This is a genomic window from Streptococcus sp. CF8-6 (assembly GCF_024295845.1).
GTDB classification, from domain to species: Bacteria; Bacillota; Bacilli; order Lactobacillales; family Streptococcaceae; genus Streptococcus; species Streptococcus oralis_BO.
In genome coordinates this window covers 460,967-691,652 of record NZ_JANCOF010000001.1, presented here as the reverse complement: position 1 = coordinate 691,652, position 230,686 = coordinate 460,967, and the positions used below count along the sequence as shown (strand labels likewise).

Sequence of the window (230,686 nt, the reverse complement as noted above, 5' to 3'; positions counted from 1 at the left end):
TGTGTTCTTTCATTCATTTAATCTAATTATAATCTGATAACATTCTCTATCAAACAAAAGCATTCAGATATCCATTTTTTAATCTTATAATCATAGATAGTGTATCACATAAAATGAACTTTTTCAAACATTGTATTTATATACTCCTTATGAAAGGATACGAAACTCATAAGTATCCTATATAAAATTAACCAATGATCCATTTTTATGAATACATCATAATCTGTCATTTCCACTTTGGTTATATTTTAGATATTCTAATACAAAATATTGGGACATCTTGTGTAGAAAATTTCTTTTTTTCGTAAATATTACAGTTTCTATTTTATTAAAGTATTGTCTCAGCTAGACTTATTCCTGTTCTTACGATTTTTGCTATTTTCTTCGTTTTCCTTTCTGATAACTTGCTGAAAATCTTCTATTTATCTTACCAATATACAGTATATAGTTTTTTTGTTTTGATAAACTTTGATAGTTCAATGAAAACCCAATTTTACACTCTGACAAAACACTATATCTTGTGCTTTGTTTTTGAAACTGTAACTTTTTAGCACAAGATTTAGTTTAAAAAGTTTGACAAAGTTTTTTTTTCTGATATACTAAGAAAGTAATCTATTTTGAAAGAGGAGTTACGAAAATGGTAACCGTTTATTCTAAAAACAACTGTGTCCAATGTAAGATGACCAAGCGTTTCTTGGACAGCAACAATGTCGCTTATCGTGAGATCAATCTCGACGAGCAACCAGAGTACATCGATCAAGTTAAAGAGCTCGGTTTCAGCGCTGCTCCTGTTATCCAAACACCAACTGAAGTCTTTTCAGGCTTCCAACCAGGAAAACTGAAACAATTAGCATAATCTTAGTACATCATCCAGAAGAGATTGCTTCTAGGGCTAACTTAGAGGCCTTTCTTTTGTAATTAGATAAAGGAAATTTTATGGGATTAAAACATCTTGAGGACGTAACTTACTTCCGTCTCAATAACGAAATCAACCGTCCTGTCAATGGACAAATCATGCTTCATAAAGATAAGGAAGCCTTGGATGCCTTCTTTAAAGAAAATGTGGTTCCAAATACCATGGTTTTTGATTCAATTACTGATAAAATCAACTACCTCATTGAACACAACTACATCGAAACTGCATTTCTAAAGAAGTACCGTCCAGAGTTTTTGGAAGAATTGCATCAATTTATCAAGGACCAGAACTTCCAATTCAAATCATTCATGGCTGCCTATAAGTTTTACAATCAATATGCCTTGAAGACTAATGACGGTGAATACTACCTTGAAAGCATGGAAGACCGTGTCTTCTTTAACGCGCTTTATTTTGCTGACGGGGATGAAGCGATTGCGACTGATATTGCCAATGAAATCATCCACCAACGCTATCAACCAGCTACTCCTTCCTTTTTGAATGCAGGTCGTGCTCGTCGTGGGGAGTTGGTATCTTGTTTCTTGATTCAAGTAACTGATGACATGAACTCTATCGGACGTTCTATCAACTCAGCTCTTCAACTTTCACGTATCGGTGGTGGTGTAGGTATTACTCTAAGCAACCTTCGTGAAGCTGGCGCACCTATCAAAGATTATGAAGGAGCAGCTTCTGGTGTCGTTCCAGTTATGAAACTCTTCGAAGACAGTTTCTCCTACTCCAACCAATTGGGTCAACGTCAAGGTGCTGGTGTTGTCTACCTCAACGTCTTTCACCCAGATATCATCGCCTTCCTTTCCACTAAGAAAGAAAATGCTGATGAAAAAGTTCGTGTAAAGACCCTTTCACTTGGTGTTGTAGTACCCGATAAATTCTACGAATTGGCTCGTAAAAATGAAGAAATGTACCTCTTCAGCCCTTACTCTGTAGAGCTTGAGTACGGTGTGCCATTCAACTACATCGACATAACTGAAAAATATGATGAATTGGTCGCAAATCCAAACATCCGCAAGACAAAAATCAAGGCGCGTGATTTGGAAACTGAAATCTCTAAATTGCAACAAGAATCTGGTTACCCTTATGTAGTCAACATTGATACGGCTAACCGTGCAAATCCTGTTGATGGAAAGATTATCATGAGTAACTTGTGTTCTGAGATTCTTCAAGTTCAAGAACCAAGCTTGATTAACGATGCTCAAGAATTCCTTCAAATGGGAACGGACGTTTCATGTAACCTTGGATCAACAAACGTGGTCAACATGATGACTTCACCTGACTTTGGTCGTTCTATCCGCGCTATGGTTCGTGCCCTTACTTTCGTTACAGATAGTTCACACATCGTAGCTGTCCCTACTATCGACCACGGAAACAGTTTAGCTCACACCTTTGGTCTTGGTGCCATGGGGCTTCATAGCTACCTTGCGCAACAACTGATTGAGTACGGATCACCTGAGTCAATTGAATTTACAAGTATCTACTTTATGCTTATGAACTACTGGACCTTGGTGGAATCAAACAATATCGCGCGCGAACGTGGCATCACCTTCCACAACTTTGAAAAATCAGACTATGCTAACGGAAGCTACTTTGACAAGTATGTAACTGGCGAATTTGTTCCAAAATCAGACCGTGTTAAAGAACTCTTCAAAGATGTCTTTATTCCAAGTGCTGCTGACTGGGCTGAACTTCGCGAAAAGGTTCAAGCAGATGGTCTTTATCACCAAAACCGCCTTGCTGTAGCTCCAAATGGTTCTATCAGCTACATCAACGACGTTTCTGCTTCTATCCACCCAATTACACAACGTATCGAAGAACGTCAGGAAAAGAAAATAGGTAAGATTTACTACCCTGCCGCAGGATTGTCTACAGATACCATTCCTTACTACACTTCTGCTTATGACATGGATATGCGTAAGGTGATTGATGTTTACGCGGCTGCGACTGAGCACGTGGATCAAGGACTTTCACTCACTCTCTTCATGCGTAGCGACATTCCAAAAGGTCTTTATGAATGGAAGAAAGAGAACAAACAAACGACACGTGACTTGTCTATCCTTCGTAACTATGCCTTTAACAAGGGCATCAAGTCTATCTACTACGTCCGTACCTTTACAGATGATGGTGGAGAAGTCGGTGCTAACCAATGTGAAAGCTGTGTGATTTAATTTTTATCTGAGGCAGCCACGTTTTCTCAGACTACTGATTAAGTTAACCACCAGACAAAACTTGATAAGTATCTTAAATACTATGAAAAACTAAAAAGTCGGGCTTCCGACTTTTTGTGCGATACTCTTCTCAGACTATGATAAAATAGAGAGGATTCGACAATCGCATTATTACATACAGAAAGAGATTTCAAATGGAAACTTACTACAAAGCCATTAACTGGAATGCCATCGAAGATGTCATCGACAAATCAACTTGGGAAAAGCTGACAGAGCAATTCTGGCTCGATACGCGTATCCCCTTGTCAAATGACCTAGACGACTGGAGAAAACTATCAAACAAGGAAAAAGACTTGGTTGGAAAAGTCTTTGGTGGTTTGACCCTTTTGGATACCATGCAATCTGAAACAGGAGTTCAAGCACTTCGCTCAGACATCCGTACACCACATGAGGAAGCTGTTTTCAACAACATCCAGTTTATGGAATCTGTCCACGCAAAATCCTATTCTTCTATCTTCTCTACCTTAAACACCAAGGCTGAAATCGAAGAAATCTTTGAATGGACCAACACTAACCCCTACCTACAAAGAAAAGCGGAAATTATCAATGAAATCTATCTCAATGGTAGCCCACTAGAAAAGAAAGTTGCCAGTGTTTTCCTTGAAACCTTCCTCTTCTACTCTGGTTTCTTTACGCCCCTCTACTATCTCGGTAACAACAAACTGGCCAACGTTGCGGAAATCATCAAACTGATCATTCGTGATGAGTCTGTTCACGGAACCTACATTGGTTACAAATTCCAACTTGGTTTCAACGAATTGCCTGAAGAAGAGCAAGAAAAGCTCAAAGAATGGATGTACGACCTGCTCTACACTCTCTACGAGAACGAAGAGGGGTATACAGAAAGCCTCTATGACGGTGTTGGCTGGACTGAGGAAGTTAAAACCTTCCTTCGTTACAATGCCAATAAGGCTCTTATGAACCTAGGACAAGATCCACTCTTCCCAGATTCAGCTGATGATGTCAACCCAATCGTTATGAACGGTATTTCAACAGGAACTTCTAACCACGACTTCTTCTCTCAAGTCGGAAATGGTTACCTCCTTGGTGAAGTTGAAGCCATGCAAGACGAGGATTACAACTACGGTTTAGACTAATTTGACCAATCATTCAAAATATCATAGTTTGTTTAAAACAACTATGATATTTTTGTTTTTGTTTTGTTTTGTTTTTTTCTATTTGATTGATTGAGCGTTTTATGGTAAGATAATAATAGTAGAAATCGAGGTGATAAGGATGCTAAAGCAAGAAAAACTAGATAGTATTCTAGAAGCAGTAAACACAAAAGGCACTATTACTGTAAAAGAGATTATGGAGAGTCTTGATGTGTCAGATATGACAGCTCGCCGCTATTTACAAGAATTGGCAGATAAGGATTTGCTGGTTCGTGTGCACGGTGGCGCTGAAAAACTTCGTACAGGTTCTCTCTTAAACAACGAACGCTCAAATGTTGAAAAACAAGGCTTGCAGATTGCTGAAAAACAAGAAATTAGCCGTTTTGCCGGCCATTTGATTGACGAAGGTGAAACTATTTTTATCGGGCCAGGAACAACCTTAGAATGTTTTGCTCGTGAACTCCCAATTGATAATATTCGTGTTGTAACAAACAGTCTTCCAGTTTTTCTAATCCTAAACGAACGAAAACTAACAGATTTGATCTTGATTGGCGGAAATTATCGCTCTATCACTGGTGCTTTTGTAGGAACACTTACCTTACAGGATTTGACCAATCTTCAGTTTTCTAAAGCTTTTGTAAGTTGTAATGGTATTAAAGATAAGGCAATTGCTACTTTCAGTGAAGAAGAGGGCGAGGTACAACGAATCGCCTTGAATAATGCCAATAAAAAATACTTACTGGCAGACCACAGTAAGTTTAATAAGTTTGATTTTTACAATTTCTACAATATCTCAGAAATTGATACCATCGTTTCAGATTCCAAACTGAGTCAGGAGACATTTGAAGACCTGTCGAAACAAACAACCATTCTTTTATCAAAACCATAAAAATTCCCCTGCCTTTTGGTGGGGAATTTTTGTTGAATTTTAATCAATAAGCTGTGTCTCAGCTAGTTTCTTGTACCAGTGAGCCGATTTCTTTGGATAGCGCTCCTGGGTCTCAAAATCAACATAGAAGAGGCCGTAACGCTTTTCATAGCCATTTGACCAAGAAAAGACATCCATCAGCGACCAGATAAAGTAGCCTTTGACATTGGCTCCATCAGAGATTGCATCTGCAATCACTTTCATATGTTTCTTAACATAATCAATCCGCCCATCATCGTAAACAGTGTTATCGACGAACTCATCTTTATAACCAAGTCCATTTTCAGTGATGTAAATCTTCTTGTAGTTAGGATAATCTTTCTTCACGCGCATAATTTGATCATACAAACCTTGAGGATAGATAATCCAGTCCCAATCCGTACGTGGCACATAATCTGGAGCTACACGGCGTCCGACTCCCTTAATCTGATATTTAGAGCTTCCTTTTTCACCCTTACCATTGTGGATGATTTCCGTCTCTCCGTCAAAAGCTTGCATCCAATCACTCATATAGTAGTTAATACCGAGGAAGTCGTTCAAATCTTTTGCAGCTTCTAGGACTGCGAAGTCTTCTTCACGTAAATCTAAGCTTCCGCCATTGACTGCTAAGATATGGTTGACACCTTCCATTGTTTCTTCGGAATATCGTCCTAGATAAGTCGCATCCAGAATAAATTTATTGTGAATGATATCTTCTAACTCAGCTGCACGAACATCTGCTGGATTATCTGGATCCAGAGGATACTTAGTAGGCAGGGCATGAACCACACCAATTTCACCCTTATATCCCTTATCCTTGAAAAGTTTTACTGCACGCGCATGCGACACCATCATATTGTGATGAGATTGGAAGACTTTGGCAAGGTCGTACTGAATACCTGGAGGGAATTTCCCAACCAAATACTGGCCATCCCCTATCGGCCCAATTTCATTAAAGGTTGTCCAAAAGTTAACTTCAGGAAATTCTTCAAAACAGAAGGCTGCATAATCCACAAAGTGATTAATGTTTTCTCTATTCAGGAAATCTCCGTTTGAATGAAGTGCTTCTGGCGTGTCAAAGTGATGAAGAGTCACGAAGGGCTCAACATGACGTTTGTGGCACTCTGCAAATAGATTATGATAGAACTCAACACCCTTGTCATTAACCTTCCCATAACCCGTTGGAAAGATACGTGACCAAGCGATTGAAATACGGATACCATTTACACCATACTCTTCTGCAAGTTTGAGGTCAACTGGGTATTTGTGATAGAAATCACTGGCTGGTTCAGCAGTGTACCAGTAGTTATCTTTGAGGTATTTGTCCCAGGCGACTGGCCCTTTACCATCAGTATGTGTAGCACCTTCTGCTTGGTAGGCTGCTGTTGCCCCGCCAAAAATAAAGTCTTTTGGAAGTGTTTTTGTCATTTGATTCACCTTTCAAGAAATAGAAATGAGATGGGGGTATAGTTGGGAGGAATTCTTCCATCTCACTTCTTTGCTCTTTACCTTTTATTCTTCGAACTGCGCTTGAACAAAGGCAAGAGCGCCTTTTCCATCGCGAGTCAGTTTAATGTATTGACCACCTTCTGTCTTGGCAAGTTTGATACCAAGTTTGTCGGTTTCGGCCTTCATGTCTTCAAAGTTTGAAGCAACTTGAGGAGCAAGGATAACCAGATCAAACTCAGGCAACATTTCACGGTGAGCACCATAGCCACCAGCTGCTGCTTTAACAGGAACTTTGTACTCTGCAGCTGCCTTGTTTAGAGCATTTGCAAGGAGACCACTTGTACCTCCTCCTGCACAGAGAACGAGAACATTTGTTTCTTCTGTGATTGTGTTTTGAGCTGCTTCTACACCTGCTTTTTCAAGAATAGCATCTGCTTTGGCAGTATTGAAGTTTGCTGCTACTTTTTCTTTCAATTCATCATTGGCTTTACCAGAACGTTCTTCTTCAAGAATTTGTTCATCATAAACCTTGAGGAATGGATAGTAAATGGCTACGTCTACAAGAATTAACAAAGCAGCAAGTACAAATGACAAGAATTGGAAGTTTGTACCGAGAACAATACCGAGAGGACCTGGTGTTGTCCAAGGAAGGTTGGCAGTAAATGAGTTCATGCCAAGCGTTTCAATAAAGAATTTAAAGATCCATACGTTAGCAATTGGCGCAAAGATAAATGGAATAAAGAAAATCGGGTTCAATACAAGCGGTGCACCAAACAAGATTGGTTCATTTACACCAAAGAAAGTTGGAACTACTGAAGCACGTCCGATTGCACGGTTACGTTTTGATTTTGTTAACCACATGAACATGAATGGAACAACCAGTGTCGCACCAGTACCACCCATGGTAACGATAAACATTTGTGTACCAGAAGTAAGAATCTTGTCTGCATGCATCCCTTGTTGGAGAAGGTTCAAGTTGACTTCGGCATTTGCATAGGTAATAGCTGCGATTGCTGGTTCAACGATAGATGGACCATGGATACCAACAAACCAGAAGAAGGCAAAGGCCCCAAAGATAATGGTAATACCTAGATAACCATCAGCAGCAGAGAATAATGGTGCAAAGAATTTACCGATTGATTCTGCAACGCTTGCACCAACAAAATGGCGAGCTAATAAATCAAGGACATAAAGAGAAACAACAGATAGAGTGAATGGAATCACATCTTTAAAGACTTGTGAGATATTTGGTGGAACTTCGTCAGGCATACGAATAGTGACGTTGTTCTTAACACAAACCTTATAAATGGCTACTGTAACAAAGGCAGCAAGGAAGGCTGAAAGCAAACCTTTTGTTCCAAGGAATCCTGTTGCAAAGCCACCCTCAATCGGATCAGCTGCTAACATCAACAAACCAACAATCGCAGCCAAAAGTGTCGACATATAGTTGATTTGGTTGGTTTTCTCCATGCTACGGTTTACTGAGTCGGTCAATGACTTAGCTGTTGTACCAGCTACCAAGAGAGCTAGAATCCCCATTGAATAGCTATAAGGTTTCATGAGGAGATTGACAACATCGTCAGACCATTTAAAGCCCCATGAGTTAGGAACAAAGGCAATCAAGATAAAGATACTTGAGAAGAGAATGACTGGCATCCCTGCAATGAAGCCATCACGAATAGCGCGAAGGTAGATATTACGAGACAGTTTTTCAAAGAAAGGCTTCCCTTTCTCGATAAATGAAATTAGTTTGTTCATTACTTAACTCCTCTCTTGTAGAGTTCGATTAAATGGTGCATCAAATCTTTTAACAAGATTGTTGTCATCAAGTGGTCTTGGCCATGCATCATGGTTACACTATAAGCTAAGTCCTCACCTGAAGCTTCCTTAGTTAATAGACTTGTTTGCGCGTGGTGAGCCTCTGCGATACAGCCACCAGCTTCCTCAACTAAACTATCCGCTTTCGCAAAATCACCAGCTTCAGCAGCCTTCAAGGCTTCCAATAGTTTCGAACGAGCATCGCCAGCATAGGCTACGATTTCAAAACCTAACAATGTTACTTCTTCTCTATTCATGATAGAATTCTCCTTATGTATTTTTAATTAAATTTTTATGACAATAAACGTTGGATATGTAGAACTAGATAAACTCGCTCACTCTTATACAAATCAAGACCAGTATGTTGCGTAATCACATCATAGATCTTGGAACCCACCTCAAATGCTTTTGGATAGGATTGTTTAATATGATCTTCCATATCCAGAAGTGATTGGTTATCATCTCTAGATCTGTCTAAATAATCCAAGAAATAATTCAAATGAATCATAAAACGATCATAGAAATGATTATTCTCTTTGGTTCGTTGAATTGCATAACCCTTTAGCACTTCTTCAACATTCCTGAGAATTTCTTTCCTCTTATCAATCGACTCCACAAGTTCCACTTCATTTTCACCTTCGGCATTAATGAAATGATAAGCGATCCGAATAATTTCATCCTCAGGGAAATGATCTGTCAACTTCTGACGATAGATTTCAAAGGCTTCCTTTGCGATTTGAAAAGCGACAGGATACTTAATGGAAATATCTGGCAGATTACTATCCTTGTACCTTCCTTGTGCTAGAGCTTGGTAAGAGCAGTAAATATGATCTGTCAAGGTTACGTAGAGATACTCTTGAATCGGATAATGATATTTCTTTGATAGCTTATCAATGATTTCATAAGTCACTGTGATAAAATCAAGCGGAACATCTTTGAGGAGAGCCATAAAGTTTTCTCTTGACTCTTCGGTCTTCATCCGAAAGATTTTCTCAACCTGATTTTCAGCAATTAAATCCCCCTTCTTCTTTCCAAATGTAATCCCCTTACCAATCACAATCACTTCTTCTCCTTTGTCATTTCTGACAAGCGAGACATTGTGATTCATTGGATTTAGAATTCGATACATGGCAACCTCCTTTTGTATCTTAAAGGTATATGAGTACAAAAAATGACCACAAATGAACTAGAAAATCAGCCGATTTCTAATTCACCTGTGATCATGCCTAATATTACTTAGTAACACTCATCTTGTATTAACTTGTGATTTAAGTATAGCACAAGTAAGTTTTTTTGTAAACCTTTACATTCAACTTTTTTAAAATTTTTATTTAGATCAATGTTCCTAAGATTAGGGGGAAAACTTATACACGTTCAGTCCATGAAGTCGCTGTGGTTTGAAGAACTTTGTTGAGTTCATCAATGTTCTCAAATCCAGTTGTACGAAGCCATTCACGAGCTGCTGTCTCACCGTCTTTGATGTAGGCTTCAACTGATCCAGCCCATGTTGCACGTCCACAAAGAACTCCATTGAAGTTTGCGCCTGATTCGTGGGCAAAGACAAGCGTTTCTTGGAAGAGTTTAGCTGATACACCTGCGCTCAAGTAGATGTAAGGAAGATTTGTTGCTTCATCTTGTGCTTTGAAGAAGGCTGCTGCTTCTTCACGTGTATGAACGATTTCTCCATCACCAAAGCCTTCAACGTATTTGACGTTGACTGGAACTTCCACTTTCAAGACATCGATGTTGAAGCGTGGGTCTGAGAAGACTTTCATGGCACCGATAACCTTGTGTGGTTTCACTTTAGCGTATTCTGCAGAACCTGCGTCAGCGATTTTTTCATCGTAAGCAAGGATTTCAAGGAAGAATGGAATGTCTTCCGCCACACATTCAGAGCCAATGCGTTCGATGTAGGCTTGTTTTTGTTGGTTGAGTTCGTCAGAGCTGTCTACATCATAGTAAAGCAAGAACTTAACAGCATCTGCACCTTGTTCTTTGATGCGTTTGGCAGACCAAACATCCAAGCAGTCAGGCAAGCGTTTGGTGCTAGTTGTATCGTAGCCAGTTTTCTCATAAGCAAGGAGAAGACCAGCATTGGCATCAAGCGCTTTTGTAGCTGGAAGTCCATACTCAGGGTCGAGAAGCATAGAGGATGCGTATTTAGTCAATTCATCCGCTACCAAGACTTTAAGTTCTTCCATTTGAGCCACTGTTGGCTCTTCTGTTTGGTATTGAGCCATGAGGCGTTTCAAAGCACCACGTTGGTCAAAGGCAAGAGCTGAGATAATGCCATTTTCATCTGAAAGTTTTTCTAAGCAAGCGCGTTTATTTTCTGTTAAAGCCATTTTATACCTCTTTTACTATTAATTGATCATATAGAGCCTGATAGTTGGCCATATTGACATGACCTGTCATTTTTTCTTGAGCATTGAGCATACCAAGGACATTGGCCTTGATGAGGAGTTCTGCATCCGATTCCTTATGAAGAAGACCTGATGAAATACCTGCAACAGTAGAATCTCCAGATCCGACAGGATTGACTACCTGAATTCTTGGAATATCTACCTTGTAGAAAGTGTTCCCATGTTTTGCAAAAGCACCATTTGCACCAAGTGAAACAATTATCCACTCAATCCCTGCAAATAAAGGCTCCTGAAGAACTTCTTTTAATTCATCCAGATCCTCAGAAACTTCTTTCCCAAGAAGCTGAGACAATTCTTCGTTATTTGGTTTGATTACTGTTGGTTTATGTGGTGATTCAAGAACCGCCTGAAGGGCAGCACCTGAGCAATCCAGAACAACTGGTTTTCCTGCGCGATTAGCAAGTTCTACTAAGCTTGCATAGTAGTCAACTGGAAGACCTGCTGGCAGACTACCAGAGATGGCTACTACTTCCACAGTGTCAAGAAGATTTTCGAAATGAGCCAAGAAATCTTGCCCTTCTTGTTCTAGAACTTCAGGCCCTTTCTCAAGAATTTCTGTTTGGTTTTCACCGTGTAGAATAGCGATACAGTTACGAGTCTCTCCTTGAATGGAGAAGAAACGCTTCGTTACTTTATCATCGATATGCTCTACTAAAAACTCACCAAGTTTACCACCGACCAAACCAGTAGCAACAACAGAATCACCAAATTCTGAAAGAACTCGTGTAACATTGAGCCCTTTACCACCAGCTGTCTTGGTCACGTCCACCACACGGTTGACAGTGTCAATTTTCAATTCATCCAAAGGATAGGAAATATCGATGGATGGATTCATTGTGACTGTTAAAATCATGCGTCACCTCTTAGTCGTGGTATTCACCGCGATCCCATTTTTCAAGGAATTCTGTAAAGAAGTTTGCATCTGCTTGATGAGCATTGTGAGTTTCAACGTGCTCAATTTTCGCAATCAATTTTTTGTTTTCTTCTGATGGTTTGTATTCAGCATTGATGAAAGCTTCAATGATGTCGCACATGAGCAATTCACCAGTGATTTTACCACCAAAACCAATAACGTTGGCATTCAATTGTTCTTTTGCATAAAGAGCTGTTGTCATATCACGAACCAAGGCAGAACGAACTCCTGGAACTTTGTTGACAGCGTTGTTGATACCAACACCAGTACCACAGATACATACCCCAAGATCAGCTTGACCGCTTGTAACGGCTTCACCAACTTTTTTACCAAAGATTGGGTAGTGAGTACGTGTGTGGTCATATGTACCAAAGTCGATGACTTCATATCCTTTTGATTTCAAAAATTCTGAAACCGCCATTTTTTCATCTGTTACGATGTGGTCACATCCAATTGCAATTCTCATTAGTTATTCCCTCCGATTAATTATATAAATCTAATATCATTTATCCTTACTCAAGAAAAATCAAGATTAGCTTAGGAAGCGAGCTGCAAGCATAACTGAGGTTAGCTAAAGTGAGCTGACGACAGATTATCTTGATTTTTGAAGAGTATTAGCACATTTTGTTCAACATGTCGACCCTGATTTGGTGACGACCACCGTCGTACTTACCGTTAACAAAACCTTTAGCAATATTTTTAGCCAATTCATCACCAACAAGTTGTGCACCCATAGTGATCATACGTGAGTTGTTGTGTCCACGAGTCATATAAGCTGAACGTTCGTCAGATACTTCTGCGGCAACCATTCCTTTGATTTTAGTTGCGACCATGAATGGACCAGCCCCATAAGCATCAATCACGATACCAAGGTTTTGTTCTTCTTTGTTTACTTCTGCAGCAACAGCAAGAGTCACATCAACAAAGTCTTGACCTTCAGCTGTAACATCCACAACGTGGAAGTTTTCTTTTTCTAAGAAGTCTTTCACAACTTCTTTCAATCTCAAACCTGCAGCATCTGCACCGATAACAATAGACATATTGTTTACTCCTTTTTATTTTTCTAGGCTAGTAAAGACTTTTATAGCTGGTAGCTCACCGACAAAAGCCTTTCTAGCAGTTTATTGACAAATTGGATTGAATGAGATGGATTACACCTTATTCAAGTTTAGGAAATCAAATTCCTAGAAACAAACTTTCTCCGCGGAAGAGAATATAACAAGTGATTATTTGTTTGTTACAAACATCATTTGTTGCTTACAAACATAATATACTCCTATTTATAGAAAAAGTCAACAGTAAATGTTTGTTTTTGTGGCTTTTTATCTAAAATATTTCAATATCAAAGCCAATCTGATCTACTTGACCAGGTTCTAGGAGACGAACATTCTTCTTATCTTCTAGATGATCTCCTTCTTCAAGAGATGTTGACAAGCCAGACCAAGGTTCAAAGGCAATGAAAGGTCCCTTATTCAAAGTTGACCAAATGATGAGATTTGAAAACTCTTGGAAGTGTACTTTTAATCCCTTCTCATGTTTACGAGAACGAAGGGCAATTGTTCTGGATTGCAACTCATCCAAAGTCACTGCATCAACACGAAACAGATCGTAGTTAAGGTCTACTTCCTTTTGAGAATCCAACCATGGACTTCTATCTTGGAAGTCTAACATTCCTGTTTCAGGGAATGAACGCGGAACAGAGCAAGTCTCTTCTTTCTCAAACTCTAAATAGTAGTCTTCATAAGTTTCGCCATCTAGCAGAGGGCAATTAAACCCTGGATGTCCTCCTATAAAGAATGGCATGACTTTATTTGTTTCTCTATTGAAAACTTTGTATTGAGTACGAACAGTCTTGCCAGTCACTAGATAAGTGATTTCAAGGCGGAAATGATAAGGATAGTTTTGATAAGTATTCTCATCATCTTCGATAGCAAAAGTTACACTGTTCTCCGTTTGTTCAGCTAATTCAAATTCTTTCTTGCGAACCAAACCATGTCGAGGAATGTTTCCTTTCGTCTCCGTTTCATCTTCGTGACTGTAGAAGGCTGTATCTTCTCTTAAAGAGCCACAGATTGGAAAAAGTACTGGCGCTTGTCCACTCCAGTAAGTGGCATCTCCTTGCCACAGATACTCAATGCCTTCTCGATCCTTGATCGACGACAAGGCTCCGCCTAAGGTTTTAAATTGAACCGTTAACTGGTCTGATTTAATTTCAATTACCATAATGTTCTCCAACTATTTTTAGATTTTTATATAAAAAACTAGGTTGCCACTCCCAATGTAGGAAATTAACAACCTAGTTTTCACAATTTACATTTTATAGGAGCGAATTATTTAGCATTTGCTGCGTATTCTTCGTTACGTTTGATCATTTGTTTTCTATACCAAGCAAAGATACCTACATAGAAGACAAGGAAGACTACTGCACCAAGGATTGCTTTGATATCACCTGTTGTAGCATTACCGATTGCCCAACCAAATAGTTTTTCAATTGGTCCTTCAAGAGTTGAGTGAGTAATCAATTGAGATTGGTTCACACCTTCTGGGAAGGCACCTACACCTTTAGCAAGTTCTGTTGCAAATGGTGCGATAAGAGTACCAGAAAGAAGGAAGAGAGGCAACAAGAGTGTTCCGAAGATAATCATACGGAGCAATTTACCACGTGTAACAACCAAGAGAGCTGGAGTCACACCCATAGCGATGATACCTGCAAGTGGCAAGATACCATTTCCGACGTTTGAAAGAAGCACAGCTTCTACTAGCATGATTGGAGCAAGTACGTTAGCACAAGCCCAGATTTCAGCACGACCAGCGATGAAAGGCCAGTCAAGACCGATGTTAAATTTACGTCCTTGAAGACGTTTAGTAGCAACGTTTGTAATACCTTGTGAAAGTGGTTCTACGGCTGCGATGAACCAAGATCCGATAAGTGAGAAGAGCTCCAAGCAGACACCGGCAGTCAAACCAAGGCTCAACCAACCTTTAATAACAAGTTCCCATGAAGATGCATCTTCTACTCCAGCAACTGGGTGTGGAGTTCCCATCAAACCAATAACAATACCAAGGATGAAACCGATAAAGAATTTAGATCCCCAGAAACCGATTTTTTTGTTCAATTTTGCAGCGTCAAAGTCATATTTATCAAGACCAGGCAATACTTTATCAAAGATCTTATCCAAGACCATGATAACTGGGTTCATCATGTAGTTCATGTGAGTTGAAGTCATTGGTGATGAACTTGGTGCGTTAAGAAGATCGTCGAATGTTGGTTTCATCAGGTCAGAGTTGATGATTTTCAAAATACCAACAAGGACAACTGCTGCAGTTGCGATAAAGAGTGAAACCCCTTGGCTTACACCGTTGTTGTCTGCATACCATTTGATCAAAAGACCAGTGATTGACAAGTGCCAGATATCGAAGATATCGACGTCAAGTGTATCTGTTTTCTTCATTGCAAGCATCACAACGTTGACAATCAACATTACAAGCAAGAAGTAAAGTGTCCAAGCAGATCCCCAAGTGATCGTAGCAAGCGGTGCCCAACCAACGTCAGTGATGTTCAATTGGATACCAGTGTTTTCAACGAACTTCGCAAGGGATGCTGAGAAAGCTCCGTTAAGCATACCGATGATAGCACCGATACCTGTAAGGGCGATGGCAAGTTTGATACCACCTTCAAGCGCTTTGGAGAATTTCACTCCAAAAAGTAGAGCCAATACTGTCAAAATGATCAGCATGATGATAGGGCCACCCATAGCCAAGATAGGTTTGAAGATATCGTTGGCCAGATTGATAATGACATCCATAATAGTTCCTCCCGTTTTTCTAAGTTATATGAATGTTAACAAGATAAAGAATGAATTAGCTTAGTCCATGTTCTTTGATAGCTGCTTCAATATTGTCAAATACTGGAGCGCTCATCGCTGGAATACGGAACAAGATTGGTCCAGCTTCAATTACTGGAATACCTGGTTCAAAACCAAGATCAGTTGCAGCGATTGGAGTAAAGATATCGTAGCCCTTGATAAGGTCTTCGTTTACATCTTTTACCATGACTGCATCACAGTGAACGTCATAACCACGATTTGAGAGTTCTTCTTCTAGAGCACTTTTAATTTGGTGACTTGAGTTAACACCTGCACCGCAGGCAGCAAGAATTTTAATCATTTGGATTTCCTCCGATTTTATATTTAAATTGACAAGATTAAGCTGTTGCTTCAGCAATGTAAGCATAAAGTTTTTCTGGTTCGGAAATTTTTGATAAATCTTCCAGATGTCCATTTCCTGTGAAAAAGTCCATCAACTGAGCCAGAATATTTGTTTGACTTGAACTTGAGTTGTTAATGATAAAGAAGAGTAGGGATACTTCTACTTCCTTATCAGGAGCTATCATATTGTGAAAAGTTACTGGTTTTTCTAATCGAACAACCACCACTTTCTCAGCTAGATTATGAACAATATCTGTATGAGGAATCGCTACATTTGGCAAGTCCTTTCCTAGAAATTCCATATCTAAACCAGTTGGAAATGACTTTTCACGCGTGATCAAGGCTTCACGATAGGTTGGAGTGACAATTTCTCGTTCTTCCAACAAGCTTGCTACCTGATCAAAGAGTTGTTCTTGATTATCCGCTTCTAAGCAAAACACCAGGTTTTTGTCAAAGAAATGATCTAATCCCATAACATTTTCCCTTCTTTCAATTATCTTTTATGCTATAAGTATAACACTATATGAAATCGTTGTCAATAATTTTTGTTTTATTTTGTTCATTTTTTTGTAATTTTTGTTTTATTTAAAGAATACAATCAATATCAAACATTCTTGTTGTAAAATCCACAAAAAAGAAGGCCCAAGCCTTCTTCTCTTCCTTACTTAATAGTAGATAAAATCTCTTCTAACTTATGGTAGTCTTTTACACTATCAATTTCATAAATGCTATTTCCTTCTAATTCTTCGACATAGACATCCAATTCTTTGATATTATCCTTAACCATGTTGTCCCAGTAGAGATCAACAAATTCACCACTTTCGTAAGCTTTGTCAATAAAGCCAACAATCTTCTCAGCAGTTGGTGCATCCCAGAATGAAACTCCGCTCAGAATGCGACCAGCCTTGCTGTCAACAATAATGTCTTGAACCTTGTAATCATCACCGTAAACCAAGAACCACTCGTTGGTACAGTCTTCACGATATACACTAAAATAGGTAGAACGTTTAAGATCGTTTCGAAACATATTTTTGAAAAGGTAATTATCTGCATCGATGACGTAGCTGTTAGCCAAATCTTCTTTTACTAGATAAAGTGAGTAAAAGTTATTGTAATCAGCATACTTGTCGTTAAAGACTAAACGGACACCATATTTTTCTTTTAGGTAGTCAAATTGTTCTTTGAGGTAACCGACAACGATGATAATCTCATCAATTCCTCTCTCTTTCAAAAACTCAATTTGGTATTCTACCAAAGGTTTTTGATTAACCTTAACCAAAGCTTTTGGGGTATTTTCAGTCATAGGGCGCAGACGAGTTCCTAAGCCCGCTGCTAAAATAATCGCTTTCACACGAATCTCCTTTATTCTTTAATAATAATATAAACACCAGCCATAACAATAAGTGAAGTGATGATTGTCAGCATATCTAGCGGTGCACCCAAGAAAATAACTGCAAATAAGACAGTCCAAACTACATAGCTCACATTCAAACCTGTTGCTTTCGCAGGTTGCAAACGATTAATAGCGATATAATAAGCTAAGTAGGAAATCATATCAAAGGCCGCAAAGACAAGCAAGAGGCCGAGTAATTGCCCATCTGCTACTTCTGCAAATGAATGGTGAGAAAAGAGCACAATCACAAGATAGGACAAGAATGAGGTTACTTGTCGGATTAACAAGGCTTCAATTTCACTTAAATCACTTTCCATAGCATAGGAGCTGAGAACACTTTCACTCCCCCAGGCAATGGCACAAATAAGGGCACAAAGAATCCCAATGTAAAACGAGTTAACTTGTTCAACCTTGTAGGTTTGAGCAATAATCGCTGCAATAATCAAGAAAACACCAAATACTGTATTCTTTGAAACCTTGTGTTTCAAAATGAAGAAGGCAAGCAAAACTGAAATTGCTGGGTAAATAGCCGATACAGATGAAGCTAGAGAACTACCAATATATTTAACTGCATAAAGATTGGCCTGCATACCTATAGGTCCTGCTAGCAAAGCACCGATTATAACACTCACATTTCGAATATTTAAGAAAATCGAGAGGCGAACTTTTCCTTCTTTTACCAAAAGAAAAGCTAACAAGATAAAGATACTCAAGAAATCATGAGCGGCAGCCACCACAAAAGGCGAAAGATTTGTAAAAATTGAAAAGATATAAGCACTAATCGTTAGACCTAATCCCCAGAAGATACCTGAGAGCAGGCCAAAAGAAACGCCATTTTTATTCTTCATCCTAACCTCCATAATAAGTCAAACCTTCGACAGCTCTTTGGTAACGATTGACACCGTAATCTCCAAAATCAGCCCCTTGAGCTTCTTTGTACACTGTCCACAAACTCCAAATGGTATCTTGCAAGATTTTATAGATACGAATCTTCTCACGTGATACAGGCGTTTTGTCACTTTCATAGTAGGAAAGGAAATCATCTTCCTCTTGCTTTGTAAATTCAGACTCTAAGAAAAGAGCTGCCAAATCCCACATCGGGTCATTCATAGAAGAGTATTCCCAGTCAATCAAATACAAACGACCTTGTGGTGACTCGATAAAGTTTTCTGGTACCAAATCGATATGACAGGACTTTCTATCAACACCCAAATCAGCCAATCTCTTTTCTAGTGAAAATACATCTTTTCTAACAGCTTCATAATTTTCATAAGGAATAGCTCCCTCAATCAAGGATTCATATTTTCTGATTTCCTCAAATGGAGCAAACTCTCCTCTTAATTCTTTCCCTGAAGCATGGATGGTTTGTAAAATTGGTGCAATCTTTTCAAACTTGGACTTAATAGATGTCGAATCTAGAGTTACTGCTGATTCGATGTACTCATTTACTTTGATCCCTGACTCAATATCAAAAAGGTAATTTTTGACATCTAAATCTAAATCCTCTAAAAGTTCAAGATTGTACTTTTCATTTTGACGATTGATGAGTTTTTCAGTCCCTTTACCAAAAAATTTCACAATATACTGTTTGTTGGTTGTTTTGACCAAATAGTTTTGGTTGGTCATGCCTCCCAGCTGTTCAACACTGAGTACTTCCTCTTCATTAGATAGTAAAGAAGAAATTTTTTCTTTGATGAGTTTCTCCACAATTAACCTCCATCTTCTACACTTCCCACTTAAATACTGTTTTGAAAGCAGTATTAAGGTCTGTAGCAAAGACACGGTGAATGTCCTTGATTTCTCTCACAGGCTCTTCAACATAAAGGATATTCTTCAGACGATTCGCAAACTTTTTGACTTCCATCATTTGAATAGCCTTCTCAAAATCGACGCGTCCTGAGCGAGACGAGCCTACTAATAACAATCCTTTTTCCAAAGCATCTCGTGTATTGATATTAACCTTGTATTCACTCACTCCCATCATGAGAATCGTTCCCTGTGGACGAATATAGCGAATCAGGTCATTGATAGCTGGTCCTGTACCATCACCACCGCAACACTCAAATCCATGATCAAAGGTCAAATCCTCTGGGATATTATCCGTGATATAGCACTCTTTTGCAAAAGAGAAGAGCTCCAGTTTTTCCCAATGGCGACCAATCACGATAATCTCTGCTTCTGGTAGAGTGTAATTGATAATATTTGCAACCACAAAGGCCAAACTACCATCTCCGATAACAGCGATGCGCGCTCTCTTGCTATGAGCAAGATGCAGGAAGCGATCCATAGCATGCATGCCAACACTGACAAACTCAGTTATGGCTGCAACTGTGTCCTCAATGTCATTATAAGACACAACACGATCTTTTGGAAGAGAGACAAATTCTCGCATAAAGCCGTCATAGCCACTAGATAGGAAGTAGGTCCCTGTCATGTAGTTCTCGTAGAACTCCTTGTCACTCTGCATAGGCGGTTGATTGGGAATCATAACTACCTTTTGACCAACTTCATAAGTACCAGTTGGATCTGAGATAACAGTTCCACAAGACTCGTGAATCATGGCCATAGGAAGCTTTTTAGCCAATATCTTTGGATCGCGTTTCCCTTGATAGTAACGTTGATCCGCATGACAAACCGCCATATAATTTGGACGAATAAGGATATGATTCTCCTGATCAATGTCTTCTTCTTGATATTTTACATTGATAAACTTTGGTTTGGTCAGTTGATAAATTTGATTAATCATAGCCTTAGTCTTTCTCAATCATGCTTTTCGCGATTTTCAAGTCTGTCACAGTTGTGATTTTAAGATTTGAATATTCCCCTTTAGCTAGGGCAACGTCTTTTCCTTTGATAACAAAAATCTTACATGCATCCGTCAGGATTTCCTTTTCTTGGTCAGATAGGGAACCATACAAATCCATGAAATCCTTGCAGCGGAATGTCTGAGGTGTTTGACCTTGATAGAGGTGAGCACGATTTGGAATATCCGTGATAAACTGACCATTAGTACTTTCAACAATGGTATCAACTGCTTCTACTACTGTGTCAACCGCATCATGATTTTGCGCCAGTTTGATATTGTCCTGAATCATGCGAAGTGTGATAAAAGGACGAACAGAGTCGTGGGTAATCACAATATCTTCTGGAGTGATTGGACGATAGGCATCAATAGCTTCTATAATCTTCTCGATACTGGTATTGCGATCAGCACCACCCTTTGTAATGATGATACGATCCTTGTGGAGAGAAAGATACTTGTCAACTAGGTCCTCAGCGTGTGACACCCAGTCTCCATGAACTCCAACTACAATTTTTTCAATACTTGGTTCCAAAACAAATTTTTCAATTGTGTGGATCAAAATAGGTCGATCACCCAGCTCCAAGAATTGTTTTGGTAAATTACTGATTCCCATGCGTGTGCCAGTTCCTCCGGCTAGGATTCCTGCATAGATCATTTATATTCTCCTTTAGTTTATTCTAAAAAACTCATTACCATCTATTATATCACAATCTGCCTCCATCATGAAGAAAAGACAGAGCGTCATTTAGTCTAATCAACACACCATTTAAGCTAAAAAGTGAACAATGTCTTACTAAATCTGGAAAGAACATAACAAATTAAGAAATATAATTAGGTTATCCTCTATATTCTCTGTTTAACGTTCGGTTAACATAGAGTTCTTTAGAATATAACACAAACCTTAAAAAAAGCTTAAACAAAATTATTTGTTTAGCAAAGAATACTAGGTGTGCATAGTAAATTTCTTAAAAGTTGTTTGAGGGATTCATTATTAAAGCTCATATATCTCATGAATTAAACAAATAATAGACTTTTCCACCTAAAATTGTTAAAATAAAAAGGAAAATAATAGAAAAAGGAAACTATAAACCGCCATGATGAACATGCAAAACATGATGCGCCAAGCACAAAAACTTCAAAAACAAATGGAACAAAGTCAAGCAGAACTCGCTGCCATGGAATTTGTTGGAAAATCTGCTCAAGACCTTGTCCAAGCAACTCTGACTGGAGACAAAAAAGTTGTCAGCATTGACTTCAACCCAGCAGTTGTAGATCCAGAAGATCTCGAAACACTTTCAGATATGACTGCGCAAGCAATTAATGCTGCTCTTGAACAAATTGATGAAACGACTAAGAAGAAACTCGGTGCTTTCGCTGGAAAATTGCCTTTCTAATCCACAAAAAAAGAGAAACAGATGTTTCTCTTTTTTTCTTAGAAATCAAAGAATTCCATTGCTTTCTTTAAGAGTAATTCCGTATATTCCGGATCGTCTTGAGCCATTGTGACTTGTGACTGGACCATTTCAAGATCATCAGTAATCATGCCATCTGCACCGAGACGAACTGCTTTATCAAATGCCTCCGAACCATTTACGGTCCAAACATAGAGTCTCTGATCAGTTGTCCAGAGTTTATTGACAAAGTATTCATCCAAAGTTGAGTACTCCATAGTATAACCCGTTGCCTTGGTTCTTGGGAAGATACTGTTATAGGGAAGAATAAAGTAAACTGGAATTTCAGAATCATAAGTCAACACTTTATCAATCACATGGTAGTCTAGCGATTGCATCTGGTGTCCATATTTCTTGATAGTCGCTCCGTACTTTTCGAGGAAATGGTCCATCATTTGCGGACTATCTTTTTTACTGGTCTTAATCTCAATCAGCAATTTTTGGTTTAAAGCATTTGCACGCTCTAAATAGGCATCAAAGCTTGAAATCTTTGTTTGATAACCATTCTCGTAAATATCTGTATTTGTTAATTCATCCAGAGTCAAATCTTGCGGTGTAGCATTAATACCTGTTAAATTTTTGAGGTTAGCATCGTGCATCATCACGAACTGACCGTCTTTCGTTTCCTGCACATCCATTTCTATAAGATCTGGTTTTAGTTGAGCTGTTTTTTCTAAAGACTGCACAGTATTTTGAACACCGTTTTTATTACTTACTCCTCTGTGCGAAATCACTAAAGGTGTATTGGTATCCGGAGATTCCAGATAAACGTAGCCTTCTATGGCAAAGATGATGCTTGCACACCCCATGACACCCCATCTCATCAGATGATCTTTCTTTCGCCTTGGCATGATCTCCAACTCCTCTCCTGTAAGGAAGGAAACAAACTTCACTAGGAAATAAGTCAGGGTCATGTAATGGAAATTTTTAATCAAGACAAAATTAATCACACCGAGAATCAAGGACTCTTTTTGAGTTAGATTATCCATCACTGCTTGCGCAAAAAGCAAAGGAATTAACAAACCAAAGAAGAAGAGATACGTTTTAATGATAATGAGTAAGAGATGCCAAGAGAAGAAAAGGACATTTTTCTTTGTCTTTTGGAGACTATATTTCACACTTTCTCTTACGGTCTTTCTTTCAAAGAGAATCTTAGGAAGGGCAAACATAAATCGGACAGAGATGTAGAGAAAGATCCAAGCGGATGCTATGATCATCAGACCTACCAGCCAATGCTTACCTTCCCAATAATTCACAATAAAATCAGGGATAATAATTTTGTTGAGGTAGTAGATTTTTAAAATCTTACGGATGAACGGGAAAAGCAAAGCAATGTAAAAAAAGACAAAGGCCATCTTACAAAAGCTCAATCGCTTAACGAATAGAAAGCTCTGTTGAAATACTTTTCTACTATACTCAATTAAAGTTCTCTTTTCATGATAGAGAAGGTGACGAGCCCCGATAAACAAAAGACAAATCTGGAAATAGGCAACCAAGAGATTGATTGCAATTAAGATGAGAAAGGCTAAACTGATAAAAGGCGAGCCTTGTATAATCGCCCAAAAGTTATTGTAGGAGATAAACAAATAACCAGTTTGTCTCAGAAGGATGCCAGCAATCCATGAATTTAATGGTAGCCAGACAAACTCAACCATCATAAATATCAAGAAAAATAGAAATAAAATCTTATCTAGGTTATAGTATATCTTCCTAAAACCTAGCTTTTTAGGTTTTTCAGGTTTCATAGGCACTCCTAGTCTAAAAATTGGGATAAATCTAAGCCACCAAAAGGATTATTCATCGAAAAACTACTCTGGTCTTCTATTAATAGCTTTCCTTCATCCGATTCCAAAAAAGCTTCGTAAACACGCGCCGTCATGCGGGCGTCTTCTAAACTGTTATGAGACTTCCCGTGAAAGCCTAAAAAATTCGCTACAGTTTGTAATTTAAGATTGGCTATGCCGTGTAGGTCAGAACTACGGCGTTCAAAAGCCTCCTCATATAGATCAACCTTATACTGGTCACGATAATCAATACCATGCTCCAAAAGAATAGGCAAATCACTCTTAGCCGCATTGTAACCAACAATAGGTAAGTCGCCAACAAATGCTTGAAAGTTCTTTAAAACTTGCTCTACTTTTGGCGCATCTTTTAAGGTTTCAGCTGTGATTCCAGTCAAACCATTGATAAAACTCTTTAAAGGGGCTGTAGTATAAACATAAGAATCAAAAGCAGCACATTCTTGTCCATCTTGAAAACGGACTGCTGATACTTGAATTAAATGGGTAACGCCCTCGTGTTGATTGAATTCCAAATCAAAGGCGATATAATCTCTTAATTTTTCCATTATTTACCTCAATTACTACCCAAACTAAACTATAAACAATAAAAGAAGCCATTAGGTTAGTGAGTAACCCAAACAGCTTCTTTATTTTCCTCCAAAAAGACGAGCAAAAAAGCCTTTTTTGGTTGCTTGGACTTCTTCTTTTGCTTGGTCCAACTCGAGTTTCAAGGTTTCTTGATCCTTCATGGCTTGAAGAGTTAACTGTTGCTGTTGGTCCAACTGTTTGTCCTTTTCAGCAATCTGTCGGTCTTTGATACGCATCTGTTCATCTTTTTCTGATAACTGGCGGTCTTTTGCCTTGAGCTGCTCGTACAAACGAAGAATTTCAGCATTTTTCTCATCAACCAAGATTTCCATCAGTTCACGTTGTTTGACATCATCACTGACAGGCTCATCTTCAAAAATTGTTTTTTTATAGATTTCTTCTAGCTTGATCAAGCCACTTCGAGTAACTACAGTTACACCTTTGTCATTCTTTTTCGTGTCCTCTTCTGGAAGTTCTTTGACACGATTGTTGATTGCTTGACGAGATAGTCCTAAGACCTCTGCAATCTCACTGACGGTCATTTCAATACTCATAATATCCTCTGAAACGTTTTCTAGCTTTTCTTTATTTAAATCTTATCATAAGCTAGATAAACTGTCAAATTTCCGCTTAATCCAAGGCCTTTAAAAAGGCTAGTAAGACTTGGGCAGAACGACGTCCAGCTTCGATAATAAACTCATCAAAAGAGACAGAGGCTTCGTGATTGGCATTGTCACTCATAGCACGAATGACTAGGAACGGTAAATTAAGAGACTGAGCCGCTTGTGCAATAGCAGCCCCTTCCATTTCAACTGCTAAAACATCAGGGAAGTGGGATTTGATACTAGCAATCTTATCATCTCCAGCTATAAAACTGTCCCCTGTGGCAATCAAGCCTAGGTGCCATGTCTGCTCTAACTGAAATAAGTTTTCTTTAATCCTAGCGATAAATTTCTTATCTGATTCAAAGTACAGAGGTTGACCAGCCATTTGGCCATAAGCATAACCAAAAGCAGTCACATCCACATCATGATAAGCCAACTTATCCGCAATCACTACATCTCCAACAGCAATCCCTTCAGCAAGAGCACCTGCTGATCCTGTATTGATGATAGCTTCTACCTGAAAATGGTCAGCTAGAATAGCTACACTCATAGCTGACATGACCTTTCCAATCCCACTCTGAACTAGAACGACTTCAGTATTGCCAACAGAGCCTGTGTAGTAGGTATTTCCTAAGACTTGGACTTCTTGAGGTTTATCCAAATTCTGAGTCAAATATACAAGTTCTTCTGGCATGGCAGCAATGATTCCAATTTTCATTTCAAGTCCTTTCAATTACAAGAGTTTCATCGCTAAAATTAACAAAATCAAAAGTAGGATGACTGCAAACAAGATACGATTGAGTTTCGAATTAAAAACATTTCTCTTGGTATTCTCAATGCGGCGACTCTTATGAATCGTTGGTTCTACTTCGATTGTAAGTGTATCTTGACTAAAACCGTGGTCTCTAGAACGTGAATAACCAAGATGTTGTGAAGACGTTGGTAGGATTTTTGTTTCCTCATCATCTTGAAGAGGTGGTCCTGAGATTTTCTCACCACGATTGGCACGTTCAATCATTTCGTCTGTTAATAAAGGTTTTCCCATGGGTTTCTCCTCTATTTCTTTTGTAGTTCCCAGTACTGAATCGCCATAATGGTCTTGGCATCACAGATATGACCTGATTGGATCAGGTTCTTGGCTTCCTCTAGACTTACTTCTAGGACTTCCAAGGTTTCATCATCATCTTGTGGGCGAGGATTTTCCACCTTGATCAAATTACTAGCAAGGTAGAGTTTTAGTTTTTCATTACAAAATCCAATCGCAGAATAAAAATCGTACAACAGCTCTAACTTAGCCGTGTAGGCAACTTCTTCTTCCAATTCACGAAGTGCCGCTGCCATTGGATCAGCATTTTCACCAAGTTCTAGTTTACCAGCAGGAATCTCATAAGAAACCGCCTCGATAGCCTTTCGGTATTGCTTAACGAGAACGATTTTATCCTCGGCTGTCACAGCTAGTACACAAACAGCTCCATTGTGAAAAATCAAGTCACGTTGGGCAGTCCCCTTTCCTTCTGGTAGTTCCACCTGGTCTTGTACTAGTTTGAAAATAGGACCTTGATAGATTTCCTTCCGACTAATCGTTTTTTCTTCAAATTCCATGACAAACTCCTACTGGTTCTTTGGATGATGAGGTAAGCGTGTTGCGTACTCGTCTTTGTTAACTTGTCGTCCACGGCCGATAGCAATGGCATCAGCAGGAACATTCTTGGTAATGGTTGAACCCGCTCCAACCAGAGAATTATCCCCAAGTTCTACAGGAGCAATAATAGTTGAGTTTGATCCAACAAAGACATTATTGCCAATGACAGTTTTGTATTTATTTTTGCCATCGTAGTTGACTGTAATAGTTCCTGCACCAAAATTAACGTTGCTACCCACTTCACAGTTTCCAATATAAGTCAAATGACCTGCCTTGGTATTTTCACCGATTGAAGAGCCTTTTACTTCAACAAAATTTCCAATGTGAACTTGAGCAGCCAGACTTGAACCTGGACGGATATGGGCATAAGGACCAACTGTCACACCGTCCGCAACACTACTTTCCTCAATCATAGAGTTGGTAATCACAGCTCCAGATCCAATGGTGCTATCTACAATACAAGTTCCATTTGTTAAAATAGTCTCCGCACCAATCTTCGTTTGACCTTTTAAGGTAACGTTGGCTTCGATTTGGACTTCGGGAGCAATCTCAACATCAATATCAATGTAAGTTGCTTCCGGATTAACAAAGCTAACACCATTAACCATGTGCTTTTGATTGATACGGCGACGCATCACTGATTCCGCAGTCGCAAGAGCTACACGGTCATTTACGCCAAGACTTTCATCAAAATCCTTGAGAGTATAGGCACCAACCTTCTCACCCGCATTACGGAAAATACCAATCACGTCAGTAATATAATACTCACCTTGTGCATTGTTAGTGTTGATGTTTTTAAGGGCTTCAAAAAGACGTTCATTGTCAAATACATAAGTTCCTGTATTGATTTCCTTAATTTGCTTTTCAAAGTCTGTAGCATCTTTCTGCTCAACAATACGAAGAACTTCAGCATTATCGTTACGGACAATACGACCATATCCAAAAGGATCAGCTGCTTCAGCTGTTAAAATCGTCGCCACATTTTTGTGATTGATATGGAAATCCAGGAGGTTTTTCAAGCTTTCACCTGTAATCAGAGGAGTATCCCCAGCAATAACCAAGGTGTGGCCGGTACGATTTTGGAGAATAGGCTCTGCCATCATGACAGCATGCCCAGTTCCTAGTTGTTCTGATTGGGTAACAAAGTCTGTCTGGCCAGCCAAGACTTGCTCAACTAGCTCTGCCTTGTGACCAACTACAGTAACTGTTTTTTCAGGTTGAATAGCACCAACACTACGAAAAACATGTTCCAACATCGAAATTCCAGCTACTTTATGAAGTACCTTTGGAAGATCTGATTTCATGCGAGTACCTTTACCCGCTGCTAGAATAATGGCATAATTTGACATAATCTTCTCTTTTCTCTAGAAATTCCCTTATATTATACCATAATTTAGTTTCTTAGGAGTAAACAAACAGAAAAATAGGGAGAAGACGCCCATTTATTCACTTTTTTCGATGTTTTCTTTGATTTTTTTATCTATTTACGTTAAACTATTTAAATATGAGAAAAAAGATTCATCCAGCTATTATTTTTACTTTATTTACTATATTTATAGCTATTTTGATCCTCAATAGACCAACTTATGAAGACCATCCTGTCAAGTCAAAACCCAATGCAGTCCAGGTTGAAAATCAGGCCTTGCATAACCTTGACAAACCTATTATTGACGTCTCTGGCTGGCAAAGACCTGAGGAAATCAACTACGATACCTTATCTCAAAATATTTCTGGTGTTATTGTTCGTGTCCACAATGGGGCTCAACATACTGAAACAAATAATGCCGCCTATGCCAATGGTGTCGATAAAGCCTATATAAGTCATATTTCAGAATTTCAAAAACGCAATGTTCCAGTTGCTGTTTATGCCTATCTAGCAGGTACTAGTAAGGAAGAAATGGAAAAAGCTGCTGAGGTTTTCTACAATGCTGCTTCTCCATACAACCCTAGTTACTATTGGTTAGACGTCGAAGAAAAGACAATGTCTGATATGAACGAAGGTGTTGAAGCTTTTCGAGCTAAACTAGAAGCGCTTGGCGCCAAAAATATCGGAATTTACATCGGTGTTTATTTCATGCAAGAGCATAGTATCAATACAGACAAGTTCACTGCTGTCTGGATTCCATCTTATGGAACGGATTCAGGTTACTTTGAAACCACGCCTAATACAGATTTAGACTATGACCTCCATCAGTATACTTCAAAAGGAAGAATTGCTGGATTTGAACACCATTTAGATATTAATCTTATTTCTACCTTGAAGGAAAAAGAAGAAACCTTCAGAAAACTATTTTTAAGACCATAAAACAAGTGAAAATTGCTCTCTTTTTCACTTGTTTTTTCATTTTCTTCTCGTCTGTGTTATAATTGATAGAATAGAGAAAGAATTTTATGAAATTGAGGATTTTATGATGTTTTCATGGATTGCAAGAGTTATTAAAGGAATAGTCATCGCCTTAGGGTTTATCCTACCTGGAATTTCTGGTGGTGTTCTGGCAGCTATTTTGGGAATTTACGAGCGAATGATTTCTTTTCTGGCTCATCCCTTTAAGGATTTTAAAGCGAATGTCCTATACTTTATCCCAGTAGCAATTGGGATGTTGCTAGGCATTGGTTTGTTTTCTTATCCAATCGAGTATCTGCTACAAAATTACCAAGTCTATGTTTTATGGAGTTTTGCTGGAGCTATCATCGGTACAGTGCCTAGCCTCCTTAAAGAATCTACTCGAGAATCTGATCGGGATAAGATTGACCTAGTCTGGTTCTGGACCACCTTTATCCTTTCAGGACTAGGGCTCTACGCGCTAAATTTTGTTGTCGGCTCTCTCAGCGCTAGTTTTGCTAGTTTCATCTTAGCGGGTGCTCTTTTAGCGCTTGGTGTCTTGGTGCCTGGTTTAAGTCCGTCAAATCTACTCTTGATTTTAGGACTGTACGCTCCAATGCTCACTGGTTTTAAAACCTTTGATTTATTTGGAACCTTCCTTCCAATCGGTATTGGTGCAGGTGCAACCCTCATCATTTTTTCAAAATTAATGGACCACGCCTTGAACAACTACCACTCCCGTGTTTATCACTTTATCATTGGGATTGTGCTATCAAGCACTCTCTTGATCTTGATTCCAAATGCTGGAAATGCTGAAAGTATCCAATACAGTGGACTTTCTATTGTGAGCTATGTTCTCATCGCCTTCTTCTTTGCGCTTGGAATTTGGCTTGGTATCTGGATGAGTCAATTGGAGGATAAGTATAAATAATGGCAAAGAAAGTTAAGATTAAAAAAACCTTGGTCGAACAAATCTTGACCAAGGCAGGTGTTGACCATACTGGTATTCAAATCAACGCGCTTGAGGGTGAACTTCCTCCGGAATATGATCGAACTCATATCTTTAAAACCTTGGCTCTATTAGGGGACAAAACAGGGCCAATCATCGGAATCGTTCCCATAACAGAACACCTCGCTGAGAAAAAACTAGCAAAGGTTTCTGGTAATAAAAAAGTGAGCATGATTCCTCAAAAAGACCTAGAAAAAACGACAGGCTATATTCATGGGGCTAATAACCCCGTCGGCATTCGCCAAAAACATAATTATCCTATTTTTATTGATCAGACTGCTTTGGATTTAGACCAAATGATTGTCTCTGCTGGAGAAGTCGGGCACAGTATCATCATCCGACCTCAAGACTTAGCCAGCTTTGTAAAAGCGGATTTTGCTGATATCTTGGAGGAAATCAACTGATGAAACTCTATTTTGTCCGTCATGGTCGGACTGTCTGGAATCTTGAAGGACGTTTTCAAGGTGCTAGCGGTGATTCTCCCCTTCTTCCAGAGTCCATTGACGTTTTAAAACAACTGGGTCAGTATCTCAAGGAAATTCCTTTTGATACGATTTATTCTAGTGATTTACCCAGAGCAGTTAAATCTGCTGAAATTATCCAAAGTCAACTCCAGGCCCCTTGTCCTTTAAAGAGCATTCCTGACCTACGTGAATGGCAACTTGGCAAACTAGAGGGATTAAAAATCGCTACACTCAATGCCATCTACCCACAACAAATCAAGGCTTTTCGCTCTAATCTGGCTCAGTTTGATACGAGGATGTTTGAAGCCGAATCTCTCTACTCTACGACTCAGCGTACTATCCGATTTATCAAATCTCTGAAAGAAAGTCCAGCTGAAAGAGTTCTGATAATCGGGCATGGGGCAAATCTCACTGCTAGCCTTCGTACACTTTTAGGCTATAAAGAAGCTCACCTTCGCAAAGATGGAGGCTTGGCCAATGCTAGTCTGACAATTTTGGAGACCGAGGATTTTGAAACCTTCACTCTGGAAAGATGGAATGACACTTCCTATCAAAGAAAATAATGGAACTTGATCTTAATAGTCAAGTTCTTTTTAGTTTTCAAAGAATATCCGTGAATTTCTCTGCTATTTATGATAAAATGGGAGTATCGCAAAAAATGACTCATCGTATTAATTTTTGAGTAAAATTAGGAGGAACCCATGTCTACAGAACATATGGAAGAACTAAATGACCAGCAGATCGTTCGCCGTGAAAAAATGGCTGCGCTCCGTGAACAAGGAATCGATCCCTTCGGAAAACGTTTTGAACGTACTGCTAACTCACAAGAGCTTAAAGACAAATTTGCAGAACTTGATAAAGAACAATTACATGAATTAAATGAAACTGCTACTATCGCTGGACGCTTAGTAACTAAACGTGGAAAGGGGAAAGTCGGCTTTGCCCATCTCCAAGACCGTGAAGGTCAAATCCAAATCTACGTTCGTAAAGACGAAGTCGGTGAAGAAAACTACGAAATCTTCAAAAAGGCTGACCTTGGTGACTTCCTTGGTGTCGAAGGTGAAGTCATGCGTACTGATATGGGAGAGCTCTCTATCAAGGCAACTCACATCACGCACTTGTCTAAAGCACTTCGTCCGCTTCCTGAGAAATTCCACGGTTTGACAGACGTTGAAACGATTTACCGTAAACGTTACCTTGACTTGATTTCTAACCGTGAAAGCTTTGAACGCTTTGTCACTCGTTCAAAAATCATCTCTGAAATCCGTCGTTATCTAGATCAAAAAGGCTTCCTTGAAGTGGAAACACCTGTCCTTCACAACGAAGCTGGTGGTGCTGCTGCTCGTCCATTTATCACTCATCACAATGCACAGAACATTGACATGGTGCTTCGTATCGCGACCGAGCTTCACTTGAAACGTCTTATCGTTGGTGGTATGGAACGTGTCTATGAAATTGGCCGTATCTTCCGTAACGAAGGAATGGACGCCACTCATAACCCTGAATTCACTTCTATCGAAGTTTACCAAGCTTATGCGGACTTCCAAGATATCATGGACTTGACGGAAGGTATTATCCAACACGCTGCTAAATCAGTTAAGGGTGATGGTCCAGTTAACTACCAAGGAACTGAAATCAAGATTAACGAACCATTTAAACGTGTTCACATGGTGGATGCTATCAAAGAAATTACTGGTGTAGATTTCTGGCAAGACATGACTTTCGAGGAAGCTAAAGCTATCGCTGCTGAGAAGAAAGTTCCAGTTGAAAAACATTACACTGAAGTTGGTCACATCATCAATGCCTTCTTTGAAGAATTTGTCGAAGAAACCTTAATCCAACCAACTTTTGTCTACGGACATCCAGTAGCTGTGTCTCCACTCGCTAAGAAAAATCCTGAAGACGACCGCTTTACTGACCGTTTTGAGCTCTTCATCATGACCAAAGAATACGGTAATGCCTTTACTGAGTTAAACGACCCAATCGACCAACTTAGCCGTTTCCAAGCCCAAGCCAAAGCTAAAGAACTTGGTGACGATGAAGCAACAGGTATCGATTACGACTACATTGAAGCTCTTGAATACGGTATGCCACCAACAGGTGGTTTGGGTATCGGTATCGACCGTCTCTGCATGCTCCTCACTGATACAACTACTATCCGTGATGTATTGCTCTTCCCAACAATGAAATAAACCCTTATCCTCTGGTACTTGCCAGAGGTTTTTTGATAAAAAAAGAGACTGAGAAAAACTCAGTCTCTACTTTTCACTTCTTTGGTGGCTGCATCTTCCCCAAACCATTTTTGGCTGATTTCCTGGAATTTTCCTTCTTGGTATAGTGATACAAAGGCTTGATTCAACGCAGCTAGCAAAGTTTTATCAGCAGGTCTAACACCCACAGCAAAAGCTTCACTTTCAAATCCAGCTGAAAAGACATTGTAGTCATTTAATATTCCTTCAGACTGGAGATAATAATTGGCATATACCCGGTCAATCAACAAGGCATCAATCCGATCATTTTTCAAATCAATTAAGGCTTCATTGAAACTTTGGTATTGATTAGCCTTCTGGTCTTTCACTCGATTCTTGAGTAGTTCTGGTTGTCCTTCAAAATTTAAATAACCAGAAGATCCAGCCTGGGACCCTAAAACTTTGTCAGTCATATCCTGAACTGAGTGGATGTTTTGAGACTTTTTAGAGACCAAAACTTGTTGATTTTCCATGTAAGGAATGGTAAAAGCAACCTTCTCTTTCCGTTCATTTGTTGCTGTATAGCCATTCCAGATGGCATCAATAGTACCATTTTGTAGTTCGGTTTCTTTCATATCCCAGTCGATGGGTTGAAATTTAATCTGAATTCCTAGTTTTTCAGAGACAGCTTGGGCTAGGTCAATATCAAAACCTGCATACTGGCCATTCTTCTCCTCAAATCCCATGGGAACAAAGGTATTGTCAAAGCCAATGGTAATGCTACCCTGTTTTTGATATTTGGCCCAATTATCCTGACTTGGATCACTTGCCTTCTGAGTACAAGCCGTCAGGAAGAAGCTAAAGAACAGAGCAAGTACAAAGGCAATTTTCTTTCTCTTCATAGGCACCTCCTAGTCCTACTTTGGATCAACCTTAAGGATCTGATCAGCAATGTTTTCCGCAAACTGAAGATCGTGGGTCACAACAATCTGAGTCATCCCACGCTCTTTATTTTGAAGGATAAGTTTTTCTACTTCTAATCGCAATTCTGGGTCTAAGGCTGATGTAGGCTCATCATATCCAATAATTTCTGGGTTTATCATCATAGCACGCGCTAAGGCCACCCGTTGTTTTTGCCCACCTGAAAGTGAGAATGGAAAGGCATCTGCATGCCCTGCTAACCCAAGTTGTTCTAACAAACCACGCGCCTTCTTCTCAGCAACTTCCTTCTCCATGCTCATGGTTTTTATAGGCGACAGAGTTAAATTATCTAGAACTGACAAATGCGGAAAGAGTTGAAAATCTTGGAAAACAAATCCCAGAAGATTGCGCTTTTCTAGTTCGTCTATAGCTAGCGATTCGCCGTTATAGTAGATTTCCCCCGAATCGATGGTTTCCAGTCCAGCTAGCATACGTAATAGGGTTGTCTTGCCTCCTCCTGATGGACCTACGATTGCAAGGATTTGCTTTTCAGGAATTGATAGTCTGAAGTTGGTTAAGATTTGTTTGCCACCAAAGGCCTTGTTAATGTTTCGTAATTCTAACATAGCAATCCTCCTATCTGTAATAACTGTACTTCTTCTCAAGTTTTTTCGCAACAATAGTTACAAGACCAATCATAATCAAATAAATCGCTCCGGCTAAAAACATAGGAACAAGACTGGCATCCCGATTGGCTGCTGTCCGACTAGCCAAAATCAAATCTGAAATACCTAAGGCATAGACCAAAGAAGTATCCTTGACCAAACTCATAATTTCATTAAAAACGCTCGGTAAGACAATCTTTGTCACCTGAGGCAAAATAATATAGCGCACTGTATCAAAAGGACTAAACTTCAAGACCTTAGCAGCCTCATATTGACCTTTAGGAATGGTTTCAATCCCACCACGAAAGATTTCAGCAAAGTAGGCTGCATAGTTCAATACAAAGGCAATCACAGCAGCAGGCAAACGATCTAAACGAATCCCAATGCTAGGGAGAACATAGTAAATAAAAATTAATTGCAAGAGCAAGGGAGTCCCTCGCATCACCCAAATATAAAGGTCAATCAGATAATGGAGGGGTTTCCAGCGGACTTGTAAAGCAAAGGCAACGACAATACCTAATGGAATTGAAAAGATCAAGACCAGAGCAAAGACTTGAAGTGTCATACTTGCACCGTTCAATAAACTTGGTAATATCTCAAACATATAAGACATACTGCACCTCCTAAAAATTATTGTTCCTATTATAGCATAAATAAACAATTTAGCAAGGGTTTTTGTAAAAAAATTCTATAATTCTTGAATTATACACCTTTTTCTAAGAAATCAGAGCGAAATGTCATCTTAAAGAATTCGAAGAATTATAAGGATTCTAGACGAGAATTTAGGTTTAACTTCTAATTCTGATAGAAGAATGATCAAATTTTTTTATCAAATATCTGTAAAGATTTCAGTGATATAGAACTCTGTTTACTCACATCCACTTCATATCTCTAGAGATATAAAAAGAACCACTTTATAAGAATAGTATCATTTCTACTATCCATACAAGTGGCTCTTTGATGATAATGCCATTGCAAAGGCATCAAGATTTTTCAACTAGATTATTTAACTTTTTTGAAACGGAATAAGAGAATGGAACCAAATGCAAGTACTACTCCTACAAAAGTAAGCAACATAGTCATTTCAGATGTACCAGTATTTGGTAGTTCTTTATTTTCTTCTGGTTGTTTAGGTTTGTTATCAGAAGATCCCGGAGTCTCAGCAGCATAAGTATTTATGAAGGTTGGATTATTACCTGTAACCGTTGCTACAAGTTGACCTTGACCATTGTCTGCAACTTTTACTGTTACTGTATAAGCATTTTTATCATAAGTTACACCAGTTTCACCACCATCTTTTTCAGTGATCGTGTATGTGTAAGTTCCTGCAGCAGTGTATTCAATCGCTGGGAAAGCAACTGTTCCGTCCGCAGCATTTTTAGCTGTAGCTACAAGTTTGTCTCCTTCTTTCAATTCAAATTCATATTTATCTGCCTCAAGAGTTTTACCATTTAGGACTTTTATAGCAGTAATTGAAGTTGTTGCAGATTTAACAGAATACGAATTTACAAAAACTTTATTGTCATATTTAACACTTGCAAATTTCTCACCATAAACATCTGTTACAGTAACTTCAGCGTTAATAGTCTTATCATCGTAAACAAAACCTGGTTTTTGATCATTAACTTCTTTGATCTGATACTTATAAGTACCCACTGTAGAGAATTTAACGGCTTTAAATTTCACTTTGCCATCTTTATCGTTCTTAACAGTTTCAATAACTGATCCGTTTGGATCAAGCAGTTGGAAGCTAAATTCTTCAGCAGTTAAGTCTTTTCCTTTTAACTGCTTAGAAACTTCAAATGAAACTTCTGTAGAACGTGAACCAGAACTAATACCTTCAGTTGTGGTTAATGGTGCAAAACCTTCTACATCAAAGTTTTCAGTCGAAGTCGTAATTTTAACGTTATTGAAAGCTTTCTTTGTTGTATTATCAACTGGAGCGGTGATACGAGTCTTATAAACTACATACAAACCTTGGTTAGTTAGATCACCATTACCATTTGGAGTAATAGTGAAGTGATTAGAATCTTGAACAACAATGTGACTTGGATTCAAAAGAGGATGATGCTCATCCTTACCCCATTCAGTAAAGTAGTAACCTGTAATCTCGCTAGCTAATACTTGCCCTTCAGGGATTGTATCTTGAATCAAAACACCTTCATAAGGATTAGCATATTTGTTTACGCGAATATACCAATTAATATAATTTGGATCGTTCTTATCTTGAACTCCCCATTTAGTAAATCCTGTTGGATCCTCATCTGGAACAATACGAGTCAAATTGTATACTCCTGCTCCAGGAATGTCGATTGGATATGATTTATTGAGTTCAACATTATCAGCCCATACAACAGTAAATAATGCCGAAATTTGTTTCTCTTCAGGTAAGTTAGCAAAGTAGTCTTCGTTACTTACCGTTACAGTCGCTGTATTTGCAGACTTATTTGTCGTTAACTCAGCAACCTTAGTGACTCCATCATTACCAAAGATTTCTGTAGTTGAATCTGATTCAATTTTGAATTCATTTGGTACTTTATAAACCATAAAGTCACCATTCTTCAACGTTGTTGAGTTGTCGAACTTGTAAGTGGTTTGAAGGTAAAATTTCCCTTCACCATACTCTGCACCGTCAACTAACTTATTATTGTTAATTGTCGGTACTGTCGTTAGCGTATAGCTACTAGATGGTAGTTCAGCAGCTTTAACCACATTGCTAGTTCTTAGTACTGGGATAAATACTGAAGCTACTAACAATAGCGCCATGAATGCATGAGAAAGTTTTTTATTAATCTTTTTCACAACATTGCCTCCTTTATTTTTGGGGATAGACTCCCCTATTTATTATTATATATTCTTATATAAATTTGTCAAGTATTTCATAGTAGTTCGATGTTCAAATCATGTCTTTAAGCTCTTATTTAATAGGGTATAACAGACTTTCATCGTTCAACACCTCATCTAAATTATCTATAAGGAATTATAACATTTATATTATATTAGTAAAAAAGAAAAGACCTCTGAGGTCTTTCAAATCATTCATTTAAAGTCATTCGTTTCTGTTAACAAGATGTTACAAAAATTAGAAATCCTTAAAGTGTCTCTAAGAGTTCTTGCATTTGAACATCATCTGGAACGAGTTTTAAATATGTTTCAGCTTGTACTTTGGCTTCTTCAAAATACCCCAATTCACGTAGGAGATAAGTATACTGCTCCAGAAATTCAGGATTATCCTTGAGGTCAGACGATAGTTGTTGATAGAGTTCATAGGCCTTATCTAAATCCTCAATTTCCTGATAAGAACGGGCAATCATCCACTTGGTCAAGAGATTTTCAGGTTCTTGACTTTGGAGAGCGATAATGTCCTCAAACCGTTCTTGTTCCATATAAATGGTTGCAAGGCGAAGGAAAATTTCTTCTGTATCCTCTGCATCTTCTTTAGCAGTAAGGAGAAACTGCTCTGCACTACTAGGATCATGCAATTCATACGAAAACTGTGAAGCAGCTAGTAAGAGCCGAGTTTCAAATGGATTTTTCTCCAAACCTTGTTTAGCGATACGAAGGGCCTCTTCCACCTGATGTTCCTTATGCAAGGCTTGACTATAACCATATTCATATCCTTCAAAATCAGGTGAAATGGTATCAATCTGCTTAAAGTAAAGAACAGATTTTTGATACTCTTCTTGGTCAAAGTAAAGACTAGCCAGTTCAAAGGCAGTTTGGTCATCGTATTCTAATTCTAAAGCTTTCTCTAAGAATTCAGTTGCAGCTTCAAACTTACCTAACTGGGCATAAGCGTAGCCAATTCGCTGATAGGTTGAGACACCCGTTTGCTCATAGATAGAGCGATTGTCTAACTGAGCATAGCCCTGAATAGCTTCCTGATAATTTCCCAACTCGCTATCCAACTCAGCCAAACCAAAAACTAATAAGGGATCGTCTGAGTAATTTAAAGCTTCCAGTAACTTTTCACGCGCTACATCTGTCAATCCTTCCAACTGATAGAGGTCAGCCTTCAAGGCCAAGGCCGACACGTACCAGTCACTTTCGGGTGTGATTTCCTCAAGGTAAGCAAAGGCTTGCTCAACATTGCCATCCTCGCTAGCAATGCTTGCTAAGTTTAGATTCACTTCTGGAAATTCTGTAACGATTTTTTGGTAAATTTCTTTAGCTTGAGGATAAAAGCCAATTCCCTCAAGATAGCTTGCTAGTTCGTAAAGAACTTCACTTGAATCTGTTTCGAGGGCTTTGTGAAAATAATGATCTGCTTTGCTTAAATCCTGTTCATCCAAAGCCTGGAGCATACGTTGACTATTGTTCACTCTTGATTTCCTCCCCTTCTTCTTCATACAAACCGCTGACTTTTTTATACCAGTTAAAGATAGCTGAGATAACGACCTTGGCTGAGGCATAGACAGGAATTCCCAGCAAGACTCCCCAAATACCAAACATGGATCCTGAAGTTAGGAGAACAAAGAGAACATTAATCGGATGGATGTTTAGCTGACTACCTAAAATAAGCGGGGAAACAAAGCGACCTTCAATCGTTTGTTCAACAATAAAGACAATAATCACTTTCAAAAGCATGACAGGCCCCGCTATCAAGCCCAAAACCAGAGCAGGCAACATCGCTAGAAAACTACCTAGGTAAGGTACTAGATTGAGAATACCAGCGGTAATACCAAGAGTCACAGCGTAGCGTAAACCGATAATCTTAAAGAAGATAATAAACATGATAGCTACAATAATAGCTACTGTAACTTGTCCTCTAACATAGTTTGACAACTGTTTATTAACATCTGACAAAACTTGTCCGACAGGTTCTTTTAACTTGTTTGGGATGAATTTAGTCAGGTAATCTCGCAAGCCTTTCCCATCTCTCAAAAGATAAAAGAGCATGAAGGGTACGATAATAACCGCAACAATGACCTGGGAAACGCTACTGATAAAGGCGCTAACCCAGTTAACAGCTTGAGAAGAGATTTTGCTGGCCCACATGGTCGCCTCACTAGAAACATTGGAAAGAACCTGCTCCAACTGTGGTCTAAAATCATCTGGCAAGCGTTTGGTTACAAGGTCATTGATCACCTTATCAGCATCTTCCAGGTATGTCGGCACATTCTTCGCAAAATTTAAGACTTGACGTTGCAGATTAGGAATTGCGACTGCCAGCCCCCAAATGATAAAGAGTCCGATAATGACAAAAACAATACTAATGGCAAGGACACGATTGATCTTGTGCTTCTCCATCCAGTCCACAATCGGATTGAGGAGGTAATAAAGTAAACCAGATAAAATAACTGGCAACATGACAACTCCTAGAAAATCCAAAACTGGTAAAAAGATAAAACTAATCTTACTTAGAATAAAAATGTTTAGCCCCAGTAACAAGGTTACTAAAAATACAGTGATGGCTTTATTATCTAAAAACCACTTAAAAAACCAAGATAGGCTAAAATGTTTCTCTTTATGTTCCATAAATACATCCTTTCTGTCATTCTCTCATTATACCATTTTTAGACTAAAATAACTCTTTTTTAAAGTGCTTACATGGATGAATCTAGTGCTTCATGACTGCCATTTTGTGGTATAATGAACTTATCATTATTAAGAGGTATGGACATGAAAGAAACTGTTTATTTTGGAACTTACACTCGTCGCTTATCTAAAGGGATTTACAAGGCAGATTTTGATACAGAAACAGGCCAGCTTGAAAATCTTGAACTCTTTGCTGCTGAACCAAGTCCAACCTACCTTGCCTTTGACCAACAGCAACACTTATACACTGTAGGGAGCCAGGATGGCTTAGGTGGAATCGCTGCATATAAGACAGATGGCGCTTTGCTAAATCATGTGGTTGAAGAAGGCGCTCCCCATTGTTATGTGGCAGTGGATGAAAAGCGTGGTCTCGTTTATGGGGCCAACTATCATAAAGGTCAAGTTCTGGTTTATAAACGTCAAACGGATGGTAGCCTCATCCAAACAGATCTAGATCAGCATAGTGGACAAGGTCCTCATGAAAACCAAACTTCCCCACATGTACACTTTACAGATCTAACACCTGACCAGTACCTCGTCACCTGTGATCTAGGAACGGATGAAGTAACGACCTATGATGTCAGCTCAGAGGGAAAACTAAATAAACTCTACACTTATCACAGCCAAGCTGGAGCAGGTGCACGCCACATCGTTTTCCACCACCACTATAAGATTGCCTATCTCATCTGCGAACTTAATAGCACTATAGAGGTCTTGATTTATGATGGGGTTGGTGAATTTGAATGCATGCAAGTTATTTCAACCTTACCAGATGGATACAAAGGCTTTAATGCTACTGCTGCCATTCGTCTTTCAAAAGATGGCAAATACCTCTATGCATCCAACCGAGGTCATGATTCCATTGCAGTCTATACAATCCTCGCTGATGGTAGCTTGGAATTATTAGAGATTGTACCAAGCCATGGTAAAAATCCACGTGATTTCGACCTAACTCCTGATCAAGAGTTTCTCATTGCTGTTCATCAAGATTCTGATAACGCAACCGTCTTTAAGCGCAATCCTAAAAGTGGTCGTCTTGCAGAGCTTTCTAACGACTTCCATGTCCCTGAAGGAGTCTGTATCAACTTTCCACATTAAAAAAAATGAACTTGAGTTTCAAGTTCATTTTTTTATAGTCTATTTCCGACATTGATACGGTTGATAGCACGTTGCAATGCGATTTTCGCACGACGCTCTTGGTCAATCAAATGCTTGTCATGAGCTTCTTCGATTTCTCGTTCAGCGCGAAGTTTCGCGCGTTCTGCACGACTGATGTCAATATCACGAGCACGCTCTGCTGAGTCTGCTACAATGGTAATGATATCATTAGCAATCTCGATAATTCCTCCGTTCACTGCTATCCAGTTCACATGAGTATCATCATCGATACGTTTTACCTTTACTTCATCAACCGCTAGAACCGCAATCATATTTTCATGTCGTGGCAAGATCCCCATCTCACCATCCAGAGTTCGTACCGATACAAAGCTGGCATGGTGATCATAGACGAGGCCATCTGGTGTCACGATCTGGACAGTTAAATGAGCCATAGATCACCTCTTAAAATCCCATTTTCTCAGCCTTAGCAATGACATCTTCGATTGAACCGACACCACGGAAGGCATCTTCTGGTAACTGGTCATGTTTTCCTTCAAGGATTTCCTTAAAGCCGCGAACTGTTTCCGCTACTGGCACATAAGAACCAGGTTGACCAGTAAATTGTTCGGCAACGTTGAAGTTCTGAGACAAGAAGAACTGAATACGACGGGCACGGGCAACCAAGGTCTTTTCTTCATCAGAAAGTTCATCCATACCAAGGATAGCAATGATATCTTGCAATTCATGGTAACGTTGAAGGACACGTTTAACCTCAGCAGCAACTGCGTAGTGCTCCTCACCAACAATCTCAGGTGCCAAGGCACGAGAGCTTGAAGCAAGTGGGTCAACGGCCGGGTAGATACCCAACTGTACCAACTTACGTTCCAAGTTTGTAGTTGAATCCAAGTGAGCGAAAGCTGTTGCTGGCGCAGGGTCAGTGTAGTCATCCGCTGGCACATAGATAGCCTGGATAGAGGTTACAGAACCCTTCTTAGTTGATGTGATACGTTCTTGTAATTGACCCATTTCCGTAGCAAGTGTTGGTTGGTAACCAACGGCTGAAGGCATCCGACCCAAAAGGGCAGATACTTCTGAACCAGCTTGAGTGAAACGGAAGATATTGTCGATAAAGAGAAGCACATCTTGGCCTTCTACATCACGGAAGTATTCGGCGATTGTCAAACCAGTAAGGGCAACACGCATACGTGCTCCTGGTGGTTCATTCATCTGACCAAATACCATGGCTGTTTTCTCGATAACGCCTGATTCTTTCATTTCCCAGTAAAGGTCGTTCCCCTCACGAGTACGTTCCCCAACACCGGTAAATACTGAAATACCACCGTGTTCTTGGGCAATGTTGTGAATCAATTCTTGGATCAAGACAGTTTTACCAACTCCGGCACCACCGAAAAGTCCAACTTTACCACCTTTTAGGTAAGGGGCAAGAAGGTCGATAACCTTAATCCCTGTTTCCAAGATTTCAGATGAGGTAGACAATTCATCAAAAGTTGGAGCTTTCTTATGAATTGGCTGACGCTCAGCGTCTTCAGCGAAAGGAGCATCCAAGTCAATGGTATCTCCCAAAACGTTGAAGACACGTCCCAAAGTTTCTTTACCTACTGGTACAGAGATTGGACGACCTGTGTCCAAAACTTCCATACCACGAGTTAAACCATCTGTTGATTCCATGGCGATCGTACGGACCATACCATCACCCAACTCCAAGGCTACTTCAAGGACGATTTTTGTTTTTCTTTCGTCATTTTTGTAGACGACAAGTGCATTATTAATCTCAGGAAGTGTTTCCCCAGCTGCAAACAAGACGTCTACAACGGGTCCGATAACCTGAGCAATTTTACCTGAACTCATCTCCTTCTCCTATTCTATATAAGATACTGTCGGTTCCTAGCTCAACTAGGGCCTAAGTTCATTTTGATACGAGGGAGGCAAAGCCTTATTCTAAGGCACTAGCCCCCGCTACGATTTCTGTAATTTCTTGTGTAATCGCCGCCTGTCTAGCACGGTTATACTGGATTGTCAAATCATTGATGACCTTCTTAGCATTATCAGTCGCCGTTTGCATGGCTGTCATACCTGCAGCATTCTCAGCTGTCTTGGCATCGATAATAGCACCGTAAATCATACTTTCTGCAAACTGAGGTAACAACTGCTCTAGAATCTCATCACGACTCGTTTCCAACTCAAATGTCAAGCTATACTCTTCATCCGCTTCATTCGGATCTAAGTCAACGATTGGAAGCATTTGTTCCACACGCATTTGACTAGTGAGAGTATTGACATGATGGTTGTAGCAGACGTACAATTCATCAAAAAGTTCGTTTTGGTACATCTCAATCGTTTTTGAAATAATTTTACGAACTTCATCAAAACTAGGTTGATCTGCCAAGCCACGTAGTTCATAGATTGGCTGAATACCACGAGCCTTAAAGAAATCAGCCCCCATACCACCGATACAGATGATTTCAAAACCTGTACCATCTGGATGGTATTCTTCTTTCAACTCCATAACGGCTTTAAGGATGGAAGCATTATAACCTCCAACCAATCCACGGTCTGAAGTGATAACGATATAACCTGTTTTCTTAACAGGGCGACTAATGAGCATCGGATTGGTTGAACCACCAGATCCGTTACCATGCAGAATATCCGTTAAAAGCTTACGAACTTTCTGAGCGTAAACTTGGAAGTTGCGAGCTGCTTCTTCAGAGCGACCTAGTTTAGCAGCCGACACCATTTGCATGGCATTGGTGATTTGACTCGTATTTTTGGTTGAGGCGATTTTTGTTTTAATATCATTTAGAGATACTGCCATCTGACACCTCTATTCTTATTGGAAGCTGGATTGATTGAGAAACTCTGTAATCGCAGCATCCAAGACTGCTTCTTCTGGCAAGTCTTTTGTTTCACGAATGGTTTCCAAAATCTCTGGATAATGAGCATCAAAGAAAGTATGGAACTCTTCCTCAAAACGAACAATGTCATCTACAGGAATCGTATCTAAGAAACCATGTGTCAAAGCATAGAGAATGGTTACTTGTTTCTCAACAGGTAGTGGTTTATGAACAGGTTGTTTCAATACTTCCACAGTACGACGTCCACGATTTAACTTAGCCTGTGTTGCTGCATCCAAGTCAGATCCAAACTTGGTGAAGGCTTCCAACTCACGGTATGAAGCAAGGTCGATACGAAGTGTACCAGCAACTTTCTTCATGGCTTTAATCTGTGCCGAACCACCTACACGGGATACAGATGAACCCGCATCAATGGCTGGACGAATACCCGCATTGAAGAGACCATCACCAAGGAAGATTTGTCCGTCAGTGATAGAGATCACGTTGGTTGCGATATAGGCAGAGATATCTCCCGCTTGTGTCTCGATAAATGGTAGGGCTGTAATAGATCCACCACCAAGTTCATCAGAAACTTTAGCTGAGCGCTCAAGCAAACGACTGTGAAGGTAGAAAACATCCCCTGGGAAGGCTTCACGACCTGGTGGACGACGAAGCAAGAGGGAAAGTTCACGATAAGCGACCGCTTGTTTTGAAAGATCATCGTAAACGATCAAAACATGCTTGCCTTGGTACATAAATTCTTCCGCCATAGCAACTCCGGCATAAGGAGCTAGGAAGAGCAATGGAGATGGTTGTGAAGCAGAGGCTGTCACAACGATTGTGTAGTCCAAGGCACCGTACTGACGAAGTGTTTCTACTTGCGTACGAACTGTTGATTCTTTTTGTCCAATCGCTACATAGATACAGATCATATCTTGACCTTTTTGGTTCAAGATTGTATCAATCGCAATAGTTGTTTTCCCTGTCTGACGGTCACCGATAATCAACTCACGTTGACCACGACCAATCGGTACTAGGGCGTCAATAGCTTTCAAACCTGTTTGTAATGGTTCTGATACAGACTTACGTTGCATAACACCAGGAGCTGGCGCTTCTACTGGACGAGTCTTGTCAGTATGGATATCACCAAGACCGTCAACTGGACGACCAAGTGGGTCGACAACACGTCCGATTAGGCTATACCCCACAGGTACTTCCATGATTTTACCTGTACGGCGAATGGTATCACCCTCACGAATATCTGTAAAGTCTCCAAGGATGATAATCCCAACGTCTGTAGACTCCAAGTTTTGCGCCATCCCATAAGAGCCGTTTTCAAAGATCAACAACTCTCCACTCATGGCATTTTCAAGACCGTGAGCACGCGCAATTCCATCCCCGATATAGGTTACAACACCTGTTTCAGACACATCAAAATTGGGTTTGAAATTTTCAATTTGTTGCTTAATTAAAGCGCTGATTTCTTGTGCGTTAATTGCCAAAAGAACACCACTTTCTATTTCAAATTTTCTTTAACAACTCGAAGTTGTTGTTTTATACTCACATCAATTGTCTTGTGATTGGCAAAAATGACAAAACCGCCAATGAGTCCTTCATCAATTTGTTCTTTGATACTCCGTACTTTCAGAGACATTTTTTTCTCTATCAAGGGAAGTAAACGTTCCTTCTGTTCGTCCGTTAAAGGATGAGCTGAAGAAATCGTGACTACAAATTGATTGGTTTCTCTTTCAAGACGATTCAAACAATCAACAATGATATCATAAAAAAGATTTGCTCTGTGATTGTAAATCAGAACCTGAATAAAGTTTTGCATTAAAGGTGAGACAGAGTCTTGAAAGAAACCAACTGTTTTTTCCTTATCAGACTCATCAACTGCCACCTGAGCTAAAAAAGAAGGTAAGCCCGTTTTCTCTGCGACTTGCTTGATTTGATCCAAATCTGAAAAAATCCGGTCCTCTTCTCCTTTTTCAATCACTAATTGGACAAAAGGCATGATGTACTTTTCAATTACCTTTGCTGTTTTCTTGTCCATTAGGCTTCTCCTAGCTGATCGATATACTGATCAATGAGTTCCTTATGAGCATGACTGTCAAGGTTTTTTGAGATGATTTTACCAGCGAGACTAATCGTCAAATCTGCCACCTCGCCCTTAACACTTTGCAAAGCTTCAGCTTTATTCTGAGCAATTTCTTGATTCGCCTTCTCTTTTAAGCGACCTGCTTCTACTTTAGCATCTGCCAGAATATTTGCTTTACTCTTCTCTGCAGTCTCTTTAGCATTTTCAATGATTGTTTTGGCCTCGTTGCGACTTCCAGCCAATTCATCTTCACGTTTTTGAGCAAGAGTTTCTGCTTTTTGACGAGCTTGTTCAGCTCCATCAATATCAGCAGCAATTTTATTTGCCCTTTCTTCGAAGACACTTGTCAAGTTTGACCACGCATATTTCTTAACTAAGACAATCAAAAGGATAAAAGAGCCAGCGATTAAAATAAAGTTACCAATTAATTCACCTACTGTTACGTGCATCTGTTACTCCTTTCTACTCTTCTCCATCATTTATCTTATTTCCTAAGTACATAGAAGACAACATGGTAAACACATAAGCTTGGATGCAGGAAATAAAGACAGAAAAGGCTGTCCAAGCCAAGTTAGCACCAAAAGCAACTGGATACCAATATAGAGCTTGATGAGATAGAGTGATTAGCAAACTAGCCATCACTTCTCCAGCAAAGATATTTCCGAACACCCGCAAGGCAAGTGATAAAAAGTTGGTAAACTCTTCTAAGATATTCATGGGAGTCATAAAGCCAGGTGTGATATAGGCTTTTAGATATTTTTTAATCCCACGGCGACGAATCCCTTCAATATGGGTCATCAGGATAATTCCAAATGACAAGGCCAAGTCAAACTGGAGATTTGCAGTTGGCGATGTCCAAAGGTTTGTCCCATCTGTAGTTTGAAGTTTCGCCATCAAACCGAGGTTATTTGCCAGTACCATAAATAGAAATAGACAAAGGAAAAAGAGCGAGTAGTCTTTCATGTAGCTTTTACCAATGTTAGGTTCTGTAAATCCAATAACGAAGTCATAGAAATACTCAAGTACATTTTGCTTTCCTTTGGGTTTCAAAGTCATATTGCGACTTGCCCAATAGATAAAGCCAAAAACAACTCCCACAATCAACAAGGTCATGGCTAACATGGTTAAATCAAAGGTAACAGGACCAATATTGATGGTTGGATTGATACTTTCTTCCATCTAGAATCCTCCCTTTTCTTCTCGTTCCATTTGTCTATTTGATGACGAATGAAAAGACGAGGGTAACCAAGAACGTTCCTTCAATAAAGGCAATCCCCATGATCATTAAGCTACGTAATTGTGGGATGATGTCTGGTTGGCGAGCTGCTGATTTGAACAAACCGTTCATCAACATACCTTCTGCAAGAGATACACCCATACAGGCAAGACAAAGACCGAAAAATGTTAAATTCATGATGAATTCTCCTTTTATTTAAAATTTACTTACTTAGTTTAGTCCTAAAATTTTGATTTGTCAACTTTTTACTTACGTTGAAAGCGTTTCATATGATTTATTTCTATTTTTGCTGTTTTTACCCCATTCTATAGAAAGTTTTTCCATTTTAGATTGCGAGTTTTTCTTGATTTTACTCTATTTTCTGAAACAAACTGAAAAATCCAAGTTAAGAACTTGGATCGATTCATTTTATTTAAAATAGTAGGAATAGTGTTGTTTACAACCTGGATTAAATGGTGCACTGCAGTAAGGACAAGCCATCTGCTTTTGGTAATCTTGGAAAGTCATTGTCCTCTTACAACCCCCACATAAGATCGGTCGATCCTCAGAAAGCACCAAGGGATAGGGCGAAAAAACATGTGTCTCCATAGTATTGTGACACTGATAGCATGCGTAGTATTTTTTACATTCATAACACTGGAGGGAAACGATGTCCTTTTCACCATGGTAATGAATACATCTACCTTCATTATCAACTAACAAACCTTGTGCTTGATTCATTCACATTTCCTTCTCTAGGCACGAACTGTAACGCTGGTTCCATCTTCCTTATAGAGATTGATAAGACCTTCCTTGAGAGCGCGGACCATGTCCCCTGCTTGAACAGGTTGTGGGACCTTGATTGTCAAGAGTTCCATTGGATTTGGAGCACGGTCGATTTTATTGCCCTTGGCATCATGAAGATCTTCTATATAAGTCTCAAAATGACGGAAACCTGGTCCATAAAACTCAACTTGATCGCCTTCGTTGATGACATTTCGTTGACGAATGGTTGCCGTTTGAGTCGCATCATCATAAGCAACCACTTCAGCGACAAACTTGTATTCAGGAATTTTACGACGTGCGCCAAATAACTGTTCATTTTCAGACGGCGTACCATAGTAGAAACCTGTTGCCAATTCACGTTGAGCAACTTTCCACATCTCGTCCACCAAGTCTTGTTTGATGGCTTCAAATTTCTCAGGACTTTCGAGATAAGCATCTACAGCCGCCTTGTAACAGTTGGTCACAGTTGAAACATAGTGGATAGACTTCATACGACCTTCAATCTTGAGACTGTCTACACCGTTTTCGATCATATCTGGGATATGGTCAATCATGGACATGTCGACGGCTGACATTGAAAATTCTTCTGGGATTTCACCTTTAAGACTCTTACGTTCTTGACCAAAGGGCATGTCGTAAAGATCGTATTTCCAACGGCAAGACTGAGAACAGCCCCCACGGTTGGCATCACGCATACTCATGTGGTTTGATAGTGTACAGCGACCTGAGTAGGAAATACACATGGCTCCATGCACAAAGGCCTCAATCTCAACATCAGTACGTTTGCGAATCTCTGCCAATTCTTCCATTGAAACTTCACGGGCCAAAACCACGCGAGTTAGACCAAGTTCTTTCCAGAACTCTAAAGTTTCATAGTTCGTCGCACTGGCTTGGGTTGAAAGGTGGATTTCAAGACCTGGTGCTTCAGTTGCTGCAATCATAATCAAGGCTGGATCTGACACGATAACTGCGGCAATCCCGATGTCACGCAACTTACGGAACCATTCTCCAGCACCAGCTTCGTTTCCTTCGTGCATAACCATGTTAGCAGCCACATAGACCTTGGCACCGTACTTAGCAGCAAACTGGACTCCTTCTTCCATCTGTTCAAAGGTAAAGTTTCCAGCACGGCTACGAAGACCATAGGCCTGTCCACCAATGAAGACTGCATCCGCACCATATTGAACAGCTACTTTCAGCTTCTCTAAAGTTCCTGCAGGTGATAAAACCTCAGGGCGTTTTAATGTTTTTGTCATTTTTTCTCCTATTTGCAATATAAAAGTTTGACGTTTTTCCTTCTCATTTTATAGTAAATAAGCGATAAAATCAAGCCTAGACAGATTGTTTTGACAATTCTAATCTTTTCTAAAACAAAAAACTAGCCTTTCTAGACTAGTTATTTTCAAGATAAAATTCAAAGCGTTCGCCCACGTATTGACTCTTTACGTACTCGAAAGCCGTCCCATCTTCAAGATAAGAGACCTGAGTCAAGGCTAAAATGGCATGCCCCTTTTCGACTTCTAGATAGTGAGCAATTTTTTCCTTAGCCAATCTCGCATAAATGGTCTGTTGGGATTTGCCAATCCGGTAGCCATGTTGTTGCAAGGTTTGGAAGAAATGACTAGTGATTTCTTCTTTTCTAAAATCCTTAATAAATTTCTCAGGAATGGATGCGACTTCATAGACTAGCGGTACTTGGTCAGCATAACGCACCCGTTCCATGCGGATAATATTCTCTGTCGGAGTAATCCCTAGCTTTGCGACCTCTTGCTCATTTGGAATGGTTCTTCTGTAAGAAATGAGTTGACTAGAAGGTACTTTCCCTTGAGATTTGACAATCTCCGTAAAACTAGTCGTTCCCCGCATTTTTTCTTGGACACGAGTGCTAGAGACAAAGGTCCCACTTCCTACACGACGCTCCAAAACTCCTTCCTCAACCAAGAGGGAGATAGCCTGGCGTAATGTCATCCGGCTAACTTGAAACTGTTCCGCTAAATCTCGCTCACTTGGAAGTCTCTCTCCGATTTTCCAATGATGCTCATCTATATCCTTCTTGATCTGATCGTGGATTTTCATATAAGCTGGTAACATGATTCTCACTTCTTTTCTTTATTTTCTCCATTGTACCGTATTTGCTAAGAAAAAGTCAAACTTTGCCTTGTTTAGTTGGTAATTCACCCCTATTTGTGATAGAATATTGAAAAAGATATTTCTTTTGAGAAAGGAAAATGATGAGCAACATTTCAACTGATTTGCAAGATGTCGAAAAAATCATCGTGCTGGACTATGGTAGCCAATACAACCAACTGATTTCCCGCCGTATTCGTGAAATTGGTGTTTTTTCAGAGCTAAAAAGTCACAAAATCTCAGCTGCAGAGGTTCGTGCGATTAACCCTGTAGGGATCATCCTCTCTGGTGGACCAAACTCTGTATACGAAGATGGTTCATTTGATATTGACCCAGAAATTTTTGAACTTGGCATTCCAATTTTAGGAATCTGCTATGGTATGCAACTTTTAACTCATAAACTTGGAGGAAAAGTTGTTCCTGCAGGTGATGCTGGTAACCGCGAGTATGGCCAATCCCCACTTACCCATACCACTTCTGCCCTCTTTGAAGGGACTCCTGAAGAACAGATTGTTTTGATGAGTCATGGCGATGCTGTTACAGAGATTCCAGCTGATTTTGTTCGTACTGGTACTTCTGCTGACTGTCCTTATGCAGCTATTGAAAACCCAGAAAAGCACATCTATGGTATCCAATTCCACCCAGAAGTGCGCCATTCTGTATACGGGAATGATATCCTTCGCAACTTTGCCCTCAACATCTGTAAGGCTAAAGGCGATTGGTCAATGGACAACTTTATCGATATGCAGATCAATAAAATCCGTGAAACTGTAGGTGACAAGCGTGTTCTTCTCGGGCTATCAGGTGGTGTTGACTCTTCTGTTGTTGGAGTTCTTCTTCAAAAAGCAATCGGTGATCAATTAATCTGTATCTTTGTAGACCACGGTCTTCTCCGTAAGGGAGAGGCTGACCAAGTTATGGACATGCTTGGTGGTAAGTTTGGTTTGAATATCGTCAAAGCAGACGCTGCAAAACGCTTCCTTGACAAACTTGCAGGTGTTTCTGATCCTGAGCAAAAACGTAAAATCATCGGTAACGAATTTGTTTATGTCTTTGATGACGAAGCAAGCAAGCTAAAAGATGTAAAATTCCTTGCTCAGGGAACGCTTTACACTGACGTGATTGAGTCTGGTACAGATACTGCTCAAACCATCAAATCACACCACAACGTTGGTGGTCTTCCAGAAGACATGCAGTTTGAACTGATTGAACCATTGAACACTCTTTATAAAGACGAAGTCCGTGCCCTCGGTACAGAGCTTGGTATGCCAGACCACATCGTATGGCGCCAACCATTCCCAGGACCAGGACTTGCTATCCGTGTCATGGGTGAAATCACTGAAGAAAAACTAGAAACTGTTCGTGAGTCTGATGCTATTCTACGTGAAGAAATCGCTAAAGCTGGTCTTGACCGCGATATCTGGCAATACTTCACTGTCAACACAGGTGTTCGTTCAGTCGGTGTTATGGGTGATGGTCGTACTTATGACTACACAATCGCCATTCGTGCAATCACTTCTATCGATGGTATGACAGCTGACTTTGCCAAAATTCCTTGGGATGTCCTTCAAAAGATTTCTGTACGTATCGTAAATGAAGTGGATCACGTTAACCGTATCGTCTACGACATTACAAGTAAACCACCTGCAACTGTTGAGTGGGAATGATTTATAAACATGATTTGAAGTGAAATGGTTGATTTAACAGCATTTTCAGTTATTATAAAAGGTTAAAAATAAATCAAAATTGATTGATTCCCCACCAAAAATCCCACCAGAAATAATCTGATGGGATTTTTTTATATTAAATTTTATTCTTCTATTATTTGATGCTTTACTAGCTTTCTTAAGACCTGGTTTGGAAAGTATGAGTTTCAGTTGGACTAAAAATAGCGTAATATCAAGGTTTTTATGAACGATATTTACTGATTGATTTCATAAAATTTGAATCAATATTTCTTAAATAGGGGAATAGTTCGGTTCTGTAAGTATTAATATAATACACCTACAAAGCTTATTATATCAGATTTTCCCCAGTTTTAGAAAAATAGGTAGAGAAAAAAACAACTCTAAAACCTGCTCATTTTTCACAAACTTGCGTTAAATGTTGGTAAATCATAGCCGTACGTAGCAGAAATTTGTTTTTTGTTCCTATTTATAATAGACTAACACTAACATTAGATGAAAAGGTGACTCTATGACTATAAATCAACTGCTTCAAAAGCTGGAGCCTACTAGCCCTATCCTTCAAGCTAACTTTGGAATTGAACGCGAAAGTCTTCGTGTCGATAGACAGGGAAAATTAGCACATACGCCTCACCCTTCCTGCCTAGGAGCTCGAAGTTTCCACCCTTATATTCAAACAGATTTTTGTGAGTTTCAGATGGAACTCATCACACCAGTTGCTAAATCTACCACTGAGGCTCGTCGATTTCTTGGAGCCATTACCGATGTAGCTGGACGTTCCATCAGTAAAGATGAACTTCTCTGGCCCTTGTCCATGCCTCCTCGTATCAACGCCCAGGAAATCCAAGTTGCCCAACTGGAAAATGAATTTGAACGCCATTATCGTAACTACCTGGCCGAAAAATACGGAACTAAACTACAAGCTATCTCAGGTATCCACTATAATATGGAACTAGGGAAAGATTTGGTTGAGGCCCTATTCCAAGAAAGTGACCAGATTGATATAATTGCTTTCAAAAATGCCCTCTATCTTAAGCTGGCTCAGAACTATTTGCGCTATCGTTGGGTGATCACCTATCTCTTTGGTGCTGCACCTGTTGCTGAGCAAGGCTTCTTCGACCAAGAAGTGCCAGAACTCGTGCGTTCCTTCCGAAACAGCGACCATGGTTATGTCAATAAGGAAGAAATACAAGTATCTTTTGCAAGCCTAGAAGACTATGTCTCTGCCATCGAAAACTATATCGAACAAGGTGATTTGATTGCGGAAAAGGAATTTTACTCGGCTGTTCGTTTCCGTGGACAAAAGGTTAATCGCTCCTTCCTTGACAAGGGAATCACCTACCTAGAATTCCGTAACTTCGACCTCAACCCCTTTGAGCGTATCGGTATTAGCCAAACTACCATGGATACCGTACACCTACTCCTTCTAGCCTTCCTCTGGCTGGATGCCCCTGAAAATGTTGATCAGGCTCTGGCTCAAGGTCACGCGCTGAATGAAAAAATTGCCCTCTCTCATCCTTTAGAACCTCTACCTTCTGAAGCTGAAACTCAGAACATTACGACAGCTCTAGACCAACTGGTGCAACATTTTGGACTTGGTGACTATCATCAAGGTCTGGTCAAACAAGTTAAAGATGCCTTTGCAGATTCCAGTCAGACACTAGCTGCTCAACTTCTTCCTCATATCAAAGACAAGTCCCTTTCTGACTTTGCCCTTGACAAGGCGCTTGCCTATCATGATTACGACTGGACTGCCCACTATGCCCTTAAGGGTTATGAGGAGATGGAACTTTCTACCCAGATGCTGCTCTTTGATGCCATTCAAAAAGGGCTTCATTTTGAAATCCTAGATGAGCAGGATCAATTCCTTAAACTCTGGCATAAAGATCATGTTGAGTACGTCAAAAATGGTAACATGACCTCAAAAGACAACTATGTAGTTCCTCTTGCCATGGCTAATAAAACCGTGACCAAAAAAATCCTGGCTAATGCTGGCTTCCCTGTCCCTGCCGGCGACGAATTTACCAGTCTAGAACAAGGTCTAGCCTACTATCCTCTTATCAAGGGCAAGCAAATTGTGGTTAAACCAAAATCAACCAACTTCGGTCTGGGCATTTCCATTTTCCAAGAGCCTGCCAGCCTTGATAACTATAAGAAAGCTCTCGAGATTGCCTTTGCAGAAGATACAGCTGTCCTGGTTGAAGAATTTATCCCAGGAACCGAATACCGTTTCTTTATCTTGGATGGGCGTTGTGAGGCTGTCCTCCTTCGTGTCGCTGCCAATGTTGTCGGTGATGGCAAACACACCATTCGTGAATTAGTCGCTCAGAAAAATGCCAACCCATTGCGAGGACGTGATCACCGGTCACCGTTGGAAATCATTGAGCTAGGAGACATCGAACAATTGATGTTGACTCAGCAAGGTTATGCACCTGATGATATTCTCCCAGAAGGGAAAAAGGTCAATCTCCGCCGTAACTCCAACATCTCTACGGGTGGTGACTCTATTGATGTCACTGAGACAATAGATTCCTCTTACCAAGAATTGGCAGCAGCTATGGCAACTAGCATGGGGGCCTGGGCTTGTGGGGTTGACCTCATCATTCCAGATAGAACTCAGCCTGCTAGCAAGGAAAAACCTCATTGCACTTGTATCGAGCTCAACTTCAATCCCTCTATGTATATTCACACCTATTGTGCTGAAGGTCCTGGACAAGCTATCACTCCAAAAATCCTAGACAAGCTTTTTCCAGAAGTTGCCACAAGTCAAACCTAAAACCTAACTCTTAGGAACAAACAAATCACCTTTATCTCGATGATATGATACCTCTTAAGTAGACAAGGTAAATACCTAAAATCTACGGCTCTTTGTCAACTATAGTGGGTTGAAGAAAGGCTAAGCTCGAGAAAGGACAAATTCCGTCCTTTCTTTTTTGATATTCAGAGCGATGAAAATTCGATTCTTGAAGTTTTCAAAGTTCCGAAAACCAAAGGCATTACGTTTGATAAGTTTGATGAGATTATTAGTCGCTTCCAATTTTGCGTTGGAATAGGATAACTGAAGGGCATTGATGATTTTTCCTTTGTCCTTTAGAAATGTTTTAAAGACAGTCTGAAAAAGAGAATGAACCTTCTTTATATTGTCTTCAATGAGTCCAAAAAATTTCTCTGGTTCCTTATTCTGAAAGTGAAAAAGCAAGAGCTGATAGAGATTATAGAACTATTTCAAGTCTTCTGAATAGCTCAAAAGCTTGTCTAGGATTTCTTTATTGCCTAAATTTTCAAATTAAGTTAGACTTTTCAAGTAACTCAGAAAAACTTGGTAGGGTGATTGAAATAGTTCTATATGGTAATTCATAGACTACCCTCTGTTCAACTATTCCCCCTTCATCTGTAACAAAAAAAATATTTCTCATGATGTCGCCAAATATGTTGTCCATAACCTTTTATTTCCTCAAACTTACTAACTTCTTCCCAGCCTAGTTTACTATATTCCCTGTATGTTCTCCGATCTTTTCACTAATAACTTACATTACACCTTCAGGAATATCTCCTGTTGATCATTGTAACTATCTAGTTGACTGTTATACCAAACCCTGGAATTCTGTCAATATCTTCTTTTCCCTATTTTGATTTATTTCTCAGCTATATGGTATATTAGGATACTTTGAATTCACCTTAAACAAAAAAATGCACAAGTTAATTACAACCTGCACATCTTTTTAATTTTATATTTAAAAGAGACTATAAATCAACTTTCCGAAAAATTTATATTTTCTCGAAAGATGTTTAATAATAGCTAACAACATCTATATTATACTTGTGATATTTATTTGGTATAATGTTGAAATGAGGAAGTAAGATGAAAAAAATAATTGCATTAATATTGGTATCTATGTCTGTATTTTTGCTAATGGCCTGCTCTAAGCAATCAAATAACTCCTTAGATGGAGAATATTACTGGATAAACGAAAATAGAAATGAAGTAGCTTTTGTTATATCTGGGGATACGGGAATCATTAAACATGGAGAGGCTGAAGGATTTACTATAGATAAAGAAAAATCAACCATTCAATTATTGGGAGAAAATATCATTAAACTTACAAAAAGTTATACTTATAAAGATGATGTATTTACTGTAGATAGCTCAGGTATGAAACACGACTACTATAAAAAAGATAGCAAGGCTTATCAAGAAGCTTTAAAAAAGTATGGCTATCAATAATATGCTCGAAAACTATAGAAAACTATGCTTATCATAAGAACACTATGCTAGAGTGTTCTTTTTTATATCAGTAATATATTTTAAAATACTTGTTTATAATCTGTATACACAATTCAGAGTTGTTTTTAATCATTTGAAAATTTTTAAAGTGATTATATAATTTCTTTTGATTTGATATGACCATGAAAAATACAAAAGAAAATAACATCCAAAGATCCTTATGGCATATCAATCGCCATTGTAACAATATAGGAAGTAATACTGAATATCATGATAGAAAAATAGAACTATTCTATTTGAAAGAAAGTATGGACAATCTTATCAGGATTTTTAATAATGAAAAAACCTATCCAAATTTAGATAGGGAATAAGTATTTTAACAAAAAGAAAATTAATCATTCTAAAATAGCATTTAAGAAAAAACTCTAAATAATTGCATTAGAACTTTTAAAAAATAATGTTTTTGTATACCTTAGAATTGCATTACTTTAGCATATTCAAGTTGGTACTATACATCCTAAAAATAACAGATTACTTTTCAGATAATTCTTTTTTTCAAGTTATCAATTTAATTTCCTTTACTTTTTTTTTGAAAAGTAGTATTATGGTTAATAGATAAAAACAGTTACACCCCTGTAATGCCTGTTTATCAACCCAACCAAAACCCCTCATTGGTCACCACCTTTGTTGGGGCTTTTTTTTTATTCGGATATATAATGATCAAATATTTTCAATAATTTACGAAACTCTGTTGTAAGTGATTCCGAAACTTCAAGTGTTTCTACTATATAATTTTTTATTTCCTCCGTATCAAATTTATCTAAATGACTAGCTATATAAGTGATTCTTTGTTGTTTAGGAATTGTTGTCATTGCCATTACATCTTTAACTGTTTGACAACTATGAAAACTTTCCAGATGTGTCTGAGATACCCTTAGGGACTCCTTAGTAGCTAAATAATTAAACTCTTTTTCTTTATCAAGTTTTTTCTTTAAATTTATTGCTTGCCTTGTCTCTTTATTACGTTCGATAAACTCTTCAATATTTTTTAGATATTTTCTAATAGGAAAATTAGAATTTGAAGGTTGTTGTGCAATAAATCCTAAAATAATTTCTAATGGCATTTCGCTTTTTTCTTTAAAATATTCTCTTGAATAGGTCAAAATATCAGGGAATTTATAAATATAATGTCCATCACCGAATGCCACCACAATATTTTTTTCTCTAATTTCCTTGTCAGAAAGCGTAGATAAATCAAGATAGGATGTTAATACTGTTTTCAACTCCTTATCTTCACCTTTTATCTCTATAATTTTTCTAAAGGCTCTTTCAAACTTAGAAATCTCAGAAGGAAGAAAACCCTGATCAATGCTAGAAACTATTCTATAAATTTCTATAAAATTATCTGTTCTGAGTTGTGTATAATGTATGGATAAATCAGATATTTCTGAAATAAGCTCTATGATATCCTCTTCATCTGGGACATACTCTATTACACCTATTTTTTCAGAAGCTTCTTGTATATTATATGGACTATTACGAGCAAAATCTGTTAGTAATTTTCTAATATTTTCGTCTGTTAAAGAATATCCTAAAAATAGTATAGGAGCTTCTACAAGATTTGACAGTATTTTTGCATTAATAATTGAAGATTTTTCTCCATTACTATTATAATCCTTACTAGTGATGGAGATACTATTAGGTTCTGTTATTGACCCATGGATTTTATATAGTTCTCCATAATCAGAAGATTTTGAAAATAGCCCTTTATTTCCAACATTCACTTTTATACCAGTATTAGTATTCTTTAGACAATCTTCAATAAAATTATCATAATTGGTCGTGATTATAATTCTAGCCTTAGACAGCATCTTTGAAAATTCAATAATTTCATCTTCAAATCCTTCTCTATGGTCTAAATTTTTAAATTTTTGTGCGATTAACTCTTTGAACGGAGAAATCCTTTTTTCATGCGCTTCTTTTAAACTTAATTCTGGTAATGAAATCTTTTTGCTCCAAAAAGCTTTATTAATTTCATCCTCAAGATAATCAGCTAAACGAAGATAAACATCAAACCCATTATTATATTCAACTCCTAATTCATGAACTTTAGTATAAAAGTCATCCTCATCGAATAATTCCATCCAAATATCTTTGAGTAATCCTTCCCAAGTGGGGGAATTTTTAAAATATCGCTGTGTAATTCCAGAACCTATAAATATTATTGGAAATTGGTTTTTTTCTTTAATTGTTTCCAAAAATGTCATAACATATACCTCCTATTTCAAACGCTATCTGATTCCTTCTCTATTAAACGAAACATCTCATATAGTAACTTTGAAAACCATATCTCATTTGCTAGTTAAACTTTTTTAAATTTGTTCTCGGTTTCATCTTTGAGACTCATCACCTTAGTTTAATATTGTATAAATGGTGTCACTTTTATTATATCACTTTTATAAAACATTAAAAGTTAGAAGTAGCTGTTCTCTTTTACAGTCTTTTAAAAGAGGACACTCTTTACTGAAGATATTATACTTCGAGTAAGATATTATCATTTAAGAATAAATCTGACCCTTCTCCTATCTTCCTCCCTTTTTATAGATCACTTTCTTCTATTGATTCATGAATCGTCCTCACATAAGTAGTAAAAGTAATTCTGCTTTTCTCCTCGCCTTATTATCTGAAATTTTTATGTTTTCTTGATAGTAAGCCTCTATCATTACAAGCTCGTTTGTGGTAAGATGAGTATAGGTCATTTATGTTAGTTCCTTTCAGACAAATGTGGTGTTTATCTGAGCCTAATATAGATGGCTTTTTCTGTCTAGCTTTATTTTACAAATTGGGAACAATAAACCAATGTTTTAAAAAAACTATTGGAAGTGTTTTTTGTGCGCTCTCGAATCTTCAATAAAATAGGAAAAAAGGCTAACAAAAGAAGTATTGTTGGCCTTTTTTCGTGTCTAATTTTAATAATCAATACCGTTTATAAGAAGGAGGTTTGTATCTATGAAAGAAGATTAAGATATTCTTTCTCCATTATTTTAAGTTTGACCCACTACTAAAGACGGATTGAGACATGTAAAATTCATTGTTCCTCCGTCAGCTTATACGGCCAATGTTTTTTTATTTCTTTTCGTCGTTCAAAGTTACCTATGAAAAGGACAAGAAAATGTCAAAAATTATTAATAGGTGAACAAAAAAGTGGATCGTTGTCCACTTTTTTTGATTATATTTGAAATCGACCCGAAATATGTAAGCAGAGCTACTCACTCTAACAGCCAATTATTGAAAAATAATCGTTATACGTATGAATCCTATCAGATATCACCTGATTTTAACATTTTATATTCTTCAACCATTTCCCAGAGAGTTAAATTGGTTAAGAACCATGTAAATGTATACCACTCATCATAGATGAACAATTCAACTAACATATCAATTGCATATTTCAAATTCGTAAACTCTTCCATCTCTTTAATCTCGTAATACATCCTACAATGACTATAGTGATAAATAACCAATCGCAATGTATTGTCAATAAAATCAAACTTTAACTCCTCCCCTTCACGAGATAAAGCTAGATAAAAGTCGTCTTCATTAATAATATAATCAGTTGTAAAAGTAATTTCCTCGCCATTTTCAATTTCGATATTTACAGTCTCTAAAATTTTTTTAGATAAATACTCTTTATAAACCTTCATATTTTTTTCTCCTTTTGTTGTTTATTGAGTTTAAAAATAAATTGAATGATACCAATGTCTGGAGGGCCAAGTTCATATACTAGGCCTGTAATAAAAAAAAAACATATGCTCATACATATGTAACCTCCTTTTTTCTCTCTGTATATAGTATGCCATTTTTTCCAAATTATAAAAATAAAAAATTAAAAAAACTGATAAAGGTATTGTTTACTTCTCAATTTTTTTGTACTAATACCTCTTTCTCTCATTCCTCAGTTTTTTTGCAATTCTAATTTTTCTGTGTGTTTAGCGTTGACAGAAACGTATGTGTAAGTCACGCTAAACACACAGTACTAGGTAAAAGTGAATAACGTAAAAAAATCTTATCCTGATTTTTTTATTTTAAAATTTATGGCATACTAATAATATGTAGATAATTGATTAAGTAGAGACGTAACTAATATAGCTACGTTTTTTATGTTTGAAAGGAGGTAGCTATCGTGGAAACAGTAGGTTTAAGCTGGGTTAGGAAAGAACCAGTTTTATATTTCATTAACTAAAAAAAAATAAATGTATAGATAATAAAAGAGATGTCAATAGCATTTTAAAAAAGATTTTTTGATCGTAACAACGTAAAGAATAAAAGTAAAAAAACGAAAGTAAATAACAAAAATCAATTTTTGTATTTCATTAACTAAAAAAATAAATGTATAGATAATAAAAGAAATGTCAATGGCAGTTTAAAAAATATTTTTGATCATAACAAAGTAAAAAATAAAAGTATAAAAACGAAAGTAAATAACGAAAGTCTCAAAATAGAATACAAAAACTAGCTTAACTCAGTCGCTAAATTCAGAGCATTTAAACCTGAAAAAGACTAACAAGAAAGAACAACAGATTTTTATCTGCAAGATGGAACTCTACATCTTATTTGAATTGAGTCAACTTGTCATGTTGTAAAATGACTTGGTTATCTTCTTAGCCATCAATTAAGAAGCGCCCTCAGCAAAGGGAAGATACTACATCAGTGAATATAAGCTTAAGTCACTGCACTACTTCAACTTGAATTAAAAAGACCTTAAAAATTTTCTTAAGTTCTTCTTTAACAGTACACAATCTACAATAGAAAGGAAAGAACTATGGCAAAGAAGAGACGTAGTCGTGCTGATCGACGAGAAGCTAAAGAGAAAGCTAAGAAACAACAGATAGATTCTCTAACTACTTTCGAAGGCCGTAAACAATTCGTCCAATCAAAAGGACTAACTAATCTAGTCACGCGCTTTAAAAAAGGAAAGGGTATCAAGCGAAATGAATCCAAAAAAACGGGAGAGGACATTCATTTAATCCATACCGATCGAACTCTTCATAACTACGCTGGTTCCTGGAGCAGATTTGCTTCCTTTGTTGCCTCAATAACTACTGCCGAAGATTTAGAAGCTCTTGATAAATCTAACGATACTGAGGGATGGATTGACTTAGTGAATCAATACTTAGAACATTGTAAGAAATTAGGGCTTTCTGCTCCAACCCAGTCAACCTATAAAGCAGCATTAGCTAAAGTTTTAGGAGTACCTTCTACCGCTTTTATTGCAACGGATATTCGATATCGAGCCGACAAAAAGAATAATCGTTTGAAGTCTAATGACGACAGGATGTCTGAAGAAACAAATAATCGCTGGTTCTCAATCGTATCTGCCACTGGGTTACGTAAAAATGAATTAAAAGCAATTACTGGAGACTCCCTCTACCAACGTGAGGATGGCCAATATTATCTTAAAATCATTGGTAAAAAGCATAAAACAAAAGGAGCACGAGACCGTTGGGTTCCGATTATTACACGAGACAAAGAAGAATTAGAGAGGCTTGTTGAAGAATTTAGACTAGCTGGTAAAAAGCGTGTGTTTCAAGTTCCATCTGCTTTAAAACCTCATAAATATCGTGCTGAATACGCAAAACGTCTTTATCTTCTTGTCGCGCGAGATCCAAAAGACATCAAAGATAAAAAAGAAAAAATTTATCTACGAGGCGAATTAAAAGGTGTTGTCCTTGATCGAAAGGCTTGTTTAATTGTATCACGTGCTCTCGGACACAATCGACCAGAAGAATTTCAAAAGTCCTACGCATATAAGTTAATCTCACAAGCAAACTAAGTAACTTTTTTAAAGATTATTATTTTTTTATCGTAAAAAAATAGTTCTATAACTTCTACACTTGATAAATTAAATGTAGAAATTATAGAACTTTTTATTTCAAACAAAATGATTCATATAAACATAATACAATACTTTAAGAAATCTCTTATAAAATACCTATTTAAAGGAAAAACTTAAGTATTTTTATTCTTTTTTAGAAATGTGATAATAACAACTACGGATAATAAAACGATTGAAACTATAAAAATAATGATTTGCATTTCATTGGATAGTATTTTGCTACTATAATCGCGTCCATCAGTTTTATCAACTTCTTCTATGTTTTCGTTACTCTCTTTTAGATCCGTTTCTTTACTTGTTGTATTTTCTGTAGATTCTTTCTCTGTAGTAGACTTATGTTCTTTATTGGAACTGAACATACCAGTCTGAGTTCCTATAGCTTCCTGATATAACTTGTCCAGTTCATCATTAGTATAATTTCCCTTTAAGTAGCTTCCATCTTTTCTCTGAAAATCAACTAGACCATAGTAAGTAGATATAAATTTTTTATCTCCCTCTATAACAACAAAACAAGGTTTCTCACGTACTGAAGGATTCTTTATAACTTTTTTAACCATATATGTTGCCTTTAGTTGCGTTATTGACCTAGCAACTAACCCTTCACCGTATACTCTCATTTTATATTCGCCTAGTGGAACATTAGTCTCTTGAACCCAATTATTATCTTTATTGATTTTTAGAGTTTTTACGACTTCTTCTGTATCTGGTTTTACTAAAAGTACTGTAATCTCTTGCGTGTAATTTTCTTGAACAATTGCCTGCACTACCACAGGGCCAGTTTCGTCCGCGTATACATTAGAAATATTGATAGCAAAGAATATACTTAAAAAGGTTATGAACATCTTCAAAAAAAATTTCATTCTGTTAATCTTTCTCTTTATTCGAAATTTCTCAATTGTTCTATAGAAATATCAATTTTATGTATTTCTTCAATTAGTTCTGCAAAAGGATCATCCAACCTAGTTTCTCTACTATTGTAATATGCATTACCTAATGCCAGGAGAAGTTTTTCACGTTTCTTATTCTCTGTATAAATCTGTGTATTTACTTGTAACGATTTAGTTAATTCCTTGGTCTTTTTCCCAGCTATAGAACTAACTGTGAAGAACTTTTCTGAAACATCTGATATAAAAGAATTCATCGTGCTAGAATTATTAACTCTAGAACCACAAGAAACACAGTAATCGCTTGTTCTAAAATTTGGTTTACCACATTTAACACAAAAAATCTTATCTTCTTCTATTTCTTTTTTATGTTCTTGCACATTTTCCTCGTTAACAGTGATATTTTCAGAATTAGTTTTCTCTAAATCTTTTTTATCCAGATAAGTTTCGGATAACTTTATCTCACTATCTAGTTCTTCCACCAATAGGGGAGAAGATTCGACATTATTAACCTCTATATCTTTACTATTTTCTACATTAAACTCATGATTCTTCTTTGCTTCAATAAACTCTGCCGGACTTGGCTTTCTATTGTATTTCTCTTCAAACTGAGATAGCCATTCTTCTTTATTCATAACCTTACACCCCTGTATATCTTACATTATAATTATTTTGTAAAATACTAATTCGTTTATCTTTTGACGGGTATCCTAACTCACAAAATCCTTTAGCCAATGACCCATCTTGTTCAGATATGTTATCGATATAATAACAATGAATTTCGCCACATCCAATCGTAGCCATATACTGGTCTGAAAGATATACATCACGTTTTACAACCGATTTTACAAACATTAAAAAGAAACTTATTAATGCAACTATTAATATTATAGAACCATAAAATAGAATAGCTCCCTCTTTTGCTTCTGAACTTCCTGACCAAAATGAGTTTCTGCTGTCTCCATAATTTTTTTTAAAGCCTCCAAATAGTGTTGTTATTAATAAAATTAGTAAAACAAAAATTAAAATAAAATTTGAACCAACTAATACAGGTAAAAGATTTGGAGCCATATTATGGATTCGATGGAGCTCAAACATAATTTTTGGTTCTAAAAAATATGGATTTTCCAGTAAACTATCAGTAACGATAATTTTGTTCATTCCTATAGCGTAAGCAGCAGGAACATCATTATGAATCATGCGAATTTCAATATTATTCGGTAAGTTTAAACCTTTTTGACGCGCCTTTTGAATAATCTCATTGACAGGCTGTTGAACTTTTTCTTGATAATCACTTCTTTCTATCCTCTTCGCTCCAATAATCCAACAAATTAATGATTGACCGGTATTTGATAATAAAAATACTGTAAATAATACAAATATTAGACCACCTAGTCCAAGAGAGTTGATTGATTCAAAAAATATTACTATAGCGAAATAAATTATAATTCCCCATCTTTGCGTATCAAAACAGTGTTTTAGATATCTAAATAAACTATTATTTTTAAATGTAGAGTATAAAACATTGTCATTTGTCTGTTTTGAAGCTTTTTTACAATTCATGCATCTTTCATCATTAACAGAATTCTTTGCTCCGCATGAACTACAAAAAGTATAATCATTACTGAACTCTTGTTTATCTTGTACATCTTCAACTCTTTGAGATAAATCTTCATCACTTCTCGTTTGAGAGTCAAATTGTGTAGATTCAAAAGAATTATCTATTTTTTCTGATTCTGTAATTTCTCCTTCCTGAAATCCAGCTTGAATCTCTTCTTCTGTTGGTACACGGTCATTAATTTCTGTAAATATTTCAATCCATTGCTCTTTATCCATCGTATACTCCTATTTTTATTATTAAATTAAAAGGCTGAAGTAGATTACCTTAAAAGGTTCTATTTCCTCCAGCCTATAAATATATTTATAGATTGCTCTTAATATTACTCACTTTTTCTCCGCAATTTTATTCCAAATAATCCCATGAACATAGCTCCTAAGCCAATCAAGAACAAACTATTCTCTGAACCTGTATTTGGTAAAGTTGTATTAACACCATATCTAGGTTTATTTCCAACATAGATATAAGCTGGATTACTTAGAGCAGTTCTAAGTTTGTCTGTTAGCAGTTTATGTTCTATATTCTCTACTTTAGAATCATGTCTATGATTCAATGATTCTTGAGGTTTATTATATGCCTTCTGATAAGCAAGTAGAACAGCCTCATACTGAGCTTTGGCATCCAATTGGTTTTGGAGGAGAGCGTTTAGTTTCGCTTGTTCTGCTTCAAGAGTTTGAAGAGCTAGGCGGTGAGTCTCAAGAGCTTTTTCATACTCATCTTTTGCAACTTCGTAGTTTTCAGAAGCGTGGATGAGGCTATCAAGAAGAACTTCCATCTCTTTAATACTGTCTTCAATTTTAGCAATTTCTGCACGAACAGCTTTTTCTTGAGCTTTCAAGTCGTCTAGTTGAGCTTGAATAGTTGCTAGAACTTTTTCCTCTTGAGCTTGTTTTGCTTTGAGATTTTCAAGAGTTTTTTCTTCTTGTGCAAGTTCAGCTTGCGCATTGTCCAAAGCTTCTTGTTTAGTCTTTACATCAGCAGTTAGATTTTTAACTGCCAATTTAGCATCTGACAAGAGTTTTTCTGCAAGAGACTCAGCTTCAAGAGCTTGGTCATAAGCTTTTTGAGCATCAGGAGTTAAGTCCTTAGTTGCCTCCAACTCTGCAATCACTTTGCGAGTAGCTGTAAGCTCATCCTCAGCTTTTTGATAAGTAGCTTGTGCGACTTCCAATTCAACTTGTGTCGCTTTCGCAAGAGCTTCAGCTTCTTCAAGTTTTTGAATAGCATCTGCCAAAGCTTGGCGTTTTTCTTGCAATCCTGCGTTTAGGTTCTTAACGGCAGTTTCCGCATTTTCCAAGCGAGTTTGAGCAGCTTTGTATTCTACTGTTGCATGGTCAAATTTAGCTTGTGCATCAGGAGTCAAATCCTTAATAGCAAGGAGTGAAGTAAGAGTGTTTTGGATGTTTGAAAGCGTACTTGTTGCTTTAGTGTGTGCTTTTTCTGCGTTAGCTTTCTTAGTTTGAGCAGTATCGTTAGCTTTTTCAGCGTCTTTCAAAATTTGAACGGCATCTGCCAAAGCTTGGCGTTTCACTGCAAGGTCAGCGTTTAGGTTGTTGACGGCAGTTTTCGCATTTTCCAAACGAGTTTTAGCTGTATTGTAGGCTAGTTCTGCTTGGTCAAATGTAGCTTGAGCTTCAGGAGTCAACTCTTTAATCGCATTTGCTTTATAAAGAGCATCTTTTGCGGCATCAAGTGCTTTAGAAGCATTGTTCTTAACAGAAGTTGCTTCTTTGAGAGTAGCTTGTGCATCCTTGTCAGTTTGTTCCGCTTGGCGCAATTCTGACTTAGCTGTGTTGAGAGCATCACTATTTATGTTGATCTCGTTATTAAGGTCAGTCAATGCTTTTTCAGCTCTTGCAAGTCGTTTTTCAGCGGCTTGATGTTCTGCTTTAGCAGTATCAAACTTAGCTTGAGCATCAGGAGTCAAGTCTTTAATGGCATTTGTACGTTTGATAGCATCTTTAATGCTATTTAGTTTATCAAGAGCATTGTTATGTTCAGTAGTTGCTTTTTCAAGACTTTTTTGTGCAACTTTATTTGCGACAGTTGCTTTAAATAAAGCTTTTTCTGCTTCTTTGTGAGTAGCACGCTTAGTTTCAATTTCTTTTGTAAGATTTTTATAAGCAGTGCTTGCGTTTGTATTGCGCAATTCAGCTTGGCTTAATTCTGACTTAGCAGTATTAAGAACACGCTCTGCATTAGGAGTCAAATCTTGTGTATTCAACAAGGTGTTGAGACGACTTGTAGTTGTTTCAAGTTCAGATTTTGCAGTAGCATCTGCATCTTTAGCAGCACTTAAACGACGTTGGGCGTTGTTGTGAGTGGCAAGGGCAGAAGTTTGAGTTCTCTTAGCTTGCGCCAAGTCTTCTTCCATCTTGCTGGTGTCAAATGGAGTTGGAAGTGGTTTGGCAATACCGTTTTGGTAATATTCATCCACATAAGTTTCTGTTTTTTGACCTGTTTCTGGGTCTCGTTCGATGATAATACGAGCGTTTTTCCCTGCAAATTTAACGAAGTGCATCCGACCTGTGTTATCTTTCGTGTAGCTAATGTTACCACCAACTGCACTTTGGATGGTTGGCTGAACACGCCCCACCATTCCTTTCATGTGCCCAAAATTAGCATGAATATCATTTGTCATAAACGCAAGAACCGAATCATAAACCTCACGGTAAAGTTGAGACATGGTTGCTTTATGAGTTTTTTCAGTATCAGGAGCTTTTTCTAAAGGAGAAGTGCTACTCAATGTGTTTGTGTAGTTCATTACTTCGCCATTATATTTAACAGCTTCTACTCCGTGGTTGTTTAAAGCTGTGTGGCTATGTCCGCTGTTGTAAGGTTTGTTTTCATTGGCATAGTTCTTGGCAATGTTTTTAATTCCTTGAACAGACTCTTTAGTAACGATGAAGTTATGTGTTCCCCAAATTTGGTCTTGGAGGTTATTTGCAAGAAGAGCGTAATAATGACTTAGAGCTTGAATTTGCTCATCTGTTGGATTATCAAGATTTACAACTGTGTCGTCGATTGGTAAGACAATATTTTTATTTGTCCAACCTTTAAAGATATGTTGTTGCAACTCTTGAGACCATTCGAATTGACGGCTTCCAAAATCATACTTGCCACCCTTGTACCATGCTTGAATAGCGTTATTCAAAGCGTGTTTGTTCGCTTCACTAGCATCATTCAAATAGGTCTTATAAGCCGCAATGACATTTTGTGGCAATTGAGGAATGGTCAGGTTCTTAATGGCAGCGATTTGTTTCTCAAGAGTATCAACAGCTTTATCCGCTTCATTCTTCGCATTTTCAGCGTTTTCAGCGGCAGTTGTTGCATCAGTTAGTTCTTGAGTCGTTTCACGAACAGTATCTTCTTGTTGACCTTTGAGAGTGCGTAACTCTTGGATGTCAGAACGTTTTTGAGCATCTGTGCTTTTCGCATCTTCTAACTTGCGTTCAGCATCCTCTTTTTTGGTTTGCTTAGTTGCTAAATCAGTTTTGGCATCGTCACGTTCGTTTGTAACACCTTCCAAGCGACTTTCAGATGAAGCAAGACTGTCTTTTGCCTCTTTTTCATCTGCGATAGCTTGTGTTAGCTTCGTTGAAGCAAGATTTGCGCCACCTTGGGCTTTTGTTTTAGCTTTTTTAGTTGTAGCTTCTTCATCTTCAGCTTGAGTTTTTGCTTCATTTAACAATTCAAGTTGTTCAGCTTTTTGAGCATCTGCACGTTTAGCATCTGCCAAAGTACCAGTAGCGCTTGCAAGAGTTGCTTCTTTCGCTTTTAGGTCAACTTTAGCATCATTAAGTTCTTTTGTAACGCCAGCCACTTTTCCTTTAGAAGCATCCAAAGTTTCCTGAGCTGTTTTTTCAGCTTTTTTCTTATTCTTCAAATCATCAGAAGCTTGGTTTGCGGCAGTTTGAGCATCAAGCAAGTCGCTTTCTGCTTGTTTAAATGTAGCAGTAGTTTGGTTTAGCTTAGTTGTAGCCTCAGCAATTTTTTCTGCACGTTTAGCATCCGCACGTTTAGCATTGTCCAAGTTTGTAGTAGCATCTTCAAACTCTGATTTTTTAGTTACTAAGTCAGACTTGGCATTGTTACGCTCATCTAGGATGGCTTTTGTGCCAGTTCCATCAAGAACAGCTTGGGCGTTGTCCTTGTTTTGTTGGGCTACACCAAGTTTAGAAGAAGTTTCATTTGCTTCATCAGTCGCATCTTGAAGATTTTTTGCAGTAGAAGCGCTTGTGCGTTCGGCATCTGCTTTCGCTTCATCTAACTCAGCAATATCCTCCGCCTTTTTAGCGTCAGTCTTTTTAGCATCATCTAAAACTTTAGTAGCGTCTGCAAGAGTCGCTTCTTTAGTCGCCAAATCAGCTTTTGCGTTTTTACGCTCATCTAAGATAGCTGTTGTTCCTGTTCCGTCAAGAACAGCTTGGGCGTTATCCTTGTTTTGTTGAGCGACATTACGTTTAGATGTAGCTTCGTTGTTAGCTTTAGTTGCGTTTGAAAGAGCATCAGTCGCTTTGTCAAAAGCATTCTTTTGTCCTACTTCAAGCTCTTTTGCATCATCCAGTTTGCGAGCTTTTTTTGCATCCGCATCTTGTGATTGTTCAAGAGCTTTCTTAGCATCTTTCACGATAGCTTTTTTAGTTTCTAGGTCTTTCTTAGCATCTTTTTCTTCTTTGATAACCTTCTCAGCGCCAGTTCCATTTAGGACATCTTGAGCGTTCTGAACTTTCTTTTCTGCACCAGAAACCTTTTTAGCTTGATTGTTTGTAGCTTCCGTAGCATCCTTAACAACAGCTTCTTGTGCATTTTTCTTTCCTTGCACCTGATTTTGTTGCTCTTTCAAAGAATCAATTTTTTCTGTGTGTGTCGTTACTTCTTTCTTAGAAGCGCCAATCGCACTTTTTGTTCCTTCAATCGCTTCAGGAGTTGCAGCCTTTTTCTTTTGTTCAGCTTGTTCAAGAGCTTGTTTAGCACTATCTTCTGCCCCAGCAGTTGCAGTTTCTTGTTTCTTAGCTTCTTCAACAACAGGAGTTTGAGCTTCAACAGCTTGGTCAGCTTGTTCTTTAATTGTTTTCGCTTCTTCAACAACAGCTTCAATTGGAGTTTTGGTCACAAGAGCAGTTCCATTTGAAACTTCAACACCCTCAACTTGAGGGATGGATGTTGTAGGCGAATTTTGTACATGTTTTTCTTCAGCTACTGTATTGTCCGTTGATGTTACATCAACTTGTTCATCTGCTTGTACAGATAGTGTTGAAAAACTTGTTAAAGCAACTCCTGCCGCCAGAGCAAGGGGTATTTTTTTCTTATTATTTTTACTTGTTTTTGAATTCATTTTTGCCCACATAAAATTTGAAGCGTATCTGCCCCAAATCCAAGCCCTTCATATAATATTATAAACGCCCTTATTATACCATTTTTGTTAACTATTGTAAATAAAATAACGTTATAAAAATACTATTGTTTATATAAAAATCAACAAAAAATATATACAATTATTAAAAGGAGAATTTTAGAATGAAAATTGGAGAATTAGTCAGAGAATATCGACTAAGTAAAAAGCTAACTCAGCAAGAGCTTGCCGAAAAAAGTGATCTTAGCTTGCCTTTTATTAATTTAATTGAAAACAATAGAAGAAACTTATCTGTCGATACTCTACTAAAAATTTTATCTGCCATGGATATAGATCCTTCTGATTTTTTTAGACCGCTTTCTGAAACTTCAGATGATAATCTTCAACTTTTGATTGAAAAAATCCAACTCAATAAAAATCGTACTGAAATTATTGATCTTTTTCTCAACATCCTAAATTTAAATGAAGAATAAAAAAATTTTTTTTTAAAATAAATAAAGTAGATAAAAACTTACTTTTCCTTCAAAACCTTGTCACATCAATAAAAGATCGTACTGAAAGTATTGTTTTTTTCTTAACATTCTTGTTCTAAACTAAAAAAATTAAATTAGGTAAGAACCTAATTTTTTTCTTCAAAACCTTGTTACGACGCGTTTTTTAAGCACTCATAATTGAGTGTTTTTTTTGTTTTTAAAAAAAATTCCATTTTTTTTTTTACAGGCGTTTTTGGAAAGATTTATGGCATACTAACCAATATAAGAAAGAAGGAGGTTTAATTTTAAAGAAAGTTACATTTTAGAAGTACATCTTCATTACAGATTTAACAACAAGGAGGAATATACATGGTAAGAAGACCTAAAAGAAATAAACGAGGTGGTAAAGTAGTCAAGAGACCTCCCTTATCTCGTGAAGAAATAGAAGAAAAGGAAAGACAAAAGGAAGATAGAGAACTTAGGAAGAAAGAATTACTGGAATCACAGAAACAAAATGAAAATTTTATAAAATCTTGTTTCTCAATTGGTCCAGCTTACTGGGGTATTGATAACTGTATAGTCTCAATTCTTAACCCAAAAGTAACCTATGATCCTAACGTTTTTGATGAACAAATATTTAAAGACACAGCTTCTATAGATTACAACTCACAAGGAGAATTAATTAAGATCACAATTCAATCAGTAGATTTAGGAAAAGTAACAATTAGCTTAAAAGAAGTAGGTTACAGAAAGAAGTATATTGCAATTCAACTTAACGGTCCTTCTCCTAATTTTCAAACTACAGGCATTGAGGGGATTAAATTAAGATTAAAAGAAGTATTACATAAATTAGAAAAAGATTATAAGATTAAGATTAAATATAATCCGGATTATGTTAGGTTTAAGAAAATTGAATTAGCATTCACAATTGCTTTTGATAAATTACCATCTTTACAAACTCGTCAATTATTAATAAGCTCACTTGCAGATGAAACGAATAAAGATTTAAAAAACCATAGAACAAGTAAAAATGCAGATAAGTTTTCGATGGTATCGATTGAGATTAATAAGAAAGAAAAACACATCTTTTATAACAAAATTGAGAAAGCAAAAAAGAACAAACAAGTCCGTAAAACAAATTCATCGTTAAAGAATTTAGAGATCTTTAGATATGAAGTCGAATTAACTGGCAGTAAGATAGCTGAGCAATTATACTCCCATTACTTATCAGAATTAACTGATGAAATGATTATTCAATATTTAGAGATTTTAATATCTGATGGTGTCTTTCGATATATAGAAATAATCATAAAAGCAACTATAAATTGTGAAAAGATGTTAAAGAAAATTTATAAGAAATCTAATCCACAACTTTATACAACGGAACTTTTATTATTTATTAATGATCAGTTATCAAATACCACAGTATCAGATTTAATTGATGAAGATATCATTGCATTTCTTCCAATAGGATTTTTAAAAACAAATAAGGGTGAAACTAAAAGAAGAATCCTAAAAAGGTTCCAATACCAAGAAGTAAATACTGGAAAAAAACATGAATTAGGAAAAATGACAAGTTGGCTAGTTCTAGAAATAATAAGGGTCATGTTCCACTCACTAGAAGAAGCCAAAAAATATGGTTTAGGCACTCGTAGAAATCCTTCAACAACTTTTTATAAAACTTTTCCACTAAAAACATACTCTTTAGAAAAACGAAATAAAATTTTCAATGAAACAATTACAGAAAATACAAAAGAAAAAATTGAAGATAAAATGTTGAACCGAATCTTAAAGAGATTTAGAGATGGAATAAAAATTTAGCAGTTATTTTAATAACAATTTTATTTTTCAGTGTCAAAAAACGTTGATATATCAAGGGCATATATAAATATGTACCGCAACTACTATTCGAATATTTTCAAAAGGATAAGGATATGAAAGTTATTTTAAGTAAAAATAAAAAAGAGCTTGTTTCCAAACTTTGGTCGGTGTCAGAAACAAACTCAAAATATACTAGTAATAATATCTATTACCTTCTTCTATTATCGCAATAAAATTTAGAAATTTCAAGAGGATTATTAATTATGAAACAAACAATGAACAAAGAAGATTTAATTAAAATGGGTTACAATCCCTATACTGCCGTTACAATTATTAGACAAGCTAAGCAAATTATGGTACAAAAGGGATATGCCTTTTATAATAATCGACGTTTAGGGCATGTCCCTATCGTTGCTGTTGAAGAAATTCTGGGTGTTTCACTTCACAAGGAGGAATAATGCCACAAAATCAACAGAAAACTAAATTTCCTGGAGTCTATACTGACAAAAACGGAAAATTTTTTATTCAAACCGAATTTGGTATAGATAGAGTAACCGGGAAACGTGTACGAAAGAAATCAAGGAAAGATCAACACGGAAATCCATTTAATTCAGCTTCAGAAGCATATAAGGAATTAACTCGACTGAAATATGAATATCATCAATCTCAAGGTTATTCTAACTACCGGATGAAATATCGGCAATTTATGGAGGAACATTACATTCCTTATTATAGAACAACAGTTGAGCACAGCACATTTTCAGTTCGTGAGAAAAACCTTTTACAGCTTTGTGATCGTTTTGGTGACATTACACTTCGTTCGATTACCCTCGAACAAGTCCAGAAGTTTCGAACATGGTTACTGACTAGTCAAGATGAGGATGGTGCCGGATATTCACAAGGATATGCTAGCCTCATCTTTGGCATGTTTAGGAAATCATTGGACTATGCTTTGCAAATGGGATATGTGGAAAAAAACATTTCTAAGCAATCTAATGCAATTCCTAAAGGGAAAAGTAATGTCCCATATTGGACTAAGAGCGAATTTGAAGCTGTTGTTTCGCAAATTTACATTGAAGATGTATATGAACATTTAAACTTCGTGATGATTTGGGTATATTTCATGACTGGCGTACGTGTAAATGAAGGTTGTGCCCTTCAATGGAATGATGTTGACTTTGATAAGCAACGCTTACGAGTTCATCATATGCTTATTGTTAAAAACAAAAAAGAATGGACTCGTCATTCTTATTCGAAAACGAAAGACGGAAGAAGGATGATTAGTTTAGATAAAGATACAATTGATGTGTTAAAAAAATGGCGTGAAGCTCAAAAAAAGATTGGACTAGGACACGAGAACGATCTTATCTTTTCATACGATGGCTTGCCTATGCTAAAATCTACAATCTCAAGGATTATTAAAAGGTACGCCAAGATTGCTCACGTAAAGCCTATCCAAGCGAAAGGTCTACGTCACAGTCACGCTTCCCTTCTAATTAATGAATTAAATGCTACTGTACTTATTCTATCAAAACGTTTAGGACACTCTTCTCCTGAAATCACATTGAAACATTACTCACATCTATGGGATGGCGCTGATGAAGTTATCACTAATGAAATGGTCGGAATTATTAATGTTTCTTTCCCATCTTCTAGCTTAGTACATTTCAACGGGAACCAATCAATTTCAAAATAACATTCCCACCAAAAACCCCACCAAAGAATTACTAACTCCTTAAAAAGCCTATTATATAGCGATTCTCAAGGAGTCTGCAACCGTTGAGTGGGAGTAGAGTTAATGAGCTAAACAAGCCTAGAAATCAATGTTTCTAAGGCTTTTTCTTTCATATTTTCAAAATCAGAAATTTTTGTAATATGGAAAGTCCTTGAGCTTCAACTCCCCTTTTTAAATCCCTAAAATCATGCTATAATATAGTAAGTATAAGTCCAATAAACTGACCATAGAAGTCAACGATAAAGATTTCTTACATCATCCGTAAGTGTTATTCTACTCTGATTCATACTATAATGAAAGTAACAAAAGATGGAGGTGTTTCACATGGAAACAATTTTACGAGTAGAATCATTAAAAAAGCATTATGGAAAAGAGCCGAATATCACCAAGGCCTTAAACGGCATATCTTTTCAAGTTGTAAAAGGTGAGTTCTTAGGAATTATGGGGAGTAGCGGTTCTGGGAAAACAACCCTTCTTAACTGTCTCGCCACAATCATCAAGCCAACTGACGGCTCTATTCAAATGCAAGAAAAAGATTTAGGTCAGTTAAAAGGGAGCCAATTAGCAGATTATAGAGGCAAGGAAATTGGCTATCTCTTCCAGAATTTTGAGCTTTTGGACAATCTTACAGCCAAAGAAAATATTTTACTCCCCTTGTCTTTACACAAGGTCGATGCCGACGAAAGCAAGGTTCGGTTAGAATTACTTTCCCAATATCTGGATATTTCTGAACTTCTGGATAAGTTCCCTTCTCAATTATCAGGTGGTCAACGGCAAAGGGTAGCTGCTGCGCGCGCCTTAATTTTAGACCCTAAGATTGTATTTGCAGACGAGCCCACAGGGGCTTTGGATTCAAAAAATGCGACCATTTTGATGCAAAAATTATCCGAAATGAATCAAGTGGAAGAAACCACCATTCTCATGGTGACCCACGATTCCGTCGCAGCCAGCTTTTGCAACCGCATCTTGTTTATCCAAGACGGAAAACTATTCCATGAAATCCGTCGCGATTATCCAAGAGAAAGTCAAGAAGACTTCTACCACAGAATACTAAAGGTCATGGCAGCCCTAGCTGGAGGTGATGGCAATGTTTTCTAAATTAGTCTCAAGAAATAGCAAGAGAGATCGAAAAAATAATGGCTTGTACTTCAGTTCCATGGTTCTTTCTATTATCTCCTTTTACATCATCCTTTCTTTGTCCCATCAAGATGTGATAATCTTTCTAAAACAAATAGAAAGTGACGCTGTAAACAAACTCTTTAGCATGATTCCTATTCTTTATGTAGCAACGCTCTTTATTCTCTTTTTTCTAGTCTATTTCGCAAGCAGTATGCAGATGGAAAGGAGAAAACATGAATTTGGTGTCTATCTCACACTGGGAATGCGAAGAAGCAAACTGTTCTTGCTACTCCTGCTCGAGGATTTGAGAAACAGTGTCCTTGCCCTTGGAATAGGCCTTCCAATTTCTATCTTGATTTCAGAACTAATCAGCCTAATAACCGCTAAAATTGTGGGACTAGGGATTATTGAACATCAATTTTCTCTATCTACCACAGCTCTACTCTATACAGTCATCGGCTTCCTAGCCGTAAAATTAGCTGTTTTTGTCCTTTTAAGTGCAAAGACTGCCAATATGGAAATCGGAAACCTGTTATCCTATTCTCCTTCTGGTATGAAGAAACTACTTCCCAAGGGGATGTACCTTCTTGCTTCCGTCCTCGGAATTTTGCTTCTAGGAACAGCCTATTACTTGGGGATGAGTAGACGAGCTTGGGAAAGTGTCATAACCATGGGCATCACTGTTCTCCTGGGAACTCTAGGAACTATCCTACTCTTCTTTGGTATGCGTTTGTTTATAGACTTTTTGGTCAAGCTTGGAAACAATCGAAAACTTCATGCCTATAATTTTAGACAGATTCAGGAATTAGTTATCCAGCGCTCAACTATACTGGCCATCTGCTCCCTCTTAATCTTCTCTGCCTTGTGCCTCTTTGGAGCAGGTGTTGCTATTTCAAGTGGCAATTCAGGTAATCAAACCCACGTATTGGATTATACATTTAGAGATAGCAAACAGGATACAGATGAAAATCTTGATGTGAACACAGTTAAAAAAGAGCTTGAAGCTGCTGGACTGGCATCACAGTTTTCAAAGATTTTGCAAATCAAAATCGGCAAACCGAAAGAACACGAGTCCGTGTCCTTCGAAGAGATCATCAAGGAGTTGAAAAAACAAAAAGGCAGCAAGAACAAGGAAATTTTGCTCCAAAGATTTAAACAGTCTACTACTTCCCACCTCATACCAGTTTCCGAATACAATGAACTTAGAAAGGCTGCCAATCTCCCTCCTCTAGAATTAACTAGTAAGGAAGCTTACTTGTATGTGGGGAAAGATTTTCTCCCAGATGAGAGTCTTGTCAACTCTGTCCTAAAGACAAACCCTCAAATCAAAGTCATGGGAAATGATGTAAAATTGATTGGAGAGGTGGAGTCTTTACCGATTGTAACGGATCGTGAAATCACCCTCTCTGTTGCCCTCATAGTCCCAGATGAAGTCTTTATGAACTATACAGACGGTCGCTACTCGAACTATGTCAGCGGTATCTTGGCTCCTGAGTTGGTCAAGGAAAAAGGCCTGATGAGAGCTATCTCAGATACCAATGAAAAGCTGAATCAAACCTCTCTTGGTTATGAAAGCTATATACAAAATATGGGAAGACAATTATTTTACATTATCTCTGCCAGCTATATCACTATCTATCTGGCTATCATCTTCCTTGTTGTCGCTAATACAATCATTGGCGTTCAGTTTTTGATGGGACAAAGACAATCCTACAGACGATACCAAACCTTGATCCATCTCGGAGCCAACTACGAAACTCTTTGTAAATCGTCAGAAAAGCAAATCAACTGGTATTTCGGTCTACCAATAACCCTTGCACTTATCAGTAGTAGCTTCGGAGTGAGCTCCCTCCTCACAGGAATAGTACCCGCTAGCGCAAGAATGGTCATGGGGCAGAAGTTTATCATAGCCATGCTGATAGTACTGCTCTTAGCTGGATTTGAAGTCATCTATATCAGAATTGTAAAGAAAAATAGCAACAAGTACTTATTGTCCTTAATGGAACCCAAAAGAGATGAATAAGGTAGAATAAAATAGGAAAAGGAGGAACCGATATGAAGCATATTCTGGTTATTGAAGATGAAGCCTTGATTCGAGATGAAATTGTCATCTTGTTAGAGAAAGCGGGTTATCAAGTTGATAAGTTGACTGACTTCAAAGATACAAGCCAACAAGTGCTGCAATACGATACGAATCTAATCATACTGGATTTGAATTTACCAGGAGAAACTGGCTTTCAAATTTGTAAAAATCTCAAGTCAAAACGCTCTGTGCCCATATTGGTTCTCACCTCCCGTGAACAACTAAAAGATGAGATTTACGCCCTGAAATTAGGGGCAGATGAGTATCTAACAAAGCCTTTCAAGAAAGAAAGATTTTTGGCACGTATAGAAAATATCTTGAAACGCTATGAAGGCAGACAGAATCTACTTGAAAAAGATAATTTTCTGCTGGATAGACAAACCTATACCCTTTATATCAACGGACACTCGATTATACTCCCCCAAAATCAAGGGAAATTGTTAGAAACCTTATTGGTTACTAATGCTCCTGTCGTCACAAAAGAAGAACTAAGTATGAAACTATGGAACACAACTGAGTTCATCGATGAAAATGCTCTTCAAGTAAATATTGCAAGGCTCAAAAAGGTGATGAAACAGGCTGGCATTGCCCTTCAAGTCAAGTCCGTCAGAGGTATTGGTTACAAGCTAGAAGAGGTAAGTCCAGATGAAACAGAATCTTAAATATCTAGCTACTTACCTGCCCTGGTTACTTGTTCTTTTAGCATTTGATCTATTCACAGCGATACTGCTTTGGCTTTCAGATGTGAGGATGTTTCAAGCTCTCATCCTCCTCTATCTTTTAGCTACAGTCCTACTCTTTTTTATCCTATCACTCCTACTTATAAGAAAAGAAAGAAAAAAAGCAACTGCTTATAAAGCCTTCATAGCCAATCCTAAGATGGATACGGAGCTAGAATTATTGCGTTTATCAACTATCTCAGAAAAAGAAAGCATCGAAGAAATCGCAAATGCGCTTTACCAAAGGCAAGCGGAAATAGGAAAGCTCAACTCATTACTAGCCGACTATGAGGACTATGTTGAAAAGTGGACTCATGAAATAAAACTCCCTCTATCCCTTCTTTCCCTCCTTTTGGACAATCAAAGTGACCAGTTGCCAAAGGATACAACTTTTAAGTTGGACTATGTGAAAAATCAAATCCAAGGAATAGTATCACAGATATTATTCTATTACAGGGTGAAAAGTGAAAAAAATGATTTTCTATTTGAAGATGTCGACCTCCAAGAGTGTATTCAGGATCTTTTGGAAAACTTTGATCCCTTGCTCAAAGAAAAGAAATTTACGATTAAGGTAGAAAACATACAAGGAACCTGCTACACCGATCAACGCAGTTTTGAATTTATCCTCTCTCAAATCCTAGCCAACTCCATTAAATATAGCTCCGACAAGCCCGAACTCAATATTTATATGTCAAAAGATAAGGGGCGCACAAGTCTGATTATTAGGGATAATGGCTGTGGAGTTAAAGCTTGCGACCTCCCTCATATCTTTGAAAAAGGCTTTACAGGTGATTCAGGAGAGACAAGGAAAAAATCAACAGGCATGGGTCTCTATCTGGTCAAACAATTAGCAGATGCTTTAAAAATCGATATCACAGTAAAATCCGAATGGATGCATGGATTTGAAATCACTCTTTCTATTTAGTCATTTTTCGAGTAAGAAAATTGCCTAATCATAGAAAGCACATATTTTATATCAAAAAGGAAAGCACTTCTGCTTTCCTTTTTTATTTACGTTTTTTCTTCGCTTTTTTCATTTTGTTGGCCATGCGTTTCATAGACTGTTTCATGGCAAATTCACCGATTTTACCTTTAAGACCGCCACCAAACATCTGGCTCATATCTGGCATGCCTGCTCCTCCGAGAGCTGACATATCCGGCATGCCACCCTGTCCCATCATGCCTTCAAGGGCAGACATATCCATTCCTCCCATATTTGGCATGTTTTTAGGAAGGTTATTTGGATTGATTCCCATTTGTTTCATCATCTTGTTCATATCACCAGACATGACCCCTTGCATGAGCTGTTTGGCCTGATTAAAGTCCTTGATGAATTTATTGACTTCGACAAAGGTATTTCCAGAACCTGCAGCGATACGACGGCGACGACTTGGATTTAACAGTTCAGGATTTTCACGTTCTTCAGGTGTCATGGAAGATACGATGGCTCGTTTACGAGCAATCTGACGCTCATCCACCTTCATGTTTTGAAGTGCTGGATTGTTAGCCATCCCTGGAATCATCTTGAGCAAATCTTCCATTGGCCCCATGTTTTGCACCTGATCCAATTGATCGATGAAATCATTAAAATCAAAGGTGTTTTCACGCATCTTCTCAGCCATTTCAAGGGCTTTTTGCTCATCGTATTCCTGAGAAGCTTTCTCAATCAAGGTCAACATATCCCCCATACCAAGGATACGGCTTGACATACGGTCTGGGTGGAAGGTTTCGATATCTGTAATCTTCTCACCCGTACCAGTGAACTTGATTGGTTTACCAGTGATATGACGAACAGATAGAGCTGCACCACCACGTGTGTCCCCATCAATCTTGGTAAGGATGACACCAGTTACTTCCAACTGAGCATTGAATTCACGAGCAACATTAGCTGCTTCCTGACCAATCATGGCATCAATGACGAGTAGAATTTCATTTGGTTGAGCCAGTGCTTTAACATCACGAAGCTCATTCATGAGAAGTTCATCAATTTGTAAACGCCCTGCCGTATCAATCAAGACATAGTCGTTGTGATTGGCTTGAGCTTGCGCCAAACCTTGGCGAACAATCTCAACAGCTGGCACTTCTGTTCCAAGTGCAAAGACTGGAACATCAATCTGCTGTCCAAGTGTTTTCAGCTGATCAATGGCTGCTGGACGATAAATATCCGCCGCAATCATCAAAGGACGAGCATTTTCTTCCTTCTTGAGTTTGTTAGCCAGCTTACCAGCAAAGGTCGTTTTACCAGCCCCCTGCAAACCGACCATCATAATGATTGTCGGAATCTTAGGTGACTTGATAATCTCTGCCGTATCAGAACCTAAAACGGCTGTCAGTTCCTCATCAACGATTTTGATAATCTGTTGGGCAGGATTGAGGGTATCAATGACCTCGTGCCCGACTGCACGTTCACGAACCTTCTTGATAAAGTCCTTTACAACAGGCAAAGCAACGTCGGCTTCAAGCAAGGCCAAGCGAATCTCTTTGGTTGCTTCTTGGACATCAGCCTCAGAAATTTTTCCTTTTTTACGTAGATTTTTAAAGACGTTCTGTAAACGTTCTGTTAAACTTTCAAATGCCATATTTCTTCCTCTTATTCTCTATTATCAATGCTTGTTAAAACTTCTATCTGCTCCTGCAGAAAGTCATCCTTGGGATAACGCTCCAAGATCTGATCAAAAATCTGACTGCGGACAATATAGTCCGAATACATGTGCAGTTTCATCTCATAATCTTCTAGAATCTTTTCCGTCCGCTTGATATTGTCATAGACAGCCTGACGACTGACGCCGAACTCTTCAGCAATCTCAGCAAGACTATAATCATCAGCATAATAGAGTTCTATATAGTTCATCTGCTTATCTGTCAAAAGCGCAGCATAAAATTCAAAAAGGGCGTTCATACGATTGGTTTTTTCGATTTCCATAACTTTTATTATACCAAAAAAACGATTATACTGCTAGAGTAGAAGCACTTCAAATAGAGTAAGAAGAAAAAAAGAACCTTGCAAGGCAAGATTCTTTTAGTGTCTGACTTAAATAATTGTTCTTCTGGGAACTTAATCGAATTAAGCTTCGATTTCTGTAACCATACCTGAACCAACTGTACGTCCACCCTCACGGATAGAGAATGTAGTACCTTGTTCTACGGCGATTGGGTGGATCAACTCAACGTCGATAGTCACGTTATCACCAGGCATTACCATTTCAGTACCTGCAGGAAGTTCGATTGAACCTGTAACGTCAGTAGTACGGAAGTAGAATTGTGGACGGTAGTTATTGAAGAATGGAGTGTGACGTCCACCTTCTTCTTTAGTAAGGATGTAGACTTCACCTTTGAATTTAGTGTGTGGGTTGATTGAACCTGGTTTAGCGATAACTTGTCCACGTTCGATTTCGTCACGTTGAACACCACGAAGAAGGACACCTACGTTATCTCCAGCAAGACCTTCGTCAAGTTGTTTACGGAACATTTCAACACCAGTAACAACTGCTTTTTGAGTTTCTTCTTTGATACCAACGATTTCGATTTCGTCGTTGACACGAACAGTACCACGGTCGATACGTCCTGAAGCAACTGTACCACGTCCAGTGATTGAGAATACGTCCTCGACTGGAAGAAGCAATGGTTTTTCAGTGTCACGTTCTGGTTCTGGGATGTACTCATCAACAGTGTTCATCAATTCCATGATGATGTCTTCGTATTTAGAGTCACCTTCAAGAGCTTTAAGAGCTGAACCTTGGATAACTGGAAGATCGTCACCTGGGAAGTCGTATTCTGACAAGAGGTCACGGATTTCCATTTCAACCAATTCAAGCAATTCTTCGTCGTCTACCAAGTCGATTTTGTTCATGAAGACGATAAGGTGTTTAACACCAACCTGACGTGAAAGAAGGATGTGCTCACGAGTTTGTGGCATTGGTCCGTCAGTTGAAGCTACTACAAGGATAGCTCCGTCCATTTGAGCGGCACCAGTGATCATGTTTTTAACGTAGTCCGCGTGTCCTGGAGCGTCGATGTGAGCGTAGTGACGTTTTTCAGTTTCGTACTCAACGTGCGCAGTGTTGATAGTGATACCGCGTTCGCGTTCTTCTGGAGCAGCATCGATAGACGCATAGTCTTTAGGTTGGTTAACTGCTGAAGGCAAGCGACGTGCCAATACAGTTGTGATAGCTGCAGTCAAAGTAGTTTTACCGTGGTCAACGTGTCCGATAGTACCAATGTTAACGTGTGGTTTACTACGATCGTATTTTTCTTTTGCCATTTGAGTAAAAGCCTCCAATAAAATATATTTTATAGATAGACAGTAGGCAATACAGTCTAACTTTCCTTACTATTTTATCAAATTTCTGCTAAATTGCAAGTGTTTTACACATATTTTGTCAATTAATCTAAATCTTATCAAATCCTGTTCTTCTGCTTCTTTATGGCAATATAAATTCAAAATTCTTTTTGGTTGGCGATAGTATTTTCATCAAAAAATCAGGTTTCCCTGATTTTAATTTGATTCTGTTTTTTCCAATTCCTTAGCTTCTTTATGGTTTTCATATAATTTCGCTAAGAACTTAGTAATTTCTTTAAAAATGGAGTACGTAGGTACTGCTACGACCATCCCTATGACACCGTAGATATTACTTGACAGTAAGAGGAGCACCAAAATCGTAATCGGATGCACTTTCATAACTCCTCCAACGATGCGTGGATAGAGAACATTTCCGTCAATCTGCTGAATAATAAGCATATAAGCAACCGCAATCAACATACGATGAGGATCCGTGAACACATTCGCAATCACCATTGGAATCAAGCCAATACTTGGACCAACATAAGGAATCAAATTTGCAATTCCAGAAAAAATAGCAAAAACTAGGGCGTACTTTAATCCGATAACGCTATAACCAATATAGGCCAAACATCCAATAATAACCGCATCAATCGCAATTCCACTGATATAGCGCGCTATGGTTGTATTGAGATTGGTTAAAAGGCTCGAAAGATTCAATTTGTCATGTTTTAAGACGGTACGTTCCAACATTGGTAGCAACTTATGACCATCCAATAAGAAATAAATCAAGAATACAGGGGTCATAATGAGAATTAGAACTGTACTAAACAGGGCTGAAAGAACGCTTCCTAAACTATTGCTGACGCTATTCAGGATATTCTGGAGGATATCCACATAGGAGAGATTAAGTTGTTGAATTGTTTGTTGAATATCTATATTTTGGAAGACTGGATTCATGGACAAATCGATGATCAAATCTTGTAGTCTACTATAGATGTTTTGACTAGAAATAATCAAGCTGGTCAACTGATTAATCAAAATCGGCAAGAGATAAACGACTCCTACAACGATAACGCCAATTAAGGCACAAAGAGTGACCAAGACACCAATTAGACGATTGATTTTACATCTCTTTTCTAAGAAAGTAACGATTGGATTTGTAATATAGTAAAAAAATCCACCGAGCAAAAATGGAATCATGATGGTATTCACAACCGTCACAAAGGGAGTAATGATAGCCCCCATTTCTCTCCAAAGATAGAAAATCAGTGTTAATAATAAAATTTCAGCTGTCCAAAAAAATAATTTGTTTCTACGGAACATAGGTATCCTCCTTCTCTCTATTTTACCATATTTCTGAAAAAGATAAGATGGCTATAGTAAAAAAGCGAGAATATTTTTTTTCTTTATGATAAAATAAAGCTAATATGAAAAAAATAATTTTATCTTTTATGACACTTTTAGTTTTTGGAACAGCTTCTACTGTTTCTGCTCAGGGGTTTGATGTTGCTGCTAAACATGCCATTGCTGTCGAGGCTACAACTGGAAAAATCCTCTACGAAAAAGATGCAAATCAGCCTGTAGAAATTGCTTCTATTACAAAACTGGTTACAGTTTATTTGGTCTATGAAGCCTTGGAACAAGGGACTATCAGTCTGTCAACACCGGTTGATATTTCGGACTATCCTTACAAACTTACAACTAATTCTGAGGCCAGTAACGTCCCAATGGAAGCTCGAAATTATACTGTTGAACAACTATTAGAGGCTACAATGGTATCCAGTGCAAACAGTGCTGCAATTGCGCTAGCAGAAAAGATTGCTGGTTCTGAGAAAGACTTTGTAGACAAAATGAGGGCTAAACTTCTTGAATGGGGAATCCAAGATGCAACTATTGTAAACACTACTGGTTTAAATAATGAGACCCTTGGCGATAATATCTATCCAGGTTCAAAGAAAGACGATGAAAACAAGTTGAGTGCCTACGACGTTGCAATCGTCGCTCGTAACCTCATACGAGATTATCCTCAGGTTTTGGAAATCACCAAAAAACCAACTTCTACCTTTGCAGGACTTGAAATCCACTCAACCAACTATATGTTGGAGGGAATGCCTGCCTATCGTGGTGGAATTGATGGACTAAAGACAGGTACTACTGATAAAGCTGGTGCTTCATTCGTTGGAACAACTGTTGAGAAAGGGATGCGTATTATTACGGTTGTTTTGAATGCAGACCAACAAGATACCAACCCTTATGCACGTTTTACTGCTACTTCTGCACTTTTAGATTATATTTCTGCAAATTTTGCCTTAAAAACAGTCGTTCAGAAAGGTGAAGCATACAATGATAGTAAAGTAACAGTTCTTGATGGTAAAGAAGATAATGTGACAGCTATTGCTAAGTCAGACATTTCCATCGTCCAACGCATCGGAAGCGGTACTACACCAGCCCTCCAATTCACACCAAAGTCAACATCAGAAATGGCTCCATTGGAAGAAGGCAAGGTTGTTGGTACTCTAACCTATGATGACCAGGATTTGGTCGGACAGGGCTATCTCACTTCTGACAAACCATCTTTTGAAATGGTTTCTGAAAAGAAAGTAGAAAAAGCCTTCTTTTTGAAGGTTTGGTGGAATCAATTTATCCGCTTTATCAATGAAAAACTATAAAAAAATCGCGAACAATCGCGATTTTTTCTTTATTTCATTTCTTTAAAAGCCGCTTCTGCATCAGCATTGCTAATAGCACCAAATTGGATTTTTCCGATTTTACCTTGACTGTCAATCAAGTATTCTGTTGGAATACTACGAATTTGGTAGGCTTGAAAGGCGGTTGCTTGGGTATCATACAAAACTGGTATATCCTTGTAGCCTTGTTCTTGAAACCATTTTGGAAAGTCTTGAACTGTTTTTTCACCTTGTAGACCAGGTGCAATGACACTCAAGATTTCAAAGTCTCGATCTTGTTTGGCAGCTAATTCCATCAACTCAGGCATGCTTTTTTTACATGGTCCACACCAAGAAGCCCAGAATTTCAAATAAACTTTTTTCCCTTTATAGTCTGATAACTTCACTTCTTTGCCATCCATAGACTGTAATGTGAAGTCTGGTGCATCTTTACCGACTGCGATTTGTTGTACAGCAGGTTGTTTTGGACTGCTTGTCTGTTTGGTTTCTTTTTCACCACAGGCAATCAACAAGAATAGAGACATGAGGCTCAATCCAGCAAAAATAACTTTTTTCATTTTTTCTCCTTTTATCCAAGAATTCCTGACAAGGCATTTAACTGCCCTAGCATTAATAATAATCCCATCAAAATAATCAAGGCTCCCCCAATTTTCTTTAGTAGGATCATATGGGGTTTTAGTTTACTAAAATAGGGCATGATCCAGCCCGACGCTAAGGCCAAAACAAGGAAAGGAAGAGCCATCCCCAATGTGTATACTAATGTTAACACTGCTCCTTGCCAAGCACCATTCCCTCCTGAAGCCGCTAGAGCTAAGACCGAACTTAAAACTGGTCCGATACAAGGAGTCCATCCAAAACTAAAGGTTATCCCAAGTAAAAAGGCTGATAGATAGTGATTTGACTTTGATTGTTTGAAGGTGACTGTCTTTTGAACTTCCAGTTTATTGAAATGCAAGATTTCCATCTGGTGAAGCCCTAAAAGAATAATGACTGTCCCCATAGCATAACGAAACCAGTCTGCATAGAGCATGTGCCCTAGGAATCCGGCTCCAAATCCTAAAATAAAGAAAATGAGGGAGATTCCTGCAATAAAGCACAATGTCCGAATTAAGCCTGACCATGCAACGTCTCTTCCAAAAAATCGAAAGCTTTTCGAATTTCCCTGATCATCCAGTAAAATACCAGCATAGACAGGTAGCAAAGGAAAGATGCAGGGTGAAAAGAAGGACAGAATACCTGCTAAAAAAACGGATACTAGAAATATAATCGACTCCAACGAATTACCTACTTTCTCAAAATTCTAATCCTATTTTACTACAAAAGAATAAATTTGTAAGAAGTCTGCTACGCTTATTTATTTTGACTAAATTTGACACAAAAAAAGGAGCTAAGCTCCCTTTATTTTAATACGTTCCTTCTTCACCTTGACTAGTCAAGATAACTGGACCGTCTTTGGTAATCACGAACTGGTGTTCATATTGACAAGATAGGCCGCCATCAATAGTCTTATGAGCCCAGCCGGTCTTCATATCTGTATCGATTTCCCAGTCACCAGTATTGATCATGGGTTCAATGGTTAGTACCATTCCTTCACGGAGACGGAGTCCACGGCCTGCAATACCGTAGTTAGGAACCATTGGTTCTTCATGCATAGTGGGACCAACTCCGTGTCCAACCAAATCACGTACGACACCATAACCGCGACTTTCAGCGTATTCTTGAATGGCTGCACCGATATCACCGATTCGATTGCCAACAACTGCTTTCTCAATCCCTATATACATAGCTTCCTTGGTCACGTCCATCAAGTTTTTCACTTCTTCAGACGGTTTACCAACCGCATAAGCCCAACATGAGTCAGCTAAACCGCCAGTATAGCTCTGGGTGTATTTTTTCATTTGCTCAACATTATTAAAGTTGAGTTTAGATACATTGAGATCGGATTTGGCAATCGGACCACCAAGTACCATGTCAACCTTGAGCAAATCGCCATCTTTCAAGATGTAATGACGTGGAAAAGCGTGAGCTACTTCGTCGTTGAGAGAGCAACAGGTAGCATAGGGGTAATCCATGACCGCACCATCCACGCCAATCTGTAGAGGAAGGAAATTTTCCTCTTTACAACGTCGACGAACGTACTCTTCAACTTCCCACATATCTACGCCTGGCTTAATCAAATCACGTAAGCCTATATGGATACTTGCTAGGAAATCACCAGCCTTGTCCATGGCTTCGATTTCACGTGCTGATTTTAAAGTTATCATTTTTTCTCCTAGATTCTAATTAATTTTAACTGTAACATTTGCTTTTGAAACAATCTGATGACCATGATAAATATCATAATCAATAATAGCTGAGCGTCTCGTGTGGTGAATAATACGAGCCCGAATCCGCAGAGTATCATCTATCTGTACAGCCTGCAAGAAATAAATCAACATCTGTTCAATGATGAGATTACGTCCGCTATTCACAACGAGGTCTTGGGTCATATGGTTGAGAATTTCAGCCAAGACTCCATTAGCAAGGACACCATTTTTCTCCAACATGAAGGGCTCAACAGTTATGACGACTTCATCATGATGATAAGACAGTTTTTGCCCGATTTGCTCTGAGAAAGTCGGCAAAGCAGAAACTTGGGAACGGCTCATCTTTTCCATGACATCTCGTCGTGTTACGACACCGAGTAGGGTTTGGTTGCTTCTAACTACCGGAACCATCTCAAAGTCTTCTGCAATCATTCGTTGACTGACATTGGCAATATTGGTCGCTAACCCTGTTACGAAGATACTACGCGTCATCACCTTGTCAATCGTTGTACTGGGAGACTTGTCTCCTGCGTCACGCATAGTAACAACCCCAACAACCACTTGGTGTTGGTTAACGACTGGAAAACGGCTACTTCTGTTCTTACGAACCAAGTCTAGATAGTCTTTGACTGTATCGGTTTCTCTCAAAAAACCATACTCATGACTGGGACGATAGAGCTTTTCAACTGTCAGAATATCGGTTTTGATTTGAACGTTTGAGAGAGCTTTGTTAATCATGGTCGCTACTGTAAAAGTGTCATCTTTACTTCTTAGAACTGGAATCCCTTTTTTATTGGCCAACTCAAGAACATCGTCCTGAACATAGAAACCACCTGTCACGAGGACCGCATTTTCATTTTCCAAGGCTAGAAGTTGAATACGAGTACGGTCACCTACGATCACAAGACCACCATCATGGAGATAGGATCGGATATTCTGCTCTGTCATGGCCCCAATGGAAAATTTGCTAAACTCTCTCTCCAGCCCTTCCTGACCGGCTAAAACCTCAGAGGAGGTGACTTCAGCGATTTCAGCATAGGTTAGCCGTTCAATAGCCACTTTCTTTGGCTTAACTCGTATGGTTCCACTACGTGGCCGAGTTTCAACGATGCCACGATTTTCAGCTTCTTTGATAGCTCGGTAGGCGGTTCCATCACTAACACCTAAGTGATTAGAGATACTGCGAACACTAACTCTTTTCCCAATTGGCAACTCTTCCAGATAGGACAAAATTTCCTGGTGTTTACTCATTGAATTCTCCTTTTATATATCGAAATTCAAGATAGTCCCTCATTTTTCGTGTATAGCGGTCGCTCCCCTTAAACTGTCGGAAGAGACTAAAGCCTGATTTTAAGGCTACTTTTTGACTAGCCTGATTCTCCAGATGAGTGATGATGGATAATTGTTTTAAACCAAATTCTTCAAAGGAAAGCTGACAAAGCTTGGTAACTACTTCTGTCATATAACCTTGTGACCAAGAATCCTTTTTTAAGAAATAACCAATTTCTGCTTCTTTTTTGATTTCATCAATCTTTTCAAATTTAATGGAGCCAATCATTTCCTGATTTCCTTGGAGACAAATAGCCCAAACACCTAGAGGAGCCTTCATAAAATAGTTGGCAAGCGCGTATTGACTTTCTTCTAAACTTGCTTGACTAGGAAAAATAAACTGCAAATTTTCAGGATTGGAAGCAATCTCGAAAAACGCTTGACTGTCACTAAAAAAGAAAGGACGCAAATACAAGCGCTCCGTTTCAAAAAAAGAAAACATTGCTAATTTGGTCCAAATATTCATAATCACCTCAACGGTTTAGTCTTCAATGAGTGTAATATCCGCTCCAAGACTACGCAATTTCTCAATAATATCTGAGTAGCCACGCAAGATAAACTCAATATTTGTAATTTCAGTTTTACCTTCAGCCATCAAGCCAGCAATAACAAGTGCTGCACCAGCTCGCAAGTCTGTAGCTTTTACACTTGCCCCGTGTAACTTACGACCACCGTTGTAGATAATGTGATCATTTGTAGTCGTAATATCTGCATCCATTTTCGCTAACTCAAAGACATGATTAACACGTTTCTCGTAAATCGTATCAATAATGGTTCCACGACCTTTGGCAGTTAGTAAAAGTGGCGTGATAGGCTGTTGCAAATCAGTTGCAAACCCTGGATAGGGAGCTGTTTTGATATTGATGGCCTTCAAACTAGACTGTTCTTCAACGAAGATGCTGTCTTCTGAGACCGTCATACGAACGCCCATTTCCTCTAGTTTGGCGATAAAACCTTCTAAGTGTTCATAGAGAACGTTGTTAATGCGAATTCCTTTTCCTACCGCTGCAGCAAGTGAAATATAGGTTCCAGCTTCGATACGGTCTGGAATGACTTGGTGACGCGTTCCATGAAGTTTCTCAACACCATCAATAATGATAATATCAGTCCCTGCACCACGAATGTGGGCCCCCATATTGTTCAAAAGGGTAGCCACATCAATGATTTCTGGTTCACGAGCCGCATTTTCAATGACAGTGCGTCCCTTAGCTTTAACCGCAGCAATCATAGTGTTAATCGTTGCACCAACGCTGACGGTATCCATGTAAATACTTGCTCCGTGAAGTCCCTTACCTTGGGCAGATAAATTCATATTATCTCCCTCATAGCTGACCTTAGCACCCATGGCTTCAAAGGCTTTTAAGTGAAGGTCAATCGGACGAGGCCCCAGATCACATCCACCAGGAAGGCCAACTGTAGCTTCACCAAAGTGACCTAAAAGACTTCCGTAGAAATAATAAGAAGCACGCAAGCTATTAATCTTGCCATAAGGCATAGGAATGTTTTGAACGCCTCTTGGATCAATCTCCAAGACATCATCATAACGCTTAACAGTCGCCCCCATAATTTCCATGATTTCGACAAGACTAGCAACGTCTGAAATATCTGGAACACAATCTAAAGTGACAATATCATCTGATAAGATAATAGCTGGAATAAGCGCTACAACACTATTTTTAGCACCACTAATGGTGATCTCACCTTGCAATGGACGTCCACCATTGATGACAATTTTTCTCATGTTTTACTCTTTCAAAATTTACTAAAAAGGTCTCTTCATTCTATTATACCATAATTTTCAGTTTTTTCCCATTCCTATTTACTAAATACCATTCCATTTTGATAAAAAAAGACCTATCACTCAAGCTTTTCGGCTTGAAATGATAGGTTTTTGTGTTAGATTAACGTACTGTACGGATACGCATTGTGTTTGTACGAACAGCTTCTCCAACTGGTACACCTGCAACGATAACGATATCGTCACCAGATTCTACAAGACCTGCTTCAACCGCTTTACGTTCAGCGATTTCGAACATATCATCAGTTGATGATGGAGCTTCAGTCAACATTGGGATAACACCCCAGTTCAACATCAATCCACGCTCTGTCAATTCGTCAAATGTCAATGCCAAGATATCAGCATTTGGACGGTATTTAGAAATCAAACGAGCTGTGTGACCAGTCTTAGTAAGGGTAACAACCAATTTGATATCCATTGAGTTAGTAGCATCTTTAACAGCTGAAGCCATAACTTCTGTCTTAGAGTTACGTTCAAATGAATCTGAGTTCAAACGTCCGTATTCATTAAGAAGAGTTTGTGCGTTCTTGTCAATTGTAGCCATTGTTGTTACTGACTCAAGTGGGTATTTACCGTTTGCAGACTCACCTGAAAGCATTGTAGCGTCAGTTCCGTCGATAACAGCGTTAAATACGTCTGATACTTCTGAACGAGTTGCACGTGGTTTTTCAGTCATTGTTTCAAGCATGTTTGTTGCTGTGATAACAACTTTACCTGCTGCGTTCACTTTAGTGATGATCATTTTTTGGTAAACTGGAACCATTTCGAATGGTACTTCGATACCCATGTCTCCACGAGCAATCATGATACCATCAGCAGCTTCAATGATTTCATCCAAGTTATCGATACCTTGTTGGTTTTCGATTTTCGCAAACAATTGAACGTGACCGTTACCAGTTTCTTCACAGATTGCACGAACTTCGTCAACGTCTTTTGCAGTACGGACGAATGAGATCGCGATGAAGTTGATACCTTGTTCAAGACCAAAGCGGATATCATCGTTATCACGTTCAGCAAGAGCTGGGAAAGGAATTTTAGTGTTTGGGATGTTTACACCTTTTTGCTTAGCAATGATACCGTCATTTTCAACGACTACTTCAAATTCACGAGTTGCATCGTCTTTTGCGAAAACACGAAGACCCAATTTACCATCGTCAACCAAAACTTGGTGACCAACTTCAACATCATCGTAGATATCAAGGGCACCAGCAACGTTCAAAGCAATCACTTCACGAGTTGATTTGATTCCTTGTTTAGTTGCAACACGGATTTTTTCACCAGTTTTGTATGAGTACTCTTTAGCTTCACCTTCGAACAATTCAGTACGGATTTCTGGTCCTTTAGTATCAAGAAGGAAACCAACTTTTTTACCTGCAAGCTTTTCTGCAAGTTTAACAGTTGCCATACGTTCACCTTGTTCTTGGTGGTCACCGTGTGAGAAGTTGAAACGGAAAGTGTTAGCTCCCGCTTCAATCAATTTAGCAATGTTTTTTGCTGAAGCTTCAACGTCAAGTTTTTCACCCCAGTATCCGTCATCACCGAATTTCTTTCCACCACGGATTTCAACCGCAGGACCCAAAGTTGCAACGATTTTTACACGTTTATTCATGATTTGTGACTCCTTTATATAATTTGACCTTTTATGGTCATTTTACCAGATTAGTTAAAGTTGATTATGACAAGCTCTTGTTCAAGCTAGCAAGTTCAAGGTCAGCTTTGTGAGGGTTGTTAACAACGATTTTGCCATCAGCAGTTAGGCTGAACAAGGCTCCTTCTTCTGCTGTTCCAAGAATTGGGTTTTCAACCATTTTTTCGTTACGGATACCAACAGCAACACCACCGATTCCTTGTTTGAGAAGTTTAACAGCGTGTGCTCCCATACGTGACGCTAATACACGGTCACGAGCGGTTGGTGAACCACCACGTTGGATATGTCCAAGCTCAGTCACACGAAGGTCACTAGTATCTCCTGCTTCCTTGAGTTTCTTACCAAATTCATTGGCAGACATAACCCCCTCGGCCAAAACGATGATGTTGTGTTTTTTACCACATTCATAACCAGCTTTGATACTAGCTACGATATCTTCCATCTTGAAGCCTTCTTCAGGGATAATGATTTCATCAGCACCAGTTGCAATACCTGCCCAAAGTGCGATATCACCAGCATTACGTCCCATTACTTCAACAACGAAAGTACGACGGTGACTTGATGATGTATCACGAATTTTATCGATTGCATCCATTGCGGTCGTAACTGCAGTATCAAATCCGATTGTGAAGTCAGTACCTACGATATCGTTATCGATTGTACCTGGAAGTCCGATAGCAGGGAATCCATGCTCAGTCAAGCGCATAGCTCCGTGATAAGAACCGTCACCACCGATAACAACGACACCTTCGATACCGTGTTTTTTCAACTGCTCAATCCCTTTAAGTTGACCTTCGAGTTGTGCAAACTCAGGGTAACGAGCAGAGTGAAGGAAAGTACCACCACGGGAAATGATGTCTCCTACTGAAGCAGCATCAAGTGGATAAATTTCTCCGGCAACCATACCAGCGTATCCATCATAGATACCAAACACTTCCATTCCTTCTGAGATTGCTTGGCGAACTACTGCACGGATGGCAGCATTCATACCAGGGGCGTCTCCACCACTGGTCAAAACAGCAATACGTTTCATTTGGTTTTTGCTCCTTTTCCTTTTAACATTCTTACTGATTATACCACATTTAAATCGAAAATTCTTCTATTTTTCGTATTTTTAGCGATAAATCGTTTTCATGGTGATTTCCTTTAATTTCTCCTGTAAGGCAAGCTCTTTTTTTACAAAATGCCGTGTAGAAACAACTGTTTTTTGCTCCTCCTCATACCTGATAATGACAGGGATTGGGCCTTTGTATTGTTCTAGGATATTTGAAATCTCTTTATCGTATTCATGATTTTTAACTTGAATCCAGAATCGTTCCGCTACTGCTTCTTTCAAATCTTGTGCAATCATTTGCAGACGACCATCTCGAGATTGAACTTTACCATTGATATAGTAAAATTTCCCTTCGGATAAAATGGAAACAAATTTTCTATATTGTTCTGAAAATACAGTTACATCCATCCGAGACTTGCTATCATGTACCTGTAGAAAGGCCATACTCTCGCCTTTTTTGGTTCGAATCACTTTAATTTTTTGAACTTCAACTAGGAGAGTTGCTTGAGCTCCCTCAGTTAGATTAGTGATTGGCGTCGTCGAATATAGGGCTTGTTTGGCAAGAGTTTGGAGAGGATGGGCACTGATACCTACCCCAATCAGTTCCTGCTCCTTGTAAAATTTCTCTGCCTCAGTAAAATCATCAGCTTCAGTCCAACTATAATTTGTATCCGCAAAGAGTCCACCTAACTCCTCAACAAAAACAAATAGGTTGGGCAGATTCACTAGGATTTTCTGGCGATTCTTGTCAAATTCATCAAAAAGCCCTAGTTCAACCAAAGGAGTCAAAAGCGACAGTTTCTTGTAATTCTTGGGGAGACGTGTGACGAAATCTTCGATACTTGAGAAAGGACGATTTTCGATAATCCAGTAAGAAAAATCTCTTGGCATTCCCTTAATGGCTTTGAGACCAAGATAGATTTTCTCTTGGGTAATCTTATCATGATAGGGGATGCTGTTGATTGCTAAGGGAGCCACTTCAAAGCCCATCTGCAATGCATCTACAATGTAATCACTACTTGAATAATTCAACATGACTTGAAAGAAAATAGCAGGATAATGCGTCTTGAAATAAGCAAGCTGGAAAGCCAGCGCTGAGTAGGCATAAGCGTGGGATCTGTTAAATCCATAGCCTGCAAACTTTTCCATCACTGCAAAAACTTGGTTGGCCTTTTCTTCTGTATGCCCCAATTTCATAGCTCCCGTGATAAAATCTTCCTTCATCAAATGCATCTCTTTAGCATTTTTCTTACCCATGGCTCGTCTGAGAATATCGGCTTTACCAAGACTGAAGCCTCCAAAGCGTTGAGCTACCTGCATGACCTGCTCTTGGTAGAGCATAATACCATAGGTTGATGACAGAATGTCCTCCAAGGCAGAATCTAGCACCGTCACCTTTTCTTTGCCATGCTTACGAGCTACAAAATTATCAATATAATCGCTTGCCCCTGGTCTGTTGAGCGAGGTTGTGGCTACTACCTCTTCAAAGACTTGTGGCTGAACTCGTTTCAAGAGTCGAATAGCGCCAGGTTGTTCAAATTGAAAAATTCCTTTAGTATTCCCAGAAGCAAAGAGAGCCAAGGTTTCTTTGTCTTCCAAATCAATATCCTCGATTCTCAGATGAACACCTTCTGACTCAGCCAGTAATTCCTGCATTTTTTGGACAAAAGTTAAGTTACGCAGACCTAGGAAGTCCATTTTTAAAAGGCCATTAGCTTCAACACCATGTGCATCATACTGGGTGATCAGCATATCCTCACCGTATTTTAGCGGAATATAGTCCGTCAGGTCTTGGTCACTCATAACAACCCCAGCGGCATGGATAGAGGTCTGACGAGGATACCCTTCAATCTTTCGAGCAATCTCAAAAGCTTTTTGATATTCAATCTTACTATTGATGACCTGCCTAAACTGTAAATTCTTTTCATAGGCTGTCGTTAGCGTATCTCGAAAACTGATTTTTTTCGTAATATTGGTTAATTCATACTCTGGAACACCATAGCGTTTGAAAACATCACGAATTGCCTGTTTTGCTCCAAAGGTCGAATAAGTGACAATCTGTGCCACGTGTTGACTGCCATAGCGATCACGAACATAGCGAATGAACTCTGGTCTATAGAGGTCAGGAATGTCGATATCGATATCGGGCATGGTATAGCGCTCACGATTTAAAAAGCGCTCGAAAATCAAGTTCTTCTCAACCGGATCAATCCCTGTGATGTTAAGTGAGTAGGCCACCAGACTACCCACAGCAGAACCACGCCCCATTCCCATATAATATCCTTGGGAACGTCCAAAACGGAGCAAATCCCAAACTACAAGGAAATAGTCGTCAAAGCCCATATCATGAATCACAGCCAATTCCTCATTCAGTCGCTCATGATAGATAGCTGAGGTCAACCCCTTGTCACTCAAGCCTTGCTCAGCCCTCTCTCGAAGTTCTTCTACTGCTGGTCTTTCAGGATTAAAGCGAGGAAGTTTTAGACTTGGGTCGATTTGATAGCTTATATTCTCTATCAACTCCTGGAGATTGGCAAGCGCCTGAGGGAAGCGATTTTTAAATCTAGCTTCTAAATCTGAGGCGGGTAAAAAAATCCCCTGTTGCGAATGCAGATCCACTTCTCTTAGGCTGACATTTTCCTTGACTGCTGACAAGATTTGTAAAACCTGTAGGTCTTCTTTTTCAAAAGAATTGACTTGATAGAGTGGAAGAATAGGTCTGGTATAGACTTCTTGAGGAGTATCTGGATTGACACCAATAAAATAGTCATAGCCTAAATCTAACTGTTCGATTCCCTCAAAATAGGGAACAATAATAGCAACATCTTCGAGGTGGGAGGTGAAGTCAGACCAATTTTTCCGTCCAGTCATTTTTAAAGTGGATAACTTCATCAACTCCTGGTAACCTTTAGTAGACAAAGCTAGAAAACGGAAAGAAATCTCCTTCTCGTCTATAATCAATTTCATTTCAAGACCAATTAAAGGTTGGATTCCATATTTTCGAGTCACTTCTAAAAAATGATAAGCCCCGTAGAGATTGTCCACATCCATGATAGCAAGGTGAGAATAGCCATACTCTTTAGCCGTTTGTACGTATTTTTCAATCGAAACCACACTTTCCATAAAACTATAAACAGTCTTGGTGTCGAGCTGTGCAATCATTTATTCTCCTCCTTGCTTTCGTTTTACTACTATTATACCATTTTAAGCTGGATATTGAAGCAACTCTGCACTTTCTTTTCAATATCATCAGTTACAAACTTCTTCTCTTCTTACTGTTAAATTCTTCATTTTTCAAAGGAAGAAAATAAAAAATTAATATTATATGATAGTTTTAAATGTAAATTTAGATATATTTATACCAAACGAAGAATAATAAAGATAGGAGTTATATGCAGTTTTACATATAAAAATCTCTAGAAAAAGGCTTACTCCTATGGTATTTATTCAGCATTTTATAATAACTTACCAAATAGATATGCTGGTTTAAGAAATTTATTTCATTTAAGTTTATTTATTCCATTTTCCCCTCTTTTTTGATATAATAAATCCAGTCTGTTTTCAAAGGAGAAAAACATGCGTTTTAATCAATTCAGCTACCAACCAACCACTAGTTCTCAACGATTTGAGGAATTAGAAGGTCTTGGTCTAAAGCTGTCACCCCAACTGTCCTTAAAAAGACAGTTTGAAGACTTCATTCGTTGGAGTTTTTTCACTTATTCTAACACGGATTATGCCTTGTCGACTTTGGCTGCGGATAAAGAAACAGATTTAGTAACCTTTTTCCAGTCAGACCGTGAGTTAACTGCGGAGATTTTCTACACAGTAGTTTTTCAACTTTTAGGATTTAGCTATCTTGTTGACTTTGAGGATGCCGAACAGTTTCGTAAAGAAACTGGTTTTCCTATTGTTTATGGAGATCTCATTGAAAATCTTTATCAGTTACTCAATACGCGAACGAAAAAAGGAAATACGCTCATCGATCAGCTTGTTAGTGATGGACTCATTTCAGAAGACAATCACTACCACTACTTTAACGGTAAGAGCTTGGCAACCTTCTCTACTCATGATGTCATTCGTGAAGTCGTGTATGTCGAGAGTCGTGTGGATACTGATAACGACGGACTCCCTGACTTAGTCAAGGTCAGCATTATTCGCCCGCGTTATGATGGACAGATTCCTTCAGTCATGACTGCTAGCCCTTACCACCAAGGGACCAACGACAAAGCCAGTGACAAGGCTCTCTATAAAATGGAGGGAGAGCTTGAGGTCAAACCGCCCCACACCATTGAACTTGAAGAACCTAAGCTGAATTTAGTCGAACCTCATGGTCAAGCAGAAGTTGTCACAGAAGCTGAAGAAAAGCTATCTCATATCAATAGCTCATATACTCTAAATGACTACTTCCTCCCACGTGGATTTGCCAATCTCTATGTATCGGGTGTTGGAACCAAAGATTCTCAAGGTCTCATGACCAATGGTGACTACCAGCAGATTGAAGCTTATAAAAATGTCATTGATTGGCTTAATGGTCGTTGTCGTGCTTTCACGGACCACACGCGCAAGCGCCAAATCAAGGCTGACTGGTCAAACGGCAAAGTCGCAACAACAGGTATTTCCTATCTAGGTACCATGTCCAATGGTCTTGCGACAACTGCTGTTGATGGTTTGGAAGTCATCATCGCAGAAGCAGGTATTTCCTCTTGGTATAACTACTATCGTGAAAATGGTCTGGTGACCAGCCCAGGTGGTTATCCGGGTGAGGATTTTGACTCACTTGCTGAATTGACCTACTCTCGCAACCTCCAAGCTGGTGACTATATTCGTGGTAATGGAGCTCATCAAGCAGACTTAGAAAAGGTTAAAGAGAAACTCGATCGCAAGACTGGTGACTACAATCAGTTTTGGCATGACCGCAACTATCTGCTCAATGCTCACAAGGTTCAAGCTGAGGTCGTCTTTACGCATGGTTCCCAGGATTGGAACGTCAAACCTCTTCATGTTTACCAGATGTTTCATGCCCTTCCTAGCCATATCAATAAGCACCTCTTTTTCCATCATGGTGCCCATGTCTATATGAACAACTGGCAGTCGATCGACTTCCGCGAGTCCATGAATGCCTTGTTGAGTAAGAAATTGTTAGGACTTGACTCAGGCTATCAACTTCCGACTGTCATCTGGCAGGACAATATCGCACCGCAAAAATGGCAAGGTCTTGATAACTTTGGCAAACAGGATGAACTGCATACCTTCTCTCTTGGTAATGAGGAAAAAGTGATTCAAAACCAGTATGATCAAAAAGATTTTGATCGTTATGGTAAGACTTACCAGACCTTCAACACTGAACTTTACCAAGGAAAAGCCAATCAGATCACCATTGACCTTCCAGTAAGTCAAGACATTCACTTAAATGGGCGAGTGGAGCTGAAACTTCGTGTCAAATCGAGTACGAACAAGGGCTTATTATCAGCCCAACTGTTAGAACTTGGACAAAAGAAATATCTGCAACCTTATCCAGCTGTTTTAAGTGCTAGAACCATTGACAACGGTCGTTACCACATGTTAGAAAATCTCTGTGAACTGCCATTCAACCCAAGTGCCCAACGTGTCATCACCAAAGGCTACCTTAATCTTCAAAATCGAACCAATCTCTTGACGATTGAAGAAATCCAACCAAATGAATGGATGGACTTCAAGCTAGAGTTTCAACCAACTATCTACAAACTTAAAGAAGGAGATACTCTCCGTTTGGTTCTCTATACAACAGACTTTGAGATTACAATTCGAGATAATACAGACTATCAGTTGACTGTTGATTTAGCACAGTCTAATCTTATCCTACCTTGTCAAAAGGTATAATCTACCAGACTTTCAATATGGAAGTATTCAAAGGAAAAGTCAATGAATTTGACCATTGAACTTCCTATAACCAAAGTTTTCCACTTGAACAGTCGAATCAAACATAAACTTTGTATCAAATCCAGTTCATCTGAAAGCATTTTAGAAGCCCTAGATAGAACTTGGACAAAAGATACTCCCTCTAACCAACATGTGTAACCATTTATCATACACGCTACTAGACCACATGTTGGAAATCACTGTGAATTACATTTAGAGTGAATTCACAACAAGCCGTGACAAAAAGCTACCCAAATTGAATGAATCACTGTCATTAAAGAACATTAATGTAGATGAACGGATCGCTACCCAGTTTATCTGCACCCAACTAGTGACAAGTTAAAAGAAGGAGAATCTCTCCATCTAGTTCTTTATCCTACTGACTGTGAAATCATCATACGTGACAATACCGCCTACCACCCGACTGACATTTTCGTTCAGTCCACGCTTACCTTGTAAAAGGAGTACTTACTTTATGAACAAATCAGAACACAGACACCAACTTATCCGCGCCCTCGTTTCAAAAAACAAAATCCATACACAAGCTGAATTACAAGCATTATTAGCGGAAAATGATATCCAAGTTACTCAGGCTACCTTATCACGCGATATCAAAACCATGAACCTTTCAAAAGTGCGCGAAGAGGACAATTCTTATTATGTGCTAAATACAGGCTCTATCTCCAAGTGGGAAAAACGTCTTGAAAACTATATGGAAGACGCTCTTGTTATGCTGCGTCCTGTGCAACACCAGGTTATTTTGAAAACTTTACCCGGTTTAGCCCAATCGTTTGGATCTGTAATTGATTCCTTGGCCTTTCCAGATATCGTTGCAACCCTTTGTGGAGATGATGTCTGCATGATTATCTGTGAAGATGCTACAAAAGCGCAGGCTTGTTTTGAGAGTCTTAAAAAATATGCGCCACCATTTTTCTTTAGTGAATAAAACAAATCCCGTGATTAAAAGATCACGGGAATTTTTTATTTCTTTGACTGTGTTTCTTCTTTCTTTGTACGTGCCAATCGAAGAGCACGTTTAGGATTGAGACGATTAAACAATTCTTCTAGTTTCTTTTCATTCCACACATCTGCTGCAGAAACAAAATTTCCATCTGCATCTCGGAATGATATTGGTTTATCTCCCATATCAATCTCCTAGTCTACAAATTCAAACTCAAATTTACCGATGCGAACCAAATCACCATCTTTGGCGCCACGTGCACGAAGGGCTTCGTCAACACCCATACCACGAAGCTGACGGGCAAACTTCATGACTGATTCGTCACGGTCAAAGTTGGTCATGTTAAAGAGTTTCATGAGTTTCTCACCAGAAAGTACCCATGTCGCATCATCATCACGGCTAATCTCAAAGGCCTTTTCTTCCTCGTCAAAGCCGTAGTAAGCCTCTTCTTCCATATCGGATTCATCATAGATTGGGAATTCTGGAGTCTTGTCTAACAATTCAGCTGTCGCTTCCAAAAGAGTCGCCAACCCTTGCTTTGTCAGACCAGAAATAGGGAAGATGGCTGGAAGTTCCTCGAACTCGTCGTAGTTTGCTGCCAATTTTTCCTTAAAAGTTTTCAGATTTTCCTGACTTTCAGGCATATCCATCTTGTTAGCCACGATGATCTGTGGACGTTCCATGAGACGAAGGTTATAGGATTCCAATTCCTTATTGATAGCAAGGTAGTCCTCATAAGGATCACGTCCTTCGCTAGCCGACATATCGATGATATGAAGGATAACTCGAGTGCGTTCGATATGACGAAGAAACTGGGTTCCAAGACCAACACCTTGACTAGCTCCTTCAATCAAACCTGGAAGGTCAGCTACTGCAAAAGATTCCCCTGACTGCGTACGAACCATACCTAAATTAGGGACAATCGTCGTAAAGTGGTAAGCACCGATTTTAGGTTTAGCTGAAGTGATGACACTAAGCAAAGTTGACTTTCCAACAGATGGGAAACCGACTAGACCAACATCTGCTAAGATTTTCAATTCCAGTTGCAACTCACGTTCTTGCCCTGGTTCTCCATTCTCAGAGATTTCAGGTGCAGGATTTTTTGGAGTGGCAAAACGGATATTTCCACGACCACCTCGACCGCCATGAGCCACGATAAATTCTTGACCATGTTCAATCAAGTCTGTAATGACTTTACCTGTTTCCGCATCACGAACAGTAGTTCCTTGGGGTACCCGAACACGAAGATCTTCTGCACCACGACCGTGCATTCCTTTGGTCATTCCTTTTTCACCGGAATCAGCCTTGAAATGACGGTTATAGCGGAAATCCATCAAGGTACGCAAGCCTTCGTCTACCACGAAAACAACATTACCTCCACGTCCACCATCACCACCCCAAGGACCGCCATTAGGGACATATTTTTCACGACGAAAGGCAACCATGCCATCGCCACCATTACCAGCCTTGACCTTAATCTTGGCTGTATCTAAAAACATACTCATATTTTTTTCTCACTTTAAAAAGGCTGGGAAATCCCAGTCATTAGTTATTGTTTCTAACCTCGTATCTCGCTTAGAATCTGCTAAAAGCTCCAAGCGCAGTTGCAAAGATACCAGCAAGGGTTACAAACAACATGATGAGCACGACAACAAGTGTCACCTTTTCAAACATTGTTTTTTTACGGTTACCATTATCTCCAAAAGCCATAGTTTCTCCTTTTCACTCTATAATTTTAATTTAATATTCTGTAGAAACAGGTGCAATTGCCCACAAAATCAAGTAAGCAAGAACCCCTGCTCCATAACAAAAGGCTAGAACTCCCCAAATCACTCGGACAATCGTCGGATCAATATCAAAATAGTTGGCAACACCGGCGCAAACGCCTCCAATTTTTTGATCTTTCCCACTTCTCATAAATTTTTTCGCCATCTTTTATTCCTCCTTTTTTACTTTTTGTTAATCTTTCCAGTAGTCTCGCATACTGGACAACTGTTTTTTAGACGCCTTCAGAATGCGTTTAGATTCTTTTACAGGGGCGCTGACTGCTTGTTGAGGTAGATATAAAATGGTTTTTAGAAAACGTTGGCTCATAGGTTCTCCATCGAGCAATTCTTGTTCAAAATTATTTGAAATAATGGCATCAAGGTAAAACTCGTGAACTCGTTTCCCAAAATTCTCAGCCGAAATCTCATACAACTTGTCAGCCAACTTTTGCTCATCCATATCTGGAGTGGCAATCAAAGCCTCCAAGATGGCACCTGCAAGGTCCTGTTCTCCATAGTAGAGAATTCCAAACATCTTGTCATTAATCAGATTATCCAGATAAGGATTACCATGAGCGATGACAGGCGTTCCACTAGCTAGACTCTCTAGATAAGTCAATCCTTGGGTTTCACTAGTGGATGCAGAGATAAAGAAATCTGCCGCCTTATAGTACAAGGCTGTTTCACTTGGGGCGATCATACCAGTAAAAATCACCTGATCTTGAATTTGTAACTGGACAGCTTGTTCTTTCAGACTGTCCAGATAAGGACCGTCACCAGCAACAACCAGTTTCACCTTGTCTTCTTCTTTCAAAACCTGCGCGAAGGCGACTAGTACCGCTTGGATATTCTTCTCATAGGAGATACGAGAAAGACTCAGTAACATTTTCTCGTCTTCTTTTATTCCAAGTTTAGATCGAAGGGAAGCTAAATTCTCTTCCTTAATCTCAGGGCGTTCAAATTTAGTTAACTCAATACCAGTTGGAATAACCCGCTTTTCAACCTTGACCTTGTACTTAGAGAGAAGGTCCCGAACAATCTCACTAGGACAAATCACTCCATCAACATCGTGAAGAAAGCCCCGTACCAGATATTTTACCATACTTGGACGAATCAGCATACCCTTCGCAATATAATGCACATAATCTTCGTACTGGGTATGGTAGGTATGGATAACAGGAATTTTTAACTCTCTCGCAATCCAAATCCCTAACAAACCTAGTGAAAACTCTGTTTGAGTATGAATGATATCTAGCTGATACTGTTTAGCAATTTCAAGCGCTTTTGTAAAGCCACGATAAGCAAAACGTCGATCCTTAAATGCAAAGAAGGGAACACTTGGTATTCGGATAATTTGCCAATCCTCATAGCGATTCACATCTTTATCTGTTGTTGTAAAGATAAAAACTGCATGTCCTTGCTTCTCAAGCTCTGTCTTTAAGGTTCGAATACTGGTCGCAACCCCAGAAACCTGAGGAAAATAAGTGTCTGTAAATAAACCAATTCGCATAAATTACCTCACTTTTTGCCCAAAGACGCCTGCTCCCGATAGAACTTCAACCAGATTTCCAGTAAATGTTCCTCGGAATACTCTTTAGAAATCTCTCTAGCTTTTTCTTTCAAGTCTTTCAACTTTTCAGGATGATTTTTGTATTCGAGAATAGCTTCTCTCATCTCTGAAACATCACTGGTAGCACGATAATTCCCTTCGAGAATGACCTTGTATAGATCTAAATTCCTTAGCATAATCGGTGCTTCACAACTAGCTGCCTCTAAGATGGTCATTGGGAATAGTTCATTGTAACTTGGTAGCAAGAAGAGATCCGCTAAAGCATAAAGCTCTCGCATTCGCTCTGGAGGAACAATACCTGGAAAAATTAGATTTTTAGGTGGATTGTCCATGATTTTTTTATAGCGTTCATAACCATCTGTTATTCCACCAAATGAAAAACCACCAGCCCAAATAAAAGTAATTTCTGGCAATTCCTCAGCAAGACGGATAAAGTCATCAATCCCTTTACGTTTCTGAACCTGACCCGCACCAACAACAACAAACTGATCCTCAGCTAAATCCATTTCCTGACGAAGTTTTGCTACTTGGTCAGCTGGCAGTGGATGCCATTTTTCCTTATTTACAAAGTTTGGAATATAAGTTACTTTTTCACGTGGAATACCAGCCGCCACCAAATCCTCGATAAACATGGGATTAACCACCACCAAGTGTTCCATTCGGTTGTAAAATGAAAAAACATAACGTTTGATAATTCCCTTTAAGAAAAATGGAATTTTCAAACTCCCCTCAAGCGTATCAGGCAAAAAATGCACATAGCCAATTTTTCTCCCAGATCGCTTCTTTTGAAATGTAGATAAATAATAAGGGAAATCAATGGTATGAAAGTGAGTTACATCTGCCTCAACAGGAAGATTCTCCGTAACAATTAACTGGTCTTGGGCATCACGATGTAGAAGACGTACCAACTCACGGTAGGCTCCTGATACTCCTTGACCAGCCACTTTTTCACTTGAACTTAGCATATTAATACGCAATTTTTCGTTTTCCATACCTTTCATTATACCATTTTATTTCTAGAAAATCAGCAAAAGAAAGAGAGACCAGAGGAAAAAGGAGGAATTTACCCTATTTTCCAATCGTCTCTCATATTTTTCTACTGTTTATTTAATTCCTAGGGCGATACGTGCATAGCGACTCATTTTCTCAACAGTCCAAGCTGGATACCAGACCAATTTAACTTCGGTATTGGTTACCTCAGGAACATCTGTCATCGCATCGTGAATCTGGTCCGTCAAGAGATCTGCCAATGGGCAGCCCATAGTTGTCAAGGTCATATCAATTTCAGTGTGACCAGTTTCACCATCAAAACGAATTTCATAAATCAAACCTAAGTTGACAATATCAATTCCCAACTCAGGGTCAATTACTTCTTCCAAAGCATTTAAAATGCGGGTTTTGATAACCTCAATTTGCTCTTCTGTATAAGCCATGTTCATCCTCACTCTTAATCTTCAATAAAATCACGAAGCGGTTTGCTACGACTTGGTTGACGTAGTTTTCTCAAAGCCTTGGCCTCGATCTGACGGATACGTTCACGAGTTACGTTAAAGACTTTACCAACATCTTCAAGGGTACGCATTTTCCCATCGTCCAGCCCGAAACGAAGGCGCAGAACGTTTTCTTCACGGTCTGTGAGAGTATCCAAGACTTCATCCAACTGCTCACGCAAAACGATACGAGTTGTGTAGTCCACTGGATTCTCAATTACTTCGTCTTCGATAAAGTCCCCGAGATGGCTATCGTCCTCTTCACCAATAGGTGTTTCAAGAGATACTGGCTCTTGGGCGATTTTCAAGATTTCACGCACCTTGTCAGGTGTCATATCCATGCGCTCAGCGATTTGTTCAGGTGTTGGATCTTGACCCAATTCTTGAAGGAGATTACGTTGTTCACGGACAAGCTTGTTAATGGTTTCCACCATGTGAACAGGGATACGAATGGTACGCGCCTGATCAGCGATGGCACGAGTAATCGCCTGACGAATCCACCAAGTTGCATAAGTAGAAAACTTAAAGCCTTTTGAATAGTCAAATTTGTCCACGGCTTTCATCAAGCCCATGTTTCCTTCTTGGATCAAGTCAAGAAACTGCATGCCACGACCTACGTATCGCTTCGCAATCGAAACTACCAAACGAAGGTTGGCTTCTGCAAGACGCTGTTTGGCTTCGATATCACCAGCTTCAACAGCTAAAGCCAATTCTTTTTCTTCTTCATTGGTCAAGAGAGGAACGACCCCAATTTCCTTCAAATACATACGAACAGGGTCATTAACCTTAGCAGAGGTTGAGCCAATCAAATCCTCATCACTAAGTTCAGGCTCTTCTTCTGTACTAAGGACACGTGCACTTGGATTCCCTTCGTTATCCGTGATAGAAATTCCAGCATCCTGAATCCGTTGCAAAAGGTCTTCAATGCCGTCTGCATCTAAAGTAAAAGGAATAACCAGACTTGAGTTGATTTCATCGTCTGTTGCTGTTCCTGTTTTTTTGTGGTTACGGATAAAGTCTGCTACTTGCACATCAAATGTGGTTACTTCTTTTTGTTTTGTTGCCATTATTACTCCATTCTTCTCTTTTGGGAAATCAATCGTTGCAATTCTTCCAATGCTGTGTCTGTATCTCCTACATGACTAGCTTCCTGCACTTTCTTTTTAATCCTTAAATTGTCCTTGCTGAGGAGGGCACGGTTACGAGTCTCTTCGACTTCAGAAAGTTCTTGAGGCGACATCTCTGTTGGCAAATCTAGACCAAGAACATGGTACCAGGCATTTTCAACCTCAGGAGTCTGATGAGACAGTTCCTCTGATCCGATTTCTCCCTCTACACTTAATAATTCGTAAAGAATCTGAAATTCTGGGGTATCAAAGAAAAAATCTCCTCTTAATCGATAGTCATTTAACACAACTGGATTCTCTGCCATCCTATAAAGGAGATGAGCCTCTGCTCTCATAACAGCCGTCAGTTGCCTCGTTACAGGTAAACTAATCGCTACGGGTGTAGGTTGCTCCTTTACCCTCTCCTGCCTTTGAACAATCCGACTTTCATTTACAATCTGTTCTACTTGCTGGTAATCAAAGGAAGGTAGATTATCCGCCAGAATGTGGATATAGGAATTCTGGGCGGTGATCGACTTTTCTTTGGCAATTAAGGGCGCAATCTTTTCAATGAACTCGATTTGCGCTTGCAAGTTATCACTATTCTCAGGCTTGAGTTGGTGAATATAGAACTCTATAGGACTGATCCGAGTCTTTGTTAAGAGGTAAGCCAGGTCTTCAGCAGAATTCTTTTGCAAATACTCATCTGGGTCCATGGCATCAGGTACCCGAACAACCTCCACTGAAAAGTCTTTTAACTCCTCTAGAGCCTTGGCTGTTGCTGCCTGCCCTGCTTTGTCGCCATCATAGCTGAGAACAATTTTTTTGGTAAAGCGTTTGAGGTGATCAACATGCTCCTTGCTCAGCGCTGTCCCCATAGAAGCCACAGCATTTTCTATACCAGCACGGTAGGCCGCGATCACATCCATGAAGCCTTCCATCAGGTAGAGTTCTGCTGTCTTTCCAGTTGCTTTTTTAGCCTTGTCCAAATGATACAATTCGTAACTCTTATTAAAAATTGCAGTCGAACGACTATTTTTGTACTTGGCAGTCTGATTATCTGTTTCTTGCCAAATACGACCTGAAAAGGCAATAACTTGCCCCTTATCGTTGGTCAAAGGAAAGATGATACGTCCAAAAAAAGTATCATAAAACTGATTGCCATCTGACAGATAAAACAAGCCCGAATCCAATAAATCCTTTTCCTCGAACTTGTCAGCCAAACGTTGATAGAGATAGGTTCTCTCTGCTGGAGCCAGTCCAATCTGGAAATGCTTCAGAACATCATCTGTCAATCCACGTTTGTAGAGATAAGCCCTTGCTTCTTCTCCCATCTTGGTCGTCATGAGGATGGCATGGTAAAAACGGGCAGCTTCTTCATGCATATCATATAGAGCTTGATGAGGGGAAGCCTGATGAGGACGAGACTGTACGGGCATAGCCAGCTGAATACCGACGCGCTCTCCCAAGAGCTGAACGGCTTCCATGAAGGACACGCCTTGGTATTCTTCGATGAACTTAAAGACATCTCCTGAACGACCACATCCAAAACAGTGATAAAACTGCTTGTCTTCCACAACGTTGAAAGAGGGGGTCTTTTCACCATGAAAAGGACAGAGCCCTAAATAGTTCCGTCCAGCCTTTTGTAAAGAAATCACGTCACCTATGACTTCCACAATGTTGGCATTGTTTTTGATTTCTTCAATGACTTGCTTGTCAACCATACACAATACCTCCATTTTATCATAGTTTCACGTAAACTAGTATAGCTTATTTCTGAAAAAAAGTAAACCATTTCATACACTTTCCGTAATTCTCTTTGCCTTATTTTTCTTAATAGAAAGGGAAGATAAAAAACTCAGAATCACTTCCGTGTTTCTAAGTTAATCTTAACTATTTTTTGATGAAATATAGGCTCATCTATTCAAATAATTGATAGTAGTCTGAGATTTTCATCTTAGCTTTTTCTTCTTTATTGAGGTCTTGGATGATACGACCTTCTTTCATGACAATCAAACGATTTCCATACTTCAACGCATCCTCCATATGGTGGGTAATCATGAGGGCAGTCAGCTTATCTTTTGTGACAAATTCATCCGTTAATGCCATTAAAGCCACGCTGGTCTTGGGGTCGAGTGCTGCTGTGTGTTCATCCAACAAGAGCAACTCTGGTCGCTTTAAGGTTGCCATCAAAAGACTTAGGGCCTGACGTTGACCACCTGATAGAAATTCAATCGGAGTGTCAAGATGTTTTTCAAGACCATTTCCAACCTTTTCAATGGTAGCCTGAAACTCTTCTCTATAGCTTGATAGCCTTCTAGGAAGAAGCCCTCTCTTCTCACCACGAAACTTGGCAATCAAGAGATTTTCCGCCACCGTCATACGAGGAGCCGTACCCATCTTAGGATCCTGAAAGACACGAGACAAGTACTTAGCTCGCTTTTCTGGTGAAAAATGGGTCACATCCTCGCCCATGATACGGATGCTTCCGCTTGTTAAAGGTAGGGTACCTGCAATAGTGTTAAAAAGCGTTGACTTCCCTGCTCCATTTCCACCTAGGATGGTAATGAAATCATGTTCGAAAATTTCAAGAGAAATATCATTCAGAATGATTTTTTCCTCGTCAAAGCCATTCGTGATGACTTTGGTAGCATTTTTTAATTCTACAATTGCTGTCATTTGCTAAACTTGACTCCTTTCAGGTATTTGCTTTTGAAGGTTGGAATCATAAGGCAAACTGCCAAAATCAAGGCGCTGTACAAACGCAGATAACTTGTATTAAATCCAAGAGCAATCACTCCCCATACGAGGAACTGATAAGCGATAGAACCTACAACGATGGTCATGAGTCGCTCCGCTAGGGTCAAACTCTTGAACAAAACCTCACCAATAATCAAGCTAGCAAGCCCTACGACAATCACGCCGATTCCTCGAGAAACATCTGCATATCCTTCTTGTTGAGCAATTAAGGCTCCTGCAAGCGCGATGATCCCATTTGAGAGAACCAAGCCCATGAGTTCCATACGTCCTGTATTGATACCAAAGCTACGAGCCATATCAGGATTGTCACCTGTAGCGATGTATGCCTGACCTAGTTTGGTATCTAGGAAAAAGAGCATAAGGCCAATAACAAGAGCAACAAAGATAAATCCAGTCAGGAGTTGGTTAAGGTCTGAATCAAAAGGTAAGACATCCTGGATTTGTTTAGTTCCAAGAAGCCCCAGATTGGCACGTCCCATGATCATGAGCATGATGGAATGGCAGGAAGTCATTACTAAAATTCCTGATAAGAGGGTTGGTATTTTTCCTTTGGTACATAAGAGACCTGTTGCCATTCCAGCTAGACAGCCTGCTCCTACCGCAGCCAATGTCGCTAAAAATGGATTGACTCCCTGTGTTATCAAGGTTACAGCTACTGCTCCCCCAAGAGGAAAAGAACCTTCAGTAGTCATATCAGGGAAATTCAAAATTCGAAAAGTCATAAAGATTCCCAAACCTAAAATCGCCCAGACCATCCCCTGAGAAATAATGGATACTATCATAATCTTTCACTCATTTCTTTCTTTAGTAAAAATGGGAGGAGATGTGCCCAGCTCCTCCTTTATCTTTATTCAATCACTTGTCCTGCTTCTTTTAGAACGGACTCAGGAATGGTGATACCAAGTTCCTGCGCTAGTTTTTTGTTAATCACTGACTTACCAGTTGAAAAGACATTAACTGGCGTATCAGCTGGTTTTTCACCTTTCAAAACTTTGGCAATCATCTTACCAGTAGCCACTCCAAGATCGTGTTGGTCAACTACTACAGATGCTAATCCACCTGCTTCTACCATGGCAGTGGCACTTGGGTAGATTGGCTTTTTAGCTGTTTGGTTGCTTGAAACAACTGTTGAGAATGCGGATGCGATGGTGTTGTCAATTGGAACCCAAATCGCATCAACCTTACTTGTCATGACATTAACTGTTGAAGCAATTTCATTGGTTGATGGAACGGCAAATGTTTCGACTGTCAAACCTGCTTTTTCAGCATAAGCCTTGAATTCTTCAACTTGTGATTTTGAGTTATCTTCACTGCTTGAGTAGAGAGCGCCGATTGTTTTGACATTTGGTGTCAAAGTTTTAATCAATTCCACTTGTTGTTCAGCAGGGTTATGGTCTGATACCCCTGTGATGTTGCCACCTGGTTTTTTCAAATCTTTAACCAAGTTAGCACCGATTGGGTCTGTAATAGCAGCCATGATAACAGGTAGGTCTTTTGTAGCACTAGCAAGTCCTTGAGCAGCTGGTGTCGCAATCCCAACAACAACGTCGTTTCCATTTGCTACCAATTGTTTACTCATGGTTGCAACCTTGCTCTGATCACCTTCAGAGTTCATAAAGTCGATTTTTACCTGGTCGTCCTTATATCCTTCTTCAGCTAGTCCATCTTGAATCCCTTGGTAAATCAAGTCCAAGGATGGATGACTAACAAATTGAAGGACACCAACCTTAGCGACCTTTTGCTCTTCCTTAGTTGCTGGCTTGTTCATTGATGAATAAATCAAGCTAGCCACCACCAATACTGCTAATCCAGCGACAATTCCAATCAAACGTTTATTTTTCATTTTTCTTTCTCCTTAATTCTTTTACCTTAACTTGTTAAATCACATCATCAAGCGATGCCATCGTTTAAATTTCATAGTCTTTCCTCCCCATAGAAAAAGTCCTCACACAAAAAACTTGTGTGAGGACGTCGATGCGCGGTGCCACCTCAATTATAGGGAATATCCCTATCGCTCTTTCTCGCAATAACGAGTTGCACTGTAAGGTGTGCTCACCGAATTTTTATGATTTCAAATTCTTAAGTACATTCAGCCCAATTTCATCAATTTCATCTATCTGCTTTCACCAACCACAGACTCTCTAAAAAATGAGCAAGATTACTTTCTGAATGTTTAAATTATATCATTTTTCAACTACTTGTCAAGGCTATTTTTAGAATTTTTTAAACAATTCAAAAACTTCCCCTTTATAAAAGAGGAAGTTTGTAGAATATCAGCCTGAATTACGTAAACCAGTTGCAATTCCGTTAATAGTTGTATGGATCAGTTTTTCTTCGTCAGCTGACAATTCGCCGCGACGTTGACGTTTGATCAACTCCAACTGGATGTAGTTCAGGATATTAAAGTAAGGCATACGATAGTTTAGACTGTCTTTTAGATAAGAGTTTTCTGCCAAGAGTTCGTCATAACCTTCGATAGCTAAAATAACATCCTTTGTCAACTGCCATTCATCTAAAATAGTATAGTAGATAGCTTGTACTTCTTCGTCTTCACAGAGCTTGGCATATTCAAAAGCAATGTTCATATTAGACTTAGACAAGACCATGTCTACATTAGAAAGCAAAGATTGGAAGAAAGGCCAGTTTTGGTACATGTCTCGAAGGAACTCGATATTCTTCGGATCTTGATCTATAAACTCTTTAAAGCTGGATCCTACTCCATACCATCCAGGAAACATGACACGGCTTTGTGACCATGAGAAGACCCAAGGAATGGCACGCAAACCACCAATTTCAGTGATGGTCTTACGAGCTGCTGGACGCGAACCGATATTGAAGCTTGAAATTGCCTTGATTGGACTTGATTCAAAGAAATAGTCATAGAAATGTTCATTTCCAAAGACCAAATCACGGTAGATATCATAACTACGATCCACTACTTGGTCCATGATGGCTTCGTAACGATTTGATGTATTAGTATCACTCTTCTTCTTGGTAATCATACGGTTAATGGCTGCAGAAACCAACATTTCAAGGTTATAATAAGCAGCATCTTTGTTACCGTATTTGTTTCCAATGACTTCTCCTTGCTCAGTCAGACGGATACGGTCCTTAATAGACTTGAGTGGTTGAGATGTGATGGCTTCATAAGTTGGTCCACCACCACGACCCACAGTACCACCACGACCATGGAAGAAAGTAACCTTAACGCCAAATTCATCCCCAATAGCCGTCAGTTGTTGTTGCGCTTTATAGAGAGTCCAACATGATGACAGGTAACCACCGTCTTTGTTACTATCAGAGTAGCCAAGCATGATTTCTTGGTAGTTGTCTTTTGAAGCAATCCATTTTTTAGCCAAAGGTAGAGAGAAATATCTTCTCATGGTTTCTTCCGAATGATCCAAGTCTTCAATCGTTTCAAAGAGGGGAACAATCTGAACGCGGGCTTTTTGGGCATCCACCAAGCCGACTTCCTTGAGCATGATGGCTAGTTCTAACATATCGGATACACTGGTTGCGTGCGAAATGATGGTTTGACGAATAACATTTTCACCCAGTTTATCCTTCAACTTGCGCGCAGCTTTAAAGATAGAGAGTTCTTTTTCAAGCAGTTCTGACTTTTCAGCATGAGTCGCTGAGAGAATACGAGGGTCTTCTTCCAACTCTTTTAAGAGGAGGGTACATTTTTCGTCTTCAGAAAGGTCGCTATAATGGTCGTTAATACCAGCTGATGCTAGCAATTCAGCCACACAGGCTTCGTGAACACTAGAATCCTGGCGCATATCAATAGAAGCAAGGTAGAAACCAAAAATTTCTACTGCTTGCATCAACTCGACAAATTCTCCTGAAATCAGGTATTCCCCTTTGTTTTCAAGGAGAGAGTCGCGAATGGCCAACAAATCTTGATAAAATTCATCTGCAGTGGCATATCTAGGCTGAAGGTCTTTGTCTTCAATCAAATAAGCCTTGGTTGCCTGCATCTTAGCTTGGATGTCAAAAAGAGCACGGCGATAGAGTTCTTTTTCACGGTAAATGGAGTTATCTTGTGACTTCAGCGCCATCTCACGGACCTTGTCGCTGACATTCACGATGCTGGTTGAAAGTGAAAACTCACGATAAAGATTATAAATCTTTTCATCATAGTAGTTCATGATGACTTCACACTGAGTCAAAGCTGATTTGTTGAGGGTTTCCGCAGTTACGAAAGGATTCCCATCACGGTCTCCTCCTATCCACATCCCCATGGTAATTGGTTTTGGATGCTCAAGCTCGATACCTTGTTCTTTAGCTAATTTTTTATACTCAGCTGTCAAACGCGGAACAGCATTCAGGAAAGAACTTTGGTAATACTCCATCACGTTGGTGATTTCGTTGGTTACCTTCAATTTCTTCTCACGAATCATGTCCGTTTGCATGATAATTTCAATGTAACGACGGAGATCCGTGTGCCATTTTTCTTTATTAATCAAGCCGAGTTTGACATCACGGTACTTGCGCAAAAGCGTATGGATATGGTTGGTTAAATCCAGCATACTCTTGCGTTGTACTTGCGTTGGATGGGCGGTTAAGACAGGAACGACATTTAACTTTTCTAAAATTTCGGCTGCATTTTCTTTTTCAGCTACCATCTTAATCGTTGTAGATAGTTTCCCTAGATAGTCTTGGTCCACATTGTTTTGGTGATTGATTTCATAGGCCAAATCCACATCCTCAGAGATATTAATCAAAAGTGGAAGGATAGAGAAATAGCGTGAAATGTAAATCATTTCTTCATTCGAAAGACTGGTCACTAGGTCATTGAGCCCTTGATAATTCTCGCTTGTTGATAATTCCTTCAACTGGATAATCTTTTCAAAGGTTTCTGGCGCTAGCATATTTTTTGTGATATCTTCTAATAGCTCAGTCAGAATCAAGACTTCTTCTTGGACGACTGCTTTATTACTATAGTTTTCTAATTTTTGAAGAGACATATACTTTCCTTTCCATTCAATCCTTACAGACTTTCATCGGTTTGATTTTCGTATTCTCTGATAAGTTTGGCACGTTTTTCACTTGCGTCAATGTTCAGTACAAGCGCGATGGCTACGGATAATACCAATAGACTGTTCCCACCTTGTGAAAGGAAGGGGAAGGTTACCCCTGTAGAAGGAATCAACCCTGAAATCCCACCGATATTGACAAAGACCTGAACAAGGATCATCCCTCCGACGCCAATAGCAACCATGGAGTTAAAGGGATCCTTTGCTCGAATACCAACCAAGATGATTCGCAGAATCAAGAAGAAGAGTAAAGCCAAAATCATACTGGCTCCAACGAATCCAAACTCCTCGATGACAATCGAAAAGACGAAATCCGTATGGGCTTCTGGCAGATAACCACGCTTCTCAATAGAATTTCCCAGTCCCAGTCCGAACCAGCCTCCATTTACCATTGCATAGTAGGAATTTGCGAGCTGGTGTCCTGCACCCGCCAAGTCATTAAAGGGATTAAAGAAGGCACTAAAACGTTTAGCAACGTAACCAAATACAGGAATTTGAGAGAACTTTTCAACCCCAACAAAGCGAATGACAGACAAGACTAACATTGAGCTCCCTGCCAAGAGAGCCAGAATGGTCGAGAACCAACGATAGGCGATCCCACTTACGGTATACATGATGAGCGCCACCAAGACTAAGATGGTCGCATTTCCCAAGTCTGGGAAAATTCCCAAGCTACCAATCAGAACCAGCAGAACAAAACGCCAATCGTTAAAAGCTCGAGGTAGCCACTGATTCTGTGTCAAAACCTGGAAGTCATAAACCGCAATCTCATCTTGTTCCTTTGAAAATCGATGTGCCAGGTACCAGATGATGATAATCTTAAGGTACTCCGCAGGCTGAATCGTTACAGGTCCTACAGAAATCCATCCGTATGCTCCATTGACAGGTGTTCCGACCAGTCGCGCCAGAGCTAAAAGAACCATCTCCACAATCATTACGATAAAGATGAGACGCCCATTTCTTAAGAATCCTAATTTTAATTTATAGATTAAGGCAATCAGAATCAAACTAGCTATCCAGAAGATCCCCTGGTTACGCACCAATTGAAAGGCACTTTTCCCTTCTTCAATCAAGGTTGCACTCGTTGTCGAGTACACCACAATCAGCCCCAAAATCGATAAAAGGAAGTAAGGTATCAAAATGGAATAGTTTAGTAGGTGCCTTTTACTAATTTTCATATTTCACCACTCTAATAGGAACAGACGCTTCTGTTCCCAATTCCGTTTTATTTTCTAGTTTTGATTGCTATTATACCACTTTTTCAGAAAGAAAAAAACTCTTATCCTTTAATCCTTCGAATTTTACTCATTTTCTCGTATTAGGTATAAAAAAACAAATCTCAAAAGAGATTTGTTTTTTGCTTTCTTAGTTAGATGAAGAGCTGCTGCTTGAGCTTGAGTCACCACCACCGATGTATTGGGTGAAGATGTTTTGGAATGATTGGTCTTTAACCTTGATGTTTGCTGCTTGCAATTCTTTACCAATTACTCCTTGAACAAAGGCTGAATCATTTTGTTTTTGAGTCAAGATGATGGTCTTCAATTTTTCTTTGTAATCCTCTATATTAGAAGATTTTTCTGTTTTCTTCGTTACTTTGATGATGTAGAACTGACTGCTGTAGGCTTGTGTTCCAGTAGCTGTAATCACATCAGAAACCCCGTTCACATCCAAGGCAAAGGCTGCTTTCTTGACTTGTTCTGGAAGTTCTGTTGAAGCAGAGTCAAAAGTGATTTCTCCACCATTTTCTTTTGTTTTGTCGTCGTTAGAGTTGTCTTTTGCCAACTGAGCAAAATCCGCACCTTCAGCTTTAGCTTTCTCAAGTACTTCTTTTGCCTTGTCTTCATTATCTAAACGGATGATTTGAGCTGTTACATCTGGTGTGTAAGACTCAAAAGCTTTTTGGTAGGCTTCGTCTGTCAACTCACTCTCAGCAGCCTTCTTAACTGCCAATTCAACCAATTTGCTGGTACGGATTTGAGCTTTACGAGTCTCAGGTGTCATACCTGCACGTTGAAGCACGCTGTTGTAGCTATCGCCGTATTTCTTTTGTTCTTCAGCAACGGCATCATCCACATCTTTATCCGTTACCTCTGATCCATATTGTTGTTCAAATACTTTTTGGATGGTCATATTGAGCAAGACTTGTTGCGCAGTTGGATTGTTCTTTACTTCTTCAAAGAATTGATGCTCTGTAATCACATCGCCCTTCATGCTGATCAAATCTTTTCCTTCAGAACTGTTTGAACAAGCTGCAAGTGTTGCTACTGATAAAAGTGTGATGGCTCCTGCCATAAGTTTTTTCTTCATTTTTACTCCTTTTACGGTAAGTGTTACCTTATCTATTTTACTATAATTTCTTAAATTTTTCTGAAAATCATTCGCTCTCAGGAAGCTCTACTTCTGCTAGATTCTTTCGTAGCATGAGAATGCCGTCCCCAAGTGGAACTAGAGTTGCTGTTAGACCTGGATTGTCCAAAGTTGCGTCGAAAAGTCTTTGCAAACCTCGATAAATGGTGCGTTGACCACGGCGAACTTCCATGATGTCCTTGGCAACATCTCCTCCTTGGAAAATATCATCCAAGACGACTACTCCACCAACTTTCAAGTGCTTGAGGATTTCAGGCAGAAAGACGATATACTTGGACTTGGCCGAATCCATAAAGACAAAGTCATAAGTTTCTGACAGGCTAGATAAAACATCGACTGCATCTCCCTCTAAAAGAGTGATTTGCTTACGACTGTCAAACTGGGCAAAGTTTTCCTTGGCAAAACCTATCATTTCTGGATTACGATCAATCGTTGTAATCTTGGCATCTGGCGCATGTTCCGCCATCAAGAGGGCTGAAAAGCCAATAGCCGTCCCAATTTCCAAAATGTTCTTGGGCTGTATGGTCTCCATGAGAAACCGAAAATACGCGACCGTTTCATGGGGAATGATGGGAATGTTTTCCTTGCGAGCGAAGGTTTCCAATTCCTTCAAGGAACCTGTCACTTGCTTTTGACGCTGGCGCATGAGTTCTACGATTTCTTCCTTGACGACGGGACGACGCATGTTATGGTTGGCATTTTTACTATAAGACTCTACCATCTTAAGCTAGTCCCAATTTTTCAACAAGGGCTTCAAACTCGTTCAAGCGACGTTCAAAGACTGCAAAAGCGTCGTTAAGATAGTCTTCTTTTTCCATATCCACTCCCGCTTTTCTCATAACATTGAGTGGATAGTCAGACTTACCTGCCTTGAGGTAGTCGATATAGCGGTCACGATCTTCTTGACTCCCATGGACAATCTTCTCAGCCAAGGCTGAAGCAGCTGCAAAACCTGTTGAATACTGATAAACATAGTAGTTATAGTAGAAGTGTGGAATGCGTGCCCACTCGTATTGGATCTGAGGATTATCTTCCTTGCTGAGTCCGTAGTACTCTTGGTTCAAGTCCGCGTAGAGTTTATTGAGGAAATCACTTGTCAAGACTTCTCCATTTTGATCTGCTTGGTGGATAGCATGTTCAAACTCAGCGAATTGAGTTTGACGGAAGACTGTTCCACGGAAACCGTCTAGGAAGTTATTGAGAATTGCAAAACGAGTCGCATCGTCTTCTACTTCTTCCAATAATTTCTCTGTCAAGATATTTTCGTTAGTCGTTGAGGCAATCTCCGCCAAGAAGATAGAGTAATCTCCATAAACATAAGGCTGAGTTTCACGAGTATAGCTTGAATGCATACTGTGACCTGTTTCATGGACAAGGGTAAAGAGATTATCTAGATTGTCCTGCCAGTTGAGAAGCATAAAGGCATTGGTATCGTAAGAACCACCAGAGTAGGCACCAGAACGCTTGCCTTGGTTTTCATAGACATCAATCCAACGCTCACTGAAGGCCCGTTTAACACGGCTCAAGTAGTCGTCACCTAAAACTGCCAAAGCTTCTTCTGCCTTTTTCAAGGCTTCTTCGTAGGTAAAGCTATAATCTACTGACGAAAGCGGTGTGTAGACATCGTACATCTTGAGGTCGGAAATACCCAAGATTTTAGAACGCAGGTTAAGGTATCGATGCAAGAGTGGCAAATGCTTGCGAACTGCTGCTACTAAATTGTCATAGACACTTTCTGGAACAAAGTTTGCTGCGAGGGCTGCATGGCGAGCACTCTTATAGTTGCGAACTTTTGCGCGGTAGTTTTGCACTTTAACATTTGTCTGCAAGGTCTTAGCGTAAGTATGTTGGAATTGCTCGTAAGTCGCATAAAGGGCTTCATAGGCACCACGACGCACTTCACGATTTTTAGACTCCATCAAACGGATGTAAGTACCATGTGAGAGTTGCACTTCATTTCCTTCGTCATCAAGGACATATGGGAAGCTAATATCCGCATTGTCCAAAATAGCGAAAGTTTCACTAGCAGAACCAAAGATTTCTCCTGCTCCAGCAAGCAATTCTTCCTCACGTTGCGAAAGAACATGGTCTTTCTTTTGCAAGAGCTTGTCAAAAAAGTGCTTGTAAACTTGGAGTTTTGGTTGAGCTTCCAAGAAGGCCTTATACTGCTCCTCGCTAATCTCCATAAACTCAGGTTCATAGAATGAAAAGGTTTGTTCTAACTGACTGTATAGGGTCATCGCCTTAGCATAGTACTCTTGATACTTGGCTTCACGCGTGTCCTGGTCATTTTTCATATGCGCATAGACATAAAGCTTTTCAACTTGGCGTTCCAAGTCAAGTGAGAATTCTGTGATCTCAAGCAAACTGTCTGCACTATCCAAGAGATGTCCCTCATACTGGGACGCTGTTTGTACTTTTTCAGATAAGTCTTTCAAGGCTTCTTCCCAAGCCTGGTCTGTTGGGTAGATTGTCGAAAGATCCCATGTATCTTTTTCATTTATTTCATGTCGTTGTAATACCATAAGATTCCTCCATCCTTTCTATTTTACCACATTTTTTGAGAAATATAAGTGATAAAAGGCTGGTGGATAGAGCTTTTGGCGATTATTTTTCGGATTTTTTTGATAGTAAGCCTGAAAATTTCTATAATAGCTAGTCAAATCCGTTTCAATCTGCAAAAAATCACCTGATTCTATCGGCTTGACTTGAGGATACCAGTCGTCTAGTTGACGGTTTAATAGATTGTCTCCTTGCTGATAGGCTGCCTCCTGTTTTTTCATCCAGTAAGGCGTTTGGTAGTACAACTGCTGGCGAATGTAGTGACAAATAGTGGAATCTTGCACAACTGCAAAACGAGGCAGTTTTTGTTTTTGATAAGGAAATCGTAGAATTTCCAAGAGATTTCCTTGGCCATAGGGGAATTCCTTGACCTGAAAATGAAGCTTGCCACGTAGATCCTGATGCAGAAGATATTTCAGTCTCAAAACTTGCTTTTTGAGATCTAGTTCCCAAGCATAGAAACCCATATTTTGACTATAATAGAGAAATCCCCTTTGCAATTGTGTTAATCGCTCTTTTAACCAGAGTTTTTCTCCCAGTAGCCAGATAACCTGATATCCTTGGCTACGGTATCCTTGGCTTCTATCACCTAAAAGCTTTTGAGACAAGGGGCTGCACTGAACCTCCAGAGCTAGTTTCTCATTGACAAGAACATCCGCTATCTGCTGGATCTCGGGAAGAGCGTACTCTAGGGCAACCTGACAGTCTTTCTTGGCCCAGTGATAAAGGGCCTCTTTGTTGCCCAAGTGTTCTGGACTTTCATTCTCGAATATAGCGATGCAATCTCTTAACCTTTCATGGGCAAAGTGCGTTCGAATGCTCTGTCCTTGGCGTAACCGTAGTCCGCCTCCACAGGCTGGACAAGTATAAGCTTGCTTGGTCACATCTTTTTCGAGGGCATTTACCAAATTCCCCTTGGCATCTCTGGCTACAAACATGGACTACCTCCTTTTCTCATTTATTCGAAAAAAAACTAAAAAAGACTGGAATTTCAGCCTTTCATATTACTTTTCTACCTTTTAAACCTCTTAGAGTATTTTTTCAACATGGGAATGAGATTGGGAATCTGCTCACTTCTAATGACCAGCACGCCGTATTCTTGGCAGCGATTGGCATAAGCTGGATTGATTTTTCCAGTACAAACAATCAACTTGAGGCAACTCTCCCCAGCAAAATGATTGGCGTAGACTTCTAGTTCGTTGATGGCTTCAACAGATAAATCTGTCATTTTGCAGGAGATAAAGGTAATCGACCGGCCCTTTCTCAGAATGACATCAATCTCATTTTGAACATTGTCTGCCTCTGGAAAGATACCATTCCAATCAATCTCACCACCTATCATGCACTCATCAAACAACTGAGATTCAAGCGCCAAGAGATAGAGATATACCTCTAAAATATGTCCCTTGTTGCGGCAAAAGACTTGAGCTTCTTGACTTGGAAAGCTGTAGGCTACTCGTTTCTTGTCTTCGCTTTCAATACAAAGCATCCCTGCTTCCACAAGTAAAGGGATGAGGGATTCTGGATAGTGATAATACTTGCCGTTGTTTTCCAGTATTTTTTTGGTCTCAGCATGCAGGTCATTGGTCTTAGCTAGAGAGAAAAATTGGGTCACTTGATACCAGTGGGCAGGATTGGCAATGGCAGAACTGGCTAGTTTTTTGATGGCTGCAATTTGCTGAGCTGAGTGGATAGGGCGTTTTGATTTGAGCATTTTTCCGCCACGCAAGGCGATCAGCTATTGGATGCTTAGGGTTGGAATGTCTAGGTCTTCTTTTTCTAACTGACCAGCCACCCACTTGTATTGTTTTCCTCGCTCGACATCCATGGCAACGATGGAGAGGTGGCGATCCAAGCCGTATTGATAGAGAGATAAGGCTAGTAGCGAATCCCCACCAAAAACATCAAGAAGAACCTGGTCATAGCCTGCTAGACAATAATCTAACTGGTCTGCTAGTTGTTCTAAGGATAACTGACGAAAGGTCACTCGTTGAATATGAGGTACCTCTTCCATGATAAACTGACGGAGAGAGAGCTTCTCTTCATTGCTTATTTTCGTCAAAGATAGAAAAAGAATCTCGTCACAATCACTGATAAAGGCTTGGTAGAGATTCTTTTCCAATACATGCCGATCATACAATTCCACCAAAAGACTCGTCATTCGACCACCTCCATCATAAAGACTTTCTTGCGCTGAGAGTATCGGCAATACAGCCCTACTCCTCAGATTTCCTACTTCTAGTATAGCATAAAATCCTGCTTGCCCCAATCAACCAACGCAAACAAAAACGAATAGAAACCTTGCAAAGTGATTTCTATTCGCTAGTATAGGTTTGATTTACTTGATTTTTTTAGCTAACATGGTCGCAAAGCGTAATTGAATACGATTGCCATTTTCATCACGACGGTGCAGATGTCCTGGGTTTTCATTATACTTGACCAATTCCCAATCCTTGTAGTAGTCCGCCAACTCCCCTTCTTTAAAGGTGAATGGGAAATTAACCGAGCAAGGATAATCCTCTGTATCCATGGCACAGACGATAAGATTGTAACCACCGACCGTGGTGTGCTCCTGCATATTTTGGATAATAGCTGGAATGCGGTCCGCTTGTAGGAACATCAGAACAACTGTCGATACGATGAAATCATAGTCTTGTCTAATGCTGGCTGAATTGATATCATAAAGTCCGACAGGCATGTCTAGATCCTCTTGCTCTACGATGCTTTGCAAGATTTCAAGGGACAATTCATTTTGATCAACAGCTGTCACATCAAAACCATTCTGTGCGAGAAAGAGAGAGTTACGGCCTTGACCACAACCCAAATCCAAGGCTCTTCCAGGTTTCACTGTCTGCATAGCCTCTAGGACCTCTGAATGGACTGGATTGGTCTGGTATTTCTTAGGGAAATAATCCTCAGGTTTACAATAAAATTCCAAGTACCATTCTACATCATCAGTGGCAGCCTCTACTCGGTGCCAGGCTTGCGGTTGTGCCATAGGATTGTCAGCTCCTGCCTCAAAGAGGTGCTCAGCTAGAACCTCACCATCTTCAGTCAGCTCAATAAACTTGAGAGCACCCTTCAAGACAGTAATTTTTCCCCAAGTGCCGACTTTAGTATTGTGCTTTTGCTGGACAGCTTCAGGCATGGTTTGTTTATTCCACAAGGGCATCCGTTTATAGGCAATTAATTTTTCCATTTTACTTCCTCTTCTTAACGCTGGTTGACAGCTTTCATCACACGCGCGATGTCGCGGTTTTGTTCACGACGCTTGATCGACTCCCGTTTGTCATAGTCATGTTTCCCTTTAGCAAGTCCTAAAAGGAGTTTAGCATAACCATCTTTGATATAGACTTTAAGGGGAACAAGGGTCATTCCTGTCCCTTTGGTCTCTTGTTCCAATTTTTGAATTTGCTTCTTATGGAGCAGAAGTTTGCGACGTCGTTCCGGTTCCTGGTTCCAGATATTGCCCTCTTCGTAAGGGGCGATATGGACATTGCTCAGCCAGACTTCCCCATTTTTTACTTGAGCAAAGCCGTCCTTGAGATTGATTCGAGCAGCTCGAACGCTCTTGATTTCAGTTCCGGTCAGGACCATTCCTGCCTCTAGCGTATCTACGATTGTATAGTCGTGGTGCGCTTTTTTATTTTGTGCGACGACCTTTCCCTCGCCCTTTGCCATGCTTGGCTCCTTTCTTAGCTACTTCCTTGTAAAAAGGGTTCTTCCCCTTTTTCTTCTTGTCTTTTTGTGAATGCTTGTGCTTATCATTTGAGCGCCCTGATTTTCTCTTGTCTTCCTTCTTATCCGAACGACGACTTGAACCACGACCTCTGTCTTTGCGCCCAGCTTGTTTCAAGCCTTTTTCGATAACATCAAACTCACTTGGAATATAAGAGAAATCAATCTCTCCCGTCATCTTATCGGCTCTTTCAACCCGAATGCGAATTTGCTGTCCTACACGGAAGGTTATGCCCGATTTCTCCCCACGGAGTGTCAAGTCACGCTCGTTGAAATGATAAAATTCGGGCAAATTAGTAATGTGAATCAAGCCTTCAACTGTATTTGGCAATTCGACAAAGAGACCAAACTTGACAATGCTGGATACAACTGCGTCGTACTCTTCACCCACGTATTCTTCCATGTACTCAGCCTTTTTCATGGCTTCGACTTCACGCTCCGCCTCGATGGCACGACGCTCACGGTTGGAAGACTGGGTTGCAATCTCTGGAATCACTTGTTCAAAATGCTCTGCTATTTCCTTAGAACGACCGTAATCCCGAATCATTCGATGGACTAGAAGGTCCGGATAACGGCGAATAGGGCTGGTGAAGTGAGTGTAGTAGTCTGCAGCAAGACCATAGTGACCGTGATTGTGCTCTGAATAGCGAGCTTGTTGCATGGAGCGGAGAAGCATCATGGACAATACATCCGCATAAGGCTCTCCCTCAACAGCACGCATGATATCTTGAAGCGCCTCTTGGCTAATCTCACTGGCAGTCCCATAAATCCGCAAACCAAAGCTTGAAGCATAGTCAATAAACTTCTGAACTTTTTCTGCCTTAGGCTCCTCATGAATCCGATAGATAAAAGGTAGGTCCAGCTTGCTAAAGTGCTCGGCAACTGTTTCGTTAGCAATCAACATGAAGGACTCGATCATCCGCTCTGCAATTCCACGTTGGCGAAGAACGATATCCACAGGCTTACCTTTTTTATCCACTAGAATCTTTGCTTCGCTGGTATCAAAATTAAGGGCACCACGTTTCTCACGCATGCTTTCTAGCCTTTCATGAAGCTTGGCCATTAACTCGATACTAGGAACAATTTTCTTATACTCTCGTCTTTTTTCCTCGTCACCTGCTAGGATATCATTAACAGCGCTATAGGTCATACGAAAACTAGTCTTGATCACTGTTTGTGTAATGGTGTAATTAACTACACGACCGTGTTTATCAATTTCCATAATAGCAGACTGGGTCAAGCGATCTACTTGAGGATTGAGAGAGCAGATTCCATTTGACAAACGCTCTGGAAGCATTGGAACCACTCGGTCTGTTACATAGACAGAAGTCGCGCGGTTAAGGGCTTCCTTATCAAGGGCAGAACCCTCTGTCACATAGTAGGAAACATCCGCGATGTGAACTCCGAGTTCCATATTGCCATTTTTCAAAGGCTTGATGTGAACTGCGTCGTCCAAGTCCTTGGCATCTGCGCCGTCAATAGTGAAGATAAGCTCATCTCTTAAATCAAGACGCCCTTCCATATCCTTTTGAGACGGAGCTTCTGGTACACTTTCTGCTTCCTTGAGAACAGCTTCTGGAAATTCTGAGACAATATCCATGGATTCCAAGACTTCAAGAACGTCAATCCCAGCATCAGTCGAGTGCCCCACCACATCAAGGACACTAGCAACAAAGAAATCATGTTTCTTACTTGGGTATTTATCGATAAAGACCTTGAGAACCTCTGTCCCTTCCAACTTGATAGCTGGTTTCTTCACATAGATCGGTTGGCTGATTTTCTGATTTTTTGAACGGATGTAGCCCGCATACTTGGGCTTTTCCTGATCCAAAACGATTTGCCCGACAACGCTTGTCAGACTATGCTCTAATATATCAATGATTTTTGCTTCTGCAGCAGTTCCCTTGTTACGGTCAGCAACTTTCTTGATGACCACTTCAACGGTATCGCCATCAATAGCGTAGTTGACATCGTTTTTTCCTACAAAAAGGTCGTCCTCTTCGCCTTCTAGACTGACAAAACCAAAGCCGTTTTTATGGGCATGAAAAATCCCTTTGAGGGTAATTTCATGTTTCTTCTTTTGGTCCAGACATAAACTACCATCATCTTCAAAACGAATCTGGTGCTTTCTTTCCATCAGAGACAGAGTTTTAATCAACTCACGGAAATCCTTGGACCCATCCTTTCCGAGAGCTTGAGCTAGGTCATTTACCGTCACTCGCCCCTTCTCTTGCAAATATTCTTTAATTTTATCTTTCATGTTTTCTTTCTAGATTTTTTAATTTTCTTTTACTGTAAGACCTTCTCAAACATCATTTAATACTCAATAAAAATCAAAGAGCAAACTAGAAAGCTAGGCGCAGGCAGTACTGGAGTACGACAAGCCGACGCTGACGTGGTTTGAAGAGATTTTTGAAGAGTATAAAAATAAAAATAGGCAAAGACCTAGTCCTGCCCATTTCTTATCTACTTGATAATACCGTCAATGCTAAGGCAATGGCTAGCCAGAAAAAGACTAAAATACCTGTCAAACGTTGCATCACAGCTTCAAAACCACGCGCTTTACTACGTTCAAACAAATCACCTGAGCTGGCATCAAATACATTGCTGGATTGGTTCTTAGTTGGTTGCATGAAAATCGCAATCACAATCACAACAGATAATACTAATAAAATGGTTAATAATAGGTTATACATATCAAACTCCTTAAAATCCCTATTATTTTACCATAAATTCTACTTAGATTCAAGATGTAAAGTTACTTTTCTTTCCTTTGGACAATATTTTAACACCTCAATCTTGTCTGGATGGGTTTTGGAGTTCTTACTGGTTAGATAATTCATGCTGCCACAAGAGGAGCACTTGAGATTGATTTTTACTCGCACTAGATTTCCTTTACTTTTAATAATGATCTAAATTGCACTAAGTTGCATAAACAACTGAAAGCCACACAGGCTGCTGTCGCATAAAAGACAGCATGGTAGCCCAAATATCCTGCAACTGCGGATCCCGCCATAGGTCCAATCACTCCACCGAGATAAAAAAAGACTTGGTTGAAGGCGAAAATCCTTGAAATACCTGATTTTGGAGTCATTTTGCTGAGAAGGGCATTGACTCCTGGTATGAGAGCACCTGTTCCCAAACCAAAGAGAAAACGATACAAGCCAAGTTGAAGGGGGCTGGTTGCATGGGCACAAAGTAGGTAAATGATGACGGAATAAATCTGCGCCGCGACCAACAATCTATGATTCCCTACCTTATCGCCAAGTTTTCCTAGAATTCCAGCACTCATCATACTAGAAAATCCCATGCTGGATACGATCAATCCTGATACGAAGAGGAGATTCTCAGTCTGCCCTAAGTCCCGCACATAGAGAGCTAGAATGGGGCCAATTGATTGAGCTGAAAATTGAATGACGAAGCTAGTCAAAAATAGATTCACTAAAAGCCTAGGATACTTGAAAGAAGAAAATACTTCTTTCGTTGGGATAGCCTTCTCCTTAGCCACTGGCTGAAAATCTTCCTTGATAAAGAAAATGGTTAGGATTGCAGCTAAAAATAAGAAAGCACCTACCAATAAAAAGACATTACGAATGCCAAAAATTTCAGCAATAAAGCCTCCAACAAAGGGACCCGTCAGTGTTCCTGCAACAACTCCTGTAGATAGAGTTCCCAGAGCCGCTCCCGACTTATCTTTGGGTACCTGACTAGCGATCAAGGCTGTTGCATTGGGGACAAATCCAGTAAATACACCATTGAGCAAGCGCAAAAAGAGTAGCCAATAGATATTGGGTACGAAGGCCAAACCTCCCATCGTAATGGTCATGGCAAGCCCAGCTCGAATCATCATGGGCTTTCGACCGTACTTGTCAGCAAGAATACCCCAGATGGGAGAAACTAGAGCTGCAGAAACAGCCGAAACTGAGATGGCTAATCCAGCATAGAAAGCAACTTGGTCCCCTTCAATTCCCAACTGCTCCACAAAGATAGGCATGAAAGGAACGACCAAGGAAATGCTGGCGCCCGTTAGAAAACTACCGAACCAGGCAACGCGAAGATTCTCTTTCCAACTAATCTCTTGCACAGCTATCGCCTCCTTCAAGTAACTTCACTACTTGAGCCACAAGCTGATCACGACTGCCATTGTTGTCTAGAACATGACTGGCAAAATCTTTCTTTTTCTCTAAAGACCATTGGGCGGCCAAACGAGACTCTGCTACTTCCTTAGAAAGATGATCCCGTTTCATGAAACGTTCCACCTGAACATCACGGTCTACATAGACCAGCCACGTTTCATCAAACCAGGTGGCATAGTCCTGTTCAAAAAGCAGGGGAATATCCATGAAAAAAATCGCTTCTGTCTGAATCAACCGGTCTCGCAATGCAGCCAATTCCTCACGAATAATCTCCCCTTGGGTTTGCTTAGACCATTCTTGCTCCTCAGGATTTGAAAAGATGAGACTAGCCAGAAGAAGGCGATTAAGTTCTCCATTTTCAAGTATGATTTCCTGTCCAAAATGCTGGACTAAAACCTGATAAAGACGACCCCCGGGTTTTTGTAGATCATGGACGACTGCGTCAGCATCGACCACTTGGAAGCCTTTTTGTCTTAGAAAATTTGTCACAGTTGACTTACCAGAGGCAATTCCTCCTGTGATTCCGATGATTTTTCCCATCAGCCCCTCCTTTGACACTGAGGACAAAAATGAGTTCCACGTCCGCCTAGTTGAATTTTCTCAATCACTGTCCCACAGCGGGAACACGCTTGCCCAGTCTTATCATAGACCTGATGGAAGTCCTGCATGGTTCCGTCTTCTCCAAAGGCATTGGTATAGGTTCTAATGGTGGAACCGCCCTTTTCAACTGCCTGTCCCAAAACAACAATGGTCTGGTCATGAATAGCTGACGCTTCTTCTGCAGTCAAAGTTTGGGAAGGTCTAGCTGGATGAACCTGAGCTCGCCAGAGGACCTCATCCACATAGATATTGCCAAGGCCAGCTACCAGGGTTTGGTCTAGTAGATGGGATTTGATAGGCTTTTTAGACTTGGTTAGGGCAGCTTGAAAGACCTGCAAATCAAAGTCCTGCTCTCTTGGCTCAGGCCCTAGTTTTTTAGATACAAAGTAGGCATCCAAAAGGTCGGGTGCCAATAGTTCCATGGTACCAAACTTGCGCACATCCTCATATACAAGAGTGCCGCCATCCTCAAACTGGAAGAAAACATGGGCGTGTTTACGTTCTGGAACTTGGTCCGGATAGTAAAAATACTTGCCCTCCATCCGCAGATGTGAAATCAAGACCTTGTTTGTCAGGTAAAAAAGTAGATATTTTCCACGGCGTCCCATTGACTCAATTACTTGACCAGCTAACTCTTTTTGAAACTCTTCCAAATCTGTCTTAATCATCTTGGGATAAGCAATCTCTATATTAGAAATCTTCTTTCCCAAAATCAATTTTTTTAAGCCACGACGAACCGTTTCAACCTCAGGTAGTTCAGGCATAAGTCCTCCTTCTGTAAAAACAAGAAGCAGGCATGAGCCCACCTCTACTTAGTATTCTTTTTCATTATAGCCAAAGTCAGCCAAATCTAGCTTTTTATCACGCCAGTTTTTCTTAACCTTGACCCAAGTTTCTAGGAAAACCTTGTCCCCTAGCATGAGTTCGATATCACGACGAGCCATGGTCCCTATTTTCTTGAGCATAGCGCCACCTTTTCCGATGATAATGCCTTTTTGGCTATCGCGCTCGACCATGATGGTTGCTCGGATATGGACCTTGTCTGTCTCTTCATCACGCTTCATAGAGTCGACCACTACGGCAACTGAGTGAGGAATCTCTTCTCGAGTTAGGTGCAAGACTTTCTCACGAATCATTTCTGAAACCAAGAAACGCTCAGGATGATCTGTGATTTGATCAGCTGGGAAATACTGGAAACCTTCCTCCAGATTTTCACTCAGAATATCGATTAGATGAGAAACATTATTACCCTGAAGGGCTGAGATAGGAACAATTTCCTTAAAGTCCATCTGGTTACGGAAGTCATCAATCTGAGCCAAAAGCTGGTCTGGATGGACCTTGTCAATCTTATTCACCACCAGAATCACAGGAACCTTGGCAGCTTTCAGACGCTCGATAATCATATCGTCGCCCTTACCACGTGGCTCATCAGCTGGCACCATGAATAGAACAGTATCCACTTCACGCAGAGTACTGTAGGCAGATTCCACCATGAAATCTCCAAGAGCCGTCTTAGGCTTGTGAATCCCCGGCGTGTCGATAAAGACGATTTGCTCCTTATCCGTGGTGTAAATCCCCATGATTTTATTGCGCGTTGTCTGCGCTTTGTCACTCATAATGGCAATCTTTTGCCCCATGACGTGATTCAAAAAGGTTGACTTCCCAACATTGGGACGTCCCAAAATAGCTACAAAGCCTGATTTAAATGTCATAATTTCCTCTTACTATTTAAAATAATAAATCCCAAATACGTGGGAGAAAGATAAGTACACCTGTCACCGCAGCAAAAAGAGAGACCACAAGCACGGCACCTGCTGCCATGTCCTTGGCTTTCTTTGCCAACATAGAAAAGTGATAGTGACTGGCTAGATCCACCACATTTTCAATAGCAGAGTTAATAATTTCAAAGGCTACTACCAAGAAAATGCTCATTAGGAGAAAGAGCCATTCAATGCGTGACACCTGAAAAACAAAACCTGCAAGGATGACTACTAGGGCCGTCACTGCATGTTTTCGCATATTACGTTCTTCCTTGAAAGCAGTCAGAATTCCTGTAAGAGCAAATTCTAAACTGGATACTAGGTCACGATTTTTCCATTTTCGTTTATTGTCTTGTGAGTCCATAGGCTGTCAAAATTTCTTCTTGTAAACCGAACATCTCCGCTTCTTCTTCCGGAGTGTAGTGATCATAGCCGTTAATGTGTAAAAAGCCGTGTACTGCCAAGAAGCCCATCTCACGCTCGAAGCTGTGGCCGTATTCCTCAGCCTGCTCATGCGCTTTATCGATAGAGATGAACAGTTCCCCAATATAGGCATCAAACTCAGACATCATCTCTGCCAATTCAGGATTTTCAAGCAAATCTTCCTCATCAAAGGCAATATCCAACTCTGGTTTATACTCAAGGCTGATGACATCCGTCGGACGATCGGTATCACGGTACTCGAGATTGAGTTCGTGGCTACGCTCGTTGGTCACAAAAGTGACTGCCATCTCCTTGTCTTCTTTTCCTATTTTTTGGGCTGCAAATTCCAAAATTTCTTGGGTTTGTTGCAAGATTTCTTGTGAAACTTGACCAGTTTCATCTACCATTTCAATATACATGTACTTCTCGATTCTCTTTACTTGGCTTTATTATACCATATTTCCATGATTTTATTCTACCTTTTTGATATAATACTATGGAATACAATCACAAGGAGAGAACGATGTCATTTGACGGATTTTTTTTACACCACATGGTTGAGGAATTGCGAAGCGAGTTGGTCAATGGTCGCATCCAGAAAATCAATCAACCTTTTGAACAAGAGTTGGTCTTGCAAATCCGCAGCAATCGCCAAAGTCATCGCCTGCTCCTTTCTGCTCATCCCGTATTTGGACGCATTCAGCTAACCCAAACGACTTTTGAAAATCCAGCCCAACCTTCTACCTTTATCATGGTTTTGAGGAAGTATTTGCAGGGTGCTATGATTGAGTCGATTGAGCAAGTGGAAAATGACCGTATCGTGGAAATTACAGTTTCCAATAAAAACGAGATTGGGGATCATATCCAGGCCACGCTCATCATCGAGATTATGGGCAAACACAGTAATATTCTCCTCGTGGATAAAAGTAGCCATAAAATCCTCGAAGTTATCAAACATGTTGGCTTTTCACAAAATAGCTACCGCACCTTGCTTCCAGGATCGACCTATATTGCTCCGCCTAGTACCGAATCTCTCAATCCTTATACTGTCAAGGATGAAAAGCTCTTTGAAATTCTGCAAACCCAAGAACTAACAGCAAAAAATCTTCAAAGCCTCTTTCAAGGTTTAGGACGCGATACAGCAAATGAATTGGAAAACATTCTTGTCAGTGATAAACTGTCTACTTTCCGAAACTTTTTCGAGCAAGAAACCAAGCCTTACCTAACGGAGACTTCTTTCAGCCCAGTTCCTTTTGCAAATCAGGTGGGAGAGCCTTTTGCCAGTCTCTCTGATCTTCTGGATACCTATTACAAAGATAAGGCAGAGCGCGATCGCGTCAAGCAACAAGCCAGTGAGCTCATTCGCCGTGTTGAAAATGAATTGCAAAAAAATCGCCACAAACTCAAAAAACAAGAAAAAGAGTTACTAGCGACAGACAATGCTGAGGAGTTTCGCCAAAAAGGAGAGTTGCTGACAACCTTCCTCCACCAAGTTCCCAATGACCAAGATCAGGTTACCTTGGACAACTACTACACCAACCAGCCTATCACCATTGCGCTTGATAAGGCCTTGACTCCCAGCCAGAATGCTCAACGCTATTTTAAGCGTTACCAGAAACTCAAAGAAGCTGTCAAATACCTGACTGAACTGATCGAAGAAACCAAGGCCACCATTCTTTATCTAGAAAGTGTCGAGACTGTGCTCAATCAAGCAGGGCTGGAGGAAATCGCTGAAATCCGTGAAGAATTGATCCAAACAGGCTTCATTAGAAGACGCCAACGCGAGAAAATTCAGAAACGCAAAAAACCAGAGCAGTATCTAGCAAGCGATGGCAAAACCATCATCTATGTCGGTCGAAACAATCTTCAAAATGAGGAATTGACCTTTAAAATGGCCCACAAGGAGGAACTTTGGTTCCATGCCAAGGACATTCCTGGAAGTCATGTCGTTATCTCAGGAAATCTTGACCCATCTGATGAAGTTAAAACAGACGCAGCCGAACTAGCAGCCTACTTTTCCAAAGGGCGCTTGTCAAATCTAGTTCAGGTGGATATGATTGAAGTCAAGAAACTCAACAAACCAACTGGTGGAAAACCTGGCTTTGTAACCTACACAGGACAAAAGACCCTCCGCGTTACACCAAACCCAGAAAAAATCGCATCTATGAAAAAAACCTGATTCCACTTGAAATCAGGATTTTCTTTTACATTTCACTCTGCAATCAAGGTTTCCAAACCAACCTTCATCATATCGGTGAAGGTGTTTTGATTTTCTCAGCCAGTTTTTAATAACTCTCAAAGAGCGAGATAGTGGTCAATAAATGAGATAGTTTTCTCTTTCAAGTAACAAGGTTTTGTTGCTATCTTCTAAAATTCTTTTATTGTCTCAATTTCGAAAAGACTTCCCCAATCTTGCCTTCAATGACCAATGTAGCTTGGCTGTCTTGTGGAATACTGGTTTTATTGATAAGGACCAGATTTGTCCCAGAAAAATAGTTTACTAGGCTAGCTGCAGGATAAACAACCATGGAAGTCCCACCAATAATCAGCAAGTCTGCTTGCCGAATAGCTTGTGCAGCTTGACTAAAAACATCCATGTCAAGTGATTCTTCATACAAGGTCACGTCAGGCTTGACCACCTTGCCACAGTCTAAGCAGTGGGGAACAGGTCCCTCGAGGGCAAGAAAAGCAGTTAAGTCATAGAAATGTTGACAACCTAGGCAGTAATTCCGGTCCGCACTCCCATGCAATTTAAAGACTTTTTGGGAGCCAGCCATTTCATGAAGACTATCGATATTTTGTGTCACAACAGCCTTTAGCTTACCTGTCTTTTCCAAAGTAGCCAGATAAGTGTGAGCAGCATTAGGCTTTGCTTCTGGATAAATCAGGTATTTTTTATAGAAGTCAAAAAAATCTTCTGGATAGCGCTCAAACATGGTTCGAGAAACGAGTTGCTCTGCCGTAAAATGACGGCCTAACTGATGACTATAAACACCATCTGAACTACGAAAATCTGGGATATTAGACTCGGTTGACACTCCTGCCCCTCCAAAGAAAACAATCCGTTGGCTTTGATCTATCAAGTCTTGTAATTGTTCAATTTTATCCATCACGTTTCTCCTTAAGCTGGGTTCTAAAAAAGTTGAAAACCAATAGCTCCAGCAATCTGATTTTCAACTCTTCCTTTATCATTACTGATATATTTGAGATTAAAGCATTTAAATCAATCTTAGAAATAACCTTATCTCAAAGCAATACGATGTTTACTCTGCAATCAAGGTTTCCAAACCAACCTTCATCATATCGGTGAAGGTATTTTGGCGTTCTTCTGCGGTAGTATCTTCATCTGGATTGACCAAGCTATCAGAGATTGTCATGATAGCTAGCGCATCAACATGATGTTGGGCAGCAAGATAGTAAAGTGCTGCTGCTTCCATTTCTACAGCTTTAACTCCCCATTTACCAAGCTCAATGTTCTTTTCAAAGTAGTTTGAATAAAAGACATCAGATGACAAAACGTTCCCAACATGGCTGGTCATACCGTGTTCTTTGGCGATATGGTAGGCCTTGTCTAGCAGGTCAAAACTAGCGATTTGTGGGAAATCATACTGTGGCCAGTCGTTGCGGATGATGTTTGAGTTGGTTGCAGCTGCTTGCGCCAAAACCAATTCACGGACGTGGACATCTTCATTCAAAGAACCAGCAGTTCCCACGCGAATCAATTTCTTTACACCGTAGTCCACAATCAACTCACGCGCATAAATCGAAATGGATGGCATCCCCATCCCAGTTCCCATGACCGATACACGGTGGCCCTTGTAAGTACCAGTGTAGCCAAACATGTTACGCACTTCGTTAAAACAAACAGCATCTTCAAGGAAGTTCTCCGCAATAAATTTCGCACGAAGTGGATCCCCCGGAAGAAGAATTTTATCAGCAATTTCACCCTGCTTAGCAGCAATATGGATAGACATAATTAAGATATAAAGGGCGACAGAGAACAAAGTAAAAATAGGAAACTGACGAAGCATCGCAGATGCTAGACAGTTTATCTTTTTTACACAGTTCTCCGCCCGTATTCAGTTCAGCAAATACGGTTTACCCATCCTTTCTTTCTTGATTTTAAATTTAAATATTTCGCAGAATAGTTAGCCCGAGTTTGACTATAACTCAGATACTCTGCCTTTCTGTAGTTCCTATTTTACCAATGAATCTAAAAATGCATACAGTTTTGCATTCATTTCGGAATAATCGTTTCCACGTAATTCTTCTGGTGTTTGAACAAAAGGTAACTTTTCACTTTGCTCTCTTAATTGCTCTTCACCATCCGCAGCAATCAATAATTCTACTGCTTCTGCATCAAATTCCAAATGAGCCTGAAAGGCATAATGTTTCGGACTGAAGCGAATAATCTGACGTGGACAACCTTGACTCGTCGCAAGAACAACAGCATCCTCTGTCAGCCCTGGCATATCACCATGCCAGTGGCCAGTTTCTAAGGTTTCTCCGAACAAGCTAACATGAGGGTCTGTTAGACCTTGCATCGTCAATGTCACAGGATAAACGCCGATCTCGCGCTCAAGACTGTGTTCATACTTCGCACCATAGGCAACAGATAGGAGCTGCGCACCAAGACAGACACCAACGATATAGATATCTGCAGCAATCGCTTCTTTCATAAAAGCAAGCTCAGCCTTAGGGTCATAGTATGGGAATTTTTCTCTATCCTCATCAGGTGATTGAGGACCACCCATAACAATCAGAAAATCAATCCCGTCAATTGTTTCAGGAAGAGGTTCTTTTTCATAAACCTTTGTTGATGTAATGTGATGTCCTCGTTCTAGAGCCCATTTTAGATAAGCACCCGGAACCTCAAATGTTTCATGCAGTACAAAGTGTACCTTCATTGTCCTTTCTCCCATCTCTTTCGAACCATGTAAGACATTCCTGCCGCTAGTACAAGCGGTATTGTCAAACTCCAATCCTGACCTGTAAATCCAAGGCTTAGGGCAATAGCCGTCAGAGGAGCTTGTAAGGTCGTCCCTAAAAAGACTGTTGCTCCTAGTAACATTCCTAGAGCTGGATCCAGGTGGACGCCAACTACTGTCAAAAGCAAGGTCACTAAGTAACCAGACCCAATCCCCAAGGCAAATGATGGTGTCAAGGTTCCCCCATAGGCACCATTGCGTAAGAGGAGATAAACCAAAAGCCCCTTCATTGCAAGAGTCAGTGGAAGATAGGGAACCGGCTGGCGAGATAACAAGGCCTGCGCTAGTACCTGACCATTTCCCATAAAGATAGGGAAAAAGGATACAAGGCTCCCCAACACTAGAAAGGCTAGAGGAAGAGCCCAGAGGATCGTCTCATCCTTGCGGCGTTTGCGATTAGCTTGCTTGGCTAAGGATCGAAAAACCAGTGCTAGAGGAGTGACCAATAACGCAATCAGAATAGCTTGTAAGAAACCGCTGACCGACCATGAGACCGCAGATAGGTGATAAATAGCATCCTGACCAACAATGGGCTGAGCCACCCAAGTTGCCAGATAAGTACTAGCCAAAACCATCAAAAAGTTCTGCCAACTATAGGCAAGTCCTAAGGTCTCAAAGACAAACAAGCTACTAGCAAAGGGAACCTGATAAACCGCAGCTAGACCAGCTCCTGCCCCACAGGCAACCAATACCTTCTGTTCTTTAAGGGCTAGAGAGAACCCCTTTGACAAGCGACCAGCTAGAAGAGCCCCGACCTCGCGTGGTGCTCCTTCTTTTCCGACCGATGCACCTGCTCCGACAATCGCAACCTGCATACCTGCATGAAGGAGGTGGGCTAAGAGTGCTGGATTTCTGGCTCCAGCTAGGTCAATTTGCTGGCGAATAGAGAAGATTTTATAGCGCCTTTGCAGGATATACCAGAAGCCAGCTGCCGAGCATCCTGTCATACATATGACTAGGAATCTACGGAGATTCCCAGCTTCTTGGAATAGTTGGAGCAAATCCGAACTAGCTTGGCCAAAAGCCAGCCTTTGCACACCTTCAAGTAGATAATGGCAGGCAATGCCGACTAGCCCAGCCCCTATTCCCAATGATAAGGTGGCTAGAAGTAATCTTAGTCCGTAGGGCAGAGTTTGGAGTCGTGCTTTCATAGGATTACAATTCAGCAAGAATCGCTTTCAGCAAGCCTTTAAAGTCACCTTTGACACGTTCAGTTACTTCCACAACTTCTTCGTGGTTGAGTTCTTCTTGGAAACCTGCAGCATGGTTAGTAATACATGAAATACCGAGAACTTTCAATCCTGAGTGGGCGGCCACAATAACTTCAGGAACAGTGGACATACCAACTGCATCTGCTCCCAATGTCTTATAGGCACGAATTTCTGCAGGTGTTTCATAAGTCGGACCAGTTACACCGATATAGACACCTTCATCAAGCTTGATACCAAGTTTTTTTGCCACTTCATGGGCAGTAGCACGGTATTCTGGTGTGTAGGCTTTAGACATATCTGGGAAACGTGGACCAAAGTCATCCAAGTTTTCACCCATCAATGGATTTTGCCCGGTCATGTTGATATGGTCTGAGATAGCCATCAAAGTACCAGGACCATAGCCAATACCACCAGCTGCATTGGTTACAATGACACCTTCACATCCGAGGACTTTCATTACACGAACTGGGAAAGTCACGACTTCAAGAGGGTTGCCTTCGTAGAAATGGAAGCGACCTTGAAGGGCCAAGACCTTGCGACCTGCAAGTTCACCATATACCAATTTCCCAGCGTGTCCGACTACTGTAGAGCGGCCCCAGTTTGGGATATCTGCATAATCTACTACAACTGGATTTTCGATTTCTTCTGCCAATTCTCCAAGTCCTGATCCAAGGATTAGACCGAACTCAGGTGCTAGTATTCCCTTTTCTTTCAGGAAAGCAGCTGTTTCCTTGATCTTATCTAAAAATGTCATTGTGTGTCTCCTTTATTATTTTTTAGCATTTGACCGATTTTGTCAAAGGTTTTTGCATTGCGAATGGTGATGTGGCGATAAAAAGGCATCTTGAGCAGGTGCTTGTGATAGGCAGTTGCATAGTAGGATTCTTCAGTGATCTTCCCCCAGAAGATCCCAAGTCTTCCAAAATGAACCACTTCATCTTTCAGTTCCAAACTTTCAACTTTCTCAATGACTTGATCCACATCCAAGCCTTCTGTATAAAAGAGGACATCTTTTCGAGCCAGATCTTTGGTCCACCATTCAGGTAGATTTTCAATTTCCGCTTCAAAGTCCTCAAGACTCAGCAAGGAAAAGCTCTGAATAAATGGATAATGGACTGCAAAGAAAGACTCTAACTTTTCAACCAATCGGGCTTTGGAGTCTGTCGAAGTAAAGAAAATATTGCCACTGTTGATGTAGGTTTCAACCTTTTCCAGTCCCAACTCTGTCAGTTCTTGACGAAGTTGCGCCATGACAACTTTATTTTTCCCACCTACATTAATGCCCCGAACAAGTATAGCATATCGCGTCATCTTATACCAATTTATCTAAGAAACTTTCACCAATCATGGCAGTTTCAACACCAAAGTTATCCGCAACTGTTGCTGAGATATCTGCAAAATGCCCAACTGGAATGACACCATTTCCTTTAAAGGCAGGACTGTAAGCTAAAAGTGGAATATATTCACGAGTGTGGTCTGTTCCAGCATAGGTTGGGTCATTTCCATGGTCAGCAGTAATCAAGAGAAGATCATTTTCTCTCATGGCAGCGATAATTTCAGGCAAACGCTCATCGAACTCATGCAAGCAATCACGGTAACCATGAGCATTGCGACGGTGTCCATAAAGGGCATCAAAGTCAACTAAGTTTGTGAAGGAGAATCCTTTTTCAAACTCAGCAAGTCCCATGGTCTTCAATAATGTATCAATTCCATGGCTGTTTGACTTGTTGTGGCCCATGTCATGGTTGATACCAGCGCCGTTAAAGATATCGTTGATTTTACCAACAGCGTACGTATCGATACCAGCTTCGTTCAATTTATCCAAAACAGTTGGTGCAAATGGAGATACTGCCAAGTCACGACGATTTGCTGTACGAGTGAAGTTACCTGGTTCACCAACATATGGACGGGCAATGATACGACCTAAAAGGGCAGGACGCTCAAGGGTAATCGAACGAGCGTATTCACAGATACGGTACAATTCATCCAAAGGAATGATGTCTTCGTGGGCAGCAATCTGCAAAACTGGGTCAGCTGAAGTATAGATAATCAACTCCCCAGTTTCCATTTGACGTGGTCCGAAATCGTCGATAATAGCTGTTCCTGAGTAAGGTTTGTTGGCTTCACGAATGACCTTACGTCCTGAAAATTCTTCGATTTTTGTCAGGATTTCTTCTGGAAATCCGTTCCAGAAAGTATCGAAAGGCTCGGTAATGTTGAGTCCCATGATTTCCCAGTGACCAGTCATGGTATCCTTACCAAGGGAAACTTCTTCCAATTTTGTTGCATATCCTGTTGGATTGCTTTCAGCTGGTACAGTCTTTAGAGGAGTTTCACGAGGAATATTTCCTAGACCGATTTTAGCCATGTTTGGCACATTCAAACCAACTGTTTTAGAAATGTGTCCTAGTGTGTCAGATGCACCATCTGGAACCCCTGCATTGACAAAGTTATTAGCATCTGGAGCAGCACCGATTCCCACAGAATCCAGTACCACCAAGTGAATACGATTAAATTTTGACATAGTCTGTCTCCTTACTATCTTAGTTATCTTGCTTTTGTTGAAGTTAAAATCTGAACCCCGTCTCGTCCAGCAACGATGACCTTATCCACCATTTGGTTGAACAAGCCATGCTCTACGACACCAACGACATGGTCCAATTCTTGCCCGAAAGTAATCGGATTTTCAATGACATCCAAGGCTAGGTCAATGATAAAATTCTGCATATCGGTTACAAAACGCTGACCGTCTTTTTCACGGAAACTTGGTTTGTAGCCAGCTCGCTCAAAACGACGAAAAACCTGTTCTGCGCCATACTGAACCACTTCCACAGGCAATTTAAAAGCACCTAGTTTATCAACCAGTTTGCTTTCATCTACCACCCAAATGTATTCTTTTGAGGGCGTTGCGACAACCTTCTCCATCAGAAGGGCACCACCACCGCCTTTGATTCCGTTAAACTGGCTATCTACTTCATCCGCCCCGTCAACCGTCACATCGACAAAATCCACTTGATCAATCGACTTGAGCGGGATGTTTAGTCCTTCAGCCTGTTTACTGGTCACACTGGAAGTTGTCACAGCAGTAATCTGCAAACCTTCTTCCTTCATCCGACGACCAATTTCTTCGACAAAATAATAGGCAGTAGAGCCAGTTCCCAGACCGACTACCATACCATCCTTGACAAACTCAGCAGCCTTGATACCTGCCATCTTTTTCAGATTCTCCACTTAAATACCTCCAATAGAAAGCTACATCTATTATAACATGTATCCGTTTTTATTTCATGAATACACTTGAAAAACCCGAACATTTTTATTTCGGGTTTTGGTGTTCTATTTAACCATATCAGGATCGTAATCATAGAATCCTGTATCGAGGAAACGGTTTTTAGGGTGTAACTTGCGCACTTCCTCATCTAACAAGAAGGCTTGGTCATGGCTGAAATTCCCCTCTTGGATCAAGCCACGCGCTTGAATAAAGAGTTTAGCAATTTCTACAAAATTCTGACCTGGGGTGTAAAGTCCCTCAAGTTTCCAGTGAGTAAAACCATGCTCCACCAATTCTGTCAATTTGGTCATCAAATCAAGGTCGTTATTTGCAAAGATGTGGGTACCATGATTATCTTCAAAGATAGAGTAATGGCTCTCAGGGTCACTCGGTTCTGCCAAGAAGAGGTCACGTTTACGTGTCTTTTCATCATCGATGTGCGTGAAGTTATAGTAGTTTTGCAAGAGTGGACGCTTAGAATGATGAATGACACTAGCTCCATAAACCAACACTTCAGCAGGAATTTCCAAAATCTCAGGCATCTTGAAGAGTTCAGCAGATGGAATTTCACGCGCCAAAACCGCCTCAGAGGCCCCTGCCTTTTGACCCCAGAAGTTAATCTGACGACTGCTTGTCACCATGGTTGAAGCATCATAAATGGTCTTAAAGGAATAGCCATCACGGTTGACCACATAAAAGACACCTGCATCTCCTACTGTAATATAGTCTGTCTTGATTTCTTCCAAGAAGTCTAGGAAAGGCTTGATTCGGTCCATCATATCTTGGTGCATGAGGGCATTAACCGCAACGATTAATTCCTTACCTGCATCATGAACCAACTTAGCAATCTCACGCAATTGGTCATGACTAAAAGTCGTTGGCAGACGAAGGCCAAAATCTTTCTCACCAACATAGATACGATCTACGCCAGCTTCGAGTAGTTGTTCAACTTGTTCAATACTTTCAGCAGTTGCTGTAATAATAATCTTTTCCATAAGAAAAATTATACCACATTTCTCAAAAATCATCTATGAATACTGAGAGTTTCACAAAAAGTTAAACTTATTTCTATCTTTCCCAATCAAAAAGTGAACAGTAACTTGTACTATTCACTCTATTTTATGCATGTGTTTCTTCAACTAGGTGGCCATCATTCATGACATAAATACGGTCAACCTTATCAAGAAGACGAGTATCATGTGTAATCATGACAACTCCTCTACCTTGTTCATGAGCAATGGTAGCCAACATCTCCGTTACTTGGTAAGCACGCTCGGTGTCTAGACTGGCTGTCGGCTCATCTGCAAGCACAATACTTGGATTGTTATAGAGCGCTCTAGCTATCGCCGCACGTTGACGTTCGCCACCTGATAAAGCCTTTGGATAATGATCTTTTACTTTTTCCAAATCCAACAAGTCAAACAGCTCTTTTCGGTCACTTTTACTATTTTTCCCCTTATCCAGTCTGTCAATCAAATCCAGCTGTTCCTTGACTGTTAGAAAAGGAATTAGGTTTGAAGCCTGAAGAATGAAACCAAACTCTCTAAAACGGAGGTCTGTTTTCTCCTTCTCCGTCAAACTGCCTGTTTCCTTCCCCTTTACTAGAATCTTTCCACTCGATGCTTCCTGAAGTTGTCCTAGAGTTGTTAGAAAGGTTGTCTTGCCAGAGCCAGAAGGCCCAACAATAGCTACGAACTCTCCCGTATTTAGCTGAAAATTCGTCTCATGCAGGGCAACGACTTTCATCTTTCTTTCCCCGTAGGTTTTTGTCACTTGAGTCATTTCAATCAATGTTGTCATACTATTCTCCTTATTATTCTGCAATCGCAGTAATCGGATCTACCTTTAGCAAGCGTGGAAGTGAAATGACACCACCTAGAAGGGCCATCAAGGAAATTACCAAACTTAGGACAGAGTAAGCTATCCAACTTGGATAGAAAAAGAAGGTAGCTGGTAAGACTAAAATCACTCCTCCGATTGCCAGCAAGGCTAAAGCAATCCCCATACCAGCTAGGAGAAAGACTTGACAAAAAAGAGACCATACAATGGTTTTGATCTGTATTCCTTGAGCCCGCATTATTCCATAAAGTCCTAATTTTTGGATGGTAATAATATAAACAAAAATCCCCACAATCAAGCCTGTGATGACAATCATAGCAAGAATCATCCCTGAAAATACATTCACCTGAGGTGTGTAACCAGGAATTTTTGATATCATTTTTGGAATGGAAATCTGTTTTAGACCATCGCCAGTCACTTCTATATCATTTTTCAATACCAAGGCAGAGATGGAACGATTGGCTTTCAAGGTTCCTTGTAAGGTCCAATAAGTTGTCAGACTCGTAAAGACAACAGGCTCTGTGAAAAATTTATTTCCTTGAGTCAGGCCTACAATCTTGTAACTTGCCTCGCTTCCATTGAGCTGAATGGCATCACCTAGCTTCATCCCATAGTTCTCAAAGGACTGATCCACGACAACCTCATCATCTCCTTCAGGATAACGACCCTCCGTCAAACTAGGTGAGATAAAAGCGTCCCAGTCTTGAGCAAAAATGGAAACATGGACCTTTTCACTACCATCGACTAGATTGGTCACAGCGAACATATAGCCCAGTGGAGCAACCTCTTTAGAACTCTTATCCTTGTAGTCCTTTTCAGGAATAAAGGATGCTGTCAAATTATCATTTGCGTAGTCGGATAAAACGACACCCGTCGCTTGCCAATTATCAATAGCGGCCCGGTTGTTCCGCACAAGACCAAGAGCTAGACTGGTCATAAAAAAGACCATAAAAGCGATAAGAAAAATGGTAGTTAGAATCAAACTATATCGCAGTTTGTTTCGTACTATTTCTTTGATAGCAAGATACATGCTTATCTCCTTTAACTCTCCCCAGAGGTAGCAAGAAGGCTACCCAGTCCAATAGACAGAATCTCTGTCCTTCCATCCATTCAAAACAACTCCTACCAATACTCTTCAAAAGTATCCAGGTAGCAACTCAACAAATCATCTTAGGAAAAAGCCTCAGCTTGCTATCAATTTATATAAGTTATCCCTTCCTTACTCAGTATATTTATAATAGAGAAGGTCAGGTCATCTGTTTTAAGTGTAACGTCCATGCTACCATTTTCCCTAGTGGGTGTCAAGAAGAGCGACTTAGAAGATGATAAGAGAGTTTAGTAGTTTTGTAACAATTCTGTAATAATTCTCTACATAAAAAATGATAAAATAGTTATGTACTGTTAAGGAGAGAATCATGCCCGCAAGAAAATTAGAAGCTTATGAGTTTGAACAAACTCCCGAATCGAATCAAACTCCGCTTTATCAAGACTATACACTGGAAGCTCCTGTTAGCTCCAATTTAAAAGAGATTTTATTTTTTGTAAATATTGCTTGTTTTTGTATTTTTATGGTGTTTTTTAGTTTTATCTTTTTAGCCTTAAAATTGAACACGGCTTTATCATTTGTTGCTGCTATGGGGGCAAGTTTGGTACTCCTCCAACTCCAACGAAAGATCATTAAACGAAAAATTTCAAAATAAAGGTTGGTAGTGGTACTAACCTCTTTTCTAGTTATCAAAAAAGACAGTTTTAAAACTGTCTTTTTATTTATTCTTACGTTTGGGAGGAGATTGAATAGCAATCTTAACTTCAAAAATTGTTCCTCTAGGCTTGTTATCTTTAACGGTAATCGTTCCTCGTAAGGCATCTACGATCTGCTTGGCCAAAGATAGTCCCAGACCAAAACCGCCTTTCTGACGGGTTCTCGCCTTGTCTACACGATAAAAGCGGTCAAAGATTTTCTTCTTATCGGCAGCTGAGATCCCAATTCCGTTATCCGTTACGGATAGATAGAGGTGGCGGTCCGTAGCATGGACCACAAACTCAATTTTTCCATCTTCTTCAGTATACTTGATAGCATTATCAAACAAGATAGTCATGAGCTGTTTTAGGAGCAACTGATCGGTCATGAAGGGACGATAAATCCGATTTTCATATTCAAAAACACGATCATTTTCAGAAGCAATCAACTCATAGTTAGCAAAGGTTATTTTAAAGAATTGTGGAGAAACTTCTGCTATTTCAGGTTTGATTCCATCATCTCGACGTGCAAGATTGAGAAGATTGGTCGTGAGGAAACGCATGTTGCGAACTTCTTCAAGACTAGAAGCAATGCTTTCGCTGGATTCCATAATCGTCGCTTCTGGTTTTCGAAAGAGAGTCTCTAAACGATTTTGTAAAACAGCCAAAGGCGTTCTCAGTTCGTGACTCGCATTTTCTACAAAGGACTTCTGCTTTTGCATACTTTCCAGTAAAGGTTTGACACTGACACGTGCCAGGTAAACACTGGCAATTAAAGACAGAAGCCAGAAACTAGCCATGACTACAACAATTAAATGCTCGTGGTTTTGGCTGATTTGCTCAAGCTGGCTAGTATTGATTAAAACCGCCGCATATTTGACATTACTTGAAACAGTGGATGAATTGGTTTCCATCAAGATCATCCGGTAGGTTTCTTCCTGACCGTAGCTATTGACAACTTGAATTTGCCGAATGTGATTCAACTCTTTCTTGTACAGCTTGATCTTGTCCAAACCTAAAAAGCGATTGCCCAGTAAGAGTTGGTTAAAATCCTTATCAAAGAGCAAGACTTCCGTATTGGAGCTGACATTGGGTTTGATTTCAGCCTTGCTGGCATCCGCTGTTGCTGGTTGAATATCTTTGACTTCTTCAGTTGCCCGATTAAGTGCTAATTGGATAACAGCTTGAGGGCTAGTGCTAAGGGCTTGTAGTTTTTCATCTACAGAAGTGTAGAGACTCGAGTGCATGACCTGGAGGATAATCAAGGTCATAGCAGAGAAAATCAGAGTGAACACTCCAAAGTTTCGAATGAAATAGCTGAAATCATCCGCATACCATGTTTTTTTTAGTTTATTGAACATCTTTTAAAATATACCCGACACTACGCAAGGTTTGAAGATTTTCAGCAAAGGCTGTTCCCTTCAGTTTCTTACGAACTTTTGAAACATAGACTTCTACAACGGAAATAGTCGTATCACTATCAAATCCCCATAGACGGTCAAAAATCTGTGTCTTGGGAAGAATGACATTTTGATTTTGAAGGAAGTAAACCAATAACTCAAACTCTTTTCCGAGTAGTTCCACAGGAGTATCTTCCACCTTCACTTCATTCGTTGAAAGGTTGACGACAACATCCCCATAGGTCAAGGTATTTTCGTTAAACTTGCCTGAACGCTTGAGAAGGGCTTGAATCCGCATTTTGAGTTCTTCTAGGTAGAAAGGTTTGGTGAGGTAGTCATCCGCTCCCAACTCAAAACCATGTCCCTTATCATCCAAACTTTCCTTAGCAGTCATGATAAGGACTGGTGTCGTGATTCCTTTTTCGCGCAACTCTTTCAAGACCTGGAAACCATTTTTTTCAGGTAACATCAGGTCAAGCAAAATCAAGTCATAGACGCCACTTTCAGCTTCATAGAGACCTTCTTCTCCATCAAAGACCTGCATGACATCTGCAAAATCATCTAAAAAGTCAAATACTGAGTTTGACAGGCCTAGGTCATCTTCCACTAATAGAATTTTTATCATCAGAAACTCCTCCTTGTTATGATTATTATACCAAAATTGCCTTAAAAAAAACTCAACTCTCTCTTCTTTTCAGATAGAAAGTTGAGTTTTTTATTTACATTTCGAATGGATTAAGCTTTGGCATATTGGGCTACAACAGCTTCGACTGCTACTTTTTCACGCTTAATCAAGTCAACACGTGCTGCGATATCCTTGATACCCATACGAATGTTACGGCTAAGAGCAAGGTCAGAGAGCTGTGGCTCAAAGAATTCCTTGTACTCTGCCAAGCGTTGCTCTGTCTTAAATACATGGGCAGGTAGGATAACAAAGCTATCAAAGCTCATATCCCCACCAAGGGCTGCCTTAATCCAGTCCCAGTTTTCACGCGCCCATACCCAAACAGTTTCTTGAGTTGTTTGATGATCTAGGAACTGGTAATACCAAGCAGACAAGTCTTGTGGTTTCACCACAAATTTATCCTTCCATGAACGAATCAAGGTTTGGATATTGTCAGCATCTGTACTATAGGCAAGAGCCGCAGCCAACTGGCGTTTGAAGACCGCATCTGTCGCATGAGTGTAGAGGTCCAGATAAGTTGCAACCAAGTCTTTGGTCTCATGGTGTTTCATCTCATTGATGAGAACTTGAGCACGGATGGCTGCTGGAAGTCCTGCAAGGTTCTCCTTGTGAGCTGCAAAGATTTGGCTAGCGACTTGACTAGCTTCTGCATCATTGGAGCGAATCATCATGGAAATGGTCAACTGACGAACCAATTCATCCTCATCTGATTCTCCATCTTTGGCTTCAAAACCAAGACGGTCATAGTTGTGACGAGCCAATTTAGCAACCAGTGCTTTGAAGGCTGTTTCAGCATCCGTTCCTTCATCAATAAAGCGCTCAAGGGCTGAAATCACTTGAGAAATAGCTGAAACTACCAAGTAAGACTCTTCCTTAGCAAGTTTATCAAGGACTGGGAGCAAGTCCGCATAAGAAATGTGCCCTGCTTCAGCCAACAAACGACGTTCTTGAACGATTTGTAGTTTGCTTGTGTTATCAAGTGTCTCTAGCTCAGCAAGAACAGCATCTAACAAGTTTCCTTGATAGTCTGTAATGTAGTGGGCTGTATTTTCAGTGTTGAGACGAAGGGCTCCTTTATTTTCAGCAAGAAGAGCGGCATAGCCAGGGATTTCGATACTTTCAGTTTCGAGTGTATCTGGCAAGCCTTTCCAGTTGCTGTTGAGTGGCACCACCCAGAGACGGTTCTTGTCTTCGTGCTCACCGATGAAGAATTGTTTTTGTGAAATCTTCAAGACGTCATTTTCAACTTTAACAGTGAGAACTGGGTAACCAGGTTGCTCCAACCAAGAATCCATGAAGGCTGCGACATCACGGCCTGACGCTTGACCAAGAGCATTCCATAGGTCACGACCAATGGTATTACTGTACTGGTGCTTTTCAAAGTAAGCATGCAAGCCTTTAGCGAAATCAGCATCACCGAGCCAACGGCGAAGCATGTGCATGAGACGGCTTCCTTTAGCATAGACGATAGCGCCATCAAAGAGCGTATTGATTTCATCTGGGTGTTTGACTTCGACATGGACAGACTGAACGCCATCCGTCGCATCGCGTTTAAGCGCAGCTGGAACACCACCTGTTTGGAAGTCTTCAAAGATATTCCAACTTGGCTCAATGGCATCCACACAGACGTATTCCATCATGTTAGCGAAGCTTTCATTAAGCCAGAGGTCATCCCACCATTTCATAGTCACGAGGTTTCCAAACCATTGGTGAGCCAACTCATGTGCTACAACTAGAGCAACTTGTTGACGGCTAGCAAATGTTGAATTCTCATCCACAACTAAGTAAACTTCACGGTAGGTCACAAGACCCCAGTTTTCCATGGCACCAGCTGAGAAGTCAGGGAGGGCGATATGGAGAGATTGAGGGATTGGGTATTTAACTCCGTAGTAATCTTCGTAAAACTCGATTGAGCGAACGGCGATGTCTAGTGAGAAATCAAGGTTAGATAGTGGGTGGGCTTTGGTTGAGTAGACACCTACGAGGGTACCGTTTTTAGTTTTAGCAGTCACCCCTTGCAAATCACCAGCTACAAAGGCCAATAAGTAAGAAGACATGCGAGGTGTTGTCTCAAACTTCCAGATGCCTGTTTCCTTGCGGTTTTCAACATTGATTTCTGGCATGTTCGACAAGGCCACTTCACCTTCCGCTTGGTCAAAACGTAGAGAAAGGTCAAAAGTTGCTTTAGCTTCTGGCTCATCCACACATGGGAAGGCTTCACGCGCAAAATGGCTTTCAAACTGAGTAGACAAGACTTCCTTCTTGACACCATCAACTGTGTAATAAGAAGGGTAAATCCCTGTCATGTTGTCTGTGATTTTACCAGAAAAGTCAAGAACCACTTCAACTTGACCAGCCTCAGCCAATTCGATATGAAGGGCTTCATTGTCATGGTCAACTGTAAATGGACGAGCTTGACCCGCGACTTCTACAGAAGTGATTCCCAAATCCTTTTGGTGAAGGGAAATACGATCACTCTGTGCTTGACCAGTAATGGTCACCTTACCAGAAAACGTTTTGGTCTCACGACTCAAGTCTAAAAATAAATCATAATGTTCAGGAACAAATTGCTTAATAAAATGTTCAACTGCTTGCATAGTTTTCTCCTATTCTAAGTTTAAGAGTTTTACTCTTATTCAAACAAACTTATTATATCATGTTTTGCTTGAGAAAAAAGGATTGGACGGTGATTTCCAAAACTTTCTTCCTTATAGCAGTCTACAGTGGGTAGACTTTGCGAAATTCTTCTAAAACAACCTTGCTATCAGGTGTAAAAGTCAGTCCTGCCTCTCTCAGCCACTCGGCGAAACAGTCCTCATGAACCTGACGCCAATAGGCTAGGGATTTGTCACCTTCCCCTTCCTTAAAAGCATGTTCAGCAGAAACTTGATTGAAGGGCTGGACAGAAACCTTTGTAATTTCGACAATACAGACAGCCTGATTTTGACTATCTAAAATGACATCAAAAGTTCCTTCTTGAGGAAGAGACTCGGCTTCTAGTGCATAGAGGTCGTAGGCTGATGCTGTTGCAGTCTTTTCGCCTCTTAAAACCAAATCTGCCAAGAGATCGGCTTCCACTCCAAAAGCCCAAGCATCGATCTCATCTCCGATCGAGGGATTGATTTTCTTGTATGCATTCCACATTTCTTGCGGTGTCATGGGTTGCTCCTTTGTAATTTTTTACTTACTTCTTTTATACGTTTGAGATGGTCTGGATGATCAATCTCTAAATTAAAAATCTCTGGAATAGAACTGTAGTGGATAATACATTTGATACCCATCTGATTCATTTTTTGTATGAAAGAATCATTCAGATAGCCTGCTACAGCAAAGTCAATTTTTTTCGCCCTTGCTTTATCCTGCATATCTCTCAGCATATCTAACATAATTGGACTTTCCATATCATGCCATTGACTGTTTCTTATAGTCGCAAAAACAAAAGAAGTCAAATCATTCATTCCAACTATAATCTTTGAAATACCAGTTTCTATTATTCTGTCCAAGTCAAAATAAGCTGACGGCAATTCAATCATTGTGCCGATTTTCCCAGTAAAACCATGCTCACGCATTACTGTAATAGCTTGCTTTAACTGCTCAGCATCATTGACAAAAGGAAAAATAACAGACAGATTGGGATTGGTTTGATAAATTTCTGTAACGACATTTGCCTCAGCCTGAAATTCATCCGGACACGCCAGCAAGCGCCTAGTTCCTCTATAACCAAACAAGGGATGATTTTCATCAAAATGCTCTTTAGTCCCCTTTAGACAATTAGCTTCTGTATTTGTTAACTCTGAAAAACGATACCAAACCTCTTCATCTGAGTACAAGGAGCAAATGGTATCTAGATAATCTTTTATAAATTGCTGACAACTTGCTAATAGGATGTTTTGATTAAGCTCTCTCAACAAATATTCTCCACGAATCATACCGACGTGGTCCAATAACTGAGGATAAACTTTTTCAACAATTTGTTCTCCACTAAGGACAAGTTGGTTTCTCATCATTCACCTTCCAATTCATGTAAGAAGTCTTGTCCAGTTCTGGAAATCCTAATAATTCAGACTTAACTTTCAAGACTAGTGGCGATGCATTTTCTTCTGTGATTTTTTGAATATCTATCCAAACATATCCGAGTGAATCATTCGCACCATCAGAGACAGCTTCAGAAATCGTGACTTGAGGTGCCTTCTCGTTGACTTCAATATCATAAAATGCCATGATATGGTGAACCATAAAATTTGTTAACTCTTCCCTGACGAAAACATCGTAGATTCGAGGATTAGAGTAGCTTCTAACGGTAAAGCCCGTCTCTTCCATAACTTCTCTAATCAGCGTTTCCGTCAGTCCTTCACCAAGTTGCTGACTGCCTCCGGGTAAATCATAACGATGTTGATAAGGGCCCCTCGTTTTTTCAATGCAGAGTAACTTCCCATTTTCAAAGCAAACAGCATAGACTCCAAAGTGTTTTTTGATTTCTATCCAACTCCTCCTACTTCAAAGACCAGCCACCATCAATGGTCAGGATTTGTCCTTGCATGGCGCTCGCTTTTCCACTTGCTAAGAAAAGGCTAATTTCTGCTACTTCCTCTGGCTCAATCCAGCGCTTGATTGGCGTTTCACTAGCTACCCAGTCAGCCAAGCCACCTGGTTCAAAGTCCGCAGCGGTCATAGCTGTCTTGACTGCCCCTGGAGCAATCCCAAAGATCTGAATACCAGCCTCAGCATAGTCTAGAGCCAACTGCTTGGTAAAGCCAGCTAAGGCGTGCTTAGACGAGGTATAGGCGTGACCACCTCCGCCAGCTAGACTTGAAGCAATCGAACACATATTGATGATGATTCCTTTTTTATTTTCCAGCATTTGCGTCAAATAATAGCGAGTCAACTCAACAGGAGTCACATAGTTGATTTCAAAAATCTCTTGAATTTCCTGCGCTGATTGTTCCAAAAGTGGTTTGTAATCATCCAAAACTCCAGCAGTATTGCACAAGACATCCACCTGAGGACACCAGTCAAAAATTGGCTCCAAGTCCAAGGTCAAATCTCTCTGTAAAAAGTGAAAATCACGCTCTAAGAGTGGATTTTCACCTTGGTCAACTCCATAAACTTGATAGCCATTCTCTAAAAAGAGTCGTGCTTGAGCCAGACCAATCCCTGAACTTACTCCCGTAATCAATACACGTCTAGTCATACACTTCTACCCAATCCGTCGCCAAAACATCACAAGGTGTCGGGCTCCACATGGAAAAACCTTCCCCTTCTCCAGACACGTTGATTAGAAAATAAGGCGTCACTTCAAGTGCAACCCCGTTTTGTTCGATAGTGTCAAAGAGTTGGACATAGTTTTCAGCCCCTCCCCAACCAGTTCGTACATATTTTTTCTTGGCCTTTAACCCAGGCAGGATTTCTTCAAAAGTCATGATGTTCTCCTTTAATTCTACATTCTTCATTTAATTATAACAAAAAACCGTTTTCCAACGGCTTTTTGACTGTATATCTACTAAATTCATCCTACCACTGCAATCCGGCTTCTCTGATTTCTTTCTTGGAAGCAAATTTACCATTTGGTCTGTGCCATCTTCCGTTTTTATCTCTAAAGTAGCCACCTGAATTTGTTGATTGCGAGTTTGATTCCTGGCTTTCTTCCTGTTCTTGTGCGGCTTGACGAGCTTTTTCCTGTTCTTCTTCTTTTGCTTTCTTTTCAGCTGCTTCTTTTTCTTCTGCCTCTTTCTTGGCTTTTTCCTCAGCTTCCTTCTTAGCCTTTTCTTTTTCTTCTTTTATCTTTGCATCTTCAACTGTATTCTTAGCAGTACCATCCAAATAATTGATTTCAGCATTAGCTGAAACATTGTCTAAAACGACATGCGTCACTGAATACTGATCAACCTTTTCTTTACTACCACCCAATTTGATTTCCAAGAGTTTGCCGGTTTCATCTATTCCCACATACTGCAATTCAATTTGTCTCGGAATCAATTCATCTTTCTGATAGATTGGGGTCACCTTGTAGTCAAGATAATAGTTTGGGTGATTGGCCAACCAAGAGTCCAATCGATTTTCATAATAAAGCATGCTACTTTGGTTTTGGTCATCTGTTCCAGAATAATTTCCAGCATTGAGCCAGTTAGTCATTGGAACCAGATTCCTCTTTTCATCGTTTAATCCACTAAACTGGTACCCAATCAAATGACCACGATTCATCAACCAAGCCTTTTTAGAGCCATCTCCATAATAAAAATTATAGTTGTGCCAACCAACTGGGTTATAACTTATCTTAGGCTCTCTCTTCTCAGTTGGCTCATCGCTGTCCTTAAGTTGAATATGAGCACCCGTTGCGCGTGATTTAGAATCCAATTCCCCAAGTTCTAGTTGTTTCTCATTTTTAAAAGGCAAGAGTCCAGCTTCTTTAAACAACTTCTCATCAAACTTGATTTGCTTCTGTTCAATTTTTTCTTCTGGGACCTTTGATTCCGCCTTATGTCCAGAACAAGCAACTAGTGTTGTGATTGAAAGCAAGGCAATTGAGAAGGATAGTAACTTTTTCATAAAATTCTCCTTTTTTATATAGTAATTAGATTAATATCTCCTATTACATTTTACTATCATTTTGTTAATTGTTCAAGAATAAAGAGACTGTTATTATACTATTTCTCCTCCAATGTTTAAAACAAAAACGATAACCACTTTTTCAGTAGTTACCGTTGATTTCTTTTGATTAGTCTTTCCCACCAAGTCTACTATTGATGGTCATCATGATGCTGGCTATTTTCTCACCCCAGTATGGATCAGAAGCATAGCGAACATTCATTCCGGTTGCTTTATTTCCAAGGTGGTCTCTGCCATAGTCGATGTAGTTCTCACGGATCCACTTGGCGGCTCCAAGGATTCCTTTATCCACATTATCAAAGCTCTTGGCTGAGAGATATGGGCTCGTATCATAAGCAGCAATACCAAAGAAGTTGTTCTTATCTCTGGCAATTTGACTGCGTCCCCAAGCACTTTCAAGGGCACTATGTGCCATCAAGTAAAGGGCATTGACACCGTAGCGTTCCTCAGCTTCTTTGAAAGTCGCTCCTTTACCTGCGAGAGGACTATCCTGCAAGTTCATCATTGAATACAGTTTATCCAATTCAGCTGCACTATAATTACTTGGTTCTCTCAAGTTTTTATAGAGGAAAGGATTTTTAATGGTAAAGCCATCAAAATGCTCTCCATCAGTTGAGTAGTACTTCTTACCAATAACCATGGCAGATGTGTGTGGAGCTACTTTGATACTCGTATAAGGAGAGAGTTCATGGTAGAGGAATTTCCCATCACTAGTATAATGAGGGATAAACTCGCTTCCTTCATCTACTGCTGTCAAATCACTTTGATTCATATAGCCAGACAAGCCAGAAATCGAAACTGCAAGTCGGCCGCCTTTTCGCGTCGAGCTATCCAGTGAAACAATGCTTCCTTGGTTAATGTAACTCAAGATTTCTCCAGATGCACTATAGACATAGGCTGTGATTGGTTTAACTTTGTAATATTTGGTTTTATCCGCAACATGCCATCTACCAGAAGCATCCAAGGTATGACCATCCACAGTCTCATTTTTTGCCATATAACCGCCGGATTTAAGGTAATACCATGATTGGTCGGATGAATCGTAGATTAATTCTTTCTCAGCCATCTTTCCATTTGACTTGAGGTAGAACCAATTGTTCTTGTACCATACCCACTCACTCGCAGCCATATAACCACCAGATTTGAGATAGTAGTAACCATTATCCCAGAGCCATTCTTTATTGGCATAATTTCCATCAGAGTTAATATAGAACCAAGAGTTATAATTCTTGTCAAAGAGCCACCCTTTGCCAGCTTTTGCTCCACTGCTCGTCACATAACTGCGGTCAATCCAAGTTTCCGTAGAGAGGTAGCCTCCTGATTTGAAATGGTAATCCTTACCTTTGATAGTTTGCCAACCTTTTTCAGCATAGGTTCCGTCAGCTTTCAAGTAAAACCAAGAGTTATAATTCTTGTCAAAGAACCATTCCGATTTCAATTTAGCTCCACTTTTAGCAACATAGAAGCGGTCAATCCAGCGCTCGGTAGAAAGATAGCCGCCTGATTTGAAATGGTAATCTTTTTCTTTAATCGTTTCCCAGCCTTTTTCGGCATAAGTTCCGTCAGCTTTCAAGTAAAACCAAGCATCATAATTCTTATCAAAGAGCCATTCCGATTTCAATTTAGCTCCACTCTTCGAAACATAAAAGCGTTCAATCCAACGTTCAGTAGAAAGATAACCGCCTGATTTAAAATGGTAGTCTTTCCCATCTATAGTTAACCAGCCATTTTCAGCATAGGTACCATCTTGTTGAAGGTAGAACCAACTGCTATAGTTGTCATCATAAATCCAGGCTTGTTTAACCTTATGACCATTTTCGGATATATAGTTCTTGCCAAGCCAAGCATTTTTCAGCATTTTACCTTGTGAATTGATGTAGTATTGGTTCTCCCCTTGAGTGATCCACTCATCTTTGGCCATTTTCCCGTCTTCTTTAAGGTAATATTTTTCCTGACCTTGTTGAATCCATTCGTTTTGAGCTTTCTGACCATTAGACTTGAGATAATACCAGGATTCTTGTTCCTGATTAAATACCCACTGTTCCTTGGCTTTAGCACCACTTTCAGTCACATAGTACTGGCCAACCCACGTTTTTGTGGCTAATTTTCCGGTCTCGTTAAAATAGTAATCCTTACCACCAACAGTCAGCCAGCCGTTTTCTGCACGTTGTCCATCAGCCTTAAGATAAAACCAATTCTGATACGTTTGGTCAAAGATCCACTGGTTGGTTACTTGTTTTCCATCAGCTTTGAGGTAGGTCTTTCCTTTCCAAGTCCCTTCATCTGCTTTAGCTGTTTCTAGTATAGTAAAAAAACACCCCAATAAGCCAGCACTTACTAGGGCCACTTTCCATCGTTTCATTTAAATGCTCCAATAACGTTTTCTAAGCCTTATTGTAACATAGTTAATCGACGGAAATATTACAAATTGATGAAGATTCTGTGTCTTGTTGAGGATAAGGAAGTTCTAGCTTATCTCAGACTGGCTTTGACTTCCTGACGGAGATCTTCCAAGCTGCTAATGCCATATTTATCCATGACTTTTGGTAAATTTTCGATGATATCAGGGCAAGCATAAGGATTGGTAAAGTTAGCTGTTCCAACTCCGATGGCAGACGCTCCAGCCAGATACATTTCTAAAGCAGCTTCTGCCGAATCTACTCCTCCCATTCCAATGATGGGCAGGTCTGTTGTTTGGGCGACTTGACGGATGAGTTTGAGCGCTACTGGAAAGACTGCTGGACCAGACATCCCACCTGTTCCATTGACTAAGATTGGTTTTCTGGTTTTAAGGTCAAAGCGCATACCGACTAGAGTATTGATCATGGTTAAGCCACTTGCCCCTGCATACTCTGCGGCTTTTGCGACGGTGACAATATCTGCTACACTAGGAGTAAGCTTGACATAGACTGGCACATCAGAGGCTTCCACAGCCGCTTTTACCACTTCATAAGCCAAGTCAGGATCTTGCCCAATCAGAAGTCCATGATTGCCGTGATCTACATTCGGGCAGGAGATATTAAGCTCGATAGCTTTTACATTTGCTGCCTTGGAAATTCCTCGAGAAACGGCAGCGTACTCTTGTTTTGAAAAGCCAGCTACATTAGCGATGATAGGAAGATTTGGATATTCTCTTTCCAACCAAGGAAGTTTTTCAGCCAAAACAGCTTCTAAACCAGGATTTTGTAAACCGATTGCATTGAGCATACCAGCAGGTGTCTCAGCTACTCTCGGAGTAGGATTACCAAAACGGGGTTCAAGTGTCGTTGCCTTGATCATAATGGAGCCTAAAAGGTCTAAATCATAGTACTTGGCATACTCTTGACCAAAACCAAAACAGCCTGAGGCTGGGATAATCGGATTCTTCAAATCCAAGCCCGGTAGAGAAACTTGTAAACGATTTGTAGTCATGACTTTCTCCTTATAATACAACTGTTCCTGTTCGGAAAACAGGACCATCTTCACAGACGCGTTGGCTAACCGTCTCACTTTCTGGCACTTTTAGAACGCAGGCATAGCAGGCCCCCATCCCGCAAGCCATACGAGATTCCAGAGATAGATAGGCTCTTGGATGATCATAAAATCTTTGATTGATATACTTCATCATTCCAGGTGCCCCACATGAGTAAACAGCATCAAATGAACTGTCTAAGTCATTGATGACAACCGATACATTTCCCTTAATGCCATAAGAACCATCATCTGTCGTTACAAAAACCTGCCCATATTGGGCCAATTCCTTTTCGAGAATAACAGCATCCTTAGTCGCAAAACCGAGGACTGTCACTACTGTCACCCCACGCGCATGCAATTCCTTGGCTACTTCTAGCAAGGGTGGAACACCAATCCCACCACCAACGAGGAGGACTTGACTCTGATTGTCTAAATCAGACAAGTCAAAACCATTCCCCTGAGGCCCCATCACATCAAGAGTATCTCCCTGCCTTAAGGTTGAGAAAATAGCTGTCCCAGCCCCCTCAACCCGATAAATGAGGTGACACTGCTTGTTTGCCTTGTCGATAGACGAAATTGAAATAGGACGGCGCAAGAGATGGGCATCATCAGGCACGCGCAGATGGAGAAATTGGCCTGCTCGCATGGCTTCAACCATTTCTCCTTCTAGGACTAATTCATAGATTGCTGGCGCAATTTCCTCTTGTACAACCACCTTCATGGTTTCCAAACGAATGGCACCCAAACGTTTCTTACATGTGGGATTCATGATTTTCCTCCTTAAATTTTAAGGGGACCAGATAAAGAAAAGACCTTGCGATTGCAAGGCCTCAGTTGGGTTAGGCTAGAACTCATGCGCACACTTAAAAAGTCCCCACAGAGAGCCCCCCTTATCCCTTTTATCTGACACCTTGTGAGTCTCTCTGGACTCCCCTTAAAGGTTAAATTTGTATTAGTATACTCTTTCAAAGAAAAAAAGTCAAGTAGAAAACGAACATTCTACTTGACTTCGCTGAGTTATTTTTCACGAATGACTTCGACCTTGTAGCCATCAGGATCCTTGACAAAGTAATAGTTTGGTTGAGTTCCTGGAAGTCCATTAGGGGCTGTCACCTCATAGCCTTTAGCGCTATGTTCTTGATGTAGGCCCTCAAGGTCAGGTGTACTGAGGGCGATATGGGCGAAGCCATCTCCTACCACGTAAGGACCGTGATCATAGTTATAGGTCAACTCTAACTCGTAGTCATCACCCTCAAGTCCTAGATAGACAATGGTGAAAGCATGATCTGGAAAATCTTTGCGACGCAATTCTTTAAATCCAAAAGCATCTTGATAAAAGGCGATTGATTTTTCAAGGTTTTCTACTCGCAAGCAAGTGTGTAACATTTTTGAAGCCATTTTCATTACCTCTTTCATTTTAATAGTTCTATTATACCTTTATTCAGGAAAATTTACTAGAAACTTGAACTAGAGTCCTCTTCTCTACTCTTTCATTCTAAGTAGCACTTTTACGATTTTCCTTGCGTATATTGTGAATAAGGAAAAGCATGATAAGGACAAAAAGTCCCTCAAGGAAGTAGAAGGTAAATTCGCTGTTCATGATTAGTAAGTCTTTGTAATGATAGTTATTACCGAAAACTGAATTTGGTGCAAATAGGATTCGCAACAGTCTTCTTAGGAAAATAAAGATCTGCAATCCATAAATCATAAAGACCTTCTTCACACCAATCGTTAAGCCTTGTTCCTTTGTAAAATAGGATAAGGCGATTCCATTTAACAAGAGTATAACCGTTACGGCCAGAGTTTCATTTCGTAGAATATTTGGATCAAAGATATCTAAACGGCTGTGAATATATGGCAACGTTTGAAAGAGTAGGATCCCTAAGATTGCTGGGAGGAGAATTTTCTTCAGAGACGGTGGAAATCCAGGGCTAAATCTTGTAAAAGACAAGCAAATCACAAGGACTGCAAAAATATGGAAGTAAGCTATTGCAACTCCTGAAATAGTCTGGCTTTGATTTACCAAAGCAGAAAGAAAACCAGCAGAAAGAAAGATACCGATAGGAATCAGCTTATCCAAAGAATAATCCCACTTCAGCCCCTCACTAACTTGGAAACCATCAATGAAGCTGAAAAATGTAATAAACATAAGAGCACCGATGAGACCAAACGGTAAGGATGGAATGACGAGGGTTAATAATAAGATTAGTAGGAACCATGGATGGGGACTGTAGTAGAATTTCCGTTTTTCTCCTCTAGCAGTCACTCCCTCCTCAATCGGTGTTTTCCTCAATTTTAGCATATAGACGTAAAAGAGTGAAAACATACCAGCATGAACCCATGAATTATAACCAGGTCGCTCTATAATACTGAGTAGCAAACTCACAATCGTAAAGAGGCCAGAGAAAATCTGAAGAAACTTATTATTAAATACCTGTCTTTTTTTCCAATCCAAATAAGAGAGCTTGGCCTTTGGATGACAAAGTTCATAGGCATAAGCTGTCATCTCTTCTAGTTTCTGGTCTGTCTCCTCCGTCATCATTTGGGGAACCATTTTAGAAGTAGGAAAAGGAGCCAAAACATATCTCAAGAGCTTGCCATCTGTAAACCGATGGTACTCCTTATAGATCTGTTGAAGCAAAATAGTTAGAATGCGTGGTCTTCCTTTAAAGTAGCTTCTCCACTTTTCCCAATCATTGATATCTTCATCGCTCTTAGTGAGCTTATCTATATAAAGATAACCTTCATTGTACCAGTAATCAAAATTTTCCTTTTTGTCTAGTTCATACTCCTCTACCACTGAAGGATAGGAATGGATACTCTTCCAGAAATGGAGTTTTTTCAGGTAAGGATTTGATTCCTCATCGCTGTAATGCTCCACAAATTGGAGAACGAGAGCTAACACTTTCGCATTGGTTAAAGGATAGACGTCCACCTTTTCTAATAAATCAAGTAGGAGCGTGTGATCTTTGACTGATTCAAAAAGGTATTGCCAATCACGTAACAGTTTGTACTCGTCTTCATAGTGAACATGGAGCAACTCATAGAAGGCTGCCTCAACTTCATCTGGATCATCTAGAGAGTAGTGACTAAAGTCAACGTTTTCTCCCAGCTTCTCTTTTACTTGCTCTAAGTAATCAGCCAAGTCATTCGAGAGTGGATAATCCTCTTCAAACATGACTTGTCGGTTTTTTTCAAGGATATAGGTTAAAACGGGCACACTCTTGATTATTTGGCGATTTTGATTTACTTGATCCAAGACCATAAAGGCCAAATAAGGGTGCTTGAAAAACTCTATCCAAGAGCCTAATTGATTTGCTTTGTTAAAATTTTGAAGAATTTCTTGGCAAAGTTGATAAGAATAATAGAATTCTTCAGTGGCTTCATGTGCGCTTTCAAGCGAACTTCCTTCCTCTTCTGCTATATCTCTTTTGACCTTCCAGTACTTCAGTTTATAGTAATATCCCCAGTACTTAAAGTCAGGTATATAGTCTTCTAGCAAGGGAATGAGGATAGAGAATTGCTCCGGTTTGTTAAAAATATAAACATCCATTTCCTCTAAAACGGATTGAACAATGTCCATATCATACTGATACTGATGAAAGAACTGACGCCATAGATGTTCTTGTTCCTCTTGGTTATACCCGTCGTTTCCAACAATACTTTCAATCGCATTTCGGATCAGATAAGTTTCTTCATTATAATCGCTAAAGTCAAGAGTAGACCTTGCTGTTCCTTCTTGCCTTCGGTTCTCTTCGTCACCAAACGTTTCAAAGTTGAGGGTATTCTTAGCTCTTTCTTCAGAATCTCCATTTAGCTGAACTTCCTCATCATAGTCACTAAAGTCAAGGGTGGACTTTTGCTCATCCTCTTCTGCTTTAAAGGTTTCAAAGTTAAAGGAATCGCTGGTTTTATCAGTCGATTGCTGATAATCACTGAAATCAAGACTTGATGTTTCAGACTCTTCGTTCTCAATTTTCGTTTCTTCAGTCAAGTTTTCAAAGTTGAGACTAGAGTTAGGCTTTCCGTTTGCCTCTTCTTCAAGTTCAGTAGCCTCTTGAGAGTCACTCGCTTTTCTTAGGCTATTTTCTGGTCTTGTATTTCTAGACCTCGCATAAGTCAAGGCTTTTTGGTACGCTTCAACAATTTCTTGGTAAATTTCTGGCTGGTCTTCTGGGTGATAGAGCCGAACCAGTTCAGCATAACGCCTTCTAATAAGCTTGACGTCAGTCGTTGGCTCTATCCCTAAAGTTTCCCATATATTCATAAGGTCTCCTCTTTTACAGTCCTCGTTCTAGGAAGTCTAAATAGTTTGAAAATGATTGATAGAGTTTTGGCAAATGATAAACAGATGCTTGGCTGACCTCTTCTTCAAATCGTCTAGTTTCAGCCATTAGCTCATCTCTTCTTCTCCCCAAGAGCATACTGTATACACGATTCGCTTTTTCAATCAAGAAACGATAAACCTCTGTTTCTTGAGCATTGATCTTATAGCGAGTCAACTCTGCTTGCTTAGCCTTAATTTCCTTTTCTGTCAGAGTAACACTGTCTTGGAGAATAACATGACTAAAGACTTCCTGTGTTGAATCGATTTTCACTTCGACATCCAAAATCCCATTTAAATCATAGGTAAAGCGAACTGTGAAACTTTCATTTACTTGAGTATTCACAGGGACGGGAACTTCTAATTCACCTAAGAACAGGTTTTGTGATGCCTTCATCATCTCACCTTGATAGACCTTTATCTTGACTTGACTCTGTCCCAATTCGGCCGTATAGTACTGCTCGATGCGTGAAGCAGGCAGGGTAGAATTTCGCTCAATAATCGGTGAAAAGCGGTCGCCAACTATCTCTATACCCAGTGTAAAAGGACAAATATCAGACAGTAATAAATCTCGTATCTCGCCTTGCCGTCCTTTGATTCCTGCTAAAAGAGCACAACCTCTCGCAATCATCCGATCGGGATCATCCGAAACCTGCACCACTTGATTGATACAGTAGGATAAAAAGTCCTGAACCAAGCGGAGTTTCGAAGTCCCCCCAACAAGAACAAAGTTATCAGATGATACGTAGCTATAGCGAGCATCCATCAAGGCACGGTCCAAAACTGCCTTAACACGAGCTAGAAGTGGTTGACAAAGCTCATAAAAGCGTTGGTAGCTCAAGTCTAAAGTGTATTCCTGTTCTTGGTCCAGAACTGACATGTTCACTTCTTCTTTATCATTGAGTTCTAGCTTTGTCTTTTCAGCCTGTACCAGAATTTTGCTATAAAATTCTCGGGAAATCGTATTCTTGGTTAATTGATTAGAAACTAAAAATTCCTCAGCAATAGCCGCAGTGAAGTCTTCTCCTCCCAAACGATTGTCCCCTGCAATCGACACAATTTCGACGATGTTATCAAAAAGCTCTACAACTGAAATGTCAAGAGTCCCACCACCAAAATCGACTACAATAAAAGATTGATCTTCTTGGTTTACCATAGATCTTTTAGCTAGAGCCGCTGCGGAAGGTTCATTGATAATCCGATCAATCTGAACGCCTGCAAATTTCCCTGCTAGTTTGGTCGCATAGCGTTGAGCATCATTGAAATAGGCTGGAACACTAACAATCACTTCCTCAACCTTTTCTCCAAGATAGGTTTCTGCATCGTCTACCAACTTTCGAATGATAAAAGAGCTTAATTCTTCAGCCTTATATGCTCGATTTCCTAGCGTCAACTCATGCTTGGTCCCCATAAAACGCTTGAACTGAGAAACCGTCTTGTCTGGGTGAGTCACCAAGCGTTCCTTGGCAATTTTTCCAACTATAATCTCATCATTGTCATCTAAAGCCACAACAGAAGGAGTTAAATACTCACCAAAAGCATTGGGAACCAGCTTGACCTGGCCATCTTGGTATACCCCTACTAAAGAATTAGTCGTTCCTAAATCAATACCTACTATCATCTTCTTCTAACTCCAAATCTTTTTAGATATTCCTATTATACAAGAAATATCCTATTTTCTTTGAAAAAATCTGTGATTTACTCTTTAAAATAGAAAATCATTTAAGGAAAACAAAAAAAGTTTCACCTTACTCCAGCGGTAAAAACCACGAGAGTAACAATGAAACAGTTTGTCATTATTTACCAAGTTTTGCTTTAGCTGCATCTGCAAGAGCTGTGAAAGCTGCTGCATCGTTAACAGCCAAGTCAGCAAGCATTTTACGGTTAACTTCGATCTCAGCCAATTTCAACCCATGCATCAATTGTGAGTATGAAAGTCCGTTCATACGAGCTGCCGCGTTGATACGAGTGATCCACAATTTGCGGAAGTCACGTTTTTTCTGACGACGGTCACGGTATGCATAGTAGTAAGAGTTCATTACTTGTTCTTTTGCAGTACGGAACAAGATGTGTTTAGCTCCATAGTAACCTTTTGCTAATTTAAGAATACGTTTACGACGTTTGCGTGATACAACGCCACCTTTAACACGTGCCATGTTTTATTTCCTCCAAATATTTCCTAGAATTGTTTACTTACTGTTAGGCTATTATTTCAAGCGAGTAAGCATTGCTTTGATACGTTTGAAATCTCCTGAATGCACCATAGATGCTTTACGAAGATGACGACGTTGTTTCTTAGTTTTTCCGTGGAAACGGTGAGAAGTGTAAGCACGGAAACGTTTAAGTCCACCAGAACCTGTACGTTTGAAACGTTTAGCTGATGCGCGGTGTGTTTTTTGTTTTGGCATGATTTTTTCTCCTTTATTTAACTTTCTGACAATTATTTTTTGTCAGTTGCTGGCGCCAACTGCATGAACATTTGGCGTCCATCCATCTTAGCTCGTTGTTCGATGATCGCAATATCTTGTGTTGCTTCAGCAAACTCGGCTAAAACTTTTGCACCAATCTCTTTATGGGTGATCATACGCCCTTTAAAGCGAATGGATACCTTAACTTTATTTCCTTTTTCAAGGAACTTGCGTGCATTGCGAAGTTTTGTGTCAAAGTCACCCTTGTCAATAGTTGGACTCAGACGAACTTCTTTCACAGTAACAACACTTTGTTTTTTACGTTGTTCTTTTTGCTTTTTCTGATACTCAAATTTGAACTTACCGTAGTCCATAATTTTAGCAACAGGCGGTTTTGCTTGGGGTTGAATCAATACTAAGTCAACATTTGCACTATCAGCCAATGCTTGCGCTTCGCTGAGTGGCTTGATGCCTAGCTGTTCTCCCTCAAGACCGATCAAGCGAACTTCACGTACACGAATTTCATCATTGATGAATAAGTCTTGCTTTGCTATGGTTTTCACCTCTTTTTTATTATTAGAGAAAAACAAGAGCGGGCTCGTAATGATACAAGCCCGCACGTTATGATAGCGTTTCTTAGAAACTTTTCATCCGTAGGGCCAGGCAACTTGATGTCACAAGGCGAGAAGCTCTCACTTCTGCTTTTCTCAACTTTTATATGATACCAAGTTTTCTATCCCTTGTCAAGATAAAAAGTCATTTTTTCGAAAAAGTTTATCTATTTTATCGCACACTTTCAATTCGCCAACTTTTCCATCCTTTAAAGCGAATGGCTCCTTGCTGGTCTGTTCGGTAGATCTTACTCTTGATGGATTCTAGTCGTGCCAAGGTTTCCTGATGAGGTAGTTTGGCACGATTGTTCTTGCCCACTGAAATGAGAGTGATCTCTGGTTTGAGTTTTTCTAGGAAAACTGGATTTGATGATGCTTTAGAACCATGTTGACCGACTTTCAAGACATCCACCTCTAAGTCAGGATATTGCTTTAGAAGATCCTTCTCTCCCTTCTCTTTCAAGTTTCCAGTGAAGAGAAAGTGCTTATCCAGAAGCCTCCCATAAAGAACCAGGGAACCATCACGATCCTCATCTCCAATCTGCCTTGGAGATAGGACTTCTAACTGACTCCCAAAAATCGGCAAGTTCTCCCCTGCTGTTACACTGCGCACCTTGATTTGGCTTGCTTTTAATTCTGCCACAAATTCCTTCTGTGTCAGACTTCCTTTTGATACTAAAATCTCCCCGACATGGAAAGCCTTGGTCACCTCCAGCAAATCTCCAACATGTTCTTTATCTGTGTTGGTCAAAATCAGCTGATCAATCTTATCTACTCCTCGACTTTTTAGATAGGGAATCAAGGTTCTCTGGGCATTGCTGGTCGTCGCCTTTTCTTGCCATTTTTCAATTTTCTTATCAGATTCTGCCTTACCTCCCACATCTATGAGAATGGTTTTACCTGTTACATCCCGTAGGAAAATACTTTCTCCCTGCCCTACATCCAGCATGGTGATTTCATTTTCCAGCGGGTGTTTGGTTAAGAAAAAGAGTCCCACGATAAAGAGACTGAATCCTGCTAGTCTTTTGACATTTTTCCTAAAGTCATAGATCAAGGCCAATGAAACTAAGAGAAGAATCAAAAGCCATACGTTGGGTTGGCCAAAGACCAAGGGCCTACTTGCCATCTGCGATACCAAGCGAATAATGCTCTCCAACCATTCAAAGACAAGGTTAAGCTGAGTGACTGGGTAAACAAAAGACAGAATGAATAAGATAGACAAAAGCGGTAAGAAAACCAAGTCAAACAAGAGGGAAAAAACAAAGGTCAAAAGGATAGACCAAGGCTGAAATTCTGCAAAATAGAAGGATAGAATGGGCAATATTCCCAAGGAAATGACTAGACTTTCTCTGGCAACAGCCTTGAGCCCCTCCCCTTCTTTGCTGGTCATGGTCAAGATAAAGGCGTAGGCGCAGGACAAGACACCTCCTGCCGTTAGGAAAAAGTTGGGCATGATGATAAAGAGGACAAGAACCGTTAAGGCAAAATTGCCCAAGCCCTTAACACCATGTTGGGCTAGTAATTTTTGTAAGAGACTACGAATGACCGAAGCTGAGAATCCTGTCAGACCTGCATAGATAAGAGAGAAGGGATAAGTTAGCCACTTCAACTTTTCTTGAGTTAAGCCCAATCTCAAGAGGAGTTTCTTAAAGGCATCCATGAAAAAGCCTACCTGCATACCCGACAAGGCAAATAGATGGATAATTCCAAGACTGGAATAAAGCTCATTCATCTCCTCGAAGTCAGTATCTAGATGTCCGAAAAGAAGACCCGTCATGTAGTTACGCATAGGATCTGGAAACTTTGTCTTGATCCAAACTATAGCCTTTCGACGTATACTAGACAGATTTTCTCCTATATCCCAACTGCTAACTTTTTTGAGGGACTGGATTCTTTTGATAGTCAAAGTTTGGTAAATCCCCTGAGTCTTCAGATAGGCTTGGTAGTCAAATCCACCAAAATTTCTCTGGCCTTCTAGCTCGGAAAGTTTTCCTTCTAGTTCAATCTCATAGAGCTCTGTCAAGGCTTGAAATTGCTCTTTCTCCTCCTCGGACTGGAGTTTATAGTAAATTTGGAAGGTACGGCCGTCAGCCTTGCCCCGAAAGGACAGACTATCTCCATTGACTTTGATAGTATCTGGTAAAACCCGTACCCTCTCAACAGAATCCACTAACTTTTGACTAGCTTGTGTCTGTTGCCAATTTTGAAACAGAAACCAAAATCCAAAAACTCCACAAATCGCTAGAACTTTACCAGCCGATTTCCAAGGAAATTGGAAAAAGAGACAGACAAGCAAAAAAACAAAACCTAGCAGTGCGAGATAGGATGCTCCAAAAATTGCATAGTAAAGCCAGAGTAACAGGAAACTCAGATAGATTAGGGGGATAGGGAAATTCTTAATCCACTGTGACATAATCTTTTAGCTTTTCTATGGTCTTAGCCCCAATGCCAGAGACTTTCTTTAATTCATCTACCGACTTGAATTTGCCATTCGTCTCACGATAGTCGATAATATCCTGGGCTCGTTTTCCTCCCAAGCCTTTGACCTGCTTGAGTTCTTCCAGACTAGCTTTATTGAGGTTGACCTTCTTTTCTTTACTTGACGAAGGAGTCGTTCCAGAGGCAGTCTGCTGACTAGCTGATTCGTCCCCCTTAGTTGGAACATAGACAAGAGCCTCGTCACTGACTTTCTGAGCGAGATTGAGGGACTTACTATCTGCCTCCTCTGTCAAGCCACCAGCTTTCTGAACGGCATCATGAACACGACTACCTACTGGCAAATCATAAATCCCTGGTGATTTAACAGCACCCTTGACATCTACTGTGATCAGATCTTGTTCAGGAGATTCGTCCTTTTCCTCCTTCTTGACTTCTTTTTCAGACGATGAATCCTTTGAAATAGCAGCAACTTCAGCCTGCAAATTTGTTTCTGTGACGGGTGTCTGTGTAGTTGGCTTTAGTAGGAAAAATGCGCCCAAGGCCAAGCCTAAAACAGCACAGATGACAATGATTTTATACTCTTTGATTTTCTCGATAATTGCTTCCATATTTTCTCCTCTCTTAAGTTATTCGCAAGAGAAATAAAAAAACAGTCGAAAATTTCTTTTCAACTGCTTATTTATTTGCAAAATAGTCTTCCTTAGTCAAGACATAATAAACTCTTGTGATAATTCGACCTGGTTCTTTATTATCCATTCTGGCATAGGGTTCTTCGTGGGAAAAACGCATACCTGATTTCTCCATGACCTTGCCAGATGCGGGATTGTCTTTGTCGTGAAGAGCAGTCAACTTGTTCATTCCAATCTTCTCAAAAGCCAGTTCAATCACGGCACGATTGGCTTCTGTCGTCAATCCTTGATTCCAATACTTTTGGTTGATAATGTAACCAATAGCTGCTTTTTTGAGAATGGGGTCAATCTTGTGCAAATCAATAGTTCCGATAAACTGACCATTGCTTTTTAGTTCGATTCCCCACCGTCCCAAGGGATTGGTTAAGTAGAACTGAGCGATGTTGTTCTTGGTTTCTTCTAAGCTTTGATTTGTTGGAAAAGTGTAGCGTGTCTTTTCTCTGTCTGAAGCATACTCAAACATAGCTTCTGCATCATCCAAGGTTACAGGTCGGAGCAATAAACGCTTCGTTTCTATAGATGGATACTGGGTAAATATCACAAATATTGATTCCATACTTTTCCCTCCATTAGAGCTTGATTCTCACTAGTCTAGCATAAATAAATTTGGATGACAAGTTTTTCTTGATTTTTGAAGCGGTTTCATATACAATAAAACCATCACATTTTTGATTTATGAACCGAAATGTGACAACTAAAACAATCCCGTCAATTGAAAGGTAGGTTATCTCTATGTTAATCGGAATCCCAAAAGAAATTAAAAATAACGAAAACCGCGTTGCCCTAACTCCTGCTGGCGTCCATAGTTTAGTCAGCCGTGGACATCGTGTCCTCATCGAAACAAATGCTGGTCTCGGTTCAGGATTTACTGATGCTGACTATCAAAAGCAAGGAGCTAAGATTATCGCTACTGCTGCTGAAGCCTGGGCTGCTGAATTAGTCGTGAAAGTAAAAGAACCACTAGCTTCTGAATACGGTTATTTACGCGACGATCTTCTCCTCTTCACCTACTTGCACATGGCCGCTGCTCCAGAATTAGCAGATGCCATGCTAGCAGCAAAAACAACAGGAATTGCCTATGAAACTGTTCGTGATAATCAAGGACAACTACCACTCCTCGTTCCTATGAGTGAGGTTGCAGGTCGTATGGCTGTTCAAATCGGAGCTCACTTCCTTACTAAGCAAGCTGGTGGTTCTGGTGTCCTACTTGGTGGTGTGCCGGGTGTTCCAAAAGGAAAAGTAGCCATCATCGGTGGTGGTGTCGTCGGTACACATGCTGCCCGCATTGCCCTTGGACTCGGTGCTCAAGTGACTATTTTAGATATCAGTGCCAAACGACTCTCAGTTCTAGAAGAAGTCTTTGGGAATCAAATCCAAACTCTTATGTCTAATTCATTCAACATTGAAGCAAGTGTGAGAGATGCTGATGTTGTAATTGGAGCGGTGCTCATCCCTGGTGCCAAAGCACCGAAATTGGTGACAGATGATATGGTCAAACAAATGCGTCCAGGCTCTGTCATCGTTGACGTAGCTGTTGACCAAGGTGGCGTTATCGAGACAGCTGACCGTGTGACAACGCACGATGAGCCTGTTTATGAAAAACACGGTGTTCTCCACTATGCCGTTGCCAATATCCCTGGTGCGGTTGCTCGCACTTCAACCATCGCCTTAACCAATGTCACTCTTCCTTATATCGAAGCATTGGCTGGCAAAGGATTCGCACAAGCAATTGCTGAAGATGAGGGCTTGCGTCAAGGTGTGACCACTTATCAAGGTTACTTGACCAGTCTCCCAGTTGCTCAAGGTCTCGATAAAGATCATACGTCTATCGACGAACTTGTTTAAAGCTAGACACTCATTAAAAAAGAGCAGTTCACATCTGAACTGCTCTTTTTGCTATTCTGTTTCTTCCTTCTTTTCTTCAACCTTAACTGGAGCTGGTTCATAAGCTCGGATAATCTGAGCGACAACTGGATGACGAACCACATCCTTAGCTGAAAAATGAACAAAGTCGATTTGGTGAATATTCTTGAGCTTTTCTTGGGCATCAATCAAACCGGACTTGACATTACGCGGCAGGTCAATCTGACTGATATCTCCATTGACAATCATCTTAGAATTAAAGCCTAAACGAGTCAGGAACATCTTCATCTGCATGATGGTCGTATTTTGTGCTTCATCGAGAATGACAAAGGCATCATCCAAGGTCCGACCACGCATGTAGGCAAGGGGAGCGATTTCGATAATTTCACGCTCCATGAGACGGGTCGTTTGATCTTTTCCGAGAATTTGGTACAAAGCATCGTAAACAGGTCGAAGGTAAGGATCGACCTTCTCCTTAAGATCACCCGGAAGAAATCCTAGACTCTCACCTGCTTCCACTGCTGGTCGAGTCAGAATAATTCGCTTGACTTGCCCACGTTTAAGGGCAGTCACTGCCAAGGTCACCGCAAGAAAGGTCTTCCCTGTCCCAGCAGGCCCGATTCCAAAGGTCACATCATGCTGTTTGACACTGTCCACATAAAGCTTTTGACCTAAGGTTTTGACACGGATCGGTTTCCCAGTATTGTCTTTGATAATTTCTTCTTCGTAAAGGGCGACAAACTTGTCAATTTCATCGTTTTTGACCATGCTAATCGCAGTCACCACATCTGGTGTGCCGACTGTCATCCCTCGATTCACCAAAACCATCAATGCTTGGATAACCTGACGAGCTTCCTCACAGGCAGTCTCTTCTCCCAAAACCTGGACAATCTCCGTACGAGCATGAATCACCACATCGAGCTCTTCTTCCATCAAACGAAGATGGCGCTCGTTGGATCCAAAAAGATGAAACAAGTCATCTGGATGACTCAGTTGAATGTCTATTGAATGTTCCTTCAAATAAAGAACCTCTCTAATCCATTTATTTCTTTTTATTATAGCAAAGAGAACAATAAAATACTAGCCTTATCTTATTGTCTCTAGTGTTCTAAGTATTCTTGCCAGATGGCATCAAAATCTCCTAGGTTAAAAGAGAAACTGGCATGCTCCTCCAAAAAGCGACTCACCTCATCAAAGTCATCCGTGTGTTTTGGGAAGGCTGACTCCTCAAAAGCGAGGTCTGCCAAGATGGCTTTGGGACTGTTACTTTTAGGATTGCGCTCAGTCATGAGCCAAGTGTAAAATGATTTTCTCATAAGCCTCCCTAAATCAACTCTGTACCAAACTGGTCTTGCTTGATTTTGCCAGCCTTCATCAAGCCGCCGAGTGCTTTCTTGAACTGACCTTTAGAGATACCAAAGGTTGCCTTGATATCCTCAGGAGACGACTTATCATTCAAGGTCATGAAACCGCCATTGCTTTCCAAGTAGGTCAAAATCATCTGAGCATCATTTTCCAACATTTCAAAGGAACGTGGTTTGAGGGATAGGTTCAAGGTACGATCCACTTCACGGAAACCGATGACACGCGCATCTAGCACTTGCCCCAAACGTGGCTCTGCGTAACGTTCACTTGGGTGAATGAAACCAAGCATGTTATTCTCTGGTAGGTAAACAAATGTCCCTGACAGCTTGAGACGGTAAACAATGGCTGGCCAGTTTTGGTTCTGCATGTTGTTGTAGGCAGGACGAGTCAGACGTTGGAAGTCTTCCTGATAAGCCAAGAGTCCCCAGATTCGGTCTTTCTTGTCCACTTCAAGACGGATGTAGAGTTTGTCACCTTTCTTAGGCCAGAGTTCCTTGAGTTCAGGGAGGATATCGAGTGACACAACGATTTCCTTATCAGGTAGACCGGTATCGACAAAAACACCCAAGTCCTTACGAACTTCTGTTACGGTTCCCCAGCCAAATTGGTCCTGAGTAGCAGTCACTTCTAGAGTGGTCAAGCGGAGTTTTTGCTTCATATCTGTATAGGCAAAACCTTTGACCGTATCCCCTACTGTATGTTGACCTTCTTCCTTAGCAAGAGCATAGGTCTGACCATCCTTTTGCACAAAGTAAAAACGGTCATTTTCATCGATGATGAGTCCAACGATAAAACTTGCAAGATTTGTATTCATATTTCCTTCTTTCGAATAAAACTCAGCCAGCAATGCCAACTGAGTTTTTCTGTTTATTTTTAGACTTCCAAGATTTCTTTTTCTTTATTGGCAGTCATGTCGTCGATGTGTTTCACAGCGTCGTCTGTTACTTTTTGAATATCTTTTTCAAGAGTCTTCAATTCGTCTTCAGTGATTTCTTTTGCTTTTTCTTGCTTTTTAGCTTCGTCCATAGCATCACGACGGATATTGCGGACAGCCACTTTAGCATTCTCACCGACCTTCTTCACTTCTTTGGCAAGGTCACGACGAGTCTCTTCTGTAAGAGCAGGGATAACCAAGCGGATCACAGAACCGTCATTAGCTGGTGTGATACCAAGGTCAGAAGCGTTCAAGGCACGTTCGATGTCTTTCAATGAAGACTTGTCAAATGGTGTTACCAACAAGACACGCGCTTCTGGAATGGTAATTGAAGCGATTTGGTTAAGAGGAGTTTCGACTCCGTAGTATTCTACGTGGATACGGTCTAGCAAGCTTGCGTTGGCACGACCGGCACGGATACCACCAAATTCACGAGCAAGTGATTGGTGAGACTGGGTCATTCTCTCTTTAGCTTTTTCTACAATTGCATTAGCCATAATTTTCTTATTCCTTTTCTTCGATATTGTTTGAAACTGTTGTTCCGATATTTTCACCAAATACGACACGTTTGATGTTGCCTGGTTGGTTCATATTGAAGACAACCAAGTCAATGTCGTTGTCCATAGAGAGGGTTGAAGCAGTTGAGTCCATGATACGAAGACCTTTATTGATAACGTCACGGTGGGTCAATTCTTCAAACTTAACGGCAGTTTTGTCTTTCTTAGGATCGGCATTGTAAACACCGTCTACCCCATTTTTAGCCATCAGAATGGCATCCGCTTCGATTTCAGCTGCACGAAGGGCAGCTGTTGTATCTGTTGAGAAGTAAGGTGAACCAATCCCAGCACCAAAGATAACGATGCGGCCTTTTTCAAGATGACGAAGGGCACGTCCACGTACGTACGGCTCTGCCACTTGTTGCATGGCAATGGCAGTTTGCACACGCGTATCGACACCAACTTGCTGCAATGAATCTGCCATCACAAGAGCATTCATCACGGTCCCAAGCATTCCAGTGTAATCTGCCTGAACACGGTCCATTCCTGCTTCTGCAGCAGGTTCCCCACGCCAGAGATTTCCTCCACCAATAACAAGGGCAATTTCGATACCTAAGCTATGAACTTCTTGAATCTCTTTTGCGATTGTTTGAACTGTCTGGATATCAATCCCTACGCCACGTTCACCGGCAAGGGCTTCACCTGATAACTTGATTAAAATACGTTTATACTTGGGATTCGCCATTTTTACTCTCCTTTTTTTATCCTACCTATTTTATCACAATTTCTAAGATTTTTATAGTATCATGAGCAATTCTTTCAAAAAAATTAAACCGTTAAAAATTCCTCTAAGTCGCTAAGAGCACGCTCTGCAATTTTTTCATAACGAGCTTTTTTATCACGGATACGCTCGCCTTCCAATTCCTTGATAATCCCAAAATTGACATTCATTGGTTGGAAATGTTTGCTGTCCGCATGGGTGATGTAATGAGCCAGACTTCCAATCGCTGTGGTCTCTGGGAAGATAGCTTCACTTTCACCCTTGAAGAGTCGAGCCGCGTTAATACCTGCAACTAATCCTGAGGCTGCTGACTCAACATAGCCTTCCACACCCGTCATTTGACCAGCAAAGAAGAGGTTGGGTTGTTTCTTAGAACGATAAGTCTGTTCAAGAAGATTTGGTGAATCCATGTAAGAATTGCGGTGCATGACCCCATAACGGACAAACTCAGCATTTTCAAGACCTGGAATCATTTGGAAAACACGCTTTTGCTCCCCCCATTTGAGGTGGGTTTGGAAACCAACGATATTGTAGAGGCTACCAGCCGCATTGTCCTGACGAAGTTGAACAACTGCATAAGGGGTTTTAAATTCGCCATCACGAGGTCCTGTGTAGTCGTCTGGATACTCCAAACCGACTGGCTTCATCGGACCATAAAGCATGGTTTTAATGCCACGCTTAGCCATGACTTCGATAGGCATACAACCTTCAAAGTACTTTTCTTTTTCAAAGGAATTGAGCAGTGCTTCTTCCGCATTGACCAAGGCTTCATGGAAATCCATAAACTCTTGCTTGGTCATTGGAGCATTGAGGTAGGCCGCCTCTCCCTTGTCATAACGAGACTTGAGATAGACCTTGCTCATATCAATGGTGTTGACATCGATAATCGGCGCCGCTGCGTCGTAGAAATAGAAACCATCGCCGTCATTAAGGGCATGAATCTTTTCAGCTAGGGCATCGCTGGTTAAAGGACCAGTAGCGACAACTGTAATAACATCGGTCGGCAATTCTGTAATTTCATCACGAACCACCTCAATCAAGGGGTGGTTGGCCACTTTCTCAGTCACCATTTGGGAGAAACCGTCACGGTCCACCGCAAGGGCACCGCCCGCAGGAACACGTGTAGCTTCAGCAGATTCCAAGATAACAGAACCCAAGCGACGCATTTCTTCCTTGAGAAGCCCGACAGCATTTGTCAAAGCATCCCCTCGTAAGGAATTGGAACAAACCAATTCAGCAAAATTGTCTGTTTTGTGCTGAGGTGTTGACTTGACACCACGCATTTCATAGAGTTTAACTGGAATACCACGTTCTGCGATTTGGTAGGCAGCTTCAGACCCCGCTAAACCTGCTCCGATAACATTGATATAAGATTGAGACATGACACTAATACCTCTTTGGGAGTGTGAAGACAAGATTCACATTGAAAAAGCCAACTAAACTTACGAGATTACGAGTTTCTAGGCTCAGGCTGAAAAAGTCCCCCGGACTTTTTCACTCCCACAAATCTTTCTAATTTTTCTTTTACTAGTATAACAAAAAAAGGGAAGAAGGCAAACTTCCCTGTTTAGGCATTTTCTTGATTTTCTTCCCAATCGTGGTAGGAAGCGTAGAGCTGACTTTTATTCCACTGGTAGAGTTTCGCAACTTCCTTAATGGCTTGATTTTTCTTCATGCCTTGCTGGATACGGGTTTGGATTTCTGAAAACAAGTCCTCCTCGTCCTTTTTCTCCACATCCTGACTGGCACCTTCAACGATGAGAAGGCATTCGCCCTTGAGTGGCGTTTCAGCGATGCTTTCTAGCAATTCAGGGATCTTTCCTCGTTGGTATTCTTCATAGATTTTGGTCAATTCTCTAACCAAGACTACCGAGCGGTCACCGTAGACTTCTAGCATATTTTCTAACGTATCCGCTACACGGTGGGGTGATTCATAGAAAATCTGAGTTTCTGGGTAATCTTTTTTTAAGTCGAAAAATTGCTTTTGCTGGCCTGATTTTCTCGGTAAGAAACCGTAAAAGATATGTGGCTGTGGCGCTAGGCCACTGGCAATCAAGGCAGAAATCCCTGCAGAGGCACCTGGAACGGTAACAACTGCGATTTCTTCCTCAATAGCTGCCTTGACCAAATCATGACCAGGGTCTGAGATACTAGGCAGACCCGCATCAGATACCTGAGCAATACTTTGACCGGCCTTCAGGAAACTAATCAAATCAGGAATTTTTTCCTTGGCATTATGCTCGTGAAAACTGATCTGCTTAGTGGAAATATCAAAATGCTTGAGCAAAAGCCCTGTATTGCGTGTGTCCTCAGCAGCAATCCAATCCACCTCCTTCAGAGTCTGGATGGCACGAAAAGTCATGTCATCTAGATTGCCAATCGGCGTTGCTACTAGATAAAGCTTGCCATAGGGAGTTTGGCCCTTAAAACTTTTTTGAATCTGCATGCTTACTCCCTATATAACAACTCATCACAGAACATACATTCCTCGTCCTGCTCGCGACGTTGTCCATAAAAATCATTACATACGTGAAAACCGTCTTTATAGATTCGGCGGACACTTTCACGAACATGCTTAGCCTTGACGGGAGTATCTGCTTCCACCTCGCCCAAGCGTTCGCGCAACTTACTATTTTCCAATCGAAGAGCTGTATTTTCCTCTACCAGGCTCTTGAGATTTTTCTTGATGGCTTCCACATCGGCCAAGGTCACCAATAACTGTTGAGAAAAATCGTCCAGCGCGTCAAATAATTCTTTTTTATCCATAAACCAGCCCTTTCCTTTCTTTATCCTTCATTGAGTTTATATTTCTTTCAAGACCAGATATTCCATGGCATTTTGAAAGCTTACATTAGCTTGCCACATTTTTCTGGCTTCTACCAAATCTTGTAAAATCTGTCGCATCCTTGCTTGCAAGAGATCCTGCCCACAGAGAACTTCGAGGATTCGCAAGACCTGATCCTGCTTTTCCTTATCATCTGCCAAGCTGGCTAATTTAGCAACTTGCAGATAACTTTCTTTTTTCTTGGCTAATAACCAGGTCAGTAGGCGTTCGCTCTCATCCACCAAGGTCCAAAAACTTGCCTGATTGGCCAACTTTTCAGCTTCAATTCGCGATTGACTAAACTGGGCTAAGAGAGTCGCTTTTTTCTTAACTAGACCTGCTTGTTCTAATTGATGGATGAGCTTTTCTTCCTGCTTTTTAAAGTGGAAAATCTGAGTCCTACTACGGATAGTTGGCAACATCTTTTCCTCATCGCTGGTCAAGAAGAAAATGTAAACTTCACTCTGAGGTTCTTCGATGACCTTGAGCAGAGAATTGGCCGCGTTGGGGTGCATTTTCTCCGCCTGTTCGATAATAAAAACCTGTTGCTGGCTTTCAATACCTGCTTGGGAAAACTGACCCACCAATTCCCGAATTCGTTCTGTCTTGATGACCTGATTGACTGGCTTGATTAAAGTAACATCGGGAAATTCTTCCTGTTCAATCAGCTTACAGTTTCGGCATTTCTCACACGGCAAAACGCCTACTTTATCCGTACAAAAGAGGCTCTTAGCCAAAAACTGCGCCATTTCCAAGCTTCCAAAGAAACCTGAAAAGAGATAGGCATGATTGAGCTGATCTTGTTCTAGGATACGGACAAAGCGGTCAAACTGGTCTGGCTGCCAAGCTTTTAGTTGTTCTTGTTTCATTTATCCAAGCCCATTCTGTCAAACAAGACAGCCTTGGTCGTTTCCACAACTTGCTCCAAAGGAAGACTCGCATCAATCTTGACAATGCGATTTCCTTCTTTGTCCAGAAGAGAAAGGTAACCTTGACGAACTTTCTTGTGCAAGTCTAAGCCTTCCAAGTCCAACCGATTGACCTCGCGGTCACTATTAGCAGCAATGCGAGCCAGCCCTTCTTCCACCTCGATGTCAAAATAAAGTGTCAAATCAGGTTTAAGGCCATCTGTCGCAAAGTGATTGAGCCAATCAATGGCATCAATATCCAAGCCACGACCAAATCCCTGATAAGCAACAGAACTATCGATGAAGCGGTCCATAATGACCAACTTGCCAGCTTCAAGTGCTGGAAGAACTTTTTCCACCAAGTGCTGTCTACGACTGGCAATATAGAGAAGGAGTTCCGTTTTAGGATCCATCTGCGTATGACTTGGGTCCAAAATCACTTGACGAATCTTCTCCCCAATCAAGACTCCACCTGGCTCACGGGTCGTCAGCACCTCTACTCCTTTTTCCTCTAAAATTGGTAGCAGAGCCTCTAAAACACTGGTCTTTCCTGCTCCCTCTGGTCCCTCAAGAGAGACTAAAAATCCTTTTGACATGTCTAACTCATTTCTTTTTTTCTACCTTCTATTCTATCAAAAAAATAGATTTTTGTGACAATCTTTTTGTGTCTTCTCCATTCAATCGACCATAAAAGAGGCTGGGAGTCATCCAACCTCTTATTTACCTAGTTCTTGTGTTCGTTTATAAGCTTGCTGAACTGCGTCCATGACGGTACCTCTAAAGGCATGTTCTTCCAGACTCGCTACACCCGCGATAGTCGAACCTCCTGGGCTGCAAACTTGGTCTTTCAAAACTCCAGGATGTTGCTGGCTTTCGAGGACCATTTGTCCAGCGCCGACTACTGTTTGGGCTGCCATTTTCAAGGCCATTTCTCGTGGCAATCCTGTCTGTACACCCGCATCTGCCAAAGCCTCGATAAAGAGATAGACAAAAGCTGGTCCACAACCTGCGAGACCTGTCGCCGCATCGATTAAGCCATCTCCCAGCTCAACCAAGAGACCGGCCTTGGCTAAAAGCTGACAAAAGAGCTCACTGTCCTCAGCACGACAATTTGCTGACATGGCATAACTAATCACTCCTTGGCCAATAGCCACTGGAGTATTGGGCATGATGCGAATAATCCGATGTTGACTTGACAGAAGACCCGCTAGTTTTTCCAAGGTCAATCCAGCTGCCATAGAAATCAAAAGAAGACTCTCTCGTTTTTCAAGGATGGTCTGGTATTGAGCAAGTAGTTCAGAAAACTGAGCAGGCTTAACTCCTAGAAAGATTACATCTGCTTCTGCAAAAATTTCTTCATTGCTGGAAGCCTGACCACCAAAGTCGGCAATAAAAGCATCTACTTTCGCTTGACTGCGATTGGCAAGGAGAAGGTCATCACCCGTCTTGGCCTGCAGGATAGCCTTAGCCAGACTAGCCCCCATATTCCCCAAACCGATAAATCCAATCTTCATCTCTTACTCCCTTATCTGTCCGTCACCAGTAACCACATACTTGTAGCTAGTCAACTCTTTCAAGCCCATTGGACCACGCGCGTGTAGTTTCTGAGTAGAAATCCCCATCTCACATCCAAGACCAAACTGGCCTCCATCAGTGAAACGTGTTGAAGCATTGACATAAACTGCTGCTGAGTCCACTTGATTTGTAAAGTAGGCTGCAGATTCGGCATTTTCTGTCACAATGGCATCCGAATGATGGGTACTGTGAGCTTCAATATGCCCAACCGCTTCTTCTAAACTACTCACAACCTTAACCGCTAGGATATAATCTAAAAACTCAGTGTCAAAATCTTGGGCCTCAGCTAATTGACCTGAAAGAAAGTGACTTGCTTTCTCATCAAAGCGGAATTGAATTGGTTCCAGTCCAGCTTCTTTTCGACTTGTAACCAGAACTTTCTCCAAGTGAGGAAGGAAATCCGCTGCCTTGTCTTCATGAACCAGCAAGACCTCCATGGCATTGCAGACAGAAGGACGGCTGGTTTTAGCATTGTTGATAATCGATAGAGCCTTGTCTTCGTCTGCATCCTTATCTACATAGACATGGACAATCCCAGTTCCTGTCTCGATAACAGGCACTATAGCATTTTCAACCACCGCATTGATCAAACCAGCCCCTCCACGAGGAATGAGAAGGTCTAGATAACCCTTGGCCTTCATCATGGCATAGCTACTTTCTCGACGGGTATCTTCTACTAGTTGAATCACATCTGGATGAATGGTAGTCGTCTCCAAGCCCTTCTTCAAGGCTGTGACAATAGCATGAGCAGTTTGGTAGGCGTCCTTACCACTACGAAGAACGACCGCATTTCCACTTTTAAGAGCCAAAGCAGCCGCGTCAGACGTCACATTTGGACGGCTTTCATAGATAATACCAATAACCCCCATGGCCACACGCTTCTTAGTAATAACCAAGCCATTTTCAAGCTGAGTTGTTTCTAGTACTTCACCAATAGGATCTGGTAAAGCAACCACTTCTCGAATCCCTCTTGCCATCGCTTGGATTCGACCCGCATCCAAATAAAGACGGTCTAGCATAACATCTGAAATTTTCCCCTTGGCAGTTGTCATATCAAGGGCATTGGCTTCTAGAATCTCCTCAGTAGCTACCAATAAGTGATCAGCCATGGCTAGCAAGGCTTGGTTTTTCACTACTTCACTAGCAGTATTGATTGATTTCTTAACAGCCTGTACCTGTTCAAATTGTTCTTGTGTACTTACCATCGTTCACCTCTAAAATTCTGTAAAGAGCAGCTGGATTTCGGGAGTGATGGAAATCCAGTCATCACGGTGAATCAAGACTCCCTTAGCTTTTTGAGAACGGAGCATATCTTCTAGGGCTGAGACACCAAATTGGACACGTCCCTTTCCAAGAGATTGACCGGTTTCTTTATCTGCTACTGTGACAATATCATGGTAAGAGAAGTTTCCTTCCACTTCTACCACGCCTGATAAAAGGAGACTTTTCCCGTTTTTTGAAAGTGCCTCTGCAGCTCCACCATCTACCCAAATCGTTCCCTGGCTTTGAGCATAGAAGGCCAGCCATTGTTTCTGGGTACGAAGTCCCTTCTCTTGCGCAACGAAGAAGGAACCATCCCTAGTTTCTTCAGCTGCCTCAATCAGTGCATCCGATTTCAAGGAGGAGCAAATATAGACTGGCACACCTGACTCCGTCGCAATAGTTGCAGCTTTGATTTTTGTCAGCATGCCCCCAGTTCCGTTTGAAGAACCTGCTCCACCAGCCATATCAATAATCTCACGATTGATAGTCTCGATTTTCTCCAAACGTTTGGCTGTTGGATTTGAGTTGGGATTTCCAGTATAGAGACCGTCCACATCCGTCAAGAGAACTAAAAGGTCTGCTTGGACCATCGCCGCTACCTGAGCACTTAGAGTGTCATTGTCCCCAACCTTGAGTTCGTCAATGACGACACTGTCATTTTCATTGATGATAGGAATGGCACCACGATGGAGCAATACAGACAAGGCCTGATGGGCATTTTTATAACGGCGCTTATCCACAAAATCATCCTGGGTCAGCAAGATTTGTGCAGAAACAATCTGGCGCATGAGGAGGTTGGTTGTATATTCCTCCAACAAAAGTCCTTGACCAACTGCAGCCGAAGCTTGTTTATCTGCAATCTTGGTTGGACGTTTTTTAAAACCCAAAGCTCCAAATCCAGCGGCAACTGCCCCAGATGACACTAAAATCAACTCATGTCCAGCCTCATGCAGCATAGCCAATTGCTGGGTAATTGCCTTTACTTTACTCCTTGATAAACTCCCGTCTTCATTTGTCAAGGAGGAAGTCCCTACCTTAAAGACGATTCGTTTGTACTTCATATTCTCACTCCGATTCTTCATATTTATCCATTATAACATGAATGCTTTAAAATAGAAAAGACTTGAAATAAAAAGGTTGAGACAGTCATCTCAACTCTTTTATCTATTCTCAGCTTTCCGCAATCTTTCCAGCGTTTCCTTAAAAATCTCTGGAATATCTGCTGTAAATTCCAAGGTTTCACCTGTTCTCGGATGGGTAAAGCCTAGAGTCTTAGCATGGAGAAATTGTCCATGTCCTTTCAAAGTCTTACGAGAACCATAGACTTCATCACCAGCGACTGGATGGCCAATATAAGCCATATGAACACGGATTTGGTGGGTACGTCCTGTTTCCAGTTCCAACTCTAGCAAACTATAATCTCCAAAGCGTTCCAAGACTTGAAAACGAGTCACTGCTGGCTTCCCTTTAGCAGTCACTGCCTGTTTCTTACGGTCTTTTTCACTCCGACCAATCGGCGCTTCAATGACACCACGATCATTGGGAAGATTGCCATGAACAATCGCCCAGTATTTGCGGAGAGACTTCTTGTCCTTGAGTTCTTGGGCAAGTGCCAAGTGAGCCTCATCATTCTTAGCAATCATAAGGAGACCAGACGTGTCCTTGTCGATGCGGTGAACGATTCCTGGACGCAGAACCCCATTGATACCCGACAAGTCCTTGATATGGTACATGAGGGCATTGACCAAGGTTCCACTGGTATGACCGGCGCTGGGATGAACCACCATACCTTGAGGTTTGTTAACAACGGCTACATCCTCATCTTGGTAGATGATCTCGAGCGGCAGATTCTCAGCCACATACTCTAAAACCTCTGGTTCTGGCACGTGATAAGTGACGACATCCCCCTCTTGGACAGTGTATTTGGCTTTCTTGGCTTGCCCATTCACCAAAACTTGTCCAGCCTTGATTTGTTCATTCGCGAGACTGCGTGACAATTCTGTCAGATCTGACAGAGCCTTGTCTAGACGTTGCCCACCAGTTTCAATTTTTATTTCCATTTACTTCCTCTTTAAGCATTGCAATCAATAGAATAATCACACCAACTGTCAAATAGCTGTCAGCAACATTGAAAATCGCAAAGTTGATAAAGTCTAGGTGAAACATATCCACCACAAAACCTTGACTCATTCTGTCAATAAAGTTGCCCAGACCTCCCGCTATTATCAAAGTCAGTCCGAAAACTAGCCAGAGAGAATCCTCCATGTGTTTATGTAAATACCAAATGGCTCCTACCATAACGACCAGTGTAATGACAGCAAATAACCACTGCTGATCTTGTAGCATGGAGAAGGCTGCCCCACGATTTTGCAGATAGGTCAAGCTAACGAGATTGGGGATCCACGAACGAACTTCACCCAGTGGAATCTGCTGGACAACATAGGCTTTAACCCACTGATCCAGCCCAATCAAAAGCAGTACAATGACTGCTACTATTCCTCTTTTTTTCATGATTTCCTCTTTTGATCAAAATATTCTTGCATGACTTCTACGAAAAGAGTCCCAGCTTGGCTAAGCTCCACTTCTTCCCGTTTGACATAGACCATGCGGTTATCTAGATTGTCCTTGAGACGAATGACTGTGATGCCATTAACACTGTCACTATCTAAAAACCCAGATCCAGTCGCATAAGCATCCGTCCGCTCCAAAATACCGTTCAAAGTAGCACGGTCAGTCACATTGAACATCTGGGAGCTCGCGCTGGTGTCGACAAAGTTCTCTGAATAGTATAGATACTCATCCTTTTCCTGAGTAAAACGAACTGTTGGTAAATCCGCTAAATCCTCCATGACCAATTCCTCTTTCTGTGCTAAAGGATGGCCTTCACGAAGATAAATGTGAGTCTGGAAAGGAATTAGTTCAATAACTTCCAAGCCTAGCTTTTCAACCCGTTGCATGATGCCCTTTTTATTTTGGTTGTTGAGGTAGATAATCCCAATCTCACTATGTCCTTGGGCTACTTCGTCTAAAATTTGAACTGTGGTAGACTCAAAAATACGAAAGTTCTTATAATCAGGATAACGTTCTGAAAAAGCCGTAATCGTTGGTGGCAAGAAGTCATAGTGCTGACTGGCAATGGAAAATTCATCCTTCTCTTCCTCAGGATTGGCATACTGATTTTGAAAAACATCAAAGCCTTTGACTAATTCTTGCGCTTTTTCATAAAATTCCATTCCACGCCGGGTCAAAAACGTTCCCGAACTCGTCCGACGGAAAATCTTAAAACCCAGCTCTTTTTCCAAATCGCGCACAGAAATAGACAGACTTGGCTGGCTTACATACATCTTTTCAGCAGCTTCACGGAAAGTACCACTATTGGCAATGGCCACAACATAGCGTAATTGTTGAATGTTCATCTTTTACCCCCAACTTCTCTATCTGTTCATTATACCATATTTCAGAATTTTTCCAAAAAAGAAAAAAGTACCCATCGCAAGTTTAAATCTAACTATTCTCTATTAAATTCAAAATGGGTATCAAAACAAAAAAATAGGCTCTCCGAAAACTCGGAAAGCCTTATTTTATGCTAGTTTTAGCTTCCTCGCCTTTTCATTTTAAGGCTCGGGATAAAAAGGTTCACTGGACCTTTTTATTTTGCGATTGGGTAAACAGAAACCTGCTTCTTATCGCGACCTTTACGTTCAAAGCGTACTACGCCTTCAACTTTAGCGAACAAAGTATCGTCTCCACCACGTCCAACGTTTACACCTGGGTAGATGTGTGTACCACGTTGACGGTAAAGGATTGATCCACCTGTTACAGTTTGTCCATCAGCTGCTTTAGCTCCAAGACGTTTCGCTTGTGAATCACGTCCGTTTGATGTAGAACCTCCACCTTTTTTGTGGGCGAAAAGTTGCAAGTTGTTAAGAGTCATTTTTAACATAATGTTTTCCTCCGTGTTAGTTTTCTGTGATAACTCTGGTTTGGACGAACTCAGAAGAGTTCTCCGATAAGTTTGCCATACCTAAGAAAAATGATTCGAAGAATAACTGGGTCATTTCTCTCTGGTGTGAAGGAAGATCCGCTGGTATTTCAACCTTTAGATAGCCACCTTCATCTTCGTTTAATTCTAAGATTGGTTCATAGCCTGCAAACTTCTCAATGGAATTGATAAAGTTAATGGCAAGCGTAGAAACCGATGCACACACGACATCTAAGCCGTATTCGCCACTTTCGGCGTGTCCAGTAATTTCCGCACTCCTCAGCTCGCCATCTTCGGCTCTCTCAAAGACTGCTTGTATCATGTGTTCTCCTTAAAATTAAGCGTTGATCGCGTTGATGACAACTTTTGTATATGGTTGACGGTGACCTTGTTTGCGGTGGCTACCTTTTTTAGGTTTGTACTTGTAAGTAACAACTTTCTTTTGTTTTCCTTGTTTTTCAACAGTTCCAACTACAGTAGCTCCAACAACAAGTGGAGTTCCGACAACAGTGTTTTCACCACCAACAAGAACAACTTCGTTAAAAGTAACTTCTTGACCAGCTTCAACGTTCAATTTTTCAACGTAAACTGCTTGACCAACTTCAACTTTAACTTGTTTTCCGCCAGTTTTGATAATTGCGTATGTGCTCATTATGCACCTCCTATGATTTTTAGGGTTTCCCCGTATTTTTGTGAAGACTCGCCTAGCATCGTGGGACGAACCACTTAAAAGAAGAGCTCTAAGTATAACAAAGTTTAAATTTTGTATACGACGAGCAAACGATGTTCGTGCGGTTGCACAGGATTGTGCATAGTCAACTCTTCAAGTATAGCATATCTTCTTTCTTCTTACAAGTGAAATCAATTAAAATTAAGCTTTTTCTTTCCCTTTTTTTCTCCAAGAAGCAAAAAGCATGCTGAAGTAAAAGATACTCATCATAAGAGGAACACCTAAAATTGTCTTCTCCTGATAGTAAATCGTCAAATAAGCTGAAAAAACAACTCCGAAGGCAAAACTGCTGAGCAAGCTAACAAAAATCAAGCCCTCTCGTAGGAAAGGTGTATGCTTGGTCCGGAAATAATCTCCAAAAGCCAACATGGTACGTTTGATATTCCCTGTCATAAAAGCATTATTATAGGCAATACCAGACACTTCTCCAAAAGCAGTTGTCACTAGTCCCATACAGAAGGCCAAGGGCGGTACGAGATAGATATTATCAACCGTTTGCGGCACAAAGCCAATAATTAAAGACAGGACTGCAAGAGGAATCAAGGACAAAATCGGCTTTTTAACAATTCGTAGTTTTTCCTTATACAATGTCAGAAAAAAGACACCCATCATAAAGAAAAGCAAGGTCATTACTTTAGCACTAGCATCCGATACATTCTGCTGAATGAGTCCTACAGAAAGAAAGACGACATTCCCTGTTTGTCCAGCCACAAGGGTGTTCCCTCGAACGATAAAGGTATAGGCATCGACATATCCTGCACAAAAAGTCAAAAAAAGCGCTAGTCTCTTAGACTGACGAGATATTTTTCTTATTGGCAATAATCTCATTTTCACTCCCATTTCAGTTTCATTTACTCATTTCAATATTGTACCACTTTCTTTGAGAAAAGCGTAGTCCATTTGAAAATTTTTACCATCTGTTGGATAGTCTTTCTTTTCTATGTTATAATGAAGGAAGGATTTGAAGTCGGAAAAGGAGTATTTATGCTTAAATTAGGTGTCATCGGAACAAGCGCTATCAGTCATCATTTCATAGAGGCAGCACATACCAGTGAAGAATACCAGCTGGTTGCTGTCTACTCTAGAAAGTTAGAAACTGCCGCAACCTTTGCTTCTTGTTATCAAGATATCCAACTCTTTGATCAATTAGAAGACTTCTTTAAGTCTTCCTTTGATGTGGTCTATATCGCCAGTCCAAACTCCTTGCATTTTGTTCAAGCCAAGGCTGCCTTGTCTGCTGGTAAGCACGTCATTCTTGAAAAGCCAGCTGTCACGCAGCCACAAGAGTGGCTGGATTTGAGACAGACAGCTGAGAAAAATCACTGTTTTATCTTTGAGGCGGCTCGTAATTACCACGAGAAAGCTTTTACCACTATCAAAAACTTTTTAGCAGACAAGCAAGTGTTGGGAGCTGATTTCAATTATGCTAAGTATTCATCCAAGATGCCGAACTTGTTAGATGGGCAGACGCCAAATGTCTTTTCAGATCGTTTTGCTGGTGGAGCCCTTATGGACTTGGGGATTTATCCTCTCTATGCTGCCGTTCGCCTCTTTGGAAAGGCTCAAGACGCGATTTATCAAGCTCAACAGCTTGACAATAGCATTGACCTAAATGGAGACGGTATCCTCTTCTACCCTGACTTTCAAGTTCATATCAAAGCTGGGAAAAACATCACTTCCAATCTTCCTTGTGAGATTTACACAGCAGATGGAACCTTGACCCTTAACACGATTGAACATGTCCGCTCAGCTATTTTTAGCGACCACCAAGGAAATCAAGTTCAACTCCCTATCCAACAGGCTCCTCATACGATGACTGAGGAAGTTGCTGCGTTTGCTCAGATGATCCAGCAACCAGACCAGACGATCTACCAGACTTGGCTGGATGATGCAAGCTCTATTCATGAGCTACTATATACTATGCGCCAGACTGCTGGCATTAGATTTGAGGCAGAAAAATGAAAACCAAACTACCGACTGAATGGCAGGAATTGAGTGACCAACTCGGTTTCCAAGGATTTACCCCCATTCAAACTCAACTATTTGAGCCTATACTTGCTGGAGAAAACCTCCTAGGAGTGAGCCCAACAGGAACTGGTAAGACCCTAGCTTACCTCCTACCAAGCCTTCTCAGACTACAAAAGAAAAAAGCCCAGCAACTCTTGATTCTAGCACCAAATACGGAACTTGCTGGACAGATTTTTGATGTATGTAAAACGTGGTCAGAGGCTATCGGCTTAACTGCTCAGCTCTTCTTATCAGGTTCGAGTCAGAAACGCCAGATTGAACGACTCAAAAAAGGACCAGAAATTCTGATTGGAACCCCTGGCCGTATCTTTGAGTTGATTAAATTAAAAAAAATCAAGATGATGAATGTGGAAACCATCATCCTGGATGAATTTGACCAATTACTCGATGATTCTCAGATTCACTTTGTTGAGAAAATCACTCACTACGCACCTCGTGACCACCAACTCGTCTACATGAGTGCGACGACCAAGTTTGACCAAGAGAAGATTGCACCAAACACGCGCACCATTGATCTCTCTGATCAAAAACTGGACAACATCCAACACTTCTATATGCAGGTAGACCAACGTCACCGTGTGGATATGCTACGAAAACTAGCTCATGTTGAGGATTTCCGTGGTCTGGTCTTCTTTAACAGCTTGTCAGATCTTGGAAGTGCGGAGGAAAAACTACAGTATCGGGATATCTTAGCTGTTTCCCTCGCTAGCGATGTCAATGTAAAATATCGAAAAGTCATCTTAGAAAAGTTTAAAGATAAGCAACTAACCCTGCTCCTTGCAACTGACCTTCTGGCTCGTGGAATTGATATCGATAGCCTAGAATGCGTCGTAAACTTTGATATTCCTAGAGATATGGAAACCTATACCCACCGCGCTGGCCGTACAGGTCGCATGGGCAAAGAGGGCTATGTTATCACTCTGGTAACCCATCCTGAAGAACTGAAAAAACTCAAGAAATTCGCAAGTGTACGTGAAATTGTCCTAAAAAATCAAGAACTCTATATCAAATAAGGTTGGCATTCGCCAACCTTTTTCTTATCCCCAAGTAATTTCTAATTGATAGCTGGCAAAGGGTTGTCCCTCTTGATTTTGCAGTTGATAGGCGAGTTCAATCTTTTGCCCATCCAGTTTGTAGTGACTCGTTTGAATGATAAACTCCTGCATCCCCATTGGTGTAGGAATATAGGCCAAACTATCACTATCCTTGAGAAAACGCATAATGGTCTTCGGATTGGAAAAACGGGTCATCACCAGTTCTTGACCATGGAATTTAATAACTACTTTTTCTTTTTCCTCATTATAAAAAAGCAGATAGCTATAATCGCCCTTTTCACGCACTTCCACGTCATAGAGTTGGTCAATGACTTCCAATTGTTCATCAAACTGAATCGTATTGCGCATCCGAATCTTCACATCAAATCCTCTTTCTTGTCTCTTGTCCTACTATTTTACCAAAAAGAGCAGGATTTTGCTATAATGGTCATATGAACGAAAAAGTATTCCGTGACCCAGTTCACAACTATATCCATGTCAATAATCAGGTCATCTATGACTTGATCAATACAAAGGAATTTCAACGTCTGCGCCGTATCAAACAGCTAGGAACTTCCAGCTATACTTTCCATGGTGGGGAGCACAGTCGCTTTTCCCACTGTCTAGGAGTCTATGAGATTGCTCGTCGTATCACGGAGATTTTTGAAGAAAAATATCCTGAAGAATGGGATCCTGCTGAGTCTCTTTTGACCATGACTGCTGCGCTCCTTCATGACCTCGGGCATGGTGCCTACTCTCATACTTTTGAACATCTCTTTGATACAGATCATGAGGCCATTACTCAGGAAATCATCCAAAGTCCTGAGACAGAGATTCACCAAGTCTTGTTACAAGTAGCGCCTGACTTTCCAAAAAAAGTTGCCAGTGTCATTGACCATACCTATCCTAACAAGCAGGTCGTACAGCTCATTTCCAGTCAGATTGATGCAGACCGCATGGACTATCTCTTGCGCGACTCCTATTTTACAGGAGCATCTTATGGGGAATTTGACCTGACTCGAATCCTCCGAGTGATTCGTCCTGTCGAAAATGGGATCGCCTTTCAGCGCAATGGCATGCACGCTATTGAAGACTATGTCCTCAGTCGCTACCAGATGTATATGCAGGTTTATTTCCACCCAGCAACTCGGGCCATGGAAGTCCTCCTACAGAATCTTCTCAAGCGCGCCAAGGAACTCTATCCTGAAGACAAGGACTTCTTTGCACGCACTTCTCCTCATTTGCTACCTTTTTTTGAAAAGAAAGTTACTCTATCTGACTATCTGGCACTTGATGACGGCGTGATGAATACCTACTTCCAACTCTGGATGACCAGTCCTGACAAGATACTAGCCGACTTGTCGCAACGTTTTGTCAACCGCAAGGTCTTTAAATCCATTACTTTTTCACAAGAAGACCAAGACCAACTCGCAACCATGAGACAACTGGTTGAAGAAATCGGTTTTGATCCAGACTACTATACTGCTATTCATAAGAACTTTGACCTCCCTTATGATATCTATCGTCCCGAATCTGAAAACCCACGGACACAGATTGAGATTCTACAGAAAAATGGAGAACTAGCAGAACTCTCTAGCCTGTCTCCTATCGTCCAATCCCTTGCTGGCAGTCGCCACGGAGATAATCGTTTTTATTTCCCAAAAGAAATGTTGGACCAAAACAGCATCTTCGCAAGCATTACCCAGCAATTTTTACACTTGATTGAGAACGATCATTTTACCCCAAATAAGAACGAATAGAGGAAATGTATGAGTATTAAACTAATTGCCGTCGATATCGATGGTACCCTAGTCAACAGTCAAAAGGAAATCACTCCGGAAGTCTTTTCTGCCATCCAAGATGCCAAACAAGCTGGCGTCAAGGTCGTTATTGCAACAGGTCGTCCCATTGCAGGCGTTGCAAAACTTCTGGACGACTTGCAGTTGAGAGACAAGGGCGACTATGTGGTAACCTTCAACGGTGCCCTTGTCCAAGAGACTGCTACTGGCCATGAGATTATCAGCGAATCCTTGACCTATGAGGATTATCTAGATATGGAATTTCTCAGTCGCAAGCTCGGTGTTCACATGCACGCTATTACCAAGGACGGTATCTATACTGCCAATCGCAATATCGGAAAATACACGGTGCACGAATCAACCCTCGTCAGCATGCCTATTTTCTACCGCACTCCAGAAGAAATGGCTGACAAGGAAATCGTCAAATGTATGTTTATTGATGAACCAGAAATTCTCGACGCTGCGATTGAAAAAATTCCAGCAGAATTTTACGAACGATACTCTATTAACAAATCTGCTCCTTTCTACCTCGAACTCCTTAAAAAGAATGTGGACAAGGGTTCAGCCATCACTCACTTAGCTGAAAAACTAGGATTGACCAAAGATGAAACCATGGCGATCGGTGACGAAGAAAATGACCGCGCCATGCTCGAGGTCGTTGGAAATCCCGTTGTTATGGAAAATGGAAATCCTGAACTCAAAAAAATCGCCAAATACATCACCAAAACAAATGATGAATCCGGCGTTGCCCATGCTATCCGAACGTGGGTACTGTAAAATGCTTAACTATAAAAAATAAACGACACCCCAAAAGGTAGAGATGAAACTCTAACTTCCGGGGTGTTCTTTTTGATTTTTCGCCAAATCATCTAAGTAATCCTAGTCTATCTAGTTCTTTTAGGGCAGATTCTCTTGATGGGTATGGATTTTTATTGATGAAAATTTTTACTGTTTCGACGTGATGATAAAGATCCATGCTAATCTCTTTTAAATTATCAATAAAGACATCAAGTAGTTCCGGTTCAATGTTTTCCAAGGGAGAAGGAAGCTCCTTCTTATTTTCAAACTCAAAAGCTTCTTTAGCAGTCACACCTATTGCATAACTAATGTTGTCCCACAAGAGACCATTCGCTTCATTTTCATCTAACTGCATGTAGATAAATATTCCACTGAAGTCTGTCCCATCATCTAAAAGGCGATAAAGTTCCTCTCCCCTTTTATCTCTATTCTCCAAAAAACTCCAACATGCATCCAAGGCAGTTCGAATTTGAGAATTGTATCGTGTTTTCATACGGTTTACAATTGCTTCAGCAAAAATCAACATAAAATAACTCGTAAGCATATCCTCTCCTGATCTATACTTGAACGAATAGCCTATTCATTCTCATCTGATAAAAATAGTGAACCAAAATAGTTTTTAACGAGCTCATCCTTTAAATATCCTTCTATTTCTGGACCAGTTATTTGTGAAATAAGCTCCCTATTTTCAGCTAGGATTTGTTTGTAACTTGAAGAAAGAGCCTCAAGTATGTCCTCGTCGGCACTTTCAATCGTTTGTGGCAGGTAAACCTCCTCAGAAGCAATATATGAGTAGTGACAAACTAGGACAAAGAAATTAGCGATACAGTTCCATACTAGTGGATTGGTTTTCTTATCCAACACCTGAAATGTCAAGATATCCAGCTCGTCCATATTTTCCAGTCGATTGTATAAAATATCTGGACAAAAACCACTCTCTTTATCAAGTTCCTGTTTAGAAAGTTTTAAGGATTCTACAACAAACTCCTGATATTCTTTCTCACTGACAAGATCTACAAGACCGTATAACAACTCCTGTAGGAAGCACAATAAATTTCTATTATCATTCATCGATTTTCCTTCTATTACTAAAAAACTAACTTGGTAATCCACTGGAAAACGTAGCACTCACTCTTCCTCCTCAAACATCAGGGCATCCAGTTCTTCTCTTTCAGCCACAATCTCTTCAAAGGTGGAAATAAGATTATTTACTATTTCTAAGGTGATAATACCAGTCGAATCCCTCATCGTAACCTTGGTTCCAATGACATTCAACTCATGAATGAGTTCTCGAACCTTTCTTAATCCATCCAAATCTAACATGTCAACTTCGATCACCGTGTCATGATTTTTGATTCTAGATTGGATTAAAGAAAAAGGCAAGGATGAATGGCTTCTTAACAACTTATAGGTCCCTGACTTGTCACCTATAGAATCAATAAAAATAGCTAGCATCACTTCCGCTCCCTTCCTCTCTGGTCGCTACTATATGACATTATACCATACAGGTGAGCTGATTCTTAAGAAACTAAAGAGGGCGTTCCCGTTCCGATTACTGAGTTAGATCTAATTCAGATCGTTGTACAGTTACTTAAATCTTGAGAGTACAAAAACAATTGGTTTACAATTTATATGAATTTCGTGGTTGTACAGTTACTTAAATCTTGAGAGTACAAAAACACGTATCAAGTCATAACGGTTACGATATTTGTTGTACAGTTACTTAAATCTTGAGAGTACAAAAACTAAACCCTAAATGTTTCGTGTCTCGGCGTTGTTGTACAGTTACTTAAATCTTGAGAGTACAAAAACTCAGCTTTGAATGGCACATCGAATTTGGATGTTGTACAGTTACTTAAATCTTGAGAGTACAAAAACTTATCTACGGCTTGAATAGATACGCCACAGGTTGTACAGTTACTTAAATCTTGAGAGTACAAAAACTAGGTGGAACAGTCCCGGAGGTAGAACCTGGTTGTACAGTTACTTAAATCTTGAGAGTACAAAAACTAATCCGTAGCTCCAGAATTAGGCTGCACTGTTGTACAGTTACTTAAATCTTGAGAGTACAAAAACGTTTGCCATACTAGCCTCCTTATGGTGTTAGTTGTACAGTTACTTAAATCTTGAGAGTACAAAAACACGTCATCATTATTTCGAACTACGATTGTTGTTGTACAGTTACTTAAATCTTGAGAGTACAAAAACCTAGGAATGTATGCAATATGCACCTTCCCTGTTGTACAGTTACTTAAATCTTGAGAGTACAAAAACTAGATAGTAAAGGTATGATAAGCTAAATCAGTTGTACAGTTACTTAAATCTTGAGAGTACAAAAACTCTGTGAAGAGCTGGGAGCTCTTGGAGAAGGTTGTACAGTTACTTAAATCTTGAGAGTACAAAAACGCTCTCTTGCCATGTAATTCTCCTCGTAGTGTTGTACAGTTACTTAAATCTTGAGAGTACAAAAACAAATGGGATTATAGCTGTCTTAGCAGGTGTGTTGTACAGTTACTTAAATCTTGAGAGTACAAAAACTGCAGAGTGTTTAACTCTTGCATCCGTCCAGTTGTACAGTTACTTAAATCTTGAGAGTACAAAAACTGTTCATTAAACGAGTGACATAGGTTGCAAGTTGTACAGTTACTTAAATCTTGAGAGTACAAAAACTCTTCCTTGTCTACAATAGGATTGAAGATTGTTGTACAGTTACTTAAATCTTGAGAGTACAAAAACAGATCTTCCAAACCAAGTCAAAAATCCGCAGTTGTACAGTTACTTAAATCTTGAGAGTACAAAAACAACTACAAAAACATCCATATATAGTAAGAAGTTGTACAGTTACTTAAATCTTGAGAGTACAAAAACGTAACGGATATTCAATTTGAACTAGCTAACGTTGTACAGTTACTTAAATCTTGAGAGTACAAAAACCTTACCGCTTTACTATGTATCTCGTTGAAGTTGTACAGTTACTTAAATCTTGAGAGTACAAAAACCTCAAATTCGTCAATTTTGATTTTTGTTCCCTCAAAAACATTATAAAGCCTTGAATCTCACTCGTCAATACTATTCTTCCAAATATTTCAATAACATTGGATTGATTGATTCAATACGGAATTTTGTTTTCATTTTGTACTGATACAAATTATTCAAAATTTTTAATGCTACTTGATCTTCTACAGATAAACTCATATGGAGAATGTCCGAGCTAAATAAATAGGATCCAATTTTTCTTAAAGAAGTTAAAAATTCTCGTTCATCAGGTATTTGATTTATTGGATACTGATTGGTAAAGCGATCATACATAAATTCTAGAGAATAAAAATGATCAACATAATCGGAAACAATATTGATTTCTTCTAAAACTTCTTTCGTGACATGAAGATAACCTTCATTGGAAGGAAATGAAACAATATATAATGAATCGCTATGATTAGTCAGAAACTCCATTTTCTCGCAACATTCAACAAAATCATTATAGGATAAAAAATCGTCCAAATTTCGTAAGACAAGCAAAAACTTTTCAGAACTGTTTGTCGCCATAACTTCTAACATGGAAAGAAATAATAAAAACTTTATCTTATTATCTACAAACTCAAAGGATATATTTTTATCATTGGTTCCAAAGTATGGTAAAAAATTCTTTTGAATCAATTGATCCGTATTAAAATATTTTGATTCGGTATGATAGATAATGTCATCTAATTGAAGATTCAACTTCTGATTCAATAGAAGTGAAATCCTATCTAGATTGTCATTGATATTTTCAATTTGCTCCATTATCTCTATAGAATTAATCTTTTTCTTTATATAATCATAGGCTACTGTTCCTTTTTTATATTCCATTTGTTCAATTAAATCATTGATATTGGACACTTGAACAACACTGAATTCTGATCGGGAAACCATTGTATCGTCTATTAGTATTTTAGGCTCATTTTGTTCAAATAGAACTAAATCTTCCTCACTATATTTTTTTCCTCCAAAATACCATAATAGTATCTGCCAAATATAGTATTTTAATTGCTGATCTTGACCTACAATTTGAGTAAATTGACCAAAACTTAATGAAATTTTATCCTTGTATGGATGACTAATGTTCATTTTCATATAACTACCAACTTATTATCACTGACTACTTCTTCTTGCTTTGTTTTTCCACCAATGATTAAAACCATTTCAGAAAATTGTTTCTCAGTCACTGCAAGCAAACGGACATTCCCACTCTGTAAATTACTCTGACTTAATTTTTTATAGAATTTACTAGCAAAACTTCTATTAGGACAGGTCCTATAATAAACAGAAAACTGCAACATTTCAAAACCATTGGCAATTAAATCTTTTCGAAAATTACGATAGACTCTTTTTTCTTGATTTGTTTCCATTGGTAGATCAAAAAAACACAATAATCTCAATGCTTCATACCTCATTTCTTTAGCTCCATTCTACACTCGAAACCATTGGACAGTAAAATTTGCTAGTATCCTTATCAGAGATACATTTTAGAAAGCCTTTGACATACTTATCCATTGCTACCGTTACAGAACACGTTTCTTTACCGTAACGAATCTTTGCATTTAATGTATCTGTTAGCGCCAAGCGAAACTCGTATTTCAAATACTCTTCATCTCGTAAATTTTGATAGACCCAAACATCGACAATCTGCCGAAAAGGTTCCATCAGGTCATCAACCAAGTTAAATTGGTTATATTCATTCTTATGAAAAATTCCTATTAAGGGATTTAACCCATACCCAGAAATAATACGTGCCATCTGCGCTCTCATGATTGCATAACCATAATTTAGGCCAGCATTGATGACATCCGTTTCCTGTTGTGTAAGACGTACGAATTTTTTTCCAAAGAGTTCGTTAAAATAGACTTTTGCAGCATGGCCTTCACGATTGGTTTTATCTCCATATTCAATATGATCTTTATAGTCTGCTAATAATTGAATGCAATCAATATTTTTCTCAAACATTGCAAGAACATCTTGCTGATTGTTTATTTTGAAATAGGTTACTATTTGCCATAATTTATCTTTTTGCTCCTGCGTCCACAATAATTGCTCCTGTAATTTTTTATAGGCTCTAAAATGGCCATTTTGAGAATGATAAATTCCAGTAGGCAAGTGCTCATTATCACAGACAATTAAAGCAATATTATACTTACTTAAAGCACTTAATAACCTTAAAGTTACAACAGTCTCCCCTCCTTCTGCTACAATTATCGAAATATCACTCAGTGGGATAACATAGTCTTGACCCATTTTCTTAATCAGAAGATTATCTAACTTCAATTGCATTTTTTCACTCTGACAGACATGCACAATTCTCCAAGTCATCGTATTTTCCTCTTTCACAAAACGAAAACACCCAGCCATAAATGACAGGGTGTTGAATTCGGCATGAAGCCTTATCTTTGTAGCTTCTGCAAGATTTAAGTAACTGTGTAAGGCGTCCCTTACGGTTACTATTATAATACATTGTACAAGCGTTTGCAACTCTTTTTTAAATATTTTTTAAAATTTGAGTTTTGGTTCGTCACCCTCTTTTTTAATGATATGTTTTTTACCCAAAACATCTGTTTTTACTTTAAAAATGGATATATTTGACTTATTTAGTCCTTTCAGACACTGTCCTCCTTTTGCAACTTTACCAAATAAACTTATCAATGGCTGCTCACCATCAAATTTAGCTTTATCATAAGGTTTCAATTCAACATAATGTTTTACATTTGGCATAGTTCTAGATAAAAATCTAAAAAATTGCTCTTCATTTGTTTGATTATCTTTTATTAAAATTAAGTCATTTTTATAAAGAGTAAATTTAAATTCCGCCTGAGAGTCCACTCCTTCTCTATCCTTAATTGATAAGTACTTTTCAATGGATATAGAGTAAGCACCACTACCCTTTTCAAATTGCAAATCTGCATACTTTAATCCAAGTAATTCATATTTCCCTGTTTTATGATTATAATAAACGTCTGTACGCCATGGGGCTATTGATTGAAGCACAACTTGATTATCACTACCATCTGGTGTGATATCAATGTGATTACCTAGTTTATTATCATAGTATTTAAGACTTTTAATTTCTGGACCATTACCTTTTCTGCTATATTTCCGGATTGGTCCATTTTCTTGTTTGTATTTCTCAAAAGGATTGCAAGGAACTTCTTTATTCTTCTCGTTAAATTTTTTTGAAGGATAAGTTCTTAGAATCTCTTCAATTACCTTTTCAAACGTCTGGGGATCTTTGTGATACATTAAGAATTTACTCTTATCTTTATTGTAAATTTTAATAAAAGCATCATACCCTGCTTGGCTATAAATATCTTTAATCTTACCTAAAACATAAGTTTCTTCAGATTTATCTTTATCCAATTTCGCTTTTCTTGTTGCATAAATGGTTGCATCTGAAATTTTTCGATTAAATTTTGAATCTACTTGATAAGAAAATAGAATACTATCCTCAAACGTCTTGCTACGCAATGTATCGACAAAATGGTCATAAGGCGCTTTAAACACTAACTCTTTATATTCATCATCAGCCAATGGAATAATTTCTCCAGTCTCTGAATCAACAAACTGCCCTTCTTTATAAGTAATCAGAGGATTATTCTGTTTTTTCCATAACCTTAATTGACTCGAAGCAGCAATAATTAAGGCATCCACAGCATGGTGGTAATAGGTTTCACGAGATTTTTCAAGTCCCCACTTTCTTCTTAGCTGAGAGGTAAATTGTCCACGTACCACCGAAATAGTTGTATCGAATTTATGCGCTTTATAAAAATCTTGTAGAGCATTTAAAACAACGCGAGAGGAATATCGAGTATCAACCAAATTTCGTTCGATAAACTTCTGCTTCACCTCAATTTTACTAATATCTTCTTCCATTAAAAGGTAATCTTTCTTTTTATTACCTAATAATTTAGACTCTTTTACATAAGATTTAAACTCACGGTAGGACCAAGCATCATCCATACTATCTAAAGCCTGAAACGGTGTTCGCTGCCCCTTCTCCTGGTTTGCTGTAGCTAGAACCAATACTTTATTAGATAGACTATCATCAAACGATAAAGAAAGAGGTAAAATATGGTCAATTTCGTACTTATACTGATTGTGAATTAAATCTGAAATTGGAATGTTCTTCCCAGTATAAAGACATTTTTCTCCCTGTTGATGCCATAAACGGATCTTAGTAACCAATTCCTTATGGCCATGAAAAATACTATCTGGTAACTCTTTTTTCCCATTGTATTGAAACGCCGCTTTTTCCATAGCTGCATTTTTCTCATCTTGGTTTGCCTTTTGACGTTTTATATAATCTTTCTTAGCGTCTTCTTCGTTATTTTCACGCGCCATTTCGATAACGATATTATCAAAGATACCATGTTTTTTAGTTGCTTCGTTGATTATTTTTATAGCTTGTCTGACAGATTTTGCTACTACAGGGTTATAGATTTCTTCTGTTACTTCTTTTTCATCAATATACTTAGTTCGTTTTGAAGTCTCTTTAGATTTTTGTTTCCCCAATCGTGTGAGAATTGTCATTTGCTCTTCTGAAGTTTCATAAAGTTCTGGTATCAACTCCATCATGAGTTTAAGAGAAAAATTATGCCATCCCTTACTAAATAGACTGCTATTATTTTTTCTAAATTGAACTAATTCAAGTACTTGATCTTGACTAAATACACCCATTAACTTCGAGTTAATTGCTTCTTCTATACCTTCTCGTTCAGTATTTAGAGTTAAAATATGGGCAAGCTCATCTAGAACATTTCTAGACAATTCCCCAACTGAAATTGTTTCTAGCGATTGCATTTTTCGATAGACTTCAAAAGTATGCATTTCAGGTTTATTGTTTAAATCAACTCGATAACCACGTATCTGATCTACTGAAGCATCAATCATTTTAGCAATGTACTTCAATAAGGTTGAGGCTCCTAATGTTTTCGCTAATTTCGCATATTCAATGATTGTTTTCTTTTGTTCCTCACTAAGTTTCTTTGTTTCTGTAGGAACTGTTAAATTATTTAAATCATTTAGTAAGTTAAACTCTTGAGCAGTATAGGAAGCTTTAGAAGCTCTGTATTCCTCAGGATAAAATGTACATTTACCGATTAAAACACCAAAAATATTATCTAAGGTAGTACCATCTGTTCGAAAACGTCCATAATCCGTCCGAGATTTTTCATTTCCTGGTCCATGATAATATTTTCTTTTCCCTGTAAGGATTTTTAGATAATCCTCGATAAACTCATCCGTAATTTTACTATTGAATTCCTGCTGTTTTCTAAGAATTCTTTCAGCTTCCTTTTTATACGCAGATGTTGAAAAAACATTGATCAATCGGCATTTCTCACCATTTTCTTTAACAGTAAAATCTCCCCTTAATTGACCATATTTTTCAAAACGCTCTAGTTGGATTTGACCTGGTGTTTGTTCAGCAAGTAATTTTCTATTTTCCTCAACTGCCTTACCATAATCAGACGATACTGTACCCCCATCCTCAGAAGCATCATCTAAATAGCTAATACCACGTCTCTTAACAATGTTCTTTAAAGCTATGAACAGTTCTTCATTCGTTAGTTGCTGATTCAAGCCATCTACACGAAGTCGATATGGATTAAGATTAATGGATACCTTAGAAAAATCAGTTAACAAACCATAGTCTTCAAATAAATCTTGGAAGCGAACACCACGATGTTTTTTCCGACGATTTAATCGTCTAGCCTGTCTATTTTTTCTTCTTTCAACATTATTATCAGCTGTTGCAGCTGGAAAAAGTCGTGAATTCACATGAATAATCTTTCCAGAATTTTTTTCTAGAATTCCCACTCCTACGGATGCAATACCAATATCCAATCCTAAAACTAAACCGTTCATAGTCAAACTCCTAACTCATTATAATATTAATTAAATTTTACTCCTTACTTTCTAAAAAATCAAATCATTATATGCAATTAACTAAAATATCCTGTCTTTTTATAATTATATGCAAATTCTCCCGTTTTCATCATTGATAAAAAACAAAAAAGCGTGATCTCACGCTTTTGGAGTTCTATTTTAACTTGAGTAATTTCTGTTTAAAATTACTCGTTTACTGCCCCCTGCAGGAATCGAACCTGCAACTACTCCTTAGGAGGGAGTTGTTATATCCATTGAACTAAGGGAGCTAGAGAAAAACCCTGCTGAATGAGCAGAGTTTTTAGTCGAATTAACGACGGATTTCTTTGATACGAGCCGCTTTACCTTGAAGAGCACGCAAGTAGTACAGTTTCGCACGACGTACTTTACCGTAACGAACAACTTCGATCTTTTCAACACGTGGAGTGTGGATTGGGAAGATACGCTCAACACCTACACCATTAGAGATTTTACGAACTGTGTAGTTTTCTGAGATGCCCGCACCTTTACGTGCGATAACAACACCTTCAAAAATCTGGATACGTTCACGGTTACCTTCGACAACTTTCGCGTGTACACGAACAGTGTCACCAGGACGGAATGATGGGATATCTGTACGAAGTTGACCTTCAGTCAAGCTTTGGATTAATGGATTCATTTTATTCTCCTATCTTTGTCAATCTTGAGGAACCTTCCTCAGCGGATAAACTGTATTTTTGTGCGTCCATTACACACAAGATACAGTTTACCAAATTTCCACCTAAAAGTAAAGAAATTTATAGCAGAATTCCTAAAAAAATCGCTAGAAAACCGCCTAGGTAAGTTAAGAGAAAATAGCTATAAAATACCTTCTTGTCACTTAACAGTTTTTGCAGCTCATCATTCAAGGTTGAAAAGGTCGTTAACCCTCCACAAAAACCTGTCGCTAGGATGGCATAGATTTCCTTGGACTCCACATGATTGTAGAGCAAGCCAATCAAAAAACAACCGAGGAGATTGGCTATGAGAGTTCCTAAAGGCAATTTAGAAGCTTGATTATAGCGGGAAAAGAAATAACGAACCAAGGCTCCGAACCCGCAGGCGATTGCAAGATAAACGATTACCATTTCTTCCTCCCTAGAACATAAGCCAAGAGCAGACCTCCACCAATGCTCAAAAATAAGTAGATGCCTAAACTAAGATAACGCCCGGTATCAAGCAGTTTCACGGCATCAAGCATTAGACTAGAAAAGGTTGTTAGCCCACCACAAAATCCTGTACCCAGCGCCAAAACCAAACCTTTACTGCTTCCCTTATAAACCAGATAACCTTTCACCAGATAGACTAAGCAGAAAATACCCAGATAGTTGACAAGGAGGGTACCCCAAGGAAAGTCGGGACTGGCTGGTAACCAAGTAGAAACCAGGTAGCGGACAAGGCCTCCCAACATAGCAGCCAGAAAAATCCCGAGCGGATAAAATTGTTCTTTTTTCATTTGATGTTTTGATCCTGATAATCACGCGAACGTTTGAGAATGTCTGAAAAAGTCGCAACAATGGTCTCCTGATAGCGCTTATCTTCTACTCGATTTTTGACTTTCTCAAAAATGATTTCTTCTCGCTTGGTATCTAAAATAGGTTTTCCTGAGGCTTTCTTATAGGCAACTACTCCCTCAACCAAATGCATCCGTTCTTCTAGGAGCTTGACGATTTGGTCGTCGATTTGATCAATTTCTTGGCGAATAATATCTAAATTCATACAGTCTCCTCCTTTATTTGAATTATTGTATCAAAAAGCCTCTAAATAGGCTAGTAAAATCCCAAAAAAACTAATAAAAAAACGCACTGACTTCTTCCAGTCAGCGCAGCTTGATTCTTATCCTACTTTTGCAGCCAATTCTTCTGCGAATTGTTCCAAACGTTCGATGTCCTCTTCTTCGGCAGAGAGGTCCACTTTAACACACTCTGAACCTTTTTCTGCTCCTGTCGCTACAAATACACGATCAAAGTCATCGACAGCCTTACAGAATTCGTCGTAGAAGGTATCTCCTGAACCGACCACTCCGTAGATTTTGCCATTCAAGTTGAGATCAGCTAGGTCTTCGTAGAAGTCCATCATCTCATCTGGCAATTCTCCATCTCCGTAGGTGTAAGTCGCAACGATTGCGATATCTGCTTCCAAGAAGTCTGAAGCGTCAACAGTCGTACATTCATCAACATCAACATCCAAGCCCAAGTCACGCAATTTATCTGCCACAATATCTGCAATTTCTTCGGTATTACCGGTCATACTGGCAAATACAATTTTTGCTAATGCCATATCGTCCTCCTCAATTTATCTTTCTCCATTATATCATATCTTTTTCATTTTAAAAATAAAAATTCTTGTGCTACAATGAAATGAGAAAGAATTGAGGTTATTTATGGAAATTTGCCAGCAAATTTTAGAGAAAATCAAAGAATACGATACCATTATCATTCACCGTCATATGAAACCAGATCCTGATGCCTTAGGGAGTCAAGTGGGCTTGAAAGCTCTTCTCACACACCATTTTCCTGAAAAGACCATCAAAGCTGTCGGCTATAATGAACCGACTTTGACATGGATGGCAGAAATGGATACTGTCCAAGACAGTGACTACCAAGGAGCTCTTGCTATTATTTGTGATACAGCGAATCGCCCTCGTATCGATGATAAACGCTACGAACAAGCTGCTTTCACCATCAAAATCGATCACCATCCAAATGATGATATCTATGGTGACCTATCTTGGGTGGATACAAGTTCAAGCAGTGCCAGTGAGATGATTGCATTATTTGCTCAAGAAAATCAGCTAACTTTGTCTAGTGAAGCGGCACGACTTCTCTATGCAGGAATTGTCGGGGACACAGGGCGTTTTCTCTACCCTTCAACTAGTGCTCGTACCTTTAGAATAGCTGGCCAGCTCCGAGAAATTGATTTTGACTTTGCTGGATTGTCTCGTCAAATGGATACCATGAGCTTCAAGATTGCAAAACTGCAAGGCTTTGTCTATGATCATTTAGAAGTTGATGAAGACGGGGCTGCACGCGTTCTGCTTACTCAAGACATCTTGGAAAAATATAAGGTTACGGATGCTGAAACAGCGGCAATTGTCGGAGCACCTGGCCGAATCGATACCGTTAAGGCTTGGGCTATCTTTGTTGAACAAACTGATGGCCACTTCCGCGTGCGAATGCGCAGTAAAATCACTCCTATCAATGAAATTGCCAAACGACATGACGGTGGAGGGCATCCATTAGCCAGTGGCGCTAATTCCTATAATCTAGAAGAAAACGAACAAATATACCAAGAGCTGAAAGAAGTTCTACAGATTCACCAAGGCTAAGAAAGAATTTTCTTGGCCTTTTATATGCTAGATTCTTAAAATATACGGTTTCTTTGTACCTCAGTTTATGGTATAATAAATCAAACTGAATAAAAGGAGACATAATAATGGAAAAAAATCGTTTGTATATTCTCATTTCTGCTGGAGTAGCCATCCTTGGTTCACTCTTGCCATGGGCTAGTTTAAATGCAGGTTCTTTTGGGTCCTATAGTGTGAATGGTTACCAAGGAGATGGGTGGTTTGTCATTATCGCAGCTATTGTGTCTATTGTTCTTGCTTGCTTGAATAATATGAATAAAGCAATGCCTAAAGGGTTCTCAATTGGTGTCATTGTTGCGGGTGCAATTGCAACTCTTGTCACACTAAATAGTCTCTTTAATGTAAATAAATACATGTCTAACTTTGGTGGATACGGCATTTCAATCGGCTTTGGTTTGATTTTAGCTATTCTTGCTAGCATTGCACTAGTTGTAACTGGTCTCTTGGCAATGTCAGGTGGTAAAATTACAAAAGAGTCATTTACTGAATTAGCTGAGTCTGGTAAAGATTTTGCTCAAACTGTCGGACGTGTAACAAGCTCTACCGTTAAAACTGCAGTCGAAGAAATCAAAAAAGAATCTCAAGAACGTAAAAAAGAAGAAACTACTGCTGAAAAAACAGAGACTGTTAAAGAGGAAACCGAGCAAAAAGAAGAAGCTAAGGAACCAGCTAATGTAGAAGCTGAATCAGCAGCAGAAAACGCAGAACCAGTAAAAGAAGAAACTACTGAATCTGAAACAAAAACAGAAGCTGAGCCAGTAGCCGAACCAACAGAAACAGAGGCTGAAGCTGAAACTGTAACAGAATCAACAGAAACAGAAGCTACTGAATCTGAAAAAGAAGCTGAATCAGCAGCAGAAAACGTAGAACCAGTAAAAGAAACAGAAGTAAAAAATCAACAAGAAGAAAAAGCTCCAAATCAAGAGAACTAATCATTCTTCTACCGTCACTCCAGTAAACACTGGAGTGATTTTTTATCAAGATTTTTAATAAAATCAGGGAAAAGACTTGCCAAACTTATCAGAATCTGATAGACTAGTATGGTAACAATCTATGGCTCGCAAAGAGACCATGGCAGAAAGGAAATATTGCAAAATGAAAAAAGATATCCATCCAGAATATCGCCCAGTTGTCTTCATGGACACAACTACTGGTTACAAATTCCTTAGCGGTTCAACTAAACGCTCTAACGAAACTGTTGAGTTCGAAGGCGAAACTTACCCATTGATCCGTGTGGAAATTTCATCAGACTCACACCCATTCTACACTGGACGTCAAAAGTTCACTCAAGCAGATGGACGCGTGGATCGTTTCAACAAAAAATACGGTCTCAAATAATCAACCGCATTTATTGCTTAAAAACGTTGATACAAAGCCTTTTCCAAGAAATTGGAATTGGCTTTTTTTATTTTTAGTACCGTTTTTGGTACCGTCTTGGAAAACTAACCTTTTGCACTATCCAGGTAATCTACAAATTTTGTGATAGCTTTCTTCTCTCCTGCTACTGTAGAATGGCTATAAGTATCCAGGGTCATCTGACTACTTGCATGACCTAACCTTTTGGCTGCATTAACAGGATCTACACCCGTTTCAATCATCAAGGTAGCATGAGTATGTCTGAAACCATGAGGAGTTATCTTCTTCAAGCCATGTTTCCTAATAATGCGCTTCAGAACACTATTGATATAGTCCTGGTATAAAGGCTCTATCTTTCCATCTCGGCCAACAAACGTAAACATGTAATCACTATCAATCAATGGGGTAACTGACAGTTGCCCCTTTTCTCTTCTGCTCTTTTGTTTCCACTCTTTCAAAATCGAGACTGTCTCAGTATCTAAAGGGATTTGCCGTATGGAAAACCTGTTTTTAGTGCTTTTCTCAACTGCTTTCCCTTTGATTCTACCTAGATTTTTGCTGATAGAAAGTAATTGATTATCAAAATCAATATCAGACCACCTCAAAGAATACAGCTCCCCTTTCCTTAAGCCACTATAGGCCAACAAACGAAATAAGGCATAGTTTTTATAAGGCTCTTCTGCCTTAATAATAGCTAAAAACTCATGCAACTCCTCAACGCTAAAGAAGTTATCTGACTTCTTCCGCTCTCTTTTTGGGAGTATCGTTTGCTTCATTGGGTTGTCTGTAATCAATTTCATTTTCAAAGCAAAATCAAACACTTGGCTAGTATAAGATTTTACCTGTTTGATATTTCTAAAAGTCTGACCTTTTTCGGTAATAAAGTCTTGGCAGTGCCAAGGAGTAATTTTGGAAATTTTCATCTTTCCAAGAACTGGCAAGATATGGATTCTAAACAAATCATCTGTACGGACGCTTGTCGTCCTCTCTACTGTGTTTTGATACGTTTTGAACCATTCTTCAAAAACTTCATCAAAACGTCTCTCAGAGACTCTCAGTAGCCCTGAGAGGTCTCCTGACGCTTTTTTGTGGTAAATCATAGCTTCATATTGTCTAGCCTCTCTAAGGCTCTTAAAACCGCTTTTAAAGAAGTCCTGACGTTTGCCATCAATCACCCTGTAGATTCTGACCTTATAAAGATACCCTGATTTAGACTTTTTAGCCTTATATTTAATAATAGACATTCTAATTTCTCCTTTATTTTTTAAGGTTTCGGAGCTTATAAAATAAAGAAATCATGATTGTCAGTTATTTATTACGCTTTTTCTCTTCTTGCCGTCTCTTGTATTCAGGAGTCTCTACCCATGCCTCCCAGACATAATGATAAGGGGAGTCTTCTGCTCCTGATTTGTTAATCAGGAAAGGGATAAGGCCTTGTTTCTCATCAGCTATAAATTCTTTAATAGCTTTAACCAAAACAGGGTTAAAGCCTTTTTTACTTGCTAGAAAATCAATGTAATCAGACAATGCCTCTGATTGATTGAGCTCTGCAAGTATAATAGCAAGATCTTCTCCAAAAGGAGTCCATTGAGTGATTTTATTTTCAATCGTACTTTTTCCCTGAAGCACTTTGGCGAAGCCTTTAAAAATTTCTTTGGTTGAACCTGGATTGACTAATACAGGGTTATCATCAATCCCCAGCAAGTAAGGGATAGACACCCCGAAGTATTCTGCAAGGATTTTTGCATTTTCTATACTAAGATTTGTTTTTCCATTTTCGTATTTTCCATATTGAGACTGGTTAGTATTCAAAACTTTTGCTAAGTCAGCTTGAGTCAGTCCTTTTTCTTTTCTTAAAACTTTTAGTCTATTGCTCATTTTATACCTTTCTGACATTTTATATTTAAAATTATAACACAAATAATTAAAAAATAACTTTTTTCTTGACATAAGTTATTTTTTAACTTAAAATAATAGTTATAAAATAACTTCGGAGCTTATAAAATTAAGAAAGGGGTCAGAATATGACAGAAAATTTTACCATCCACCTCCCAAAAGCAACAGAAAAGAAGTTGCTTGCTCGCTACGATAACATGCTTCAGAAAGCTATTGAAAAAGCCCTTGAGGACCAGGAACTCTATAAACCTATGGTTCGTATGGCAGGCTTGTGCCGTTGGCTTGATGTATCCACTACTACCGTTGTCAAATGGCAACGTGAAGGCATGCCCCACATGGTCATTGACGGAGTGACCTTATACGATAAACACAAGGTAGCACAATGGCTACAACAATATGAAAGGTGAGATATATGGATTACGGTGATGATTATTACTTAATACCTAAAGTATTATTTCAAGACGATTTCTATAAGGATTTGGTACCCCTTGATGTTATTGTCTATTCTGTGCTAAGAAACAAACAAGAAGAGGCAATAGAGAAAGGTTGGGTAGATGATGAAGGAAATATTTACCTAGCATATAGAATTGAGGATCTAGCAAAAAAATTTTCCTGCGCCAGAACGACTATGGTCGCTGTTTTACAACGCTTGGAATCTGTCAACTTAATTGAACGTGAACGGCAATGGAATACAAGCTATTATAACCATAACTTACCATACATGACTTATATTAACGAGGTGTAAATATGATAAAGGTTTACTTTGGAAAAGATACAGCACTTAATCAGGCCATCCAGTCACGATTGGATAGCTATCAGCTTGAATATCAAGTATTCTCAAGTAAAGATATAGATACTAAAACGCTGATGGAATGGCTTTTTAGGTCAACTGATATATTTGAACTGTTAAGTACTAAGATGTTGAAGTATAAATTAAATACACAAATTACACTTAGTCAATTTGTTAGAAAGATTTTGAAAGACGTTGATAGTTCCTTAAAACTCCCCATTGTTGTAACAAAAGAAGCCATCTATTCGAACATGACTGCAGAATATGTTGGGACACTCTTGCCAAAAGAATACCGTAAAGCAGAACGAGAGAATTTATTTAGGAAATTTGAAAAGCTAGATGAAGATAGACGTTTTTGGAGAAATTTTGAGATTGTCCGTAAACAATCTGAGTTGCCTTGGTTTGAATTGCACAAGTTGCTATTTGCTGATGTTTCTGATGATTTAGGAGAAATGAAAAAAGCTAAAGATCGATTCTTTAAATACAAGAAAAACAAGCAGATTCCCCCTGAAGATATCATCGAAAAAATCCTAGAAATATTTTTGATTGAAAGAGTTGACCTTTTTCAAAAATCTGTTTCAGATCTACAAAATTTCTAGTCCTAAAACAGTTTTGAAAATGACCATGAAAATATTTTGTAAATGGTATTTTGAGACTAAATTTTTGAGCTTTCTCAAAATTTATAACGCGGGCCCCTCTAACAGCCCGCTATGTTCCCATTTCGTGGGATTTTACTGCACCCATTTTTTGGCAAGTTTGACCGTAGCAAAATGAAAATAGTCCGACGAAGTCGGCTTGGGGTTGCTCCCCCAAGAATGTCATTTTACGGAGGTCTTTGCGCAGACAAAAAAGAGGCGCCGATAGGCGACCTCTACAAGAAAGGAGGTTGATTTGGAATTAAAAGTTAGCTTGGACAACATCACTATTACAGCTTATATCAAACCTATCAAACTCCTTGATCTCAAAAGTTTGATAGAAAGTCATACAGCCATTATCGTCCAGACTGCAATGACTGATATGTTTAGAGCAATCACTCGGGACGGAAGTCACGTTAGACTCCTCCTAGACTACGACAAATTAAAAGGACAAGCCTTTAATGCTCGCCCTTTCAGGATAGAGTTTAACCCCAATAAACTCCGACAGATTGATATTAATATCTTAGATACAATTATACCATATCTTGAAGATATTGCAATCTCTCGAGTCGATTTAGCTTTTGATATATTTGAAGTTGATTGTAGTGAGTTTATTCTTGAAAAGAAAGGCCGCCCTACTGCTACCAAAGAATGGAGAGACCAGAATGGAAAACTAGAAACTAAATATCTAGGCGCCTCCAGGTCAGAAAAGCAAATCAGACTCTATAACAAAAAAGTTGAACAATTAGAAAATGGCTCTGATGAAGACAAGAAATTTGCCCAGCAGTTCCAGCATTGGTGGCGCTTAGAATTTCAGCTCCGCAGTCGCTCGGTTGAAGAAATATTTGAAGTCATTGACTCTGTTATCTTTAAACCGTTTAACTTTGAAGGTTTAGGCATAGAGGCTCAACTTTACTTACTTGCCCTTACTCGTGATAAAGGAATCTGGAACAAAGTCAGTAAAAACACACGTACAAAATACAAGAAACTTTTACAGACCTATAAAACATCTGATATTGACTATCTGAAATTGATGAAAGATTTATTAAAACATGAACGACCAATATTAGAAAAACAGCTTGCTTATTATGGGGGAAGAGAAACAAAAAATAGCTTTCAACCATTTGGTTGAAAATCCAGTATTAACAAGGAGTTACGAGGCCTAAAATGAGAATAAAAGACTACGCTGATAGCCTGGGAGTTAGTAGTCAATCCATCTATAAACGGATACGATCTCCAAAATATAAAGAGAGGTTGAAAGGTCATTTATACCTAGACAACCAAAAGGTTGAAAACCTTGATTTAATAGGCATTAGAATACTTGAAGATTATCATTTTGAAAATGATGTGATTAAACTTGAGAAAGAATTAGAGGAGGCTAAAGAACAAGGCAAACAACTAGAACAAGATTTGCAACTATTGAAAGGCTATAGGAAGAGTGAGCAACAAAATTTAAAAGCTTGGGCAGATTATGCTGAACGATTGGAACAACATCGATTTTACTTAATGATTGCACTCACTACTGTATCTATAGCTTTCCTTGTAGCTTTAGCCTTTGCCGTCTTCTGACGGCATTTGTCGGACAATGCGAAGCGTCCGACCCTGGGGCACTGATAGAGTGCCCTACTCGCTTCGGCGAGTATAGTCGAAACTCCTCTTGTGGCTCGAGAGGTGGTTCGATGTCGCTCCTGTATTCGGAGCGATGTGCCGTCTGCAAGACCCTTCGGAGAACGCACATTTACGGAGTAAAGTGTAGTGCGTTACACTTTACATGGAAGTCGTGCCGATCCTTCAGGAAAAAATCTACCCTATGGGTCACTTAGTCCTGGTGGCAATCTTCCGCCACCAGCTCGGCGACCCTTTGAGCCGAGAAAGGAGAACAAGCTATGAGTTACGCAGTAGCTAGGATGCAAAAAATGAAATCTGGAAATCTTGGTGGTGCCTATCGTCACAATGAACGAATTTTTGAAAATCACTCGAACAAGGATATTGACCCAGAAAAAACTCACCTAAACTATGAATTAACCGACCGTGACCGCTCTATCCCATACGATAGGCAGATTAAACAATACATCAACGATAATAAAATTTCCAAACGTGCTCTACGTAAAGATGCCGTTTTGTGCAATGAATGGATTATTACATCAGATAAGGCATTTTTTGAAAATATGAGTCCAGATCAGATTAAGAATTTTTTTGAAACAGCAAAAAATTTCTTTGCTGAAAGATACGGTAATAGTAATATCGCTTATGCTATGGTACATCTTGACGAGAGTACGCCACATATGCACTTAGGACTTGTGCCTATGCAAAATGGCAAGTTAAGCTCTAAATCATTATTTGGCAGTCGTGACCAACTGAAAGAGATCCAGGAGGCATTTCCTAGATACCTGAACGAACATGGATATAATTTGCAACGTGGGGAGTCTGATAGCAAGAAGAAACACCTCGAAACAGCAGAATTTAAAGAAAAGCAACGCTTACTAGATGATACTGATAAAAAGATAGTTGATAAAGCCGAAAAACTAAAGCAACTAGAAAAACAGGAAAAGCAAGCTACTGAAAAAATCAAGCAACACGAAAAAGAGAAAGATGCTTTACTAGATGATATAGCTATTTTGGAGTCTATTCAACCTTTACAGATTGAAGAAATGAAAAAAGACAAATTAGTCAGACGTACATTTGACGGAAAACTAAAAATGGATAAAGCAACCTATGACAGACTCTTTCATACAGCCTCCCAAAATGCCCTAGATAATAATAGGCTAAGGCACGAAAACAGCAAACTTGAACATCAATTACAGCAATCACTTTCTAAACAGAATAACTTAGCTAAAGAACTGATGAAGAGTGATCATATATTGTCTGAAAATCGTACGCTAAAATCAGAAGTCGATAAACTAAAACACGCAAATAAAAAACTCAATGAAAGTATAAAACGATTAGGTGAGCAATTAAATGCCGTAAATAAAAAACTTGCACTTTGGCGCAAAACAGCAAGAAATTACATGCATCCTAAAGAATTCAGCAGAATGTTACATGTCATAAATCAAATACGTCCACCAAGAATAACCATTATGTCAGTCGCTCGAAGTGTTAAAAATATGATTGAAAAAAATATATTTTAAGCACTTTATGCCGTGAAAGTCTCTTGATAACAAGCTAGTCGACTTTAGACTAAAGTCAGTCGAGTCGTCAGGCTGAAAAGCTGACGACCGATTGCCAAAGGCTAAAAAAGACTAGGTTACTTGTTGTCAAGAGAACCATGGAATAAATGAACAAGGAGAAAAAGATGAACAATATTAACAAACCTTTAGTACACAAAATTAAACAACCCGGTACATTTTCCGGAAAAATATTACTGGGTTTCCTACAGTCAGTTTTTAAGGAAATCACTGGGAACTATATACCATCAGCCTATCCACTCAGCATTATTGAGCCTTATTTTACTTCAGATGAACAGGGAGAATCGTTTTGGTCAAATGCCCTGGCTATCAATGTTTTAGAAATTCGCCTCAAGGATAACTATAACATCCATCTAATACAAAAATCACCTTATATTCTTCTTGTTATTGAGGATATTGATAGCTTTAAAACTGGAGTTATTAAACTCTTTATTGACTTACTTGACCCTGAAAAAAAGTACCTGGTTTATCGTGATTTTATCAAAACATATCGCAATATGACTCCGATTGAAAAAATCGATTTTTTCAAAAAGAAGACCGTCGAGGGAATCGCAGCTAAAAAATAAGCTGTGGTTGACTATTTAGTGAGGAGGTAACGCTATGAGAAAAACACTATTTGGTTGGATGCTTGCATTTTCTGCATTACGCTTTCTTGATCGCTCAGTACGACAGTCAACTAAAGCGCTACGACGATTTTTAAGATAAATTATATTAGTTAATAAAAATTATTATTGACATTCTCTCTTATTTATCCTAAACTATAACTAAGGATAGGATGTTTGTCGGGTGACTGGTAACAGTTTGCTCAAAGGTACTTTTTTCAAGTACAGGTGAGGTACTGCCTTCAGCTTTAGGCTGTAAAGAACCCGTGCCACCACTGGTCCTATTTGTTTCACTCTTGGATTATATTCAAGAGTTTTTTCTTGCCAAAAAAAAATCTCAAACACCTGAGACATCTTTCTTTATTTTATAAGCTCCGAAACCTTAATTTTTGGTACCTTTTTGGTACCGTCTTGGTTTAACAATACGGTATATATATAATATTTTACAGCTATATCCCTTTTAGAAACGTTGATTTAATAAGGATTTAAACACTATAGAGTATATCTTTGTAAAATACGGTCTCAAATAATCAAAAAAAGAACAGTTACCACTGTTCTTTTTTTGTACTTCTTTTTCTACTACTTTCTATTTGTCAACCTTCACGCTGACACTATAATTGATTTCAAACGGGTTTAAAAAATATCGAAAAGAAGCTTGACATTGAGAATGGTTAAGATAATGGAAACTGCGTAACCTAGGATTGTATTCCACTTGGCATTGGTGAATTCTCCCATCAGTGACTTCTTAGAGGTCAGATAGATTAAGGGGAAAATTGAAAACGGAAGAGCGATTGACAGAAAGACCTGTGAATAGACCAATAACTGATCCAAAGTTTTTTCTTGATGTCCAAACAAGACGGCAACAATAATCACAGGAAGCAAGGCAAAAATACGGGTACCGATACGAATAATCCACTGAGGCAATTTCAGATGCAAGAAACCTTCCATGACAATCTGTCCTGTTAAAGTACCTGTAATGGTCGAATTTTGACCACTTGCTAAGAGGGCAAGGGCAAATAAAGTTGACAGAGTTGAGCTGGCTATCGCTCCTGCTATTGTCGAATCCTGTAAAGCATTGTACATTTGGGAGAATGCCGAAATTTCAGATGCATGACCAAAAAAGAGAGATGCCCCTAAAATAAGAAGCAAGGAATTGACAATAAAGGCTAGGGACAACTGAAGATTTGAATCCCAGGTCATAAAACGCACGGCTTTTCGAACATCCTTCTTATCTTTGTGATTGATTTTCCTTGTTTGCGATAATGATGAATGAAGATAGAGATTATGGGGCATGACTGTCGCTCCCACAATTCCTAGAGCCAAGGTCAATTGGCTTTCATGACCTGGCAATGGTGTTTCAAATAATGTCGGAGTCGGTAAATAACCACCCAAAATACCCTGAATACTTGGATTGGATAAGGCCACAAGATAGGTAAAGATGGCTAATATGCTTAAAATAAGGGTCGTAACAATGGCTTCAATTTTTTTGAAACCAAATTTCATCAACAACAACAAAAGAAATACATCTAAAACGGTTAAGAGGATAGCGACCATAATCGGTATTTTAAACAAAAGATTTAAGGCAATCGCTGAGCCTAAAACCTCGGCTAAGTCTGTTGCCATTAAAGCTAATTCTAAAATCACCCAAAGACAATAGCGGAGCCATTGGGGAGCATGATGAGCTGTTGCCTGAGCTAGGTCCATCTTAGTTACGATACCGAGCTTTCCAGCCATCTGTTGTAACTGCATAGCAATGATGGATGAAATCAAAATAACAAATAAGAGACTATATTTATAGGAAGCACCACCAACCACGCTGGTAATCCAGTTTCCAGGATCCATATAACCAACTGCTACAAGGGCTCCAGGTCCTAAAAATGCTTTTAGATTTTGCCAAAAATGATTGTTATTGGGAGTTTCAATAGATTGGTTGATCTCAGAAAGAGAGACTTTTTTGTAAGAAGACATCGGAATTTTACACTTTCTAATCTGTCTTTACTTTTTTTAATGGATTTTTTAAAAATATAATGAAAATAGTTTCCCATTTCCAATTCTCCCTTATTATATCACATTTTAGAATGATTCTTAAGGAAAGAATGATAGTTCAAATAAGCAGTATCTGTATTGCAAAAGCCAGCGGTAGAAAACGCTGGCTTTAAAACTGTGAAAATTCTTTCTCAACTAGATTGCTTCTGTGACAAAACTACGACTTTCTAGCACTTTGAGCATGGCATTAGCAGTATCTAGGGCTGTAAAGAGTGGCACGCCGTGTTCAATGGCTGAACGGCGAATTTGCTCACCATCTTCGTCAGCAGTTCGTTTGGTTCCGACAGTATTGATAATCGCTTGGATTTTTCCTTTGCGAACAAAGCTTGGGATATCCTGTTCATCGTCACCAATCTTACCAACAGGTTGAGCTTGAAGTCCATGACTAGCAAAGAAGGCTGCTGTCCCTTCTGTCGCGAGAATACCATAACCGATATTTTGGAAACGACGAGCCAAATCCAGGGCTTCATCTTTGGCATCATCAGCGATGGTAAAGACAACATTTCCAAAGGTTGGCAAGTGTAGGTAGGAAGCTTCAAAGGCCTTGTAGAGAGCTTTTTCCAAAGTAGTATCAGAACCCATAACTTCCCCTGTTGACTTCATTTCAGGCCCGAGCAAGCTATCTACCTTAGCTAGTTTCGTAAAGGAGAAGACAGGCGCCTTGATATGAACGCGAGTACTTTCTGGATAAAGTCCATCTTGGTAGCCAAGTTCTTCAAGACTTTGACCAAGAATTAGCTTAGTCGCTACCTGAGCCATAGGGATATTGGTTACCTTAGAAAGGAATGGCACCGTACGGCTGGCACGTGGATTGACCTCAATAACGTAGACTTTTTCATCCTTGATGACAAACTGGATGTTCATCATCCCAAGACAGTTAAGGCCAATTGCTAGACGTTTGGTGTAGTCTGCGATGGTTTCTTGCACCTTTTGCGACAAGGTTTGTGGTGGGTAAACGGCCATTGAGTCACCTGAGTGAACACCGGCACGTTCGATATGCTCCATGATACCAGGAATAAGGACATTTTCTCCGTCTGAAATGGCATCAACTTCGCACTCTTGCCCAACGATGTAATAGTCAACAAGAACTGGGTGGTCAGGACTAGCCTTAACAGCCGTACGCATGTAAGAGCGTAGGTCTTCCTCATTTTCAACGATTTCCATGGCGCGTCCACCCAAGACATAAGAAGGACGAACTAAGACTGGGAAACCAATCTTGCGAGCTGCCAGCACTGCTTCTTCTTCGTTGGTAGCTGTTTGTCCTGGTGGCTGCGGAATATCTAAATCTTTGAGGGCTTGCTCAAAGAGGTCGCGGTCTTCCGCACGGTCTAGGTCAGCAACTTGTGTACCAAGAATGGTCACTCCTGCTTTTGCCAAGGGCTCTGCAAGGTTGATAGCTGTTTGACCACCGAACTGAACGATGACGCCTTTTGGTTGCTCAAGGTCAATGACATTCATGACATCTTCAAACGTCAATGGTTCAAAGTAAAGCTTGTCAGACACAGAGAAGTCCGTTGAAACAGTCTCTGGGTTTGAGTTCATGATGATTGCTTCGTAGCCAGCAGCCTGAATCGCCTTAACAGAGTGAACGGTTGCGTAGTCAAACTCAACCCCTTGTCCGATACGGATTGGACCTGAACCTAAGACAAGCACAGATTCCTTATCAGACTTGATAGACTCATTTTCCCAACCATAGGTTGAATAGAAGTATGGTGTTTCAGAGTCAAATTCTGCCGCACAGGTATCGACCATCTTGTAGACTGGAACAATCTTGTTTTCCAAGCGAAGCTGGCGAACTTGGTCAGCTGTCGTTTTCCAGAGTTCAGCAATCTTACGGTCTGAGAAACCATTAAGTTTAGCTGTTTTTAAGACTTCTAGATCTTGTGGATGGGCACCCAATTCTTGCTCGATTTCAAAGATATGCAAGAGTTTATCCAGATAGAAGATATCAATCTTAGTCAATTCAGCAATTTCCTCTGGTGTGTAACCACGGCGAATGGCTTCTGACACGTAGAAGAGACGATCATCTTGGGCTTTCACAACCTTTTCAATCAAGGCATCATCAGAAACGGTTGCTAGTTCAGGCATTTCATTGTGGTGAACCCCAATTTCAAGAGAGCGACATGCCTTGAGAAGTGATTCCTCGATGTTACGACCAATGGCCATGACTTCTCCAGTCGCCTTCATCTGGGTACCAAGACGGCGCTCACCCTTTTCAAACTTGTCAAATGGAAAACGTGGAATCTTGGCAACGACATAGTCCAGGGCTGGTTCAAACATAGCGTAGGTTGAACCTGTAACTGGGTTGATAACCTCATCAAGGGTTAAACCGACGGCAATCTTGGCAGCCAATTTGGCAATCGGGTAACCCGTCGCCTTAGAAGCAAGGGCTGACGAACGTGATACACGGGGGTTTACTTCGATGACATAGTACTTGAAGCTGTGCGGATCAAGGGCTAGTTGAACATTACATCCACCTTCAATTTTGAGGGCACGAATAATGCTCAAGCTAGCGTCACGAAGCATTTGGTTTTCATAGTCTGACATGGTTTGGGCAGGGGCAAATACGATAGAATCCCCTGTATGAATCCCAACTGGGTCAAAGTTTTCCATGTTACAAACAACGAGGGCATTGTCAGCTGAGTCGCGCATGACTTCGTACTCGATTTCCTTGAAACCTGCAATCGAACGCTCAATCAAACATTGGGTAACAGGTGACAGTTTCAACCCATTTTCAGCGATTTCACGTAGTTCTTCTTCGTTGGCACACATACCACCACCAGTACCACCTAGTGTAAAGGCTGGACGGACAATGACTGGGTATCCAATTGTCGCTGCAAAGGCAACTGCTTCTTCTACTGTGTTGACAATTTCAGATTCAGGAATTGGTTGCTCAAGCTCTTCCATCAATTGTTTAAAGAGGTCACGGTCCTCTGCTTGGTCAATGGCAGACAATTTAGTTCCGAGAAGTTCTACTCCCAATTCATCTAGAATACCGTTTTTAGACAATTCCATGGCCATATTGAGCCCTGTTTGACCACCAAGAGTTGGAAGCAAGGCATCTGGACGTTCCTTACGAAGAATACGTGTCACAAACTCCAGTGTAATCGGTTCGATGTAGACCTTGTCCGCAATCTCCTTGTCCGTCATGATAGTCGCAGGGTTTGAGTTCACCAAGACAACCTCATAACCTTCCTCTTTCAAAGACAAGCAGGCCTGGGTCCCAGCATAGTCAAACTCAGCAGCCTGACCAATAATAATCGGACCAGAACCAATCACCATAATTTTTTGAATATCAGTACGTTTAGGCATTTATAAGATATTAAGGGCGTCAAGCGGACAAAGCTAAAATAGGAGTTATGACGAAGAACTATCAGTTCTAGGAATAACTATCTTTTTAGCACCGTCCGTAGCCCGTATTCAGTTCAGCAAATACGGACCACCCTTCTCCTTTCTATTCGGCAACTCTCTGGTTGCCATTAAATAAGATACAAAGGACGAATAGAAAGCGATTGAATTTTAGGAAACCAAGGAAGGATTGACAATCCAAGTTGGTTTCTCTAAATTCCGAGCTTTCCGTCCGTGTTCAGTTACATAAATTCTCCGACGAGCTTTTGCTCGTTCTTAATTTGATTGTTTAAAGGCTTCCATCATCTCAATAAACTCGTCAAATAGGTAGCTAGCGTCGTGTGGACCAGGAGCTGCGTCTGGGTGGAATTGTACAGAGAAACCTGGTTGGTATCTGTGGCGAACTCCTTCAACTGACTTGTCATTGATTTCTTCGTGGGTGATGATCAAGTGCTCTGGCAAATCCTCACGGCTGACTGCATAACCATGGTTCTGACTGGTAAAGTCTACGCGTCCTGTTGCAATTTCACGTACTGCGTGGTTAAATCCGCGGTGACCAAATTTCATCTTGTAGGTCTTAGCCCCATTTGCCATGGCAAAAAGTTGGTGTCCCATACAAATACCGAAAATTGGAATTTTTCCTTGCACACCACGAATCATGTCCAGTGCTTCTGGAACGTCTTCTGGGTTACCTGGACCATTTGACAACATAACTCCATCTGGATTTAGGTGGAGAATTTCTTCCGCTGTTGTTGAATACGGAACAACCGTAACGTTACAGTTACGCTTAGAAAGTTCACGTAGGATTGAGTGCTTGAGACCAAAGTCTACTAAGACCACACTCAAACCAACACCTGGAGCTGGATAGGAAGTTTTAGTAGAAACCTGCTTGATATTGTCTGTCGGCAAGACTGTTGCTTGGAGCTGGTCCGTCACATGGTCCATACTGTCTCCAACATGGGTCAAGGTTGCACGCATCGTACCATGCTTACGGATAATCTTGGTAAGTGCACGCGTATCAATCCCTGAGATACCTGGAATTTTCTTGGCTTTCAAAAATTCATCCAAGGTCATTTGGTTGCGCCAGTTGCTAGCTCGACGCGCCTCTTCGAAAACGACAACTCCCTTACAAGTTGGAATGATGGATTCATAATCATCACGGTTAATTCCATAATTTCCCACCAAAGGATAAGTGAAAGTCAAGATTTGTCCATTATAAGACTGGTCTGTAATGGATTCTTGGTAGCCGGTCATCCCTGTGTTAAAGACGATCTCACCTGTTACATCAATATCTGCTCCGAAGGCCTTGCCTTCAAAAACTGTGCCATCTTCTAATACTAGAAGTCTTTTTGTCATATTTTCACCTCTCGTGGACGCTCACTGGCGTCTTTTAACGTCTTGTGTTTTAGTTGGCGCTTCTACTCGCCAATACGGATTCTAAGATTGCCATTCGAACAAAGACACCATTGGTCATTTGTTGGACAATGCGTGATTTTGGTGCTTCAACCAAGTGGTCAGCAATTTCCACATCTCGATTCACTGGAGCAGGATGCATAATGATTGCTGTTTCTTTTAAGCGATTATAGCGTTCTTGGTTCAAACCGTGTTGAGCATGGTAGTCTTCTTTTGAAAAGACCGCTCCACTTTCGTGGCGTTCATGTTGAACTCGGAGTAACATCAAAACATCCACCTGATCAACAATCTCATCAATAGTTACAAACTGTCCATAGTCCGCAAACTCTTGACTTCTCCATTCCTCAGGTCCTGCAAAGTACAGTTCAGCTCCCAAGCGTTTCAAAATCTGCATATTGGATTTGGCAACGCGTGAGTGATCCAAGTCGCCTGCAATAGCAACCTTGAGACCCTCAAAGTGGCCAAATTCCTCATAAATAGTCATCAAATCAAGCAAGCTCTGACTAGGATGTTGACCTGAGCCATCACCACCATTGATAATGGAAGTCGTAATGGTTGGACTCGTAATCAATTCTTTGTAATAATCGACCTCTGGGTGGCGAATCACACAGACATCAACTCCTAGCGCAGACAAGGTTAGGATTGTGTCATACAGTGTCTCACCCTTGTTTACTGAGCTGGTCTTCACATCAAAGTCCAGTCGCTCCAGCCCTAGCTTAATCTCTGCCACTTCAAAGGACTTATGTGTCCGTGTAGAATCTTCAAAGAAGAGATTCGATACGATAGGTTTGTTCTCGTAGGGAAGTTGGGCTCCGTTTTTAAACTCGATACCTCGTTTAATCAATTTCATCACTTGATCGACAGTGAGGTCTTCCATGGACACCACATGGTTCAATGCTTGTTGATTTTCTGACATAGCTACTCCTTCAGCTTTCTAAGCTTCTTCAGTAATCAGAACTCTGTCTTGGCCATCAAGTTCTGTCATCTCTACGATGATTTCTTCAGAACGACTGGTTGGGATATTTTTCCCAACGTAATCTGGACGGATAGGCAATTCTCTATGTCCACGATCTACTAGCACCGCAAGACTCACGCGCGCAGGACGACCATGGCCGACAATGTTATCAATAGCGGCGCGGATGGTACGGCCTGTATAGAGTACATCATCCACCAAGATAACTTCACGGTCTGTCACATCAACAGAAATTAAAGAAGTATCTTCTCCGCTTTTGACATCATCACGGAAAGGCTTGGTGTCCAATTCCACAACAGGAACAGTGATATTTTCCAACTGCTCCAAGCGTTCTTTGATACGATGAGCAATGAAAACACCACGCGTCTTTATCCCAGCTAGGATAATTTTATTCAAATCTTTATTGCGCTCGATAATCTCATAAGTAATTCGCGTAATCGCTCGTTTGACAGTCAATTCGTCTACAACTTCTTTTGTCTTCATGACAAACCTCCAAAAAGAAAAGTCTCCTTCTACAAGGAGACTTGAAATGTATAGCCAAGCGAGCCCTACTATAAACAGTATAGACTTCACCCTTCTACTTTATCGCGCTCCTTGCCTGCCTCACGGGACAGGTTTAAAGGACTATTTAGTTACCACTTACTATAGCACAAAGCACCCTTAAAATCAAGCAAAAACTTTTTTAGAGTCCCCTTAAACATTACTAAAATCATACAGTTGGGGATAGTGGTCACATTCTGGATTTTTGGGATGGCAGATAGCTCGTCCAAAGTAAATCATGGCTTGGTGAGCTGCTAACCACTCTTCTGGTGGCAGAACATCCATGACACGTTTTTCTACTTCAAGTGGTGTAGCTGATTTTTTAACGATATCGTGATGTTTGCAAATACGCTCCACATGAGTATCGACTGCGAAGGCTGGGATTCCAAACCCCACACTCAATACTACATTTGCTGTTTTACGACCAACACCCGCTAGACTTTCTAATTCCTCTCGAGTCTGAGGAACTTGACCATCAAAATCATCTAGTAACTGTTGGGCACATTTTTTAAGAAATTTAGCTTTATTTCGATACAGTCCCAGGCGAGAAATGTGTGAAGCAATTTCACTTTCAGTCGCGACAGACATGGCTTGTGGTGTCGGAAAGGCAGCAAAGAGCCCTGGTGTGGCCTTATTTACCGCTGCATCTGTTGTCTGAGCTGACAACATCACTGCAACCAAGAGTTCAAAATGATTGGTAAAATCAAGACTAGGCTTAGCATCTGGAAAAAGGGCAATAATTTCCTCAATGACATGACGGGCACGTTTCTTGGATAAAACCATCTACTCGTCTCCATCAAACAGTCCTTGCAAGCCAGCAAATGGACTGTTTTCTTCTTTCTTGACTGCTTGTTGGGCTTGGTATTCATCTTCAGTCATGATTTGCCAGTCATTTCCTGACACAAAACCTTTGCCCGCCTCTTCTTCTGCCGTCAAGACCTTGATTGGAATATTGAGCAGAATATTATCTGCTACGCTCTCAGCAAGGTCGATTTCCCCATTTTCGATAGGCAAGACCAAGTCATCATCTAGAACTTCCTGGTCCAGTTGGTTGGTCGCTCCTTCCATGAAAACCTCTGTGACTGGATAAGACTCAGCCAACTCAACTGGCTCCATACTGCGACTGGAAGCAAGAACAATGGTATATGACAACTGATAGTCTAAGAAATACAGACGGTCTTCGTACTGGACCTTCCCCACTGCAAGGATATCTTTGACATCTAAAATTTCTTGATTTCGTTTATGCAAGTCTGCAACCAGGTCTAAAGCTTGTTCAAAATGCAGGCCTTCAGGTTGCTTACGAATTTCTTGAATGTTTAACTTCATATTTCCTCCATAAAGATGTACTCACTTGATTATACCATGAAAAGGCTATAAGTCAGCCTCCCAAACTTTGAGATTAAAATCTCATTTTTAACATATTTACTATGACAAACTTTCCTATTAGTGCTATACTATAGGCAAGAATACATCAGAGCAAGGAGGATACTCATATGGAAGACAAAGCGCTCATCACTGAAGCTTATCAACTCCTTTCCGAGTTAAATAAAAACTACCAAAGCTGCAAACAAGGTACAGTCGATGATCTTCGACTACAAGAACTACTAAATACTACTCTGCAAGAGCTTAAAAAAGCAGAAAAGCTGGACAACAGTATCTTAATCGACCTTGAGAAATTTTACCAACGTACCAGTCTTCTGATTGGACTGGGTAGTCTAAAACTGAATGATCAAGCTCGTATTGCTTGGCGCAACTATGACAAGTTCCACTACGAACATGTCAAACACGTATTGACTCTCTATGGACCTGTTTTTGGTTTTTAAAGCTTGAAATTACTTGTTTTCTATTGACAAAATTTCTTGAAAGGTATAGGATAGAGGTATTAATACCCGGAGGTAAGGGAGACATGAACAACTAAGTCGATCAAATAAAGAATCTTTATTTAGTAGATCTTGTTTTTGTCTCTTTTTTGTGTGCTCTTTTTATACTAGATTTTCTAGTATCTTATCCTCATTGAAAATCAAAAAACTAGAAAGCTATGCTCTTCTTGGGTTGGGTTAGGCAGCTTCAAGCTAGTTTGACGAGCTTTTCAACGAGGAGAATAGAGTTTTGACAGTGACTTTGGCTCTACTAGGTAAAGTAGAGCTTTTTATTATGCACTATGGACATTCTAGAAAGGGCAAGAATATGATAAAAATCAACCATCTAACTATCACGCAAAACAAAGATCTACGAGATCTTGTATCTGACCTAACCATGACTATCCAAGACGGGGAAAAGGTTGCTATTATTGGTGAAGAAGGAAATGGTAAATCGACTTTACTACGAGCTTTAATGGGGGAAGCATTACCTGATTTCACTATCAAGGGCGACATCCAGTCTAGCTATCAGTCACTGGCCTACATTCCTCAAAAACTCCCCGAGATTCTGAAAAATAGGACTCTACATGACTACTTCTTTTTCGATTCTGCTGATTTAGACTACAGCATTCTTTATCGTTTGGCAGAGGAATTGCACTTTGATAGCGACCGTTTTGCTAGCGACCAAGAGATTGGCAGTCTATCAAGGGGCGAAGCTTTGAAAATTCAGCTCATCCACGAGTTAGCAAAAACCTTTGAGGTTCTATTTTTAGATGAACCTTCAAATGACCTAGACCTTGAGACGGTTGATTGGCTAAAAAGACAGATTCAAAAGATTAGGCAAACTGTTATTTTCATTTCCCATGATGAAGACTTTCTTTCTCAAACGGCAGATACTATTGTCCACTTGCGACTGGTCAAGCACCGGAAAGAAGCGGAAACGCTAGTCGAGCATTTAGACTATGATCGCTATAGTGAGCAGAGAAAGGCTAGTTTTGCCAGACAAAGTCAGCAAGCTGCTAACGACCAGAGAACCTATGACAAAACCATGGAAAAACATCGCCGAGTTAAGCAAAATGTAGAAACTGCCTTACGTAACACTAAAAATGATGTTGCCGGTCGCCTATTGGCTAAAAAGATGAAAACTATTCTCTCTCAAGAAAAACGCTTTGAAAAGGAAGCTCAGTCCATGATCCAAAAGCCACTTGAAGAAGAACAAATCCAACTTTTCTTTTCAGACGTCCAACCTTTACCAGCTTCTAAAGTCTTAATCCAACTGGAAAAGGAAAACTTGTACATTGGCCAGCGCGTTTTAGCTCAGGAGTTACAACTAACGGTCCGTGGCCAAGAAAAAATCGGTATCATCGGGCCAAATGGTATTGGGAAATCAACTCTGTTAGCCAAGTTACAGCAACTATTAAGCGAAAAAAGAGAGATTTCCCTTGGTTATATGCCACAAGATTACCATAAAAAACTGCAATTGGAGCTATCTCCAGTAGCCTACCTCAATCACACTGGACAAAAAGAGGAACTACAGAAAATCCAATCTCACCTAGCCAGTCTCAATTTCAGTTACCCAGAGATGCACCACCAAATCCGCTCCCTATCTGGCGGGCAACAAGGTAAACTCCTACTTTTGGATTTAGTGTTGCGCAAACCAAACTTCCTCCTTCTGGATGAGCCTACACGTAATTTTTCTCCCACTTCTCAACCTGAAATCAGAAAACTATTTGGCTCCTATCCCGGCGGTCTGATCACTGTTTCACATGACAGACGCTTCTTAAAAGAGGTCTGTACGAGTATCTATCGTTTGACAGAAAATGGTTTGGAAGTCGTCGATTTACAAGACTTATAAATGTTGAACATAGCAAAAATCCAGAGACACTTCTCTGGATTTTTTTACATACGCCTTTCTTAAGATCATTGATATAAAGAGCGCTGCTGGCATCGTCGATCTGACAGATTATGGACTGGCTTTTGTTTCAATTGTATAAGCTAGAAATCATTTTTTTACAGCTCAAAGCATTCTAATATGACATTATCTCATATACAAAAAGCAAAATGCAACCAGATTATTGAGGACATGCAAAAGAATGGAATTCCATAGGTTGTCAGAAGTCTTATACCTTATCCCAAATGCAAATCCCATACCTAAATAGGTGATAAAGCTAGGAATGGTATAGGGACCATGCAGATAAGCAAAGAGAAGCGATGTGGCAAACAATCCAAAATAGGTATTCTTAAATACTATCCCCTGTAACATACCTCTCATAAAGATTTCTTCCGTGACAGGTGCCAAAACACAGAGATCCACAAAAAGTACAGACCATAAAAGTGATAAACTGTGCACAGCTTGAGTTGTGCCTGATTGGGTAGGGCCTAAAAAATTGACCAAAATATAAAATAGGAAAAGCAAGGCGTATGAAAGAAAACATTTTAAAATATCTTTTAGACAGATTTTTCGAATGTGAAGCAAGTCATACTTTTTTCCTACATATAAAAATATTGCAAGTTCAACAAGTGTAAAAAGGATAGATAGCGTTAATGAATTTATTCGCATGATTTTCTCTGCTATACTCAAATGAATTGGCATAAAAATCAAAATCAAGAAAGACGTCATCCAGCGCTTATACATCATTCACCTCAATTATATAGAATTACATATATTATACTATTTTTTAGTGAGATAACAAGTTAAAAGCGAGATACTAAAAGCAAAAATCCAGAGACGACCTCTGGATTTTTTTACATTTGTTTCAAGCGTTCGATTCGTTCTGAGATAGATGGGTGGGTATAAAAGAGTTTTTGAAGTCCGCCACCTTTCTTAGGATCATTGATATAAAGTGCGCTGCTGGCATCGTCAACATGTTGATGCATCGGCTCGCTATTGTCCAATTTAAGCAGTGCATTGATCATCCCTTGAGGATTGCGGGTCAGCTCCACACTGGATGCATCCGCCAGAAATTCCCTCTGACGGGAAATAGCTAATTGCACCAAGGTTGCTGCGAGAGGTGCTAGAACAATGGCTAAGAGAGAGATAACAAGCATGATAATCTCCAAACCATTTCCATCGCGATCATTATCACTCCGTCTGCGACCTGCGCCACCCCACCACATCATCCGTCCTGCCATACTAGACAGAAGGGTAATGGCACTGGCAAGGGCAACAGCAATGGTCGAAATGCGGATATCGTAGTTTCGGATATGACTGACCTCATGCCCCATAACAGCTTCTAGCTCCTCGCGATTCATGATTGCCATAAGACCCGATGTTGCTGCGACTGCTGCATTCTGCGGGTTTGAACCTGTTGCAAAGGCATTTAAAGAAGAATCCTCAATGATGAAAACACGCGGCATGGGAATCTGAGCGACCATGGCCATATCTTCTACTACATGGTAGAGGTCTGGTGCTGTTTGCTCATCAACCTCACGCGCCCCATTCATAGACATGACAATCTCTGTCGATTGAAAGATCATGGTCAGAGCGTAGATAAGACCAATAATCAAGGCAATAATCACGCCACCAAGACCTGAACGCATAAAGAGATAGCCAACCGCATAACCAACCAAGGCCAAGAGTAGGAAGAAAACCAGCAACAAAATCCAGGTTTTTCGTTTATTGCTCGCAATTTGATCAAACAACATCTTAGCCACCTAAACCGCTAAAGTCAACTTTAGGAACTGCCTTTTCCTCTTCAGGTGTTTGAAGGAAGTCTGCAGCTTTAAAGCCAAATAGTCCTGCGATGATGTTGCTTGGGAAACTTTCAAGTTTTACATTGTAGTTGCTGACAACACTGTTGTAGAGTTGGCGAGAGTAAGAAATTTTATTTTCTGTATTGGTCAACTCTTCTTGCAATTTGATAAAGTTAGCACTAGCTTTCAAGTCTGGGTAATTCTCTGCTACTGCAAAGATACCAGAAATCTGGCGGGTAAGGGCATCACTGGCCTTCATAGCTTCTGCCGGTGAAGTTGCTGCAGCTACTTGTCTACGAAGTTCTGTTACTTTTTCCAAGGTAGAACCTTCATATTTCGCATAGCCTTTGACTGTTTCAATCAAGTTTGGGAGGAGATCATTACGACGCTTCAACTGAACATCTATCTGGCTCCAAGCCTCCTTGGTCTGCATACGATTTTTAACCAAACCGTTATAGCTAACAATCACAAAAATAACAATCAGAGCCAAAACTCCAAGAATAATCCAAGTCATAATCTTATTCCTTTCTGCTTTTAGATTACTACCAGTATATCAAAATTTTAACGAATATGGTAAAATAAGATGATACTAGAGAAGGAAACTACTATGAAACCAGAAACATTTTACAGCCTACTAGCTGAGCAAAATCTTCCACTTTCGGACCAGCAAAAGAACCAATTTGAACGGTATTTTGAACTCTTGGTCGAGTGGAATGAGAGGATTAATTTGACCGCTATTACGGATAAAGAAGAAGTCTACCTTAAGCACTTTTATGATTCGATTGCACCTATTCTGCAAGGCTTGATTTCAAATGAAACTATCAAACTTCTTGATATCGGGGCTGGTGCAGGATTTCCTAGTCTGCCCATGAAAATTCTCTATCCCCAGTTAGATGTGACCATCATTGATTCGCTCAATAAGCGCATCAACTTCCTTCAGCTTTTGGCTCAAGAGTTGGATTTGGATGGTGTTCACTTCTACCATGGACGGGCAGAAGACTTTGCCCAAGACAAGAACTTCCGTGCTCAGTTTGATGTGGTGACGGCTCGTGCTGTTGCCCGTATGCAAGTCTTGTCTGAACTGACCATTCCCTATCTTAAAGTTGGTGGAAAACTACTGGCGCTCAAGGCCAGCAATGCTCCTGAGGAATTGCTAGAAGCCAAGAATGCCCTTAACCTCCTCTTTAGTAAGGTAGAGGACAACCTCAGCTACGCCCTGCCAAATGGAGATCCGCGCTACATCACTGTCGTCGCAAAGAAAAAAGAAACCCCAAATAAATATCCACGTAAGGCTGGCATGCCCAACAAACGCCCACTTTAAACAATTTACAAAATCATACCTCGCTCTCGCATTTCCGAGCTCGGGAAAAATTCGTTTACAAAACGAACCTCACTCTCGCATTTCTAGGCTCGAGAAAAAATGATTTACAAAATCAAACCTCGCTCTCGCATTTCCGGGCTCGGAAAAAAAATGATTTACAAAATCAGCCTCGCTCTTACATTTCTAGGCTCGGGAAAAAATGATTTGCAAAATCAACCTCGCTCTCCCATTTCCAGGCTCGGGAAAAAATGATTTACAAAATCATTTTTTTCTGCTATACTATCACAAGCAAAGGTTTTTAATGTCATCCTGTGAGGTGACGAAGGCGCAGATTTATATAAATTTTTAAAAGATAGCTATTTTTTAAAAAGTCTTACTCTGAGGGCCTATTGCTGCAAAATAATGGGCTCTTTTTTGGTGCCCAAAAGTGAGGTTTTTATGAAACAGGAATCAACTGTTGACTTGTTACTAGACGTTGATCAACGTCCTTCTGCTGGTAAAGGTATTCTTCTAAGCTTCCAGCACGTATTTGCCATGTTTGGTGCAACCATTCTCGTTCCCTTAATTTTGGGAATGCCCGTATCGGTTGCTCTCTTCGCTTCCGGTATTGGAACACTTATCTACATGATTTCTACTGGCTTTAAGGTTCCAGTTTATCTAGGTTCTTCATTCGCCTTTATCACAGCTATGTCTCTAGCCATGAAAGAAATGGGAGGCGATGTCTCTGCTGCTCAAACTGGAGTTATCCTGACTGGTTTTGTCTATGTCCTTGTAGCAGCAAGTGTTCGTTTTGCAGGTACGAAATGGATTGATAAACTCTTGCCACCAATCATTATCGGACCTATGATTATCGTTATCGGTCTTGGTCTTGCTGGTTCTGCTGTAACGAATGCTGGACTTGTAGCAGACGGAAACTGGAAAAACGCCCTTGTAGCCGTTGTTACGTTCTTGATTGCAGCCTTTATCAATACAAAAGGAAAAGGTTTCCTTCGTATCATTCCTTTCCTCTTTGCCATCATCGGTGGTTATATCTTCGCTATGATGCTTGGTTTGGTTGACTTTACCCCAGTCCTTCAAGCCAATTGGTTTGAAATTCCTGGTTTCTATTTGCCATTTAGCACGGGTGGTGCCTTTAAAGAGTACAACTTATACTTTGGCCCTGAAACAATCGCCATCTTACCAATCGCTATTGTAACCATTTCAGAACACATCGGAGACCACACGGTCTTGAGCCAAATCTGTGGCCGTCAATTTCTGAAAGAACCAGGACTTCACCGTACCCTTCTCGGTGACGGTATCGCGACATCAGTATCTGCCTTCCTCGGTGGACCAGCTAACACGACCTACGGAGAAAATACAGGGGTTATCGGGATGACTCGTATCGCTTCTGTCTCTGTTATCCGTAACGCGGCCTTCATCGCCATTGCTCTTAGCTTCCTAGGTAAATTCACTGCCTTGATTTCAACCATTCCAAATGCTGTGCTTGGTGGCATGTCCATCCTTCTCTACGGAGTTATCGCCAGCAACGGTCTAAAAGTTTTGATTAAAGAGCGCGTTGACTTCAGCCAGATGCGTAACCTCATCATTGCTAGTGCCATGTTGGTACTTGGACTCGGTGGAGCCATCCTCAAACTTGGTCCCGTTACACTTTCAGGTACTGCTCTATCAGCTATGACAGGAATTATCTTAAACTTGATTTTGCCACACGAAAATAAAGACTAATCATCTATACACACAAAATCCACTCGATTGAGTGGATTTTTTAATTACTTACTCTTTATTTCCAGCAGTAAATCTTTCAATGAAATAATGGTCACGGCTAGTAAAATCATGGCCATACCGACAAAATCAATCTCATAAAACTGTTCCTTCATAATCAGAAAGGCAAAGAAAACGGCTGAAATTGGCTCTATGGAAGCCAATAAACTAGACTTAACAGGGCCTATCAGACTAGCTCCTTTTAGGAAAGCTGTATAGGCAAAGACCGTTCCGATGATGATAATCCCAGCAAATGCAAAGAGAAAATTTAGGCTAGTCGGTATGCTAGCCCGTAAAACTCCTGTAAAGGGAAGAGCCACTACACCAGAACTAACCATCCCGACACCAATCACCGAAATACTGCCCCACTTCTTAATCAAAGCGATGGGAAGGATGATATAGAGGGCATAGGTCAAGGCTGAAAAGAGGCCCCAGAAAAGACCAGCAGGTGTGACAGACAACTGGTCAACTTTCCCGTGCGTAGCGATCAGAAAGGTTCCTCCAATTGCTAATCCAATCGAAATAATCTCAGCCAGTGTCGGAGCTACCTTATCCTTCATACAAGTATAAACCAAGATCCCAACGGGGCACACATACTGGAGAACTGTCGCTGTTCCAGCATTGGTCTCCTGAATGGCAGAAAGATAGGCAAACTGGTTTAAGAAAAGTCCGAACACTGCAAATAGCAACAGAGATAGCAGACTTTTTCTGTCTTTTAAAAAAGCATAGAGTTTATCCTTTGAAGTCGTATAGGATAAGAACACCAGTGCCAAACCTGCAATGATAAGTCGCAAATTGGTCAAGACTAGAGCGGAAATTCCGTGTACCATCAGATATTGGCCACTGGTTCCAGACAAGCCCCAAGCAATCCCTGCTACTACTGTATACAGAGTTCCTTTTACGGTTTTTGACATGCTTCCCCCTACTCTTCTTGACGAATCATTTCCATGACTTGATTTCGGTCAACTATCCACTGGGCACGCTCATCCTTTTCATACGTTCTATTGGATAAAAAGATAGCCGCCTCCTGCTTCTCTCGATTCCACATAATGAAGGTACCAGTATAGCCCGTATGGTCGAGCCAGGCACCCTCCAGGTTCCAAGCTAGCGAACGCTCTTTATCCTCTAAGGGAGAGTAATTTCGACTTAAGTTTGCAGCAAAATCATCTTTCAAGTAATGTTCCAGGAAGATCTGCAAATCCTTAACAGTCGAAAACAAACCAGCACTTCCTGCATGTTTCCCTAATAGACGGGCTTTGGGATCGTGAATGATTCCGGCCTCTACTCCTCTCACTGTTGGTACAGCTTGCTCAACGGGACCAAACTTGGTCTCTTTCATTCCCCATGGTTCCAAAACTTGTTCTTCTATAATCTGATCCAAGTCTTGGTCAAAGATTTTTTCCAAAAGAAATCCTAAGAGTAAAAAGTGAACGTCCGAGTATAGGAAGGCTGGCTGATTTCGTCTGTTGAGGTGAAACATGGCTTCTCTTAATTCCTCTGCCCTTAACTTGTCTCGATTGGGAATAAAGGGGTCCAAGTCTGTGGCATGGGTCAGAAGCTGCCGTATAGTGATATCAGGATAATCACACTCCGGTAAAAAATCCGTTACCGGTCGCTCAATATCGAATGTGCCCTGCTGCCACAAGAAGGTAAAAACCGTCCCCATTCCCACGACCTTACTCACACTAGCCAGATCATAAACCAAACCGCTTTCTGTCTTTAAGCCCCGTTCTGGATCACTCAATCCTAGATAAGACTCTTTCCATTCACCATCCTTATAATACGCAAAAGAGGCCCCGGGATAAATCCCTGCCTCGATTTGATTTTCTATTTTTCTTAGAATTTTTTCCCACTTCATGCTTCTTCAAACCACAATTCAATGTTATTGGTATCTTTACCAAGGAAGAATTTTTCAGACTTAGGGACAAAGTAGCCTGTCTTTTCAAATTTCTGACGAAGACTGGTTAGATCAAAATTCTTGACTAAAAATTTTAACATCGTCAGGTCCCAAGTGACATTGTTTTCAACAGCCAAATCTGGTCCTTGCCCTTTAGTAAAGGTAATTGCTGGCGCTACTCCTTCAGGATCAAGTAAACTCTCTGTCCCCTCAGGCAAATGCAACTCCATAGAAACCTCAAATTGGCTCACGTATTTTATACTTGTATTTGAATAAAATTCAGGAACAGTTTCCAGTGGAACCAGATCTCTTACATCATTTTCCGCATGAACAAGAATCACATCCTCTTCAGGTGAAACAATCTCAAAAGCATACCCTCGGTTTCCTTTAAATAGACGAGGAAGAGACTTCATCTGAGAAAGAAGGGCCTCGATTTCAGAAGGATTCTCAACCTTTATCAAGAGTCTAGCTAGCTTCTTAAGCCCTTCAACTCTGCGTGTTCGCATGCTTGGAGCCTCTTCTAAAATCAATCTCTCCGTAGCTGTCTGGTCGCCTAGGGAAAGAAAGGCAGACTCTTCCAGCAAAGGTTTCATCCCCAGGGTTTCAATGTAAAATCTTTCATTTAATTTTCGATTATTAACTTTCAAAGTCGGAATGATCCGAACAATCTCATTCACGTTCATATATTCCTCCAACTCTTTTATTTTAAAGGATTTTCGAATATTTTACAAGCCATATCTATTTTATTTAGAAATTTTACAAGAAAAAAACTGGGATTCCCCAGTTTCATTTCTTATAGGTAAAGTAGTTTAAATAGTGCTACTGCCGCAATAGCCGCTGCAATTGGAGCTACAACTGGAACCCATGCATACCACCATTTTGAATCACCCTTGTGTTGACCAAGAACTGATTTTGGAAGGAGTTCGTGAAGAAGACGAGGTCCAAAGTCACGAGCTGGGTTCAAACCAGGACCAGTAGGTCCACCAAGTGAAGTTACCAAGGCCATTACTAGGAAACCAAGTGCCAAGTGCGCAACTGAGATCCCAGCAGCTGTATGTGGAGCTACTTGAGCTTTCACTGCCAATTCACTTAAATCAACAGTTTGTCCAGCTTGAGTAGCCATTTGTTTCATGTATTGAAGAACCTCTGCACCAAAGAAGTTTTTAGTCAAACCAAGTGCTGCAAAGAAAAGAACAAATGAACCTACAAACTCATTGAGGAAGCCGTTAACAGTAGCTGCAAAACGTGATTCTTTTGTACCGTGGTCAATGCTTGAAATTGTTGAGAAGGTACCCAAGATATTGTTAGGGTTCTCTGTCTTCAAGTAGTAAGGACGGTGAGTCGCTACAACCAAAGCTTGACCGAAGATTGCTCCCAAAACTTGTGCTAGGATGTAAAATGGAACTTGATCCCAAGAGAAAAGACCACTAACAGCAAGTCCAAGAGTGAAAGCTGGGTTGATGTGGTTACCAGATACGTTACCAAACATCAAGGCTGGGATCATAACCCCCATACCATAACCAACCGCGATAACGAGCCAGCCACTTTGGTGACCTTTCGTACCTTTAAGTTCAACGTTAGCAACTGCACCATTACCAAGAATGATCAAAATAGCAGTTCCCAAGAATTCTGTGGCATATTTAATAGCCCATGTAAAATCCATTTGATAGATTCTCCTTAAATTTTTTTAGACAATCCTTATTCTATCAATTTTTAGGCCTTTTAGCAATATCTTTTCTAAAAGAATCTATGGAAAACGCTTTATTTAACTTATCTTTAAGAAAAGGACAAAAGAAGTCAAACTCCTTTTGTCCTAATCGTTATTCTTGACGTTGACCAAAATCTGCAATCATCTGCTCCATCTCTTGGCGACTCGGAGTGGTCAACATATAAAGGTAGTCCCCTTGTAGCTCTGCAAAGGCTGCTGGCATGATTTTTTTGACCTTGAATTGCTGGCTGTACTTAGCAAGCAAGTCTTCTTCTGAATAGACATAGTTGGCATTGGCACGGCGAGAAGTAGCCAAACAATACTGTGGTTCAAACTCTGATACTGGGAACTCTTCACCTGTAACAATCGCCGCATAACCTTGGTAGAGATCCAAGGAGTGAGCGAAGTTATAAACATCAATGGTAAAGCCACCTGCAGGACGGTTATTGTACTCAATGGCAATGTAGTCGTCCCCGTCACGGAAAAACTCGATATGGAAAAAGCGCTCTTTCATACCAAATTCCTTGACAATGGCCTCGCCATACTTACGCAGTTTGGGATCCATATCCTTGAGTACATAGTAGGAATTGTCCATCTTATAAATCATCAGATCAAGTGGTGTATGGGCATAATCGAAAGTCGTTGAAAAGACGATATTGCCATCCTTGTCCACAAGCCCGTCAAAGGTACAGATTTCACTAGAAGTGACAAATTTCTCAAAGAAATACACGGTTGAATGGTCCCATTCAGCCTTAAAGTGATTTACATCGTCTTCTGTCTCAAGCTTAAAGGTTGCGGCCGCTCCCACTCCATTATCAGGTTTGGCAATCATTGGTAGACCGATTTCTTTCACTGCTTTATCCACATCTGCTTCCGTCTGGATAACAGCTCCAGGTACCACAGGAACGCCTGCTTTTTTGAAAAGTTTCTTCATTTCAGACTTAAACTTGGTCTTTTTGAGGTCCTCTGGTTTGGCACCAAAAATATTGAATTGCTCTCTGAGTGTTGCGTCCAGCTCAAGCCAGTATTCATTGTGAGATTCGATGCGGTCGATTGGGCCATGTTTGTAGAACAGAAAGGCAACAGCACGTTTGACTTCGTCTATGTTCTCAAGATTGTCCACACGGAAATACTCGGTCAGGCTATTGCGCAAAGGTTCATCTAGTTGTTCGTAAGGTTCTTGACCAATCCCCAAGACTGTAATGCCTTTATTGGCTAGCTCGATGGTAAACTGTTGAAAGTTTTGCGGATAGTAGGGAGAAATAACAAGGTAATTCATAGGCAACTCCTTTTATAGATACAGGTGTCCAAGAAAATAGGGCATTTGTTTGCGCCACCATTCCCAGTCATGGGCGACATCGTGTCCCCATTCAGCAAACCAGGCTGGAATTTGTTTCTGGTCAAAGGCTTCTTTAAGCTTGTAGAAAGATGGTAGACCGTCTTGTTCCCAGGCACCAAGGCCCGTACAAACGACGATTTCTGCCTGACGGTAACGATCGATAAACCATCCGTCGTTTTGATTCCAGATATAATCTACAGGCGAGTTTTGGTAAATAGCATCATCATTGTAGTAATCGCCAACAAAGAAACGCGCGTCGTAAACACCACTGAGGGCAATCACCTTGGTAAAGACATCTGGATGCTGGAGGAAGAAATTAAGTGCATGGTAGGCCCCCATCGAGCAACCAGTCGTCATCATGCCATCAAACCAACCTGTCTTATGCTTGATAAAAGGAATGGCCTCCTCAATCACATAGCGTTCATAAGCACGATGCATCTCCGCCTGGTCATGACCATTTTTCCAAGTGGCCAACCAGCTCTCACTGTCCACACTGGAGAGAGTAAAGAACTGGACGCGCCCTTCTTCGATAAAGGAAGCACAGGCATCAATCATACCAAAATCATAGTATTCGTTGTGACTACCACCAGATGAAGCAAAAACAACAACTGGAATCCCAGCATGTCCATAACGGTTGAGGTACATTTCACGATTAAGATTGCCACTCCAGTGGCTAAGGTTTTCGATATGCATTGGGTTTCTCCTTTTCTAACTTACCATTTCTCTGCAAAAAAACGGAGACAGTCTGGTAAATTCTCCGACCAAGGGATTTCACTATGGATGGCACCAGACTGAACTTTCAAGACAAGATTATCTAAGTGCACCCCACCTGCTATCAAATCATGGTAATACCGAAGAGACGAATCGATATAGGCTTGTTTGATATTACCAGCCATCAGGGTCTTGTCCGTATCATCTGCTTCTTCTGTTCCTACATAGATAAAGATACGCTGGTCAGGCGATAGTTTCTGGCGCTCGATGTAGCGATTAAAGGCTTCTTGATGGAGCCAGTTAGCAGATGAAAAGACACCTAGACAACCAATTTGGTCTTGGTATTCTAGTCCGATAAACTGGGTAATATTTCCTCCTAGTGACGAGCCAATCATAGCCGTATGCTGGCGGTCAGCTTTGGTACGGTAGGTCTCATCGATAAAAGGTTTGACCACCTCCATGACAAACTCGGCATACTCCACACCCTTACCGCCAAACTGCTGCCCCGGAATAGGAGATTCTTGGAACTTCCAAGCCGCATACTCATTCATCCGCCCCATACCATCATTGTCAATGGCAACGACAATCATGCGACTGATATCAGGATTACGCTTGATGGCTGGGATAATCTTCCACGAGTGACCAATGAAAGATTCTTTACTATAAAAGATATTTTGCCCGTCATGAAAGTAAACAACAGGATAAGAACGATCCGTGTCTTTCTCATAATCTTTAGGCAGAAGAACACGCACACGGCGCTCCTTACCTGTATAAGGAACCTTGAGTTTGTGTTCTTTCATTTTTAAATAAAAGTAGGATTGATTCATTGTCAGAAAACTCT

At 40.0% G+C, this 230,686-nt stretch carries 220 protein-coding genes, 1 tRNA gene, 3 pseudogenes, 1 CRISPR repeat array and 3 other annotated features; of the genes and pseudogenes, 48 read left to right on the top strand and 176 right to left on the bottom strand.

The window, feature by feature from the left end; translation table 11 throughout:
* The first annotated feature begins 637 nt into the window (after positions 1 to 637).
* From nrdH to NML69_RS03305, 4 genes are all read left to right on the top strand, one after another.
* A complete protein-coding gene (nrdH, locus tag NML69_RS03320; RefSeq protein WP_000259240.1) occupies positions 638 to 856 on the top strand; it encodes a glutaredoxin-like protein NrdH in 219 nt (72 codons plus the stop codon).
* Between the two features lie 80 nt (positions 857 to 936).
* Complete coding sequence (gene nrdE, locus NML69_RS03315; RefSeq protein WP_254725289.1) at positions 937 to 3,096, top strand: class 1b ribonucleoside-diphosphate reductase subunit alpha; 2,160 nt, start codon at positions 937 to 939, stop codon at positions 3,094 to 3,096.
* 194 nt (positions 3,097 to 3,290) lie between these two features.
* Positions 3,291 to 4,253 carry a class 1b ribonucleoside-diphosphate reductase subunit beta gene (nrdF, locus tag NML69_RS03310; protein ID WP_000451378.1) on the top strand — a complete coding sequence of 321 codons (963 nt, stop codon included), beginning with the start codon at positions 3,291 to 3,293 and terminating at the stop codon, positions 4,251 to 4,253.
* 139 nt (positions 4,254 to 4,392) lie between these two features.
* Entirely contained in the window at positions 4,393 to 5,160 is a 768-nt protein-coding gene (locus NML69_RS03305; RefSeq protein ID WP_000917583.1) for a DeoR/GlpR family DNA-binding transcription regulator, read from the top strand.
* A gap of 39 nt (positions 5,161 to 5,199) precedes the next feature.
* Here the strand turns inward: NML69_RS03305 and lacG are convergent, their stop codons facing one another.
* The 17 genes from lacG to NML69_RS03220 form a co-directional block, all read right to left on the bottom strand.
* Positions 5,200 to 6,606 (bottom strand): 6-phospho-beta-galactosidase, encoded by a 1,407-nt coding sequence (gene lacG, locus NML69_RS03300; RefSeq protein WP_198459675.1) that lies wholly within the window; start codon positions 6,604 to 6,606, stop codon positions 5,200 to 5,202.
* 84 nt (positions 6,607 to 6,690) lie between these two features.
* On the bottom strand, positions 6,691 to 8,385 hold the full coding sequence (locus tag NML69_RS03295) for a lactose-specific PTS transporter subunit EIIC (protein ID WP_181186949.1): 1,695 nt from the start codon (positions 8,383 to 8,385) through the stop codon (positions 6,691 to 6,693).
* Positions 8,385 to 8,702, bottom strand: a complete 318-nt coding sequence (locus NML69_RS03290) for a PTS lactose/cellobiose transporter subunit IIA (protein ID WP_084854177.1) — start codon at positions 8,700 to 8,702, stop codon at positions 8,385 to 8,387. The genes NML69_RS03295 and NML69_RS03290 overlap by 1 nt, the downstream gene beginning before the upstream one ends.
* A gap of 35 nt (positions 8,703 to 8,737) precedes the next feature.
* Positions 8,738 to 9,574, bottom strand: a complete 837-nt coding sequence (locus NML69_RS03285) for a PRD domain-containing protein (RefSeq protein WP_254725288.1) — start codon at positions 9,572 to 9,574, stop codon at positions 8,738 to 8,740.
* A gap of 235 nt (positions 9,575 to 9,809) precedes the next feature.
* A complete protein-coding gene (gene lacD, locus NML69_RS03280) occupies positions 9,810 to 10,790 on the bottom strand; it encodes a tagatose-bisphosphate aldolase (RefSeq protein WP_254725287.1) in 981 nt (326 codons plus the stop codon).
* A gap of 1 nt (position 10,791) precedes the next feature.
* On the bottom strand, positions 10,792 to 11,721 hold the full coding sequence (locus NML69_RS03275) for a tagatose-6-phosphate kinase (protein ID WP_254725286.1): 930 nt from the start codon (positions 11,719 to 11,721) through the stop codon (positions 10,792 to 10,794).
* Between the two features lie 10 nt (positions 11,722 to 11,731).
* The gene (gene lacB / locus NML69_RS03270; RefSeq protein ID WP_001216921.1) at positions 11,732 to 12,247 is read right to left on the bottom strand and encodes a galactose-6-phosphate isomerase subunit LacB; all 516 of its coding nucleotides are present in this window, start codon (positions 12,245 to 12,247) and stop codon (positions 11,732 to 11,734) included.
* A gap of 148 nt (positions 12,248 to 12,395) precedes the next feature.
* On the bottom strand, positions 12,396 to 12,821 hold the full coding sequence (lacA, locus tag NML69_RS03265) for a galactose-6-phosphate isomerase subunit LacA (RefSeq protein ID WP_000029277.1): 426 nt from the start codon (positions 12,819 to 12,821) through the stop codon (positions 12,396 to 12,398).
* 286 nt (positions 12,822 to 13,107) lie between these two features.
* A complete protein-coding gene (locus tag NML69_RS03260) occupies positions 13,108 to 14,004 on the bottom strand; it encodes an aldose 1-epimerase family protein (RefSeq protein ID WP_254725285.1) in 897 nt (298 codons plus the stop codon).
* Positions 14,005 to 14,111: 107 nt separating this feature from the next.
* Positions 14,112 to 15,587, bottom strand: a complete 1,476-nt coding sequence (locus NML69_RS03255; protein ID WP_254725284.1) for a PTS galactitol transporter subunit IIC — start codon at positions 15,585 to 15,587, stop codon at positions 14,112 to 14,114.
* A gap of 55 nt (positions 15,588 to 15,642) precedes the next feature.
* On the bottom strand, positions 15,643 to 15,948 hold the full coding sequence (locus tag NML69_RS03250) for a PTS sugar transporter subunit IIB (RefSeq protein WP_000590551.1): 306 nt from the start codon (positions 15,946 to 15,948) through the stop codon (positions 15,643 to 15,645).
* A 37-nt stretch (positions 15,949 to 15,985) separates the two neighbouring features.
* Positions 15,986 to 16,462, bottom strand: coding sequence for a PTS sugar transporter subunit IIA (locus tag NML69_RS03245; protein WP_000521979.1), 477 nt, complete (start codon positions 16,460 to 16,462; stop codon positions 15,986 to 15,988).
* Positions 16,463 to 16,650: 188 nt separating this feature from the next.
* The gene (locus NML69_RS03240) at positions 16,651 to 17,340 is read right to left on the bottom strand and encodes a sugar phosphate nucleotidyltransferase (protein ID WP_000643951.1); all 690 of its coding nucleotides are present in this window, start codon (positions 17,338 to 17,340) and stop codon (positions 16,651 to 16,653) included.
* 11 nt (positions 17,341 to 17,351) lie between these two features.
* The gene (locus NML69_RS03235) at positions 17,352 to 18,230 is read right to left on the bottom strand and encodes a DMT family transporter (RefSeq protein ID WP_198459682.1); all 879 of its coding nucleotides are present in this window, start codon (positions 18,228 to 18,230) and stop codon (positions 17,352 to 17,354) included.
* A gap of 1 nt (position 18,231) precedes the next feature.
* Complete coding sequence (locus NML69_RS03230) at positions 18,232 to 19,089, bottom strand: phosphotransferase family protein (protein WP_198459683.1); 858 nt, start codon at positions 19,087 to 19,089, stop codon at positions 18,232 to 18,234.
* 16 nt (positions 19,090 to 19,105) lie between these two features.
* Positions 19,106 to 20,128 (bottom strand): ribitol-5-phosphate dehydrogenase, encoded by a 1,023-nt coding sequence (locus NML69_RS03225; RefSeq protein WP_198459684.1) that lies wholly within the window; start codon positions 20,126 to 20,128, stop codon positions 19,106 to 19,108.
* Positions 20,129 to 20,132: 4 nt separating this feature from the next.
* Entirely contained in the window at positions 20,133 to 20,840 is a 708-nt protein-coding gene (locus NML69_RS03220; protein ID WP_000638514.1) for a 2-C-methyl-D-erythritol 4-phosphate cytidylyltransferase, read from the bottom strand.
* Between the two features lie 439 nt (positions 20,841 to 21,279).
* Here NML69_RS03220 and NML69_RS03215 point away from each other — a divergent pair, with 439 nt between their 5' ends.
* Positions 21,280 to 21,579 carry a YbaB/EbfC family nucleoid-associated protein gene (locus tag NML69_RS03215; RefSeq protein WP_000981515.1) on the top strand — a complete coding sequence of 100 codons (300 nt, stop codon included), beginning with the start codon at positions 21,280 to 21,282 and terminating at the stop codon, positions 21,577 to 21,579.
* 38 nt (positions 21,580 to 21,617) lie between these two features.
* Here the strand turns inward: NML69_RS03215 and NML69_RS03210 are convergent, their stop codons facing one another.
* The 7 genes from NML69_RS03210 to glmU all read right to left on the bottom strand — a co-directional run bounded on the left by NML69_RS03210 (position 21,618) and on the right by glmU (position 27,601).
* Positions 21,618 to 23,381, bottom strand: a complete 1,764-nt coding sequence (locus tag NML69_RS03210; protein ID WP_061427252.1) for a glycerophosphoryl diester phosphodiesterase membrane domain-containing protein — start codon at positions 23,379 to 23,381, stop codon at positions 21,618 to 21,620.
* Positions 23,382 to 23,389: 8 nt separating this feature from the next.
* Positions 23,390 to 23,983 (bottom strand): 3'-5' exonuclease, encoded by a 594-nt coding sequence (locus tag NML69_RS03205; protein ID WP_000413625.1) that lies wholly within the window; start codon positions 23,981 to 23,983, stop codon positions 23,390 to 23,392.
* 81 nt (positions 23,984 to 24,064) lie between these two features.
* Positions 24,065 to 24,559: a chromosome segregation protein RocS gene (rocS, locus tag NML69_RS03200; RefSeq protein WP_000021252.1), complete on the bottom strand. Its 495-nt coding sequence runs from the start codon at positions 24,557 to 24,559 to the stop codon at positions 24,065 to 24,067.
* Positions 24,560 to 24,635: 76 nt separating this feature from the next.
* Positions 24,636 to 25,328: a 5'-methylthioadenosine/adenosylhomocysteine nucleosidase gene (locus NML69_RS03195; RefSeq protein WP_198459686.1), complete on the bottom strand. Its 693-nt coding sequence runs from the start codon at positions 25,326 to 25,328 to the stop codon at positions 24,636 to 24,638.
* Positions 25,329 to 25,343: 15 nt separating this feature from the next.
* Entirely contained in the window at positions 25,344 to 25,655 is a 312-nt protein-coding gene (gene macP, locus NML69_RS03190; protein WP_198459687.1) for a cell wall synthase accessory phosphoprotein MacP, read from the bottom strand.
* 11 nt (positions 25,656 to 25,666) lie between these two features.
* Positions 25,667 to 26,212 (bottom strand): NUDIX hydrolase, encoded by a 546-nt coding sequence (locus NML69_RS03185; RefSeq protein ID WP_254725283.1) that lies wholly within the window; start codon positions 26,210 to 26,212, stop codon positions 25,667 to 25,669.
* Between the two features lie 9 nt (positions 26,213 to 26,221).
* The gene (gene glmU, locus NML69_RS03180) at positions 26,222 to 27,601 is read right to left on the bottom strand and encodes a bifunctional UDP-N-acetylglucosamine diphosphorylase/glucosamine-1-phosphate N-acetyltransferase GlmU (RefSeq protein ID WP_254725282.1); all 1,380 of its coding nucleotides are present in this window, start codon (positions 27,599 to 27,601) and stop codon (positions 26,222 to 26,224) included.
* Positions 27,602 to 27,756: 155 nt separating this feature from the next.
* Here glmU and NML69_RS03175 point away from each other — a divergent pair, with 155 nt between their 5' ends.
* From NML69_RS03175 to lysS, 5 genes are all read left to right on the top strand, one after another.
* The gene (locus NML69_RS03175) at positions 27,757 to 28,557 is read left to right on the top strand and encodes a glycoside hydrolase family 25 protein (RefSeq protein ID WP_198459689.1); all 801 of its coding nucleotides are present in this window, start codon (positions 27,757 to 27,759) and stop codon (positions 28,555 to 28,557) included.
* A gap of 106 nt (positions 28,558 to 28,663) precedes the next feature.
* A complete protein-coding gene (locus NML69_RS03170) occupies positions 28,664 to 29,506 on the top strand; it encodes a DUF368 domain-containing protein (protein ID WP_254725325.1) in 843 nt (280 codons plus the stop codon).
* Complete coding sequence (locus NML69_RS03165; protein WP_254725281.1) at positions 29,506 to 29,988, top strand: aminoacyl-tRNA deacylase; 483 nt, start codon at positions 29,506 to 29,508, stop codon at positions 29,986 to 29,988. The genes NML69_RS03170 and NML69_RS03165 overlap by 1 nt, the downstream gene beginning before the upstream one ends.
* On the top strand, positions 29,988 to 30,611 hold the full coding sequence (locus tag NML69_RS03160) for a histidine phosphatase family protein (RefSeq protein WP_254725280.1): 624 nt from the start codon (positions 29,988 to 29,990) through the stop codon (positions 30,609 to 30,611). Before NML69_RS03165 ends, NML69_RS03160 begins: the two co-directional genes overlap by 1 nt.
* Before the next feature lie 138 nt (positions 30,612 to 30,749).
* On the top strand, positions 30,750 to 32,240 hold the full coding sequence (lysS, locus tag NML69_RS03155; protein WP_254725279.1) for a lysine--tRNA ligase: 1,491 nt from the start codon (positions 30,750 to 30,752) through the stop codon (positions 32,238 to 32,240).
* Between the two features lie 59 nt (positions 32,241 to 32,299).
* Here lysS and NML69_RS03150 read toward each other — a convergent pair whose 3' ends face one another.
* From NML69_RS03150 to NML69_RS03120, 6 genes are all read right to left on the bottom strand, one after another.
* Positions 32,300 to 33,139, bottom strand: a complete 840-nt coding sequence (locus tag NML69_RS03150; RefSeq protein WP_254725278.1) for an amino acid ABC transporter substrate-binding protein — start codon at positions 33,137 to 33,139, stop codon at positions 32,300 to 32,302.
* A gap of 15 nt (positions 33,140 to 33,154) precedes the next feature.
* Complete coding sequence (locus NML69_RS03145; RefSeq protein WP_254725277.1) at positions 33,155 to 33,784, bottom strand: amino acid ABC transporter ATP-binding protein; 630 nt, start codon at positions 33,782 to 33,784, stop codon at positions 33,155 to 33,157.
* 10 nt (positions 33,785 to 33,794) lie between these two features.
* Positions 33,795 to 34,436 (bottom strand): amino acid ABC transporter permease, encoded by a 642-nt coding sequence (locus NML69_RS03140; protein WP_000121156.1) that lies wholly within the window; start codon positions 34,434 to 34,436, stop codon positions 33,795 to 33,797.
* 389 nt (positions 34,437 to 34,825) lie between these two features.
* Positions 34,826 to 36,625, bottom strand: coding sequence for an FctA domain-containing protein (locus tag NML69_RS03130; protein WP_368406878.1), 1,800 nt, complete (start codon positions 36,623 to 36,625; stop codon positions 34,826 to 34,828).
* Between the two features lie 290 nt (positions 36,626 to 36,915).
* Entirely contained in the window at positions 36,916 to 38,145 is a 1,230-nt protein-coding gene (locus NML69_RS03125; protein WP_254725276.1) for a tetratricopeptide repeat protein, read from the bottom strand.
* Complete coding sequence (locus tag NML69_RS03120; protein ID WP_000400294.1) at positions 38,135 to 39,301, bottom strand: AI-2E family transporter; 1,167 nt, start codon at positions 39,299 to 39,301, stop codon at positions 38,135 to 38,137. The genes NML69_RS03125 and NML69_RS03120 overlap by 11 nt, the downstream gene beginning before the upstream one ends.
* A 144-nt stretch (positions 39,302 to 39,445) precedes the next feature.
* On the opposite strand from NML69_RS03120, the gene NML69_RS03115 reads away from it, so the two are divergent.
* Complete coding sequence (locus NML69_RS03115; protein ID WP_254725275.1) at positions 39,446 to 40,459, top strand: lactonase family protein; 1,014 nt, start codon at positions 39,446 to 39,448, stop codon at positions 40,457 to 40,459.
* A 32-nt stretch (positions 40,460 to 40,491) separates the two neighbouring features.
* On the opposite strand, the gene NML69_RS03110 is transcribed toward NML69_RS03115, so the two are convergent.
* The 11 genes from NML69_RS03110 to NML69_RS03060 all read right to left on the bottom strand — a co-directional run bounded on the left by NML69_RS03110 (position 40,492) and on the right by NML69_RS03060 (position 49,502).
* Positions 40,492 to 40,911 (bottom strand): F0F1 ATP synthase subunit epsilon, encoded by a 420-nt coding sequence (locus NML69_RS03110; protein ID WP_000940836.1) that lies wholly within the window; start codon positions 40,909 to 40,911, stop codon positions 40,492 to 40,494.
* 10 nt (positions 40,912 to 40,921) lie between these two features.
* Entirely contained in the window at positions 40,922 to 42,328 is a 1,407-nt protein-coding gene (atpD, locus tag NML69_RS03105; protein WP_000094372.1) for a F0F1 ATP synthase subunit beta, read from the bottom strand.
* An 85-nt stretch (positions 42,329 to 42,413) separates the two neighbouring features.
* Positions 42,414 to 43,292, bottom strand: a complete 879-nt coding sequence (locus tag NML69_RS03100) for a F0F1 ATP synthase subunit gamma (protein ID WP_000301231.1) — start codon at positions 43,290 to 43,292, stop codon at positions 42,414 to 42,416.
* Positions 43,293 to 43,307: 15 nt separating this feature from the next.
* The gene (gene atpA / locus NML69_RS03095; RefSeq protein WP_254725274.1) at positions 43,308 to 44,813 is read right to left on the bottom strand and encodes a F0F1 ATP synthase subunit alpha; all 1,506 of its coding nucleotides are present in this window, start codon (positions 44,811 to 44,813) and stop codon (positions 43,308 to 43,310) included.
* Between the two features lie 14 nt (positions 44,814 to 44,827).
* A complete protein-coding gene (locus NML69_RS03090; RefSeq protein WP_254725273.1) occupies positions 44,828 to 45,364 on the bottom strand; it encodes a F0F1 ATP synthase subunit delta in 537 nt (178 codons plus the stop codon).
* The gene (atpF, locus tag NML69_RS03085) at positions 45,364 to 45,858 is read right to left on the bottom strand and encodes a F0F1 ATP synthase subunit B (RefSeq protein WP_061427227.1); all 495 of its coding nucleotides are present in this window, start codon (positions 45,856 to 45,858) and stop codon (positions 45,364 to 45,366) included. Before atpF ends, NML69_RS03090 begins: the two co-directional genes overlap by 1 nt.
* A 13-nt stretch (positions 45,859 to 45,871) precedes the next feature.
* On the bottom strand, positions 45,872 to 46,588 hold the full coding sequence (gene atpB, locus NML69_RS03080) for a F0F1 ATP synthase subunit A (RefSeq protein WP_000392869.1): 717 nt from the start codon (positions 46,586 to 46,588) through the stop codon (positions 45,872 to 45,874).
* Positions 46,589 to 46,622: 34 nt separating this feature from the next.
* Complete coding sequence (locus NML69_RS03075) at positions 46,623 to 46,823, bottom strand: F0F1 ATP synthase subunit C (protein ID WP_001054556.1); 201 nt, start codon at positions 46,821 to 46,823, stop codon at positions 46,623 to 46,625.
* Positions 46,824 to 47,054: 231 nt separating this feature from the next.
* Positions 47,055 to 47,366, bottom strand: a complete 312-nt coding sequence (locus NML69_RS03070; RefSeq protein WP_125421626.1) for a CHY zinc finger protein — start codon at positions 47,364 to 47,366, stop codon at positions 47,055 to 47,057.
* 14 nt (positions 47,367 to 47,380) lie between these two features.
* Positions 47,381 to 48,667 (bottom strand): U32 family peptidase, encoded by a 1,287-nt coding sequence (locus NML69_RS03065; RefSeq protein WP_000169095.1) that lies wholly within the window; start codon positions 48,665 to 48,667, stop codon positions 47,381 to 47,383.
* Between the two features lie 136 nt (positions 48,668 to 48,803).
* Positions 48,804 to 49,502, bottom strand: a complete 699-nt coding sequence (locus NML69_RS03060) for a GntR family transcriptional regulator (protein WP_254725272.1) — start codon at positions 49,500 to 49,502, stop codon at positions 48,804 to 48,806.
* 140 nt (positions 49,503 to 49,642) lie between these two features.
* Here NML69_RS03060 and guaA point away from each other — a divergent pair, with 140 nt between their 5' ends.
* Positions 49,643 to 51,205 carry a glutamine-hydrolyzing GMP synthase gene (gene guaA / locus NML69_RS03055; RefSeq protein ID WP_254725271.1) on the top strand — a complete coding sequence of 521 codons (1,563 nt, stop codon included), beginning with the start codon at positions 49,643 to 49,645 and terminating at the stop codon, positions 51,203 to 51,205.
* A gap of 529 nt (positions 51,206 to 51,734) precedes the next feature.
* Positions 51,735 to 53,999, top strand: coding sequence for a bifunctional glutamate--cysteine ligase GshA/glutathione synthetase GshB (gshAB, locus tag NML69_RS03050; protein ID WP_254725270.1), 2,265 nt, complete (start codon positions 51,735 to 51,737; stop codon positions 53,997 to 53,999).
* Between the two features lie 120 nt (positions 54,000 to 54,119).
* Here gshAB and NML69_RS03045 read toward each other — a convergent pair.
* A pseudogene (locus NML69_RS03045) lies at positions 54,120 to 54,503 on the bottom strand (transposase); the annotation flags it as partial.
* Between the two features lie 582 nt (positions 54,504 to 55,085).
* Here NML69_RS03045 and NML69_RS03040 point away from each other — a divergent pair.
* The gene (locus NML69_RS03040; protein WP_254725269.1) at positions 55,086 to 55,448 is read left to right on the top strand and encodes a hypothetical protein; all 363 of its coding nucleotides are present in this window, start codon (positions 55,086 to 55,088) and stop codon (positions 55,446 to 55,448) included.
* Positions 55,449 to 56,149: 701 nt separating this feature from the next.
* Here NML69_RS03040 and NML69_RS03035 read toward each other — a convergent pair.
* The gene (locus NML69_RS03035) at positions 56,150 to 57,715 is read right to left on the bottom strand and encodes an SIR2 family protein (RefSeq protein WP_254725268.1); all 1,566 of its coding nucleotides are present in this window, start codon (positions 57,713 to 57,715) and stop codon (positions 56,150 to 56,152) included.
* Between the two features lie 1,053 nt (positions 57,716 to 58,768).
* Positions 58,769 to 59,152 carry a hypothetical protein gene (locus NML69_RS03030; RefSeq protein ID WP_254725267.1) on the bottom strand — a complete coding sequence of 128 codons (384 nt, stop codon included), beginning with the start codon at positions 59,150 to 59,152 and terminating at the stop codon, positions 58,769 to 58,771.
* 1,118 nt (positions 59,153 to 60,270) lie between these two features.
* Between NML69_RS03030 and NML69_RS03025 the strand changes: the two genes are divergently transcribed.
* Positions 60,271 to 61,281 carry a site-specific integrase gene (locus NML69_RS03025; RefSeq protein ID WP_254725266.1) on the top strand — a complete coding sequence of 337 codons (1,011 nt, stop codon included), beginning with the start codon at positions 60,271 to 60,273 and terminating at the stop codon, positions 61,279 to 61,281.
* Between the two features lie 176 nt (positions 61,282 to 61,457).
* Here NML69_RS03025 and NML69_RS03020 read toward each other — a convergent pair whose 3' ends face one another.
* The 4 genes from NML69_RS03020 to NML69_RS03005 form a co-directional block, all read right to left on the bottom strand.
* The gene (locus NML69_RS03020; RefSeq protein ID WP_254725265.1) at positions 61,458 to 62,204 is read right to left on the bottom strand and encodes a hypothetical protein; all 747 of its coding nucleotides are present in this window, start codon (positions 62,202 to 62,204) and stop codon (positions 61,458 to 61,460) included.
* A gap of 17 nt (positions 62,205 to 62,221) precedes the next feature.
* Positions 62,222 to 62,863: a hypothetical protein gene (locus tag NML69_RS03015; RefSeq protein WP_254725264.1), complete on the bottom strand. Its 642-nt coding sequence runs from the start codon at positions 62,861 to 62,863 to the stop codon at positions 62,222 to 62,224.
* 4 nt (positions 62,864 to 62,867) lie between these two features.
* Complete coding sequence (locus tag NML69_RS03010; RefSeq protein WP_254725263.1) at positions 62,868 to 64,064, bottom strand: hypothetical protein; 1,197 nt, start codon at positions 64,062 to 64,064, stop codon at positions 62,868 to 62,870.
* A 104-nt stretch (positions 64,065 to 64,168) separates the two neighbouring features.
* Entirely contained in the window at positions 64,169 to 69,184 is a 5,016-nt protein-coding gene (locus tag NML69_RS03005) for an SEC10/PgrA surface exclusion domain-containing protein (RefSeq protein WP_254725262.1), read from the bottom strand.
* Between the two features lie 182 nt (positions 69,185 to 69,366).
* Between NML69_RS03005 and NML69_RS03000 the strand changes: the two genes are divergently transcribed.
* The 8 genes from NML69_RS03000 (at position 69,367) to NML69_RS02965 (ending at position 78,077) form a co-directional block, all read left to right on the top strand.
* Positions 69,367 to 69,675: a helix-turn-helix domain-containing protein gene (locus tag NML69_RS03000; protein ID WP_125421594.1), complete on the top strand. Its 309-nt coding sequence runs from the start codon at positions 69,367 to 69,369 to the stop codon at positions 69,673 to 69,675.
* A gap of 369 nt (positions 69,676 to 70,044) precedes the next feature.
* Positions 70,045 to 71,496, top strand: a complete 1,452-nt coding sequence (locus tag NML69_RS02995; protein ID WP_254725261.1) for a hypothetical protein — start codon at positions 70,045 to 70,047, stop codon at positions 71,494 to 71,496.
* 263 nt (positions 71,497 to 71,759) lie between these two features.
* Positions 71,760 to 71,954 (top strand): DUF3173 domain-containing protein, encoded by a 195-nt coding sequence (locus tag NML69_RS02990; protein ID WP_254725260.1) that lies wholly within the window; start codon positions 71,760 to 71,762, stop codon positions 71,952 to 71,954.
* Complete coding sequence (locus NML69_RS02985) at positions 71,954 to 73,192, top strand: site-specific integrase (RefSeq protein ID WP_254725259.1); 1,239 nt, start codon at positions 71,954 to 71,956, stop codon at positions 73,190 to 73,192. The genes NML69_RS02990 and NML69_RS02985 overlap by 1 nt, the downstream gene beginning before the upstream one ends.
* Before the next feature lie 363 nt (positions 73,193 to 73,555).
* Positions 73,556 to 74,329 carry an ABC transporter ATP-binding protein gene (locus NML69_RS02980; RefSeq protein WP_000447868.1) on the top strand — a complete coding sequence of 258 codons (774 nt, stop codon included), beginning with the start codon at positions 73,556 to 73,558 and terminating at the stop codon, positions 74,327 to 74,329.
* The gene (locus NML69_RS02975) at positions 74,319 to 76,373 is read left to right on the top strand and encodes an FtsX-like permease family protein (protein ID WP_254725258.1); all 2,055 of its coding nucleotides are present in this window, start codon (positions 74,319 to 74,321) and stop codon (positions 76,371 to 76,373) included. The genes NML69_RS02980 and NML69_RS02975 overlap by 11 nt, the downstream gene beginning before the upstream one ends.
* Positions 76,374 to 76,405: 32 nt before the next feature.
* Positions 76,406 to 77,095, top strand: coding sequence for a response regulator transcription factor (locus NML69_RS02970; protein ID WP_254725257.1), 690 nt, complete (start codon positions 76,406 to 76,408; stop codon positions 77,093 to 77,095).
* Positions 77,079 to 78,077: a HAMP domain-containing sensor histidine kinase gene (locus NML69_RS02965; protein WP_049518582.1), complete on the top strand. Its 999-nt coding sequence runs from the start codon at positions 77,079 to 77,081 to the stop codon at positions 78,075 to 78,077. Before NML69_RS02970 ends, NML69_RS02965 begins: the two co-directional genes overlap by 17 nt.
* Before the next feature lie 82 nt (positions 78,078 to 78,159).
* Here NML69_RS02965 and ffh read toward each other — a convergent pair whose 3' ends face one another.
* The 4 genes from ffh to NML69_RS02945 all read right to left on the bottom strand — a co-directional run bounded on the left by ffh (position 78,160) and on the right by NML69_RS02945 (position 82,757).
* Complete coding sequence (ffh, locus tag NML69_RS02960; protein ID WP_254725256.1) at positions 78,160 to 79,731, bottom strand: signal recognition particle protein; 1,572 nt, start codon at positions 79,729 to 79,731, stop codon at positions 78,160 to 78,162.
* A gap of 11 nt (positions 79,732 to 79,742) precedes the next feature.
* Positions 79,743 to 80,075: a putative DNA-binding protein gene (locus NML69_RS02955; RefSeq protein WP_000402068.1), complete on the bottom strand. Its 333-nt coding sequence runs from the start codon at positions 80,073 to 80,075 to the stop codon at positions 79,743 to 79,745.
* 141 nt (positions 80,076 to 80,216) lie between these two features.
* Positions 80,217 to 81,413 (bottom strand): elongation factor Tu, encoded by a 1,197-nt coding sequence (gene tuf / locus NML69_RS02950; RefSeq protein WP_001040720.1) that lies wholly within the window; start codon positions 81,411 to 81,413, stop codon positions 80,217 to 80,219.
* Positions 81,414 to 81,647: 234 nt separating this feature from the next.
* Entirely contained in the window at positions 81,648 to 82,757 is a 1,110-nt protein-coding gene (locus NML69_RS02945) for an AI-2E family transporter (protein ID WP_042768674.1), read from the bottom strand.
* A gap of 104 nt (positions 82,758 to 82,861) precedes the next feature.
* Between NML69_RS02945 and pbp3 the strand changes: the two genes are divergently transcribed.
* A complete protein-coding gene (gene pbp3, locus NML69_RS02940; protein ID WP_254725255.1) occupies positions 82,862 to 84,103 on the top strand; it encodes a D-alanyl-D-alanine carboxypeptidase PBP3 in 1,242 nt (413 codons plus the stop codon).
* 29 nt (positions 84,104 to 84,132) lie between these two features.
* Here the strand turns inward: pbp3 and sdbB are convergent, their stop codons facing one another.
* The 9 genes from sdbB to NML69_RS02895 form a co-directional block, all read right to left on the bottom strand.
* The gene (sdbB, locus tag NML69_RS02935) at positions 84,133 to 84,678 is read right to left on the bottom strand and encodes a thiol-disulfide oxidoreductase-associated lipoprotein SdbB (RefSeq protein WP_000755589.1); all 546 of its coding nucleotides are present in this window, start codon (positions 84,676 to 84,678) and stop codon (positions 84,133 to 84,135) included.
* A gap of 11 nt (positions 84,679 to 84,689) precedes the next feature.
* A complete protein-coding gene (gene ccdA2 / locus NML69_RS02930) occupies positions 84,690 to 85,397 on the bottom strand; it encodes a thiol-disulfide oxidoreductase-associated membrane protein CcdA2 (RefSeq protein ID WP_000443812.1) in 708 nt (235 codons plus the stop codon).
* A gap of 127 nt (positions 85,398 to 85,524) precedes the next feature.
* Complete coding sequence (locus NML69_RS02925; protein ID WP_084880654.1) at positions 85,525 to 86,385, bottom strand: methionyl aminopeptidase; 861 nt, start codon at positions 86,383 to 86,385, stop codon at positions 85,525 to 85,527.
* A gap of 15 nt (positions 86,386 to 86,400) precedes the next feature.
* On the bottom strand, positions 86,401 to 87,678 hold the full coding sequence (gene spxR, locus NML69_RS02920) for a CBS-HotDog domain-containing transcription factor SpxR (protein ID WP_033605659.1): 1,278 nt from the start codon (positions 87,676 to 87,678) through the stop codon (positions 86,401 to 86,403).
* Positions 87,671 to 88,222 carry a GNAT family N-acetyltransferase gene (locus NML69_RS02915; RefSeq protein ID WP_001028743.1) on the bottom strand — a complete coding sequence of 184 codons (552 nt, stop codon included), beginning with the start codon at positions 88,220 to 88,222 and terminating at the stop codon, positions 87,671 to 87,673. The genes spxR and NML69_RS02915 overlap by 8 nt, the downstream gene beginning before the upstream one ends.
* Positions 88,223 to 88,237: 15 nt before the next feature.
* Positions 88,238 to 89,497: a UDP-N-acetylglucosamine 1-carboxyvinyltransferase gene (locus tag NML69_RS02910; protein ID WP_254725254.1), complete on the bottom strand. Its 1,260-nt coding sequence runs from the start codon at positions 89,495 to 89,497 to the stop codon at positions 88,238 to 88,240.
* 160 nt (positions 89,498 to 89,657) lie between these two features.
* Positions 89,658 to 91,163, bottom strand: a complete 1,506-nt coding sequence (pyk, locus tag NML69_RS02905) for a pyruvate kinase (RefSeq protein ID WP_254725253.1) — start codon at positions 91,161 to 91,163, stop codon at positions 89,658 to 89,660.
* Between the two features lie 64 nt (positions 91,164 to 91,227).
* The gene (pfkA, locus tag NML69_RS02900; protein WP_254725252.1) at positions 91,228 to 92,235 is read right to left on the bottom strand and encodes a 6-phosphofructokinase; all 1,008 of its coding nucleotides are present in this window, start codon (positions 92,233 to 92,235) and stop codon (positions 91,228 to 91,230) included.
* 81 nt (positions 92,236 to 92,316) lie between these two features.
* Positions 92,317 to 95,418 carry a DNA polymerase III subunit alpha gene (locus NML69_RS02895; protein ID WP_254725251.1) on the bottom strand — a complete coding sequence of 1,034 codons (3,102 nt, stop codon included), beginning with the start codon at positions 95,416 to 95,418 and terminating at the stop codon, positions 92,317 to 92,319.
* A gap of 414 nt (positions 95,419 to 95,832) precedes the next feature.
* Here NML69_RS02895 and NML69_RS02890 point away from each other — a divergent pair, with 414 nt between their 5' ends.
* Both NML69_RS02890 and NML69_RS02885 read left to right on the top strand, forming a co-directional pair.
* Positions 95,833 to 98,115 (top strand): Xaa-Pro dipeptidyl-peptidase, encoded by a 2,283-nt coding sequence (locus NML69_RS02890; protein ID WP_254725250.1) that lies wholly within the window; start codon positions 95,833 to 95,835, stop codon positions 98,113 to 98,115.
* A gap of 514 nt (positions 98,116 to 98,629) precedes the next feature.
* On the top strand, positions 98,630 to 99,100 hold the full coding sequence (locus NML69_RS02885) for an arginine repressor (protein ID WP_001043018.1): 471 nt from the start codon (positions 98,630 to 98,632) through the stop codon (positions 99,098 to 99,100).
* Positions 99,101 to 99,135: 35 nt separating this feature from the next.
* Here the strand turns inward: NML69_RS02885 and NML69_RS02880 are convergent, their stop codons facing one another.
* The 30 genes and pseudogenes from NML69_RS02880 to ybeY form a co-directional block, all read right to left on the bottom strand.
* Positions 99,136 to 99,300 carry a hypothetical protein gene (locus NML69_RS02880; protein ID WP_000502578.1) on the bottom strand — a complete coding sequence of 55 codons (165 nt, stop codon included), beginning with the start codon at positions 99,298 to 99,300 and terminating at the stop codon, positions 99,136 to 99,138.
* 9 nt (positions 99,301 to 99,309) lie between these two features.
* A complete protein-coding gene (gene obgE, locus NML69_RS02875) occupies positions 99,310 to 100,620 on the bottom strand; it encodes a GTPase ObgE (RefSeq protein ID WP_254725249.1) in 1,311 nt (436 codons plus the stop codon).
* Between the two features lie 70 nt (positions 100,621 to 100,690).
* Positions 100,691 to 100,825 carry a DUF4044 domain-containing protein gene (locus tag NML69_RS02870; protein ID WP_000863864.1) on the bottom strand — a complete coding sequence of 45 codons (135 nt, stop codon included), beginning with the start codon at positions 100,823 to 100,825 and terminating at the stop codon, positions 100,691 to 100,693.
* A 30-nt stretch (positions 100,826 to 100,855) separates the two neighbouring features.
* Positions 100,856 to 101,047, bottom strand: coding sequence for a PspC domain-containing protein (locus NML69_RS02865; protein WP_001074501.1), 192 nt, complete (start codon positions 101,045 to 101,047; stop codon positions 100,856 to 100,858).
* Between the two features lie 27 nt (positions 101,048 to 101,074).
* Positions 101,075 to 102,391, bottom strand: coding sequence for a glycosyltransferase family 4 protein (locus NML69_RS02860; RefSeq protein ID WP_254725248.1), 1,317 nt, complete (start codon positions 102,389 to 102,391; stop codon positions 101,075 to 101,077).
* Between the two features lie 8 nt (positions 102,392 to 102,399).
* Positions 102,400 to 103,443, bottom strand: a complete 1,044-nt coding sequence (locus tag NML69_RS02855; protein ID WP_254725247.1) for a glycosyltransferase family 4 protein — start codon at positions 103,441 to 103,443, stop codon at positions 102,400 to 102,402.
* A gap of 111 nt (positions 103,444 to 103,554) precedes the next feature.
* Complete coding sequence (locus NML69_RS02850; RefSeq protein WP_025168449.1) at positions 103,555 to 103,884, bottom strand: metal-sulfur cluster assembly factor; 330 nt, start codon at positions 103,882 to 103,884, stop codon at positions 103,555 to 103,557.
* A 14-nt stretch (positions 103,885 to 103,898) separates the two neighbouring features.
* Positions 103,899 to 105,008 (bottom strand): RNA polymerase sigma factor RpoD, encoded by a 1,110-nt coding sequence (gene rpoD / locus NML69_RS02845; RefSeq protein WP_000201893.1) that lies wholly within the window; start codon positions 105,006 to 105,008, stop codon positions 103,899 to 103,901.
* Between the two features lie 2 nt (positions 105,009 to 105,010).
* On the bottom strand, positions 105,011 to 106,771 hold the full coding sequence (gene dnaG, locus NML69_RS02840) for a DNA primase (protein WP_254725246.1): 1,761 nt from the start codon (positions 106,769 to 106,771) through the stop codon (positions 105,011 to 105,013).
* Positions 106,772 to 106,967: 196 nt separating this feature from the next.
* Positions 106,968 to 107,726 carry an ABC transporter ATP-binding protein gene (locus tag NML69_RS02835; protein WP_254725245.1) on the bottom strand — a complete coding sequence of 253 codons (759 nt, stop codon included), beginning with the start codon at positions 107,724 to 107,726 and terminating at the stop codon, positions 106,968 to 106,970.
* Entirely contained in the window at positions 107,723 to 108,589 is an 867-nt protein-coding gene (locus NML69_RS02830) for an ABC transporter permease (RefSeq protein WP_198459716.1), read from the bottom strand. Before NML69_RS02830 ends, NML69_RS02835 begins: the two co-directional genes overlap by 4 nt.
* A gap of 65 nt (positions 108,590 to 108,654) precedes the next feature.
* The gene (gene trpX / locus NML69_RS02825) at positions 108,655 to 109,650 is read right to left on the bottom strand and encodes a tryptophan ABC transporter substrate-binding protein (RefSeq protein ID WP_254725244.1); all 996 of its coding nucleotides are present in this window, start codon (positions 109,648 to 109,650) and stop codon (positions 108,655 to 108,657) included.
* Between the two features lie 118 nt (positions 109,651 to 109,768).
* Positions 109,769 to 109,984: a binding site (T-box leader), on the bottom strand.
* A 96-nt stretch (positions 109,985 to 110,080) separates the two neighbouring features.
* Complete coding sequence (ppc, locus tag NML69_RS02820) at positions 110,081 to 112,777, bottom strand: phosphoenolpyruvate carboxylase (protein WP_084849581.1); 2,697 nt, start codon at positions 112,775 to 112,777, stop codon at positions 110,081 to 110,083.
* Between the two features lie 23 nt (positions 112,778 to 112,800).
* Positions 112,801 to 114,024, bottom strand: a complete 1,224-nt coding sequence (locus tag NML69_RS02815) for an FtsW/RodA/SpoVE family cell cycle protein (protein ID WP_254725243.1) — start codon at positions 114,022 to 114,024, stop codon at positions 112,801 to 112,803.
* 187 nt (positions 114,025 to 114,211) lie between these two features.
* The gene (gene prsA / locus NML69_RS02810) at positions 114,212 to 115,153 is read right to left on the bottom strand and encodes a peptidylprolyl isomerase PrsA (protein ID WP_000728082.1); all 942 of its coding nucleotides are present in this window, start codon (positions 115,151 to 115,153) and stop codon (positions 114,212 to 114,214) included.
* 67 nt (positions 115,154 to 115,220) lie between these two features.
* Entirely contained in the window at positions 115,221 to 115,934 is a 714-nt protein-coding gene (locus tag NML69_RS02805; RefSeq protein WP_254725242.1) for an O-methyltransferase, read from the bottom strand.
* A 1-nt stretch (position 115,935) separates the two neighbouring features.
* Positions 115,936 to 117,738, bottom strand: a complete 1,803-nt coding sequence (pepF, locus tag NML69_RS02800) for an oligoendopeptidase F (RefSeq protein WP_254725241.1) — start codon at positions 117,736 to 117,738, stop codon at positions 115,936 to 115,938.
* An 18-nt stretch (positions 117,739 to 117,756) separates the two neighbouring features.
* The gene (locus tag NML69_RS02795) at positions 117,757 to 118,713 is read right to left on the bottom strand and encodes a competence protein CoiA (protein WP_254725240.1); all 957 of its coding nucleotides are present in this window, start codon (positions 118,711 to 118,713) and stop codon (positions 117,757 to 117,759) included.
* A 74-nt stretch (positions 118,714 to 118,787) separates the two neighbouring features.
* Positions 118,788 to 119,936: pseudogene (locus tag NML69_RS02790) on the bottom strand (hypothetical protein).
* A 177-nt stretch (positions 119,937 to 120,113) separates the two neighbouring features.
* Entirely contained in the window at positions 120,114 to 120,974 is an 861-nt protein-coding gene (tehB, locus tag NML69_RS02785) for an SAM-dependent methyltransferase TehB (RefSeq protein WP_198459723.1), read from the bottom strand.
* 14 nt (positions 120,975 to 120,988) lie between these two features.
* The gene (smpB, locus tag NML69_RS02780; RefSeq protein WP_001051742.1) at positions 120,989 to 121,456 is read right to left on the bottom strand and encodes an SsrA-binding protein SmpB; all 468 of its coding nucleotides are present in this window, start codon (positions 121,454 to 121,456) and stop codon (positions 120,989 to 120,991) included.
* Complete coding sequence (gene rnr, locus NML69_RS02775; protein ID WP_254725239.1) at positions 121,419 to 123,773, bottom strand: ribonuclease R; 2,355 nt, start codon at positions 123,771 to 123,773, stop codon at positions 121,419 to 121,421. The genes smpB and rnr overlap by 38 nt, the downstream gene beginning before the upstream one ends.
* A 202-nt stretch (positions 123,774 to 123,975) precedes the next feature.
* Positions 123,976 to 124,209, bottom strand: a complete 234-nt coding sequence (gene secG, locus NML69_RS02770; protein WP_000282517.1) for a preprotein translocase subunit SecG — start codon at positions 124,207 to 124,209, stop codon at positions 123,976 to 123,978.
* A gap of 39 nt (positions 124,210 to 124,248) precedes the next feature.
* Positions 124,249 to 124,398 (bottom strand): 50S ribosomal protein L33, encoded by a 150-nt coding sequence (rpmG, locus tag NML69_RS02765; protein ID WP_007519517.1) that lies wholly within the window; start codon positions 124,396 to 124,398, stop codon positions 124,249 to 124,251.
* Positions 124,398 to 125,597 (bottom strand): multidrug efflux MFS transporter, encoded by a 1,200-nt coding sequence (locus NML69_RS02760; protein ID WP_033584091.1) that lies wholly within the window; start codon positions 125,595 to 125,597, stop codon positions 124,398 to 124,400. Before NML69_RS02760 ends, rpmG begins: the two co-directional genes overlap by 1 nt.
* Complete coding sequence (gene coaE, locus NML69_RS02755) at positions 125,584 to 126,189, bottom strand: dephospho-CoA kinase (protein ID WP_254725238.1); 606 nt, start codon at positions 126,187 to 126,189, stop codon at positions 125,584 to 125,586. The genes NML69_RS02760 and coaE overlap by 14 nt, the downstream gene beginning before the upstream one ends.
* Positions 126,189 to 127,013, bottom strand: coding sequence for a DNA-formamidopyrimidine glycosylase (mutM, locus tag NML69_RS02750; RefSeq protein ID WP_254725237.1), 825 nt, complete (start codon positions 127,011 to 127,013; stop codon positions 126,189 to 126,191). The genes coaE and mutM overlap by 1 nt, the downstream gene beginning before the upstream one ends.
* A gap of 48 nt (positions 127,014 to 127,061) precedes the next feature.
* Positions 127,062 to 127,961, bottom strand: coding sequence for a GTPase Era (gene era / locus NML69_RS02745; RefSeq protein WP_125413226.1), 900 nt, complete (start codon positions 127,959 to 127,961; stop codon positions 127,062 to 127,064).
* A 16-nt stretch (positions 127,962 to 127,977) separates the two neighbouring features.
* Complete coding sequence (locus NML69_RS02740; protein ID WP_254725236.1) at positions 127,978 to 128,373, bottom strand: diacylglycerol kinase family protein; 396 nt, start codon at positions 128,371 to 128,373, stop codon at positions 127,978 to 127,980.
* Positions 128,354 to 128,851: an rRNA maturation RNase YbeY gene (gene ybeY, locus NML69_RS02735; protein WP_000275169.1), complete on the bottom strand. Its 498-nt coding sequence runs from the start codon at positions 128,849 to 128,851 to the stop codon at positions 128,354 to 128,356. Before ybeY ends, NML69_RS02740 begins: the two co-directional genes overlap by 20 nt.
* 104 nt (positions 128,852 to 128,955) lie before the next feature.
* Between ybeY and pavA the strand changes: the two genes are divergently transcribed.
* Positions 128,956 to 130,611: an Rqc2 family fibronectin-binding protein PavA gene (pavA, locus tag NML69_RS02730; RefSeq protein WP_254725235.1), complete on the top strand. Its 1,656-nt coding sequence runs from the start codon at positions 128,956 to 128,958 to the stop codon at positions 130,609 to 130,611.
* A 199-nt stretch (positions 130,612 to 130,810) separates the two neighbouring features.
* Here the strand turns inward: pavA and NML69_RS02725 are convergent, their stop codons facing one another.
* The 11 genes from NML69_RS02725 to NML69_RS02675 all read right to left on the bottom strand — a co-directional run bounded on the left by NML69_RS02725 (position 130,811) and on the right by NML69_RS02675 (position 140,771).
* Positions 130,811 to 131,542: an NAD-dependent protein deacylase gene (locus tag NML69_RS02725; RefSeq protein WP_042902364.1), complete on the bottom strand. Its 732-nt coding sequence runs from the start codon at positions 131,540 to 131,542 to the stop codon at positions 130,811 to 130,813.
* Between the two features lie 153 nt (positions 131,543 to 131,695).
* Positions 131,696 to 132,406 (bottom strand): purine-nucleoside phosphorylase, encoded by a 711-nt coding sequence (gene deoD / locus NML69_RS02720; protein ID WP_254725234.1) that lies wholly within the window; start codon positions 132,404 to 132,406, stop codon positions 131,696 to 131,698.
* A gap of 222 nt (positions 132,407 to 132,628) precedes the next feature.
* Positions 132,629 to 133,339, bottom strand: a complete 711-nt coding sequence (locus NML69_RS02715) for a type 1 glutamine amidotransferase (protein WP_254725233.1) — start codon at positions 133,337 to 133,339, stop codon at positions 132,629 to 132,631.
* Positions 133,336 to 134,571, bottom strand: a complete 1,236-nt coding sequence (locus NML69_RS02710; protein WP_254725232.1) for a chloride channel protein — start codon at positions 134,569 to 134,571, stop codon at positions 133,336 to 133,338. The genes NML69_RS02715 and NML69_RS02710 overlap by 4 nt, the downstream gene beginning before the upstream one ends.
* 4 nt (positions 134,572 to 134,575) lie before the next feature.
* The gene (locus tag NML69_RS02705; protein WP_038806187.1) at positions 134,576 to 135,385 is read right to left on the bottom strand and encodes a purine-nucleoside phosphorylase; all 810 of its coding nucleotides are present in this window, start codon (positions 135,383 to 135,385) and stop codon (positions 134,576 to 134,578) included.
* Positions 135,382 to 135,942: a DUF1697 domain-containing protein gene (locus NML69_RS02700; RefSeq protein WP_049549988.1), complete on the bottom strand. Its 561-nt coding sequence runs from the start codon at positions 135,940 to 135,942 to the stop codon at positions 135,382 to 135,384. Before NML69_RS02700 ends, NML69_RS02705 begins: the two co-directional genes overlap by 4 nt.
* 1 nt (position 135,943) lies before the next feature.
* Positions 135,944 to 137,155 (bottom strand): phosphopentomutase, encoded by a 1,212-nt coding sequence (locus tag NML69_RS02695; RefSeq protein ID WP_049549987.1) that lies wholly within the window; start codon positions 137,153 to 137,155, stop codon positions 135,944 to 135,946.
* A gap of 23 nt (positions 137,156 to 137,178) precedes the next feature.
* Positions 137,179 to 137,862 carry a ribose-5-phosphate isomerase RpiA gene (gene rpiA / locus NML69_RS02690; RefSeq protein ID WP_254725231.1) on the bottom strand — a complete coding sequence of 228 codons (684 nt, stop codon included), beginning with the start codon at positions 137,860 to 137,862 and terminating at the stop codon, positions 137,179 to 137,181.
* A gap of 105 nt (positions 137,863 to 137,967) precedes the next feature.
* Positions 137,968 to 138,897: a peptidase U32 family protein gene (locus tag NML69_RS02685; RefSeq protein ID WP_254725230.1), complete on the bottom strand. Its 930-nt coding sequence runs from the start codon at positions 138,895 to 138,897 to the stop codon at positions 137,968 to 137,970.
* A gap of 124 nt (positions 138,898 to 139,021) precedes the next feature.
* On the bottom strand, positions 139,022 to 139,702 hold the full coding sequence (locus tag NML69_RS02680) for an ABC transporter ATP-binding protein (RefSeq protein ID WP_254725229.1): 681 nt from the start codon (positions 139,700 to 139,702) through the stop codon (positions 139,022 to 139,024).
* Positions 139,703 to 139,715: 13 nt separating this feature from the next.
* A complete protein-coding gene (locus NML69_RS02675; RefSeq protein WP_254725228.1) occupies positions 139,716 to 140,771 on the bottom strand; it encodes an ABC transporter permease in 1,056 nt (351 codons plus the stop codon).
* 385 nt (positions 140,772 to 141,156) lie between these two features.
* Here NML69_RS02675 and NML69_RS02670 point away from each other — a divergent pair, with 385 nt between their 5' ends.
* On the top strand, positions 141,157 to 141,441 hold the full coding sequence (locus NML69_RS02670; protein ID WP_254725227.1) for a DUF3270 domain-containing protein: 285 nt from the start codon (positions 141,157 to 141,159) through the stop codon (positions 141,439 to 141,441).
* Between the two features lie 63 nt (positions 141,442 to 141,504).
* On the opposite strand, the gene NML69_RS02665 is transcribed toward NML69_RS02670, so the two are convergent.
* The 21 genes from NML69_RS02665 to NML69_RS02565 all read right to left on the bottom strand — a co-directional run bounded on the left by NML69_RS02665 (position 141,505) and on the right by NML69_RS02565 (position 164,652).
* Complete coding sequence (locus tag NML69_RS02665) at positions 141,505 to 142,842, bottom strand: cell wall metabolism sensor histidine kinase WalK (protein WP_254725226.1); 1,338 nt, start codon at positions 142,840 to 142,842, stop codon at positions 141,505 to 141,507.
* Positions 142,832 to 143,506, bottom strand: coding sequence for a two-component system response regulator CiaR (gene ciaR, locus NML69_RS02660; RefSeq protein WP_000590635.1), 675 nt, complete (start codon positions 143,504 to 143,506; stop codon positions 142,832 to 142,834). The genes NML69_RS02665 and ciaR overlap by 11 nt, the downstream gene beginning before the upstream one ends.
* A gap of 110 nt (positions 143,507 to 143,616) precedes the next feature.
* Positions 143,617 to 146,163: a M1 family metallopeptidase gene (locus NML69_RS02655; protein ID WP_254725225.1), complete on the bottom strand. Its 2,547-nt coding sequence runs from the start codon at positions 146,161 to 146,163 to the stop codon at positions 143,617 to 143,619.
* Between the two features lie 121 nt (positions 146,164 to 146,284).
* Entirely contained in the window at positions 146,285 to 146,725 is a 441-nt protein-coding gene (locus tag NML69_RS02650; protein ID WP_254725224.1) for an ASCH domain-containing protein, read from the bottom strand.
* Entirely contained in the window at positions 146,722 to 147,570 is an 849-nt protein-coding gene (locus NML69_RS02645) for a putative PEP-binding protein (RefSeq protein ID WP_254725223.1), read from the bottom strand. The genes NML69_RS02650 and NML69_RS02645 overlap by 4 nt, the downstream gene beginning before the upstream one ends.
* Positions 147,548 to 148,048, bottom strand: a complete 501-nt coding sequence (locus tag NML69_RS02640; protein ID WP_254725323.1) for an NUDIX hydrolase — start codon at positions 148,046 to 148,048, stop codon at positions 147,548 to 147,550. Before NML69_RS02640 ends, NML69_RS02645 begins: the two co-directional genes overlap by 23 nt.
* A 10-nt stretch (positions 148,049 to 148,058) precedes the next feature.
* The gene (locus NML69_RS02635; RefSeq protein ID WP_254725222.1) at positions 148,059 to 148,757 is read right to left on the bottom strand and encodes a 3-oxoacyl-ACP reductase; all 699 of its coding nucleotides are present in this window, start codon (positions 148,755 to 148,757) and stop codon (positions 148,059 to 148,061) included.
* The gene (locus tag NML69_RS02630) at positions 148,750 to 148,986 is read right to left on the bottom strand and encodes a DUF2829 domain-containing protein (RefSeq protein ID WP_033684947.1); all 237 of its coding nucleotides are present in this window, start codon (positions 148,984 to 148,986) and stop codon (positions 148,750 to 148,752) included. The genes NML69_RS02635 and NML69_RS02630 overlap by 8 nt, the downstream gene beginning before the upstream one ends.
* 91 nt (positions 148,987 to 149,077) lie before the next feature.
* On the bottom strand, positions 149,078 to 150,112 hold the full coding sequence (locus tag NML69_RS02625) for a DNA/RNA non-specific endonuclease (RefSeq protein WP_254725221.1): 1,035 nt from the start codon (positions 150,110 to 150,112) through the stop codon (positions 149,078 to 149,080).
* A gap of 169 nt (positions 150,113 to 150,281) precedes the next feature.
* The gene (locus NML69_RS02620) at positions 150,282 to 152,534 is read right to left on the bottom strand and encodes a glucosaminidase domain-containing protein (protein WP_254725220.1); all 2,253 of its coding nucleotides are present in this window, start codon (positions 152,532 to 152,534) and stop codon (positions 150,282 to 150,284) included.
* Positions 152,535 to 152,644: 110 nt separating this feature from the next.
* Complete coding sequence (locus tag NML69_RS02615; protein ID WP_198459747.1) at positions 152,645 to 153,631, bottom strand: dihydroorotate dehydrogenase; 987 nt, start codon at positions 153,629 to 153,631, stop codon at positions 152,645 to 152,647.
* Positions 153,594 to 154,394, bottom strand: a complete 801-nt coding sequence (locus NML69_RS02610; protein WP_084849550.1) for a dihydroorotate dehydrogenase electron transfer subunit — start codon at positions 154,392 to 154,394, stop codon at positions 153,594 to 153,596. The genes NML69_RS02615 and NML69_RS02610 overlap by 38 nt, the downstream gene beginning before the upstream one ends.
* 248 nt (positions 154,395 to 154,642) lie before the next feature.
* Positions 154,643 to 155,023, bottom strand: a complete 381-nt coding sequence (locus tag NML69_RS02605; RefSeq protein ID WP_198459748.1) for a VOC family protein — start codon at positions 155,021 to 155,023, stop codon at positions 154,643 to 154,645.
* Between the two features lie 97 nt (positions 155,024 to 155,120).
* The gene (locus tag NML69_RS02600; RefSeq protein WP_254725219.1) at positions 155,121 to 157,892 is read right to left on the bottom strand and encodes a J domain-containing protein; all 2,772 of its coding nucleotides are present in this window, start codon (positions 157,890 to 157,892) and stop codon (positions 155,121 to 155,123) included.
* Between the two features lie 13 nt (positions 157,893 to 157,905).
* Positions 157,906 to 159,570: a molecular chaperone HscC gene (locus tag NML69_RS02595; protein ID WP_254725218.1), complete on the bottom strand. Its 1,665-nt coding sequence runs from the start codon at positions 159,568 to 159,570 to the stop codon at positions 157,906 to 157,908.
* Positions 159,571 to 159,745: 175 nt separating this feature from the next.
* Complete coding sequence (gene rplT, locus NML69_RS02590) at positions 159,746 to 160,105, bottom strand: 50S ribosomal protein L20 (RefSeq protein WP_000124834.1); 360 nt, start codon at positions 160,103 to 160,105, stop codon at positions 159,746 to 159,748.
* Between the two features lie 51 nt (positions 160,106 to 160,156).
* Entirely contained in the window at positions 160,157 to 160,357 is a 201-nt protein-coding gene (rpmI, locus tag NML69_RS02585) for a 50S ribosomal protein L35 (RefSeq protein WP_001125942.1), read from the bottom strand.
* Between the two features lie 32 nt (positions 160,358 to 160,389).
* Positions 160,390 to 160,920 carry a translation initiation factor IF-3 gene (gene infC, locus NML69_RS02580; protein WP_000848184.1) on the bottom strand — a complete coding sequence of 177 codons (531 nt, stop codon included), beginning with the start codon at positions 160,918 to 160,920 and terminating at the stop codon, positions 160,390 to 160,392.
* A gap of 15 nt (positions 160,921 to 160,935) precedes the next feature.
* Positions 160,936 to 161,067, bottom strand: a sequence feature (ribosomal protein L20 leader region).
* Between the two features lie 73 nt (positions 161,068 to 161,140).
* Entirely contained in the window at positions 161,141 to 163,381 is a 2,241-nt protein-coding gene (locus NML69_RS02575; RefSeq protein ID WP_254725217.1) for a DNA internalization-related competence protein ComEC/Rec2, read from the bottom strand.
* Positions 163,365 to 164,015, bottom strand: a complete 651-nt coding sequence (locus tag NML69_RS02570; protein WP_254725216.1) for a helix-hairpin-helix domain-containing protein — start codon at positions 164,013 to 164,015, stop codon at positions 163,365 to 163,367. The genes NML69_RS02575 and NML69_RS02570 overlap by 17 nt, the downstream gene beginning before the upstream one ends.
* A gap of 67 nt (positions 164,016 to 164,082) precedes the next feature.
* Positions 164,083 to 164,652: a GNAT family N-acetyltransferase gene (locus NML69_RS02565; RefSeq protein WP_254725215.1), complete on the bottom strand. Its 570-nt coding sequence runs from the start codon at positions 164,650 to 164,652 to the stop codon at positions 164,083 to 164,085.
* Positions 164,653 to 164,828: 176 nt separating this feature from the next.
* Here NML69_RS02565 and ald point away from each other — a divergent pair, with 176 nt between their 5' ends.
* Positions 164,829 to 165,941 carry an alanine dehydrogenase gene (ald, locus tag NML69_RS02560; protein WP_254725214.1) on the top strand — a complete coding sequence of 371 codons (1,113 nt, stop codon included), beginning with the start codon at positions 164,829 to 164,831 and terminating at the stop codon, positions 165,939 to 165,941.
* Between the two features lie 51 nt (positions 165,942 to 165,992).
* On the opposite strand, the gene NML69_RS02555 is transcribed toward ald, so the two are convergent.
* The 16 genes from NML69_RS02555 to NML69_RS02480 all read right to left on the bottom strand — a co-directional run bounded on the left by NML69_RS02555 (position 165,993) and on the right by NML69_RS02480 (position 179,522).
* Complete coding sequence (locus tag NML69_RS02555) at positions 165,993 to 166,979, bottom strand: PhoH family protein (RefSeq protein ID WP_084854010.1); 987 nt, start codon at positions 166,977 to 166,979, stop codon at positions 165,993 to 165,995.
* An 80-nt stretch (positions 166,980 to 167,059) separates the two neighbouring features.
* Positions 167,060 to 167,275: a YozE family protein gene (locus NML69_RS02550; protein ID WP_001232084.1), complete on the bottom strand. Its 216-nt coding sequence runs from the start codon at positions 167,273 to 167,275 to the stop codon at positions 167,060 to 167,062.
* An 8-nt stretch (positions 167,276 to 167,283) separates the two neighbouring features.
* Entirely contained in the window at positions 167,284 to 168,138 is an 855-nt protein-coding gene (gene cvfB / locus NML69_RS02545; RefSeq protein WP_254725213.1) for an RNA-binding virulence regulatory protein CvfB, read from the bottom strand.
* 59 nt (positions 168,139 to 168,197) lie between these two features.
* Positions 168,198 to 168,755, bottom strand: a complete 558-nt coding sequence (gene frr, locus NML69_RS02540; RefSeq protein ID WP_001262235.1) for a ribosome recycling factor — start codon at positions 168,753 to 168,755, stop codon at positions 168,198 to 168,200.
* A 7-nt stretch (positions 168,756 to 168,762) separates the two neighbouring features.
* Entirely contained in the window at positions 168,763 to 169,500 is a 738-nt protein-coding gene (pyrH, locus tag NML69_RS02535) for a UMP kinase (RefSeq protein WP_000002996.1), read from the bottom strand.
* An 83-nt stretch (positions 169,501 to 169,583) separates the two neighbouring features.
* Positions 169,584 to 170,918 (bottom strand): methylenetetrahydrofolate--tRNA-(uracil(54)-C(5))-methyltransferase (FADH(2)-oxidizing) TrmFO, encoded by a 1,335-nt coding sequence (trmFO, locus tag NML69_RS02530; protein WP_254725212.1) that lies wholly within the window; start codon positions 170,916 to 170,918, stop codon positions 169,584 to 169,586.
* 185 nt (positions 170,919 to 171,103) lie between these two features.
* Positions 171,104 to 171,982, bottom strand: a complete 879-nt coding sequence (gene rsmI / locus NML69_RS02525) for a 16S rRNA (cytidine(1402)-2'-O)-methyltransferase (protein ID WP_049550011.1) — start codon at positions 171,980 to 171,982, stop codon at positions 171,104 to 171,106.
* A gap of 2 nt (positions 171,983 to 171,984) precedes the next feature.
* Positions 171,985 to 172,302 (bottom strand): DNA replication initiation control protein YabA, encoded by a 318-nt coding sequence (yabA, locus tag NML69_RS02520; RefSeq protein ID WP_000358229.1) that lies wholly within the window; start codon positions 172,300 to 172,302, stop codon positions 171,985 to 171,987.
* Between the two features lie 36 nt (positions 172,303 to 172,338).
* Entirely contained in the window at positions 172,339 to 173,229 is an 891-nt protein-coding gene (locus NML69_RS02515) for a DNA polymerase III subunit delta' (RefSeq protein ID WP_254725211.1), read from the bottom strand.
* Positions 173,226 to 173,864, bottom strand: coding sequence for a dTMP kinase (gene tmk / locus NML69_RS02510; protein WP_096407625.1), 639 nt, complete (start codon positions 173,862 to 173,864; stop codon positions 173,226 to 173,228). The genes NML69_RS02515 and tmk overlap by 4 nt, the downstream gene beginning before the upstream one ends.
* Positions 173,865 to 173,984: 120 nt before the next feature.
* Positions 173,985 to 174,782 carry a pyrroline-5-carboxylate reductase gene (gene proC, locus NML69_RS02505; protein ID WP_254725210.1) on the bottom strand — a complete coding sequence of 266 codons (798 nt, stop codon included), beginning with the start codon at positions 174,780 to 174,782 and terminating at the stop codon, positions 173,985 to 173,987.
* A 3-nt stretch (positions 174,783 to 174,785) separates the two neighbouring features.
* Positions 174,786 to 176,048, bottom strand: coding sequence for a glutamate-5-semialdehyde dehydrogenase (locus NML69_RS02500; RefSeq protein ID WP_254725209.1), 1,263 nt, complete (start codon positions 176,046 to 176,048; stop codon positions 174,786 to 174,788).
* A 9-nt stretch (positions 176,049 to 176,057) separates the two neighbouring features.
* Entirely contained in the window at positions 176,058 to 177,167 is a 1,110-nt protein-coding gene (proB, locus tag NML69_RS02495) for a glutamate 5-kinase (RefSeq protein ID WP_254725208.1), read from the bottom strand.
* Positions 177,168 to 177,266: 99 nt separating this feature from the next.
* Entirely contained in the window at positions 177,267 to 178,166 is a 900-nt protein-coding gene (locus NML69_RS02490) for an RluA family pseudouridine synthase (protein WP_254725207.1), read from the bottom strand.
* Entirely contained in the window at positions 178,150 to 178,617 is a 468-nt protein-coding gene (gene lspA, locus NML69_RS02485; protein ID WP_125456935.1) for a signal peptidase II, read from the bottom strand. Before lspA ends, NML69_RS02490 begins: the two co-directional genes overlap by 17 nt.
* On the bottom strand, positions 178,614 to 179,522 hold the full coding sequence (locus tag NML69_RS02480; RefSeq protein WP_001025717.1) for a LysR family transcriptional regulator: 909 nt from the start codon (positions 179,520 to 179,522) through the stop codon (positions 178,614 to 178,616). The genes lspA and NML69_RS02480 overlap by 4 nt, the downstream gene beginning before the upstream one ends.
* Between NML69_RS02480 and NML69_RS02475 the strand changes: the two are divergent.
* A pseudogene (locus NML69_RS02475) lies at positions 179,515 to 179,589 on the top strand (AraC family transcriptional regulator); the annotation flags it as partial. The gene NML69_RS02480 and the pseudogene NML69_RS02475 overlap by 8 nt on opposite strands.
* Positions 179,590 to 179,755: 166 nt before the next feature.
* Here the strand turns inward: NML69_RS02475 and rpmA are convergent.
* The 4 genes from rpmA to NML69_RS02455 form a co-directional block, all read right to left on the bottom strand.
* Positions 179,756 to 180,049 (bottom strand): 50S ribosomal protein L27, encoded by a 294-nt coding sequence (gene rpmA / locus NML69_RS02470; RefSeq protein WP_000916509.1) that lies wholly within the window; start codon positions 180,047 to 180,049, stop codon positions 179,756 to 179,758.
* 16 nt (positions 180,050 to 180,065) lie between these two features.
* On the bottom strand, positions 180,066 to 180,410 hold the full coding sequence (locus NML69_RS02465) for a ribosomal-processing cysteine protease Prp (protein WP_000613697.1): 345 nt from the start codon (positions 180,408 to 180,410) through the stop codon (positions 180,066 to 180,068).
* Positions 180,411 to 180,425: 15 nt separating this feature from the next.
* Positions 180,426 to 180,740 carry a 50S ribosomal protein L21 gene (rplU, locus tag NML69_RS02460; RefSeq protein WP_061813524.1) on the bottom strand — a complete coding sequence of 105 codons (315 nt, stop codon included), beginning with the start codon at positions 180,738 to 180,740 and terminating at the stop codon, positions 180,426 to 180,428.
* 34 nt (positions 180,741 to 180,774) lie between these two features.
* Positions 180,775 to 180,895 (bottom strand) — a sequence feature (ribosomal protein L21 leader region).
* A 64-nt stretch (positions 180,896 to 180,959) separates the two neighbouring features.
* Entirely contained in the window at positions 180,960 to 181,646 is a 687-nt protein-coding gene (locus NML69_RS02455; RefSeq protein ID WP_254725206.1) for a YoaK family protein, read from the bottom strand.
* Between the two features lie 156 nt (positions 181,647 to 181,802).
* Between NML69_RS02455 and NML69_RS02450 the strand changes: the two genes are divergently transcribed.
* Both NML69_RS02450 and NML69_RS02445 read left to right on the top strand, forming a co-directional pair.
* Positions 181,803 to 182,780, top strand: coding sequence for a Gfo/Idh/MocA family protein (locus tag NML69_RS02450; protein WP_254725205.1), 978 nt, complete (start codon positions 181,803 to 181,805; stop codon positions 182,778 to 182,780).
* Positions 182,777 to 183,859 carry a DEAD/DEAH box helicase gene (locus NML69_RS02445; RefSeq protein ID WP_254725204.1) on the top strand — a complete coding sequence of 361 codons (1,083 nt, stop codon included), beginning with the start codon at positions 182,777 to 182,779 and terminating at the stop codon, positions 183,857 to 183,859. The genes NML69_RS02450 and NML69_RS02445 overlap by 4 nt, the downstream gene beginning before the upstream one ends.
* Positions 183,860 to 183,883: 24 nt before the next feature.
* Here NML69_RS02445 and NML69_RS02440 read toward each other — a convergent pair whose 3' ends face one another.
* Positions 183,884 to 184,261 carry a DUF1934 domain-containing protein gene (locus tag NML69_RS02440; RefSeq protein ID WP_254725203.1) on the bottom strand — a complete coding sequence of 126 codons (378 nt, stop codon included), beginning with the start codon at positions 184,259 to 184,261 and terminating at the stop codon, positions 183,884 to 183,886.
* Between the two features lie 71 nt (positions 184,262 to 184,332).
* Between NML69_RS02440 and NML69_RS02435 the strand changes: the two genes are divergently transcribed.
* A complete protein-coding gene (locus NML69_RS02435) occupies positions 184,333 to 185,640 on the top strand; it encodes an HD domain-containing protein (RefSeq protein WP_042902410.1) in 1,308 nt (435 codons plus the stop codon).
* 9 nt (positions 185,641 to 185,649) lie between these two features.
* Complete coding sequence (gene yidA / locus NML69_RS02430) at positions 185,650 to 186,456, top strand: sugar-phosphatase (RefSeq protein ID WP_198459774.1); 807 nt, start codon at positions 185,650 to 185,652, stop codon at positions 186,454 to 186,456.
* Between the two features lie 88 nt (positions 186,457 to 186,544).
* Here yidA and NML69_RS02425 read toward each other — a convergent pair whose 3' ends face one another.
* From NML69_RS02425 to NML69_RS02365, 13 genes are all read right to left on the bottom strand, one after another.
* Positions 186,545 to 187,021, bottom strand: a complete 477-nt coding sequence (locus NML69_RS02425) for an Imm6 family immunity protein (RefSeq protein ID WP_000958203.1) — start codon at positions 187,019 to 187,021, stop codon at positions 186,545 to 186,547.
* Between the two features lie 32 nt (positions 187,022 to 187,053).
* Entirely contained in the window at positions 187,054 to 187,605 is a 552-nt protein-coding gene (locus NML69_RS02420) for an Imm6 family immunity protein (protein ID WP_232619940.1), read from the bottom strand.
* A complete protein-coding gene (locus NML69_RS02415) occupies positions 187,606 to 187,932 on the bottom strand; it encodes a hypothetical protein (RefSeq protein WP_198459775.1) in 327 nt (108 codons plus the stop codon).
* A 123-nt stretch (positions 187,933 to 188,055) separates the two neighbouring features.
* Positions 188,056 to 189,476: direct repeats of the CRISPR family, unit length 36 nt; unit sequence GTTGTACAGTTACTTAAATCTTGAGAGTACAAAAAC.
* A gap of 70 nt (positions 189,477 to 189,546) precedes the next feature.
* Positions 189,547 to 190,590: a CRISPR-associated protein Csn2-St gene (csn2-St, locus tag NML69_RS02410; protein WP_254725202.1), complete on the bottom strand. Its 1,044-nt coding sequence runs from the start codon at positions 190,588 to 190,590 to the stop codon at positions 189,547 to 189,549.
* Positions 190,587 to 190,910, bottom strand: coding sequence for a CRISPR-associated endonuclease Cas2 (cas2, locus tag NML69_RS02405; protein WP_254725201.1), 324 nt, complete (start codon positions 190,908 to 190,910; stop codon positions 190,587 to 190,589). Before cas2 ends, csn2-St begins: the two co-directional genes overlap by 4 nt.
* A 4-nt stretch (positions 190,911 to 190,914) precedes the next feature.
* Positions 190,915 to 191,823, bottom strand: a complete 909-nt coding sequence (gene cas1 / locus NML69_RS02400) for a type II CRISPR-associated endonuclease Cas1 (RefSeq protein ID WP_254725200.1) — start codon at positions 191,821 to 191,823, stop codon at positions 190,915 to 190,917.
* Positions 191,824 to 192,000: 177 nt separating this feature from the next.
* On the bottom strand, positions 192,001 to 195,369 hold the full coding sequence (cas9, locus tag NML69_RS02395) for a type II CRISPR RNA-guided endonuclease Cas9 (protein ID WP_254725199.1): 3,369 nt from the start codon (positions 195,367 to 195,369) through the stop codon (positions 192,001 to 192,003).
* A 218-nt stretch (positions 195,370 to 195,587) separates the two neighbouring features.
* Positions 195,588 to 195,659, bottom strand: a tRNA-Arg gene (locus tag NML69_RS02390).
* Between the two features lie 41 nt (positions 195,660 to 195,700).
* Positions 195,701 to 196,048 carry a 50S ribosomal protein L19 gene (rplS, locus tag NML69_RS02385; protein WP_001068669.1) on the bottom strand — a complete coding sequence of 116 codons (348 nt, stop codon included), beginning with the start codon at positions 196,046 to 196,048 and terminating at the stop codon, positions 195,701 to 195,703.
* Positions 196,049 to 196,166: 118 nt separating this feature from the next.
* Complete coding sequence (crcB, locus tag NML69_RS02380) at positions 196,167 to 196,496, bottom strand: fluoride efflux transporter CrcB (protein WP_042767704.1); 330 nt, start codon at positions 196,494 to 196,496, stop codon at positions 196,167 to 196,169.
* Positions 196,490 to 196,864, bottom strand: a complete 375-nt coding sequence (gene crcB / locus NML69_RS02375; RefSeq protein WP_042767706.1) for a fluoride efflux transporter CrcB — start codon at positions 196,862 to 196,864, stop codon at positions 196,490 to 196,492. Before crcB (NML69_RS02375) ends, crcB (NML69_RS02380) begins: the two co-directional genes overlap by 7 nt.
* Positions 196,861 to 197,127 (bottom strand): chorismate mutase, encoded by a 267-nt coding sequence (locus NML69_RS02370; protein ID WP_042767707.1) that lies wholly within the window; start codon positions 197,125 to 197,127, stop codon positions 196,861 to 196,863. Before NML69_RS02370 ends, crcB (NML69_RS02375) begins: the two co-directional genes overlap by 4 nt.
* Positions 197,128 to 197,244: 117 nt before the next feature.
* Positions 197,245 to 197,688, bottom strand: a complete 444-nt coding sequence (locus tag NML69_RS02365) for a flavodoxin (protein ID WP_001162125.1) — start codon at positions 197,686 to 197,688, stop codon at positions 197,245 to 197,247.
* Positions 197,689 to 197,791: 103 nt separating this feature from the next.
* On the opposite strand from NML69_RS02365, the gene NML69_RS02360 reads away from it, so the two are divergent.
* The 3 genes from NML69_RS02360 (at position 197,792) to NML69_RS02350 (ending at position 200,113) form a co-directional block, all read left to right on the top strand.
* Entirely contained in the window at positions 197,792 to 198,736 is a 945-nt protein-coding gene (locus NML69_RS02360; protein ID WP_042767708.1) for a bifunctional oligoribonuclease/PAP phosphatase NrnA, read from the top strand.
* Between the two features lie 107 nt (positions 198,737 to 198,843).
* Entirely contained in the window at positions 198,844 to 199,707 is an 864-nt protein-coding gene (locus NML69_RS02355) for a lantibiotic ABC transporter permease (RefSeq protein ID WP_254725198.1), read from the top strand.
* Positions 199,708 to 199,870: 163 nt separating this feature from the next.
* Entirely contained in the window at positions 199,871 to 200,113 is a 243-nt protein-coding gene (locus tag NML69_RS02350) for a type B 50S ribosomal protein L31 (protein WP_000710762.1), read from the top strand.
* A 104-nt stretch (positions 200,114 to 200,217) separates the two neighbouring features.
* On the opposite strand, the gene NML69_RS02345 is transcribed toward NML69_RS02350, so the two are convergent.
* Both NML69_RS02345 and NML69_RS02340 read right to left on the bottom strand, forming a co-directional pair.
* Positions 200,218 to 201,375 carry a site-specific integrase gene (locus tag NML69_RS02345; RefSeq protein ID WP_061416572.1) on the bottom strand — a complete coding sequence of 386 codons (1,158 nt, stop codon included), beginning with the start codon at positions 201,373 to 201,375 and terminating at the stop codon, positions 200,218 to 200,220.
* Between the two features lie 64 nt (positions 201,376 to 201,439).
* A complete protein-coding gene (locus tag NML69_RS02340) occupies positions 201,440 to 202,009 on the bottom strand; it encodes a helix-turn-helix transcriptional regulator (RefSeq protein WP_254725197.1) in 570 nt (189 codons plus the stop codon).
* Positions 202,010 to 202,155: 146 nt separating this feature from the next.
* On the opposite strand from NML69_RS02340, the gene NML69_RS02335 reads away from it, so the two are divergent.
* The 7 genes from NML69_RS02335 (at position 202,156) to NML69_RS02305 (ending at position 207,203) form a co-directional block, all read left to right on the top strand.
* The gene (locus NML69_RS02335; RefSeq protein ID WP_254725196.1) at positions 202,156 to 202,434 is read left to right on the top strand and encodes a DNA-binding protein; all 279 of its coding nucleotides are present in this window, start codon (positions 202,156 to 202,158) and stop codon (positions 202,432 to 202,434) included.
* Between the two features lie 5 nt (positions 202,435 to 202,439).
* Positions 202,440 to 202,772: a replication initiator protein A gene (locus NML69_RS02330; protein WP_061416568.1), complete on the top strand. Its 333-nt coding sequence runs from the start codon at positions 202,440 to 202,442 to the stop codon at positions 202,770 to 202,772.
* 2 nt (positions 202,773 to 202,774) lie between these two features.
* Complete coding sequence (locus NML69_RS02325; protein WP_254725195.1) at positions 202,775 to 203,416, top strand: hypothetical protein; 642 nt, start codon at positions 202,775 to 202,777, stop codon at positions 203,414 to 203,416.
* 292 nt (positions 203,417 to 203,708) lie between these two features.
* Entirely contained in the window at positions 203,709 to 204,584 is an 876-nt protein-coding gene (locus NML69_RS02320) for a replication initiation protein (RefSeq protein ID WP_061409370.1), read from the top strand.
* Positions 204,585 to 204,619: 35 nt separating this feature from the next.
* Positions 204,620 to 205,021: a hypothetical protein gene (locus tag NML69_RS02315; protein ID WP_001220478.1), complete on the top strand. Its 402-nt coding sequence runs from the start codon at positions 204,620 to 204,622 to the stop codon at positions 205,019 to 205,021.
* 317 nt (positions 205,022 to 205,338) lie between these two features.
* The gene (gene mobV, locus NML69_RS02310) at positions 205,339 to 206,580 is read left to right on the top strand and encodes a MobV family relaxase (protein ID WP_254725194.1); all 1,242 of its coding nucleotides are present in this window, start codon (positions 205,339 to 205,341) and stop codon (positions 206,578 to 206,580) included.
* Between the two features lie 164 nt (positions 206,581 to 206,744).
* Positions 206,745 to 207,203, top strand: coding sequence for a hypothetical protein (locus NML69_RS02305; RefSeq protein WP_231077309.1), 459 nt, complete (start codon positions 206,745 to 206,747; stop codon positions 207,201 to 207,203).
* 669 nt (positions 207,204 to 207,872) lie between these two features.
* Here NML69_RS02305 and NML69_RS02300 read toward each other — a convergent pair.
* From NML69_RS02300 to NML69_RS02270, 7 genes are all read right to left on the bottom strand, one after another.
* Positions 207,873 to 209,207 (bottom strand): Nramp family divalent metal transporter, encoded by a 1,335-nt coding sequence (locus tag NML69_RS02300; protein ID WP_254725193.1) that lies wholly within the window; start codon positions 209,205 to 209,207, stop codon positions 207,873 to 207,875.
* A gap of 213 nt (positions 209,208 to 209,420) precedes the next feature.
* Entirely contained in the window at positions 209,421 to 212,597 is a 3,177-nt protein-coding gene (gene carB, locus NML69_RS02295) for a carbamoyl-phosphate synthase large subunit (RefSeq protein WP_254725192.1), read from the bottom strand.
* A 312-nt stretch (positions 212,598 to 212,909) separates the two neighbouring features.
* Entirely contained in the window at positions 212,910 to 213,989 is a 1,080-nt protein-coding gene (locus tag NML69_RS02290) for a carbamoyl phosphate synthase small subunit (protein ID WP_000166848.1), read from the bottom strand.
* A 49-nt stretch (positions 213,990 to 214,038) separates the two neighbouring features.
* Positions 214,039 to 214,962 (bottom strand): aspartate carbamoyltransferase catalytic subunit, encoded by a 924-nt coding sequence (locus NML69_RS02285; protein ID WP_254725191.1) that lies wholly within the window; start codon positions 214,960 to 214,962, stop codon positions 214,039 to 214,041.
* Positions 214,963 to 214,980: 18 nt separating this feature from the next.
* On the bottom strand, positions 214,981 to 215,502 hold the full coding sequence (gene pyrR, locus NML69_RS02280) for a bifunctional pyr operon transcriptional regulator/uracil phosphoribosyltransferase PyrR (RefSeq protein WP_000850018.1): 522 nt from the start codon (positions 215,500 to 215,502) through the stop codon (positions 214,981 to 214,983).
* A gap of 210 nt (positions 215,503 to 215,712) precedes the next feature.
* Complete coding sequence (nth, locus tag NML69_RS02275; protein ID WP_000244435.1) at positions 215,713 to 216,342, bottom strand: endonuclease III; 630 nt, start codon at positions 216,340 to 216,342, stop codon at positions 215,713 to 215,715.
* Positions 216,343 to 216,885 carry a DUF177 domain-containing protein gene (locus NML69_RS02270; protein WP_254725190.1) on the bottom strand — a complete coding sequence of 181 codons (543 nt, stop codon included), beginning with the start codon at positions 216,883 to 216,885 and terminating at the stop codon, positions 216,343 to 216,345.
* A gap of 167 nt (positions 216,886 to 217,052) precedes the next feature.
* Between NML69_RS02270 and NML69_RS02265 the strand changes: the two genes are divergently transcribed.
* Both NML69_RS02265 and NML69_RS02260 read left to right on the top strand, forming a co-directional pair.
* Positions 217,053 to 217,382 carry a helicase BlpT gene (locus NML69_RS02265; RefSeq protein WP_254725189.1) on the top strand — a complete coding sequence of 110 codons (330 nt, stop codon included), beginning with the start codon at positions 217,053 to 217,055 and terminating at the stop codon, positions 217,380 to 217,382.
* Positions 217,383 to 217,713: 331 nt separating this feature from the next.
* Entirely contained in the window at positions 217,714 to 219,273 is a 1,560-nt protein-coding gene (locus tag NML69_RS02260; protein WP_254725188.1) for an ATP-binding cassette domain-containing protein, read from the top strand.
* Positions 219,274 to 219,456: 183 nt separating this feature from the next.
* On the opposite strand, the gene NML69_RS02255 is transcribed toward NML69_RS02260, so the two are convergent.
* From NML69_RS02255 to NML69_RS02245, 3 genes are all read right to left on the bottom strand, one after another.
* Positions 219,457 to 220,056 carry a CPBP family intramembrane glutamic endopeptidase gene (locus NML69_RS02255; protein ID WP_254725187.1) on the bottom strand — a complete coding sequence of 200 codons (600 nt, stop codon included), beginning with the start codon at positions 220,054 to 220,056 and terminating at the stop codon, positions 219,457 to 219,459.
* Positions 220,057 to 220,163: 107 nt separating this feature from the next.
* Positions 220,164 to 221,063 (bottom strand): zinc metalloprotease HtpX, encoded by a 900-nt coding sequence (gene htpX / locus NML69_RS02250; protein WP_254725186.1) that lies wholly within the window; start codon positions 221,061 to 221,063, stop codon positions 220,164 to 220,166.
* A gap of 1 nt (position 221,064) precedes the next feature.
* Positions 221,065 to 221,625, bottom strand: coding sequence for a LemA family protein (locus NML69_RS02245; RefSeq protein WP_061587589.1), 561 nt, complete (start codon positions 221,623 to 221,625; stop codon positions 221,065 to 221,067).
* A 93-nt stretch (positions 221,626 to 221,718) separates the two neighbouring features.
* Between NML69_RS02245 and rsmG the strand changes: the two genes are divergently transcribed.
* Positions 221,719 to 222,432 (top strand): 16S rRNA (guanine(527)-N(7))-methyltransferase RsmG, encoded by a 714-nt coding sequence (rsmG, locus tag NML69_RS02240; RefSeq protein WP_254725185.1) that lies wholly within the window; start codon positions 221,719 to 221,721, stop codon positions 222,430 to 222,432.
* Between the two features lie 438 nt (positions 222,433 to 222,870).
* Complete coding sequence (locus tag NML69_RS02235) at positions 222,871 to 224,154, top strand: uracil-xanthine permease family protein (RefSeq protein WP_049506041.1); 1,284 nt, start codon at positions 222,871 to 222,873, stop codon at positions 224,152 to 224,154.
* A gap of 44 nt (positions 224,155 to 224,198) precedes the next feature.
* Here the strand turns inward: NML69_RS02235 and NML69_RS02230 are convergent, their stop codons facing one another.
* The 7 genes from NML69_RS02230 to NML69_RS02200 form a co-directional block, all read right to left on the bottom strand.
* Positions 224,199 to 225,104, bottom strand: a complete 906-nt coding sequence (locus tag NML69_RS02230) for a DMT family transporter (protein WP_254725184.1) — start codon at positions 225,102 to 225,104, stop codon at positions 224,199 to 224,201.
* Between the two features lie 8 nt (positions 225,105 to 225,112).
* Positions 225,113 to 226,048 (bottom strand): serine hydrolase domain-containing protein, encoded by a 936-nt coding sequence (locus NML69_RS02225; RefSeq protein WP_254725183.1) that lies wholly within the window; start codon positions 226,046 to 226,048, stop codon positions 225,113 to 225,115.
* The gene (locus NML69_RS02220; protein WP_254725182.1) at positions 226,045 to 226,770 is read right to left on the bottom strand and encodes a CppA family protein; all 726 of its coding nucleotides are present in this window, start codon (positions 226,768 to 226,770) and stop codon (positions 226,045 to 226,047) included. The genes NML69_RS02225 and NML69_RS02220 overlap by 4 nt, the downstream gene beginning before the upstream one ends.
* A gap of 110 nt (positions 226,771 to 226,880) precedes the next feature.
* Positions 226,881 to 227,750, bottom strand: a complete 870-nt coding sequence (gla, locus tag NML69_RS02215) for an aquaglyceroporin Gla (protein WP_049485344.1) — start codon at positions 227,748 to 227,750, stop codon at positions 226,881 to 226,883.
* A gap of 157 nt (positions 227,751 to 227,907) precedes the next feature.
* Positions 227,908 to 229,074, bottom strand: a complete 1,167-nt coding sequence (locus NML69_RS02210) for an acetyl-CoA carboxylase biotin carboxylase subunit family protein (RefSeq protein WP_049485345.1) — start codon at positions 229,072 to 229,074, stop codon at positions 227,908 to 227,910.
* Between the two features lie 12 nt (positions 229,075 to 229,086).
* Positions 229,087 to 229,827, bottom strand: a complete 741-nt coding sequence (locus NML69_RS02205; RefSeq protein ID WP_000546816.1) for an esterase family protein — start codon at positions 229,825 to 229,827, stop codon at positions 229,087 to 229,089.
* Positions 229,828 to 229,847: 20 nt separating this feature from the next.
* Entirely contained in the window at positions 229,848 to 230,672 is an 825-nt protein-coding gene (locus NML69_RS02200) for an alpha/beta hydrolase (protein WP_254725181.1), read from the bottom strand.
* Positions 230,673 to 230,686 lie beyond the last annotated feature (14 nt).

Excerpts from the sequence above, each read along its gene's own strand:
- nrdH (WP_000259240.1), top strand. The coding sequence starts at position 638 with ATGGTAACCGTTTATTCTAAAAACAACTGTGTCCAATGTAAGATGACC.
- nrdE (WP_254725289.1), top strand. The coding sequence starts at position 937 with ATGGGATTAAAACATCTTGAGGACGTAACTTACTTCCGTCTCAATAAC.
- nrdF (WP_000451378.1), top strand. The coding sequence starts at position 3,291 with ATGGAAACTTACTACAAAGCCATTAACTGGAATGCCATCGAAGATGTC.
- NML69_RS03305 (WP_000917583.1), top strand. The coding sequence starts at position 4,393 with ATGCTAAAGCAAGAAAAACTAGATAGTATTCTAGAAGCAGTAAACACA.
- lacG (WP_198459675.1), bottom strand. The coding sequence starts at position 6,606 with ATGACAAAAACACTTCCAAAAGACTTTATTTTTGGCGGGGCAACAGCA.
- NML69_RS03295 (WP_181186949.1), bottom strand. The coding sequence starts at position 8,385 with ATGAACAAACTAATTTCATTTATCGAGAAAGGGAAGCCTTTCTTTGAA.
- NML69_RS03290 (WP_084854177.1), bottom strand. The coding sequence starts at position 8,702 with ATGAATAGAGAAGAAGTAACATTGTTAGGTTTTGAAATCGTAGCCTAT.
- NML69_RS03285 (WP_254725288.1), bottom strand. The coding sequence starts at position 9,574 with ATGTATCGAATTCTAAATCCAATGAATCACAATGTCTCGCTTGTCAGA.
- lacD (WP_254725287.1), bottom strand. The coding sequence starts at position 10,790 with ATGGCTTTAACAGAAAATAAACGCGCTTGCTTAGAAAAACTTTCAGAT.
- NML69_RS03275 (WP_254725286.1), bottom strand. The coding sequence starts at position 11,721 with ATGATTTTAACAGTCACAATGAATCCATCCATCGATATTTCCTATCCT.
- lacB (WP_001216921.1), bottom strand. The coding sequence starts at position 12,247 with ATGAGAATTGCAATTGGATGTGACCACATCGTAACAGATGAAAAAATG.
- lacA (WP_000029277.1), bottom strand. The coding sequence starts at position 12,821 with ATGTCTATTGTTATCGGTGCAGATGCTGCAGGTTTGAGATTGAAAGAA.
- NML69_RS03260 (WP_254725285.1), bottom strand. The coding sequence starts at position 14,004 with ATGGTAATTGAAATTAAATCAGACCAGTTAACGGTTCAATTTAAAACC.
- NML69_RS03255 (WP_254725284.1), bottom strand. The coding sequence starts at position 15,587 with ATGGATGTCATTATCAATCTGGCCAACGATATCTTCAAACCTATCTTG.
- NML69_RS03250 (WP_000590551.1), bottom strand. The coding sequence starts at position 15,948 with ATGATTAAAATTCTTGCTGCCTGCGGTGCAGGTGTTAACTCAAGTCAC.
- NML69_RS03245 (WP_000521979.1), bottom strand. The coding sequence starts at position 16,462 with ATGGGATTAGATCATTTCTTTGACAAAAACCTGGTGTTTTGCTTAGAA.
- NML69_RS03235 (WP_198459682.1), bottom strand. The coding sequence starts at position 18,230 with ATGAAGAATAAAAATGGCGTTTCTTTTGGCCTGCTCTCAGGTATCTTC.
- NML69_RS03225 (WP_198459684.1), bottom strand. The coding sequence starts at position 20,128 with ATGATTAATCAAATTTATCAACTGACCAAACCAAAGTTTATCAATGTA.
- NML69_RS03220 (WP_000638514.1), bottom strand. The coding sequence starts at position 20,840 with ATGATCTATGCAGGAATCCTAGCCGGAGGAACTGGCACACGCATGGGA.
- NML69_RS03215 (WP_000981515.1), top strand. The coding sequence starts at position 21,280 with ATGATGAACATGCAAAACATGATGCGCCAAGCACAAAAACTTCAAAAA.
- NML69_RS03210 (WP_061427252.1), bottom strand. The coding sequence starts at position 23,381 with ATGAAACCTGAAAAACCTAAAAAGCTAGGTTTTAGGAAGATATACTAT.
- NML69_RS03205 (WP_000413625.1), bottom strand. The coding sequence starts at position 23,983 with ATGGAAAAATTAAGAGATTATATCGCCTTTGATTTGGAATTCAATCAA.
- rocS (WP_000021252.1), bottom strand. The coding sequence starts at position 24,559 with ATGAGTATTGAAATGACCGTCAGTGAGATTGCAGAGGTCTTAGGACTA.
- NML69_RS03195 (WP_198459686.1), bottom strand. The coding sequence starts at position 25,328 with ATGAAAATTGGAATCATTGCTGCCATGCCAGAAGAACTTGTATATTTG.
- macP (WP_198459687.1), bottom strand. The coding sequence starts at position 25,655 with ATGGGAAAACCTTTATTAACAGACGAAATGATTGAACGTGCCAATCGT.
- NML69_RS03185 (WP_254725283.1), bottom strand. The coding sequence starts at position 26,212 with ATGGAATTTGAAGAAAAAACGATTAGTCGGAAGGAAATCTATCAAGGT.
- glmU (WP_254725282.1), bottom strand. The coding sequence starts at position 27,601 with ATGTCAAATTATGCCATTATTCTAGCAGCGGGTAAAGGTACTCGCATG.
- NML69_RS03175 (WP_198459689.1), top strand. The coding sequence starts at position 27,757 with ATGAGAAAAAAGATTCATCCAGCTATTATTTTTACTTTATTTACTATA.
- NML69_RS03170 (WP_254725325.1), top strand. The coding sequence starts at position 28,664 with ATGTTTTCATGGATTGCAAGAGTTATTAAAGGAATAGTCATCGCCTTA.
- NML69_RS03165 (WP_254725281.1), top strand. The coding sequence starts at position 29,506 with ATGGCAAAGAAAGTTAAGATTAAAAAAACCTTGGTCGAACAAATCTTG.
- NML69_RS03160 (WP_254725280.1), top strand. The coding sequence starts at position 29,988 with ATGAAACTCTATTTTGTCCGTCATGGTCGGACTGTCTGGAATCTTGAA.
- lysS (WP_254725279.1), top strand. The coding sequence starts at position 30,750 with ATGTCTACAGAACATATGGAAGAACTAAATGACCAGCAGATCGTTCGC.
- NML69_RS03150 (WP_254725278.1), bottom strand. The coding sequence starts at position 33,139 with ATGAAGAGAAAGAAAATTGCCTTTGTACTTGCTCTGTTCTTTAGCTTC.
- NML69_RS03145 (WP_254725277.1), bottom strand. The coding sequence starts at position 33,784 with ATGTTAGAATTACGAAACATTAACAAGGCCTTTGGTGGCAAACAAATC.
- NML69_RS03140 (WP_000121156.1), bottom strand. The coding sequence starts at position 34,436 with ATGTCTTATATGTTTGAGATATTACCAAGTTTATTGAACGGTGCAAGT.
- NML69_RS03120 (WP_000400294.1), bottom strand. The coding sequence starts at position 39,301 with ATGGAACATAAAGAGAAACATTTTAGCCTATCTTGGTTTTTTAAGTGG.
- NML69_RS03115 (WP_254725275.1), top strand. The coding sequence starts at position 39,446 with ATGAAAGAAACTGTTTATTTTGGAACTTACACTCGTCGCTTATCTAAA.
- NML69_RS03110 (WP_000940836.1), bottom strand. The coding sequence starts at position 40,911 with ATGGCTCATTTAACTGTCCAGATCGTGACACCAGATGGCCTCGTCTAT.
- atpD (WP_000094372.1), bottom strand. The coding sequence starts at position 42,328 with ATGAGTTCAGGTAAAATTGCTCAGGTTATCGGACCCGTTGTAGACGTC.
- NML69_RS03100 (WP_000301231.1), bottom strand. The coding sequence starts at position 43,292 with ATGGCAGTATCTCTAAATGATATTAAAACAAAAATCGCCTCAACCAAA.
- NML69_RS03090 (WP_254725273.1), bottom strand. The coding sequence starts at position 45,364 with ATGGACAAGAAAACAGCAAAGGTAATTGAAAAGTACATCATGCCTTTT.
- atpF (WP_061427227.1), bottom strand. The coding sequence starts at position 45,858 with ATGCACGTAACAGTAGGTGAATTAATTGGTAACTTTATTTTAATCGCT.
- atpB (WP_000392869.1), bottom strand. The coding sequence starts at position 46,588 with ATGGAAGAAAGTATCAATCCAACCATCAATATTGGTCCTGTTACCTTT.
- NML69_RS03075 (WP_001054556.1), bottom strand. The coding sequence starts at position 46,823 with ATGAATTTAACATTTTTCGGTCTTTGTCTTGCCTGTATGGGTGTATCT.
- NML69_RS03070 (WP_125421626.1), bottom strand. The coding sequence starts at position 47,366 with ATGAATCAAGCACAAGGTTTGTTAGTTGATAATGAAGGTAGATGTATT.
- NML69_RS03065 (WP_000169095.1), bottom strand. The coding sequence starts at position 48,667 with ATGACAAAAACATTAAAACGCCCTGAGGTTTTATCACCTGCAGGAACT.
- NML69_RS03060 (WP_254725272.1), bottom strand. The coding sequence starts at position 49,502 with ATGTTACCAGCTTATATGAAAATCCACGATCAGATCAAGAAGGATATA.
- guaA (WP_254725271.1), top strand. The coding sequence starts at position 49,643 with ATGAGCAACATTTCAACTGATTTGCAAGATGTCGAAAAAATCATCGTG.
- gshAB (WP_254725270.1), top strand. The coding sequence starts at position 51,735 with ATGACTATAAATCAACTGCTTCAAAAGCTGGAGCCTACTAGCCCTATC.
- NML69_RS03040 (WP_254725269.1), top strand. The coding sequence starts at position 55,086 with ATGAAAAAAATAATTGCATTAATATTGGTATCTATGTCTGTATTTTTG.
- NML69_RS03035 (WP_254725268.1), bottom strand. The coding sequence starts at position 57,715 with ATGACATTTTTGGAAACAATTAAAGAAAAAAACCAATTTCCAATAATA.
- NML69_RS03030 (WP_254725267.1), bottom strand. The coding sequence starts at position 59,152 with ATGAAGGTTTATAAAGAGTATTTATCTAAAAAAATTTTAGAGACTGTA.
- NML69_RS03025 (WP_254725266.1), top strand. The coding sequence starts at position 60,271 with ATGGCAAAGAAGAGACGTAGTCGTGCTGATCGACGAGAAGCTAAAGAG.
- NML69_RS03020 (WP_254725265.1), bottom strand. The coding sequence starts at position 62,204 with ATGAAATTTTTTTTGAAGATGTTCATAACCTTTTTAAGTATATTCTTT.
- NML69_RS03015 (WP_254725264.1), bottom strand. The coding sequence starts at position 62,863 with ATGAATAAAGAAGAATGGCTATCTCAGTTTGAAGAGAAATACAATAGA.
- NML69_RS03010 (WP_254725263.1), bottom strand. The coding sequence starts at position 64,064 with ATGGATAAAGAGCAATGGATTGAAATATTTACAGAAATTAATGACCGT.
- NML69_RS03005 (WP_254725262.1), bottom strand. The coding sequence starts at position 69,184 with ATGAATTCAAAAACAAGTAAAAATAATAAGAAAAAAATACCCCTTGCT.
- NML69_RS03000 (WP_125421594.1), top strand. The coding sequence starts at position 69,367 with ATGAAAATTGGAGAATTAGTCAGAGAATATCGACTAAGTAAAAAGCTA.
- NML69_RS02995 (WP_254725261.1), top strand. The coding sequence starts at position 70,045 with ATGGTAAGAAGACCTAAAAGAAATAAACGAGGTGGTAAAGTAGTCAAG.
- NML69_RS02990 (WP_254725260.1), top strand. The coding sequence starts at position 71,760 with ATGAAACAAACAATGAACAAAGAAGATTTAATTAAAATGGGTTACAAT.
- NML69_RS02985 (WP_254725259.1), top strand. The coding sequence starts at position 71,954 with ATGCCACAAAATCAACAGAAAACTAAATTTCCTGGAGTCTATACTGAC.
- NML69_RS02980 (WP_000447868.1), top strand. The coding sequence starts at position 73,556 with ATGGAAACAATTTTACGAGTAGAATCATTAAAAAAGCATTATGGAAAA.
- NML69_RS02975 (WP_254725258.1), top strand. The coding sequence starts at position 74,319 with ATGTTTTCTAAATTAGTCTCAAGAAATAGCAAGAGAGATCGAAAAAAT.
- NML69_RS02970 (WP_254725257.1), top strand. The coding sequence starts at position 76,406 with ATGAAGCATATTCTGGTTATTGAAGATGAAGCCTTGATTCGAGATGAA.
- NML69_RS02965 (WP_049518582.1), top strand. The coding sequence starts at position 77,079 with ATGAAACAGAATCTTAAATATCTAGCTACTTACCTGCCCTGGTTACTT.
- ffh (WP_254725256.1), bottom strand. The coding sequence starts at position 79,731 with ATGGCATTTGAAAGTTTAACAGAACGTTTACAGAACGTCTTTAAAAAT.
- NML69_RS02955 (WP_000402068.1), bottom strand. The coding sequence starts at position 80,075 with ATGGAAATCGAAAAAACCAATCGTATGAACGCCCTTTTTGAATTTTAT.
- tuf (WP_001040720.1), bottom strand. The coding sequence starts at position 81,413 with ATGGCAAAAGAAAAATACGATCGTAGTAAACCACACGTTAACATTGGT.
- NML69_RS02945 (WP_042768674.1), bottom strand. The coding sequence starts at position 82,757 with ATGTTCCGTAGAAACAAATTATTTTTTTGGACAGCTGAAATTTTATTA.
- pbp3 (WP_254725255.1), top strand. The coding sequence starts at position 82,862 with ATGAAAAAAATAATTTTATCTTTTATGACACTTTTAGTTTTTGGAACA.
- sdbB (WP_000755589.1), bottom strand. The coding sequence starts at position 84,678 with ATGAAAAAAGTTATTTTTGCTGGATTGAGCCTCATGTCTCTATTCTTG.
- NML69_RS02925 (WP_084880654.1), bottom strand. The coding sequence starts at position 86,385 with ATGATAACTTTAAAATCAGCACGTGAAATCGAAGCCATGGACAAGGCT.
- spxR (WP_033605659.1), bottom strand. The coding sequence starts at position 87,678 with ATGAGTAAACACCAGGAAATTTTGTCCTATCTGGAAGAGTTGCCAATT.
- NML69_RS02915 (WP_001028743.1), bottom strand. The coding sequence starts at position 88,222 with ATGAATATTTGGACCAAATTAGCAATGTTTTCTTTTTTTGAAACGGAG.
- NML69_RS02910 (WP_254725254.1), bottom strand. The coding sequence starts at position 89,497 with ATGAGAAAAATTGTCATCAATGGTGGACGTCCATTGCAAGGTGAGATC.
- pyk (WP_254725253.1), bottom strand. The coding sequence starts at position 91,163 with ATGAATAAACGTGTAAAAATCGTTGCAACTTTGGGTCCTGCGGTTGAA.
- pfkA (WP_254725252.1), bottom strand. The coding sequence starts at position 92,235 with ATGAAACGTATTGCTGTTTTGACCAGTGGTGGAGACGCCCCTGGTATG.
- NML69_RS02895 (WP_254725251.1), bottom strand. The coding sequence starts at position 95,418 with ATGATTGCACAGCTCGACACCAAGACTGTTTATAGTTTTATGGAAAGT.
- NML69_RS02890 (WP_254725250.1), top strand. The coding sequence starts at position 95,833 with ATGCGTTTTAATCAATTCAGCTACCAACCAACCACTAGTTCTCAACGA.
- NML69_RS02885 (WP_001043018.1), top strand. The coding sequence starts at position 98,630 with ATGAACAAATCAGAACACAGACACCAACTTATCCGCGCCCTCGTTTCA.
- NML69_RS02880 (WP_000502578.1), bottom strand. The coding sequence starts at position 99,300 with ATGGGAGATAAACCAATATCATTCCGAGATGCAGATGGAAATTTTGTT.
- obgE (WP_254725249.1), bottom strand. The coding sequence starts at position 100,620 with ATGAGTATGTTTTTAGATACAGCCAAGATTAAGGTCAAGGCTGGTAAT.
- NML69_RS02870 (WP_000863864.1), bottom strand. The coding sequence starts at position 100,825 with ATGGCTTTTGGAGATAATGGTAACCGTAAAAAAACAATGTTTGAAAAG.
- NML69_RS02865 (WP_001074501.1), bottom strand. The coding sequence starts at position 101,047 with ATGGCGAAAAAATTTATGAGAAGTGGGAAAGATCAAAAAATTGGAGGC.
- NML69_RS02860 (WP_254725248.1), bottom strand. The coding sequence starts at position 102,391 with ATGCGAATTGGTTTATTTACAGACACTTATTTTCCTCAGGTTTCTGGG.
- NML69_RS02855 (WP_254725247.1), bottom strand. The coding sequence starts at position 103,443 with ATGGAAAACGAAAAATTGCGTATTAATATGCTAAGTTCAAGTGAAAAA.
- NML69_RS02850 (WP_025168449.1), bottom strand. The coding sequence starts at position 103,884 with ATGGCTTATACAGAAGAGCAAATTGAGGTTATCAAAACCCGCATTTTA.
- rpoD (WP_000201893.1), bottom strand. The coding sequence starts at position 105,008 with ATGGCAACAAAACAAAAAGAAGTAACCACATTTGATGTGCAAGTAGCA.
- dnaG (WP_254725246.1), bottom strand. The coding sequence starts at position 106,771 with ATGGTTGACAAGCAAGTCATTGAAGAAATCAAAAACAATGCCAACATT.
- NML69_RS02835 (WP_254725245.1), bottom strand. The coding sequence starts at position 107,726 with ATGACAGCAATTGTAGAATTAAAAAATGCTACCAAAGTCATCACGAAT.
- NML69_RS02830 (WP_198459716.1), bottom strand. The coding sequence starts at position 108,589 with ATGATAGTATCCATTATTTCTCAGGGGATGGTCTGGGCGATTTTAGGT.
- trpX (WP_254725244.1), bottom strand. The coding sequence starts at position 109,650 with ATGAAAAATAAACGTTTGATTGGAATTGTCGCTGGATTAGCAGTATTG.
- ppc (WP_084849581.1), bottom strand. The coding sequence starts at position 112,777 with ATGTCTCTTCAAAAATTAGAAAACTATAGTAATAAAGCAGTCGTCCAA.
- NML69_RS02815 (WP_254725243.1), bottom strand. The coding sequence starts at position 114,024 with ATGAAAATTAGTAAAAGGCACCTACTAAACTATTCCATTTTGATACCT.
- prsA (WP_000728082.1), bottom strand. The coding sequence starts at position 115,153 with ATGAAGAAAAAACTTATGGCAGGAGCCATCACACTTTTATCAGTAGCA.
- NML69_RS02805 (WP_254725242.1), bottom strand. The coding sequence starts at position 115,934 with ATGGTAGAGTCTTATAGTAAAAATGCCAACCATAACATGCGTCGTCCC.
- pepF (WP_254725241.1), bottom strand. The coding sequence starts at position 117,738 with ATGGTATTACAACGACATGAAATAAATGAAAAAGATACATGGGATCTT.
- NML69_RS02795 (WP_254725240.1), bottom strand. The coding sequence starts at position 118,713 with ATGTTTGTAGCCAGAGATGCCAAGGGGAATTTGGTAAATGCCCTCGAA.
- tehB (WP_198459723.1), bottom strand. The coding sequence starts at position 120,974 with ATGGAAAAATTAATTGCCTATAAACGGATGCCCTTGTGGAATAAACAA.
- smpB (WP_001051742.1), bottom strand. The coding sequence starts at position 121,456 with ATGGCAAAGGGCGAGGGAAAGGTCGTCGCACAAAATAAAAAAGCGCAC.
- rnr (WP_254725239.1), bottom strand. The coding sequence starts at position 123,773 with ATGAAAGATAAAATTAAAGAATATTTGCAAGAGAAGGGGCGAGTGACG.
- secG (WP_000282517.1), bottom strand. The coding sequence starts at position 124,209 with ATGTATAACCTATTATTAACCATTTTATTAGTATTATCTGTTGTGATT.
- coaE (WP_254725238.1), bottom strand. The coding sequence starts at position 126,189 with ATGGGAAAAATCATCGGAATCACAGGAGGAATTGCCTCTGGTAAGTCA.
- mutM (WP_254725237.1), bottom strand. The coding sequence starts at position 127,013 with ATGCCTGAACTACCTGAGGTTGAAACGGTTCGTCGTGGCTTAAAAAAA.
- era (WP_125413226.1), bottom strand. The coding sequence starts at position 127,961 with ATGACATTTAAATCAGGCTTTGTAGCTATTTTGGGACGTCCCAATGTT.
- NML69_RS02740 (WP_254725236.1), bottom strand. The coding sequence starts at position 128,373 with ATGGACTCACAAGACAATAAACGAAAATGGAAAAATCGTGACCTAGTA.
- ybeY (WP_000275169.1), bottom strand. The coding sequence starts at position 128,851 with ATGTATATTGAAATGGTAGATGAAACTGGTCAAGTTTCACAAGAAATC.
- pavA (WP_254725235.1), top strand. The coding sequence starts at position 128,956 with ATGTCATTTGACGGATTTTTTTTACACCACATGGTTGAGGAATTGCGA.
- NML69_RS02725 (WP_042902364.1), bottom strand. The coding sequence starts at position 131,542 with ATGGATAAAATTGAACAATTACAAGACTTGATAGATCAAAGCCAACGG.
- deoD (WP_254725234.1), bottom strand. The coding sequence starts at position 132,406 with ATGTCTATCCATATTGCTGCTAAGCAGGGTGAAATTGCTGATAAAATT.
- NML69_RS02715 (WP_254725233.1), bottom strand. The coding sequence starts at position 133,339 with ATGAAGGTACACTTTGTACTGCATGAAACATTTGAGGTTCCGGGTGCT.
- NML69_RS02710 (WP_254725232.1), bottom strand. The coding sequence starts at position 134,571 with ATGAAAGCACGACTCCAAACTCTGCCCTACGGACTAAGATTACTTCTA.
- NML69_RS02705 (WP_038806187.1), bottom strand. The coding sequence starts at position 135,385 with ATGACATTTTTAGATAAGATCAAGGAAACAGCTGCTTTCCTGAAAGAA.
- NML69_RS02700 (WP_049549988.1), bottom strand. The coding sequence starts at position 135,942 with ATGACGCGATATGCTATACTTGTTCGGGGCATTAATGTAGGTGGGAAA.
- NML69_RS02695 (WP_049549987.1), bottom strand. The coding sequence starts at position 137,155 with ATGTCAAAATTTAATCGTATTCACTTGGTGGTACTGGATTCTGTGGGA.
- NML69_RS02685 (WP_254725230.1), bottom strand. The coding sequence starts at position 138,897 with ATGGAAAAGATTATTATTACAGCAACTGCTGAAAGTATTGAACAAGTT.
- NML69_RS02680 (WP_254725229.1), bottom strand. The coding sequence starts at position 139,702 with ATGACAACATTGATTGAAATGACTCAAGTGACAAAAACCTACGGGGAA.
- NML69_RS02675 (WP_254725228.1), bottom strand. The coding sequence starts at position 140,771 with ATGTATCTTGCTATCAAAGAAATAGTACGAAACAAACTGCGATATAGT.
- NML69_RS02670 (WP_254725227.1), top strand. The coding sequence starts at position 141,157 with ATGCCCGCAAGAAAATTAGAAGCTTATGAGTTTGAACAAACTCCCGAA.
- NML69_RS02665 (WP_254725226.1), bottom strand. The coding sequence starts at position 142,842 with ATGTTCAATAAACTAAAAAAAACATGGTATGCGGATGATTTCAGCTAT.
- ciaR (WP_000590635.1), bottom strand. The coding sequence starts at position 143,506 with ATGATAAAAATTCTATTAGTGGAAGATGACCTAGGCCTGTCAAACTCA.
- NML69_RS02655 (WP_254725225.1), bottom strand. The coding sequence starts at position 146,163 with ATGCAAGCAGTTGAACATTTTATTAAGCAATTTGTTCCTGAACATTAT.
- NML69_RS02650 (WP_254725224.1), bottom strand. The coding sequence starts at position 146,725 with ATGACACCGCAAGAAATGTGGAATGCATACAAGAAAATCAATCCCTCG.
- NML69_RS02645 (WP_254725223.1), bottom strand. The coding sequence starts at position 147,570 with ATGAGAAACCAACTTGTCCTTAGTGGAGAACAAATTGTTGAAAAAGTT.
- NML69_RS02635 (WP_254725222.1), bottom strand. The coding sequence starts at position 148,757 with ATGACTAGACGTGTATTGATTACGGGAGTAAGTTCAGGGATTGGTCTG.
- NML69_RS02630 (WP_033684947.1), bottom strand. The coding sequence starts at position 148,986 with ATGACTTTTGAAGAAATCCTGCCTGGGTTAAAGGCCAAGAAAAAATAT.
- NML69_RS02625 (WP_254725221.1), bottom strand. The coding sequence starts at position 150,112 with ATGAAAAAGTTACTATCCTTCTCAATTGCCTTGCTTTCAATCACAACA.
- NML69_RS02620 (WP_254725220.1), bottom strand. The coding sequence starts at position 152,534 with ATGAAACGATGGAAAGTGGCCCTAGTAAGTGCTGGCTTATTGGGGTGT.
- NML69_RS02615 (WP_198459747.1), bottom strand. The coding sequence starts at position 153,631 with ATGGTCCTGTTTTCCGAACAGGAACAGTTGTATTATAAGGAGAAAGTC.
- NML69_RS02610 (WP_084849550.1), bottom strand. The coding sequence starts at position 154,394 with ATGAATCCCACATGTAAGAAACGTTTGGGTGCCATTCGTTTGGAAACC.
- NML69_RS02605 (WP_198459748.1), bottom strand. The coding sequence starts at position 155,023 with ATGGCTTCAAAAATGTTACACACTTGCTTGCGAGTAGAAAACCTTGAA.
- NML69_RS02600 (WP_254725219.1), bottom strand. The coding sequence starts at position 157,892 with ATGAATATATGGGAAACTTTAGGGATAGAGCCAACGACTGACGTCAAG.
- NML69_RS02595 (WP_254725218.1), bottom strand. The coding sequence starts at position 159,570 with ATGATAGTAGGTATTGATTTAGGAACGACTAATTCTTTAGTAGGGGTA.
- rplT (WP_000124834.1), bottom strand. The coding sequence starts at position 160,105 with ATGGCACGTGTTAAAGGTGGCGTTGTATCACGCAAACGTCGTAAACGT.
- rpmI (WP_001125942.1), bottom strand. The coding sequence starts at position 160,357 with ATGCCAAAACAAAAAACACACCGCGCATCAGCTAAACGTTTCAAACGT.
- NML69_RS02575 (WP_254725217.1), bottom strand. The coding sequence starts at position 163,381 with ATGTCACAGTGGATTAAGAATTTCCCTATCCCCCTAATCTATCTGAGT.
- NML69_RS02570 (WP_254725216.1), bottom strand. The coding sequence starts at position 164,015 with ATGGAAGCAATTATCGAGAAAATCAAAGAGTATAAAATCATTGTCATC.
- NML69_RS02565 (WP_254725215.1), bottom strand. The coding sequence starts at position 164,652 with ATGGAATCAATATTTGTGATATTTACCCAGTATCCATCTATAGAAACG.
- ald (WP_254725214.1), top strand. The coding sequence starts at position 164,829 with ATGTTAATCGGAATCCCAAAAGAAATTAAAAATAACGAAAACCGCGTT.
- NML69_RS02550 (WP_001232084.1), bottom strand. The coding sequence starts at position 167,275 with ATGAGAAAATCATTTTACACTTGGCTCATGACTGAGCGCAATCCTAAA.
- cvfB (WP_254725213.1), bottom strand. The coding sequence starts at position 168,138 with ATGAATACAAATCTTGCAAGTTTTATCGTTGGACTCATCATCGATGAA.
- frr (WP_001262235.1), bottom strand. The coding sequence starts at position 168,755 with ATGGCTAATGCAATTGTAGAAAAAGCTAAAGAGAGAATGACCCAGTCT.
- pyrH (WP_000002996.1), bottom strand. The coding sequence starts at position 169,500 with ATGGCGAATCCCAAGTATAAACGTATTTTAATCAAGTTATCAGGTGAA.
- trmFO (WP_254725212.1), bottom strand. The coding sequence starts at position 170,918 with ATGTCTCAATCTTATATCAATGTTATCGGAGCAGGTTTAGCGGGGTCT.
- rsmI (WP_049550011.1), bottom strand. The coding sequence starts at position 171,982 with ATGCAGATTCAAAAAAGTTTTAAGGGCCAAACTCCCTATGGCAAGCTT.
- yabA (WP_000358229.1), bottom strand. The coding sequence starts at position 172,302 with ATGGATAAAAAAGAATTATTTGACGCGCTGGACGATTTTTCTCAACAG.
- NML69_RS02515 (WP_254725211.1), bottom strand. The coding sequence starts at position 173,229 with ATGAAACAAGAACAACTAAAAGCTTGGCAGCCAGACCAGTTTGACCGC.
- tmk (WP_096407625.1), bottom strand. The coding sequence starts at position 173,864 with ATGTCAAAAGGATTTTTAGTCTCTCTTGAGGGACCAGAGGGAGCAGGA.
- proC (WP_254725210.1), bottom strand. The coding sequence starts at position 174,782 with ATGAAGATTGGATTTATCGGTTTGGGGAATATGGGGGCTAGTCTGGCT.
- NML69_RS02500 (WP_254725209.1), bottom strand. The coding sequence starts at position 176,048 with ATGGTAAGTACACAAGAACAATTTGAACAGGTACAGGCTGTTAAGAAA.
- proB (WP_254725208.1), bottom strand. The coding sequence starts at position 177,167 with ATGAAGTACAAACGAATCGTCTTTAAGGTAGGGACTTCCTCCTTGACA.
- NML69_RS02490 (WP_254725207.1), bottom strand. The coding sequence starts at position 178,166 with ATGGAAATAAAAATTGAAACTGGTGGGCAACGTCTAGACAAGGCTCTG.
- lspA (WP_125456935.1), bottom strand. The coding sequence starts at position 178,617 with ATGAAAAAAAGAGGAATAGTAGCAGTCATTGTACTGCTTTTGATTGGG.
- NML69_RS02480 (WP_001025717.1), bottom strand. The coding sequence starts at position 179,522 with ATGAACATTCAACAATTACGCTATGTTGTGGCCATTGCCAATAGTGGT.
- rpmA (WP_000916509.1), bottom strand. The coding sequence starts at position 180,049 with ATGTTAAAAATGACTCTTAACAACTTGCAACTTTTCGCCCACAAAAAA.
- NML69_RS02465 (WP_000613697.1), bottom strand. The coding sequence starts at position 180,410 with ATGATACAAGCAGTCTTTGAGAGAGCCGAAGATGGCGAGCTGAGGAGT.
- rplU (WP_061813524.1), bottom strand. The coding sequence starts at position 180,740 with ATGAGCACATACGCAATTATCAAAACTGGCGGAAAACAAGTTAAAGTT.
- NML69_RS02455 (WP_254725206.1), bottom strand. The coding sequence starts at position 181,646 with ATGAGATTATTGCCAATAAGAAAAATATCTCGTCAGTCTAAGAGACTA.
- NML69_RS02450 (WP_254725205.1), top strand. The coding sequence starts at position 181,803 with ATGCTTAAATTAGGTGTCATCGGAACAAGCGCTATCAGTCATCATTTC.
- NML69_RS02445 (WP_254725204.1), top strand. The coding sequence starts at position 182,777 with ATGAAAACCAAACTACCGACTGAATGGCAGGAATTGAGTGACCAACTC.
- NML69_RS02435 (WP_042902410.1), top strand. The coding sequence starts at position 184,333 with ATGAACGAAAAAGTATTCCGTGACCCAGTTCACAACTATATCCATGTC.
- yidA (WP_198459774.1), top strand. The coding sequence starts at position 185,650 with ATGAGTATTAAACTAATTGCCGTCGATATCGATGGTACCCTAGTCAAC.
- NML69_RS02425 (WP_000958203.1), bottom strand. The coding sequence starts at position 187,021 with ATGCTTACGAGTTATTTTATGTTGATTTTTGCTGAAGCAATTGTAAAC.
- NML69_RS02415 (WP_198459775.1), bottom strand. The coding sequence starts at position 187,932 with ATGCTAGCTATTTTTATTGATTCTATAGGTGACAAGTCAGGGACCTAT.
- csn2-St (WP_254725202.1), bottom strand. The coding sequence starts at position 190,590 with ATGAAAATGAACATTAGTCATCCATACAAGGATAAAATTTCATTAAGT.
- cas2 (WP_254725201.1), bottom strand. The coding sequence starts at position 190,910 with ATGAGGTATGAAGCATTGAGATTATTGTGTTTTTTTGATCTACCAATG.
- cas1 (WP_254725200.1), bottom strand. The coding sequence starts at position 191,823 with ATGACTTGGAGAATTGTGCATGTCTGTCAGAGTGAAAAAATGCAATTG.
- cas9 (WP_254725199.1), bottom strand. The coding sequence starts at position 195,369 with ATGAACGGTTTAGTTTTAGGATTGGATATTGGTATTGCATCCGTAGGA.
- rplS (WP_001068669.1), bottom strand. The coding sequence starts at position 196,048 with ATGAATCCATTAATCCAAAGCTTGACTGAAGGTCAACTTCGTACAGAT.
- crcB (WP_042767704.1), bottom strand. The coding sequence starts at position 196,496 with ATGGTAATCGTTTATCTTGCAATCGCCTGCGGGTTCGGAGCCTTGGTT.
- crcB (WP_042767706.1), bottom strand. The coding sequence starts at position 196,864 with ATGAAAAAAGAACAATTTTATCCGCTCGGGATTTTTCTGGCTGCTATG.
- NML69_RS02370 (WP_042767707.1), bottom strand. The coding sequence starts at position 197,127 with ATGAATTTAGATATTATTCGCCAAGAAATTGATCAAATCGACGACCAA.
- NML69_RS02365 (WP_001162125.1), bottom strand. The coding sequence starts at position 197,688 with ATGGCATTAGCAAAAATTGTATTTGCCAGTATGACCGGTAATACCGAA.
- NML69_RS02360 (WP_042767708.1), top strand. The coding sequence starts at position 197,792 with ATGGAAATTTGCCAGCAAATTTTAGAGAAAATCAAAGAATACGATACC.
- NML69_RS02355 (WP_254725198.1), top strand. The coding sequence starts at position 198,844 with ATGGAAAAAAATCGTTTGTATATTCTCATTTCTGCTGGAGTAGCCATC.
- NML69_RS02350 (WP_000710762.1), top strand. The coding sequence starts at position 199,871 with ATGAAAAAAGATATCCATCCAGAATATCGCCCAGTTGTCTTCATGGAC.
- NML69_RS02345 (WP_061416572.1), bottom strand. The coding sequence starts at position 201,375 with ATGTCTATTATTAAATATAAGGCTAAAAAGTCTAAATCAGGGTATCTT.
- NML69_RS02340 (WP_254725197.1), bottom strand. The coding sequence starts at position 202,009 with ATGAGCAATAGACTAAAAGTTTTAAGAAAAGAAAAAGGACTGACTCAA.
- NML69_RS02335 (WP_254725196.1), top strand. The coding sequence starts at position 202,156 with ATGACAGAAAATTTTACCATCCACCTCCCAAAAGCAACAGAAAAGAAG.
- NML69_RS02330 (WP_061416568.1), top strand. The coding sequence starts at position 202,440 with ATGGATTACGGTGATGATTATTACTTAATACCTAAAGTATTATTTCAA.
- NML69_RS02325 (WP_254725195.1), top strand. The coding sequence starts at position 202,775 with ATGATAAAGGTTTACTTTGGAAAAGATACAGCACTTAATCAGGCCATC.
- NML69_RS02315 (WP_001220478.1), top strand. The coding sequence starts at position 204,620 with ATGAGAATAAAAGACTACGCTGATAGCCTGGGAGTTAGTAGTCAATCC.
- mobV (WP_254725194.1), top strand. The coding sequence starts at position 205,339 with ATGAGTTACGCAGTAGCTAGGATGCAAAAAATGAAATCTGGAAATCTT.
- NML69_RS02305 (WP_231077309.1), top strand. The coding sequence starts at position 206,745 with ATGAACAATATTAACAAACCTTTAGTACACAAAATTAAACAACCCGGT.
- NML69_RS02300 (WP_254725193.1), bottom strand. The coding sequence starts at position 209,207 with ATGTCTTCTTACAAAAAAGTCTCTCTTTCTGAGATCAACCAATCTATT.
- carB (WP_254725192.1), bottom strand. The coding sequence starts at position 212,597 with ATGCCTAAACGTACTGATATTCAAAAAATTATGGTGATTGGTTCTGGT.
- NML69_RS02290 (WP_000166848.1), bottom strand. The coding sequence starts at position 213,989 with ATGACAAAAAGACTTCTAGTATTAGAAGATGGCACAGTTTTTGAAGGC.
- NML69_RS02285 (WP_254725191.1), bottom strand. The coding sequence starts at position 214,962 with ATGTCAGAAAATCAACAAGCATTGAACCATGTGGTGTCCATGGAAGAC.
- pyrR (WP_000850018.1), bottom strand. The coding sequence starts at position 215,502 with ATGAAGACAAAAGAAGTTGTAGACGAATTGACTGTCAAACGAGCGATT.
- nth (WP_000244435.1), bottom strand. The coding sequence starts at position 216,342 with ATGGTTTTATCCAAGAAACGTGCCCGTCATGTCATTGAGGAAATTATT.
- NML69_RS02270 (WP_254725190.1), bottom strand. The coding sequence starts at position 216,885 with ATGAAGTTAAACATTCAAGAAATTCGTAAGCAACCTGAAGGCCTGCAT.
- NML69_RS02265 (WP_254725189.1), top strand. The coding sequence starts at position 217,053 with ATGGAAGACAAAGCGCTCATCACTGAAGCTTATCAACTCCTTTCCGAG.
- NML69_RS02260 (WP_254725188.1), top strand. The coding sequence starts at position 217,714 with ATGCACTATGGACATTCTAGAAAGGGCAAGAATATGATAAAAATCAAC.
- NML69_RS02255 (WP_254725187.1), bottom strand. The coding sequence starts at position 220,056 with ATGATGTATAAGCGCTGGATGACGTCTTTCTTGATTTTGATTTTTATG.
- htpX (WP_254725186.1), bottom strand. The coding sequence starts at position 221,063 with ATGTTGTTTGATCAAATTGCGAGCAATAAACGAAAAACCTGGATTTTG.
- NML69_RS02245 (WP_061587589.1), bottom strand. The coding sequence starts at position 221,625 with ATGACTTGGATTATTCTTGGAGTTTTGGCTCTGATTGTTATTTTTGTG.
- rsmG (WP_254725185.1), top strand. The coding sequence starts at position 221,719 with ATGAAACCAGAAACATTTTACAGCCTACTAGCTGAGCAAAATCTTCCA.
- NML69_RS02235 (WP_049506041.1), top strand. The coding sequence starts at position 222,871 with ATGAAACAGGAATCAACTGTTGACTTGTTACTAGACGTTGATCAACGT.
- NML69_RS02230 (WP_254725184.1), bottom strand. The coding sequence starts at position 225,104 with ATGTCAAAAACCGTAAAAGGAACTCTGTATACAGTAGTAGCAGGGATT.
- NML69_RS02225 (WP_254725183.1), bottom strand. The coding sequence starts at position 226,048 with ATGAAGTGGGAAAAAATTCTAAGAAAAATAGAAAATCAAATCGAGGCA.
- NML69_RS02220 (WP_254725182.1), bottom strand. The coding sequence starts at position 226,770 with ATGAACGTGAATGAGATTGTTCGGATCATTCCGACTTTGAAAGTTAAT.
- gla (WP_049485344.1), bottom strand. The coding sequence starts at position 227,750 with ATGGATTTTACATGGGCTATTAAATATGCCACAGAATTCTTGGGAACT.
- NML69_RS02210 (WP_049485345.1), bottom strand. The coding sequence starts at position 229,074 with ATGAATTACCTTGTTATTTCTCCCTACTATCCGCAAAACTTTCAACAG.
- NML69_RS02205 (WP_000546816.1), bottom strand. The coding sequence starts at position 229,827 with ATGCATATCGAAAACCTTAGCCACTGGAGTGGCAATCTTAATCGTGAA.
- NML69_RS02200 (WP_254725181.1), bottom strand. The coding sequence starts at position 230,672 with ATGAATCAATCCTACTTTTATTTAAAAATGAAAGAACACAAACTCAAG.